The organism is Niveispirillum sp. FG156 (genome assembly GCF_057809555.1).
In genome coordinates, this window is sequence record NZ_JBMDKE010000006.1 from 1 (window position 1) to 190,016 (window position 190,016).

Consider the following 190,016-nt stretch of genomic DNA (forward strand, 5'->3'; position numbering starts at 1 on the left):
CACAGAACCGATAGCCCGGAAATAATAATCCCGTTAACCTGAAGCGATTGCCCTGACCCTCAAAAGGAGCTGGTCCCCCGTGAGCGGACAGTTTGCTAAGCTTGGTTCGCCCTTATTGAAGGACGACCGACATGACGGCACAGATCTGCCGCCGCCCTGCATCTGATAGGGGTGAGTTGCCGTTTCCTGGGCATGTCTATCCCCGGCTAGCTGGCACCGCGTTGTGCCGTGGCGGAACGGCAGGAGGACGGGAATTTCACCTTCGATATTCGGCACTGGTGATGCTGGTGATGCCGGCCAGAGTGACGGTCATGTCGGCAACACCATCGCCGTGCTATCCCACCACGCCGCCAACAGCCATTCGTACGGCCCGAAATAGCCCGGCACGATGGCGGGGCGGCGCAGTCTTTGATGATAGATCAGATAATGGTTCTTCAGATAGCGCCAGGGCAGAACGTAGTAATTGTGCATCAGCACCCGGTCCAGCGCGCTGGCCGCCGTCTGCACCTGTTCGGGCGTTTGCGCCTCCAGCAGGGTGCGCATCAGGGCGTCGACGACCGGCGATTTGACGCCCGCGATATTCTCCGATCCCTTGATATCGGCATCGGCGCTGTTGAAGTTGCGCCACAGTTCCGGGGCCGGGTCGCGGGCCTTGCGCAGGGCGATGGACGTGAAGTCGAACTGGAAATTGCGCAATTTCTGGCGGTCCACGGTCGGGTCGGCCACACGGCGGGTCAGTTGCACACCCATCTTCGTCAGGTTCAGGTAATAGGCATCCAGCAGCACATTGCCGTTGCCGCCCGTCACCTCCAATGTGAACGGCTCCCCCTTCTCATTGCGCAAGACCCCGTCGACATTACGCCAACCCGCATCGGCCAACAACTCCATCGCCTGGGCCAAATTGGCGCGCAGACCGCCCGGCCTGTCCGTGCGCGGCAGGTTGACCATGGGGCCGAACACGGATGGCGGCAACTGGTCGCGGAATGGCTCCAACAAGGCAAGTTCCGCCGCACTGGGCCGCCCTTGCGCCGCCAAATTCGAATTGGCAAAGAAACCATCCTGACGCTCGAACTCGCTGTCAAAGATCATGCGGTTCAGCCATTCCCAGTCATAGGCCAGGAACAGCGCCTGTCTTACCCTGATATCCTGAAATCGCGGCTGTCTCAGGTTCAGGACATAGCCGCTCATCGGGGACAGGGACCCGTTGGGCACCTTCTCCTTGATCAACTCCCCCTTCTCAAACCGCTCCCCGATAAACTGGCAGCACCAGTAGCGCATGCGGGTTTCGTTGAAGAAATCGAAATCACCCGCCCGCAAGGCCGCGACCTGCGTATCGACATCCTTGTAAAGCTTATAGACAACCTGATCGAAATTATAGCCGCCGCGCCGTGTCGGGATATCCGCCCCCCAATAGGAAGGGTCACGGCGATAGGTGATGGATAACGGGTTGGCCCGTTCGATCCGATAGGGCCCGCTGGTGATCGGCTCCTCCAGCCGCAGATCGGCAAAATCTGTGCGCGTGCCATCGGGCTTCAAACCCCATTTGGGGGAGAAGACCGGCAGGCTGCCCGCGACAAAAGACAGGTCGCGGCCAGGGCGGACAAACTCGAACCGCACCACCCGACTGTCCACCACCAGGACCCGTTTGATCTCCGCGAAATAGGATTTGAAGCGTGGGCTGGCCTGTTTGGAGGTCAGCGTGTCGAAGGAATACTTGACGTCCGCCGCCGTGACCGGGTCCCCATTGTTGAACCTTGCCTTGGGATGCAGGCGGAACTCCACCCAGGTGAAATCCGGGGCCAGATTGATATCGTCGGCCAGCAGCCCATACTGGGTATTGACCTCATCCAGGCTGTTGACCGTCAAGGTCTCAAACATCAGTTCCAGCGGGCCGGGTGCCAGCTTTCCCTTCAGATTAAAGGGGTTGAACTTGTCATAACTGCTGTGCTGCGCAATCAGCGACAAGGTGACGGAGCCACCCTTGGGCGCGTCAGGATTGACATAGTCAAAATGGCTGAAACCGGCGGGATATTTCGGCTCCCCAAACTGGGCGACGCCATGGGCGGCCAACGTGGGGGATGCGAGAAACAGGCTGGCGAACAAGGTCGCAACAAGGCGCTTCATGGTGATGACCTACAGTGACGCCTGAATCAGGCTCTGCGTATAGGGATGCTGGGGGGTGGCGATGACCTGTTCGGTGTCGCCATCCTCGACAATCTCGCCATCTTTCAGGACATAGACCCGGTGGGCCAGGGCATTGATCACCGACAGATCGTGGCTGATCAGCACATAGGCCAGGTTGTACCGGTCTTGAAGGCGACGCAGCAGGTCCAGCACCTGGTTCTGGATAGACACATCCAGTGCCGATGTCGGCTCGTCCAGGATCAGGACAGCAGGTTCCAGGACGATGGCACGGGCAATGGCAATACGCTGGCGCTGACCGCCGGAGAATTGGTGCGGAAAGGCATGCAGGACATTCTCCGACAGGCCCACCTCCTCCAGCACCCGCACGATGCGCGCCCGCCGTTCCTCAGTCGTCAGGTGCGGGAAATGCAGTTCCAGCCCCTCCCCCACCGTCTGTTCCACGGTACGCTTGGGCGACAGTGATCCGAACGGGTCCTGGAACACCACCTGCAGGCGGGCACGCAATTTGCGCCGCTCCAGCTTTGACCGCGCCGTAATGGGCAGCCCGTCAAAGATGATCTCGCCGGCCTGCGGACGGATCAGGTTCAACAGCGCCTGGGCCAGGGTGGATTTGCCCGATCCGCTTTCCCCAACCACACCGATGGTCTCCCCCGCCCGCAGGCGAAGATTGGCCCCGGCCACCGCCACAAACCGCCCCTGGCCCAGCCAACCGCGCCAGCCGGGTAACGGTTTGGGATATTCAACCCGCAACCCCTTGGCATCCAGCAGGATGGGGGCATCGGGGGCCAGCGGTTTCACCTGCCGCACGGGCAGGCTGTTCAGCAGCCGGATGGTATAGGGGTGCTGCGGCGCGGTGAAAATCACTTCCGTCGCCCCCTCCTCCACCTTGCGCCCGCGTTCCATTACGGCCACCCGCTGGGCGAAGCGGCGCACCAGATGGAGATCGTGGGTGATCAGCAGGATGGCCATGGGCCGACCCTTGGCCGCCTCCTCCGCCTGCAAATCCAGCAGCAACTTGACGATGCGCGCCCGCACCGTGGGGTCCAGCGCCGTGGTCGGCTCATCCGCGATCAACAGTTTGGGTCGGCAGGCCAGCGCCATAGCGATCATGGCGCGTTGCCGCTGCCCACCGGAAAGCTGGTGCGGATAGCTGTCGATCCGCCGTTCCGGCTCGCGCACGCCGGTGCGGGCCAGCAGTTGGATAGCCTTGACCCGCGCCTGCTGTGGCGACAGCCCTTCATGCAGGGTCAGCGTCTCCACAATCTGGCTGCCGATGGTGAATAGCGGGTTCAGGGCTGTCATCGGCTCCTGAAAGATCATGGCGACATCACCGCCCCGGATTTGCCTGATCTCTGTTTCCGACTTGGTCAGAAGCTCCTGCCCCTCCAGCCGGATCGACCCGCTGATGGTGGCATTGGCGACAAGACGCAGAATGGACAGGGCCGTGACAGTCTTGCCAGACCCGCTTTCCCCGACCAGCGCCAGCCGTTCCCCTGGATACACCTCCAGCGACAGCCCCTCCACCGCGGGTTTGGCGCCAAAGCGGATGGTGACATCGGTCAGCGACAGCAAGGGTACGCTCATCACACATCACCCCGGCCGCGTGCATGCGTATTCAGGGCCGCGCGCAACGCCTCCCCGATAAACGTCAGCAGCAACATGGTGCCGACCAGCACCGTGAAGGCCGACAGCGAAATCCACCAGGCGTCCAAATTCTCCTTGCCCTGCAACAGCAACCGGCCCAGCGACGGCGCATTGGTGACGCCAAGGCCCAGAAAATCCAGGCTGGCCAGCGCCATGATCCCCGCCGACATGCGAAACGGCAGATAGGTGATGACCGGCGTCAGGCTGTTGGGCAAGACATGGCGAAACATGATCTGCCAACTGGACAGGCCCAGGGCGCGCGCCGCCTTCACATATTCAAGCTGCCGGTTGCGCAGGAACTCCGCCCGCACATAGTCCGACACATGCACCCAGCCGAACAGCGTCATCAGCGCGAACAGCAGCAGGAAACTTTGCTGAAACAGGCTGGCAAAGATGATCAGCAGATAAAGCTCTGGCATCGCCCCCCAAATCTCGATCAGGCGCTGGGCGAACAGGTCGATCTTACCCGCGAAATAACCCTGGATGGCCCCGATCAGGATACCCAGCGCGGTGCCGAACAGGGTCAGGGCCAGGGCGAACGTCACCGAAATCCGAAACCCATAGATCAGACGGGCCAGCACATCATAGCCGACAGGATCGGTGCCCAGCACATTCTGATGATTGGGTGCGCCCGGATGGTGGATGGCGGGGGAATAATAGGCCAGCGTGTCAAAGCCGAACGGGTTGGGCGGATAAAGCGCGAAATTGCCGTCGCTGTTCAGCCGGGCACGAATATAGGGGTCAAGATAGTCAGTGGTGATCGGCAGATTGCCGCCAAAGGTCGCCTCCGGGTAATCGCAGACCAGCGGGAAATAGAACTCCCCGCCATAATAGACGACCAGCGGCTTGTTGTTCGACACCAACTCCGCGCACAGGCTGATGGCATAGAGGCTGGCGAAGATGATCAGGCTGATATAGCCCAGGCGATGACGACGGAACGCCTGCCACCAGGTGGCCGGGCGCGCGCGCGTCTCAACGGCGGGACGCAGGCGGCCCTCCCCGAACAAGGGGGCACTGGTCACCGGCGACAGGTTGATGTCGGGCGCGCTCATCGCTCAAGCCTCCTGGGCGTCGTATTTGATGCGGGGATCGGCCAGCACATAGGCGATATCGCCCAGCAGCTTGATGATCAGCCCCACCAGCGTGAACAGGTAGAGGGCACCCAGCACCACGGGGAAATCCCGGCTGACAATCGATTCATAGGAGAGCAGCCCCAGCCCATCGAGGGAGAACAGGCTTTCGATCAACAGGCTGCCGGTAAAAAACGCAGAGATGAAGGTGATGGGAAAGGCCGTGATCATCGGCAGCAGGGCATTGCGCATCACATGTTTCCACAGGATGCGCCGTTCCGACAGGCCCTTGGCCCGCGCCGTCAGAACATATTGCTTACCCAGCTCATCCAGAAAGGTGTTCTTCGTCATCAAGGTCTTGATGGCGAAATTGGACACAACCGACGCCGTCACCGGCAAGGTGACATGCCAAAGATAATCCAGCACCTTGGCACCGGGCGACAGCTCATCCCAGTTTTCCGACACCAGCCCGCGCAAGGGGAAAATGTCCCAAAAGGACCCGCCGCCAAACAGCACGATCAGCAACACGCCCAACACAAAGCCCGGCACGGCATAGCCCAGCAGGACCAGCACCGTCGTCGCCACATCGAACCGCGACCCGACCCTGACCGCCTTGGCCACCCCCAGCGGGATGGAGATCAGATAGGTCAGGATAAAGGTCCAGGTGCCCAGCGCCACCGACACGCCCAGCTTCGACTGGATCAGGCTGGCGACACTGTCATTGCGGAAATAACTGTCGCCCAGGTCAAACCGCAGGAAATTACCGACCATCAGGAGATAGCGTTCAAATGGCGGCTTGTCGAAACCGTAAAGCTGGGTCAGTTGCTCCACCTGGGCGGCGTCAATGCCCTTGCGCCCGCTATAGGTCCAACCACCTTCCGCCGGCCCACCCTCGGCACCGCCGCGCGCCGACGCGTGGTCCATCTCACCCAACGCATGTTCCACCGGCCCACCGGGCACGAACTGCGTCACCAGAAAGGTGAAGGTCAGCACGCCCAGCAGGGTGGGGATCATGATGAACAGGCGCTTGATGATATAGGGCCACATGGCGATGCCTTGAAAGCTGCCCCTTCATCGTCATCCCGGCGACAAGCCGGGACCCAGGGGCCACAGGATCAAAACCCTCCGCCATTGTCATCAGTACAGTGGCGGGGTCGGGCACTTGGCCCCTGGGTCCCGGCTTTCGCCGGGATGACGAAATTTGGTAGGTAGGGCCAACCAATCACGCCGGCGCGTAATCGCCCGCATAGGATCGCGCCTTTTCCAGAAGGCCGGTGCGCCTCCATTGCAGGTCCAAGGCACCGGGCGTATAGACCTGCGCCCCGCCGATCTGCGCGGCGATGGCCTGCAACCGGGCGCTTTCCTCGATCAGCAGGATCAGTTGCGCCGTCTTCAGGATGCCCGTGCCCCAGAAATTGGCGCCGCCATTGCTTTCCAGAAGGGCCGGCGGCGGGGCCAGCTCCGGGTGCTTGTCCAGCCGTTCCCGCACCACATCCAGAACCGTGCGCGTCCGTTCCAGATGGTTGGGGATTTCGCGGGCCAGCAGATGCCGCTGGGCCGCGACATAGAGGATCGGGAACGGCTTATGCGACAGGGACCACGCCGCCAGATGCGGGGTATGGGCATGGATCAGCGTATTCGCCTCCAGCCGCTCCTCCGACAGGATATGATCCTTATGGTCGGAGAATTTGGAGATGCTGATCTTGACTTGCCTGTCGCGCGTCCAGGGCGACGGGAACCGGACCGACAGCAGCGTGTCATGGCCCGGAATGCGGTGCGCAATGTTGAAGATCAGGCTGGCGGTCAGGGTGCCGCTATCCTTCAGGAACTCAAACGCAAAGGCCGCATCCGTCTTGGCCTGGGCCACATATTCGGACAGTTCGACATCGGTCAGGGTGTTGGACATGGTGTTTCTCCGTTATTCAGCCGCGACAGCGCGGCGCGTGTTGGGATTGGCGGGGCGCGGCAGTTTCAGATGCTCACGCAGGGTGATGCCCTCGTACTCGCTGCGGAAAATGCCGCGCCGTTGGAGGTGCGGGATCACCAGATCAACAAAGTCACGCAGACCATCGGGAAGCAGCGGTGGGATCAGGTTGAAGCCGTCGGCCCCGCCGCGCACAAACCAATCCTCGATCTGATCGGCTATCTGTTCCGGCGTGCCCAGCAGCACCCGATGGCCGCGCACGACATTGAAGCGCAGGATCAATTGCCGGATGGACAGGTTCTCCCGCCGGGCCAGCGTCAATAGCTGCTGCCAGCGCCCCTTGCCATTGGCGGGTTCCGGCAAATCCGGCAATGGCCCATCCAGGTCGTAACCGGTGAGGTCATGGCCCCCCAGTTCGATGGGGCCAGTGAAATTCACCGACGCCTGCAACGCCTCGAACTTGTCGCGGGCCTCCTGCTCGCTGGACCCGATGGCAAAGGACAGGCCGGGTGTGATTTTCAAATGGTCGGGGTGGCGGCCATATTTGGCCAAGCGCCCCTTCACATCCCTGTAATAGGCCTGGGCATCCTCCAGGAACTGTGCCGACGCATAGATCACCTCGGCATATTTCGCGGCAAACTCGCGCCCGGTATCGGAATTGCCAGCCTGGACAATGACCGGATAGCCCTGAATGGGTCGCGCGATGTCCAGAACCGTATCGACCTTGAAAAAGCGTCCGGCATGATGCACGGGATGCACCGATGTCGGGTCCAGGAAGATGCCGGCTTCCTTGTCCGGGCGATCAAATGCCCGGTCATCATGGCTGTCCCAGAGCTGGCGGGTAACGTCGATAAACTCTCCCGCGCGGGCATAGCGCTCGGCATGCTCCAACGGGTTTTCAACGCCGAAACTCTTACCCGCCCCATCCGACAGGGACGACACGACATTCCAGCCAATGCGCCCGCCTGACAGATGGTCCAGCGAGGCAATGCGGCGGGCCAGATTGAACGGCTCGTTGAAATTGGTGTTCACCGTAACGACGATGCCAATCTTGTCTGTTATCGCAGACAAGGCACCGGCCAGCGTCAGCGGCTCGAACCCCTGCCCCGCCGGTCGGCGACCCGTCCCGCGTACATCCGCCCCGCCATTGCCCACGAAATCCGCGAAGAACACGGCATCCAGCTTGCCACGCTCTGCCGTTTTCACCTGCTCTGCCCAATAGGCAAGGGAAGGATTACCGCCGCCGGGCGATTGCGGCTGTCGCCAGGCCCCCGGATGATGCCCATGGCGGGTCAGGAAGACATTCAGGATCAATTGTCGTTTCGGCGGGGCCATGGGATAGAACCTCCAGGACGCACGTCTCCAGACGCCCGCAAGGGACGCCAGGGTACGCGCCGCGATTTGGTGATATTAGGGTTTGGGCCGGGTCATTTCCCGATGAAGGCAGTGGACCATATTACAGCTGCACATGTCAATATATTAGAAATATCGCTGTCAAATTGGACACATGCAAGCCGTAGAATGGCCCTGACGATGGTTGCGTAGCGCGGATTAGGCGGAGCCGTAATCCGCGGGAAACCCCGGCCTCGCCCCGCGGATTACGGCTCCGCCTAATCCGCGCTACGATCCTACTCCGCCGCCACAGCCCGTGCGACCAACCGTTCGGCCTCCGCCAGCGGCCCTTCGACGATCCAGTCCTGGATATCGAAATCACCCGCCAGGAAGCCCCAATCGCGCAGGAAATTCTTCTGCGCCTCCAGCCCGGCGACATAGTCCGCCGTCAGGCGCGGACGCAGCGACGTGGCCAGTTTGGGGAAGGTGGCTGCCGTGATGGCAGTGCCGACCTTGGCATCCTCCTCCGCGATGGCGGCGATGGCACCATCCGGGTTCGCCACCGCCCAATCGGAAGCGCGCAGCAGAACCGACAGATAACGCACCACCAGATCGGGATGCGTGTCCAGAAACTGCCGATGCACCGTCACCGGGCGCGGCGTGCCATTATTGATCCGCTTGAACGGGTCAGACACGTCGGTCAGGCGGATCAACTCACGCAGGTGCGGTGCCCGCTCCGCCGCCAGCTTGTATCCCGACGCCTGACGCAGGAACACAGCATCCACCCGGCCCGTGGCCAGCGCCGCCAATTCGGCCGAACCGGACGGACCCGGATTGTCACCGGCGGCACGGTCGATATCGATATCGACAAACTCCACATCATCGCGCCCCAACCCCACCAGCGACAGGGCATTGGCGAAGCCATGGAAATTGGCCCCGCGCTGGAAATCGATGGTGCTGCCGACATAGTTGGGAACGGCTAGGCGTTTGCCATTCAACTGCGACAGTTCCCGGATGGGGCTGTCGGCGCGCACGACGACGGACTGGAACTCATCCACCCAGGTGATGCCCAGCACCACCGTATCGGCCCCGCGCGCCCGCGCCCAGATGGGCGGGATGTTGCCACCTTCACGGAACATGGCGGTGATGGAATGGTCATAATGGCTTTCGCGCACCGACCGTTCATTGCTGTCCCGCAGGGAATGCAGCGTCACCTCCGCCGGGTCGAACTCCGCCGCCAGCCATCCCTTCTGAATGGCCAGGGTGGAGGCGGTGGCCCCACCGCAGCGCGTGTACCAGATATCGACAGGTGTCTTGCTCATGGTTCTGCTCCTTTGGTTGTCCTCAATCGCCGAGGCCGTTAACGGCCCTAGAAGCGTGCAGTGGCTGATGCAAGGAAGGTGCGCGGCTTGCCGTACAGCTGGTTCGAATAACCGCTGGCAATCGGCAGGGCGTGGTTCTTGTAGGTCTTGTCGAACAGGTTGCTGACCGACAGGTCGAAGGACAGCGTGTCCTCGTCATTGACGGTCCAGCCGACCCGGCCATTGAACAGCGCATAGGCCTTCTGGGCCAGAAGCGGATCGGGGCTGGTGATCTGCGACGCGATGGTCGGATAGAAGTAGAATTTCGACCGCCAGTTCCCGTCCACGCCATAAGACAGGCTGCCGCCGCCCGGCAGGGCGTGGGTATAGCTGGCATTGAAGCTGGCGGTATATTTCGACGTGCGGGGCGGGCGCGCACCCAGGATGGTGGCGGTATTGCCGAAATCCTTGGTGTATTCGGCATCCAGATAGCCAGCACTGGCCGATAGGTGGAACCCGGCGAACGGCGTCGCGTTCAACCGCGCCTCCAGCCCCTTGATCTCCGCCGCACCGGCATTGCGGAACAGCACGGTGGCATTGGCCGGCAGCGGGTCGATCTGCGTCGGCACATTCACGACCAGATTGGTGTAGTCGTAATAAAAGCCGGTCAGGTCCAGCGACACGCGCCGCTCAAAGAAGTTCGTCTTGAAGCCGACCTCATAGCTGTCGATCTTCTCCGGGCTCATCACATAGATCTGGTTGACGCGGATGGCGGCGGGGCGCGACCCCGTAGCGGTCAGCGGCAACGCCAAGGTGCCCGTGCTGCCCGTGGGGATCAGGACATTGCCGGTATTGGTATACCCGCCGGGCAGCACGCCATGGGCAAAGCGGAAATAGCTGCGGAACTGATCATTGAAGATATATTCAGGCGTGATGTCATAGGTCCAGGCGCTGGTATCCTGTGTCGCGCGCTCCGTGAAGATCAGGTCGCGGGGGGCATAGCTCTGATATCCCACCTGCGGCAGATTGGCGATGAACGTCGCCTGCGTGCCGGTGATGTTGGCGGCACCATAGGTCCAGTCGAAACTGCTTTCCTCCTTCGACCAACGGACACCACCATTCACCTTGAAATTATCGGTAAAGGCATAGCCCAGATTGCCGAAACCGGCGTAATTCTTGGTTTCCTGACGGTAGATACTGTCCGTGAATTGCGGGCCGGTGCCCCAGGCATTGCCGGTGGACGTGGCCGCCCCCGGATTGCCGCGCACATAATTGGCCAGCACCACCCGGTTATCCAGCACGCCCTTGAACCCGTACAGACCGGCCAGCCAGGTCAGCTTGCTGTCATCATTGGATACGATGCGCAGTTCCTGGCTGGCCTGCCAACTGTCCGAAATGGTGTAGGTCTGACTGAACGGAATGCCATTGTTATAGAAGGCGCTGGTCGTGGGAATGGGCGCGTTGCCGGTTTCCAGCTCCTGGCTGTTATCCTCATAGGCGGTGATGGAGGTGACGGTGAAGCCCTTGCCGTCCCAGACGAATTTGGCGTTGGTGCCGCGCGCCTCCAGTTCCTCCGGCCGCAGATCATTGCTGGTCGTCTCATCCGGCGCGCCCGTGGGGAAACCGGTCGGATAGACCGAACGCCAGGCCGCCGTGCTGTTGGTCGTGACCGTGGAAGCCGCATAATTCGTGCCCTGCTGCGGGCCGGAGAAGTTGCGGCCATGGGCGTTCAGCTGGATCGATAGATCCTCTGCCAGCTTGAACAGCAACTGGAACCGACCGGCCACATCCTGCCCGCCGGGATGGTGCTTGCCGTTGAAGTTGTTCTTCTGCCAGCCCTTCCAGTCATTGAAGTAGAAGGCGCCGCGCGCGGCCACCTTATCCTCGACCACCGGCCCGCCAATTGCCCCTTCGAACAGCTTCTCCGAATAGCTGCCGATCCCGAACTTGGCATAGCCATTGCGGGTGAATTCCGGGCTGCGGGAGACGAAATTGATGGCACCGGCATTGGAATTCTTGCCCCACAGCGTGCCTTGCGGCCCGTTCAGCACCTCCACCCGCTCAATATCGAACAGGGGATAGCCCTGGTTGGCGATGCTGGCGATATAGACATCGTCGTAATAGATGCCCAGCGGGTTGATGGTGTTGTTGCCGGTATTGTTGGTGCCGATGCCACGCACAAACCAGCGGGCCCGCGACGGTCCATGCGGTTGAAACGCCTGTGCATTCGGCACGAACTGCACGACATCATTGGTGGTTTGCAGCTGGTCCGTCTTCAGCAGATCATCGCCCGTCAAAACCGACAGGGCCAGCGGCACGTCGGATGCCTTCTGCCCGCGACGCTGCGCATAGACGATGATGTCGTCGATAATGCCGGCTTCGGCCACTTCGGTGGCATCGGCAACCTGCTGGGCCTCGACCTTCTGTTCCTGGGCCAGGGCGGTGACGGGAACGGCCACCAGGGCCAGGGCGCTGACAGTGTGCAGAAGGCGGCGGGAACGGGTCATTTCATCAATCCTTGGAATTCGGTCACGATGGACGCACCCGCCCCGCCGGCGCCGACAGAGGGCGCCGCAGCGGAAATCGGGCTGCGCAGAGAAAGGGGGGCTGTGTTTCAGGGGGACCTGGCGGCGGCGCCGTGATCAGCGCGCGGTACCGGCGGTTCCCGTTCAACAGCGGTGAAATGCCCTTGGGGCCATGGCGTTCATCACATCCATCCTAGAGGATATCCGGGGGAAGGTTCGTACCCGCCACCCTCACCACAGGATGACAGATGCATGTCTAATATATTGGATGGTGCGCCGCAATAGCATCTTTGTGGAAAATGCGAAAAATTTACCACAAACAACATTTTATAAATGTGATTTTTTCCGACAACATATTGACACCACGCCGCCGCCCTGCGGGACAGAAGGCAGACAACGCAAGGACATCATCCGCTTGGCAGCCGCTGCGTATCTGCTATAATGGACACGCAATGTACAATATAATTGCATTACATCTGTTATGTTGTCATTCTCTCTACCGACACCGCCAAGGCCGAATTGGTGAGCCGCGGCGGTATCCGATGGAGATGGATGATGGTTGAGTTCCACTGGCGCCTGCCCACGCATGGCGACCGCGCCGATGTCTCCCTACCCCATGACACGCGTGGCGACTGGGGTCCGCTGAAGGCGGGCAATCAGGCGCCCGGTCTGGTGCAGGGGCAGCCGGACGGCGTTCCCTATCACGATCATCTGCTGGAAATTGCCCGTGCCGCCGAACTGGCGGGCTTTGATGGCGGGCTGGTGCCCTCCTTCCCCAATACCGACGATCCCTGGGTGATCAGTGCCGCCATCGCCCGGCGGACCAAAACCTTCAAGTTCATGATCGCCTTTCAGCCGGCCTGGATCGACCCGGCCTATGCGGCCAAGGCGGCGGCCAGCCTGCAGCGCCTCTCGGGTGGGCGGCTGAATTTCAACATCATCACCGGCGGCGGCGGTCCGTCACAGCTCTGGTGGGGTGACCGTATCGCCCATGATGACCGCTACAATCGCACGACCGAGTTCCTGGACGTGTTCAAGGGCCTGTGGGACGGCAAGCCCTTCTCCTACCAGGGTAAGTTCTTCCAGCTGGACAATGCACAGCTGCCCGCCCCCCTGGCCGGACAGGCCTTCCCCAGCCTCTATTTCGCTGGTTCGTCCAACGCCGCCTTGGAGGCGCAGGGCAAACATGCCGATTTCAACCTGACCCATATGGAACCGCTGGAAAGCCTGCGCATCAAGTTCGACCGCGTGCGCGAACTGGCCTCCAAGGAAGGGCGCAAGGTGAAGCCCGCCGTGCGCTTCAACATCCTGGCGCGTGAGACCGAAGAGGAAGCCTGGGACGAGGTGCGCCGCGCCTGGGCCAATGTCGATTGGGATGAACGTGACCGGCAGTTGAAGGCGCGTGGTCGGGGCGACGGCATCGGCTCTCCTCTGCCCCCGCACCTGATCCCGTCGCGCGACAAGGACCCGAAGGATCTGCAGATCGACGGCTTCTTCTCCGGCCTGGGCGTGCTGGGCGGTCAGGGCACGCCGCTGGGCGTTGTCGGCTCCTATGAAACGGCGGCTGAACGCATCGACACCCTGATCAATCTGGGCGTCGAAGGCTTCATCCTGGCCGGCAGCCCGCATCTGGAAGAAGCCTACCGCATCGGCGAGGAAGTGATCCCCCTGGTCCGTGGCCGCAAGGCCCGCTTCGCCGAAGCGGCGGAATAGGCGTCGCGTCCCCCTCCTCGTCATCCCGGCGACAAGCCGGGACCCAGGGGCCACTTGCACAGACGTCAACGCGGCGTTGATCAACGCTGCTGCAAGGTCCGACTTGGGACTCCTGGGTCCCGGCTTTCGCCGGGATGACGATATAGCGCTGGAATAAGTCTTTCCCCCCAAGGAAATATCATGGCGACCACCAAATCCTTCCTGGCCGCCTCGCCCCTGCTGCGCCTGCTCGCCATTTACCGCGAGATGCCGATCCGCTTCACCCTCACCGCGTTCCTCTACGCCATCGTCAACGGCTCCCTGGCCTGGCAGCAATGGCTGATCGGCCATGCCGTGGACGAGGTGCGCAATGGGCAGGTGGTGGTGCGGACGGCGGATGGCGGCCTGGATTTCGACCGAGCCTGGTTCTGGCTGGCGGCCCTGATCGGGCTGGCCGGGGCGCGGGCCATCGTGCAGTACGGGGCGGGCGTCCTGGCCCTGATCATCGGTCAGGAACTGCTGACCATCATCCGCGAGCGCATCCTGGCGCAGGTACAGCGTCTGGACCTGACCTATCACTGGCGCCACGGTATTGGTGAGCTGATCACCCGCACCACCCGCGACAGCGACAAGGTGCGCGACGCGCTTGTCGGCTTCTGGCGACAGGTGGTGGAGACGGGCATGATCCTCATCGCGTCGGTCTCCATCCTGTTCTGGTACGCGCCGACCCTAGGCATTGTGCCCTTGGCAGCCATGCTGACGGGCCTGACGGTCCTGCTGCGGCAGACGGACCGGTTGGTCGCCCTGGACCGCGTGGTGGGAGAGGCCTATGACGCCGTGAACCAGGATCTGTCGGAAGGCATCAATGGCGTGCGCGTGGTCAAGGCCTTCGGGCTGGAGGCCACCCGCATCGACCGGTTCCAGGCACAGGTGACGCGCTTCACCGATGCCGCCCGCGACGCGCTGTCCTACGCCACCCGCAACATTCCGGTGCCACAGACCATCGTGGCCCTGTCCCATGTCTGGGTCCTGGGCTACGGCGCGCTGCTGGTGGGTGCCGATCAGTTGACGGTGGGCGCGCTGGTGGCAGCCCTGCTGGCGGCCAATACGCTGGTCCTGCGGGTTGAAAGCATCGGCACCATCATCCAGACTTTCGCCGATGCCCGCGCCTCTGCCGCCCGCATCTGGGAACTGCTGGATGAGGAACCGGCGATCAAACCCGGTGACCGGCTTCTGGCCCCAGGCCCCCTAGGTTTGCGCCTGGAACGGGTGCGGCTGGCGGCCCCCGGTGGTGGGCGCGATATCCTGAACGACCTGTCATTCCGGGCCGCACCGGGGGAGATTGTCGCCATTGTCGGCAATACCGGATCGGGCAAAAGCGCGCTTCTGTCCCTGCTGCCGCGTCTGGCCGATCTTGATGGTGGCTCCATCCTGGTCGGGACCGACGCACGCGGCTGGACCGACATCCGCGCCCTGGATACCGGTTCCCTGCGCCGGCAGGTGCATGTGGTGCCGCAGGAAAGTTTCCTGTTCTCCGACAGTCTGGCCGCCAACCTGCGCTTCGCCCGACCAGAGGCAACGGAGGACCAACTACGCCAAGCCCTGGCCCTGGCTGCGGGTGATGAAATCCTGGACCACCTGCCCGACGGGTTCGACACCAAGCTGGGCGACCGGGGCGTCACCCTGTCGGGCGGGCAGCGTCAACGGCTCTGTCTGGCCCGCGCGTTGCTGTCGGGTGCCGCCATCCTGGCGCTGGATGACGCGACCAGCGCCCTGGACGCCGCCACCGAACGGCGAGTGCTGGAGAATATCAGGGGCCTGCGGGACCGGGGCTCCCCCGTCACCTTGCTGGTCGTATCCTCCAAACTCTCCACCATCCTGATGGCCGACCGCGTGCTGCTGCTGTCCGGCGGGCGCATCGCGGCCAGCGGCACCCATGCCGAACTTTCGCAGAACAGCGCCGCCTACCGTGATCTGATGGGGATCTGACGATGCCACCCAACCGCAGCCTGAAGGCCCTGTCCGATATCGAGATTGAGGAACATCTGGCCAAAACCTCGCTCAACCGCTCCATGGCCAGACGCCTGCTGCCCCTGCTGGCCCCCGTCCGCCACCGCATCGCATCGGTGATCGGGATTGAGGCGCTGCTGGCCATGGCGGTGTTCCTGCGTCCCTTCTTCATCGGCTATGTCATCGACCATGGATTCATCAAAACCGGCGATCATTGGCAGACCGAAACCCAGGTTGTGCTCTGGGCCGCCCTGGGCCTGTTCGCCACCTGGACCGTACGTTTCGCACTGGGCGGCCTGTCGCGCTATCTGGCCAGCACGGCGGCCCTGCGGGTGCTGAACGGCCTGCGCATCCAGGTCTTCGCCCATGTCCAGGGGTTGAGCGTCGGCTATTTCGACCGGACCAAGGCGGGCCGCATCATTTCCCGTGTCGACCGCGATGTCGACACACTGGAACCGCTGCTGATCCAGGGGCCGCCGGAACTTTTGTCGGCCCTGCTGCGCTGTGGTCTGGCCGGGCTGCTGCTCTGGTCAATCAGCCATGACCTGTTCCTGTCGCTGGCCGCCATCGTGCCGGTGCTGGTGGCTGCCACCTGGCTGTTCAAGCATATTTCACAAAGCCGCTGGGCACGGGTGGCAGAGGCGCGCAGCCGCTTCACCGCCCATCTGGTCGAAAGTGTTTCCGGTGTCCGCCTGATCCAGCAGATGGTGCGGGAAAAGCAGAATTGGGACCGCTATTCCTGGCTGGTGCGGGATTTCTCCTGGGCGCTGGTCAGCGGCAATATCAAGACCGGCTGGTTCGCCCCCTTCACCGCCCTGCTGACCACGACGGGCATGGCCATGATGCTGGTGGTCGGCGCGCGCGGCATGGCGTTGGGGGAGATCACGGCGGGACAGTTGGCGCAAAGCCTGTTCTTTGTGTTCCAATTCCTGGGCCCGTTGCAGGAACTGAACGACCTGTTTGAACGCTATGCCAATGGCTCCGCCTGTGCCCAGCGCATTTTCCTGACGCTGGATACCAAGCCCGACATCGTGGACGCCGATGATGCCATCGACCTGCCCGCCGTGCGCGGTGATGTCGGCTTTCACAATGTCCGCTTTGCCTATGATCCGCGCCGTCCCGAACCGGTGATCCGGGAACTGGACCTGCATATCCAGGCGGGCGAGGTGCTGGCCATTGTCGGCCCCACCGGCCATGGCAAAAGCACCCTGGTACAGTTGCTGACCCGATTCTATGACGCCAATGGCGGGGCCGTCACCATCGACGGCCATGATGTGCGCCGCCTGTCACAGCGCAGTCTGCGCCGACATGTCGGCGTGGTGTTGCAGGATAATGTGCTGTTCGGCGGCACCATCCTGGACAATCTGCGCCTCGCCCGCCCCGACGCCACCGATGCCGACCTGATCGAATCCGCCCGCGATTTAGGCGCGGATGAGGTGCTGGAGGCGCTGCCACTGGCATATCACACCCAGGTCGGCCCCATGGGCAGCCATCTCAGCCTGGGCCAGCGGCAGTTGGTCTGCCTTGTCCGCGCCTATATCGCCGATCCCGCCGTACTGGTGCTGGACGAGGCGACATCGGCGGTGGATGTCCATACCGAACGCCGCATCCAGCGGGCGCTGCGCCGCCTGTGCGAGGGACGCACCAGCATCATCATCGCCCACCGTCTGGCCACCATCCGCGACGCCGACCGCATCGCCGTCATCCGCCAGGGCCGCGTCGTGGAAATCGGCAGCCACCAGACCCTGATCAATGCCGGCGGCGCCTATGCCGGCCTCTATCGCGCCTATGAAGCCAACACCGCCGTGCCTGCGGCGTAAGTAGGTCAGGTCGAGCGCGATGCGCGAGCCCTGACAGAAAAGGCCGTCAATCCTTGCCTGTCAGGGCTCAGGCTCTCGCCCTCGACCTGACCTACGATTTCCCACTTTCCCCCCTTGTGCCCAGCTGTCCAATATATTAGAAATTCATTCGTTAAGTTGCCATCTCGCATACTCCCGCGCCCGCCCTTCGTCCGCACCCATGCCGACGTCGCCGGCACGCTTGCGCCCGCCTCCCCCCCCAAAAAAGGAAACACCCATGCCCGACATCCACACCCCGGCCACCGCAGCCGCCAGCACCCTGGACAAGATCTGGTTCACCCGCTGCCCCGTGCCCACCGCCACCGGCCTGGCCTACAAGCTGGGATGGCTGGGCGAGGAGTTCACAGGCGACAGCATCGACCTGGAAACATTGCAGGAAACCGGGCAGCAGCAGCTTCGCCGCCATCATTACGACCATGCCCTGACCTCCCTGATCCGGGAGGGTGGCAATATGTTGGCGCTGGGTGCCCGTGCCCAAGGCGCGCCGACCCGGCTGATCGGCCTCACCTGGATCGACGAATGGCAATCCATTCTGGTGCGTCCCGACAGCGGGATTACCGAGGCCAAGCACCTGAAGGGCAAGCGTCTGGCCCTGCCTTCCTACAATGACAACCCCATCCCCGACCATGTGCGTGGCACCTCCATCGCGCGCGGCATGTCCCTGCATGGCTACAAGGGGGCCTTGTCGTTCGCGGGCCTGACCTTTGACGATGTGGAATTCGTTGAGGTGGCGTCGGGCCGTGCCAATGGCCGTGGGACTGATCTTGCCGGCGGCAATGATCCCCGTGGCGAGAGTGTCCGCGTACTCTGGGCGCTGGATGCGCTGGCCGCCGGTAAGGTGGACGCCGTTTATGTGAAGGGTGCAGCCGCTGTCGACGCCGCCCGTCAATATGGTGTCGTGGTCGGCATCGATCTGGACCGGCTGCCCGAACGCCGTTTCCGGGTGAATAATGGCACCCCGCGGCCCATCACCGTGAACAACCACCTGCTGGAAAACCATTTCGATCTGGTGGTGCGCTTCCTGGCACAGACCCTGCGCGCCGCTGACTGGGCCGCCGGCAATCTGGACGGGGTGAAGGACATCCTGCAGGCCGAAACGCGCGGCAGCCGCGATGCCGTGACCGAAGCCTATGGCCCGGACTTCCATAAAAGCCTGCATCCCGACCTGTCAGAGGAACGTCTGACCCTGTTCGAACAGCAGAAGAAGTTCCTGTGGGTCCATGGTTTCCTGGACCATGATTTCGACCTGCGCGCCTGGGCCGACCCGCGCCCCCTGGAAGCGGCCCGCAAGCTGCTGGACAGACGGGCGTGAACGAAAAGGGGCCATCCACCGGATGGCCCCTAACTGTTTCGGGCGATGGACGCCGCTGTTATACTGACCCTGTCAACGCCCCCATTGTGTCCTGCACCTGTCATGGCCTGTGCAACACGCACCATTTCGATGTTTCACAGCGTTGCGCGGAACCGACCGGTCGTCGGCGGACGGCCCCGCGCATCCGATGTCACGCGGGCACGAACCGCCCCTCCGCCACGATCCGTTCCAACGGAAGGCGGTCGGTCAGCACTTCGCGTGCCCGGTACTTCTCCGGCAATTCATCGGCGGCCCCGCGCCGCCCGATGATGATGGCGACATTGATGCTGTAATCATCGGGAACGCCCAGCGCCACCTTGGCATCGGCCCGGTTGATGCCGCCCACGGTGCGGGTGTTCCAGCCCAGGATGCTGGCTTGCAGCGACAGGCTGAAGGCGGCGGCACCGGTATCAAAAGCGTGCGAGGTGCTGTCATGCCATTCGCCGTTCCGCTCGAACCGCTTTTCCGACAGGACAAAGACAATGGCCGCCGCCTTCTCCGCCCATGGGCGGTTGGTCTCCGCCAGCAGGTTGAGGAACAGCGGAAAATGGTCGCCCTCACGCCGTGCATAGACAAAGCGCCATGGCTGCTGGTTAAACCCCGACGGCGCCCACCGCGCCGCCTCGAACAGGGTCAGCAGTTCCGCCTCGCTGATCGTCTCCCCTGTCAGCGACCGGGCCGACCAGCGTTCCAGGAAAAGCGGGGAGACGGGATGCGCAGATGTACGAACGGTGTTCGACATGAAATGGCTCCAAGGATGGGGAATGCGGCGGTGGGCGGCTTGAAAAACCGTGGCCGGCTGGGTAAACCGCAAGGCGGATCAAAGGTCGGGATCATGTCGCTCTATTGAATGGACGTTATAACATACGTCCGTAAAATATAGTGGACGTTTTTGCATCCTGTGCCATGCTGCCAATACAACCCTTACTGCGTGGAAGGCTGCGCACCATGGCCAAGGACGAGATGCTGGACGACGCGTTGGAAGCCGTGAAGCCCGACACCAGTGCGGATGAGCTGGGGGAGCTGATCGGTGCCAACCTGAAGCGCATCCGCACTAAGCGCGGCTTGTCGCTGGAGGCGCTGGCCAAGGCCGCCGGCGTCAGCCGCGCCATGATCGGGCAGATTGAGACGGGCCGATCCATGCCGACCATCGGGCTGTTGTGGAAGATCACCTCGGCGCTGGACATCCCCTTCTCCACCCTGATGGGTGGGGGCGAACGCGCCAACCTGCGCGTGATGCGGGCGGGCGATGCCAAGCTGCTGACCTCCAAGGATGGCAGCTTCACCTCACGCGCCCTGTTCCCGTTCGAGGGCGAGCGCAAGACGGAATTCTACGAACTGATCGTGAAGCCGCGCAGCCTGGAAAAGGCCAGCGCCCATGCGCCCGGTACGGTGGAAAATATCGTGGTCACCAAGGGCCGCATCGAAATCAGCGTCGGGACGGAGCATGTCACCCTGGATGCCGGCGACGCCACCTGGTTCAACGCCGACCTACCCCATTCCTACGCCAATCCCGGCGATGAGGAAGCGGTGATGTACATGGTCATCACCTATGCCCAGTCGGTCGGGTGAAATCTCGAACATCCATCATAACATCGATATGTAAAATATATTGACACACCATCCGCGATGGTGTGAATTTAGCGGACAGTTTCTCCAATATAACGGAAGCCACGCCGGAGGTCCAGGGGACCGGGGGCGGGCCGCATGGAGTGTCCGCGATGAGCATTGAGTTCTATTGGCGCCTTCCGCCCCAGGGTGATGGCCGCGCCGCCGACCGCCGGGACTGGAACCGGGGCGACTATGCCCACCCCGCCGGTCACCAGCGGGACTTTGCCCGCACCGGCACGGGCCGCGACGGCTTCACCTATTACGACCTGCTGGTACAGGTGGCGCGCGCGGCGGAGCTGGCGGGGTTTGACGGCCTGTCCATCCCGCAGACATCGGGCGGCGAAGAGCCGCTGATCGTGGCCGGATCGCTGGCCAATGAGGTGCGGCGGCTGAAGCTGCTGCCCTCTTTCCCGGCCCAGTTCATCGCGCCTGTCTATGCCGCCAAGATCGCCACCAGCTTTCAGCGCCTGACCACGGGCCGGCTGGCCTGGCATCTGCATATCGATGATGGCGAAGACGGCGCCTGGCATGGCCGCAGCCGGTCGCGCGAAGAACAGGTGGCCCGCACGGGTGAGTTCCTGGACATCGTCAAGGGCTTCTGGAATGAGGCGCCCTTCGATTACAAGGGTACCTATTACGAGGTGGAAAAGGGCGGCTTTGCCGGTCCGCTGGCCGGACAGAAGCTGCCGGAAATCCATCTGTCCGGGGATACGGAGGGTGAGTTGGCCCTGGCCGGACGCCATGCCGATGTCTATCTGCTGACCCCGGCCCCGCTGGATGAACTGAAGGCCCGCATCGCTGATGTACGTGCCCGCGCCGATGGCCGGGATGTACGGTTTGCCCTGGCCGCCGACATCATCACCCGCCATTCGGACGAGGCGGCATGGGATCATCTGCGCCGGCAGTGGGAAGCCGCAGGCCGGCGGGTGCAGCGCCTGTCGGGCGAACCCGCCGACCGTCCCGGCTTTGACAGTTTCCGGCGCAGCGATGATCAGTGGGCCGGCTTCGCCGCCCTGCGCGGCGAAGAAGGTGTGGGTCTGGTCGGGTCCTACGACACCGTGGCCGCCACCATCGCCGATTACGCGCGGGCCGGGATCGACCGCGTCATCCTGGGCGCCAACCCGCATCTGGAAGAGGCGTACCGCGTGGGTGAGCATGTGATCCCCCGCATCCGCGCCCTGCTTGACACCGCCAAGGCCGCCTGACCTTCGTTTTCTGGAGAGAATAATGACCGACACCGTCGCCACCGGCCTGACGGCCGAACAGCTCGCCTTTGTCACCCAGGCGCAGAAGGATGCGCGCAAGGCTTTCCGCGTCCTGCGGGAAACCCGCACCATCTCCCCGTCCGGCACCGTCGGCTTCATCATCCGCATCCCCGACAGCCAGATCCTGGTCAATCTCAACTATGCCGGCCCCTGGGGCGACGACCTGGACGAGGTGAAGACCAGCGTCGTCGGCTTCGACGGCACCGTCTATCTGGGCAAGAGTGCGAGTCCCGGCGGCGGGCGCTATACCAAGCTGTTCCGCACCCATGATGATGTCGTGGCCATCAGCCATGTCCACACGCCGAGCCTGGGGGCCTATTCACAGGCCCATGCCGAACTGCCGCTGCTCTATGTGCCCAACCGGCGCTTCCGCAAGACGGCAAGCCTTCCCGTCTATATCAACCGCCGGCAGCCGGAGGTGGATTTTATCCTGGACAGCATCGCCAAGGATACGGAAGTCCCCGGCATTATCGAGGCCAATGGCGGCGCCACGGTGTGGAGCCGGAAGGGCATTATCGATCTGGCCAATACCATCCTGCTGCTGGAGGAAGGGGCGAATTTCCAGATCCTGGCCGCCGCTGCCCTGGGCGGGTCAAAGCCCTTCGGGCCCGGCGTGTTGCAGCAGCAATGGCGCATGGGCGGCCTGATCCCGTCCACTGCCACCGTGGATGATGATGGCACCATCCACCAGGCCGCAGCGGAGTAACGCTTCGCTCATCCGCGCTACAGCATTCCATACTGCTTCAACCGGTGCCGTAGAATGTTGCGGGTGATCCCCAGCAGCTTGGCGGTCTGCAGCTGATTGCGGTGGCAATATTCATACGCCGCCTGAAACAGCTTGGCCTCGACCAGCTCATACAGGTTCTCCGCCCCGCTTTCGAACAAGGGCAAAAGGGCGGCATCAAAACCAGGGGGGGCTGCTTCCTGGGTCAGGGGCGTATGCGATGCCTCCATCAGCATACGCTGTCCGGGCAAATTAAGATCGGTCGGCCCGATCGCCTCCCCATTCATCACCAGCAAAGCGTGGTGGATGACATTCTCAAGCTCCCGGATATTGCCGGGCCAGGCATAGGCGGTCATCAGCCGTTCGGCGGCAGGTGACAGCCCGACGCTGCGCATGCGCAGACGGTCGCCGTAAAGCTTCAGGAAATGCCCAGCCAGCGGTAGGATATCAGCAGGACGTTCACGCAGCGCCGGCACCCGGATCTGGGCCACATTCAGGCGGAAATACAGATCCTCCCGAAACCGCCCGGCCCGCACCGCACCTTCCAGATTGACATGGCTGGCAGCGATGATGCGGACATCGATGGGAATGGCGGTGCGGCCCCCGACGCGCGAAATCTCCCGCTCCTGCAGGACCCGCAGCAGCTTTACCTGCATCGACAAGGGCAGGTCGCCAATCTCATCCAGGAACAGGGTGCCATGCTGCGCCGCCTCGAACCAGCCACGCTTGGCGCTGACGGCCCCCGTAAAGGCTCCGCGCTCATGGCCGAACAGCTCACTCTCCACCAGATTTTCCGGCAGGGCGGCGCAGTTGATGGCGATGAAGGGCCGGGCGGCGCGCGGGCTCAACCGGTGCAGAAGACGGGCGACCAGCTCCTTGCCGGTCCCCGTCTCGCCCGCCACCAGCACCGTCGCCTCCGACGGGCCGATCCGGCCAATACGTTCATAGAGCTGACGCGACGCCGGGTCTTCGAACACGACGGCGCTGGCCCGGATGCTTTGCGAGTGAAAGCCCGGACTGTCGAAGGTCATTAAACCGGGCGGTCCTTCCCGCCCGCCAGGTTGCAGCGCCATTGCGTTCCCTTTCCCGTACCGGACAGCAGGGGAAATTCCCTACTCTTATACTTCGGATTTTAAGGGGCGCAATGAGCCATGTCAAATAGGGAATTATGTAAATATACAATGTATGAATGTATATTTACATAACCCTATCATGCCTCTCCCCGCCAATAGCCTTCAAGGCCAAGACTTTTCAATGCTTTGCCGGCGAAGGACGGCGCAAAAAGGGTGGCGGCATCAATCCGCTGGCGGATCAGCTTGTTATCCAGGGCGTATTGCACCGTGTCCTGATAGCGTTCGGCAATATCGGGGGCAAACAGAGGCGCCCAACGCTGCCGCCATGCGTCACCCTGCTCATCATAGGTGCGGTTCAGCACGCTGCGCGGCGTCCCGGTCCGGCCCTGGAATTCCAGGTACTTTTCCTTGTTGGCGGGGTCGGAGGCCCAGTGCGCGGCCTTGATATAGGCGGTGGTGACAAGCTGGGTCAGTTCCGGCTGGCTTTCGATGAAGTCCTTCCGCCCGAACATTTCCGTCCGCATCTTCCATTCCGGCCCCTGCCCCTTGCTGGACCAGAGGATGCGGGCCACGCCCTTTTCTTCCAGCAGATAGGCGTCGGTCATGGTGAACAGCCCGTCGATCTTGCCCGCCGATACGGCAGCAGCCCCCGTCATCGGGTCGATGTTCAGGATGGTGAGATCGGATGGTGACAGGCCGCGTGCCGCCAGCAGCCGGAAAAAGGGAATTTCCCAGGGCCGCCCACGATGCACCGCGATGCGCTTGCCCTTTAGGTCGGCCACATCCTTGGCCGTGGACCCTGCCGGCACCACCAGGAACGTATCGCCGCTGCCGCCCATGCCGTTGGGCACCAGCAGCCGTGTCTGCACGCCATTGGCATTGCAGATGATGGTGGGCAGATCGCCATAGGAGGCAAATTCCAGGGAACGGTTGGCAAACCCCTCATTGATCTGCGGGCCCGTCGCCTTGTGCGACACGGCAAACGGCTCCAGCGCTACGCCGCGTCTGTCCAGCTCCGCCGCCAACCAGCCCTGATGCGCGATGACGGCGGCATAGCCGGTCAGTTGCAACTGGCCCTGGGCGAAATTCACGCCGCCGGCGATGCGGATGGATTTGGGCAAGGCCTGCGCGCGGGTGACGATGGCAGGTGCGGTAACGGCAGCCAATCCGGCGACACCGGCCTTCAGCAGGAAACGGCGGTTGATCATTTGTCCGGCCTCCTTACGCCGCAGTTCGGATGCGGGCTTGGACCTCGGCCAGCGGGCGCGGGTCGATCCAGTCATGGATGTTGAAGTCCTGATCCAGCGCCCCGATGGAGGCGATGTAATCCTTGAACACACCCAGGCCCTTGATGCTGTCCTCCGACAGTTCCACCGACAGCGACCGGTGCAGCTGTTCGCCATAGGCGCGGCGCAGCCAGCGTTCCGACCACCCCGTCTCCCGCGCCACCAGCGCCGTGGCATCGTCGGGATGCAGCGCCGCCCATTCGCCGGCCTTCACCACCTGACGCAGAAACCGGGTGACGATCTCGGGATGGTTCTCAATTGTCTCCTCGTTCACGGTCAGCGGACGCGGGGTGCAATTGGACACGCGGATAAAGGGGTCAGGATGGAAACCCAGATCAAAAATGATCCCGGCGCCCAGCAATTGCGTCACCTCCGCCCCGCGCACATCCTTGACGTAAACGGCGTCCACCTCGCCCCTAACCAGGGCATAGACCTCGTTAGTGTAGGAATGGCGACGGCGGCGACCGGCGAAGGTCACCGTGGCGTCCGGTGCGCGCGGATCATTGGCCAGCGGCACCGCCGCATCGGCCAAGTCCTGCAACTCGACATCCCGGAGGCTCAAGCCTTCCGTATCCAGCGCCACGGTAAAGGCCCGCAGGGCGGAGATACGGTTATGATCAACCAGACTGCCATGATGGGGGATGCCCACCCGGCGGCCACGCAGATCACGCACCGAACGGATGCCCGATTGCGGCAGAGCAATGATGGCTTGATATTCATCGGTCCAGGTGATGCCGATCACCTTGGTCCGCACCCCCTGCCCCCGCGCCCAGATGGGCGGAACCGATCCGCCCTGGCGGAAGGAATGGCGCAGGGAGTGGGTGAAATGGGATGCCTGCTCCGTCGGGTCGGCAGATTCCCGCAACGCCTTGACGATGATGCCATCGGGGGCGAATTCCTGCTCGAACCAGGCGAACTGTGCCGCCAGCCCGAACGGTGTGGGCACGGAGCAGCGGGTGTACCAGAGCGTATCAATATTGGCCGGGGCGGCAATGGTCATGATCGGTTTCCTGAGGAGGGCGTGCGGCGTTAGCCGGCATGCAGCAGGGAAAGGATTTCGGCCTTCAGCGGCGTCAGGGCCGGATCGGCGCGATCACGCGGATGGGCGCTGGGCACATGCAGGATGCGGGCGATACGACCGGGCTGCATGACCACAATGACGTCGCCCAGGAACAGCGCCTCATCGACATCATGGGTCACCATGATCATGGTGCTGCGCTGGGCCAGCCAGATGCGTTGCAATTCCGATTGCAGACGCAGCCGGGTCAGGGCGTCCAGCGCCCCCAGCGGTTCATCCAGCAGCAGCACCTGTGGCTGCGGGGCCAGGGCGCGGGCAATGGCGGCCCGTTGCGCCATGCCGCCGGAAAGCTGATGTGGAAAGGCCTGGGCAAACCCGTCCAGCCCCACCAGGGTCAACAGACTGGCCACGCGCGCCCGTTTGTCCGCCGCTGCCTCGTCACTGTTGGACAGGGCCAGCAGCACATTCTGTTCAACGGTGAGCCAGGGAAACAGCCGGTGATCCTGAAAAATCAGGCCCCGATCCAGCCCCGGCCCGGCCACCGGCACCCCGTCCAGTAGGATATCGCCGCTATCCTGCTGCTCCAGCCCGGCGATCAGGCGCAGCAAGGTGGACTTGCCGCAACCGCTGGCCCCGACGATGGAGACGAACTGTCCGGGCGCGATGGTCAGGCTGACATCCTCCAGCACCGACAGTTTGCGGCCGTCGATATCGAAGCCTTTATGCACGTGCCGGATGGCAAGACCACCCGTGGCGGGCGCGCTGTCCGCCTGGATATGGCGCGGATCAATGATGGCATTCATGATGATCTTCCAAGGTTCAGCCGGTGACGCGCCAGCGCAGCAGGCGCGCGCGGACCAACGACAGGATCAGGTTCAGGCCATAGCCCATCAGGCCGATGGCGATGACGCACAGCAGAACGACACCCATATCGCCCGCCATCTGTGCGGTGTGCATCAGGGACCCCAGTCCAGCCCCCGTGCCAAACAGCAGTTCGACGCCGATGGTGGAAATCCAGGCAAAGGCCAGCGCCTGGCCCACACCGGTCAGGATCGACGGCAAAGCCGTGGGCAGCAGGATGAAGCGGAAGGTCCGCCAGCGAGACAGCATCAGTACCCGCCCCACCTCCAGATGTTTCTTCTCCGCCTGTGCAAAACCCTCGTAGGAATTGAGCAGCAGCGGGTGAAAGGCGGCAACGGCGACCAGCAATTGCTTGGCCTCCTCCCCGCTGCCCAGCCACAGGCCGACCAGCGGCAGCCAGCCCAGCAGCGGCACCTGCCGGAAGGCCTGCAACAGCGGCCCGAACAGCCGCTCTACCACCGGGAAACCAGCCATCAGACTGCCCATCAGGACGCCCGACAGACCGCCCAATGCCAGCCCGGTCAGGGCGCGGCCCAGGCTGGACCCGGCATTGATGGCCAACTCGCCGGTCGATAGCAATTGCAACAGCCGCTCCCACACCTGATCCAGCGGCACAAAGGCATAGGCGGTGCTGGCATCAAGGCTGGACGCCCAATGCCAGGCGGCGGCCAGCAGCAGCGGCAGCACCAGACCGCGTGCCCGCTTGACCAGGGCGACCAGCCAGGCCGGCGGCGGATCATGATCCTCGATGCGGTCGGCATAAACGAAGGAAGTGGGCGGAAATTCAGCGATCAGTGACATGGGGCCAACCCTCCTCAAACCGATTTCCAGCGGACCAGCCGACGCTCGGCCACGCGCACGCCCTGATCCAGGGCAAACCCGATCAGGCCGGTCAGGGCCACCCCCACCATCACCGTGTCGATGCGGAACATCTGGCGACCCATCTCCATCATCTGGCCGATACCATTCTCCGCCGCCATCAGCTCTGCCGCGACCAGCACGATCCAGGCCCGGGTCAGGCCGAGACGTAGCCCCGTCAGGACCGGCGGCACCGTGGCGGGCAGGATCAGGCGGAACAGCACGCGGAGTGGTGATAGGCGATAGATAGCGGCCACTTCCAGCCAGCCCTTCGAAATGCCCCTGACCGCATCATGGGTGGCCAGCGCCACGGGGAAGAAAGCAGCCTTGGCGACAATGGCCAGCTTGAACCCCTCATCCACGCCCAGCAGCAGGATCAGCATGGGCAGAAAGGCGATGGACGGCACCTGCCGCACCGCGTGAAAGAACGGGCCGGCAAAGGCCGTGACCAGGGCAGAGCGGGCCAGCAGGATGCCAAAGCCCAATCCCAAACCCGAACCGATGCCAAACCCCAGCAGCAGCCGCGACAGGCTGGCGCGCAAATGGTCCGCCAACTCGCCGCTGGCCAGTAACTCGTTGAAACTGTCCAGCACGACGACCGGCGGCACCAGAACCTGGGCCGTGAAACCCTCCCCGCTGGTGCCGGCGAACCAGGCGGCCAGGATCAGGCCGGGAACCAGCAATGGCAGAAGCCGTTGTTGAAGGGTCGATCGCATCATCCAACCTCCCCCTCAAGCCACGACCGGAACGCCAGCCAGCGTTCCCCGCGTCAGCCGCGCCACCTCATCGGCGATGCGATCTGCCTGGGCCAGCAATGCTGCCGAGGACAAGCCATAGCTGCCACCGACATCGACCTGAAAGTCCCCATCCCGGGCGAACAGGCCCGTCGGCACCGTATGCGTGCCGAAATAGGCGAAAAGCGGCCGCAGCTGATGATCAATGATCGATAGCGGGTCCCCTGCCGCCCCCGTGGCGGCCAGCACCACGGTCTTTCCGGCCAGATCATCCGGGTCTAGCAGGTCCAGGAAATGCTTCAGCAGCCCCGTATAGGACCCTTTCTGAACCGGCGTGCCAACGACCAGGATATCGGCGGTGCGCAGTGCCGCAAAAGCATTGTATAGAGCGGGCAGCGCATCGCGCGGGTGCAAGGTCCCGGCCAGGGCCGGAGCCAGGGCTGCCACCTCGACCAGCCTCGTTTGGGCAGGCCCCAGCTGTACGGCCAGACGACAAACCATATCCTCCACCAGCGTGGTGATACGCGACTGGCGGGATAAGCTGCCGGATAGGCCGACGATACGCATGGGAACCTCCATGGTGGGCGGTATTGCCATGGAGGTTATTGGCAAATATCATGCCATATCAGCCAATATAGCGGCGAAGCCTTGAGTTTTCAGGGCCGTCATGTGTGAAATTGCAAATTTCACATAATTATTTTGCTTATTTGTTGTTTGAGCAACAGCTGAGCACCAGTAATTAATATGTTAGGTGTTCGGGGAGACTCAATCCATCTCCCCCTGCCCGTCAACGGTATCCTGAGTTGCTGGTATGGATGCCCCTCTAGCTCACACACATGCTGCTGCGCACCCGTCCGGCATTCGCCGGTTTCCGGTGATCAGAACACACAGATGAGTTTTTCAGAATAAACTGATATGAATCGCTGGTGCGCAGCCTGTGACGGGGTGGTCATGCGTGTGAACAGGCTTTCGCATCTGATGGACTGCGATTGAAATACCTGATGCCGGGGCAGAATATAGAATAATAACAATGCGTTGAGGGGGCCATGCAGGAGTTGCTTCTGGATTTATATGCCTGCACATCTGCGCCTGACCGGTGGCCGCTTGCGCTCGACCACCTTTGCAAATACATGTCCATCCGCAGCGCGGTCGTCCAGGTTTTGGACTATAGGGCGGGGGTTACCCGTCCGATCTGGAACATGCGGGATACCTATTCGCTTTCCCATCAGCAGAACCATGACCGTATCCTTAATAACGACAGTAATCCCCGGCTTCGCATTCCCCCCACACAACATATGGTCGGACAGGTGGCCATTGAGCGGGATGAGGAGATATTTCCGGCAGGTTCCGTGGAGTTGAAGGAAATACAGCGTCGCCGGCAGATGCTGGAATTTGGCCCCAATCTCAGCGGCATCATCGAATTGTCTCCGGGGCGTTTCCTGGCCCTGATCCTTCATCAGCCGGCAACAACCGATCAGCAGATGGGCCAGGAGGAGGAAAGGCTGACACAGCAGCTTCTCCTGCATCTACGCCAGGCGGTCCAAATCAGCGGGCAGTTGCAGGCGGCGGTGTCGCGTGCCGATCTCCTGATGGAGGCAGGTAACGCCCTGGGGGCTGGCCTTGTCCTGTGCAACGATACCGGCTTCATCATATGGGCAAACAACGAGGCTTTGTCCATTCTGGTTCGTTCCCCGGTCCTGCGGGAAGTTGCCGGACATATCCGCGCCATTCACCCGGGTGACAGCGGGGCCCTGCGATCCATGCTGGCGCAGGTGGCGGCTGATGACGGGGAGCGATCACCCCAACTGACGCTGGGCCGGGCGGATGTGGAAACGTCGGTTCAGGTTATGGCGCTGGGGCTCCGTTCACAGTCGGCACAGGGTGCACGGGATATGTCCGGGACCGTGGCCCTGCTGCTGCGGGAACCAGGACGCCCCCTGAACATCTCTCCGGCGGCGGTCGCGTCGCTGTTCGGCATGTCCAATGCGGAAGCGCGGTTGACGGCGGGCCTCTGCGATGGCCTGTCGCTGCGCGACTATGCCCAGCAGCGCGGGATTTCGGAGGGAACGGCCCGCATCCAGCTGAAAAACGCCTTGGCCAAGGCCGGATGCCCGCGGCAGGCCGAACTGGTCCGACGGGTCTGTACCTCGCTCGCCATGCGGCTCAGCCAGTAACGTTGCGAGCGTGGACGTCGCCCCTGCGAGCTATAGCATGACGTGGATAAATCCGCGCTGATCGTTGCTGCGATATCCCATATGGGAGTCGCCGGTCATCCGTCACTTCCCCAACAATGCAGGCACGAAAGCGAACGGAGACGCCATCCAGTCTCCGGCTTCGCAATGGTGCGGCCAAAAGCCGTCTGTCAGGGGGGAAGCTATGAAAACTGGTCGAATTCTACGTAACGGTGCATTGGCGCTAATGGTTGCGATGGCGCCCGGCTTGGTGTTGGGATACCCGGCCCCCGCACCGGACCCGACGCTGCCGGCATCGACCGTCCCGCCGATGATCCAGGATCTGCGCCGCAAGATGAATGACGCGGACGTCAATGCCCTGACGTTCCACGAGATGGATTATCTGTTCACCACGCGCACCGTGGCCCGGTCCGGCAGCATCTGGGACTTGCCCCGCGCCGACCATGCGCTGGATTTCACCTATACCTACAAGGGACAGCAATATACGCCCGAACAGTTCCTGGAGCGGAATTACACCAACGCCTTGCTGGTCATGAAGGATGGTCGGATCGTTTCGGAGATTTACCGGAACAATACCAATGCCCAGACGCGGTTCATGGCCTGGTCCGTTACCAAGTCCATCACCTCGATCCTGATCGGCGTGGCCGTGCAGGAGGGGCGGATCAAGTCCTTGGATGACAAGATCACCGTCTATCTGCCGGAACTGAAGGGCAGCGGCTATGATGGCGCAACCGTCCGTCAGGTGCTGCAGATGCGGTCGGGTGTCGATTACGAGGAACGGTACGATTTCGCCAATCCCGGCATCGCGGCTCGCAATCACGAACAAGCGCTAGTCTCCAACGTCATCCGCTTTGTCGATGCCGCCAAGACCATCAAGCGGCAGCACAAGCCGGGCGAGGTCTTTCAGTACAAGACCCTGGACACCGCCGTTCTGGGCCTGCTGCTGGAACGGGTCAGCGGCGGTAGCACCATTGCCGCCTATGCCGCCCAGCGTCTGTGGGAACCCCTGGGGATGGAACGCGACGGCTTCTTCATCATGGATGGCCAGCCGGGTGTGGGGCGGGAATTCAATGGTGCGGGCTTTAACGCCACTGCGCGCGATTTCGCCCGCATCGGCCAGATGATGCTGCAGGACGGCAAGGCGAACGGACGTCAAATCGTGTCGCCGGAATGGGTGCGGGAATCCACCAAGGCCACGGGCGGGCCGGGGCCCGGCTATGGCTATCAATGGTGGATCCCCAACGACCATTCGTTCCAGGCGATCGGGCTTCAGGGCCAGTACATCTTCGTCGACCGGGCGACCCGCACTGTTGTGGTCAAGCTCAGCTATTTCCCGCCCGGTAATGATGAGCCCCATGAGGAAGCCGATGCGTTCCTGGCCGCCGCGTCGGCATGGACGCCCCGGTAAGGGCCAAAGCCCACAATCAGCCGAAAACAAAAATACCAACAAATCCAAATAAGACAGGGAGGGAATGAACGATGACGAAGGTCCATCGGAAAGTGGCGGGTTTGACCCTGGCCACCGCCACCGCGATCAGCACCGCCGCATTTGCACAGACAACGCCCCCGGAAGCCGACGAAAAAGCCGGCTTCGTGCTTGAAGAGATTGTCGTCACGGCCCAGCGGCGTTCGGAAAACCTGCAGAAGGTTGCCATCGCCATCACGGCACTGGACGCCAGCCAACTGGAAGCCAAGGCGGTGGTGCAGTTGGCCGATCTGCAGAGCGCCACACCGTCGCTGTCGATCACCAATGCCGGCCAGACCCAGTCCGTGAACATTCGCGGCATAGGTCTGGCCAGCAATTCCCCCAATGCCACGGCAGGTGTCGCCACCTATGTGGATGGCCTGTTCCAGCCGCCGATCGTGCAGTTCAACAGTTTCTATGATCTGGCCGGTGTGGAGGTGCTGCGCGGGCCGCAGGGCACGCTGGTTGGCTCCAACTCCACCGGCGGGGCTATTTTTCTGACGTCACGTAGCCCCAAGATTGACGACCAGAGCGGGTACGTCACCGCCGGCTATGGCACCGACAACACCTATTCGCTGGAGGTCGCGAAGGGTGTGCCGGTCAGCGATACGCTGGCCCTGCGCGTGGCCGGCTTTGTGCGGGGTCACGACAGCTATTACAAGGATGACGGGCCGTTCAATAACAAGGCGGGCAAGCTTGAGGAAAAGGGCGCGCGCATCGGCCTTCTGTTCGAGAATGAAAGCTTCGAGGCTCTGGCCAAGGTTCAGTATAACGACATGCGTACCGGTGGGTATGCGTACCAGCCCATTCCCGGCACCTATTTCGCGCCATACACCCCCCGCGACTATTTCGGGCTCAGCTACGACACCCCGACCATGCACCGGGAAGAGGCGCTGATCACCAGCCTGGAACTGCGCAAGACCTTCGCCAACGATGTCGTTCTGCGTTCTGTGTCCGGATATCAGGACAAGACCATCAACAGCCTGGATGATCTCGATGGTACGCGGGCGCCGGCCTCTCTCGGCGGGGATGTCGCATGGGACTATTATGCCAATGAAAAGCAATATAGCGAGGAATTGAACCTGATCTCCCCGGAGGAGGAACGGTTCAACTGGATCCTGGGCGGCTATTTCCAGCGCAACGTCATTGATGTCCGTATCTTGGAAAACAGCGGTGGTTTCCCAACCGACATCCTGCCCCAGAACAAGCGGACCACGACCGGCCTGTTCATGCAGGGCAATTACGACCTGAACGATCAGTTCGAGCTGCAGCTGGGCGGACGGTATTCACATTACAAGGCCACCGGGACCGGTGCTGTCATGATCGGGCGCGGCATCCCGGGATTTCCCCCGACAGGGCTGGAGGTCAGCGACCTGTCCGGTGCGCACAAGGAGTCTGTCTACACCGGCAAGGCCAACCTGAATTTCAACATGGACGAGGATAACCTTTTCTATGTGTTCGCCGCCCGTGGTTACAAACCCGGTGGTTTCAATTCCATGGAGTCCCGGTTCCGGGCAGAGACGGTCTGGGATTACGAAATGGGCTGGAAATCCACCCTGTTCAACGGGCATGTCCGCACCCAGGTGGCCGCTTTCTATAATGATTATTCGAACTTCCAGTTCGATATCCTCGACACCGCGTCCGGGCAGGCCGGCATCCGGAACATCACCAACGCCACCATCAAGGGGCTGGAGGCGCAGGTAGAGGGACAGTATGGCGGCTTCCGTTTCGATGGTGGTGTGTCTTATGTGGATTCCCGCCTGAATGGCGGCGTCCCCTATGTCAATACCCGCCCGTTGCCGCCAGGCACCCTGGGCCCGCAATGCCCCGCCGGCACGCCGTCGGCACCGCCGCTGTGCTTCAACTATATGCCGTTCATGGCGGTGACCAAGGCGGGTCCCAGCCTGTATTCCCCGACCTGGAGCGGTAATATCGGCGCCCAGTACACGTTCAACATCGACGACCAGACCACGCTGGTGCCGCGTCTGAACTATTCCTATGTCGGTAAACGCTACAGCTATATCGGCTACTCGCCGGTATCGGACCGGCTTGCCGCCTATGATCTTATCTCGGCCCGCCTGACCTTGAACCTGGATAATTGGCGGGCGGAACTGTACGCCACCAACCTGACCAATGAACGCTATGTCGCGGGCATGGCATCGGCGTCCACCAACCAGTTCTTGGGCGCGCCGCGTGAAATCGGCGTGCGTTTCGGGGTGGATTTCTGATCGGGTGGGGGGCGTCAGCCCCCCCACCTCAGCAGAATAGACGCCACCCGCCGATCCATGAACCGCACCGGATTTGCCGCCGGCTCTACCTTTTGAATAGGATGGAGCATCATGACCAAGGCGGTGGGCCGGCGCTTGAGGAAACGAAAAGCTAGAGCTGTTTTCGGTTGACCGGAAACAGCTCCGGCGGCGACCGCCGCCGCGCAGCACGTGCCGCGTAAGCCATGCTGCGGATGCAGCGCGGGCGATTGAGGAAACGAAAAGCTAGAGCGTGTTTCCGGTCAACGGAAACACGCTCTAGACCGGCAGAAGCCGACGCCGGGCGGAAAGCCAGCCCAGGGCGACAAACGTCAGCAACAAAGTCCCTTGGACAATGACGAAGGGAGGCTCGCTGCCGGTCGGGGCAAGGCTGTTCAAGGCCCCGACTTTCAGGAAAGCCTGCACTACCGCTACGAAGCAATTGAGGTAAAGCGCAGTAGTTGCCATCACGATATAGGTCACGGGCCAACGACCACGGTGGGCTGCCACAGCTACTGCCAGTACCGCCAGAGACACGCCACCCACCCCCAGGGCCGGTGTGAAAGCGGTAATCGGGAACATGAAACCCGTGACAGTGGTGACAATGGTGGCGACAAGAAACACCGCGTTAAACCGGCCCAACCACCGCCCCCCAACGGCGGCTATCAGCCAGATCAGCCCTGTGGCGATCCCGACCAGGGAGATGATGACATGCAGAAGCGTAAAAGCCTCGATCGACAATCCAAGCAGCATTTTCCCCTCCATGGATAAGGCGGTCGGTCAAAAACTCTGGCCGCCGGTACAAGACGATGCTCGGCGGACTTAGGCCGAACGCGGATTGTTCTTCACGAAGCTGGCGATCAGGTCGGCGCTCAGTTCCGGATACTGGTGCTGGGGGCCATGGCCGCTGTCGGGCCAGGTGGCAACGAACAGGGTGGGCCAGAGGTCGTTCATGGCGTACCAGTTTTCCACCGGGAACATGATGTCATGGTCACCGGACAGGGCCAGGACGGGAATATCGGTGGTGCGGTAAAAGGCCTGATAGGTCCCGTCCGGATCGGGAAAGGGCGTGGTCGGATCGGCGCTTTCGATCACCGATTGGATCATCACGGCAGGCGGGGTAACGGCATCCACCACCACGGACCGCGACCCAATGCGCGCCACTGAGGCATCGCCCGCCGCACGGGATCGGGCGCTGTCCGGCTCAAAAAACAGGATATACTCCTCCTCCATTCCATAATCCGGCTTGAAGGCAGTTTGCAGGAACACCGGTTCCTGCGCCTTGACCATCAGGCCGGGCGGCATGGTGCCGATGGCCAGCACATGGCTGACTTTGTCGGGGTGAAGGGCGGCGAAGACCTGGGCGGCGAACCCACCCAGCGACCAGCCGGCGATGACCACGCGGCCAAGACCCAGTGCGGTAACCAGATCATCCACATCGCGGGCCATGTCGGTCTTGGCATAGCTGGCCTTGCCGGTGGACAGGCCCAGGCCGGAATAGTCGAAGACGGTGACAGTGAAATCGCGGGCCAGCAGGTCCAAGAACAGCGGGTCCCAGCTATCCATCGTGCCCCGGAACCGGATGCAGAGGACCAGATCAGGTCCATGCCCGAAGCGGCGATAGGCCAGGCGGCGTCCCCCCACCTCCACACTGCGATTGGGCGCGGTCAGGGCGGTGTGGTCGAAGGATAATATATCCATTTCCAGGTCTCCACAGGTGTTCGGGATGGGCAGGCCGGTGCCACGGGAGGCGGCCACGACTTTGCGCAGATTGTTCAGCAGGCCCAGTTCTGTGGCCACGGACGCGACCATGGGCCAGAGCTTGCCTTCCGACGCCAGGAAATCATTGTACGTGTCAACGAACAGCAGCGCGGTACACGCCCTGTCTATTGGCTGGGTTGCCGACATCGGAATATCTCCGGTGATCGCTTACCTCCGCAGATCGGGGTGCCGTTACGATGCGCCGGTTAATGCCGTTAACCAATTGTCCTTGAATGTGACCCGCTCATACCTGCGTATAGGGCGTACTGACCGTGGAGTTGAGCAGCTTCAGCGCCTCTGACATACGGACCAGATCGGCCAGCGTGCGAGCACCCATTTTACGCATGGCGGCGCCGCGGTGAATTTTCACTGTGATCTCCGACAGGCCCAGATCGCCCGCGACCTGCTTGTTCAGCCGGCCTGCGGTGACCAGGGCCATGACCTGACGTTCCCGGGGCGACAGCGTTTCGTAAAGGGAACGCAGTTGCGTCACGGCACCGCGTTCCACCCGACCGTTGCGGTCCTGCTCGATGGCGGCGGAAACCGCATCCAGCAGGTCCTGCTCACGGCAGGGCTTTGGCAGGAAATCCAAGGCACCGGCCTTCATGGCTCGTACGGACATGGGAATATCGCCATGTCCCGTCATGATGATGACGGGCAGGCAAATGCCCAGACCCTGAAGCTGCGCCTGGAATTCCAAACCACCGATACCGGGCATGCGTACATCCAGCAACAGACAGCCGGGCGTATCGGGGCGGGGTGTATCAAGGAAACATCGCACGCTTTCATGGGCCATGGCGTCCAGCCCAACCGAACGGAACAGGCTGCATAGCGACAGGCGCAGCGAGGCGTCGTCGTCAATGATATGGACGATGGGATTAGCCGTCATTTGGGCCGCTCCGGGAATCTAAGAAGGAAAAGTTAAGCCACTGAAACAACGTGCGCAAGAGGCACCGGACCTTATGATGTGGCTCTTCAGGTGTCACCCGTCCTGTCCACAACCGATGGCAGGATGAAGCTGAAGCTGGCGCCCTGACCGTCCGGGCGGTTACCCGCCTCGATACTGCCGCCGTGTGCCTCAATGATGGATCGACAGACCGCCAGCCCGATGCCCAGGCCCTCGCGCTTGGTCGTGAAAAAACTCTCGAATAGCCGGTGGAACGTGGCGGTATCCAGGCCAGGGCCATTATCCTCAATAACCACGCGCAGGCCCGCAGCTCCAACAGATGACAGGGCAATCAACAGGCGCGGGACCGGCACTTTCGCCTCAGCCATGGCCTGCAACGCGTTGACGGCAAGGTTGACCACGACCTGCTGGATCTGGATACGGTCGGCTGACACAAGGGCCGACCCACATGCCGGACTGAACCGCAGTTCCACCTGTCTGGCCTGGAATTCGTGCCGCAGGAAGTGCGTCGCTTCCTCAACCAATTCGTTCAGGTTGAGGATGACATGATCCGTACGGCGGTTAGCCGCCATGTCGCGTACCCGCGCGATGATGCCCGCGGCACGCTGGGCATCGGCCACCACGCGCCCGGCCAGATCACGCGCTTCGCCCAAGTCGGGTTCGGCCCTGTTCAGCCAGCGCAGGCAGGCCGCCCCACTGGTCGCGATGGCGGCCAGCGGCTGGTTGACTTCATGTGCGATGGAAGCCGCCATCTCACCCAGCATGGCGACGCGCCCGGCATGGGCCAGTTCAGATTGCATCTGTTCCACCTTCGCCAGAGCGGCGATGCGGTCGCCGATATCGATGAAGGCAACGATATTGGTGCCGCGTTCCCAGGTGCTTGGCGGAAAGGCTACGGTATAGAGAACGTCGATCTGTGTGCCATCCAGGGCGTCTACCTTGGTTTCTTCCGAATATCCCGGCTCCCCACTGAGACGGGCCAGAACGGTACGGCGCACCGTTTCCGGTCGGGTACGCCAGAAACGCTCAATGGGGATCAGCATGTCCTCGCGCGTGGCTGCGCGGAACAGGCGCTGGGCTTCCGGGTTCACCTCAATGGCTCTCGTCTCACATAGGATGTCCTGAATGAAGTCGAGATCGATATCCATCTCGTTGCGGGGCGGCGGCTGGTTTGCGTAGCGGGCGGTCAGGCGGTCGTTCATGTAGCGCATGTCGAGTTGCCCCAGTGCCACGGGCATATGGTTGAACAGTTCGCGGTAGCGCCGCTCGCTGCGCCGCGTTTCCTCCTCCGCCCGCTTGCGTTCGGTGATGTCGATCACGCCGACCAGAACATTTCCTCGGCCTTTATGTTCTTCCGGCCAGCAGACCGTGAACAAGACGTCGATATATTTGCCATCCAGTCGGGTAATGGTAGTTTCTGTTGCGTAACGATCCTGACGCCGCGCGGCGGCGATAAGACTTTCAGCGAAGACGTGACGGCTTTGCGGCGGAAAACACCAGGCAACATGACCACCGACAATCTCGTCGCGCCGGCTGGCGCCGAACAGGGATATCACCTTGTCATTGACGTCAATGACGTGCACGGCACGCATCGCTTCGACAACCCAGTCCGGGTTCTCCGCCATGTATCGGGGCAGGTCCGTGACGCCCGATGCCATCAGGTTTCCGATCATCATGCGCACGCGGCTGAAATCCATCTCCCAAAAGGCCGCCGCCATGGCTTGGAACAGGTTTCGGTAGCGATGCGCGGCCAGCCGCGTTTCCTGTTCCAGTGCGTTCAACGCCGACACATCGCGCCCGGTTTCCACGATATCGACCGGCAGTCCGCTTGCATCGCGGCGCAGGGTCCAACGTACCTCCACCGACAGTTCGCGCCCGTCGGCGGCATGGCGTCCAAACTCCCCCTCCCAGGTGCCGACCTTCAGCAACCGTGCTTCGATATCGGCCATCAGAAACAGGTGGCGCGTCCCCAGCAGATCATGCAGTCGCTGCCCCAAGGCCACAGCCGCCGACAAGCCGTATAGCCGTTCAGAAGCCTGGTTCCAGAGCGTGATATGCCCTCGCATGTCGCGCACGATCAGGCTTTCGGAAATCAGATCCGCGATATCTTCCGTCATGGCCGATCCAGCCCCGGCAAGGCTGCATCCACAGACCCCATGGCGACCGTCAGACATTCCGCAAGTTCCTGTGCATCGAATGGCTTCTGAAGAACGCGGGCCGGGTTGGCGGCCGCAGCACGGTCCAGCAGAATGCGTTCGGTGCGCGCCGTCATCAGGATGACGGGCAAATCCGGCTGCGTGCGCGCGAGTAACAGTCGCAAGTCGATACCGGACATTCCGGGCATCTGGATATCGCAGATAACGCAATTCGACCTGGCTGCATTCGCGCCGGCAAGGAATTCTTCAGCAGAACCATAGGCCATAGCGCGATAGCCGTATGAACGCAGGAGATTCTCCAAAGCGGCGCAAAGCGATGGATCATCGTCGATGACACAGACGAGCAAGGGGCTGGACACTGGACGTCCTTCCATGAACTGAGACGGACATGATGCTGGCATGAGCCCGGTGCCAACGAAATCATATTTAGGTGTTAGCGAATGACCTAACAGGGTGCGGAAAGAGGCCTTGTCTGTTCAGGCCAGCGCCACGTGGCGATAGGCACTGCCATGCCTTTCCGCGATAGCGAAACCTGGGCTGGTCCAGTGATAGCCCAGCATGCACAGCTTCTCCGCCGCCGCCCGGTCGATCAGGCGGCGGCGCGTGGCCACCCCCTGGTCCTGGTCGGTGTCAAAGCCGAAACGCCACCCTGGATGTTCAAACGATGCGATCACATTGGTGATGGCGTCACCGGTGATCAGCAAACCGTCATCGCCGGCTAGTTCCAAGGAGATATGGCCCGGCGTGTGGCCTGGCGTGGACAAGACCCGCAGACCCGCCGCCACCTCGTCCCCGTCCCGCAGCCGGACCAGCCTGTCGGCAATCGCACCCAGGTCGCGCCGTGCACCGGGCACGAAGTCACGTAGACCCGGATAGCGGGCATCCGGGTCCGGCCCCATCCAGAAATCCCATTCGGTCGCCGAGACATAGTAGCGGGCATTGGGAAAGGACAGGCCACCATCAGGCAGCAAGATGCCGCCCGAATGGTCGGGATGCGCATGGGTCACTACGACATCAGTGATGGAGGCCGGATCAATCCCGGCAGCCCGCAGATTGTCACGCAAGCGTCCGGCCGACGGCTGGAATTTGTTCCCCGATCCGGTATCGACCAGGATCAGGGCCTGGCCGACCCGGATCAGTGGGATATTAACGGGAGTTTCGGCCCTCCCCTGCCGCCCGCCCAGGCGCCGGATGATGTCGGCCCGTTCGGAGGGGCTGGCATCCGGTGCGATGATAGCATCGGACAAGGTGATGAAGCCGTCACTGAACACATCAATCCGGAAATTGCCATGTCCAAAGCGGCGTGGTGGGGCCGCCACGCTGAGCCCGGCATCCAACGCGCCCGCCGTTACGGTCAGCGCGGTGGCGCCGGCCAGGAAGGCCCGACGGGCCATGGTGGACCGTTCGGGGTCAAAAGTAGGACGAAGCATGGCAACCTCCACCATTTTGAGTTTGGAAAGGTAATGCCACGGGTCATTGCAAATGACCGGTGGATACCGGCGACTGCCGGCTCGCCCGCCGCTTTGCCTGTGGTTGAAGGCACACACGGGGGAATTAGCTTTTGAAGTAAGCCAGCAGGTCGGCATTGATCGTGTCGGCATGGGTGGTGGCCATTCCGTGGTCGAAGCCCTTGTATACTTTCAACGTCCCCTTCTTCAGCAGCTTGATGCCCATCAGGGCACTGTCGGCGATGGGCACAATCTGGTCGTCATCGCCATGCATCAGCAGCACAGGCACGTCGATCTTCTTCAGGTCCTCGGTGAAGTCGGTTTCCGAGAAGGCTTTGATGCAGTCATACTGGGCCTTGATGCCTCCCATCATGCCCTGCCGCCACCAGTTGTCGATGACACCCTGGGAAACCTTCGCACCCGGCCGGTTATAGCCATAGAAGGGGCCGGTCGGCACATCCTTGTAGAACTGCGCCCGGTTGCCGGCTACAGCGGCACGGAAACTGTCGAAGACCTCAAGCGGCAGGCCGCCGGGATTCCTGTCCGACTTCACCATGATCGGCGGCACCGCTCCCAGCAGCACTGCCCGCTTCACCCGACCGGGCTCCGCGCGGGCCACATATCGCGCGACCTCGCCGCCGCCGGTGGAATGGCCGACATGGATGGCTTCCTTCAGGTTCAGTGCTGCGACCAGCGCCTTCACATCCTCGGCGTATGTATCCATCTCGTTTCCGGTATCAGTCTGGCTGGAACGCCCATGGCCGCGCCGATCATGGGCGATGACCCGGAAACCCTGGGCCAGAAAGAAGAGCATCTGCGCGTCCCAGTCATCGGCCGACAACGGCCAGCCATGGTGGAAGACGATGGGTTGTGCATCCCGCAGACCCCAGTCCTTATAGAAAATCTCGGTGCCGTCGCTAGTCTTGATCGTGCTCATTATGGGGGCTCCTTCGGTAAACGTGGCGGCCTCGGCCGACGCCAGGGGGAAGAGGGTGGTGGAAAGCAGGCCGGCCGCGTACAGGCCGATACCGCCGGCCAGCACGTCGCGGCGGGTAGCGCCAGTGGCGGCGCGGGTCACCATGCTTTTCATGATGGGCTCCGATTGTCCGGTAGGGCCGGCGGTGTCGCCGGTGGTCGAGTTGCTCGACCGGGAAGCCAACACAGGATGGACCCAGGCCGACCATTGAACAATTATCCGGTTATTTCAGGTCTCTAACACGTTAGTATAGGTTCATTAACCATGATGCCGAGAGTGATCGTGCCGGGGCGACGGTGGGCCTGCGCTATGACGGACTGAACCTGGTGACGGCCTCCGCCGGGTACCGACGCGGACACGCTTTAACGGTTCCACTCGAAGGTGATCAGACAGGTTGGCGAGACACTCTTACTCTGCTCAACGAACCCGTCGAACTGAAGCGGCCCCGGCATCAGTGCGGACTGTTCCTCTGTCCAGATATCGGCAAGGGTTTTGAGAAGACGGCCATGCGAAGTCTTCCGCTACAGCCTTAGCTGACCATATAGCTGCTTTATGATGGCAGCCTCTCTCGAACGGCCCTGAATGCATGCCATGTGGCATGGCCGAGCGCCGGAAACACCAGCACCAAACCCAGCAAGCCGGGCAGAAGGCCCATGACCAACAGCGCCAGGACGATGGCCCCCCAAGTCAGCATGACAGGTAGGTTATGCCAAACCATGGCCATACTGGTACCCATCGCAGTGAGGGCATCTAGCCGTTCAGCCAGCAGCATGGGCAAAGAGAAGACCGAGATGGCAAAGGCGAAGGCGGCAAACAGCCCGCCCACGACGCCACCCACCAGCAGGAGGGCCCAGCCCAGCGGATCGGTGACCAGCATGGCAGCCACATGATCCAGGCCTGGAAAAGGCTGCCAGCCGAAGAACAGGGCGTAAAGCAGCACGGCGGCGCGCATCCAGAGCAGCATCAGCAGACAGAGAAGTACACCCACGAACAGGATCTGCCGGCCCGATGCCGCCCGAACACGCAGCATGGCGCCCAGCCCGATCCGCTCCCCCGCCGCTCGGCGCCGGCTTTTCTCGTAAAGACCGGTGGCGAAGGCCGGAGCCACGATGGCGAAGCCCGACAGGGCCGGAAACAGGAAATAATCACGTCCCAGCCCGACCAGCCCCGCCACCACCAGCAATGAAACCAGCAGCATCACGGCACCATAGGCCAGACTACCGCCGGGATTGTCCCACAGATCACGCCAACCGGCGGCCAGCCATCCCAGCGCCGCCGACGCCGGTAGGCCGCGTGCGTGCGGGCTGACATGGGGCAAAGGCGGCACGGTGGGCGGCAGGCTGTCATCGGGAACAGCGATCATGGTCACCCCCTCAACAGGCGGATCTGGCAGCGCTGTAGCCGGCGGCAGCCGGCGTCACGCCCGGTTTTTGATGCGGCACGCAGGCTGGCTGGCTTTCCAGCGCCACCATCACCAGGTGCAGATTGGCCCCCAGCAGCAGCGCGATACCGACCGCCACCAGCAGGATAACCCGCCAGTGCCTAACGAAGGTCATGGGCGCCCCCCCGTGGCCAGATCGGCGACATAGAGGGCCAGGATCTTGCGGTCCAGATCGGACAGGCGCTGATCCCACCGGGGCATATGTCCCTGCCGCCCGTTGAAGATCGTCGTGAAAATCGTCTCTGCGTCGCCGCCATAAATCCAGGTAGCGTCGGTCAGGTTCGGTGCGCCCGTCTCTACCATGCCATGGGCATCCTCCCCATGGCATGCAGCACAATTGGCCACGAACAAGGCGCTTCCCGCCTCTGAGCCGGGGCCAACCCCGGACAAGGAGCGGACATAGGCCAGGACGGCCAGAATCTCCGACCGTGTCAGCAATTGATCACGCCCGAAGGCCGGCATCTGCGACACGCGGCTGTCGGGATGGTCGGAATTGATGCCGACGCGGACGGTCTCCGCCAGCACCTCCGGCGCCCCACCCCACAGCCACGCCCCCGCCGCCAGTGCCGGGAAGCCCGGCCCACCCGTGCCGCCCGGCCCATGGCAGGCCGCGCAATTATCGCCAAACAATACCGCACCGTGCCGGCGCACCTGCTCCATCAGGGCAGGATCAGCCTGGATGTCGGCATATTCAAGACGGGAAACCTCCGCCCGCCAGGGGGGCGCTTTCTCCATAGCCCGTCGCAGGTCGTCCGCCACCACCTGCCGCTGGTCGATACCCAGCAGCCCCTTAGTGTAGGTGTGTCCCAGCGGCCAGGCCGGCATCAGCACCCACCAAATCAGGCTGAACAGGAAAGCGGTGATCAGGAAGAACCAGACGGCCCGGGGTACCGGCGTGTTCAGTTCCTTGATGCCGTTCCATTCATGACCCGTGGTCATGTGCCCCGTCAGGGGATCACGCTCGGCCCCGCCGCTCATGGCCTGTCCTCCCCGCGCAGCACGGATTTCGCCGCCTGTTCAAAGCGTTTTCCGTTGCCGGGCCAGAATGTATAAATCAGGACGCCAGCCGACAAAGCCAGCAGGTAGAAAAGCCCAAACCCCTTGGCGAGGAGAACGGTCAGAGCGTGGCCTGTCTCCGCCATCTCATTCCTCCGGCGGCTGGCTGTTGGCATGGGCGGCATCGGTCAGCCGGCCCAGGATCTGAAGATACGCGACCAGGGCATCCATTTCCGTCACCCGCCCCGGATTGCCATCGAAGACCCGCGCCTGCGTGGCGGCGCCATAACGGGCGCTTAGGCCCTCGCTGCCATCGGCCCCAGCCTGGGCGATGGCGTCAACCGTGGCATTGGTTACCATCTGCTCCGTGTAGGGCACGCCGACCCGGCTCAGCGCCTTCAGGTGCAGGCCCAGATCGTCGGTGCGCAGCGCGGTGCTGGCCAGGAACCGGTAGGAGGGCATGATCGATTGCGGCACGACGGCACGCGGGTCGATCAGATGCGCCACCTGCCATTCGTCGGAATATTTGCCACCGATACGGGCAAGGTCGGGACCGGTGCGCTTCGACCCCCATTGCATGGGATGGTCATATTTGGACTCCACGGCCAGCGAATAGGGGCCGTACCGCTCCACCTCGTCCCGGAGCGTGCGGATCATCTGGGAATGGCAAGCGTAGCAGCCCTCCCGGATATAGATGTTGCGCCCAGCCACCTCCAGCGGCGTGTAAAGCCGCATGTCGGGCGCATCCTCCACCGTCTCGTCGATGGTGAACAGGGGTGCGATCTCCACCAGCCCGCCGATGGAGGCGACGAAGATGATGCCCAACACCAGGGCCATACCATGCTTTTCCAGGCGGTAATGCAGCCCGAACATCGGCTTACTCCCCCGCCAGAATGGTCAAAGGTCGGTCGTCCCCGGTCGGCTGCGATGCGACCGCGGGGCCGCGGATGGTCATCCAGACATTCCAGGCACCGATGGCCGCCCCCGCCAGGAACAGGCCCCCACCCACCGCGCGGGCGATGTAGTAGGGATGCATGGCCACGACGGTATCGATGAAGGGATAGGCCAGCGTGCCGCCCGCGTCATAGGTGCGCCACATCAACCCCTGTATGACGCCCGAGTTCCACATGGAGAAGACGTAGATGAGGGTGCCGGCCAGGGCCAGCCAGAAATGCGCCTCCACGGCCCAGGCGGAATGCATCCGTTCCCGCCCCCAAAGTGCCGGCGTCAGGCTGTAGAGCGCGCCAAAGCTGATCAGGGCCACCCAGCCCAGGGCCCCTGCATGCACATGGCCCACGGTCCAGTCGGTATAGTGGGAGAGAGAGTTCACGGCGCGGATGGCCATGAACGACCCTTCGAAGGTGGTCAGGCCATAGAAGATGGCCGCCACCATCATGAAGCGGAGCGTTGCATCATCACGCACCCGGTGCCAGGCACCGTTCAGGGTCAGCAGCGCATTGGCTGCCGATCCCCAAGACGGCACCAGAAGGATCAGCGAGAAGGTCATGCCCAGCGTCTGCACCCAATGCGGCAGGGCCGTGTAATGCAGGTGGTGGCTGCCCGCCCACATATACATGAAGGTGATGCCCCAGAAGCTGATGATGGACATCCGGTAGCTGAAGATGGGCCGCCCGGCGCGCACAGGCAGATAATAATACATCATGCCCAGAAAGCCGGCGGTCAGGAAGAAGGCCACCGCATTGTGCCCGTACCACCATTGGGTCATGGCATCCTGCACACCGCCAAACGCCGAATAGGCTCGGGCGTGGTTCCAAGCCACGGGTACCGCGAGGTTGTTGACGATATGCAGCATGGCCACGACGATGATGAAGGCCAGATAGTACCAGTTGGCCACATAGATATGCGGCTCTCGCCGCCGGGCCAGCGTGCGGATATACAGCACCAGATAGGTCACCCAGACGACGCAGAGCCACAGGTCCACATACCATTCCGGCTCCGCATATTCCTTGGACTGCGTGATGCCCAGCGGATAGCCGGATACCGCCAGCAGGCAGAACAGGTTGTAGCCCAGCAGCACGAACCAGGGGCTGAACTGCCCCGCCAGCCGGGTGCGGCAGGTGCGCTGGACCACATGGAACGAGGTGGCGATCAGGGCGTTGCCGCCGAAGCCGAAAATAACACCCGTCGTATGCATGGGCCTGATCCGCCCGAAACTGGCCCAGGCCGCATCGAAGGTGAGATGCGGATAGGCCAGCATCCAGGCCACCCAATCGCCCACCGCCAACCCGAACAGCGCCCAGCCCATGGTCAGCACAATGGCCACCCGGCTGGGATCGTCATAATATTCAGCTAGTCTTCCGTCCACCGGTTCCGGCGCATCCAGCCCCGAAATAACGACGAAAGCCAAGCCCACGGCAAAGGCCAGGATCAGCCCCCCATGCAGGGCGAACAGATCGTCATTGGCGCCGGCGGCCATCACCAAACCGCATACAGAAAGCAGGCCGAAAACGAGAAGGGCAAATTGCCGCTCGGCACGGGTAAGCTGGGCGACCATGGGTTTCCTCATTCAGCGGCATGCGCGGAAACGTCGAGGCCAAGCGCTCGGGCCACAGCCGCGTCATACACGGCATCGGTCTTCGTGCAATTGTCGATATGGCGCCGCTGGATGTGGATGGCGGCACGGCACAGTGAATGAAAGACATTCTCACACAATGCCTGGCGTTGTGCCAGACCCATCAGGTGAAAAAGAATGCCCGGCTGCTGCCAATAATAATCGGCCACCCCATGACCCTCATAGGTTGCCGGCCCGTGGAACGGCAAGGGCGGTTCCTTGGTGCCTGAACTTATGGTGCGGACGCGCCTTCACCTTGGCAGAAGGCGAGACCCCCAGAACAGACCTCGATCAAATCAGCCGTCAGCAGTGGATAAGATTGACCTCAGACAGCCGCAGCCTGAAAGCATCCATAGCGGCCATCCATATAGACCAGGGGATTTATGGGGTTCAGATCAATCACCTCCAGTACTTCACCGATGAATACACCATGGGTGCCGAAGGCCATGTTCGCCACATTGCGACAGAAAAAGCTGGCCTGCGCATCCGCCAGATAGGCATGGCCCAGTGGCGATTGCCGCCAGTCACCAATCGTGAACCGTGCCTCCCCCTTCTCCTTACCCGCGCACAGGCTGGAGATGTCGGCCTGATGGGCCGCCAGGATGTTGATGCAGAAATCCGCCCCCTGCGACAGCGGCGCGAACAGGCTGGCCGTCCTGTTCACACAAATCAGCATGGAGGGCGGGTCCATGCTCAGTTCGCTGACCGCCGTGGCCGTCATGGCGTGGCGCTGCCCGTCCTGCTGACAGGTGATGATGACGACAGCCTTGGCCAGACTGCGCAACCCTTTGCGCAACGCTGCCGCGACCAGCACCGGATCATGGGCGGTGGTGATGTCAGTAGGCATCGATTTCCCTCAGCGCCGCCGCCGCCTCCCGCCAGCTGTCCGCGCCCGCCGGCAACCCGGCATAGAGCGTGGCATGCAACAGGATTTCGCGGATTTCCTCCTTGGTCACACCATTGGCGATGGCACCCTTCACATGGTTGCGCAGCTGCGCCGGTCGCGTCTGCCCCACCAGGATGGCGATGGTCAGCATGGACCGGATCTTCAGCGACAGGGCCGGGCGGCTCCACACTTCACCAAAACAGATGCGGGTGACGGCATCCTGGAGGGGCATGGTGAAGTCGTCGGCCTCGATGTGGCTTTTCATGCCTTCCGCACCGAAAATCTGCTCCCGCAAGGTCCGGCCGCGTTCGGCCGCCTCGGTATCGTGGGATGAACTCATGCTGTTTCCTCCTGTTGATCGGGCCACAGATACGGCCCTGTTGCCCTGGCGGCAGATTTCATGACCCGTGCGGCGGCCGGCGACATTGCGACCGCGCGCAGGAACCCGTGGATCATGCCCGGCGCCGTCATCACTTCCGCCTTCACACCGGCTGCGCGCAGAAGATCGGCATATTCATCGCCTTCCGCCCGCAGCGGATCATATTCCGCCCCGATCAGCACCGCTGGCGGCAGGCCGGACAGGTCAGGCGCGGACAAGGGTGGCGGTTGGCAGGGTTCGGCCTCCTGTGATTGCCGGTAAAGCCGGACAAAGTCCTCAACCCGTTGCATGCTTAATAACGGATCACGCCCCCGCTTATAGGACGGACGCCCCGGCACCAACGCATAGGCGCCGTACATCAGCAACTGACAGACGGGCCGCACCGGCAGGTCGGCATCACGCGCCATCATGGCCGTGACGGTCGCGAACAGCGCCCCGACGCTGTCGCCCGCTACCGCAATTCGCCGCGCATCGACGCCCAACAGGCCGACATGTGCCACGAACCACTGGAACGCCGCGAAGCAATCCTCCTGCGCGGCGCGATAGCTGTTTTCCGGCAGGCGACGATACTGCACGCTGACCACAACGGCCCCCGTCTCCTCCGCCAGCGTCTGGGCCACGACATCGAAACTCTCGACACTGCCAAAGGCGAAGCCGCCGCCGTGGAAATAGCAGATGCCCGGACGTTCGATCTGCCGCCCCGGATGCAGGATCATCACTGCGATCTCCCGCCCCGGCAGCACGATGAAGCTGACATGGCGGTGCAGGCCCGGCGCCGCTGGCCGTGCGAAAGCATCGGCCCCCAGGTCGGATGACAAACGTGCTGCGGCCAGCGTGCCGCCCGGCGACGACTGAGCTGCACGGAAAGCGGCCAGATAGGCCTCCATCCCCTCGGCCAGTGAAACGGGATCATCCACCATCGCGTCCCCCGTTTCAGGCAAAGGCCTCGTACCGGATGTCGGGAGCCGCGACCGACAGTTCGGCCAGACGGGGCATGACTTCTTTGGCGAACAGGGACAGGTTCTCCACCGTTTCCTCATGGCCCAGCGTACCCGCCTGCCCCATCATCAGCAGGTTTCCAAACCCACCGACATCGGCATAGAAGCGGCTGATCTGCCCGAACACATCGTCAGGTGTACCGACGAACATCAGGCCGGCATCGATATATTGCTCAATGGTCGCGTCGGACGGCAGCGGGCTGCCGTCGCGCAGGCGCGGACGGATGGCATTGGGGCCAGCCTTCAGAAGGCGGACATTATCCTTGACGGAGGTAAAGCCCGCCGGATTGCGGAATTGCGGATCCAGACGGGCGGCTGTGGTGAAATAGGCCTTCATCTGTTCTGCCCGCGCAAACGCCGTCTTGCGGTCATGGGCGACGGAGACGAGGCCCAGATAGCCCAGCCTGTCTTCGGATGCCGGCTTTCCATGCGCCTCCTGATACGCCTTGCGATAGGCATCGAATACCGACCGCGCCACGGCCCCCGACAGGAAGGTGGCGCAGACATAGCCCAGCTTGGCCTGCTGTGCTGCACTGCTGCCGCTGGACGCCGTCATCCAGATGGGGGGCGTGGGCTGCTGGATGGGGCGCGGCCACAGGCTGATGGCGCGATAGTTGAAGAACTCGCCATCCCAGGAGAAATTCTCACCCTGGTTGGTCAGTGCCTCCTTGATCAGGTCATGCGCCTCCCAGAACCGGTCCATGAAGCGGACGGGCTGGCGGTTGGACATGAACACCTCATAGGCGGCCCCCTTGACCAGCCCCACCTCCAGACGCCCATTGGAGATGACGTCGGCCATGGCGATCTCTTCCGCCACGCGCACCGGATTGGCGCGGTTGCCGATGGGAATGCCCAGCGCCAACAGGCGGGCATTGCGCGTCTGCCGCGCCAGGATGGCCAAGGTCGTCATGCAGGAGGTCGACATGCAGGTCGCCGCGGCATGATGCTCGTTGATCATGATGTTGAAGCCCAGCTCGTCGGCCAGGACATACTCATCCAGATAACGGTTGATCAGCCGGCCCGCCTCGACAGGATCGCAATGGTTCTGGGCCAAGGTGATGCGCATCGGCCCCGGCACCTCGAATGCGGGATGATAGGCCTGTTCGCTGAATTGCCAGACTTTCATGGTGCGGTTTCCTCAAGCAGCCGTGGAGGTGGCGCGTTGGACGAAATGTTCGATCTTCGCCGCCGCCACATTCGGGCGATCGACATAAATGCGGTGGCCACAATCCGGGATGGTCTCAAACCCCGCGCCGGGGATCAGGGCAGCGTAGTCGCGGCCATAGTCCAGCGACGCGATGGCATCCTCTTCCCCCCACAGGACCAGCGTCGGCGTGGTGACGCGGTGCAGCCGGTGGCGCAGTTTGGGATTGCACATATAGGGCGACCAGCCGAACAGCATCGTCGCCTCGGCATTGCGCACCCGACGTTCCAGCACCTCGTCAGGCAGGGTGGACAGGTCCAGCTTGGGGGCCGGCGTCACCTGCGATCTGGCCTCTACAGTGCGGCCATCCTGCGTGAAGATATCCAGGACGCGGCGCGTCTTGCGGTCCGCCGTCTCAATCCCGAACGGTGCGCCCAGCACCGACAGGGCGATACGCCCATTATTCTTGACCAGCATCTCCGCCGCGATCCAGCCGCCGAAGGAAAAGCCGGCAAGGACAACGTCCCGCAGATCCAGCTGCTCCAGCAGATCGAGATAGAAATAGCCCAGATCATCGACCGTGGAGAAAGGCCGCGGCAGATCGGACCCGCCGAAACCCGGATGCGACGGGGCATAGACCCTGTAGCTGGCGGAAAGCCTTTCGATCAGGGGCGCCAGACCCTCGACCCCATCCATGCCATGCAGCAGCAGCAAGGGCCTGCCCTCGCCTTTCACCAGCATTTCAAGGCGCACACCGCCCACATGCAGGAACCGCGTTCCGGAAGGGGAAAGGGCATCCGCCACTTCGCTGTTCATCCGCCATGACCTTTCTTGTACGCTTTTGCGCATGATTGACGATGCCCAATTACTGGCCGGGGCAAGGCTTAACCGTCCAATTCTTTGTCTTGCAGAACCGATGCCGGCGCGGTATCAATTGCTCATGGAACTTCGGCATCTCCGTTATTTTCAAGCAGTTGCACGCGAAGAGCACTTCGGTCGCGCCGCGCAGGTCATCCATATCGCCCAGCCGGCCCTGACCCGGCAGGTACGCGATCTGGAGGATGAGCTGGGCGTGCAGCTGTTCGAACGGCTGCCACGCGGCGTGCGCCTGTCACCGGCCGGTCGCGCCTTCCTGGAGGATACGAACGCCATCCTGGAGAAGCTGCAGCGCTCCGTGGCGCGGGCCAAAAGCTACGCCACGGGTCAGGTCGGCTCGGTCCAGATCGGGTTCAGCGAGTTGGCGTCCCGTCACCCCGAAATCCCAGCCAAGCTGTTGCAGTTCCGCCTGGACGAACCGCTGGTGGAACTGAACCTGCTGCCCATGAGTTCGATGAACCAGATTGATGGGTTGCGCAACGGCACCGTCGATCTGGCCATCGTCTACGACATCCATTTGTCGGATGAGAATTTGGGCCTGCTGGATAGTTGCGAACTGGGCAGCAGCGAGATCGTGCTGGCCTTGTATGAGGATCATCCCCTGGCCCAGCGCCCGATCCGCATGAAGGATCTGACCGACGAACGTTTCCTGTTCCCGGCCCGCAAGCCGCAGCCGCGCTATTTCGACCGGCTGATGCAGGCCTGCCTGTCGCATGGTTTCTCACCGAATATCGTACAGGAAACGGCGACGGACAGCATCCTGCTGTCCCTCGTCGCCGTCGGCATGGGCATCGGCTTCACCCAGAAAACCGGTGGCACCCCGCGTCAGGGCGTAGTGCTGCGTGAGGTCGAAGACCTGGACGTGTCCTTCCGCCTGCATCTGGCCTGGCGCAAATCCGACCCCTCACCCGCCGTCCTGCGCTTCGTCAACGCGATGCGGTAAGTCCACCCAACCGCAACTGCCGATACGCCGCCAGCAGTTCCTGCTTGTCCATGACCCCCAGCTTGCAATAGGCGCGGCGGCGATAGGTGATGATGCTGGACAGCGTCAGACCCGTTTCAGCCACGATCTCCCCCTGCGTCCGGCCCAGGATGAAGCCCGCCGCCACCTGCGCCTCCCGCGCGCTCAAGCCGGCATCGGCAGACAGCAGTGCTTGCCGCACCATCGCCGGCGTCTCGTCGCCAGACCGGCTGGCCGACAGTTCGACATGCCGGGACAGGGAAGCCATCAGCAGGGGGGCGACATCCTCCAGCCGCGCGATGTCGCCCGGTCGGAACGCGCCGTCGCTGGTCGCGCGGTAGCCGTTGGCGATCAGCGCGTGCCGTCCGGCGGCCTGGATGCTCAGCCGCTCCCCGATCCCGCCATTCTCGTAGCAAGTGCGGCGGTAATCGGTGTCAGCGATATCGCCGGCACAGGTCCTCACAATGCGTACTCCGCCCCCTGCGCGCCGCACGTCGCTGTCGTGGCGCCAATATCGCCTTGAATAGGCGGTGGAGGCGGTATGGGCAAAATCCGGGACACCCCGGCATTCCCCTTCCGCGAACAGGGTCCGTGGCGCGCCTGCCCCCTGGAAGCAGAAGGCGGAGAACAGGCGTGCCCCGCACAGCGCCTCCAGCGTCGCAAGGAACCGGGCCGGAAATTCCGGGGCACCGACCGTGGTCACCACACCGGCAAGCATGCCGATATCGTCACGCATCATCATCCTGTCCTCCCGCCGGGGGGACGAAGCCGCCCTTCGTCCGCCTTAAGATGGAACCAGCCACACCAAGGGAGCCGACGCCATGTCCACGCCACCGCCGATCAAGGGCCTCTACCACTATGCCTATCCGTGCCGCGACGCAGAGGAGACAAGGCACTTTTACGAAGACATCCTGGGCCTGCCGCTGGTCAATTGCATGACCGCCGACCGCGTGCCCAGCACGGGCGAGGAAAAACCTTACATCCATATGTTCTTTGCCATGCAGGACGGGTCCTACATCGCCTTTTTCGACCTGGGCGAAAACCAGATGCCGGAGCCATCCCCCAATACCCCCGCCTGGGTACAGCATTTCGCCATGGAGACCGGGTCAGTGGAGGACGTGTTGTCCATGCGCGACCGGTTGAAGGCACATGGGGTGGAGGTCCTGGGCCTGGTCGATCACGAATTCGTGAAGTCGATCTATTTCTTCGACCCCAACGGCCTGCGCCTGGAAGTCACAACCCGTACCGAGCCGCCCGGCTACGTCGTTGAAGCCGCCCGCACCGCCCGCGCCGACCTGGATAAATGGACCGCTGACAAGGCCGCGCGGTTGCGAGCGCGGGCCACCTAACTAACCGCTTTTCCTGCTTTCCCCGCGGAAGCGGGGACCCAGGGGCCACAAGCCCGACAGTTCGCCGCCCACGGCCCCTGGACCCCCGCTTTCGCGGGGGAGGCAGTAAGGTGTTGATCCGGAGCGAACTCCTCCCCTCAAAACCCCTTCTTGCGGCTCCAGTCCAATATCAGCCCCATGCAGGTCTCCAGATGCTCGGGCTGCCCAATGTAGTAATGAGTAGCCCCTACGATACGGTGATACTCCTTGTCTGGTGTCGCCAGCGCCGCATGGATCATCGGATTATGCGCCGCCGGCACGGCGTCATCGGCGGTATTTTCGATCTGCAGCACCGGCGTGCGGTTGATCTTGGCGGCGTTCATCGGCCCCTTGGCGTTGGACAGGTCATAGCTCCACTGGCTGAGCCATGACCGCAACGTACAAAAGCGCGCCAGCCCCACCGGCCCGACGTTGACGGTGCGCGGATCGCCCATATAGGACCAGCCCGGCCGCCGCTCGCTGGGCTCGATGGTCGGGTCCAGCCAGCGCACGTCGCACATAGTGCGGTGGACAACAAAGGCCCGTTCCTGCTCCGCCCCACCCCTGGCGCGCAGTCGTTCCAGTTGTTCCTGGCACCAGGCCGTGATGCGGCGGTTGCGCGCCACCTGCTGCGCCCGGAAGGCCGCGATGAAATCGGCGCTGAACGGTGCCTTGTTGGGGCAATCCCCGGCATAGATGTCGAATTCGATGTCGCGTCGGTCGGGGTCCAGCTCATCGATCACCGACGGGTCCAGCCATTCGGTTAGCGTTTCCGCCCGCGACAGATGCGCCGCGATGAAGATCACCCCGTCGGCGGGCGACAATCCCGCCGCCGTCAGGTCCACCGCGTCGCCCGCCGGCGTGTGGGTGATCGTCGGTTTTTCCGCCTGCGCCTGATAGAACAGCGACAGCGACCCGCCGCCCGACCAGCCGACAAGTACCACGCGTTCATAGCCCAGCACCTCACGCGCATGCGCGATCCAGCGGCCAAGGTCGATGGCCACCTTCTCCATGATCAGGGCGCTGTCATTGCGCGGATAACGGCTGGCCGCGCACAGCACATGCAGCCCCCGGTCCGCCAGCGCCATGGGCATGGGCAGAAGCTGAAGCGTGGAGGTCGGGTGCATGAACACATAAACCGTGCGCGCCCGCTCCCCGGCGGGGCACAGCAATTGTCCCTCCAGATTGACCTTTCCCGAATTGCCCGCGAAGCCATAGGTTTCGCTGAACCCCTTTGTATCGGGGAAACTCACCACCTGCGGATGCCTGACCCAGGCTGCCGATTCCGACATCTTAATCTCCTTCTTTTGTTCCCTCAGGCGCCGGGCGGGCACATCCGTGCCCTTGGCTCACGGCGCACGAGCGCCGGGCCGGCAGTCGCCGGCCTCTACTGGTCATTGGCAATGACCAGTGGTCCCGTCACAGCGGCACCGTCGTGACATCGTGGCGGAACAACCATTCGTAGCGTTCCGCGACCTTTTGCGGGTCCCATTCCCGGTCGACATAGGCCTGCGCGCCCTCGGCACTGGCCAGAGCCGGGTTGTGGAAGCGTCCGGCGTTCGACGCCGCCCCCTGCACCACGCGCGTCGTCCGCTCGATCCGCGCGCCCTGATAGGCGCGGAGCGCGCGGGCGTAATCATCGCCATGGGCTTCCAGCGCGCGGGCCAGGACGAACCCATCTTCGATGGCCATGGAAGCACCCGATGCCATGAAGGGCAGCATCGGGTGCGCCGCATCGCCAAGCAGCGTCACCCGCCCCTGTGTCCAGTTCTCCAGCGGCTTGCGCGACAGCAGCGCCCAGCGGAAGGGTTGCGGGATGGCGCGGATATAATCCTGCACGTCCTCATGCCAGCCCGGATAATCGGCCAGACAGGCCTCCACCGTCGACGGGCTGGACCAGCTTTCGGTCTTCCAGTCCTGGTTTTCCACGACACTGGAGAAATTCATCAATTCGCCGCGCCGGATCGGGTAATTGACGATATGGCCGCCCGGCCCGATCCAGTTGACCCCGACATCACGCACCAGATGGGGCGGCAGCTTGTCCATGGGGATGACACCGCGCCAGGCGACGATGCCCGTGAAGCTCGCCTGCATCTCCCCGAACAGCTTCTGCCGGATGATGGAATGCACCCCGTCAGCCCCGATCACCAGGTCGTGGCGCTGTGCCGGCTTGGCTGCGAAGGACAGCACCACCCCGCCCGACCATTGCTCCACATCGACACAGCGTGCCCCCAACTGGATCACGTCGGGCTTCAGGGCCCGTACCGCCGCTGCCAGCACGCTGTGCAGATCATTGCGGTGGATAGTGATATAGGGCGCGCCATAGCGTTCGACCGATTGCGGACCCAGATCGAACAGCTTCCAGGTCTGTCCCGTGCTCCATAGCCTTATCTCCTTGCCCACCGGGCAGAAGGATTGGGCCAGCACCTGATCCAGGATACCCAGTGCCGCAAAGACGCGGGTGCCATTGGCACTGATCTGCAACCCCGCCCCCACCTCCCGCAATTCGTCCGCCTGCTCATAGACGGTGACATCAAACCCCCGCTGCAAAAGCGCCAGGGCTGCGGTCAGCCCGCCCATGCCCGCCCCGACAATCGCTATCCGCATCTGATCCTCGCTGCGCTTCATGTTGTTTGCTATTTCTGAATAGCATTCGTCAATAACACAAGACTCAAATCCTGACCACAGCGCAATGCACAGGTGACGGAACCCCCGCTCCTCTGTTACGCATGAGGCAAACCAGAGAGAGAAACCCGCCGATGCCACCCGATGACGCCCTGAACCAGAAGCGACGCGTACAGTCGATTGAGGTCGGGTTCCGCGTCATCCGCGTCCTGCAACAGGCCCATGAACCCATGGCGCTGCGCGATATCGCCAAGGAGGCCGACATGCCGGCCAGCAAGGCGCATCTCTATCTGACCAGTTTCATGCGCGAAGGGCTGGTGGCGCAGAACCCGCAGACCGCGCGCTATTCCCTGGGTCCCTACGCCACCGAACTGGGCCTGTCGGCCATCCGGCAGCTGTCGGTGGTGGAGGCCGCGAACGGGGAGATGGCGGAACTGACGGCACAGACCGGCTGCGCCACCTATCTCTCCGTCTTCACCGAATATGGCCCCGCCATCGTGTCCAAGGTGGATGGCAACCGGCAGGGTGCCTTTACGGTACGGCTGGGCCATGTCCTGCCCATGGCCAGTTCCGCCACGGGCCTGATTTTCCTGGCCTTCCTGCCGCAGGCCCAGACCACCCTGGCCGCCGACCGCGACGCCGAAATGCCGGCGGCATCGCTGTTGGCCGATGTGCGCGACAGGGGCTATGCCACCACCAGCGGCCTGATCAACGCCAACTTCGCCGCCGTTTCCGCCCCTATCTTCGATTACAGCGACGGCATGACTGCCGCCCTGACCCTGCTGGGGCCGGACAAGTACCTGACCGGTGCGCGTACACAGTCGAGCATTGATCAGGTCCTGGCCGCCGCCAAGCGCGTCACGGTGAAGATGGGGGGGCGGGCGTCCGCGCGACGTTGAGGACGTTCATTCAACATATGTTCGCCTTCCCGGCGAAGGCCGGGACCCAGGGGCCACAGGATCAAACCTCTACGCAGCCTTGATCAAAGCGGCCGAAGGGTTGGGCGTTTGGCCCCTGGGCCCCGGCCTTCGCCGGGGAAGCGAGAATAGTTGAACCTGAAGTCAGCAGAACTGCCCTATAAGGCAATCGCAATGGACTTCACCTCCGTATAGGCCTCAACCCCCTCGCGCCCGTTCTCCCGGCCCCAGCCGGACTGCTTGAACCCGCCGAACGGCAGGGCCGGGTCCAGGCCACCGCCATTCACGCGCACCGTGCCGGCCTTGATCTTGCGCGCCAGCTTATGTGCGGCGCTAAGATTTTGGGTCCAGACGATGGCGCCCAGCCCGTAATCGGTATCATTCGCCTGGGAAGCGATGGTGTCCAGGTCGGCATCACTGAACGACATTGCACACAGGACGGGGCCGAAAATCTCCTCCCGCACCACCGACATCTGCGGATTGGTGCCCGTCAGCACCGTGGGCGGCACGAAATAGCCGGGGCCGGAGGCGGCACTGCCCTGCCCGCTGATCGTCGCCCCGTCGCGCAAGCCCGCTTCGATATAGGACAGCACGCGGGCCTTCTGTTCCGCCGATACCACCGGCCCCATCTGTGTGCCGGGGTCCAGGCCGGGACCAACGCGCAGCTTGGCCGCGAAATCGGCCACCCCTTCTATCAGCGCCTCGAACACGCTTTCATGCGCGAACAGGCGGGAGCCGGCATTACAGATCTGGCCGGCATTGGTGAAGATCGACCGGGCCGCCCCCTCGATGGCGCGGGTGATATCGGCATCGGGCATCACGATCACCGGCGTCTTGCCACCCAGTTCCAGGGTCACGCGCTTCATGGTCGCGGCGGCACCCTTGACGATCAGGCGACCAACCTCGGTGGAGCCGGTGAAGGTCACCTTGTCCACGCCCGGATGCGCCACCAGCGCCGCCCCCGCCGCCTCCCCCAACCCGGTCACCAGATTGAACACGCCCTTGGGGAACCCGACCTCCGCCATCAGATGGGCAAGACGCAGCGCCGTCAGCGGCGTCTGTTCGGCGGGTTTCAGGATGATGGTGCAGCCAGCGGCCAGGGCCGGGGCGGTCTTGGCCACCGCCATGGCCAGCGGCGCGTTCCAGGGCACGATGGCCGCCACCACGCCCACCGGTTCCCGCACCGTATAGGCGTGCCAGGTGCCGGGGCCGGACAGGTTCACGCTCTCCCCGTTCAGCTTCGTGGGCCAGCCGGCATTGTAGCGCAGGACCTCCACGGCGTGCGGCACGTCGAACATGCGGGCATCACGCAGCGGCTTGCCATTGTTCAGCGTTTCCAGCAACGCGAACTCGTCTGCATGCGCCTCAATCGCATCGGCCAGCCGCCACAGAAGGCGGGCGCGTTCCGACGGCTTCATCGTGGCCCAGGGACCGTCCAGTGCGGCCCGCGCGGCCCGGACCGCCAGATCTACATCCGCTTCGCCGCCCGCCGCCGCGCGGCCGATCCGTGACCCGTCACCGGGATTGAAGGTTTCAAAGCTGGAACCCGACCGTGGTTCGCGCCACTCCCCGTCAATGAACAGGCCATGCTCCCTGCCCGCGAATTGCAGCGCCCCATCCAGGGCGAGTTTGTCCTTGGCGATATCCGGCATGTGTCACCGTCTGGCTATGATGGATGGAATGGGTCCGGCGCAATGCCGCATGGACGCCGCCTTGGGCGTCTCTTCATTTGCTATTGTTGAACATCTTCCGTTATTGTGCAACAGCTCCTTTCAAGATTATGCGAGGGACCTTGTCGCAGGAATTCGACCATATCGTCGTCGGTGCCGGATCGGCTGGATGCGTCCTGGCCAACCGGCTGACCGAGGATGGCACCCGCCGCGTGCTGCTGATTGAGGCGGGCGGCTCCGATGCCAGCCCGTTCCACGCCATGCCACTGGGCTTCATGGCCGCCATGGCCGACCCGGCCAAGGACTGGGGCTATGCCACGGAACCGGAACCGCATCTGGATGGCCGTCGCGTGCCCCTGCCGCGCGGTCGGGTGCTGGGCGGCTGTTCCACTACCAACGGCATGATCTATATGCGCGGCCATTCCGGCGATTATGACGAATGGCGCGATCTGGGCTGTCCCGGCTGGGGCTATGACGATGTCCTGCCCTATTTCCGCAAGATGGAGGCAAGCTGGCGAGGGGCTGGCCCCCATCATGGCGGCGACGGCCCGCTGTCGGTCAGCGCGGTCAACCATCCCTGGCTGCGCATCGACCAGATCATGGAATCAGCTGCCGCCGCCGGCTTCCCGATGAGTGACGATCTCAGCGGCGAGCGGCAGGAAGGTTTTGCGCTCAGCGAGGTGACGGTGGACCGGCGCGGACGCCGCGCCAGCGCAGCCCGCGCCTATCTGCGCCCGGCCCTGAAGCGACCCAACCTGTGCCTTGTCACTCAGGCACAGGTGACGCGCATCCTGTTCGACGGCAACCGCGCAATTGGCGTGGAATATCGCCGCGACGGCACCCTGCATCAGGTGCGGGCGCGTCGTGAGGTCATTCTGTCGGGCGGGTCCTACAATTCCCCGCAATTGCTGATGCTGTCCGGCATTGGTCCGGCCTCCCACCTGCACGAACACGGGATCGATGTGCGGGTGGACAGTCCGGGCGTCGGCGGCAATCTGTCCGAACATCCCCTGGTCTATGGCGAATTCGCGGTGACGGGCGACACGTTCCTGCGGCAGTTGCGCCTGGACCGCGCCGTCCTGTCGGTGCTGCGCTGGGCCCTGCTGGGCAGCGGGCCGTTCGCATCGCAGGTGACCAGCTGTGCGGCCCTGATCCGAACCTTGCCGGAACTGACGCGACCGGATATTCAGCTGATGGTGATGCCGGTGCGCCTGGACGCCAAAATCTGGACGCCCGGCCTGGGCAAGCGGCTGGCCGACATGTTCTCCGTCATGGTGATCCAGTTACATCCCGAAAGCCGGGGGCGGGTCAGCCTGCGCTCCGCCGATCCGGCGGACAAGGTGCGGGTGCAGTTGAACCTGCTGTCGCATGAACGCGACTATGCCGAACTGCGGCGGGGCATCCGGGCTTTACGCACGCTGTTCGCCGCCGGTCCGCTGGCAGAACTGGCCGGGCGGGAGACAAAGCCGGGGGCGGATTGCCAGAGCGATGCCGACCTTGACGCCTTCATCCGCGCCAATCTGCGCATCACCCAGCACCCGGTGGGAACCTGCCGCATGGGCAGCGGCGAAGACGCCGTGGTCGATCCGCAGTTGCGCGTCATCGGCGTGGAAAACCTGCGCGTGGTCGACGCCTCCATCATGCCCACCGTGCCCGGCGGCAACACCAACGCCCCGGTGATCATGGTGGCCGAGAAGGCGGCGGATTTAATCCGGCAGTGATAAGGCTGATTTTGTTCCCGGTTTGTGCCAAACTGCCCTTGAAAATACCGTCCAACCGTCTGGTGCAGGTCACGCCGCGTGCGAGACCTGCACCTGTGAACTAAAACGCTGCCAATTTCATGTCGCATGATGTTGCGCAGGAAGGCCCTTCCGGACTTGTTGGCACCGCCGCTCTGAAACGTTGCCCCTTTTTATGGTGCGTGATGTTTCACATCGGCGCTCCATTCGGAGGCACCGGCATCAGCACTCCGAAACACACCTCCTCCGAATTCCCCACAAACAAAAAAACGCCGGAGCGGTTGTCCGCTCCGGCGCAGTGCATGGGGGAAGAGGAAACTCACATCCGGGCGCGCAGGCCGAACACCCAATAACGCCCGCGATTATCGAAGAAGGGCGAATTGGCGATGGTGGGCTGCACGATGCCGTTCGGCGTGATCGGCGGCGCCTCGTTGGTCAGGTTCTCGACCGAAGTATAGATGGTCAGGTTTTCCGTGACATCATAGGCGACGTTGGCGTCGAAATAATTGATGCCGTCGATTTTATTGTCCGCGATGTCCAGCCGTGTCTGGTTAAACCGCGTATCGATCTTGCCGCCGGAGACATAGCGGTAGGCTACGCCGAACTTCCAGTCATCGATGCTGTAATTGGCGCTGAGATTGACGCGCCATTCTGGTACACCCTGCGGCGGGGGCGAAATGCCGGCCAGCCCGACATAATCGTCGGTCCTGCCGTTCGCCGTAGTGCTCAGCTTGTCGGCATGGCTGGCCAGAAGGCGCAACTGCATGTCGCCACCGATGCTGCCCAGATCCAACGGGAAGGAATAGACTGCCTCGAAATCCTGCCCTGCCACTTCCTGGGAATTGGCATTGAAGGGGACGATGTTGATACGGGTGATGATGCCGTTGGTGCGGATGATGCTGGGGCAGAACTGGGCCTGTCCACGGGCGCAGAAATTGGCGATATCCTGCCCCGCCACCACCGAAATCGCGTCCTTCACCTTGATATTGTAATAGTCGAAGGAGGCACGGAAGCCGCTCAGCCAATCCGGCTGCACCACGAAGCCGACGGAGTAGGTGTCGGCCTTTTCCGGCAGCAGGTTGGGATTGCCGCCGGTGATCAGGGTCGTCTGCCGCGCGATATTGTCGGCGGGGTCGATGATCGAATTGATCACCTGATTACCCTTGGAGAACAGCTCGAAATTGTTGGGCGCGCGGATATCGCGGGACAGAGTGCCCCGGAACCGCAGGTCGGGGATAGGTTCGTAATTGCCGCCGACCTTCCAGCTCCACACCGTGCCGCTGGTCGAATAATCCGTGTAACGGGCTGCCGCGTTCAGTTCCAGTTTGTTGGCGAAGGCAGCACCGTCGGCCAGCGGTACCGCGACCTCCGTATAGGCTTCCTTCACATTGTATTTGCCGCTGAAGGGCTGGGCATTGATGGAGCGCCAGCGGCTGGCGGCGGAATCCGCGTCCGACGTCTGGGTGGTCTTCTCTGTCCGGTATTCAGCACCCGCCGCGATGGAGACCGGCCCGGCCCAGGTGGAAAAGGGGGAACCGGAGATGTTGGCGGCATAAACCTGCTGCTCCATCTCGGCATAGGTGGTGGAGGTGCCGTGATAATAGGACAGCGCCTGCGACGTGATAGAGCCGGCACCAAACGGGTTGATGGGGATGCAGCCCCGGATATCCCCGAACGGGTCCTGCGCCGCCGTCGGGTTGGGGTTGTTCAGCAGCACGCGGCAGACAGGCTGGCCCGTGGCCGGGTTGACGACGCTGTCGATGCCATAGGTCCAGCGCTGCGCGATGCGGTTATTATAGGCGGCCTGGTCATAGGTGTTGCGGCCCAGCTGACCGGTCACACTCCAGGCCCAGGTGCCGCCCAGGCTGCCCTCCGCGCCGAAGCTGGCGCGCCGGGCCTTGGTCGTCGTCTCAAAGATGGAATTGCCATCCTCCACATTGTAACGGCCGAACGGGATGCTGGTCAGGCCCAGCGACGCCATCGCCGCCTTTACCGAACTGTTCAGGAAGGCATTGTCGTTGCGGATGGTCAGCGTGCCCGTATCCGGGTTCGGCACCAGGTCCGATTTGGCATGCACTTCCGAATAGAGCATGTCGGCAAACAGGCTGACATTCTCCGTCAACTCGAAATCCACACGGCCATAGCCGCTCTTGCGCTCGATCTTGGGCAGCAGGTTGCCACCATCCACCGCCTGATCGCCGTTGCCACCGCCCTGCATATAGGTGGTGCCGATATTGGTGCCGTATTGGAACGGCATGGGCACGCCATTGGGTCCGAACTGCACACCCGTGCCGGCGGCAAAACCAAGGCGCGCGGCCAGATTGCGGGCCAGCGTGTTGCTGCCGCCCTGCAAGCCCACCACACCGCCCGGCGTCATCTGCGAGAAGACGCCGTCATTGACGATCAGCAATCGCGGCTGACCATTGGTGGCCGTATAGGCGGGGTTGGTCAGTTGCACCGTATGGTCATCGCCCCAGGGGCGGCTGGCCTGGCTGGTCTGCCCGGCATTATGCATGTAATCGCCGGCGACAGACGCATGCAGCTTTCCATCCAGGAACCCATGACCCACGGCGAAATTCACCGATGGACGCTGGAAATCGCCATAGTCGGAAACACCATAGGAAACGTCAGCCTTGGCGCCCTCGAACTGCTTATCCAGCACGAAATTGACGACGCCCGCCACCGCATCGGAGCCATAGGCGGCGGACGCGCCGCCGGTCACGATCTCCACGCTCTTGATCAGGGCGATGGGAATGATGTTGGTGTCGATGGTCCCGGCAGGATCGGTCACGCCCACCCGGTTGCCATTCATCAAAACCAGCGTGCGTTGCGTGCCCAGGCCGCGCAGGTCGGCGTTCGACGCCCCGATGGGCTCGCTCGACTTGCCGATATTCTGGTTGACCTTCAGTTGCGGCAGTTCCTGCAACAGGTCGGAGACGGTGCTGATCGCCTTGTCCTGCAACTCGGCCGCACCGACCGATGTCAGGGGCGTGGGGGCCGTAAAGCCGGAAATGCGCGTGCCGGTGACGACAATCTCTTCCAGCTCCAGTTCCTGTGCGCCCACCATCTGGGGAGCCAGCAATCCGACGCCAAAGGCGATGAGGCTGACCGGACCGAACTTCGACATATGCATGTGGGAACCGCGACGCAGCTCTTGAACCATCTGTTCCTCCCTGACCGGACGGCTTTATCCGGCACTGTATTGTTTGTTATTTTCATACTGAATTCGTTATAACGAAATTCCAATGCTACTCTTGGCGCGTTCAATACCCTTCCGGTATCAAACCTTGGCCAGCCCGCATGGTTAGGCGCGCGTCAAAAGAAGCAGAGCCGAAGGGCCGTGTCAGAGATGCGGCGGCGTGTGGCGGCATCGGGCACCAGTTCCTGGAACAGGGCAATGGTGTCGGCATAGGACACGGCCCCCTCCTTGCCTACGAAGGGCGCGTCGCTGCCCCAGAGCAGGCGGTCGCCGCCGGCCTCATACAGCAGCCGTGCCGCCGCCACCCGGCGTAACGCGGGATCCAGCCGGAACCCGGCGGAGATTTTCACCCAGGCGCGTCCCGTCGCCACGGCACGCAGGATCGCCTTGAACCCCTCCCCCTCCATACCGTCTGGCGCACGCAGCAGGCCGAAATGATCGACGACGACATTGATGCCGTGCGCCATCAGGACCGGCAGCACGACCGCCTGCTGATCGGCACTGGCGTTCAGTTCGACATGCATGCCGCAATCGGCCAGCCGGTTCAGGAACTTGGCGTAGCGGAAGCTGGCCAGATCCGGCGGGGCGGCGTCCAGCTTCCACTGCATGCGCACGCCCACCACGCCCTGATCGGCCAGCGACCGGATCGCCGCCGCATCCGTCTCCGGCTCCAGCATGACGGTCGCGCGCAGGCGCCTGTACCGGGCCAGTGCCGCCAGCGTGTAGTCGTTGTAATCGCCATACAGGCTGGCGGCGGTGACGATACCGAACGCGATGCCATGCCGGTCCAGATCGGCCACGTAATCCTCAGCCGTGTATTCATAATCTGGTCGGGTCCAGGCATCCTCCCGAAACGGCATGCGCCGCGTCATGATATGGGCGTGGGCATCGACGATGGGCGGATCGGCCAGCATTCCTAGATCGCTCCCCGCTGGAACAGGCTGCGGGCCGTGGCGCGCAGATAGAGACGGCGTTCTTCCGGGTTCAAAAGAAAGGCCGAGGTGCGCGCCTGCGCCGCCATGCTTTGATAACTGTCAGGCGTGTTGCCGACATCGGAACCCCACATGATATGGTCGGCCCCCATGATGTCCGCCGCACGCCGGACAAAGGCGCCATGATCGACCCCGGCCTTGTCGAACATCTGGAAATTGATACTGGTCAGCTTGAAATAGACATTGCGGAACCGGCGCATGGAAACCAGTTCCGGCACCAGCCCCAGCGACCCCGGCTCCCCCCCGCCCGGCCAGCCGAAATGGTCCAGCGCGATGCGCAGGCGCGGGAAGCGGCAGGCCAGGGCCGCGATACGTTCCAGGGCCGCCGCCGACGGTACGCCCGGCGCATACATCACCACCATGGTCAGGCCGTGGCGGTCGGCGGCCTGCCAGCTTTTCAGGGCGGCGTCACTGTCCAGCCAGGGATAATTGCCCCCGGCATCCGGGGACCCGAACAGGCGCAGCCCCACGATGGCGTGATCAGCCACCATCCGGTCGATCTTGGCGGGGCTTTCCGGGTCCTGGGCATCCAGCATGACGACGGCGGAGAACTGTGCGGGATAGGCATCCGCCATATCCAGCAGGTAGCGGTTATCCTTCTTGTAGACCGTGTTGTACTGCACGGCGGTGCCGCCGATGATGCCGGTCGCCGCCCATCGTTGCAGCAGCCGCTCCCCCGTCATCGGGTCAGCTTCGATGCGCCGGCGCAGGTTCTCCTCCCCTTCCCTGGCGTTGCGCGTATCCATGGGATAGCGCGCCTCGTCGGTGGTGAAGACATGCGCGTGGGAATCGTACAGCGGTTCCCGACTGGTTGCCTGGCTCATGCTCTCCCCCTTACACAGCAGCCTGGGGCGCGGTCGGCTTGATGGACCGGCCCAGCACCAGCAGGGCCACGGCGGGGATCACGCTCAACGCCGCGAAGAACACAAAGGTGGCCCCCCGCCCGATATCCGCGCCCAGCAGCAGACCCCCGATGAACGGACCGATGACGGCCCCGGCCCGGCCGACCCCGACCACGAACCCGACACCGAAGCTGCGCAGGTGCAGCGGGTACTGGGCAATGGTGGTCAGGAACACGCCGGTATAAGACCCGACCGTAAAGAAGGTCAGCGCACAGGCCAGCGCGATCATCACCGGCGCACCGGCCTGCACATTGCCGAACAGCACCAGGACGCAGCCCATGACCAGGAAGAAGATGGCGGTCAGCCGCCCTTCGCCCACCCGCTTGGCCAGCATCCCGACCATGATGTGGCCGACCGACCCGCAGATGCCCTGCGCCACACCGGCAAAGCTGGCCTGTGTCGGCGTCAGCCCGGCATCCACCAGGACGGTCGGCTTCCAGTTCAGCAGGAAATAACCCACGACGGCATAGACGAAGGAGGCCGTCCACATCAGCAGCGACAGGCGCCGCACGTCGCTGGACAGCAGGGCCATCGCCCGGTTCTCCTTACGCTCGCTGCGCGGCGGCGGGGGCGGCAGTTCCGACAGGGTGGGCTGCCCCAGTCCGGTCAGGATCTTGTTGAGGCGCGGCAGAGCGTTGCGGGGCCGCGCCGACAGAAGATAGGCCGGCGATTCCCACATGAACAAGGTCAGCACCGCCAGCAGCACGATATTGATGCCCGCACCGACCACAAAGACCGACCGCCAGCCATAAGGTTCCAGAAGAAGCCCGGTGACGGCACCGCTGATGGTCATGCCGATGCTGAAGCCGGTATGCAGCAGCGACAGCATGAGATTGCGGCGATCATCATTGGCGAATTCGGAGACCAGCACATTCAAGCTGACCACCAGCATGCCCAGGCCGACACCCATCATGAATTTCAGGATGGTCAGCATCTCCATGGAACCGGCAAAGGCCGACAGGGCGTGGGAAACGGTGATACCGGCCAGGGCCAGGAAGGTGACGCCGCGCCGGCCGATCCGTTCGGCAATGGGGGCCGCCGCGAAGGCGCCGATGGCCAAGCCCAGCGATCCCATGGAGAACAGGATGCCCAGGGCAGCACGTGGCACGCCCCATTCGGCGGAAAACAGCGGCGCCGTATAGGCCGCCGACATCATGTCATAGCCTTCGGTGATGTTGATCAGGCAGCACAGCGCGATGATCACATATTGCCGCGTACGCATCGGCATCTTGGCGATGACGTCCAAGGGGCTGGCCGGCATGCTCGTTTCTCCCTGAATTCGGACTGTTCGTTATTCGGCGGCCGCGCGGGCCTGCCTTGGTTCGTCCAGCCCGACCAGGCGGGCGGCGTTGGTGCTGATCATCTTGCGGATGTCATCGTCGGAATAACCCAGTTCGATGCACATGCCGATGACATGGCGGAAGCCCTCCACGGGGCTGGGATTGCCCACCTGCCCCAGGTCGGACCCGATGATGGTGCTGTCCACGCCGCCGGCCTTGATCACCACATCCAGGCTTTCCAGCGTGTAATGCTTGCCCTGCACGCCCGCCCACATGCAGCAGGAATGCTCCAGATAGGCACCCATGGCGGCCAGTTCCTTCATGTCGGCGGCGTTGCAGTCGATCAGGAAGGTGGGGTGATTGACCATCAGGCGCTTCACGCCCCGCGTCTTCGCCTCGGCGAACAGGGGCCAGATCTCGCTGATATGCAGATGGCCCGCCGACAGGATGGCGTCGTAATCGGCGATCTGGTCCAGGATCACCTTCACCTCGTCCAGCAGGTTCCCGCGCGGGTCCAGGACGGTCAGCGCCGTGGGCGGCAGCATCTTTTCCTTGGTGGGCAGGAACTGACGGCGGTGCGAATGCCGGATATGGTTGGCCGCCGAGAAGGTAGGCATCCAGACCAGCCGCGCCCCCAGCTTGAACCCATGCTCCACCGCATAGGGGTTCAGCCCGCCGGAGGTATTGTTTAGCGGCACGCCCGTCAGCAGCTCGATCTTCGGCTTCATCGTCTCCTTCAGAAGCTCGGCCACCGGCGTCACGGAATAATAGTGATCCTTGAACAGGATGGCGCGCAGGCCGGCGGCTTCGGCCTCATGGATGGCCTGCACATGGTTCAGGCTTCGGGGCATGACCGAGGGGCCGCTATGGCAATGCAGGTCAATCGCGCCGATCAGCAGCTCATCAATCCGGCGATCCGTCATCTTTTCCTCCTGTTTCGATAAAGTGACGCCTTCGCGGCGGTTCTTGGTTATTGGCTGCCGTAGGTCAGGTCGAGCCGAAGGCGAGCCCTGACGGCAAAGGCTTTCAATCCTTGTCTGTCAGGGCTCGGGGCGCACTGGCCCTCGACCTGACCTACGATGCATCCGGGGCCGGATAATCGGCCGCGTTCAGCACCCAGCCGTCCCGCGCTGAGAAATCTCGGCGCGGCGGGCAGAAAACGTCGAGCAGGCGGTTCAACCCATCCGCCACCCCTTGCGAGGTGTGCGTGGCCGGCGGCGGGATCACCGCGACCGACGGGCTGGCGCAGAACTCATGCTGATCATCCAGCCAATGCGCGCTGTTGCCCGTCCAGGGCCAGCGCAGATGGTGGATGAAGTCGCCGGCGGTGGCGATGGAATATTGCTCGAAATCATCATGATGGTGCGGCGACAGGTCGGCCGGGTCACGGGGGCCGGGCCGGCCGCTGGTCAGGTTCACCATGAGGGTCGAACAGCGGTAGAGCCGCCCGAACCGCCCCTGCTGCGCCGGCACATCACCGGAATAGACCCGGATGCGGAACCCGCCCACCGGGTCGGGCCAGACCTGGAATGCCGGAACATTGGGGTCGGGCGTGGCATAATCGCCGGCATTGGAACAGCGATCCGCCAGATCGGTAGACCGCACGGTGATCAGCCGGTACAGGTCCCCCTGCCCCAGCGCCTTCACAACGCTGTTGCCCGGCGGCACAAAGGCCACGCAGGGGCCGTGGGCAATTTCCGTCTGGCCGCCAGCCGTGATCTCCACCGACAGACCCGCATCGGGCAGCACGACGGCATATTCATCGACCTGATCCACCCGCGACAATACAGCACCAGCAGACACACGGCTGTAGGCGACGATCAGATTCTGGCCCCGCGCCAGCCAGGTACGGGCAAAAGGCCCTGTTTCCGCTGGGGTTTCCGCGTAGAACCGCCCATAGGATGCGGGTTTGAAGGGTGTCGCAGCGGGCCTTGCCGCCACCGGCGCCAATGCAGCCCGCAAGTCGTTCTTTCCGTACACGCCGCCTCCCGGACACTAATTCTTTCTATTCCGGCATTTGCCGATTGGACCAGTAGGAAGGTAATGCAGGCTTGCGTCTAATTCTTTTTGGTCCGGCAACTGATGCCGCCACGGCATTGGTTTTCCGGCCAACCGCTCCGATACCGCATCGTTATCGAACAAGGCCGCAATCAGCATTTGATTCCGAACCCGCCTTTGCATTGGATGGACAGGCGGCAGGTGTCCCGGAACAAAGGCGACGCCGCCCATTGGGAGGTGCCTTGTGATCAACAGCGTAATCAAACGGCGCCTGGAGAATGACGAACCGGTGTTCGGCACCTTCGTGAAATTCGCCTCGCCAAATCTTGTCGAAATGATCGGGATGTCCGGTTTCGACTTCATCATCATCGACAGCGAACATGCCAATCTGACGCATGGCGAGATCGAAGAGCTGATCCGCGCCGCACAGCTGGTCGGCATGGCCGCCATCGTCCGCACCGCCGACGCCTTCGAAGCCAATATTCTGCACGCGCTGGATAGCGGTGCCAGCGGCATCCAGGTCCCCTCGCTGTCGTCAGCCGAGGAAGCGCGCGCCGTGGTGCGCCGCGCCAAATACCATCCCATCGGCGAACGCGGCTGGGCGCCCGGCTGCCGGGCCGGCGACTATGCCTTCACCCCGCCCAAGACCTATATCGAACGCGCCAACCGCGACACGACGGTCGCCGTCCATGTCGAAAATGCCCGCATGGCCGCCGATATCGAGGCTTTGTGCCAGGTGGACCATCTGGACGTGGCCTTCATCGGCACCGGCGATCTCAGCCAGTCGCTGGGCTATCCGGGAGAGGCCGAACACCCGGAGGTTCAAAAGGTCGTGGACCGGGTGGTCGACGCCTGCAAACGTGCCGGCAAGCATTTCGGCATGGTGGCCAGCAATCCCGACGCCCTGAAACAAGCGGTCGAGCGGGGGTCCCGCTATATCGCCTGGCAGTCCGACATGGTCATGTACAAGAACGCGCTGAAAAACGCGGCGGATCGGTTCGCTCCCTTCCGCGCCAACAGACAAGAGGTCTGAAGTGCCGACATCCGATCTGCAAACGGGGGCATCCGCTTCCCGTATCGATCTCGCACGCCTGCTGCGTCCCCGCTCCATCGCCGTCGCCGGCGCATCACCGGAGCCGGCATCGGTAGGCGGCGTCATCCTGAAGAACATTGTAGGTTCCGGCTTCACCGGGCCGGTGCATCTGGTCAGCCCGACACGTAGCGAGATCAACGGCATCCCCTGCTTGGCCTCGCTCCAGTCCCTGCCCCACGGTGTCGACGTTGCCGTGCTGAACGTGCCGCGCAAGGCCGTGAAGGAAGCGATCGAGGCCTGTATAGAGCGCGGCGTCGGCGGTGCGGTCATCTTCGCCGCCGGCTTCCGCGAGGCAGGCGATGAAGGGGCGGCGGAACAGGATGAAATCGCCCGGATTTGCCGCGAAGGCGGCCTGGCCCTGCTGGGCCCCAACTGCATGGGTTTTGCGAACTACCTCAACGGTGCCGCCCTCAGCTTTGAATCGCTGACCTTCCACCCGGCAGCGGACGGCCCGCATATGGGCGTGATCGCGCAAAGCGGGGCCATGGCGTCGAACATCCGTTCCGCCCTGCTGGCCCGTGGCATCCGCATCTCGCATGTGGTCTCCACCGGCAACGAGGCGGTGGTTCGGATCGACCATGTCATCCGCCATCTGGTGGAAGAAGGGGCGAACCTGATCGCCGTCTATGTCGAACAGATCCGCGATCCCGCCGCCTTCCTGGACGCCGCCCGCATGGCGCGGGAGGCCGGGCGGCCCATCGTGATGGTGCATCCGGGCTCCAGCGCCTCTGGCCGTGCCGCAGCCCAGTCCCATACCGGCGCCATGCTGGGCGATTACGCCACCATGCGGGCGGCGGTGGAGGATGAAGGCGTGGTCCTGGTGGAAACCATGGACGAGCTGTTCGACACCGCCGCCATCCTCTACCGCTTCCCGGCCCCCAGCCAGGGGGCCATGGGCATCGTCACCAATTCCGGTGCGGTGCGCGGCCTCAGCCTGGATTTCTGCGAGAAGGTGGGGCTGCCGGTCGCCACGCTCAGCGATGAGACGCTGGATGGATTGCGCGAAATGCTGCCCCCGCAATGCGAGGCGTCGAACCCGCTGGATGTCGGCATTGCCGGCTTTTCTGACGCATCGGTCTTTGCCAATACCACCAATGCCATGATGGCCGATCCCTCCGTGGGGGCCGTGCTGCTGTCGCTGGCCGGTGGCGGCCCCTGGCAGCAGCGGGCCAAATCAGAGGTGATCGCACCCCTGGCACGCACCGCCCCCAAACCCGTGGCCGTCGCCATCATCGGGGACGAGGCGCCGCTGGACCCCGGCTGTGTGGCGCCGTTGCGCGACACCGACACGCCCCTGTTCCGGTCCCCCGACCGGGCCCTGCGCGCCTTCCGGGCCGTGCAGAACTATGCCGATGCCCTGGCCCGTGTCGGCACCCGTACGACTATGCCCCCGCCCGCCCCGAAGCTGCCCCGCCGGGGTCCGCTGCCGGAATATGAGGGCAAGGCCCTGCTGGCTGAATATGGCATCCGCGTGCCCAAGGGCGTGCTGGTCTTCCGCGACGTGGATTCCGCCGTACAGCTGGCGGCCAGTTTCGGCTACCCGGTGGCCATGAAGCTTCAGGCCGCCAGCCTGACCCACAAGAGCGATGTCGGCGGTGTCATCCTGGGCATCAGGGACGAGGCGGCGCTGCGCGCCGGCTGGCAGCGGCTGATGGAAGCCGCACAGCTTCATATCCCCGAAGGCGGACTGGACGGCATCCTGATCGAAAAGATGGCGCCGCCCGGCCTGGAACTGGTCCTGGGCGGTCGCAACGATCCCGAATGGGGATCGTTCGTGATGTTCGGCCTGGGCGGTGTGTGGGTGGAGGCGCTGGACGCCTTGGAGATGCTGCCTTCCCATGCCGGCCGCGCCCAGATCCTGAACCGGCTGAACCGGATGCGCGGGGCCAAGCTGCTGGGACCGTTCCGGGGACAGCCGGCCCGCGATGTGGAGGCGGTGGCCGACGCCATCCTGGCCCTGGGCGCCATCCTGCGCACCCATCCTGAAATCAGGGAAGTCGACGTCAACCCGATGACGGTATTCGCCAAGGGCGAAGGGGTCATGGCGCTTGACGCATTATTCATCACCGAATGAAAAGGACATCGGACGTGACGACAACCGAAGCCAATGAACGGCCCATCCCCGGCGGCAACGACGTGCTGGTCGAATTTGAGGATGGTATCGCCTGGGTACAGCTGAACCGCCCCGCCAAGCGCAACGCCATGAGCGTAGCGCTGGCCAAGGAAATGAACGAGGTGCTGGACGCGCTGGAAACCGACCCGCGCTGCGGCGTCCTGGTCCTGACCGGCGTGGGCGAGGCCTTTTCCGCCGGCATGGACCTGAAGGATTTTTTCCGGGCCACCGATGGCTTGGGCGATATCGAACGCCACCGCGCCTATCGCTCCACCCGCGCCTGGCAGTGGCGCAACCTGATGCATTATGCCAAGCCGACCATCGCCATGGTCAATGGCTGGTGCTTCGGCGGCGCCTTCACGCCGCTGATCGCCTGCGATCTGGCCATCGCCGACGAAAAGGCCGTGTTCGGTCTGTCGGAGATCAACTGGGGCGTCATCCCCGGCGGGGCCGTGTCCAAGGCCATCGCCACCGTCATGGGCGACCGTCAGGCGCTCTATTACGTGATGACGGGGGAACAGTTCGACGGTGCCAAGGCCCTGTCCATGGGTCTGGTGAATGAAGCCGTTCCCAAGGACCGGTTGCGCGCCCGTACCACGGAAATCGCCCGCACGCTGCTGGGCAAGAACCCCACCGTCCTGCGTCAGGCCAAGCTGGCCTATAAATATGCCCGCGAAATGAACTGGGAACAGGCCTCAGAATATCTGACGGCCAAGGTCGACCAGACCAATTTCGTAGACCCCGAAAAGGGCAAGGAACAGGGTCTGCGGCAATTCCTGGACGAAAAGACTTTCCGCCCCGGCATGGGCGCCTACAATCGTCCCGAATAACCAGGGAGAGGTCATATGAAGCGCCCAAGCGCCAAGAAGGGCAACGAGCTGAAAGCCGTGGTCCCCACCCTGGTGGAACTGACCGACCGCGTGCTGTACGAAGATGTGTGGGAACGCCCCGGCCTGTCCAAGCGCGACCGCAGCCTTGTCACCATCGCCGCCCTGATTTCGATGTACCGGCCCGAACAGCTGCCGGCGCATCTGGGGCTGGCGCTGGATAATGGCCTGACCAAGGAAGAGATCGGCGAAGCCATCGCCCACCTCGCCTTCTACGCCTCCTGGCCGTCGGCCATCTCCGCCAGCCGTAAGTTCCTGGAAGTGCTGGAGGAGCGTGAGGCGAAGGCGAAGGGACAGGCGGGATAGTCACTCCCCCGTCATCCCGGCGAAAGCCCATAGGCGCTAAGATAGGGGTTCGCCCTTTCGTATCCACCCGCTTCTACCGTCATCCCGGCGAAAGCCGGGACCCAGGCTTAGAGCGGCGTCAGCCGCGACATGAGTCATATCGGCGCTGACCGCGCCTCACGCTGGGCCCCGGCTTTCGCCGGGGTGACGGTAAGAGAAGCGGAAAGGGCAATCCCCACTCCTATCTTAGCGCCTATGGGCGAAAGCCGGGACCCAGGGGCAAAACGCCCGACATGTCAGCCGCGTTGCGTTGAGGTTTGCCCTGCCGCCCCTGGGTCCCGGCTTTCGCCAGGATGACGGGAATAGAGGCGCCACCCATCAATGGTGATTTGCCCATGACAAACTTCCTGCTGTCCATCGGCGGTGAGGCGGTGCCCGCTGCTGCCTGCTTCCCCGTCATCGACCCCGCGACGGGCGAACCCTTCGCCCTGGCGCCCGACGCGGACGAGACCCATCTGGACCGCGCCGTCGCCGCCGCCCGGCACGCGTTTGCCACGTGGCGGCATCTGGCCCCCGCCATCCGCGCCGCCGCCATGGGCGTTTTCGCCGACGCCATCCGGGCGGACGCGGAACCGCTGGCCGAACTGCTGACCCGCGAACAGGGCAAGCCGCTTTCCGTGGCGCGGCGTGAGGTGGCCTTTGCCGCCGACCGCATCGCGGGCGTGGCGGCGCTTGATATCGGCGGCGGGTACCTGCGCGAGGGGCCGCTGGGTCCCGTGCGGCTGGATTATGTGCCCATGGGCGTGGTGGGCGTGATCGCGCCCTGGAACGCCCCCCTGATCCTGGCCATGCAGATGGTGGCGCAGGCGCTGGCCGCCGGCAATGCCGTGGTGGTCAAGCCGTCGCCATTCACACCCCTGTCCACCCTGCGCCTGGGTGAACTGGCGGCCCGCACCCTGCCGCCCGGTCTGGTCAACACGCTGTCGGGCGGCAATGATCTGGGCCAATGGATGACCGCCCATCCCGGCATCGACAAGATCGCCTTCGTCGGCTCCACCGCCACCGGCAAGAAGGTAATGGCGTCGGCCTCCGCCAGCCTGAAGCGCGTATCCCTAGAACTGGGTGGCAATGACGCGGCCATCGTGCTGGACGATGTCGATGTGGCGGACATCGCCCCCCGCCTGTTCGCCAGCGCCTTCATCAATAGCGGTCAGATCTGCATGGCGGTGAAGCGCGTCCTGGTCCAGGCCCCCATCGCCGACGCCCTGGCCGAGGCATTGGCGGCAGAGGCACGGAAGGCCCGTGTCGGCGGCGGCTTTGAACCGGATGTCGAATATGGCCCCGTACAGAACCGCCCGCAATTCGAGAAGGTGCTGGACATCATCGATGATGCCCGCGCCCAGGGCGGCATCATCCTGGCCGGTGGCCATGCCCTGAACCGCCCCGGCTATTTCATCGCCCCCACCATCGTCACCGGCCTGCGCGAAGGCGCCCGGCTGGTGGATGAGGAACAGTTCGGCCCCGTCCTGCCCATCCTGTCCTTCGACAGGGACGAGGAGGCGGTGACCCGCGCCAACGCCACCCGCTTCGGCCTGGGTGCCTCGGTCTGGAGTAGCGACCGCGCGCGGGCGGAGGCCATCGCCAAACGGCTGGAGGCCGGCACCGTCTGGATCAATGGCCATGGCGGTGCCGCCCCCGACCTGCCCTTCGGTGGGTTCAAGGAATCCGGCATCGGGCGCGGCATGGGCCTGGCCGGCCTGCGCTCCTATACCGAAATCCGGGTCATGCATGGGGCGGGGGGTTAACGCCCCTTCGGCCCCGGCATCGCCGCGATCCGCTCAAATGCCGCGACCTGCTGGTCGGTGTCCAGCACATGCTCCAGCCCCAACTCGCGGGCCCGGTGCAGCCGGTCGCGGCCCCTTTCCAGCAGGTCCGCGTCGAACACATCGCCCCGCCGGCGCAATATCTTCCGGGTCCTGTGCGGCAGTTTTTCCAGCGCCAGGGCCGTGCGGGCGCAATGAAACCGGCGGCAGACCGATGGTCGCCTGTCATGGATCGAACAGCCCTGCGCCGTCAGATAGGTGCAATGGCCGGTGATGGGATCGCGCTTCAGCGCGGCCATGGTTTGGCCGGGATAAAGGGCCGATGCAATCGGTTCCCAGCGGTAGAAGGACAGATCGTCCCCCGCCTCGGGATGCAGGATCACCTGATCATTCTTGCAGCATTGAATGCAGCCATCACAGGGGATGGCGTTCTGGTCCACCGGCATGATGCCTCCGGATCGTTTGCCCATGCTGGATTTAATTCGATCATGTCACATTTCGTGCAGCAGATCGAGAGAGACCATCACCATCAGCAACGAGGAAAAATGATGCAGGACCTCTCCCATCAGGTAGCCATCGTGACCGGGGCCAGTTCGGGCATTGGCGAGGCCGTGGCCCGCCGGCTGGCCACGGCCGGCATGAAACTGGCGCTGGTCGCGCGCAGCGCAGACCGGCTGGCCGCCATCGCCGCCGACATCCGCACTGCCGGCGGCACGGCCAGCGTCCATGCCGCCGACGTGACGCGCGAGGATCAGGTGGATGATCTGTTCGCGGCGGTGGCCCGTGAATTCGGTCCCCCCGACCTGCTGATCTCCAATGCCGGCATCGCCGACAAAACGCCGTTGGAAGACCTGAACCTGACGCGCTGGCGCGAGGTACTGGATGTCAACCTGACCGCCGCCTTCCTGTGCTGCCGCGCGGCGGTACGGATGATGAAGCCACGCCGCCGGGGTCGCATCCTGCTGGTGGGCAGCATCTCCGCCCTGGTCCCGCGCGAACATACGGCGGCCTACACGACAACCAAATTCGCACTGGACGGCCTGACCCGCTCCATCGCGCTGGACGGGCGCGACCATGGGATTACGGCTTGCATCATCCATCCCGGCTCCACCATCACCAATTTCGTGCCCGGCCTGGACCGGATGAGTGCCGAACAATCGATGCGCCCCGAACAGGTGGCCGAACTGGTCCATTGCATCGCGGCGATGCCGCCAGAGGTGAATGTGCTGGAAAGCGTGATCCTGCCCATCGGTCAGCCCTTCTTGGGCCGGGGGTAGGCTAATCCAGCTTGTTTTGAACCACAAATAATCGCCTTCCCGGCGAAGGCCGGGAAGGCGATAAAGTAGCTTTCTGAAATGAGAAAACTGCGGAAAAAAAGCCCGCCAACTCCTTCGAGTTGGCAGGCTTTCCAGTGAGTAACCCCACTCAGAACTTGAACCGCGCACCCACCGCATAGGTGCGGCCGATACGGTCATAGAACACCGACGACGCATAGCTGGGGGCTGTCACCGCGCCGGGGGTCATGGGCGGCGCCTTGTTGAACAAATTGTCGATGGCGCCATAGATATCCACCCCATCGGTCACGCTGATCTTGCCATTGATATCGACATAGGTGCGCGACGGGATGCTGTTGTCGGCGATGTCGACTCCCTCGACATAGGCGACGTTCAGCTTGCCCCCGTCGATGTAACGCACCACAACGCCCAGCGCATAATCACTGGCCGCATAATCGACCGACAACGTGCCGCGCCATTTTGGAATGCCGCCGGCCGGGCCCAGCGTGCCGGTGCTGCCCACGGTGCCGGCGAAATCGGTGGTGATGCCGTTGCTGCTAACGGTCAGTTCATCGACATAGGTGGCAAGCCCGCGAATGGAGATTTTGGCTGCCTCCAGGTCGAAACTGTAGGCCGCCTCAATATCAAAGCCCTTGGCCGTGGACCGCGCGGCGTTCAGCAGCGTCGCCTCAACCCGCGATATGACATCGCCGTTAAAGGTGATGGCGCTGCATAGGCTGTCCTGCTTCTGGACAAGGCAGGCATCGACGATCTGCTGACCGGTCAGGGCGGTGATCGCATCCTCGATCTTGAAGGAGAAATGATCGAAGGAGGCGCGGAAACCCGGCAGCCATTCCGGCTGATAGACGATGCCGCCGGTAAACGCCTTGCTGCGTTCCGGTCGCAGATTGGGATTGCCGCCGGTCAGCTGCGGCGTCGATAGGGCTAGGTTGGTGATCGGGTTGGTGATGGTATTGATCAGCTGGTTCTGGCCGGAGAACAGTTCATTGATATTGGCCGCGCGGATATCGCGCGACAGGGTCGCCCGCAGGCGGATATCATCGACCGGCTGGTAATTGGCCCCGATTTTCCAGGTCTCCACCCGCCCGCTGGTGGAATAATCGGTGACACGGCCGGCAAGATTGACATCCAGCGACTGCGCCAGCGGAGCGTCGGCCAGCAACGGCACCACGATCTCCGCATAGCCTTCCTTGACATTCAGGGAGCCGCGCAGGGCCTGCGGGTTGACGGTCTTCCAGCCGGAACGCTTGGACACATCGTCATTGGTCGCGCGTACCGCCTCGCGCCGATACTCGATGCCCATAGCGATCGAGACATCGCCGGCCCAGGTCGCGAAGGGAGAGCCTTCGATATTGGCGACATAGACATCCTGTTCCTGGCGCGCGTCCAGAATGGCAACGCCGCCGATATAATCCAGTGCCGCCTGCGACATCGACCCGGCGCCGAACAGGTTGATGGGTACGCAGGCGCGGATATCGCCATAGGGGTCCTGCGTCGCCGTCGGGTTGGGGTTGTTCAGCAAGGCGCGGCAGATGGGCTGCCCCGTGGCCGGGTTGATGACGCTGTCCACGCCCAGGGTGAAGCGGGCATTGTTGCGGTTGTTCCCATCCTCGCGGTAATAGCGCACCCGGCTGAACTGTGCCGAACTATCCCAGCGCCACCCGTCGCCGAACGTGCCGTTCACGCCCAGGCCATAACGCTGGACCTCATTATCCACGGTATTGAAGAATGCCCCCTCCTCTGCGCCGACCCGACCGATGGAGAAGCGGGCCAGATTGTTGGCGACCAGGATGTTGCGGATCTGTGTGGGCAGGAAGGCATTGTCGCGCTGGATGGGGATATTGCCATTATCGGTGGCTGTCGTGCCGTCTGAATAGATGTCGGCGCGGGAATAGAGCGCATCGGCGAAGAAGGTCACATCCTCCGTCGCATCGAAGCTTAGCCTGGCGAAGCCGGTGCCACGCTCGATCTCCGGCGAGATATTGGCCGTGTCCGCCAGACTGGCCCCATCGCCGCCCGACATGAAGGTGCCGCCGACATAGGTGCCGCGGGTGAAGGGCAACACCGTTCCGCCCGGCCCGAACTGGAGATTGCGCAGCGCCGCGATGCTGTTCGATGCCGTGACGCCGCCGAACGTCATCTGCGAGAAGCGGGCGTCCGGCGCGACCACCAAACGCGTCTGGCCGGGCGTGCCCGGATAGGCCGGGTTGGTCAGGACCGCATAATCGTCCCGGCCCCAGGGCCGCGAGGCCTGCGCCAACTGTCCATCATCCTTGAAATAATCCCCGGCGGCGACAAGATGGAACCGGCCGAACGCCTTGCCCACAGCCATGGACGCCGCCGGTTTGTGGTGGTCGTCATATTTGGACTGGCTGTACTGGACCGATCCCTTCACGCCCTCGAACCGGTCGTCCAGGAAGATATTGACCACGCCCGACACCGCGTCGGAGCCATAGGCCGCCGACGCGCCGCCCGTCACGATCTCCAGCCGCTTGATCAGCGCCGCCGGGATGACATTGACGTCGATGCCGCCCGTGGGATCGGTCGCGGCAAAGCGGCGGCCATCGACCAGGATCAGGGTCCGGTTCGGGCCCAGGCCGCGCAAGTCGAAATTGCTGGCGCCGATGGGCTGGCTCGACTGGCCACTATTCTGCGCCGGCTTTAACGTCGGCGTATCGAACATGATGTCCGCCAGGTTACGGATGGCGCGTGCTTCCAGTTCCAGCTCGCCGATGGAGGTTACCGGCGTGGGGGCCGTGAAGCCGCTGATGCGCGTGCCGGTGACGATGATCTCGATGGGTTCCAGCGGCTCATCCGCCGCATCCTGGGCCCATGCCCCGGTCGCGGGCAACAGGCCGACAGCAAGTGCCGCCAGCGCCGCTGCCGTGCCCCATTGCCGGGGCACACCATTGTGCGCAATAGAAGTGTCTTGTTGATATCGCATTCTGCCCTCCCGTTTGTGCCACGAACCGTTCGTCAGCCCGCTCTTTTGCAACACCTTCACATGGAGGGCGGATGGTTCGTCCAATCGTTTAAATCGACGTGACTGATACTGCTACGGCATCATAACGAATTAAATTATACATTGACGAATCTCATTCCGTCATCGAAAGTGGTCCCATGCGGTGGATGCGAAGCTTGGTCCTATGCCTGATTGCCGGTGTCACCGCGTCCTGCGCGGCGGGTGACCGGGCCGTGCTATCCGGGCCGCCCTTGAAAATCGTTGGCCGCCACGACGTGATGGAGGTCGGGCCCGTGCTCTTCGCCGTCGCACAGGCGGGACCCGCCATAGCGGGTTTCTCCACCGGTGGCGTCGATAATCTCTTTAAGGCGGAGGGGGCGGCGGCCACCGGCGGGTTTGACCATGCGGGCGGACGCGCCGATCTGGCGGCACAGGCGGAAACCCAGGCCCTGCGGGCATCCGTCGCCAATCCCGACCTGCGCATCATCCTGACGGTGACGGAAGGTTTGTATCGGGTCGTCGCCCGCCGGTCGGTCGGCATCGCGCGGGCGGAGGATTTGCGGGGTAAACGCATCGGCGTGTTCGAGCGCACATCGGCCGCCTATTTCCTGGACCGGTTGCTGGCGCGTGCAGGCATCGCGGCCCATGAGGTGACATTCGTGCCCTTACGCCCACGCGAAATGGAACCGGCGCTGACGGCGCGCAAGGTGGATGCCGTCACCATCTGGGAACCGGAGAGCGAGCGCAGCATGCTGGCCCTAGGCAATGACGCGGTCAGCCTGTCCGACCCAACCACCTATCGCGAGCTTTACAACCTGAACACCACAGCCCAGGCGCTGGCCGACCCCATGCGGCGGGCCCGGATCGTGGATTTCGTGCGCCGGCTGATCACCGCTGCGCGAGTGGCAGCGGACGACCCGGCGCAGATCACGCCGCTGGTCGCTGCCTCCAGCGGCTATCCGGAGGATCTGGTCGCCGCCTCTTGGCATCACCACCGCTTTCCCGCCACCCTGCCCGGCGACCTGCCGGACGTCATGGTAGAGGAAGAAAAATGGCTGGCCACCCAGGAAAACCGCCCGGCACGCGACGCTGCGCAGTTAGAAAATCTTGTCGACAGGTCAGTTCTGCGAGATGCGATGGCGCCATCCCGCAGTCGAAGTGGTACGCTTTATTAACATTACATTTGGTATTTTTTGACATGATCGTACTATATTTTTGCATAATGGGAACATCGCTAGATTGAACTGTCACGCTTAGGTGCCGATCTGGATAATCATTTAAGCCACCTGCCTCTCGAATGCCAAGGGGCTTTTGTCCCCCCAGGGCTGAATGCCGACGGCGTGAATTATAGAAACCGATGACATATTGGAGGATGCCCGCCTCTGCCAGACGACGGGCTTCCCACGTGTTGCGCCAGCGGCGGGCATGGACAGCCTATTCCAAGGCATCGAGCACGAACCTCGCACGGCGTAGGATCTCATTCGCCTAGCGCAGTTCACGGTTCTTTCGTTCCAGCGCCTTCATCCGATCAACCATCTCTGTGGGGATGCTTGCCCGCTGGCCACTGTCCACTTCAGCCTTCTTGAATCACGCGCTCAAGGTGGGAGCCTAACAGCCGATCTTGGCCGCGACAGACAGGATAGCTTGCCACCGAGAGCCGACCGGCCCTTGGAGCAGTTCTTCCAATTGACGGTGGCTATCTAACGCGATGACCACTTCGGAGACGAGGAGGCATCAGCAACCCGTCTTCACCAGCTAATGAAGTGACCATCGGAGCCGACGCTTGCACAAAAAGATCTATCCGGCGCTTACAGAACGTGAAATCTCCCTTTCTCCGTCCTGAGCACGGGAGATTTTTGTAATATCCAGACTGATTTACTTCTGTTCAACTTCAATCGCAGAGACGATAGCCTGCCCCTTAACTGGAGAGAAATGCAGTTCCAGACTTCCCCCCCGAACCTTTAGCTCGAAATCCCGCTTGATGAATGTCATTGGCGCCCCTGCAAGAGCCGCGACATCCAGGGAACGGAGTTTCCTTTCACCGTTTGCAATGACGTCGAACTGCCGCTCACCCACCGCCGCAGCGGGTTCAACGAAGGACAGAGTGACCCGATAGGTTCCATTCGCTACCGGCAGGCGATAGGTGAAATCGCCTTCGCGATAGGTGGAGATCAGCATCGTATCAGCGGTGCCATGAACCTCCTTGCGCGGGCGGGGAGGGCCATAGCCGCTGACCGGCTGCACGCTGCCCGCCGTCCCGCCGGTGAAGAAGGCATCCGACCCGAACCGCCCGCCCCCACTCTGCGCCGCGACCAGGGCGCCGCTGTCGATCCGGAAGGCGCGCGTCGACCCGGCTTCCAGCGTCCAGTTCACGCTGTCCTTGACCGGGCCGTCAGCGAACAGCCCGACGGCGGTCACCGCGTTGTCGCCCTGGTCCAGTTGCACATCCTCCCAAACGCAGATCTTCTGGGGGCAGTCCTTGCGCACACCCAACGCCCGCCCATTCAACTGAAGCTCCGTCGCCGGGGCGTTGCTGTAGACGCGGACATGCGTGACCGGATAGGCCCGGTTCACATAACGGCGACCGGTGATATGAACAGTCGGGGCCGGGTTCCAGTTGGCCTTATAGAAGAAGAACGCGTCCTTCTTGACCTTGCGGTCATAGGTGACGAGGCCCTTGGTATTGATATCCTGGGCGTCGCCCTCCTTGCGGACCAGCGTCGCAAAGTCGAACGCGTTCCACAGCCAGGTCGCCCAAAGGTCCTTTCGCGCGTCCAGGATTGCCCAGCTTTCCTCATGGAAGTAGCTGAGATATTCCTCCGGCTGGTCACGGCCACGCGCATCCACGGGGCCGCCCATCACGTCGTCGGCATGGATCGTCACCGCCCCGCCGGCCCCATATTCGGTAATGGAAAGCGGCTGGTCGGGCCGGGCGGCGCGAAGGGCCGCGATGTTCGACCTCAGTTCGGAGGGCTTGCCGTAGTACCAGCCGAAATAGCGGTTGGCCCCGCCCAGGTCCGCCTCATTCGCCACGATGGGGATTTCCGCGTCGCCGAACATGCCGCCTTCACAGCAGGTGGCCAGCACCGTGGGGCGGCTGGGGTCTGTGGCAGCACTCAACGCGCGCAGTTCCCGCAACAAAGGCGCGGGGTCGGAACCGGACGTGATGCCGATGAAGGGCGCCACCGGCGTGGACCCGAAATCCACCTCATTGGCGATGCCCCAGGTGACGACGGCGGCATGGTTCTGGTTCTGCTTGATCAGTTCCTGCAATTGCTGGCGCGCATTGGCAATCAAGCCCTCTGTCGCCACCATCTTGCCGGGCGGTGTCCAGGCGGACACAAGCGGGATTTCATCCCACAGGATCAGCCCATATTTATCGGCCAGTTCATGGATGGTGGGGCCATGCTGGTAATGGGTCAGCCGGATGGTGTTGGCCCCCATCTCCCGGATGATCTCGACATCTTTGGCGATGTCCGCCTCTTCCATGGCCCAGCCCTTGCCCTCAAGGTCCTGGTGCAGGCCGACACCATGCAGGCGGACCGGCTTGCCATTCAGGGTCAGGCCCTGGGCGGCATCGACCCGAACGTCGCGGATGCCGAATTTCTGTGCCACGCGGTCCAAGACGCGGCCGCGCGCATCATGAAATTCGACGATCAGATCGTGAAGATAGGGATCGGCCGTGCCCTGCCACAGCCGGGCATTGGTCACCGACAAGGGCTGATCCAGCTTGACCGTGCTGCCGGGGGCCAGATTGACGCTCTGCGTCCCTTCCGCTACCGCCCGGCCATCGGCGTCAACCAGCCTGGTGACAATCTTGACCTTGGCCTTGCGGATGCCGCTGTTGCGCGCGTGAATGGCGACCTGCACCTGCGCGCCGGCCCCGTCCACGGCCTTGGTCGTGGCATAGATGCCGGGGCCGCCATGGTCCATCATCTCGGCATGGATATCGCCGGTCGCAATCAGGGCCACCTTGCGATAGATACCGCCATGGACAAAGAAGTCACCGGCCAGGGGCAGGATGTCTGCCGTCGTGCTGCCGGGTGCCGGCTTGCTGTTATCCGCCTTCACGACCAGCAGATTGGTCGCACCCGGCTTCAAGGCCGCCGTGGCATCCAGCCGGAAACGGGAGAAGCCGCCCTCATGGCTGCCCAGATACTGGCCGTTCAGCCAGATCTCCGCCCGCCGGCTGACCGCATCGAATTGCAGCCATGCCCGCTTACCCTTGAAATCCCCCGACGGTGTAAAGGACAGGCGATACCAGCCCGTGCCCTGGGTCTTGTTGATCGTGTCGGGCGTGTTCACACGGTCGGGCGAGGGCGTCGTGTAATAGCCGACGCGGTTCCAAGTGTGGGGCACGGCGACCGTGGCCCAATCGCCGTCCGGGAAATCCACCCGTTCGGCGGATGCCGCATCCCCCAGATGAAAACGCCACCCGTCCTGCAAATCCATCGTGATCCGGGGTTCCGCCCCCTGGGCAAACGCCCCGGCGGGGGCACTCAGGACAAGGGACATGGCGATGGCAGTGGCGAGCAGGTGACGCTTCATAAGGACAGCTTTCGTCAGTTGGGTCTGGTCGCGGGCAACGGCGCGGGTCAGTATTTCACAGAGAACCGGGCCCCCATATAGCGGCTGGCATCCCGCGCCCGGCGGCCGCGCAGGTCGATCACCGTTGACGGGTTCGGATAGGGGTTGGCGATCAACCCGTTGGTCAGGTCATTCATGCTGGAGAAATAGTGCTTGTCGAACAGGTTACGGACAAACAGCGTCAGACGGTAGCGGCCCTGCTCCTTATCCTCGAAAGCCACGCTGACATTGGTGATGCCATAAGCATCCTGCACCGTGTTGGGATTGCCCCGCAGGTCGAAATTGACCTTGCTCTGCCAGCTGTAACTGGCATTGACAAAGCCCGTTACGGGCAGATCGCCCAACGGCACCTCCAGGTCGGCACCGACATTGAATTTCCATTCCGGGGAGTTGGCCAGACGGTGGCCCGCCAGATCCTGGGCGCGGCCCCCCGTGGCGCGGGGCGTGCACCCCAGCGCCACCGTCTGCCCGAAATAGCATTCGGCATTGGGGAAGGCGCGGATGGTTGCATCGGTATAGGCGACGCTGCCATTCAGGGTCAGCATCTCGGTGGCCAGCACGGAGCCTTCGGCCTCCACACCCTTGGTGCGCAGTTTGCCGACATTGGCCAGGAACAGGCTGCCGCCGAACTCCGCCACCTGTGACTGCGCCTGGAAGTCATCATAGTCGGTCAGAAAACCCGTCAGGCTCAGGCTGGCACGACGGTCCAGGAACCGGCCCTTGAGACCCAGTTCATAGCTGTTGGAGGTTTCCGGGCGGACCGGGTTGCGGGCCGGATTGGTGGGCGTGGAGAAGGAGGATGTCAGGTCGTAGGCCTGCCCCTTGTACCCGCGGGAATAGGTGGCAAACGCCATCACATCCTGGGCCAGGTCCTGCTGGATACCGGCCTTGCCGGTGACGACCGTGTCATTGGCCGATCCGCTGGTATTGAAGGGCGGGTTGCCGCCGGCATTGTTATAGCGGTCATAGACGAAGCTGATATTTTCCCGGCCCCAGCGCAGACCGGCGATCAGCTTGGTGCCCGGCGTGACGGTGTAATCGGCCTGACCGAACATGGCATAGGCCTCCGACCCGGCCTCCCCCCGCCAGTCACCGGGCTGCGCCGGACCTGTGCGGGTAAAGCGCCGGGTGAAGGTATTGTCGGCATAGTAGAGGCCGGCGACATATTGCAGATCGCCCGATGCGGGGGAAGTCAGGCGCAGTTCGTTGCTGAACGTGTCGCCCCGGAAAAACCCGAATTGCATCAGGCCATTCGGCTGGCCCAGCAGCGGCCCCGTGGCGCCATCGAAGTCGGAGCTGTCGGTGGCGAAATAATGATTGCGGGCGGTGATGTTGGTAAGGGTGTGCTCACCTAAGTAAACATTCACCTTCAGGCTGCCGCCATAATCCTTGGCGTCCGACACAGGCTCCGGATCGAGGCGCGCCGTGAAGTTATTGGCGCCGGGCGTGATGCCCTCCAACTGCGTGTTGGTGGGAACGCCGAACAGGTTGCGGATACCGGGCGTCTTGCGGATCGAGACATATTCGCAGCAATCGGCCTCGGTCTTGGCGTAATGGCCGGACAGGGTCACATCAAAGCTGTCGGACGGTTCCCAAAGGAACTTGGCCCGGTAATTCTCGCTGTCGCGGCCATTGATCATCCGACCGGTGACCAGATTGCGGATATTGCCGTCATATCGACCGATGGCGGCACTGGCCCGGAAACTCAGCCCCTCGGCCAGCGGCCCGGACAGGCCGGCGGAATAGCGTTGCTCATCATCATCCGTGACCATGACCTCCGCTGATCCGGTGAAAATGTCTGTCGGCGCCTTGGTGGTGATGTTGATGACGCCCGCCGACGCGGCCTTGCCGAACAAGGTGCTTTGGGGCCCGCGCAGGATTTCAATTCGCTCGATATCCTGCAAATCATTGAAACCTTGGCCGGACAGGCCGGCGGCGACGTCATCGATGACCACCAGGACACTCGCCTCAACCCCGATGGAGAAGGCGGACGTGCCGATACCGCGCAGAATGATGGAATTGTTGTTCTGATCCGCCCCCTGGGTCACGGTCAGGCTCGGGGAAAGCTGCGTCAGGTCCTGCAACCTGCTTCCACCGACATTGGCCAGTGCGTCAGCACTTACCACTGTCATCGCTACGGGCACGTCTTGCGCGCTCTGGGCCCGCTTCTGGGCAGTGACGATTATCTCCTCCAAGACCGGCGCTGCGTCAACAGCAGCCCCTTGCCCAAAGGCGGGTAAAGCACATCCCAAAATGGCCAAAGTGGAGCACATCATCGAACGGGTCATCTTCTCACTCCCTGAGTTTTTTTCGGAGGATGGCGATCGCATCCATGTTGGATACTGGAAACCGGTGCATGCTCCTGTAGGGGTGGCGAACCGTTAGCAGCGCAGCCACCGCAATAAAGCAGTCACACTCTGGTTCACCGAATTATCTCTGCTTGCCGCGCGAAGAACTCCCCGGCTTTGTCAGAGCATTCTCACCGATCGTTAACTGGCATTACCAATAAGACCCCGCTGGTCTAGCCGTCAAGAAGGTCGAGGCGGTCGTGGGGCACCAAGAATGGGAGCAACCCAGCAGGTCGGCAGCCAATGATAGTTTATTTAAAAACAATGGTTTATATATGATTTTTGGCTGGAGTTGATACTGAATCCGCAGATGTATCACTTTCAGCAATAGAAGGTATTGGAAAGTAAACGATAGCCTACTGCCTTCCATCCAGCAAAATCTCCCTTCAAGTGAGGCGAGCGGGCACTTCAGTCAGCGATCAGTGCGGCAGTCGTAGCCACGTAGCGCGCACCATATTGGTCAGCCCAAATACACAATTTGGCCTTACCAATTTGATTGACATTCCGGGTAAGTTTGAAGTCAATCAACAGCGCCGTCCCGGTAGCGGCGAATACAGCCTCATTGACCTGTAACTGGGTGCCCAGTGCATGCTGGATGCCCCGCGAAGGAATTCGAGAATGCTCATGACACAAACGATGCGCTGGTTTGGGCCAAAGGATCCGGTTCAACTCCGAGATATCCGACAGTCCGGAGCCACGGGCATTGTCACCGCCCTTCACGAAGTGCCAAATGGTAATGTCTGGACAGTCGATGCTATTTTGGCACGCAAGCACATGATTGAGGCTGCAGGGCTTTCATGGGATGTAGTAGAGAGCGTACCCATTCATGAAGGAATCAAGACCTGCGCTGAGAATTGGGAACAGTTGGTCAGTGCATATTGTCAGACATTACGAAATCTTGGCCCAAATGGCATCCGGGTTGTTACTTATAATTTCATGCCCTTGTTAGACTGGACGCGAACAGACCTGTCCTATGAAATGCCCGATGGCGCCCGTGCCCTTCGCTTCGATTGGGACGCAATCGCCGCCTATGACCAGTTCATTTTAACAGGGTGCGGAAAAAGGCTTTCGCGTCGCGAGGGTGGGGGATTTTCGGTAAGATTAGGAAAGGCCGAAGCAAGATACTGGTGGTATCTTGCGAGGACTTGACGCGAGATTGCCGAAAATAACCCGACCGCAGTAGCGAAATGGTTTTTCCGCACCCTGCTAAAGACTCTTTAATTCCACATCCGTGTCAGGGAATTTCTCAACATCGAGTACCTTGCCCGCTGTGATCAATGCGCGCGACTGAATGAAATCCTTAGGCCTGCCCACACTATCCATCCCGACCAGACGTCTCTCACGGAAATAGCCGACGGATAACGCCTGGTTCTTCATGTCACCGCGCAGGATGCATTGGTCGTAACAATGAGCAAGACCAACAGTCTGCAGTTTCACATTGAACTGATCCGACCAGAACCATGGCAATGCGGAATAGGCGCGGAGCTGCCCCATTATCAGATCGGCAGCAACCTTGGCTTGATCGACAGCATTCTGAACGGATTCCAGTCGGATCTCCGCCCCTGCAAACGGGTTTGGATGCAAGGCGCAATCACCGATGGCAAGGATCCGGTGATCGGCTGTTCGGCAATAGGCATCCACCCGCACGCCGTTGGGACAGGGGATGTGCGCCGCTGCCAGTGGTTCGATATTCGGGACGATGCCTATGCCAACAACAACCAACTCAGCTGGCAGTATTGACCCATCCGAGAGCAATACACCGGTCACCCGGCCCCGCTCCCCCAAAAGTTCGGCAACCTCGGTGGATAGAAGGACCTCCACACCCTGGTCTCGATGCAGGTCCAGGAAAAAGCGGGAAATGACGGGCGAGGTAACGCGCGCCAGCAACCTGCTCTGCTGTTCCAGAACCGTTACACGGTGCCCCAGCGACCGCAGCACGGCCGCCGCCTCAAGTCCGATATAACCACCGCCGATGATAATGATGCGGCGGTCAGGCTTGACGATCTCTTCCTTCAACCGGTCAATGTCGACGATGGACCTGATATGGTACACCCCGTCAAGAGAAGCCCCCGCACAAGAAAGACGGCGCGGGCGCCCCCCGGTCGCCCAGACCAGCCTGCCATAGGACAGTGGCTCTCCCGAGGCCAGCGTGACCTGCCGGCGTACGGGATCAACGGTGGCAACACGCTCGCCCAGGCGCAGTGTAATATCCCGCTCCGCCCAGTAACCGGATGCACGCAGATAGAGCCGCTCCGCCATCTTCTTCCCCGCCAGATAGTCTTTTGACAGAGGCGGGCGTTCATAGGGGGGATACGTCTCATCCCCGATCAAGGTGACGGGGCCGGTATGCCCACCCTGGCGCAGCGACTGCGCCACCTGCGCTCCCGCCTGTCCCGCGCCGGCAATCAATACGGGTGCAGCAAGCTGATTATCGATGCTCATCGCTCACAGCACCGCGGTCAAAAACGATAGGTCACGGGCAGGCTCTTATGCCCGCTGACAAAGACGGACTGGATGAAGCTGGGTGTGCCGGCAAGCTCGATCCCTTTCAGCCGGCCCAGCAACTCCCGATAGAAACTGCGGATTTCCATGGTCGCAAGGGCGCGTCCCAGGCAAAAGTGCGGGCCGAAGCCGAAGGCCAGATGGCCGGGATTGGGCGGTCGGTCCACGCGCAGAAAATCGGCATCGGCAAAGACCGTTTCATCCCGGCAAGCGGACGCATAGCACAGCATCACCGCGTCACCGGCTGGGATGGTCTGCCCGTGCCATTCCACATCCCGGTTCGGGGTGCGCATGAAATGCTTTACCGGTGCGGTGATCCGCACGAACTCCTCCGCTGCCGTTTGCAGCAGTGACAGGTCGCCGCGCAGCTTGGTGAGTTCGTCCGGCGTCTCGATCAGGGCCTGCAACCCACCGCTGATGGAGGCCGCCGTCGTATCATGCCCCGCCGTGGAGACGATGACGAAATAGGATGTCATCTCGTGATGGGCCATGGGACAGCCCCCCACCTGCCCATTGGCGATGGTGGAGATGATGTCGCGCGTCGGGTGTTGCCGGCGGTGCGCGGCCAGGTCATGGAAATAAGCGGCGAAATCCGCCACCACGTCACCGCCGCGCACCTTCGCCTGCCCATCCGCCCCCTGCTCAGCCGTGCGGGCCTTCAGTGATTTGTCGGCGGGGCTCAGCAGCCGCTGCGTCATGCGCAGCACCTCCGCCTCATCCTCCTGCGGCACACCCATCAGGGTCAGGATGACGCGCAATGGGAACCAGTAGGCGATGTCGGCGGCGAAATCGCATGACCCGCCATGATCCTCCATCCGATCCACGAATTCCTTGGCAAGGGCAGCCACCGTCGGCTCGAACGCCTTCAGGTTCTTGGCCGTGAACCATTCGGTGGTCACGGCGCGATGGGCGCGATGGTAATCACCATCCATATGGGTCAGCGGCTTGACTCCGTTGGGATCGCCATATTTGGCCTGATAAATCCCCTCCACCTTCTCCGGCAGCAGCACCGTGCGCGGCCCTGCCTGATAGACCGCCGCCTCGCGCTCCACCGCCGCGATGTCGGCATGCCGGGTCAGCACCCAGAAGGGCCGGTACCCCACCGGTTCCGCCCTGGCCAATGGCTGTTCGCGGCGCAGATGGCGATAAAGGGCATTGACCTGGGCGGGGTTGGCGAAGCTGGCGGGATCGGCCAGTTGTTCTGGGCGGAAGCTATCGGACATCATGCTTGATCCTTGACACGAACGTTGCAGCCCAGGCCGAGGGCAGCGATCCCATCGGACAGCATTGCCACCTGACCGGCCATTGCCGTCTCCACCTCAACCTGAAGCCCACCATTGTCGGACAGTTGTACGGACCAGCCGGTGACGGCATCGGGGGAAAGCCCACCGATCACCCGCTCCACGGCGGCGGCGGCGGCCAGACGACGCAGTTCAGGCTTGAAAACCTTGTTCATGGCCGTACGGGGGATTGCATCCAGCACGAAAAGCCGCACCGGAACCGCTGCCCGTTCATCCAGCATGCCCAGGCACAGGTCACGCAGCCTGTCCGTATCCGGTGCGCCTGCGGCCAGTTGCACGAAGGCCACCGGCAATTCCCCCACCCGCGCATCGGGCATCCCCACCGCCGCCGCATCCAACACGTGCGGCAATGACAGCAGGGCGTTTTCAATGGCGATAGGGTCGATATTGTGGCCACCCCGGATAATCACATCCTTGGCCCGGCCCGTGACCCAGAGAAAGCCATCTTCATCCAGGCAACCCAGATCGCCGCTGTCGACCCAGATGCTGCCATCCGCCGGGTCGGTCAGCAGTTTTTCCGCCGTCGACGCCTCATCGGTATAGCCCGCGAAAACCGCAGGGCCACGGACCGCCACGATCCCGGCCTGACCTGTCGGCTGATCCCCGGCGATGACCCGCCCTTTGCCTGGTACGACCACACGTATCTGGTAGAAGGGGGCTGCCGGCCCGCTGCTGCCCACCTTGGGCGCCATCCAGGCGGGGGTGGCGGCACACAGCCCGGCACATTCGGTCATGCCATAGCCTTCATGGATGCCGATGCCGAAGGCCTGGATGCAGGCCTTGAAAACGGTCTCCGGCAGTTTGCTGGCACTGGCGATGAACAGACGGATGGCGGTGCCCTTGCCGTCATACCGGGCGATGGCATCGGCGAAGACCGTGGGGACCGCGACCATCATGGTGAAGCCGAACTGCCGGGCCAATTCCCAGAAATGCGGCAGAACATGCTCCCCGCGATAACCGGCGGGGGTCAGTTGCACCAGATGCTGACCCAGCAGGATGGTGCGAAAGGTGACGACCACGCCGCCGCCGACATGAAACAGGGGTAGCCCGTTCGGGACCACCTGATCCCGCCCCGCATCATGGATCAGGGCGGATGACAGCGCGCCCGCCAACAGGCCGCGATGGCTGATCCGCGCCAGTTTTGGGTTGCCCGTGGTGCCCCCGGTCGGAAAGCAGGCGCAGATATCGTCCGCCCCCGGCATCGGCCCATCCAACCGGTCGGCCCGCATTCCCGCCCTTTCACGGGCAAAGCCACCTTCCCCATCATCGCACAGCACCAGCCGCATGCCTGGGCACCGGGCCACAATCTCCGCCGCCTTCTGCGCGCAGAGGGGGCTGATGGCCGCACTGCTGGCGAACAGCACCCTGGCACCGACGGCAAGGGCAATATCAACCAGGGCAGTGATCGACAGGAACGGGTTGACCGGTACAACCGCACCCGCCACCTGCGCGCCCCAGAAGCCGAAATAGGCTTCCGGCGTCGGCAGCGCCAGGAACAGAACCGGGTCGTTCGGCCCCACGCCCAGGCGGCGGAAATGGTTGGCGGCGCGCATCACCTCCGCACCCAGCCGGGCATGGCTCAGGCTTTCCACCGCGCCATCGGGCGTGCCAGTCCACGCCATGGTCAGCGCCGGGCGCTCCCCATAGGCCGTTTGCAGCCGGACAAAAACCTCCGCCAGGGTCGCGGCATCACGGATAGGGCCAGCGATGGACTGCCACGCCTCGAACTCCCGGCCGCCCCTCTGCCGCGCCATTTCGGCGAAATGTCCCACAGCCTGCCTCCCTGATTTGATTTTCCGCAGCATGGCATGGCCCTACAGCGTCGGCCCCATCCGAAAGGTTGGGTGGTCATTCGGGTGCCAAACCATTTCCACCCCTCCTTTCGGATGGGGCGTTCCCCACCCCTGCCCCCCTAGGCTTCGGGATAACGGTCCACAGGGATCGGCTGATCAAGGGAGGTAGGCGTGAAACTGAAAGACATTCTTTCCACAGGCACCTGTTGCGGGCTTCTGGCCCTGGCCCCGGCCGCCCAGGCGCAGCAGCCGGCGGCGGAAAGCATCATGCTGGAGGAGATCATCGTGACCGCGCAGAAGCGCGCGGAAAGCGCGAACGAGATTGCCCTGTCCATCCAGGCCTTCAGCGCCGATGATTTCGCCAAGGTCGGCGTCAGCGATGCCAGCGCCCTGTCACAGATCACGCCGGCCTTCAATTTCAGCCGGTCCAGTGCCAACACCCCCATCTATACGGTACGCGGGATCGGCTTCAACACACCGAACCTGTCCTCCACCTCGCCCGTCGGTGTCTATGTGGACGAGGTCGCTTATGCCTATCCGTACATGAGCAACGGCCCCACCTTCGACCTGGAACGGGTGGAGGTGCTGAAAGGGCCGCAGGGCACGCTTTATGGCCGCAACACCACGGGCGGCTTGGTGAATTTCATCACCGCCAAACCCACCCGTGATCCCGCCGTCGGGGCCAAGCTGGAACTGGGCAATTACCAGACCTACAACATGGAAGGCTTCATCAGCGGCCCGGTCAGCGACACGGTGGCGATCCGGGTGGCCGCACGGTCGGAAAATTCCGACAAGGGCTGGCAGAAAAGCGTGTCGCGCCCGGGCGACCGACTGGGCAAGAAGGACAAGCTGGCCGGCCGGGCCATCATCGACTGGACCCCGACGGAGGACCTGTCGGTGGAATTCGGCGCCTCCTACTGGCGGGATCATTCCGACACGGTGGCGGGGCAGGCCGTGGCCTTCAATCCCGACAATGCCGCCTTCGCCGCACCGGGTGTCGCGGCATCGGTACGGACCAACTGGAAGGCCGGTCAGGCCGACTGGACCCCGGAAAACAAGGCTATCCGCCCGGATTACAAGGTGGATTCCCGCTTCTACTCCCTGATGCTGCGCGCTGATTACAATATCAGCGACGCCATCACCCTGACATCGCTGACCGGCTATAACGATGTTCGCCGCAACGACATGAATGATGCCGACGGCACCCCCATCGAAGTGTCGGAATACCAGTCCGACGGACGGGTGAAAAGCTTCAGCCAGGAACTGCGCCTGACCGGCGATGGCGATGGCTATAACTGGATTTTCGGCGGCTACTACTCCAAGGACAAGATCCGCGACGATCAGGTCGGCATCTACGGCGAAAGCTCTATCCTGAACACGCTGGCCTTCCTGGGCCAGCGGGTGCCGCAGACCACCTACACCGCCGCCCAGATCGCCAATGGCTTCAACCGCTTCCGCAACACCACGTCGCAGGAAAGCCGGGCCATGTCCGTCTTCGCCAATGGCGAATACGAGATTTCCGAAACGGTGAAGCTGGGGGCCGGTCTGCGATATACCGACGATAATCTGGATTTCGCCGGCTGTTCGCGCGATTACAACAACAATACAGCCCCCGTCTGGAACACCGGTGTGGCGGCCGTGGTAGCGCAGCGCACCGGGAAGCCTTTCTTCAATCCTGGTGTCGGGCCCAATGAATGCCTGACCTATCGCGCTGATTTCTCCGGCCGCGACCCGATCAATATCCGCAAGCTGGATCAGGAGAATGTCGCCGGCCGCTTCGTGGTGAACTGGAAGGCCACAGAGGACGTGCTGGCCTATGCCTCGGTCAGCCGTGGCTATAAATCCGGCGCCTTCCCGGTTGTGGCCGCCAATGTCGTGACCCAGTTGGAACCGGCGCGGCAGGAGAAGGTCACCGCCTATGAGGTCGGGACCAAGGCCGGCCTGCTGGACGGACGGCTGCAGGCCAATCTGGCCGGTTTTTTCTATGATTACCGCGACAAGCAGGTGTTCGGCGAAATCCTGGACCCGATCTTCGTCTCCCTGACCCGCATCGTGAATGTCCCGAAATCAGAGGTTTACGGGCTGGAGGCGGACCTGAACCTGCAGGCCACGCGTGAGTTGTCGCTACGTGTCAACGGCTCCTACACCCATACGGAAGTGACGAAATTCGTCGGCTTCAACCGGTTCGGTCAGGCAGAGGATTTCAAGGGCTCGGCCTTCCCCTACACCCCGCGTTGGCAATTGAACGGCTCGGCCAGTTATGACCTGCCGGTGGGGGACGATCTGGGTCTGCGCTTTGACACCAATGTCAGCTACCAGGGCCGGACGGATGGCGCGCTGGGTGGCGACCCGGAATTCAATGTCGACGCCTATACCATCGTGAACGCGAATGTGACGCTGCACGCGCTGGACGACCGCTGGTCGGTGGGCCTCTTCGCCCGCAACCTGTTCAACCAGAACTACTGGACCGCGACAGACATCCTGACGGACACGACCTTCCGCGTGCCCGGCATGGTCCGCACCTACGGCCTGCAACTGTCAGCACGTTACTGATCCCAGCCAAGGAACAGCCCGACATGACTGGAACCGCCGGCGCGCTTGACGGAGTTCGCGTCATCGACATGACCAGCGTCCTTTTCGGCGCCTATGCCAGCCAGATCCTGGGCGATCTGGGGGCCGACGTCATCAAGGTCGAAGCCCCCGGCCCCAAGCCGGACCAGGGGGGCGATATTTTCCGCTATACCGGGCGCCCGGCGCGGACCAAGGGCATGGGGCCGATGTTCATGCATTACAACCGCAACAAGCGGTCGGTCTTGCTGGACCTGCGCCAGGCCGGCGATCTGGACGCCATGCGCGCCCTGATCGCCTCTGCCGATCTGTTCATCACCAATGTGCGCATGGGCGGGCTGAAGAAGCTGGGCCTGGGGTATGAGGATGTGAAGGCGCTGAAGCCCGACATCCTTTATCTCCACTGTGCCGGCTATGGGGCCGATGGCCCCTACCGCTCATACCAGGCCTATGACGACCTGATCCAGGCGGCGGCGGGCGGCACCGATCTGATGAGCCGGGTGGATGGCGACCCGACACCGCGTTATCAGCCCTCGCTGATCGCGGATAAATCATCGGGCCTGTTCGCCGCCTATGCCGCCATGGCCGCCCTGTTCCACCGGCAGCGGACGGGACAGGGACAGTTCATCGAAGTGCCGATGTTCGAGTGCTTCACCTATTTCAACATGACGGAAAACCTGTACGGCCACACGTTCGACCCGCCCACGGGCGACTATGGCTACAGCCGCGTGTTCAACCCCAACCGCAAGCCCTACCGGACCAAGGATGGCTACCTGGCCATCATGCCCTATGCCGATGCCCAGTGGGACGACTTCTTCGAATTGGGCGGAATGCCGCCCGGCACCTTCACCCGCAACCCCCGCTACGCCACCTATGCCAAGCGGACGGAGCATATTTCCGAGATCTACGCGATGATCGAGGCGGTGGCGCAGACGCGTACCACCGCCGATTGGGTGGAACGGCTGACGGCAAAAAACGTCCCCTGCATGAAGGTGGCGCGGCTGGACGAAGTACAGGCGGACCCGCACCTGAACCATGTCGGCTTCTTTGAGCGGCGCGAGCATGAAAGCGAAGGCACCTGGCTTTCGCTGCGCCATCCGGTGAATTTCTCCGCCACGCCGGCCAAGGTCCATCGCGACCCACCCCGTCTGGGCGAACATACCGATGAGGTTCTGGCCGAGATCGGGCGGGGGCGGTGATGGTCAGCAACGCCGAAACCCGCCCCGTCATCATCGGTGTCGGTGAAATCACCGACCGCCCCCAGGACCCTGGCGATGCCCTGGACCCGGTCGGCCTGATGGCGGAAGCCACGCGCCGGGCCCAGGTGGATGCGGGTGCGCGCCTGCTGGACCGGATCGACAGTGTCGATGTCGTGCATCAGGTCAGCTGGCGGTACGAGCATACGGCCGCCGCCCTGTGCGACCGCCTGTCGATCCATCCACGCCGCGCCGTCTATTCCCATGGCGGGGGGGAAAGGCCGCTGGAACGGCTGCGGGATGCCGCCCGCCGCATCGCCGGTGGCAGTGGCGAGATCGCCCTGATCTGCGGTGGAGAGGCACGCCACGCGGCCAGAAAGGCGCGGCAGGCCGGCATCGACCTGCCCTGGCCCGCGCGGGCGCGGCAGATGGAAAACCCATGGGATGTCAGCACCATGCTGCACCCCATCGCCATCGCCCATGGCATCACCGATCCCGTGCATATCTATCCGTTCTATGAAAATGCCTGCACCGCCGCGTGGGGCCAGACCCCGGCACAGGCGCAGGCGGAGTCCGCATCCCTCTGGGCGGAACTGTCCGCGATTGCAGCGGGCAATCAAGCCACCTGGACCCACCGCGCGTTGAATGCCGATGCCATCGCCACCGTGTCGGCCAGTAACCCTCTCATCGCTTGGCCCTATCCCCGCGCCATGGTCGCCAATCCGACCGTAAACCAGGGGGCCGCTCTGGTGCTGACCAGCGAGGCACGGGCACTGGCCTTGGGTGTGAAGCGCGAGAAGCTGGTCTATCTGGCCGGCGGGGCGGCGGCGGCGGAACCGCGCGACTTCCTGTGCCGCGATGCCTATCACCATTCCACGGCGCAGGACGCGGTGCTGGAGGCCGCCTTGTCGCTTACCGACGGCATCGGCCCTCCGGGTGCGGTAGAGCTGTATAGCTGCTTTCCGTGCGTGCCCAAGATGGCCAGGCACAGCCACCCGGCCCTGCGCGCCCTGCCGCCCAGCGTCACCGGCGGCCTCAGCTTCTTCGGCGGCCCCTTCAATAACTACATGGCGCACGCCACCGCCGCCATGGTCCGGCGCATCCGCGACGGGCTGGGAATGGGCCTTCTCTATGGTCAGGGTGAATTCGTCACCAAGCATCAGGCCCTGCTGTTGGCCGCCGATGCCACGGGCTGGCGGGAACCGGCAACCGACCCGCAGGCCCAGGCCGACGCCCGGCGCGGCCCGGTGCCGCCGGTCGTGGATCAGGCCGAGGGGGCGGCGACCCTGGAAACCCATACCGTGATCTATGACCGGTCGGGCATCCCCGCCTTTGGCGCCGTCATCGTCCGCACAGCCAACGGTGCCCGCACCCTGGCCCGCCTGCCCGCCACGGACAGCGACGGTATCCGCCGCCTGACCGATTGGCAAACCACCGTCGTCGGTGCGCAGGGCCGGCTGGCCCGGAATGGCAATGGCCTGCTGGAATGGAGTTTCGCATGAGCATGGAACCGGAAAACCCCGTCCTGCTGCACTATCCCCTGCCCCATGTGGCGCTGGTGACCCTGAACCGTCCCGCCGTCCATAATGCCGTCAATGGCGCTTTGGCACGCGGGCTGGAGGAAGCCATCCGCATAACGGAACAGAACGACGATATCCGGGCCGTGGTGCTGACCGGGGCCGGCGGGCGCAGTTTCTGCGCAGGGGCCGACCTGAAGGAAATCGCGCAGGGTCGCATCCGCGAACTGGTCACCCGCGACGGCGGCTTTGCCGGCATCGTCCGGGCACAGCGTCGCAAGCCCTGGATCGCCGCCGTCATCGGCAATGCCCTGGCCGGGGGCACGGAGATCGCCCTTTCCTGCGACATGATCGTCGCGTCCGACAATGCCCGTTTCGGCCTGCCGGAGGTGAAGCGCGGGCTGGCCGCTGTGGCAGGCGGACTGCACCGCCTGACCCGCGCCCTGCCCCCCGCCCTGGCGATCGAGGCGATCACGACGGGCGACCCCATCGACGCCGCCCGCGCCGCCAGCTTCGGCATGGTCAATCACGTCCTGCCCGTGGATCAGGTGTTGTCCACCGCCCTGGATCTGGCCACCCGCATCGCCGCCAATGCCCCTGTGGCCGTGTGCGAAAGCCTGGCCATCGCGCGCGCCGCCTTCGACGCTCCGGCGGACACCCTGTTCGCCCAAGCCGCAGAAGCAGGCAAGCGTCTGGCCGCGACCGAGGATTACCGCGAGGGACCCCGCGCCTTCCTGGAAAAACGCGCGCCCCGCTGGCTTGGCCGCTGAACCTGCTGAAAGACCGGAACCATGAATTTCAATGATGATTTCGTGATGTGCATCGGCGGCGAGGCCGTGGTGACATCGCAGACGATAGTCGTGACCAACCCCGCCACGGGCAAGGTCGTCGCATCCGTACCCGACTGCACGCCGGACTTGTTGGATAGGGCCGTTACCGCCGCCCGTGCCGCCTTTCCCGGCTGGCGCGACCTGGGGGACGACAAGCGCAGCAAACTGCTGAAACAGGCGGCCGACCTGTTGATCTCGCATGTTGACGGGTTGAAGGCGCTGCTGACCCGTGAACAGGGCAAACCCCTGTCGGAAGCGGCGTTCGAGGTGGTGGGCGCAGCCTACTGGCTGAAATCCTTCGCCCGCATGGACATTCCCATCACCGTCACCAACGACATACCCGGCCAACGGACGGAGACACATCATCTGCCGCTGGGTGTGGTGGGGGCCATCGCGCCCTGGAACTTTCCCGTCCTGCTGGCCTTCTGGAAGATCGCCCCGGCACTGAGAGCCGGCAATACGATTGTGGTAAAGCCGTCGCCGTTCACCCCCCTGACCACGCTGAAGGCCATCGAGCTGTTGCAGACCGTGCTGCCCCCTGGCGTATTGAACGCCGTCAGCGGTGGTGACCGGCTGGGTCCCTGGCTGACCGCGCATCCCGGCATCGATAAGATCAGCTTCACCGGGTCGACCGCGACGGGCCGTCGTGTCATGGCGTCGGCTGCGGAACGGTTGGCGCGTGTCACGCTGGAATTGGGCGGCAATGATGCCGCTATCGTGCTGCCTGACATCGATGTCGATGCCATGGCCCCGAAAATCTTCTGGTCCGCCTTCCGCAACAGCGGACAAATCTGCGTGGCGACCAAACGGCTTTATATCCATGCCGACATCTATGACCGGTTGGCGCAGGCCCTGGTCGCTTATGCGGCAACCGTGCCGATGGGCGACGGGACGCTGGCTGACAGCAAACTGGGGCCGATCCAGAACCGGGTGCAGTTCGACCGGGTGAAATCCATCATCGATGATTGCCGCGACCAGGGGCACCGGTTCCTGTGCGGCGGCCGTGTGGATACCGACCTGGATGGATTTTTCATTCCTGTGACGATGGTGGACAACCCGCCCGAGACCTCTCGCGTTGTGCGGGAAGAGGCATTCGGTCCCATCCTGCCGCTGCTGAAATTCGACGATATCGACGATGCCGTGGCCCGCGCCAATGATTGCGAATACGGCCTGGGCGGGTCGGTCTGGTCTGCCGATCCGACCGCCGCCCTGGCCGTGGCACAGCGGCTGGAAACCGGCACCGTCTGGATCAACGACGTACAGACCCTGGCCCCCACGGTTGCCTTTGCCGGGCACAAACAATCAGGCATCGGGGTGGAGAACAGCCTGGACGGGCTGCTGGAATATACCGTCCCCCGCACCATCATCCGACCCGCCGGCACGGAGGTTTGAGCCATGGATATCCTTGCCGCCGTGGTGAATGAAGCCAAAGGGCCTTTCAGCCTTGAAACGGTGCAACTGGACAGCCCCCGTCCGGGGGAGGTGCTGGTGCGTATCCTGGGGGTGGGCCTGTGCCATACCGATCTGGTCGCCCGCGATCAGATATTGCCCATCCGCCTGCCCGCCGTACTGGGACATGAAGGGGCGGGGGTCGTACTGGCCACGGGGTCCGGGGTGACCAGGGTGGTGCCGGGGGACAAGGTGGTGCTCTCCTTCTCCTCCTGCGGGACCTGCCCACGCTGCGATAGCGGTGATTCCGCCTATTGCATGACGGGACCGATGCTGAATTTCGCCGGCCGCCGCCCGGATGGCAGCACGACCATGACGCGCGGGGGGCGGAAGCTCTCCAGCCCCTTCTTCGGCCAATCTTCCTTCGCCAGCCATGTGCTGACCGGGGAACGCAATATCGTGAAGGTGGATGATGACCTGCCGGTGGAACTGCTGGGGCCGCTGGGTTGCGGCATCCAGACGGGGGCGGGTGCCGTGCTGCGCAGCTTCGACTGCCCCCCCGGCAGTTCCCTGCTGATCACCGGGGCCGGTTCCGTCGGGTTGGCGGCGGTGATGGCGGGCGCGCTGCGCGGGCTGGGCGCGATCATCGTGTCAGACCCGATGCCGGCGCGTCGTGAACTGGCCCTGTCGCTGGGCGCCACCCATGTCATCGACCCGGCAGAGGGTAATCTTGAAACCGCCGTTCGCGCCATCACCCCTTACGGGTGCGATTTCAGCCTGGATACGACCGGTGTGGCTGAGGTGATGGACGCCGCAATCCGCGCCATGCGGCCGCGCGGCACCTTTGGCCTTGTTGGTGTGCCGCGCAACCCGCTGTCACCCAGTCCCGGCATCGGATCGGCCGTACTGACCCTGGGCCACACGATCCGCGGCATCATCGAAGGCGACAGCGAGCCAGACCAGTTCATCCCTGAGCTGCTGTCCTATTACCGACAGGGGCGTTTTCCCTTCGACCGGCTGATCCGCACCTATCCGTTCCACGCCATCAACGACGCGGTGGCCGATCAGCATCACGGGCACTGCATCAAGGCCGTGCTGCTGATGCCGGGCGACACAAAGAGCCATGGGTCATGACTCTTTGTATTTACCCGTTCCCTCAATCGCCGGGCGCTGCCTCCGGCAGCTTGGCTTGCGCGCACATGGGTGCGCGGGCCGGCGGTCGCCGGCCTCCAAGGGGCATGTCCCATGCCCCTTGGTATGACGTCACATAAGGAACCCACCCAATGGAACTGAACCAGGATATTGCCGCCATCGTGACCGGCGGCGCTTCCGGTCTGGGCGAGGCGGTGGCCCGCGCGCTGGCCGCCGCCGGTGCCCGCGTGGCGCTCTTCGACCTGGATGGCGACCGTGGTGCCCGTGTGGCGGCTGAACTGGGTGGCATCTTCTGCAAGGTGGATGTTTCGTCCGACGACAGCGCCACCGCCGGTTTCGCCGCCGCCCGCGCCGCCCACGGCCAGGAACGGGTGCTGGTCAATTGTGCCGGCATCGGCCCGTCGGCCCGCACCATCCGCCGCGACCGGGAAACTGGGGTCGTCAGCCACCACGACCTGAACGTTTTTCGCAGGGTGCTGGAGGTGAACCTGCTAGGCAGTTTCCGCTGTCTGGCCATGGCTGCCGCCGGCATGGCAGCGACCGATCCGGTGAACGCGGATGGGGAACGCGGCGTCATTATCAATACGGCCAGCATCGCGGGCCAGGACGGGCAGATCGGTCAGGCAGCCTACGCGGCTTCCAAAGGCGGCATCCTGGGCCTGACCCTGCCCGTGGCCCGCGACCTGATGGCCGATGGCATCCGCGTCAACACCATCATGCCCGGCATCATGGATACCCCCATGCTGGCAACCGTGACGCCAGAGGTGCGGGCGGCCCTGGCCGCGTCGGTTCCCTTCCCCAAACGGCTGGGCCACACGTCGGAATTCGCCGATCTGGTACTGTCCATGATCCGCAACAGCTATTTCAACGCCGCGCAGGTGCGCCTGGACGCCGGCATTCGGATGGCCCCGCGATGAGCCAGGGGATCACCGCCGATCTGCACGGCCGCCGTGCCCTGGTCACCGGGGCAGCATCCGGTTTCGGTGCCCATTTCGCCCTGGTGATGGCGAAGGCCGGCGCCAATATTGTTTTGACCGGACGCCGGCTGGAAGCGCTGCAAAAAATAGTCGCGCAGATCCAGGGCGATGGCGGGCAAGCGACCGCGATATCGATGGATGTCCGCGATCCCGTCTCCGTGGCTGCGGCACTGAACACCGCCGGTCCTCTGGATATCGTCATCAACAATGCCGGCGTCACCCGCACCGCGCCTGTGCTGGACCAGCGCCTGGAGGATTGGGACGCGGTGCTGGATACCGACCTGAAAGGCGTGTTCCTGGTGGCACAGACGGCGGCGCGGGGCATGGCAGCACGCGGCCAGGGCGGCAGCATTATCAATATCGCCTCCATCCTGGGACTGCGCCAGGGCGGTTCCCTCACACCCTATGCGGTCGCTAAGGCCGGGGTGATCCAGTTGACACGCCAACTGGCTCTGGAACTGGCCCGCCACGGTATCCGGGTCAACGCCCTGGCGCCCGGCTATTTTGAAACGGACCTGAACCACGATTTCTTCGCCACGCCCCCTGGACAGGCGCTGATCAGACGCATCCCGCAGCGCCGTCTGGGGCAGTTGCCGGACCTGGACGGCCCGCTGCTGCTGCTGGCGTCCGACGCCTCGCGCTTCATGACCGGTGCCGTGATTGAGGTTGATGGCGGCCATCTGGTCTCCAGCCTCTGATCCCCCCTCTCTTCCCGGAGATCGCCCATGATCACGATCCATATCACTGATCGTTCCAACCAGTCGCACTGCATCGACGGTGAACCCGGCCTCAGCCTGATGGAGAATATCCGCCGGGGTGGCATCGACGAATTGCTGGCCCTGTGTGGCGGTGCCTGTTCCTGCTGCACCTGCCACGTCACCATCGCCCCGGAATGGGCGGACCGCATCGGCCCGGCCACGGGGGACGAGGCCGACCTGCTGGAAGGCTCCACCCAGGTCGGCCCCCGCTCCCGCCTGTCCTGCCAGATCAGGGTGACGGAGAGGATGGATGGCCTGCAGGTAAGCGTCGCACCGGAGGATTGATCCGGTTTCATCCTTCCCCGCAAAGAAGCCGGACATCCTTGGGTGTCCGGCTTCTTTATTTAAATCAAACACCTGCACCCATGTCGTCATCACCCCGCCATCCAGCTTGACAATTTTAGTCATACGCATAAATAATGCAGCCAATCAAAGAATGAAAAGTCGGGAGGATATGGTGACAGCTGCGGCGGCGAAGCGTGACCCACAGGCATCCCGATCCGGGGCGCGCGAACAATTGCTGGCCGCGACCAGCGCCCTGCTGACGGAAAGCGATACGCTGGACATCTCCCTGAACGAGATTTCCGCCCGCGCGCAGCTGAACCACGGTCTGGTCAAATATTATTTCGGCAACAAGGAGGGGCTGCTGCTGGCCCTGCTGGACCGCGACGCCGGCACCGCATTGGCAGCCCTGGAAACATTGGTGGGCATGTCGGTTCCACCGCTGCGCAAGCTGGAACTGCACATCCGCGGTGTCATCAACACCTATTTCCGCCATCCCTATATCAACCGCCTGATCAACTACCTGCAAAGCAGCAGCGACACCAATGCCGTGCATCTGGCGGAGGTGTTCATCACCCCGCTGTTGCGCTTTCAACATCTGATGATTGAAGAGGCGGTGGCCGCCGGGGCAATCCATCCGGTCAAGCCGGCGTTTTTCTATTTCTCAATCATCGGCGCCTGCGACTTCCCCTTCAATGCCAGAAGAACCCTGCCCCATGCCTTTGGCATGGCCGCCATCGGGGATGAGGTGAAGAACAGCTATGCCGACCATGTGGTGCGCATGGTGATGGGTGGGATCGCCCGAAACTGATTGGTCTTGGCCCCGATGACAGGAGTTCCGGGATGCTCTCTCAATCGAAAACCACCACCCGCCGCCAGGACCACCCGGCCCGTTCATCGACCTCCCCGACACAGGCCGTGCCGCACCATGGCCCCGATTATGCCGAAACCCGCGCGCAGGCCATCATTCTGCGTGACCGGCCACGCGTCACCATCGTTCAGGCCCCACCCGGTTATGGGAAATCCCGGCTGTTGCAGGAACTGGCCTTGCGCCTGCGTGAACTGGGGGAGATGGTGCACCTGGATGGCCATCGCAGGGTGCCGGAGCCCGGTAGCGTGGGCCGAGCCGGTTGGGTGCTGATCGACGATATCGACATCGGCGCCACCGACCTGGGTCCGTTGCTGGCAGGGCGGCCGGGGCGACCGCAGACACATATCGTCATGACCTGCCGGGCCCTGCCGGCCCTGGCCGGGCTGCCTTTGGGGGACATGGCGAACATCACCCTGCTGGATCTGCGCGACCTAATGCCGACGGACGCGGAAGCCGACCGCTTGCTGGTCCGTCTGTGTGGCCAGACCATGCCGGCGGAGGTTCGGCGCCTCATCATCAATCGGGCCGAGGGCTGGCCCGCGATGCTGATGCTGTTTGGTGCCGCCGCCCGGCGTATCGGCCGGGTAAGATCTTTGTTCGCCCCGGAAATCCTGTCGCGCGGACAGTTGGCCGACTATTTCAATGCCACCTTGCTGGATCAGGGCGGTCCGGAAATCCGCTGGCTGCTGCAGCGCCTGTCGCTGTTCAAGCATTTCAACCCGCCGATGGTGGCGGCCCTGCTGGGCCAGCGGGCGGTCGGGCTGCTGCAACGGGCGCAAACGGCTTCCCCAGTCCTGATACCGTCGGAGGAGATGGAGGGTGGCTTCCGTTTCCACGGCCTGCTGCGCACCACGCTGCGCGCCGACTATCTGACGACCGCGCATCAGGACGGCGCCGCCCTGCTGTCACAGGCAAGCCGTTGGTGCGAAGCGGCGGACAGGCTGGCCGATGCCGTCGATTATGCCCTGGAGGCCGGGGAGGCGGCCCGCGCGCACGATCTTCTCTGCCGCCACGCACCGGCCTTCATCCATACAACGGGGCAGGTGACGAAAATCCGGGACTGGGTGGCCCGGCTGGTTCAGGCGGGCGTGACCGTCACGACGGAACTGCGACTGTGGCAGGTCTGGTCCCTGGTCTTCTGTATGCGGCTGGACGAGGCACGGGCGGAACTGGACCTGCTGACCCCGTCCCTGCTACCACCCCATCAAGCCCATCTGGAACAACTGCGGATTTCCATCGCCGCACGCGGCGATGATGCCGGCCTGACCCGCGATCTTGCCGAACAATGGGTGGCTACCCAGGCGACCACAGACATGTTCAAGCTGGCGGCGGTGCAGGCCATCCGCTCCCTGGCCTGTGCCGCCCTGCTGGATGAAACCGGCGCCCGTGTGTCCCTTGCGGCGGCACGTACAGCGGCGGGGAAAAGCGCGGGTGCCTATGCCGGGGCCTGGGTTGGTGCCATCGACGCGTTGCTGGAACTGGGCCAGGGCAATGCACTCCTGGCCACCGAATTGTTGGAACGCTGTCTGTCCCGCACGCGGCAGACAGCCAGCCCGACAGCACCCATCCTGGGCACCATGGACCTGATCGCGGCACGGGTTCAGTATGAGCGCGGCGACATCGTGGCGGCGCGCGACCATATGGATCGCGGTGCCTATGCCCTGCCCGGCCATTGCCTTGTCGAAACCGATATATTGGCCTGGGAGACCCGGATCGGCCTGACGGAAGCCAGCAGCGGTATCGACGCCGCCCTGGCCGAATTGCGGGAATGGACCAGCCAATCATACCGGCTGCGGGCTGCCTGCACCTGCGCTGCTGTCGGCCTGCTGCTGCGGGCGGGACGGACGGCGGAGGCAAAACAGCACTGGGAAGGCCGCGTCAGGATGGGTCCGGATGGGATGCCGATGATGGGCGATGCCGCCCTGCCGCCCGACATGGCGCTGCAACTGAGCACCACGGGGGCCTGGCTGCAATTTGCAATCGGACAGCACGACGATGCCGCCCGGCTTGCCACCTGGCTGCTGCCCATTGCCGAACAGCATGGGCGGCAACCGCTGCGCGTCAAACTTCTGTTGCTGAAGGCCGCACTTCACCTATCAGAGGGGGACAGGGTCCGGGCGAGAGGCCCGTTCCGGCTGGCTCTGGACCTGGCGGCCCGCAATGATCTGTTCGCTACCGTCCATGAACTGGCCTGGGCACTGCTTCCCCTGCTCACCACGGATGATGCGCAGCTTGCCCTGGGCGCCAGCATGCAAGACTTCGTCACCCGCCTGCGCGACCGCCTGGGCCTATCGCCAAATCCGGCGACAGGGACCGACAGCGCCGGCCCGGTCGAGGAATTGACGGGCCGCGAAGCTGAAATCCTGCGCGCGCTGGAATCCGGTCTCTCGGCCCAGGCTGTGGCCGACGGCATGTCGGTCAGCCTCGCCACCGTCAAATGGCACATCCAGAACATCTACAGCAAACTCGGCGTCAACAACCGCACAGGTGCGCTGGCCACGGCCCGCCGCCTCTCCCTGCTGTGACCGCCGTTCCCACACGCCTTGCCAAGGAACCATCATGGCTGAAGCCTATATCGTCGCCGCCACCCGCACGCCGACGGGCCGCAAGAACGGCACGCTTGCCGCCACCCACCCCGTCGATCTGGCCGCCGCCGCCATGCGGGCGCTGGTGGAACGGTCGGGCGTCGATCCCGATGCCATTGATGACGTCATCTGGGGGGTGCTGGACCCGGTCGGTCCCCAGGCCCATGACATGGCGCGCACCGCCTGGCTGGCCGCCGGCCTGCCGCTGCATGTACCGGGCGTGACGGTGGACCGGCAATGCGGCTCCTCCCAGCAGGCGGTGCATTTCGCGGCCCAGGCCGTGATGTCGGGTGTTCAGGATCTGGTCGTCGCCGGCGGGGTGCAGTGCATGAACCTGATCCCCATGAACAGCTCGCTTGAATTTGGCCGCGCCCTGGGTTTGGAGACACAATATAGCGGCAGCCAGGGTTGGCTGGCCCGCTTCGGGACGCAGGAAGTGAACCAGTTCCGGGGGGCCGAACTGATGGCCGAACGTTGGGACATCAGCCGTGAGGCGATGGAGGCCTATGCGCTGGAAAGCAACCGCCGCGCGCTGGAGGCCGTCGCCGCCGGGCATTTCACGGCGGAAATCTTCCCCGTAGCTGGACTGTCCGTGGACGAGACGCCGCGCGTCACCAGCCTGGAAAAAATGGCCAGCCTGCGCCCCATCCGGGAGGGTGGGCGTGTCACTGCGGCGGCGGCCAGTCAGATCGCGGACGGGGCCGCCGCTCTGCTGATCGCCTCAGAAGCGGCCGTGCGTACCCACAATCTGCGCCCACGCGCGCGTATCCATCAGATGACGGTGCTGGCGGATGATCCTGTCATGGTTCTGTCCGCCCCCATCCCCGCCACGCGCCGCGCCCTGGTCAAGGCGGGTCTACGCATGCAGGACATCGACCGGGTGGAGATCAATGAGGCCTTCGCACCCGTGCCGTTGGCCTGGATACGCGAACTGGATGCCGATCCGACCCGCGTCAACCCCAATGGCGGGGCCATCGCCCTGGGCCACCCGCTGGGGGCCACCGGCGCCCGGCTGATGACGACGCTTCTGCATGAATTGGAACGTACAGGAGGACGCTACGGGTTGCAGACCATGTGCGAGGCCGGTGGTCAGGCAAACGTCACCATCATTGAACGTCTTTAAGCTGAGATACACCGGCAACCATGAGCTACCAACTCTACCACGCTGCCGACACCCGCTCCTTCCGCGCGCTTTGGGCGCTGGAGGAGGTGGGGGCAGATTATGACCTGCACCTTCTGCCTTTCCCGCCACGCGTGAAAGCGCCGGAATATCTGGAAATCAACCCGCTGGGAACCGTGCCCCTGCTGATCGACGGACCGGCGCGGATGGTGGAATCCGTAGCGATCTGCCAGTACCTGGCCGCCCGCCATCCGGAATGCAATCTTCAGGCTGCACCCGACAGCCCGGATTTCGCTGCGTACCTGGATTTTCTACATTTCGGGGAAGCGGCGCTGACGTTCCCCCAGGCCCTTATGTTACGGTATGGTCAGTTCGAAACACCCCTGCGGCGTCAACCCCAAGTCGTGGCGGATTATGAGCGGTGGCTTTTCTACCGTCTGGCTCTTGTCGAACGTCGCCTCCAAACAGCTGCGTATCTGGTGGAGAATCGTTTCACCATGGCCGATATCTCTGTCGGTTATGCCGTCAAGCTCACCCACCATGTTGGGATTGATAAGCAATTACCGACATCCGTACGGACATACTTTGACCGCTTACAGTCACGTCCAGCTTTTACAAGGGCCACATGCAGACAAGCTGCTTTGTGAGAGTCCGTCCGGCGACTGCCGGCCCTGAATGGGCTTGCACGATGACCGCGAGCAGTCCATCAAAGAATCAAACCATATAAGAATAATTGAACCGGAGAGGATGATGGACGGCGGTTCCAAGAGCATCGATCGGGTTGGTGTGATCCTCAAGGTGCTCGAGGAAATACCCGAGGACGGCATGACGTCTGGACAAATCGCGACGGCGACAGGCTTCGACAAAGCAACGACCTATCGCACGCTGACCTCCCTCGTCGGCATCGGTCTGCTCGACCGCGATAGCGAGACCAGGCGATTCCGCCTGGGTGCCTATCTATTCAATCTGGGCGCAATCGCGGCACGGCGCTTCTCCGCGCTCGCGCATGCGCGTCAGGTGATTGCAGCGATTGCCAAGGAAACGGGTGACACGGCATTCCTCTCGGTCCGCAACAAATATGATTCGGTTTGCATCGACTGCGCCATGGGCAGTTATCCGATCCGCGCCCAGACGCTGTCCGTTGGTGAGAGCGTGCCATTGGGAGCGAGCACGGCGGGCGTGGCGATGCTCTCGACCATGCCGGACGAGGAGGTACGTCACGCCGTTCAGTATAACGCGATCGCGATCGCCAAATTCAAGACCGTCCGGCCCGAGCAGATTTACGAGCATGTCGCACGCGCCCGCGTTCTAGGCTACTCGCTCTATTCCGGCCAGATCGTTGCCGGCATGGCGGGGCTCGGGCGCCCGATCCGCGCCGCCAATGGCCGCGGTGCCGCCGTCATCAGCGTGACAGCCGTGATAGACCGGATGCGCGAAGACCGGGTGCGGATGATCAACGAGTTGCTGAAGGAAGCTATTGCCGAGATCGAGAAGCGCGCCCTGTTGATCGGTAGCCAACTCGAAACCCTTACCTGATCCGCACCAATCGTCAGAGACGGCGCGACAGGCCGCCATCGACCACGAGCAAATGACCGTTGATGTAACGCGCTTCGTCGGATGCCAGGAATACCGCGGCATGGGCGACATCCCATACATCGCCCTGCTTGCCGGTGGGGGATCGCCGATCTCGTTCGGCGACATCGTTGGGGTTGGCAAGGCCACGTCCCATTTCGGTATCGAGAAGGCCCGGAAGAATGGCATTGGCACGAACGCCGCTGGCTGCATATTCCAGCGCGACGGCGACAGTAAGCTGGTCGAGCGCCGCCTTGGATGTGTTGTAGATGGCATAGTTGATCCCGGTATGGCGGATCGCGGCCACGCTTGAGACGTTTACGATTGCGCCGCGCGACCGCAGCAGGTGCGGCATCGCCTCGCGCATCGTCAATGCGGCGCCGATGCAGTTCAGCGACAATCCCCGCGTCCAGTCGGCCACAGTGAAATCGGCAAAGGCGCCGGCCATCGGCACGCCGACATTATTGTGAAGGATGTCGATCCGGCCATAGCTTTCCACGGTTTCCGCTATCGCCGCGCGCACCGAAGCCTCGTCGGTAATGTCGGCGGCGATCGCACTTGCGCCTTCGATTTTGCAGGCGGTGCGTTCGGCATTGGCGTGCACCGCGTCGATCACCGCAACACGGGCACCAGCCGCGGCATAGGCCAGGGCTGCTGCTTGGCCGACACCCAGGCCACTCGCAGAACCGCCACCAAATACGATGGCGATCTTTCCGGCCAGCCGATCACTCTGGTTGATGAGCCCGCGCTCCATCATGCGTTCTCCTTTGCCCGCAGTCCAACCGCAACGAAGCAGCCGTCCATACTGAGCATCTACCCTGTTAGGATGCGTCATAGGTGACGCCACCGGCGTTGCCACGGATATCGGACCTGGAGGTTATGTTCACGATCGGGCCGCCGCCGACCGCAAGCAGCGCGCGTCCTGTTGCGGGGTCAATCCCTGAGGCCTTGCCTGTCACCAGTACCATCTTGTCAACAGACATGGTGCATCTCAGCGATCCATGACGAAGTCGCCGACGACGCGATTGAATGCATCGGGGGCTTCCAGGAAGGGGAAATGGGCGCCGCCCTCGTCGGCGCCGAATTCGTGGAACTTCGATCCTGGAATCCGCCTTTGGATATAGCGTTGGGATTGAGGGGACACGTGGCTCGCGCTGCCGGCGATGACCAGCGCGGGCCGGTCGATCCGTGCCAGCACATCGCGCCAGTCGTTCGTGCAGTGGCTGAGCAGCAACTCCGCCGCGATCGCGCACGGCGTCTTGGCGTTCTCGGCCAGTATCCATTGATAAAGCGCTGGTGAGATCGATTTCGTTACCATGCCCGCCACGAATCCGGCCCGCGTTTGCTCGCCATCAGGCCCCGCCAGCGCGGCGTAGAGATCGTAGAGTTGCGTCACCGAAAACAACGCGCCAGCGGCGGTCGCCGCCGTCTCATCCATCCCGGGCAGGATGGTGAGCATTGCGGGTTGGTCGACGAAGACCAGACGGTCGACGCCGACCGTGCCGAACAGATCGACATAGGCCCAGATGACAGACGCGCCCATCGACCAGCCGAGCAGGTGCGGCCTGTCGAGGCCGAGATGCTCGATCAGTTCCGCCAGATCCCGCGCCAGCCGCGCCATGCGAAGCCCGCCCGATGGTGCGGGTGCCTCCCCATGACCACGAACATCCGGCACAATCACCGTGAAACTGTCCGACAACTGGTCGAGCTGGTGCTGGAACATCGCCCCCGATTGCGACCACCCGTGAACCATCACGAGTGGGGCTCCTCTCCCCCGAAGACGATAGGGAATGCGGGCACCGTCCGACAATGTCAGCCATTCCGTCGGCGGCATGACCACAGGAACCTTTGTGCAATCGGTCGACATAGCGTGTCCTTCCTCCATCTGCCTCAGAAGCGCGCCGAAACTTCGAAGCCGAATTCGCGCGGACGCCCGAAATACGCCTCGTACTCCGAGAATGTGCTGGCGATGTCGAGCCCGCTGACGATGTACCGTTTGTCGGTGAGGTTGGTCACATAGCCCGCGAATGTGACCATGTCGCCAGGCAGCGTATAGGCGATGCGGCCGTTGACCAGCACATAGGGCCGCTGAGCGATGGCTTCGACGTTGTTGGGGTCCTTATAGGTCTTGGAGCGATAGGTGCCGTCGGCGCGGAAGACCAGTTGACCTTCGCCGACATCGACCGTCTGCTCAATGGAACCGTTAAGCGAAAGACTGGGGGTCTCCGGCAGTTTCGCAGAAAGCGGGAACGAGACACCAGGGTCAAGCCGTACATATTCCCCGTCAAGATAGCTCAGGCCCGCCTGAATCCTCGTACCGGTGCCAATCCGTGCCGATATGTCGGATTCGATGCCGCGAATGCGGGCGGCGCCGGCATTCTGGACAACGGGCTGTGGCGACCCGGTGCTGTCCGCCAGAACCGACGTGAGTTGCAGGTTGGTATAATCGCTCTGGAATACGTCGATATTGAAGGCCAGCCTGCGGTCGAACCAACTGGTCTTCAGGCCCACCTCATAAGCCTTCAGCCGTTCGGGCAGATATCGCTTGAGCGACTGTTGGCTGAACAAGCGAGGGGTCCAGCCGCCGACCTTGAAGCCGTCAGAATAGGAGGCATAGACCATCGCGTCACTGGTCAGATCATAGGCCAGCGACGCGGCGGGTGTGAAGACATTGTCGGTCGACTTGCACTCGATGAGTGTGCCGGTGACATCGCGGCCAGGACAAGTGAATTGCCTGGGCTGTACCAGGAAATACCAATTATTATTGAAATTTCGCGTCTCTCGATTGTAACGGCCACCCACCGTCAGGTGAATCTGAGGCGTTATGTCGAATGTTCCCTGCCCAAACACCGCATAGGAACCCCCAGAAAGCCGGCTCAACGAAAGTGCGTTGAAGTCGATATTGACCGCTGTTTTGACAAGCCCATCCCACAATTTGGTCGTGATGTCGTTCTGGAGCTTCTGGTGCATGTAGTAGAGACCGGTCGTCCATTTAAACCGCTCCCCAAATGACGCGCCGTTCAGTTGCAGTTCCTGCGAGAACTGGCGGTTGTCGTCATTGCTGACCGTCTCGGTAATCGCGTAGGGCGAACTGTCACCGTCGCGACCGGCAAACCCCTTGACGCTGCGATAGGCGGTGATCGACTTCAGTGAGATGTCGGGAGCAAGTTGGTAATTGGCAACCGCCGAAACACCCCACACGTCGTAATGGTCGGCATTGGGGCCGGTGGAACCCACCGCCCCCGGAGCGGTTGCCCAACGGCCATCAAATTGACTGTTTGCCGGCAGGCCCAAAGACGCGTTGATCGTCGGAAAATACTGACTGTTAAGCACATCGACGAGCGGACTGCCGCCGGGCACGAAGCCGATATTACCGCCATAGGGTGCATGCTGGCGGATGCGCGTACTGTCGCCGGAAACCGTGATATCGAAGTCGCTCGAAGGTTCCCAGAGGAGTACCGCCCGGGCCGCATCCTGATTGATGTTGCCCTGACCCTCGCCGTCCTTGTCGAGGTAGCGTTTCTGGAGATCGTCTGTGTTCCGGCTGATCGCGGACAGACGGAGGGCCACCGTATCCGTAAGCGGCACATTGATACCGGCCGTGAGATCGACGCGATGGTAGGAGCCGACAGCAACAGACGCGTTCCCGCTGAATGTATCGAGATCAGGCTTCATGGTCGTAATGCGGATCGCGCCGCCGATCGTGTTCTTGCCGTACAGCGTGCCTTGCGGCCCCCGCAGTACCTCGATCAACTGTATGTCACCCAGGCTGTTGAGAGCACCGCTCGAACTGGCGACATAAACGTCATCAACATAAAGGCCGACGCCGGGCTCGTTCGGAATGAGAAAGTCGTTCTGCCCGACGCCCCGGATGAAGATCTGCGCGGTAGTGCCACCGCCGTCCGCTCGACCATTGTTGATGCTGACGCCCGGTACAAAGCTCGAGAACTGCTTCAAATCGGAAATACCCTGATTTTGTAAAGTGGCCCCGGTAACCGCGGTGATCGAGATCGGAACTTTTAGAATGTTCTCCGCGCGGCGCCGAGCCGTCACGACAATTTCTTCGAGCGCCAGTTCGCTCGTCACTGCTTCCGGCGATGTTGGAGTGGTCGCAGCAGGCACGGCCTGCGCCCACGCTGAAGAAGCAACCAGCAGTAGAGCAGTCCCGCAAACGCTGGCCGACAAAAGACCTTTCGAAACCATCCTGTCCTCCCCTTATGGGACTTGCTTGTTGTTCTGTGCAGGTCCTCATACCCAACCCTTAGCTGATACGGAGGTTGGATGGTTCGCGAAACGCGCCTCGGGAAGGAGAAAGTTCAAATAGTGAAAATGTGATTTTGAAATGATGGCGTGAATGCCCTTTCGCCCAGGGATGGTTGGTTTCCAGGTTAACCGCCCAGTACGGCGTAATCGGTTGGATGGCGGCGGGCGGCCCGTCTTGCGTCGCTCCGCTCCCAGTAGTCCGTCCAGAAACAAACCCGCAGAAGCCGCAACGCGAGCTTGCGTGAACAACGGACGGATACGCACTTTCACTGAACGCAAAAAAGCCGACCAAAGACCAAGCGTGTCTTCAAGCGAACCAGACATCCCATGACCCTCCGAATCATGGTCGCCCGTTGATTCAGAACTTCATAAAATATGCAACTTTAGTGTTAGCCAATGGCACCCGGCAGCAACAGATGTTCTGTTGCCGGGCTACGCATACAATGATTGGACGCCATGGAAGCCGCATAGCCGCCAGCGTTCAAAAGCGCCAGATAATCCCCCTCTTGCATGACCGGTAACGGCTTATCCTGGGCAAACAGGTCCAGCGCCTCGTTGATATTGCCGGCGATGGTGGCTTGTTTAAGGGCGGACGGAGCCCAGGCTTCGGCCAGATCCGCATTCAGCACCGCAGGTACCGGCTCACAGGGCAGGTTATAGAAGGCGGGCTCAATCGCCAGATTGAAGCCGCCATCAACACCGTAGAACAGCGTGTTCCGCTTTTCCTCGACCAGGGTCACCTGCAGCATCAGCAGGCCGGCATCCTTGACAATATAGTCGCCCGGTTCAACCCAGACCGATACACCATAAGGGAGGAAGGACTGCCGGATCAGTGCCGACCAGACCTCCAGATCCAACGGGTGATCGGTGGCAACATGCGGCACGCCCAGCCCGCCCCCCAGATTGACCAGCCGCGGCCGGTCCAATTGATCCAGGAACCAGCGACATTCCCGCAACACGGCCCCCCAGGCATCCAATTGGCCGTTCAGATAGCCGCAGCCGACATGGAAATGGATGCCCTCGACGGTCAACCCCACCTGCCGTGCCAGCTCCAGCGCTTCGGCGAACTGCTCCCGATAGATGCCGAATTTGGACGTTCGATCGCCGCTGTAGCGCAGCAACTCATTCTCACGATAGCCTACCCCCATCGCGGGGTTGACCCGGATGCCGATGGACCGGCCAGGCATCAGCCTGCCCAGGCGACGGATCATTGACAGGCTGTCGGCATTGATCCAGATGCCCGGTTGCCGGGCCAGAACCGACAGGTCGGCGTCGGAAACCGATGTTGCCGTATACGAAATCTCTGCGGCGCTGAAACCGCACTGCACGGCATGGCGTACCTCTACCGGGGAGCAGGCATCGATCCCGCACAGGCCGGACATCTTCATCCAGGTCAGCAGCGGGGCGAAACGGTTGGCCTTCATGGCGTAGCGGATGGCGGTATCCATGCCCGTGGCATCCAGCGCCCGCTTCAACCGGCGCAGATTGCCCAGCACCCGTTCACCGGAATAGAAAAAGGCAGGGCCGCCCGCCGCAGCAGCAGCCCCAGCCAGATCGTGACCGCCAAACTGAAGCCGGTTGCCGACATAGTGCAGGTCCGGGCGCGCCCACCAGAAATCAACCATGATCTCGCCCCCCTATTTCTTGGCCGTTTCGCGCCGACCGGCAATCCAGCCCCGGCAGTTGAGCGCCCCGCACAGGCAGGCAAACTGCTTGAACAGCACATCCTCAGTATAAGCGTAGTCGATGACCATCGGCTCACCGGGGGCGATGTCCCGCAGCGCCAGTAGTTCAAAACGCTGCATGTCGAGGCGGCAATTCGGATCGCAGGAATGCAGCAGATAGCCGCTGAAATAGGGATCATAGAGATGAACGCCTGAACTGATCTGCAGCGTGTGCTGCATCACCGCATGGCTGATCGATCCGCTGACCTTGGCGATACGCTCCCCGGCCTTGAAAGCGCGCACGGCGTAGACACCCTGCCCCTTGCCCGCCTCCTGCCGGAGAATGATGCAGTCGGCTTCCGTCGGATAGCCCTTACCCAATGCAAACGCGATTGGGTAAAGCGGTCGCGCCGTTTCGGGTATCGGCGGGGCCGATTGATTAACCGTCGACATAGGGCGCCTTTTGCGAGTTCAGCGACATTGAAAATTCACCAGGGCGATCCCCCAGGCTCATATCCCGACCAAGGCTTACGCCATCACCCGGATTGCGCAAGTAACCAAAAGCACGGGACATGACGGCCCCCGTCAGCCCCTCGACGGGACCAGATGCAACAGGCGAACCGTCGGGACGACGGTCAGAACACTGGCGCGCATATTCCCGGCTGCGCCAATAATATCCGCGATGTCATCATCGGGCAGGGTTCCGCAATTCAGCCAAAGCTGAGTAGACCAGCCAAGTTGCTGCACGGCCCGCACCAGTTCCTGATGTGTGCCGGTACGCCCCGACAGGGGAAACGCCGTGGTGGGCGGCATATTATGATAATGACCGGCGTCGCGATCATCGCCATACAAGGTCGTATCGTCGCCCCAAGGCAGGTCAGCATAGGCAATGTCAGGTGGGGGACGGTCCCCCCAGGCTGCGAACATGTCGCTTTCCAGCACTTCCAGCTCCACTCCGTGCCGCGCGGCATTCTCGCGGCAGAGCGCAACAGCCGCCGCATCCAGTTCCAGCCCGGTAACCGACAGTCCCGGCACCTCCAGCAACAGAGTGATGGCCAGCACCCCGGCCCCCACCCCGACTTCCGCCGCGCGAAGAGGGCCGGGTCGCGACCGCGCCCAATCGCCGACTGTCTTCACCAGATGCACCGTCTCCGGGTCGGTGACATAGGCGCGGCGGTCGATGGCAAACGGGCGTCCGGCAAAACTGATCTGGCCAAGAATGTAGGCCAGCGGATCACCATGCAGGCGACGCTTCAGATATCGCCGGAAACGTGCCGGATCGCCCGCACTGGCCACCGCCAGTGCATCGATCTCAATATCCGGGATGGCCTGGCGCGCCCAAGCACCAGGATAAAGTTCCCTATATTCGGCCACCACGGCAGCGGCCCCCGCCGGATCAGACACCAGCCCCCTCCCCCAGATACCGGATGGAGAGAAGGGTCAGGTCGTCGGACTGTTCCGCCCCGTCGGCGAACAGGGTAATCCCGTCGCGGATCCAGTTATTCAGGCCGCGCGGTGCCGCGCCAGCGGGCGTTTCAGCCAGCCGCCTGCATAACTGCTCAAGGCCATAAAGGCGGCCTTCAGGGTCCATCGCCTCGGTAATCCCGTCAGTATAAAGCAGCAGCGTATCGCCCGGATTGAGCCGGAACTGGCCAGCCTGATAGGAATAATCATCCATCACCCCAAGCACCAGCCCCTTGACCTTCTCCACCTTGCGGATGGTTCCGTCGGCGGCCATGATCAGCGGCGCGTCATGGCCGCCATCACAATAATCGACCTGCCCGGTGCGGATATTCAGGATGCCGGCACATACCGTGATGAAAAGTTCCTGCGGATTTTCATCACATAGCTGGCGGTTCAGCAGTTCAACCACATTGGCGATATCCAGCGGTGGCTCTGTCGGGGCTGCGACGGAGTTTCCTTTGAAAAGCGTCTTGGCAACCGCCATGAACAGCGCTGCCGGCACCCCCTTGCCGGAGACGTCCCCCACGATGAAAACCAGATGGTCCTCCCCGATCATGAAGTAATCGTAAAGGTCGCCACCAACGGCCTTGGCGGGCTCCATCAAGCCATGCAACTCGAACTGGTGGTGTTGCGGGAATGGCGGATCCCGCCTTGGCAGCAGGCCCAACTGTATTTCCCTGGCGGCAGACAGCTCACCTTCCACACGCTCCTTGGCGGCGGTCGTTTCCTGCAATGCTTCAACATAAATTCCTAGCCGCCGGATCATCTCCGTCAAGGCCCGGGCCAGGGCACCAACCTCATCCCGGCGCTGGCCCGCGATCTCCGCTATTCTGTCCGCCCCATCCTGGTCGATGCTCTCGCCAACCAGGGTGCGGGTCCGCTCCGTCAACATGGTCAAGGGCATGATGATCCGGGAAATCACCAGTTGGCCGATAACGAACATTAGAAGGAAACCGACACCACCGATCAGCAAGGCACCCTGCAAGGCGGCACTGGTCTGCTGGCGGACAAAATCGACACTGAGATCGGCACCGGCAACAAACACTTTGCCCGATGGGGTGGTGACGGGCACGAAAACAGATCTGAAGGTGCCGTAACTATCGGTCAAATTACTGTCGAACTGAATCTGCTTTGTCCTGAATGCTTGAAACAGGACGGGCGACGCCGTGTCGTAAAGATGGAAGAAACGGTCGTAGGTGCCACCAGCAACCTCTTCATCCGTGGCATTGGTCGCCGTTGTATGGATGCTGTCGCCGAACTGCATATAGGTATAGACGTAAGCAAAGCCTGTTTCACGGGCATAGGCGTTCAGCCGCCGCATGATCCGTTCGTAATCATCATCGGATACGGAATCCGGCCCATCAATCCTATCATGATATTCCTGACCGGTATAAAGTTCAACCGCGCGGGCGGCTGCCAACAGGCGCGCATCAATCCCCGCCAACGTTGCCGCCCGTTCCCGGTGGTATGAGAACCATGTGTAGGCGGCGGCACTTGCCAGACTGGAAACAAACAGCAACAGCAGCAGCTTGGCCTTGATATCCAACCGGTATCTCATGATCATCCTGCCTGTCCGGGCATTGGGCCGGAATTGACGTCGTTTCCTGTCATCCCTGTTTCCCCCATGCCAAAGGCCCAGACAACAGGGCTTACATGATCTTGCAAAAATGCGTTACCACGGTCATACGTGGTTGTACAATTCTTCCACACCCGCATGCTCTGCGGTCATCCGGTTAGGGCCTATGATCAACGCGATCCTGCGCGCATTCGGGCTTGACCGCGACGACCTCGCAAAGCTGCTGCCCTTCGCATCCCTTGCCTTTTTTCTGCAGACCGGCCTCAGCATCGGGATGAGTGCGGGCGACGCGCTGTTCGTTTCCGGGGCGGGAGCTGCCAATCTGCCCTATATCTACATGGCCACTGCGGGGGCCATGCTGATCTATACGCCCACCATGGCCTATGTTTCCGGTCGGTTCGGTGCAGATGGCGCGTTGACACTTGCCCTGCTGGTGCTGACGGTCAGCGGGGCCCTGGTATGGGCTGGGCTGTCCAATCCCGATATGCTGCCGTCCCTGGTCGTGCAGGCATTTCCTTATCTTGTCAGGCTCTATTCAGCCATCTGGTTTATCGGCCTTTACACCCTTTACTGGAATTTTGTTGACGATTATTTTGACATCCAGGATGGAAAGCGGCTGTTCGCACTGTTGAGCGTCGGCACGGCCCTGGGCGGCATAACCGGTGGCACCATTGTCAACGCCCTTGCCGAACATCTACCGGTTTCCACGCTTTACCTTCTATGGGCAGCCCTGGCCCTTGCCACGTTGCCTTTGCTGCTGGCGATCAAACGTCGCTGGCCGCAATTGAGCGAACGCGCAGACATGGACGACGGGGAAACAGGGCGCGGAACGATGAGCGCCATCGGTGAGGGACTGCGCAGTTCGCGTTATATCCCGATGGTGGTCGGCGTGTTCCTGTTGTCCTTGTTGATGGGCAACATAAACGAGTTCCAATATCTTTCCGTCTTTGCCCAGGGGCGGGATGAAACAGACTTGGCCCAACTGTTCGGGGAACTTTATGGTACGGCCAGCGCTTTGACGTTGGTCATCAATCTGTTTGTCTTCAACCGTCTGGTGCTGCGGCTTGGCGTCCGTTCTGTCGCCTTGATCGTTCCCAGCATCTATATGCTTGTATTCACTTTCTATTTTGTAGATTTCGGCCTGGGCCCCGCACTGTTGGGCTTCATGCTGCTGCAGGGCGTTGTCCCGGCCATCGACTTCAATAATTTCAACTTCCTGTTCAACGCGATCGATGAAAAGTACCGCAAGCAGGTGCGCACCGTGGTGGAAGGGCTGTGCGAGCCCTTTGTCACCGCCTCCGCCGGTGTCGCCCTGTTGTTGCTGCGCGATGATCTGAGCCCGGAACAATTGTCTGCCATTGCCATGCTGCTGGCCCTGGCATTGATCCTGCTGGTCCTGGCACTGCGCAGCAGTTACCGGCAATCCATGGTCAGCAACCTGCGTCGCGGATGGCTGGATTTCGGACGTGAACATTCGACAACCCACAATGAACGGGATTTGCAGTCTTTGCGCCGGCTGGCCGCCGATCCTGCCGCCCCCGAAGACGTGCAGATCAGCGCGCTGGATATGCTGATCCAGCCCGGTCAATGGCTTGCCACCGATTTGAAGCTGCTGCTGCAATTCATCGATATCGCAAGCCCCCCTGGCCAGGTGGAGGCGCAGCGCCTGCTTCGCCGGGTGCTGGCGGACGGGGCGGGCCGGCAGTTGCTGCATCTGGCGGATGACCCGTCCCGCGAAGCCCTCTGGTCGCGGGCCGCCATGGTGGCGGAATTCGGTGCGCATTATCTGCTGGACCGGGGCCGCATCGACGCGCTGCACCAGCGGCTGGCGGAACCCGACATGGCCGCCGCCGCCGTCATTGCCCTTTGGCACAGCAGCGACCCGGACCATTGCCGAACGGCGCTTACCCGTCTCAGCGAATTGCGCAAGGGCGATGAACAGGAACGGCTGGCGGCGGTGCAGGCCCTGGGTCGGCTGGGTGGGGAACGTTTCGCCCATCTGATCACCGATTTCCTCACAGATGCGGCACCAGAGGTCCGGCATGGCGCGCTGGTCGCCCTGCTGGAAATGGGACCGCTGAAGACCATGCACCTGACAGACCATATTCTGTCGGCGATCCGCCGGGCATCGCCTGAGGCGCGTGCCGTGGGAATTGCGGTGTTGAGTTCAGCCAATGATCCGACCGTGCTGCTTCCCTTGCTTGAACTGGCTGACCTGCTGACCCCGTTCGAACGGCGTGCGCTGGAAAAGGCGGCAACCGGGCTTGGAAAATCCGCCATTCCCACCCTGGTTCGCGTTCTGCGCGACCGCCGATACAGTTTCAGCAGCCGGGCTGTGGCCGCCCGTACATTGGCCCGCCTTTCCGCCACCCAGTTCGCCGCATCAACACGCGGGTTGGCGGCGGCAGAACTGCGCCATGCCTATGCCGCCGAACAGAACCAACAGCGCGTTCCGATGATGGACGGGTCGCCCGGCTGCCTGATGCTGCACCGGGTCTACCATGACCAGCAGCATGATTGTCTGGAACTGACCCTGTTGCTGCTCACCTTAGGCGGCGGGTTGCCGAATTTTGAACTCCTGGTGGCCTCGCTGGATTCAGATAATCCAAAAGTGCGGGCAAACGCGCTGGAAGCCTTGGAACAGGCCGCCGATCACACGGTCTTCTCCCTGATCAGAGGTCTGGTGGATGCGAATGCCAGCCAGGAAAGGCGACGACGCCATGCCGGCAACAGCCCTCCACTCGCCCCCGGCGATTTTCTCCGGCGCGCACTGGAAAGCGAATTGCCGCTGGAAGCTGCCGCCGCCGCACAGGCGCTGCGCGATCTTGAGGGCGAGCAGGCACTGCCCGCCCTGCGCGCCCGCCTGCGCCAAGGCCGTTCAGATCTGACGCAACAGACGGTGCTGGACCTGCTGCATCTTGAAAGCAGCAGCCTACGACTGACCCCGGTGGCGAAGCTGGCCGCCCTTTGCGGCTGTGACCTGTTTCAATCCTCCCCCTTGCGTGATCTGCTCACCATCGTTGCCGCAAGCGAACAGTGCGAGATCGATGGAACCTCCCTGTTCGAGCCGGGTGAACGCGCCGACAACCTGTTCCTGATACTGCGCGGCGGTGCCACACTGACCCACCCGGACGGCAGAAAGACCGAGCATACAAGCCCAAGCCTGATCGGCATGGAGGCACTGCACCGCCCCCGCTATGAAAGTGAGGCCTTCATGGCGGAAGGTGAGGTTCTGGTGATTCCGGCCCAGGTCATCCTGGCAGCAGCGCAAGCCTATCCAAGGCTGGCGACCCGCTTGTTCCAGCACCGGGTGGCCGCATGATCCGGGGGACAAAATACAGCCTGCAGGGGCTGCTGCTGACAGCACTGGTCCCCGCCCTGGTAGCGACGACATTGATCGTCGCGATCACCGCCTATCAGGAGATGCGCAGCAGCATCATTGCCGGGTTCAATGCGAAACTGACCGCCGTCGGCACCGTCGTTTCATCCCTGATCGATCCGGCGGAACACGCCGCGCTGCTGGCCGCCGTCCGCGCGGGCGAGCCGGGGGAAGAGATCGAAAACAGCGAACTTTTCCAAAAGACCGTCGCGCCCCTGCGACAGATCAAAAAGCAACTGGGGCTCACCTACCTTTATACTCAGGTCCCGATGGGGGGACTGGATATCATCTATGTTCTGGATGCCAATACGGACGACAACCATTCGCCCCCCGGCACTGTCGACAGTCTGCCGGCAGCGGATGCCGGCAACATCCTGGCCGTGCTGGACACGGGCCGACCGCACATCACGGACATTCAGAAGTGGAAACAATGGGGGTTGATCAAGACCGCGTTCGTACCCCTGCCCGCCACTGACGGCCATTCAGAGGGGATGGTCGGGGCGGATGTCGATATCACCACCATCAATGGGCAGTTGAGGGTGGCGCTCGTCAGTGCGGGGCTGATCGGTGTCTGCGTTCTTCTGGTCAGCCTCGCTGTCGCCGTCCCCGCCGCCCGCCGGATTGCCGACCCCCTTGCCGCCATGAAGCTGGCCGGTTTCCGTCTGGCCGCCGGAGAAACGGCTGTCAGTGTCGTCCCCCACGGGGCCGCAGAATTGCGGGATCTGGCACAGGCCTTCAACAACATGCGGGGGCAGTTGCAGCAGGAAATGGCGCTGGCGGATGCCGCAGAGCGGCGCACGGAATGGGGACGGCGCACCAACGCCCTGCTACGCCTGCTGAATGACCGTCCCCCGGCCCTCACCCATCAGGTCACGCCGGGTGACCCGATGCTGGATGGCGGCATCAGTTTTCCCGATGGTACTCTCGCCTGGCTGACGATGAAGGGTCAGGAACCGCTGCGTGCCCGCATCCGCCATCTTCAGGTGCAGCATCTGGCCGGTGCTGCCGGGTCCCTACAACAGGCGGAAACCATGCTTTCCCCCTTGTTGGGCCATGACCTGCTGTGTCTCTTCCGGGTGGAGGGCCATCGCGTAACCGTGCATAGCCAGATCGGGCTGACGCTGGCGGATGGCACGGTTCTGGCCCCCGGCACCTGCATTCTGCCATTGCTCAGCGAACCGCCCCTGACCGTGGTGGGCGATGGCCGCCGAATGACCTTCGCACCAAGCCACGGAGGTGTCGGATGAGCGCCGTTGACCGGCTGTTCCAGTTGCACATGACCCCGCCATTCGACAGATTGCGCCGGGAGGAATTGGGCGTCATCGCCGGGGTATCCCGTGAAACCCGCTGGCAGCCGGGGGAAATCATCGCCGGCCCAGACCAACCGTTGCGCCACCTGCTGATTATTCGCCAGGGAGCCGTCATGCTGGCGGAACGGCCCCTGCCACCGATCATCGGGGCCTGCGCCCTGCTGTTTGAACAACCGCTGCCGGGGCCGTTGGTGGCCGACCCGACGCAGGGTGCCGCCGGCCTCACCATCAACCGGGGGCATTTTTTCACCATCGTCAATGAATGTCCGGGCTTGCTGATGGCATTCCATGAATGCGCCGGCGATCTGGTGAGCACATGGCCATGACCTTATCATTGCGAACCCGGATCGCCTGGCTGTTTGTACCGCTGTTGCTGCTGCTCTCCGGGTTGGGCGGAGGCCTGCTTCTGCTCGGACATTACAAACAGACCTTATGGGGGCTGGAACAGCAGGCAGGCAGCGTAGCGGTCACGCTTGCCCGGATGATCGGGACAAAGCCCCCGCCGGAACCATCGGTACTGTCGAAGATCACGGAGGCCAATCAGATCACGGCGTTGCGCATGACCGACGCCAAAGGTCTGGAACAGCTTGCAGTGGGCCGGTTCCAGTCGGCACCACCGCCGATCACCGCCGCCGCCCCGGTGGTGGCTTTGCCGGAAACACTGGAAGGCGACCAGCCGGTGCAGGTTTCCATCGCCCTGGAAAAGGGCGGTATCCTTTCACTGGAAATATCGACGGCACGGTCAGCGGCGGAGATAAGGCGCATTCGCTGGATCGCCCTGGGGCTGCTGGCGGTTGGGATTGTCGCCGGTCTGTGCGCCATGCTCGCCGTCGCCGGCCCCATCAGCCGCCGGCTGCGCCTGCTGGAACAGCGCATGGCCCTGCTGCCGCAAGGCAGGCTGGAGGGTGCGCCCGCAATCAGCGGCATTCAGGAAGTAGAGGATCTGGACGAGGCATTGCGCACCATGCACAGCGTGTTGCGCGCCCGCCGTGATCGCACCGACCGCCTCAGCGTCGAAAATGAACAATTCAGAACCGTAAACGACCTGATCGGAACCCTGACGGCGGCCACCCAACCGGATATCGACGGTATTTTGATCGGCCGTCAGGTCGTCTGCCGGCGTATTGGTGACGATGCCGGGCAAATATTGAGACTGATCCAGGTTGGGGAAACCGGCCATCTCCTGTTGGGAAATGTCCAACTGGCCGATCCGCTTGACCGCAGCCTGCGCGCTGGCGCCATCGGCAATCTGATCACAGCACGGCTGTCCCAGGGGGCCAGCGCAGAACAGGCATTGACGGATATCGCCACCGGTAATGACCGTCTGCTGCTGTTGAGCTGGGGCCAAGGTGCTGCGACACGCAAAGTTGAATGGCGGGCGGGCAGGCTCCAGGCCGAGGACTGCGCCGATACCGATATTCTGGGTGTCGGTCTGCTGACCGGCAGCGGCGAACGATTGCTGCGGCAATATATGGAGCGGTTCACGGATGTGGCGCTGGACGCCCGCGCCGCCGACCTGTCAACCATCCTGCGCCGCCGCTGCGTCGGTGCCTATGCCTTGATCACCAATCCCGGATCGACCGGGGGAACGAACCGGGGGCAACCGGACATGAAAGAGATTGCCAGCCTTGATCTCTTCTTGGACAGCAATCTGGACGAAATTCACCGTCTCGCCACTGCTTTCGAAGAATTCTGTGCAAAGAACAACATCCCCGCGCAGCCGCTCTTCCAGTTCAACCTCTGTTTTGATGAGTTACTGAGCAATATCATTCAGCATGGCCTTGGCAACGAAGCCGGCCATAGCATTAAAATTTCCATACGGTTGAGCGATATCATGCTGCAGGTGGAAATTACCGATGACGGGCCCGAATTCGACCCCCTGCAACGCCCCCTTGTTGATATCGACGCCGATATTGATGAACGCGAAATCGGCGGGCTTGGGATACATATGGTCCGTATGGTCATGGATTCCGTGGCTTATCAGCGCCTGGGCGACCGGAATCACTTTCGTTTTGGCCAACAGGTCGCCAATTGGAAAAACAATGTAACGGAGAGCGCGTGATGGTGATGGATGTGTCCACCGAACAGGTTGGAGAAGTCAGCGTCATCACGCTGCGCGGTCGCCTGGATGGTTTGACCTGCGGCGAGTTGGAAACCAAGGCAACCAGCGCGATCGCCACGTTCCCCACCTGTGTCATCGACATGGCCGGTCTGGACTATGTCAGCAGTGCCGGGCTGCGCATCCTGCTGAAAGCAGCGAAGCAAGCGAAAACGCGACAGGTAAAACTGCGGCTGTGCAGCCTGCACCCGAATGTGCAGGAGGTCTTTTCCATCAGCGGCTTCATGACGATCTTCAGCATCTTCGCAAACCGGGACGAGGCAATATCGGCATCCACCTGAGCCGCCGCCCGCCACAAACAGCAGGACCCGCAGCGCGAAGCCAGGCACTCAGGCAGTCACCCAGGAAGTCTCTTGGCAAAGCGCAGGCGGTTATGACCGTCGATACGGGCATAGGTCACGTCATCCATCATGCGTCGCAGCAGATGGATGCCCAGCCCGCCAATCTCCCGCTCATCCAGTTCCGCGTCGATATCCGGCTCCTCACGCGCCAATGGATCGAAGGCGGGCGCGTCGTCCACCACCTCCCCCGTCACCAACGGTCCCTCTAACGCCACACGCACGGTGATGGCGCGGCCCGCCTCCCCGCCCAGCCCATGCTGGATGATGTTGGTCAGGACTTCTTCGAAGCAGATATTGAACTGGAAGGCGAATTGCGGCGGCAGGTCATGGCTGTCGCAGAATTCATCGACCCGATCGGCCAGCGGGGCGATTTCTTGCAACCGGCTGTCCAGGACCAGGACGATTTCCGCCACGACTTCCCCCTATCGCCATGAAAAGGGCGGTAGGCACCGCCCAACCTCCTCAGCTCAGCAGGCCGACCCCGCTGGCGCGGTCCTGCGCGATCTGGAACAGCTTGGTGAAGCCCCCCAAATCGAAGATCTGGAACACATTCTCGTTCATGGAAGACAGGACGAGGCGGCCCTGTGCCGCCTTTGACAGCTTGGCGCATTTCAGCAGCGCGCGCAGGCCGGCGCTGCTGATATAGCCCACCTGCTGGAAGTCGATCAGCAGGCGACCGGAGGCGCGCTGCGCCCTTTCCACCAGGAACCGCTCGACCTCCAGATAATTGTTGCTGTCGATCCGACCGGTCAGCTCGACGATCACAAGTTCGCCATGGATAATTTCGGAGAACATTTTACTGATCCTGGTGAAACAATTCTGTTTAGCGTCAAACTCCCACTATCATGACGCAGGCAGAAGCCGAAGGAAACAGAACAATACCATCATGCCGGCGGCACCTGGGTGATCACATCGCTGAGCAGCCAGTCCAGGCTGCCGGCCATGACCTGGTTCGTGACGGACGCGCTGGCATCGGCTTGCCAGGCGGCCGAAATCGTCAACGCTTTATCCGCACCGGCTGCGGCGCTGCGGCAGAAAATGTCGGCCAGTGCCTGCAATTGCGGCGCTTGCGGGTTGGTGGCGACCGCCTCGCTCTCCACCCGCGCCAGGGTCACCGTCTGCGTCCAGAGCAGGATAAGCGCTTGACCGATGGCGATCAGGGCCGGCTGCTGCACCAGAGCCTCCTTTATGCCGCCGCTGCGAGCGATCAGGTCGCGCACCGACTGGGCGATCCGGGTGGTCAGGGCGGCAGCCGCCTCCAGATGCGCGCGGTTTGCCGGCGACAGGTTGACGGTGGGCGGCACGGGCAACTGAGTTGGCACGGGATCGCCACTCGCCGCAGCGATCAGGGCGGAATTGCCGACATTCAGCTCCATCAGCGCGTTGGTGGTGCCGAAGATGCGCATGACCCGCAGATCGCGATAGAAACGTTCCACCGGATAGGGTTCTACCCCCCGGTTGGCCAGAGAGGTCGCCGTCTCGTACCCGCGCCCGGCAATCAGCGACATGGTGCTGTCGATCGCGCTCCAGGCCGTGTCGCTGCACCAGGGCTTCATCGCCGTCCATTCGGTCCACAGGTCCAGATTACCCGCCACCTGCGACAGGGTCAGCCAGCGCAGCACGCTTTCTTGCGCGAACACCTTGGCCGCCGCATCGGCGATGGTCGCCTGCGTCGCCTGATAGCTGGACAGGGGCTGTTCCATATAGGGACGGTCGCTGAAGCCGCGCGCCCAGGTCAGGCTCAGCTTGGACGCGGCCAGCGTGATGGCGTTGATGAACATGCGGTTGGGCTGCTGGATCTCCATGATCACATTCAGGCCCTGGCCCGGCGCACCCACCATGCGGCTGACCGGCACCTTGTACTTCTTGAATTCCAACACGGAATTGGCCAGTCCCTTCAGACCCATATAGGTCTGTGGGCTGGCCACGCGGAAGCCGCGTTTGCGCGTGTCGATGATGAACAGGGTGATGCCGATCTCCCCCGTCGTCCCCTGTGAGAAGGTCGTGCAGGGGACGACCAGCAGGTTGGCCAGCGGCCCATTGCCGATATAGCATTTGCGACCGGTGATGATGTAATGGCGTCCGTCCTTGGTGGGGACGGCGGTGGTCTGGAAGATCGGGTTCGACGCCCCCTGATATTCCACCGCCGACAGGCCGGAAATCGCCCCTTCTTTCACCATGCGGGCCACTTTTGCCCGCTCGTCGGCGTCCTGAATGTAATCCAGGTAGGAGGGGGCACCCAGATAGTTGTTGACCGAGATGGACATGGCCACTGCCGTGCACCAGCTCGCCGTCACCTCCACCATCCTGGCCATGTTCAGGGGCGATAGCCCGTCGCCGCCATATTGCTTGGCCAGCATCAGCTTTTGCCAGCCCGCCCGGCGGTAAAGCTCCACATAATCCGGGGGCAATTTTCCCCGTGCGTCGATGCGGGTAGGATCGAAATGCGCCTGCATGAACGCGGCCTGTTCCTTCACCATCGCGTCGCCCAGCGCCGCATCGGCGGGGTCCTGCACCGGAAAGGGCACCATCAGGTCCCAGCGGAACAACCCCGCCGCCGCCGACTTCAAGAAGCCCGGTGCCGGGTTGCGCGGCGTGGCCTCCACCAGCAGACGCATGATGGTGGCCGGATCATTGGGAATGGGATGCTTGATTTCGGCTACGGTCATGGCATGTCCTCCGGCGTCGGTGCGACGGGTTGCGGGGAAACTATATTAATAATGGTATTTGCAACAACTTTAACGAATGGATGCTGCAATAAGGTCATATGATTTCCGGGAATACGCAAGACCTGAACACCTCCCAGGGCCAGATCCGACCAGCCCCAATCATCCCGCTTGTCGGCCGATGTGCCGGCGGTGGCGGTACGCAGCAGGGTGATGGCACCGCGCCAGGGCCGGGGATGATAGCCGACCGTGGCCCGTGCATTGCCGGCATAGACCTTGATCATGGGCCACAGCCCCTCCGCCCCGGCACCGCCACGCAGGGTCATGTAGGCGCGCAGATACGGCATCATGTTGCCCAGCACAGTAACGAACAGGAACCGCGCCGCCTCCACCGGGTTGGGTGTCTGGCCCTTGATCTGGGCCGGCGTGTCGATCAGCAGGGTTGACGCCACGGTCCGCCCGCGCCGGTCCAGTTCGCGCGCCAGTTCGAACGCCACCGGGGCCCCAAAGGACCAGCCAGCCACATGCACCGGCCCCTGCGGCCAGACCTGATCGATGGCGTCGGCAAACACCGCCGCCTGTCGCCCCAGATCCGCCAGGGCGGGGCCGCCATCCTGCATGCCGGGCGGCATCAGGGCATAGAAGGGCTGGTCCGGCCCCAGTTCCGCCGCCAGCGGGAAATAGGGAAAGGCCGTGCCCATGATGGGGGTGGCCATGAACAGCGGCGGCCTGGTACCGCCCGGCTGGATGGCCAGCAGGGTGGGCGGCAGGGCAGAAGCCGCCTTGCCCGTGCCGCTATCCAGCAGCAGGGCAAGCCCCCCCAGTGTCGGGGCTGCCAGGAACTGCGTCACGGTGGGTGCCGTACCGAACGCCGTCCGCACCCGTTTCAGCAGGGCCAGCGCCATCAGCGAATTGCCCCCCGACAGGAAGAAATTGGCCTCTGCCCCCGCCGGCGGCGTCCCCAGTACATCCTGCCACAGGGGCGCCAGCCGCTGCTGTGTGCCCGTCAGGCCAACCGCGACCTCCAGATCGTCCACGTGTACCGCCGCCGCCGGCCTTGCATCGCGCACCGGCGGATCAATCCAGTAGCGGCGATGTTCCCAGGCATAGGCGGGCAGCCTTACGCACGACCAGTGTTGCGGCAGCCAGGGTGCCAGCGACACGGGCTGGCCCGCTGTGAACAGCCGTCCCATCGCCTCGGCAAAGGCCAGTGGCGCATCACAATCGCGCCGCAACGTGCCCAGCGCCAGACCCGTGCGGCCGGCTCCGGCCAGGGTGGCGCGCACGGGTGCGGTCAGCACGGGATGCGGGCTGGCCTCCACAAACACGCCATACCCTTGCGCCGACAGGGCCTCCACGGCGTCCTGGAACCGCACCATACCGCGCAGGTTGCGCCACCAGTAATCCACACCCAACTCGCCAGCAGCAACCCAGGTGCCGGTGACGGTGGAAAAGAAGGGGATGACGGGTGCCTGCGGACCGATCCCCGCCAGCGCATCACGCAGCTTCCCTTCCAGCGGGTCCATCTGCGGCCCGTGGGAGGCCACATCCACCTTGACCCAGGCAGTCGAGGCACCGTCCCCGTCCAGCACCGCCGCCAGCCGTTCCAGCGCCGCCCGGTCGCCCGAAAGCACGCAATTGCCGGGACCATTGGCCACAGCCACGGCGACCAGATCGGTGATGCCCTGGGCTGCCAGCACCTGTTCCGCCGCTACCGGTGCCCGGTCCACGGCCAGCATAGCACCCTGGCCCGCCACGGTGCGCAACAGGGCGCTGCGTCGGCAGATGATGCGGGCACCATCCTCCAGGCTTAAACCACCCGACACCACCGCCGCCGCCACCTCTCCCATCGAATGGCCGATGACGGCATCGGGCACCACCCCCTTGCTCCGCCACAAGGCGGCCAGCGCCACCTGCATGGCGAACAGGGCCGGCTGCACCACGTCGATCCGATCCAGGGCGGCATCCGGCCCCTCCCCACGCAGGGTGGCCGTCAGGTCCCAGTCGATCCAGGGTGCCATAGCCCGCGCACAGGCCAGAACAGCGTCGCGGAACACCGGCTCCGCCGCCATCAGGTCACGCCCCATGCCGGGCCATTGCGATCCCTGGCCGGGGAAGATGAACACGCTGCGCCGCGCCGATCCCAACCTTTCCGCCTGCAGGTCCGCGTCGCCCACCACATTGGGGGCCGCCGCCTCCAATGAAGCCGCCAGTTCCGCCCGATTGCGCCCGGCCACGGCCAGCCGCCAGGGCAGCAGGGCGCGGCGGTGAAAGGCCGTGCCGCAGAGATCGGCCAGGCCGGCACCCGTCCCCCGCAGGAATTCCGCATAGCGCCCGGCCAGCCCCGCCAGTGCCGCCGGCGACTTCGCCGACAGCAGCAGCAACCCCGGCCCCGGCCAGCCGTCACCCGTCGGTACCGGCCCCTGCGGTGGCTGCCCCAGCACCAGATGGGCGTTGGTGCCGCCAATGCCAAACGCGCTAACCCCTGCCAGCCGCCGTGGGCCGAGATCAGGCCAGTCCTGCCGCCGGTCAGCCAGGATGAAGGGCGTACGCTCCAGCCCCAGGGCCGGGTTGGGCTGCCCGGCATGCAGGGTCGGCGGGATCACGCCCTCACGCACCGCCAGCGCCGCCTTGATCAGCCCGGCCACACCAGCCGCCGTATCCAGATGACCTACCGCCGATTTGATGGTGCCCAGCCGGCAATAGCCCACGGCCTTGGTGGCGCGCCGGAACGCATCGGTCAGGGCCGCCACCTCAATCGGGTCGCCCAGGGGGGTGCCCGTGCCATGCGCCTCGACATAGCCGATCTGGCCCGCATCGACGCCCGCCACCTCCTGCGCCAGCGCCACGACGCGGGCCTGTCCGCGGACACCGGGGGCCGTAAAGCCGGCCTTGGCCGCCCCGTCATTATTGACCGCCGTGCCCAGGATCACCGCGTCGATCAGGTCGCCATCGGCCACGGCGTCGGCCAGCCGCTTCAGCACCACGGCAGCACTGCCGCTGCCGAACACGGTCCCGGCGGCATCGGCGGCAAAGGCCCGGCAATGCCCGTCGGGCGACAGGATCATGCCCTCCTGATGCAGATATCCGGCCCCCTGCGGCACGGTGATGGTCGATCCGCCGGCCAGGGCCACGTCGCATTCATAGGCCAGCAACGCCTGACAGGCCATGTGGACGGCGACCAGCGAGGTGGAACAGGCCGTCTGCACCGTGATGGCCGGTCCGGTCAGATCCAGCTTGTAGGCCACCCGCGTGGCCAGGAAATCCTTGTCATTGCCGATGATGGTGGCGAAATCGGCAGCCGTATCCTCGCTGACCGCCCCCACCCCCCGGAACAGGTTGTGCAGCAGATAGGTGGGCACGCCGCAGCCGGCATAGATGCCGATGGGACCGGCGGCGCGCGCCGGATCAATGCCGGCCTGTTCCAGCGCCTCCCACGCCACCTCCAGGAACACACGCTGCTGCGGGTCCAGCCGGGCCGCCTCCAGCGCGCTGTAGCCGAAAAAGCCAGCATCGAACCGGTCATGGCCATCCAGCAACCCCTGACGCGGCACGAAACCCGGATCACGGCGCACAGGGTCGGGCACACTGGCAGCGCGCAGCTGTTCGTCGGTCAGGGTCGATATCCCCTCCACCCCGTCCAGCAGGTTACGCCACAGCGCCTCCACGCTGCCGGCACCGGGGAAGCGACCGGCCATGCCAATGATGGCAATGCCGTCGGGGATGATGGCAATGCCATCGGGCGGGGTGTCGGCGATGCCGTCGGGCTGCTCGCTCATATCGTCTCTCCTGCCAAGGGCCGGCGGCGGCGGGCCTGTGCCGCGCGGCGCAGGCCGGCACGGTCACGCGCATCATCCCCCTCATCCGTGTCCCCGCCCGCCAGCATCCCGGCCAGACCGGCGATGGTGGGCAGGCGGAACAGGTCGGTCATGGCAATGCCACCAGCCGGCAGCAGATCGGCCAGATCGGCGTTCAGCCGGGCCTGCAATGTGGCCAGCAGCAATGAATGGCCGCCCAGATCAAAGAAATTCTCGTTCACGCCCACGCTGTCCCGTCCCAGCACATCGCGCCACAGGGCAGCCAGCCGTTCCTCCACGCCCGTGCGCGGTGTCAGGCTGGCCGCAGCCGGTGCGGCGGCGGGGTCAGGCAGGGCCTTGCGGTCAACCTTGCCATTGGGCGTGCGCGGCAAACCGGCCAGGAAGGTCCAGGCCGATGGCAGCATATAGGGCGGCAATCGCGCCGCCAGATGGGTCCGCAGCGCCTCCGTAGCCGGTGCCGGCCCGCGCGGCACGATCCAGGCGACCAGCCGCCCCTCCCCATCGGCACCGGGACGGATGGCGGCCACCGCCTCTGCCACCGCCGGATGGGTGGCCAGCACCGCCTCGATCTCTTCCAGCTCGATCCGGAAGCCGCGCAGTTTCACCTGATGGTCAGCCCGGCCCTGGAACAGCAGCACGCCGTCACCGCGCCAGCGGGCCAGATCACCGGTGCGATAGACCCGCCCGCCCGGCACGAACGGATCGTCCCCGAACCGCTCCGCCGTCAGGTCGGGCCGGTTGTGATAGAACAGGGCCACCCCCTCACCGCCGATCAGCAACTCCCCCGTCACCCCCACGGGCACGGGCCGGTCGGCAGCATCGACGATATAGACGCGCGTATTGCCGATGGGCCGACCGATGGGCACGGGGCCGGCGCCGCGTTCAACCTTGTGCGCCGTGGACCAGATGGTCGTCTCCGTCGGGCCGAACATGTTCCACAGGATGCAGCCCGCCCCCTCGGGCAGCAGCCTGTCGGCCAGATCGCGGGGCAGCGCCTCCCCCCCCACCAGCATGCTCAGGCCGGGGGCAGGCCGCCATCCCGCCGCCAGCAGCAGGCGCCAGCCGGCGGGTGTCATCTGCATGAAGCTGGGTCGGGCAGCCGCCAGCCGCTGCGCCAGCTTCACCCCATCGCGCCCCTCCTCCGCCGTTGCCAGTTCCACCGTCCCGCCCACGGATAGGGGCAAAAACAGCTCCAGCCCGGCAATATCAAAGGACAGGGTCGTGACGGCCAGCAGCCGGTCAGCGGGACCGACGCCCAGCAAGCCACGCATCACCACCAGGAAGTTGCCCAGATTATGGTGACTGACCACCACCCCCTTGGGCCGGCCCGTGGTGCCGGACGTGTAGAGAATGTAAGCGGGGGCCGACCTGTCCGGGGCCAGGACCGGCGGGGCCGCATCGCTATGGCTTGGCAATTCCGCCAGCCGGCAGCCGCTATCCGCCAGCACGGGTGCCGTGCCCGCATCCACCAGCACCAGGGCGCAACCGGCATCGCCCACGATAAAGCACAGCCGGTCAGTCGGATGTGCCGGGTCCAGCGGCACATAGGCCGCCCCCGCCCGCCAGACGGCAATCAAGGCGGCTACCATATCCGGCGTGCGATCCAGGCAGATGCCGACCCTGTCGCCCGGACAGATCCCCTGGCCCGCCAGCCAGCCGGCCAGGGCACCCGACCGTACCCATAGGCCGGCATGGGTCAGCACAAACGCACCCTGGGTCACCGCCGGCGCATCAGATCGTTCATGCGCCCGCAGCAGCGCCAATGGATGCGGCACGGGTTCCGCCAGCGCCGTGTCGTTCCAGGTACGGGTCAGTAGGGCCAGACCGGCCGCGTCCAGCAGGGGCAGGTCGGCCACGGGCCGGTCGGGATCGGCCAATGCCGCCGACAGCAGGGTCAGCAGATGGCCGCGCAGCCGGTCGATGCTGTCGGCATCGAACAGGTCGCTGTCATACTTGATCTCCGCCGACAGTCCCTCCCCCTCTGGCCGAAACTCGAATGCCAGATCAAGCTGCGATCCCTGCAGGTCGATATCCAGCGCCCGGAACCCGGTACCGTCGCCGGTATGAGCCATCTGGTTCTGCAAAACCACCATGGCCTGGAAGATGGGTGGGCGGCTGGGATCGCGCGCCACGGCCAGTTCCTCCAGCAATAGCGGGAACGGATAGGCGCTATGGCCCAATGAAGCCGCCGCATCCGCTGCCGTGCGCAACAGCAGGGTGGCGAAGCTGGGCCGGTCGGTAAAGCCCGCACGCAGCACCATAGGATTGATGAAATCGCCGATGGTGGCAGCGAAGCCTTCATCCTCCCGCCCCGCTGTCGGCGTTCCCAGCAACACCTCTGCGGCCCCGGTCCACCGGTGCAGCAGGGCCTGGCACGCCGCCGCCAGCAGTGCGAACAGGGTCACACCCCGGTCCCGTGCAACCCCGCGTACAGCCGCACTCAGGCCCGCCCCCAGGGCGAAGCGCAACGACGCACCCCGGAAACCCTGCACGGCAGGGCGCGGCCGGTCAGTGGCCAAGTCCAGCACGGGCAGCGGCCCGGCCAGCCTTTCCCGCCAATAGGCCCGCGCCGCGACACCCGCCGGCCCCGCCAGCCAGGCCCGCTGCGCCGCCGTGAAATCGGCATAGCGCCGGGCCGGGGCCGGCGGCAGGGGCGATCCTGTCAGTTGATGGGCCAGACAGGCGCGCAGGTCACGGGCCAGCAGGGCCAGGGACCAGAAATCGATGGTGATATGATGCAGCGCCAGAAACAGCACAAACCGCCCGCCGCCCCGGTCGAACAGCACCGCCCGCCAGCCCAGCCCGCGTTCCAGATCGAAGGGCTGCGCATAGGCCGCCGCGATGGCCGCGCGCAGCCGATCCTCGCCCCAGCCCTGGGCATCCACCTGCCGGATCTCCAGCGCCATGCCGGGGGCCGGTTCCTGCACCGGTTGCCCGTCGATCAGGGGAAAGTAGGCATCCAGCACATCATGCCGGCGGCGCAGCAGACCCAGGGCGGCCTCCAGCGGGCCGGCATCGGGCAGACCGTCGATCTCCAAAGCGAAAGGCAGTGTGTAGGCGGCACTGTCCGGTGCCATGCGCGACAGCAACCACATGGAGCGCTGATTATAGGAAAGCAGCGACCGGGTGGGTGCCGTCGCCTGCTGCTGCAGCAAGCGCAGCATCAACAGGGCGCGTTTGGCCGGCGACAGGGCGGACAGGTCAACCCCTGGTGCCAGGCCCACCCCTTCCTGCGATGCGCCGGACAGGCGGGCGACAAGTTTATCCATCAATGCCTCAGCTTCGACCGCCCCCAGCAACGGGTCAGGGCGGGTAAGGGTCAGACCCAGGCTGCCATCGCCACCGGTGACGGCAGCCAGCACCAGTTGCGTGGCCGGCGGCACCACGGCGAAATCCAGCGCTGACGCTCCCGGCACCGCCACCCGACCCAGATTGGTCAGGCCCAGCCGGTCCGGCGTGAAACGACCGATATCGGCGGTGGCCGCCGTCAGCAGGCCGGGTTCGGCCAGCCGCGACAGGGCGGCAAGATGGGCGGGCAACAGCCGCTCCGGCACCGCGCGGTCGCGCACCACCGCCGCAACCTCCCGCGCCAGGGCCCAGAAGGGGGTGTCAGGGCCGGCGGCATGGGCCGTCGTCACCTCTGCCACGACCAGGGTAAAATCTGGCCCGCCGCCCAATGCTGCCTGTACCGAAACGGGGCTGGTCAGGCTGAACCCGCCGGCCCGGCCCGTGGCCGGCAGCAGGGCCGCCGCCAGCGCGCCCTGCAGGCTGGCCCCCTCCCGCCGCGCCCGTTGGGCCAGGGCATCAACCAATCCCGCTTCCAACCGGCGATGGCTCAGCCGTGGCTGCCAGCCGGCCTGCGTCAGCGTCACGGGCGGCAGGCTGGCATTGGGTGCCGGCAGCCCGGCGAAGGCGGCGGCGCGCGCTTCATAGGCAGGCGGGAATGCCCGCACCGCCTCCGCCTGTCCCAGCAGTGCCGCCAGCAGCCGCATCCCGGCATGGGCATCGCCCAGCGCATGATGGAAGCAGACCAGCAGGTCAGCGCCACCACCGGCATCACGCAACAGGGTCACCCGCCATAGCGGGCCGCCATCCCGCCGGAACGGCGTCGCCAGTTCCGTCTCCGCCACCGCCAGCCAGCCGGCCCCGTCACGGACAGCTAGGCCAGCCGGCCCGGTATCCGCATGCCAAAAGGGCACCCCGCCGGCCCCGATGCGGGCGCGCAGCAGCGGATGCGCCGCCTGGGCTGCCGCCATCGCCACCGCCAGCCGGTCGGGGTCGATGCAAGCGTCCAGCCGGGCGCGGACCACGACATGCATGGGCTGGAACCCGTCCAGCGCCAGGAACAGCTGTTCCAGCAGGCCCGCCGCGCGCCCCGTCATGCCACACCCCCGGCAGCGGCTTCAGCGGCCAACAGTGCCTCCACCTCTTCTTCCGACAGATTGTCGATATCGGCCATCAGCCGGGCAAGGTCGCCATCTGTCAGGGCAGGTTGCGGCGGCGGAGCAGCCGACAGCCCGTCTGCCACCGCCGCCGCCAGGGTCGCAACACTGCCCCCGGCCAGGGATGCCGCCAGCGGCAGGGAGACGCCGAAGCTTTTCTCCACATGCCGGTGCAATTCAATCGCCGTGAAACTGTCCAGCCCCTGGCGCAACAGCGACAGGGCGGGGTCCAGCAATGCCGGGGCGATCGACAGCACCCGTGCCGCCAGGGTCACCATGGCGGCCTGGATCGCCGGCAACCGGTCCGGGGCAGGCAGCGCCATCACCTCCGACCGCAGGTCGCGCGACGCTGATGGCGCAACCGGCCCATCGCCCTGCACCAGATCGGCGATCAGCGGTGCCGATGCCGATCCGGCGCGCAGACCCCGGAACCGCTGCCAATCAACCGGCAGCGGCACCACCACGGGCACGTCCAGGCCCAGCGCGCTGTCCAGCACCGCCATGACCTGTTCCGGGTCCAACGGGTCCAGGCCGATATCCGCATCCCCGCCACCCGCCGCCAGACCGGGGCCGGCCAGCACAGGCCAGACCATTGACAGGGCCGGCTGGCCGCGCCCCCGCCGCATCTGCGCCAGCGCATCCAGCCCGGCATTGGCCGCCGCATAGACCGCCTGCCCCGGCGCGCCCAGCAACCCCGCCAGGGAACTGTTCAGCACGAACAGATCCAGCGGATCAGCTTGCGTCAACCGGTCCAGCAGCAGCGCGCCTTCCAGCTTGGCCGACAGCACGCTGGCGATGCGCGCCGGTGTCTGCGCGGCCAGGATGCCGTCATCCAGCATACCCGCCGCATGGATGACGCCGCGCAGGGGCGGCAGCGTCCGGCGCAGATCATCCAATAAGGTCGTCATGGCCCCGGCATCTGCGCAATCGGCCGCCCGCCAACTGACACGGGCGTCGGTCCCGCCCGCCGGATCCGGTCGCCGCGACAGCAGCACGACATGCCCGGCACCACGCGCCAGCAGCCAGCGGCACAGCGTCCGGCCCAGCCCGCCCGTACCGCCCGTCACCAGATAGGTGCCATCGCCACGCAGACGCACGACCGTGCCCGCCCCCTGGACCGGGACCAGACGCTGCCGCTCGACGGCACCACCCTGAAGCCGGAATTCCTGCATGCCGGGCCGCGCCAGCAGGGCGGTGATGGTAGCCGCATCCGTATCATTTCCCGCCAGCAGGCGATGGCCCGCCCGATCCGGATATTCCAGCGCAAAGCCGCGATGCAAACCCCAGAGCGCGCCGGCCACAGGCGATGAATGCGTCACCAGCAGATGCACCCGGCCCGCCGCACCGGTCAGCAGGGCCGTGGCCTCTGCCACCACCGCCACCCCATCGCCGGTGCCATCGGCGACCAGGACCAGATCGGCACCGCCCGGCACATCCGGCGCTGACAGCGCGTCGGCCAGCCCCGCTGCCCCCGGCCCCAGCGCCTGGGCGCGCAAGGGTACGGCACCCACACTGCCCTCGTCATCCTGCACCCAGCCCGGCACATAAAGCGGCACCGGCTTCGGTGCCAGGGCAGGCAGCAGGGGGGCGTTGCCGCTACCCTCATGCCAGAAGCGCCGCCGCTGCCAGGGATATGTCGGCAGGTCCAGGACGCGCCCGGCCGGGGAGAGACGGTCCCAGCGGATATTGTCCAGACCCGCCTGATAGAGCCAGCCCAGCGCCGTCAGGGCCGCGACGTGATCATCCGCCCCCCGTCGCAGACAGGGCACCACCAGCACTTCCGCCCCCCGCACCAGGGCCGTGCGGGCGATGGCCGGTGACAGGGCCGGATGCGCACCGATTTCCAGGAAGATGGGTGTCGCGCCCGCCGACAGCAGGGGCACCACCGCCCCCTGGAAATCCACCCGCGCGCGCAGATTGCGCGCCCAATAGTCGGCGTCGGGTGCCTGGGTCAGGGGCGTGGCAGTGACGGTGGAGATCATGGGCAGGCGCGGCGCTTCGGCCTCCAGCCCGGCCAGCGCATTGCGCAGGGCGGCAGCCGGCTGCGCCATCAGGGGGCCATGGAAGGCGATGGGAACGGAAAGCCGTGTGACCCGGATGCCCTGGCCCGTCAGGTCGGCCACCAGCCGGTCGATGGCCACCCCATCGCCGGAAACGGCCACACTGTCCGGCCCGTTGAGGGCGGCGATGGCGATATCCAGCCCCAGCCGGTCGATGGCGGCCTTGGCGGCCCCCTCATCCAGGGACAATGCCGCCGTGGCACCTGCCGCTTGTTGTGACAGCCGGGTGCGGGCCACGACAATGCGCGCCGCCGCCGCCAGGGTGATGCAGCTTGCGGCATAGGCCGCCGCCACCTCGCCCAGGCTGTGGCCGATCACACTCTCCGGCTCCACCCCCCAATGGCGGACCAGGGCCAGCAGAGCGACCTGCAGCGCGAACAGGCCGCAGGCCGCGTCCATCACATCCTCCACGGGCACGGCTACCCCGTCCGACCGCGTCAGCAGCAGGCTGGCCACGCTGGGTCCCCCGGCTGCGACGATGGCGGCATCGGCTGCGTCCAGGGCAGCCCGGAAGGCGGGTTCCCGTACCCCCAGCGCCGCCGCCGCCCCGCGCCACAGATTGCCCTGGCCGGAAAAGACGAAGACCAGTTTCCCACTGGCCGGTTCCGCGACCGGTGCTTCGGCCAAGGCCGCCGCCAGCCCCGCCGCATCGGACCCGACCACGGCCAACCGGCGGCGGTGATGATCCCGGCGGCGCGCGGCGGTATAGGCCACGTCCCCGGCGCAAGGGTTGTTGCGCACCAGCCAGTCCCGCATGTGCAGCGACAGATCGCTCAGCGCCGCCGGGCTGCGTGCCGACAAAGGCAGCAGCACGGGACCGTCAACGGTCGCCATCGGCGGGACGTCCGGGGCCGGGGCCAGCACGACATGGGCATTGGTGCCCGACCAGCCGAAGGAACTGACCCCGGCCAGCCGCGCCGCCCCCGTCCAGGGCGTGGGCACGACCGGCACCTGGAACCGCGTGGCGGCAAACGGGATTTCCGGGTTTGGTGCCTGGAAATGCAGGTTGGGCGGCACCATGCCGCGTTCCATAGCCAGCACCGCCTTGGCCAGCCCGGCAATGCCGGCCGCCCCCTCCAGATGCCCGAAATTCGATTTCACAGCGCCCAGCAGGCAGGGGCCGGCAGCGGTCGGGGGCCCCAGCACCTCCGCCAGCGCCTCCACCTCAATCGGATCACCCAGGCGGGTGCCCGTTCCGTGCGTCTCCACATAGGTGATGTCCGCGCCTAGCCGCCCGGCCATGGACAGGGCACGGGCGATCACTGCCTTCTGCGCCTGCGCATTGGGGGCGGTCAGGCCCAGGCTGGCACCGTCCTGGTTGGCGGCGGAACCCAGGATGACGGCCCGCACCGGGTCGCCATCGCGCAGCGCATCCGCCAGCCGCTTCAGCACCACCATGCCGCCGCCTTCGCCGGAGATGACGCCATCGGCACGGGCATCGAAGCTCTTGCAACGGTAATCGCCGGGCCAGTCGCCCATGCGCGCCGTGGCCGTGGGGAACAAGGGCAGCAGACGCAGATTGACCCCGCCCGCCAGCGCCAGCGACACCTCGCCCGTGCGCAGCGCCTGACAGGCCAGATGCACCGAAACCAGACCGGAGGAACAGGCCGTATCCACCGCCATGGCCGGCCCGCGCAGATCCCAGAGATAGGCGATGCGACCGGCGGCGACATTATGCGCCGTGCCCGTGGCGCTGTGCGGTGTCACGCTGGCCGGGTCGGCGGCCTGCAAAAAGAAATAGTCGCTGGACTGGCTGTGGACGCCGACATAGACGCCGGTATCGCTGCCGGCCAGGGTCGATGGCGGGATGCCGGCATGTTCCAGCGCCTCATAGGCGACTTCCAGCAGCAGACGCTGCTGGGGGTCGATATCGGCTGCTTCCCGCGGCGAAATGCCGAAGAATTCGGGATCGAAACCATCGACCGCCGGCAGGAATCCACCATAAACCCGCCTTTGTTCCGCATCCGAAACGCCCAGGGCGCGGAAAAACGCCGTCTGGTCCCAGCGGCCAGGCGGCAGTTCCACGATCCCGTCCACCCCGTCCAGCAGCATGCGCCAATAGGCGTCCGGCCCATCGGCCCCGCCGGGAAAGCGGCAGCCCAGGCCGATCACGGCCACAGGGGGCACGGCCTTCGCGGCTGCCTGTGCCGCCTTCAGGCTGCGGATCTGGCGCAGCGCGTCGGCCAGCAGCTTCTGGTAATCGGGGCCCGGATCAATACTCATGGGCGGGCACTCTCCACGAAATCCTGTTCCAGTTCAGCGGCCAGCAGCCGGGCCAGTTCCGCCGTCGACAGATCGTCGAAATCTTCAACCGGGGCCGGTGGCGCTGCTGCTACCGCAACCACGGCAAGCACCGGATCGGTCTCCAGCAGTCCGGCCAGATGATCGGCCAGTGCGCCCGGATTGGGGTGCCGCCACAGCAGCGTGGCCGACAGGGCCAGACCGTAATCGCGCTGCAACCGGTTGCGCACGCCCATGGCCATCAGGCTGTCAATGCCCAGCCCGGCCAGCGGCGTGCGGGCATCAATGCCCGCCGCATCCCGTCCCGTGACCGCCGCGACATGGGCGATGACGGAGCGCACCAGCGCCGCCCGCCGCGCCGGGCCGGGCGGCGGCAAGGTGTCGCGTGCCGCCCCCTCCGTTGCCGCAGGGCCGCTGCCGGCCAGCAGGTCCGTGAACAGCGGATCGGTCGCCACCTGCGGATAGGCCTCGCGCCAGCGCGGCACATCCAGCGGCAATACAGTCAGCGCCGCCGGCAGGCTGCCCCCTGGCCGGGCCAGCAGCCGGCGCAGGATCATGCCGCCGCGCGCCGGATCAATACCGCCGATCCCCTGTGCCGCCAGCCGTTGCCCGCGTTCCGCCTTTGCCGCCGCCAGCCCTACCTGTGTCCAGGCCGACCAGCCGATCGACAGGGCCGGCACGCCCTGCCCCCGCTGCCAGGCGGCCAGCGCATCCAGAAAGGCATTGGCCGCCGCGTAATTGCCCTGTGCCGGCCCGCCGAACAGGGCGGCGGTGGAGGACATGTGGATCATGAAATCCAGCCCCGTCCCCGCCAGCGCCCGGTGCAGGGCCCAGGCCCCCGCCAGCTTCGGCGCCAGAACCCCGTCCAGCCGGTGAGGGTCCATGGAAGAGAGCGGCACATCGTCCAGCGTACCGGCAGCATGGATGACGCCGCGGATGGGGTGTGCGGCCACCAGGGCCGAAACGGACGCCAGGTCCGTCACGTCCAACAGCGTCTCATGCACCACCACGCCGCGCGCCCGCAGGGCGGCGATGCGCCGGGCCGCCTGTGGATCGGGTGCGCGCCGACCAGCCAGGACCAGACAGCCACACCCGGCATCGGCCAACGCTTCGGCCAGGACCAGCCCGATGCCGCCGAACCCGCCGGTGACCAGCACCGCGCCATTGATATCGCCTGAGAGCGGTGCCTGATGCGCCAGGATGGCGGCATCGTCGCGGTCCAGGGGCTGAAGGCGGGCACCGAAGGCCCGGCTTCCCGCCAACCGTATCTGCCGTTCCGGTCCGTCTGCCAACAGCCAGGCGGCCAGGGCCTCGGCATCGACCCTGCCATCCAGTTCGATGAAACCCGGCCGGTGGCCCGGTATTTCCTGCATCGCTGTGCGGGTCAGGCCCGCCATGGCGGCGTGCAGGGGGCCGGCCGGGAACAGGGTCCACAGGCGCGCGCCGTGCCCTTCCGCACCGGCAAGGGCACGACACAGGCCGGCAAACGACCCCACGCCCGCCGCCTGTGCGGCCATCAGGCTGGCGGGCGACAGGTCATTCATATCGGTCGGTGCCGCCAGGGCGGTCAGGTGCACGATGCCGGCCACGCCGGTCAGGTCCGCACCCACCCCATCCGCCTGTTGCCTGACGCTGCAGCCGGCACGCGCCAGGGCAGCGGCCAAGGTGTGCACGACATCACCAACCCCGATCAGCAGCCAGGTCCCCAGCCGTTGGGCCGCACCGGGCATGGGCAGGGGTTGCCAGTCCAGCCGGTAAAGCCAATTGGCCAGTTCCGCATCGGCCCCGCCATCCAGCCGCTGGAACCGCACCCCCTCCAGCGCCACGAGCACCCGACCGTTATCGTCCAGCAGGGTCACGTCGCCCACCGGATCACCCCCGCCCGGGCGGGCCAACGCGTGAACCCAGGCGGCATCCGTCATGGTACCGGACGCGGACAAGCTGTCCACGGCGACGGGCACATGCGGTGCCCCGTCCTCCTTGCCGTGCAGTGCCGCCAGGGCCAGGGCCTGCAACCCGCCATCCAGCAAAGCCGGATGGATGCGGTGCCCCCGCCCGGCGGCAATGGCAGGCAGGGGTGACAGGCGGGCCAGCACCTCCCCCGCCCCCATCCGGATATCGGACAGCACGCGGAAGCCGGGGCCCAATTCCACCCCCGTCCTCGCCGCCGCCGCGTAATAATCACCAGCATCCAGCAGCACGGGGCAGCGGGCCATGATCGGTGCCAGCGCCCGGTCGGGCCGGATCGGTGCCGGCGATGCTGACAACCGGGCCTGCGCATGTAAGATCCAGCCGCCATCACCCTTGGCATGGATGGACAGATGCCCGCCGCCATCGGCGTCCCGTCGCACAATGCTGTGCAAAGGCACGGCCCCGTCACCCGGCACCAGCAGCAGGCGCTTCAGCGCGATATCGGCCACAGTGCCACCGTCGGCTGCGGCCAACGCCATATCAAGATAGGCGGTGCCCGGCAGCACCATGGCCCCGCCCACCCTATGCTCTGCCAGCCAGGGCAGCGCCCGCACCGACAGGCTGCCATGCCAAGCGCTGTCCGGTCCCGGCTGATCCACCGCCCCGCCCAGCAGCGCATGGCCCGCCTTGCCCAGGGGTACGCCGCCAGCCCGTTCAGCCGCCGCCAGCCAATGGCGGGTCCGCATCCAGGGATGGGTCGGCAGGTCGGACACCACAGGATGCCGACCCTGCAGCGCTGCCCAGTCCGGCTCCGCCCCCCAGGCTGCCAGCCGGCCCAGCGTGGCCAGCAGATGGGAGATCTCCCCCTCCCCCCGGCGCAGGGTGCCGGTCAGGCGCACAGGATAGTCCAGCCCCGCCAGCCCTTCCTCCAGCCCCGGCACCAGCACGGGGTGCGGGCTGACCTCCAGAAAGATCGTCGGCGCATCGGTCGCCAGCCGTTGCACCACAGGCCACAGCCGCACCGGTCGGCGCAGATTATCGGCCCAATAGCCGGCATCCAGCCGTTCACCCGCAATCACGTCGCCCGTCACCGTGGAATACAGGGGAATGGTGCCGTCTTCCGGTCGGATACCGGTCAGCGCATCGGCCAGCTGCCCCAGCACCGGGTCCATCTGCGCACTGTGGGAGGCGTAATCCACCTTCACCTGCCGGGCAAAGATGCCGGCTGCATCCAGCGACGCCACCAGTGCCGCCACGGCATCAGCCCGGCCCGCCACCAGCACGCTGCGCGGGCCGTTGATGGCAGCCAGGGACAGGGCGTCGCCATGCGGGCGGAGGACCGCCAATGCCTGTTCCTCCCCCATCTCCAGCACGGCCATGGCCCCGCCCGCCGCCCGTTCCATCACCAGGCGGGACCGGGTGCAGATGATCCGGGCCCCATCCGTCAGGCTGAGGACACCCGCCGTGCAAGCCGCCGCCACCTCCCCCATCGAATGGCCGATGACAGCATCGACATGCAGGCCCCAGGCCAGGAACTGCCGGGCCAGCGCCAGTTGCAGGGCGAACAGGGCCGGTTGTATCCGGTCAGCCGGCGATGCATCGAATGATGCAGCATCCAACGCCAGCACATCGGACAGACGCCAGGAAACATGCGGGGCAAAGGCCGCCTCGCACGCCGCCAGGGTCTCGCGCACCACGGGCAGCACCGCCGCCAGTTCCCGGCCCATGCCAGCATATTGTGATCCCTGGCCGGGGAAGATCATCACCAGCCGCGCGCCATCCTCCGCCTTCACAGGCTCCGGCACCGCCGACAGTGCGACTGACAGGTCCGCGACCGTGCGGCCGGTGACGGCCAGCCGCCAGGGATGGTGGCTGCGGCGCTGGGCCTGGGTGGCGGCGATGGCATGGGCATCGCGTGCCGGACTTTCCGCCCGCAGCCAGTCCCGCCAGAACCCAATACTCTCATCCAGCGCCGCCCGGCTTTGCGCAGACAGCAGCAGCAGGGCCGGCAGGTCGGGCGTGGCCTCGACCGGTGGCGGTACCATGCCCTGTTCCAGCACCATATGGGCGTTGGAACCGCTGAAGCCGAAGGCGCTGATCGCGGCGAAGCGGTTTCCCTGGTGCGGCCAGGGGGTCAGCGCGGTGGGCACGGTCAACGCCCCATCCGCCCAGTCGATATGCGGGTTGGGCCGGTTGAAATGCAGGTTGGGCGGCACCTGCGCCCTTTGCAGGCACAGCACGGCCTTGATCAGCCCGCCGATTCCGGCTGCGGATTCCATATGACCCAGGTTGGACTTCACGGCCCCCAGCAGCAGCGGCCCCGCCCCATCCGGGCGATAGGCGCGGGCCAGCGCCCCCGTTTCGATCGGGTCGCCCAACGGCGTGCCCGTGCCATGGCATTCGACATAGGCAACCTCACCCGCCGCCACACCTGACACCGCCAGCGCGCGACGGATCACGGCTTCCTGCGCGCGGCCATTGGGGGCGGTCAGGCCGTTGCTGCGGCCATCCTGGTTGATGGCGCTGCCGCGGATCAGGGCCAGGACCGGGTCGCCATCAGCCAGCGCCCTGGACAGGGTCTTCAGCACCACCATGCCGCAACCCTCGCTGCGGACATAGCCATCGGCGGCGGCATCAAAGCTCTTGCAGCGCCCGTCCGCCGCCATAGCCCCCAGCTTGGAGAAATAGATGGCACCGTCGGGCGACAGGATGATGTTGACGCCACCCGCCAGCGCCATGTCGCTCTCCCCCGCCCGAAGGCTCTGGCAGGCCAGATGCACGGCAGTCAGCGAGGCGGAACAGGCGGTATCCACCGCCAACGCCGGCCCGTTCAGGCCCAGCAGATAGGAGAGCCGACCGGCCGCCACGCTGGCATTGTTGCCGGTGCCGAAATAGGGATCGATGCGCAACCGGTCCTTGCGCGTTTCCCCATATTCCAGGGTGGCGATACCGAGGAAAAGGCCGGTGGCAGAGCCGGCAAGGCTGCGCGGCGGCTGACCGGCGCGTTCCAGCGCCTCCCACGCCACCTCCAGCACCAGCCGCTGCTGCGGGTCCAGGCTGTCGGCCTCACGCGGGGCGATACCGAAAAAGGCGGGGTCGAACCCGTCAATGTCCGACAGGAAACCGCCCCAGCGGCTGGTGGTCTTTCCCGGTGCGTCCGGATCGGGATCATAGACCTCGCCCAGGTCCCAGCGCTCCGGCGGTACCTCCGTGATGGCGTCGGTGCCGGCGGCCAGCAGGTCCCAGAAGGCGTCGGGACTGTCCACCCCGCCGGGGAAGCGGCAGCCCATGCCGATGATGGCGATGGGCTCCGCATTCAGCACCTCGATCCCGCCGGCGCGGTCACGCAGCGTGCGCACCGTCAGGGCCAGCTTGGCAGGCGGCAGGCCCGCGATCCTGTCCAGCGCCGACATCAGGTACCCCCCAGCGCGCGCATCACATCATCATCCGAGAGATCGGCCAGGGCCCCCAGCACATCGTCGATATCGTTGGCCACCGCCGCCACCGGGACGGCGGCGGGGATCGCTTCTGCCACGCCGAACAGTTCGGTGTCCAGGAAGGCGACGATGTCGGCCACAGTCGGATGATCAAAGACCAGCACAGCCGGCAAGGTGGCCGACAGCGCCCGTCCCAGGCCCCCGCGCAAATCCACGGCGGCCAGACTGTCCAGCCCCAGTTCACGCAGCGGTCGGCGCGGATCGGGCCGTTCCCCCGGCCCCAGGCCCAGCACGGATGCCGCCTGCCGTGCCACCAGATCGGCCAGTTCCCGCCGCCGCCGGTCCGGTGCCAGGGTCGACAGTTCCGCCCACCGGCTGTCTTCCGCCGGGCGTTTAGGCAGCAGGTCGGCGAACAGGGCGGGACCATCGGCCATCGCCATCCAGTCGATCTCCGCGATCACGGCAGTGGGGCCCGCCGCCGGGTCGCCCAGCACCCGGCCCAGGGCAGCCAGGGCGGCAGTCGGCTTCAGCGCCCGCAGGCCGCGTGCGGCGGCACGGGCGGAACCGGCGCGGGCCGCCATGCCCACCTCTGCCCAGGGGCCCCAGGCGATGCTGGTTGCGGCCAAGCCCTGCCCGCGCCGCCAATCGGCCAGCCGGTCCAGATAGCGGTTGGCCGCGGCATAGGCGGCCTGACCGGCATTGCCCGTCAACCCGGCCAGCGAGCCATAGAGCACGAACTGGCTGAGGCCCATCTCCGCCGTCAGCCGGTGCAGCGCCCAGGCACCGCCAGCCTTGACCGCGATCACCGCCGCCGCGCGGGCGGCGTCGATCTGGGGGATGGTGGCATCCTCCAGCAGCCCCGCCGCATGGAAAACCCCATCCAAGGGTGGCAGGTCCGCCAGCCCAGCGGTCAGCGCCCCCGCCAGGGCCGCCATATCCGCCACATCCACCGCCTGATAGGCCACATGGCAGCCCGCCGCCGACAATTCGGCCAGCAACGCCGCATCGCCCGACCGCCGACCGATCAGCAGCAACCCGCCGGCCCCGCCATCGGCCAGCCAGCGCGCCGTCACCAGCCCCAACCCGCCCTGTCCGCCAGTGACCAGATAGGACCGGTCGGCACGCGGCACGAACCCGGTACCCGCCTCAGCGGGCAGCCGGCGCAGCCGCGCGACCTGGGGTTGGCCGCCGCGCCAGCGCACTTGTTCCCCCGCTGCCAAGCCTTCACCCTCACCGATGCCGCCCATCCGGCCCGCATCCTCAAGCCCTGCGGTCAGCGCCAGCCCTTCCAGCAGCGCGTCAGCCGGGCTGTCGGGCCGCGCGCGGCACCAGACGGGACCCGTCGTCGTCTTGACCTGATCCAATGCTGCCAGGAAGGCGGCCATGTCGGGGGCCAGCGCCTCGCCATTGCCCACCAACATCAACCCCGTCGGGACATCAGGCACCAACAAGGCAGGCTGCCAATCGATAGTATAGAGACCCGCCGCGTCCGGGCGCAGGGCCGCTTCCGACAGGCGACGGATCGTGAAGCCGTCGATGGACAGCAGCGGTCGCCCGTCCTGGGGATCGGTGATCGACACATCCAGGGTAACATTGTCAGCCGCCAGCCGGGCGGCACCCGCCGGCCCACCAGTCACGGCGATGGCCACCCGCGCCGGCAGCGGACCCGCCACAGCCAGACGCTTCAGATGCACGGGCATGGAGGCGCGCAGGCCCGTCTGGTTTCCCCCCTGTGCTGCCAGCCAGTCCGGCCCGCCGATAACCTGCAGACAGGCATCCAGCAGCAGCGGATCGACGGGTGTCGATCCCGTGCGTCCGATATCGACCAAGGCGGTGGCGGCGGCCCCATCAATGCGGAAATCCGACAGCACGCGATAGCTGGGTCCCAGCGACAGCCCAACCCCCTCCAGAAACGCGTGGAACGCCAGCGGATCGGCGCTCTGTCCCGTGCCCCCGGACATCGCCGCCGGCACCGATCCCGCGCCATAGCGCCCCTCGGCATGACAGGTCCAACCGCCGCCCGCATCTGCACTGCACACGCGGAAGCCACCATCAGCCGCCGTGACCAGTTGCAACCGGCGGCTCTCCCCCTCCTCCAGCGTCAAGGCAGCGCGGAAATCGACATCCTCCAGCGACCCGGCCCACGCCGACAGGGCGAAGGCCAGGAAGAAGGCTGCAGGCACGGTGATGCGCCCGAAATAGCGGTGATGGTCCAGGAAGGGGAAGCTTCCCGCCCCGACCAGCACTTCATGCACGCTCTCCCGCCCGGCAAGGTCCAGCTTGCGGCCCGGCAAGGTGCCGGAAGACGGCACGCCGGTCACGGAACGCGGCGGGAAATCGACCCAGCAGCGGCGATGCTGCCAGGGATATGCAGGCAATGAAACGACGGGACGCGGGGCCGGGAAGCCGGCGGCAAGGCGCACGGGTGCGCCCAGCGCGTGCAACTCGCCCAAGGCCGACAGTAACGTCGTCTTCTCTGGCCGGTCGCGGCGCAAGGTGGCCACGGCCCGGCCCGGCCCGTCGCCCAGGATCTCACGGACGGAACGGGTCAGCACGGCATGTGGCCCGATCTCCACGAACAGTTCCACCCCGTCCGCCACCATGGCGGCCACCGCATCGGCAAAGCGCACGGGTGCTGCGATGCCGTCCGCCCAATAGCCGGCGTCGAACCTTGCCTGCCCATCGCGCCGCCGCCCGGTCAGCGTGGAATAGAGCCGCACCGGCCCGTCCGCCGCTGGCACCAAGCCGTCCAGGGCTGTGCGCAGAGCCGGTTGCAAGCCCAGCATCGACCGGCTGTGAAAGGCATAGCGTACATCCAGCCGCCGCATCGCCACACCCTTGGCCGCCAAGGCCGCCAGCCCCCCCTCCGTCCCCGCGACCACGCAGGAGGCCGGTGCATTGATGGCCGCGATATCCAGGCCGGTGCCAGCAATCAAACCCGACAATTCGTCGGGCGGCAGGTTCACGGCGGCCATGGCACCGTCGCCATGGGCCGCCTGCATCACCCGGCCCCGATGCACGGCCACACGCATGGCCTGCGCCATATCCAGCAGACCGGCGGCGTACGCCGCCGCAATCTCGCCCACGGAATGGCCGGTCACCGCGTCGGGCTCCACACCCCAATGGGCCAGCAGCCGGGTCAGGGCAATCTGTAGGGCGGCCAGCACCGGCTGCGCCACCGCCGTCTCCTCCAACCGGTCGCCATCGGCCAGCATGGCGCTGATGGTCCAGCCGGTCAGCGGTTCGACCATTGTACCAGCCTGCTCCACAACGGCGCGGAATACCGGTTCCGTGGCCAGCAGGTCGCGCCCCATGCCCGCCCACTGGCTGCCTTGGCCGGAAAACACAAAGCCTGTACGCCGCCGACGCGCCGCTACCTGTGGGCCCACCTCACCGCCATCGGCCAGGATGGCGCGCAAGGCGGAAGCAGCGGCGGCATGGCCGTCCGCCACCACCGACAAGCGGTATTCATGGTGCGTACGGCGCGTACCGGCAGTGAAGGCGATGTCGGCAAAGGGCACCGGCGGTGCCGCTTCCAGCCAGTCAGCCATCCGCGCCATGGCGGCCCGCAGCGCCGGTCGGCTGCGCGCCGACAGCGGCAGCAGGAAGGGGCCAGCGGGCGGGGCGGGCGCTGCGGTACCCGCCGGTGCCTCACGCAGCAGCACATGGGCATTGGTGCCCGACCAGCCGAAGGAACTGACGGCGGCGATGCGCGGCCCCTGACCCGCCGGCCAGGATACCGGCTCCCGCACAATGGACAGGCGGGTGCCCGCAATCTCGATATTGGGGTTCAGTTCCCCCAGCCGGCGATAGGGCGGGATCATGCCATGGCGCAGGCAGCCGACAGCCTTGATCACCCCGGCCAGGCCCGATGCCGCCCCGGCATGACCGATATTGGCCTTCACCGCCCCCAAAAGACAGCGGCCCGGCGCGTCGCCTGCACCATAGGTCTCGGCCAGCGCCTCCATCTCGATTGGGTCGCCCAGCGGCGTGCCGGTGCCGTGCGTCTCCACATAGCCGACATCGCCGGCGCCCAAGCCGGCCCGTGCCAGGGCACTGCGGATCACGTCTGCTTGCGCCTTCTGGTTGGGGGCGGTCAGGCCGTTGCTGCGGCCATCCTGGTTGATCGCCGTACCGGCCAGCACGGCCAGCACCGGGTCGCCATCGCGCCGCGCCGCGTCCAGCGGCTTCAGCAGAATGGCCCCGCATCCCTCGCTGATCACCACCCCGTCGGCGCGGGCATCAAAGCTCTTGCAGCGCCCGTCCGCCGCCATCATCCCCATCTTGGACGAAGGCACCAGCGACATGGGTGACAGCAGCACATTGACCCCGCCGACCAGGGCCATGTCGCATTCCCCCCGCTCCAGGCTCTGCGCCGCCAGATGCAGCGCCACCAGGGAGGAGGAGCAGGCGGTGTCCACCACCAAAGCCGGTCCGTGCAGATCCCAAAGATAGGAAATCCGCCCCGCGATGGCGTTCAGCGCGACGCCCGTGCCAGAGAAAGGCTGTATCTCCTCCAGCCGGTCGAAGGTGCGGGCCGAATATTCGTGATTATAGGCACCGACAAACACGCCCGTACGGCTGCCGGCCAGGGAGGCGCGGGTCTGCCCCGCCGCCTCCAACGCTTCCCAGGCCACTTCCAGCATCAGGCGCTGCTGCGGGTCCATCCAGGCCGCTTCGCGCACGCCCAAGCCGAAGAAAGGCGCATCGAACCCGGCGACATCGGACAGGAACCCGCCCCAGCGCGTGGTCATCTTACCGGGCGCGTCGGGATCGGGGTCGTAGAAGTCCTTCCAGTCCCAGCGGTCGGCAGGGATTTCCCCGATGGCGTCGCCACCATCAGCCAGCATGTCCCAGAACCGGGCCGGATCATCCGCCCCGCCCGGATAGCGGCAGCCCATGCCGATGATGGCCATGGGCATGGCCACATCCCGCGCGGGTGCCGCCGCGTCGGCCTGGGCCGCCTTGCGTTGCAGGTCGCGGACCAGCAAAGCCAGCTTCTGCGGCGACAGGCGGGAAAGCCGTTCCTCCAGTTCCATGGCGTCAGCCCTCCGCCCGATAGCGCTGTTCGGCCTCGTCCTCCGACAGACCCTCCAGCATGTCCAGCAGGTCGCCCAGGCCATCATCCTCGGCGGGTGCCGCAGGCTCGGCGACGACTAGCAGCGGCACCTCCATGCGTTCAGCCAGATGCAGGGCCAGGTCGGCCACGGTCGGATGTTTCCAGACCAGGGTGACGGGCAGTTTCAGGCCGGTATCCGCCTCCAGCCGGTTACGGGTCTCCAATGCCATCAGACTGTCAAAACCCAGATCTTTCAAGGCCGTGTTGCGCTCCACCGCTTCGGGCGACAGGCGCAGGACACGGGCCAGCACGCCGGCCAGATGCGCCTCCAGCCGGCCCTGCCGTGCCCAGCCCACCGGTTCGGCCAGCAGGGCGGCGCGCAGGTCGGTCGGCTGTTCGCGCACCGGTGCCGATGGCAAGGTGACCTCCGACAGCAGCGGCGAGGCGGCAAGCGCCGGATAGGCCTGGGCCCAGCGGCGACGGTCGAACGACATCACCGCCAGTTCCGCCACATCCGACAGCCCCAGGCAGCGCATCAACAGATCCAGCCCGCGATCAGCGGGCAACGGCGCCACCCCGCGCTGGGCCAGCCCGTCCGCCGCATCGGCGACCAGCCCGATATCCGCCCAGGGCGACCAGTTGATCGACAAACCGGGCAGGCCGCGCGACCGCCGCGACCGGGCGATGGCGTCCAGGGCGGCATTGGCCGCCGCGTAATTGCCCTGTCCGGGCGATCCCAGGAAGGAGGCAAGGCCGGAGAACAGCACGAAGAAATCCAGCGCCCGGCCTTCCGTGCCCTCATCCAGGATCATTGCCCCGCCCTGCTTGGCGGCCAGCAACCGTTCAAAGCGCCCGGCATCCTGTTGCAGCAGGATGCCATCATCCAGGGAACCCGCCGCATGAATGACCCCGCGCAGGGGCCGGTCGGGCCGGTCGATATCGTCCAGCAGCGCCAGCATGCGCGCCCGGTCGGCCACGTCGACCTGCCTTATATCCAGTTCCACACCGCAAGCGGCAATGGCATCCAGAGAAGCCGCCTGCGTCTCCCCCGGCGGGCGGCGGCCGGTCAGGACTAGGCAGCCGGCCCCCGCCTTGGCTAGTCTTTGCGCCACGGCCAGCCCCAGCCCACCAAGGCCACCCGTCACCAGATAGGTGCCGTCACGACGCAGGCTTGCCGGTTCCCCCAGCGTCACCGTGGCCGCCGTTAGCCGCGCCACCGAGAGGGCACCAGCGCGTACCGTCACTTGTGTTTCCGGCACATCGGCCAGCAGCAGCCGGGCGAAGGCCGCCCAGTCATCGGTATCGGGCACCGACGGCAGATCGGCCAGGCTGGGGCGCAATTCGGGATGTTCATGCGCCACCGTCCGGCCCAGGCCCCAGACGGGCCCTTGCGCGGGTGCCGTACCCTCACGCTGCACCCCAGCCGTGGACAGCCACAGGCGCGGCGGATTGCGCAAGGCCGCGCGGGCCAGCGCTTGTACCAGATGCAGGGCATCAACCACCCCATGCCGCCGGGCCTCCGCTGGCGACAGCCCGGACAGGCCCACCACCCCCAGATGCACGATGCCGACCAGGGAACCGGACACATCCTCCGGCACCTGGGAAACCGTCTCCACCTGCGCACCGGCCTGGGTCAGGGCCGATGCCAGGGCCGCACGTTCCCTGTCCCCACCGCCAACCAACAGCCATTCCGACCCCGCCGTTACGACCGGCGGCACCGTCGCCGGCCGCCAGTCGATACGCCATAGCCAGGGCGCATGGTCGGGCGCGGCGTCGGGCAGCAGGGCGCGGGCCTCCTGATAGCTTGTGGGCCGGTGCAGGGCGGCGCGGTTATGGGCCAGCAATTCCGCCACGGGCGCATGGGGGTCATGGACCGCCGACATCAGGGCATAGATCATCAGGCCCGCATCCAGCGCCCGGCCAACATTGGGATACATGGCGACATGGCGGACCAGGGCCGGATCGACGGCGGGATCAGCCGCCACCTTGGCCAGATTGGCCCCAAAATCCCCGTCATACAGGCAGTTGGCGATAGGGCCGCTGACATCGGTGCAGGACAAGAGGCGCATCCGGGCCCCGGCCAGCAGTTCGGCAAACTGCGCCGTTGTGGCCGAATAGGTGGACAGTTCCGGCAGATCGACCGACGACGACCCGGTGGCCAGCACCTCTGCCAGGATCAGCCGCCCGCCCGGTGCCAGATGGCTGCGGATATTGGCGAAAAGCGCTGCCTTGTCGGCGATCAGGCCCGACACCTCGAACCCGAACACCAGATCATAGGTGCCGGGGAAGGGTGTCGCGGCGCTGTCGCGCTGGTACAGCCGCACGCGGTCGCCCAGCCCCAGGCGGGCCGCCCTGCCATTGCCGATCTCCGCCTGACGCGCCGACAATGTATAGCCTTCCACCGACAGGCCGGGATGTGCCGCCGCCAGATCAATCAGGTCGCTGCCATAGCCACAGCCGAAATCGAAAGCCCGCTTCAGGCTGGCCATCTCGATCCCCCGGAACAGCAGCCGGCGCAGTTCCAACTGTCCATCAACCAGCAATTTCTGCTGGGCGGGATCATGTTCGGGCTGGAACACCGTGCGCAGCCAGGAGAAGCCGGGAACACGCGCGGGCAGCAGGCTCCAGGTCAGGTAACCGCTCAGCACCTCCTGCGATGCCTCGGCCCCGCCCTGGGCCAGCCGCGCCTCATGATAGGCGGCACCCTGGTCGTAATAGCCGCCGATCTCCGTCTGCCCGGCAGCACGGGGCAGCGGCGGGGCGATGCGCACACCCTCCACCGGCTCAGCCCAATAGCGCTGCCGCTGCCAGGGATAGTGCGGCAGGTCAACGGGCGGCACAGGGCCGGGCAGCAGCGCCGGCCAGTCCAGCACGGCCCCGGCGGCATAAAGGGCCGCCACCGCCTCGGCCAGCGGGGCCGCCGCCGGCACCTCGCGGCGCAGGCAGGCGACGGCACGCGCCGGACGGCCAGCGGCCTGGATATTCTCCACCATGGCCGGCAGCAGCACCGGATGCGGGCCCATTTCGATCAGCACATCCGTGCCGCGCGCCACCTGCCCCTCCGCCACCGTGCCGAACAGTACGGGCCGGCGCAGGTTGCGGCACCAGTAATCCCCATCCAGTTCCGCGCCCTTCACGGGCGCGCCGGTAACGGTGGACACCATGGTCACCAGGCCGTCGCGCGGCGACAGGTCGCGCAGCAGGGCCGCCAGTTCCGGCAGCAGCGGGTCAACCTGCGGGCTATGGCTGGCCACATCCACCTTCACCTTGCGGGCGAAGCTGCCCTCAGCCTCCAATTGCGCCGCCAGTATGTCGATATCATTGGCATCGCCGGCCAGCACCGTGGACCGGCGGCTATTGGCCACCGCCACCGACAGGGTTCCCCGGAAGGGGATAATCCGCGCCTCGGCATCCACCAGCGACAGGTCGGTCAGCAGCATCGCCCCCTGTCCGGCAATGCCAGACAGCAGGCGACTGCGCAGGGCGATGATGCGGGCGGCATCGTCCAGCGACAGGATACCGGCGATATGCGCCGCCGCCACCTCCCCCATTGAATGGCCGACCACAATGTCGGGTATAATCCCCCGCGACCGCCACAGAGCAGCCAATGCCACCTGTAAGGCGAACAAAGCCGGTTGTACCCGGTCGATCCGGTCCCACACCGCCCCTTCCCGGATCAGGCCAGCGACGGAAAGGCCCAGATGCGGTGCCAGCGCGGCGCTGGCCGTCTCCAGCGCGCCGGCAAAGACGGGATCCTCCATCAGGTCCCGCGCCATGCCGGCCCATTGCCCGCCCTGGCCGGGGAAGACAAAAGCCACGCGCGGCCGCGACGCGGCCCCCGCACTGGCCAGCGCCTGCCATCCCAGCCCCTCTGCCTGCCCGTCCAGCCAGCCGGTCAGCGCCGCGCGCAGGCCAGCAGTATCTGCGGCGGTCAGGGCCAGCCGGTGCGGGTAATGGGCGCGGTGTCGCGCCGTGGCCCGGCACAGGGCAGCGGCATCGACACCGCCCGCCAGCCGGTCCCGATAGGCACCGGCCAGATCGCGCAGGGCACCGGGGCTGCGGGCTGACAGGGGCAGCAGCAGCACCGGGGGAGCCTCGGCAACCGGCAACGCCGGCATATCAGGTGCCGCCGCCACCACCACATGGGCGTTGGTGCCGGCAAAGCCGAAGGCGCTGACCCCGGCCACGGGCTGGGCCGCGTCCCAGGGCTGGGTGCTGGTCGGTACGCGCAGGTCGGCGACGGCCCAGTCGATCTCCGGATTGGGCCGGGTGAAGTTCAGCACCGGCGGGATGGTGCGGTGCTTCAGCGCCAGCACCGTCTTGATCAGTCCGGCCATGCCGGCCGCACTTTCCAGATGGCCCAGATTGGTCTTCACTGCCCCCAGGACCAGCGGCACATCCTTCAACTCCGCCGGGCGCAACACGCGCGCCAGGGCATTGACCTCAATCGGATCACCCAGGCGGGTGCCCGTGCCATGCGCCTCGACATAGGAAATATCGGCGGGCTCCACCCCGGCATCGGCCAGGGCACGGGCAATCACCGCCTCCTGCGCCGGGCCGTTGGGCACGGTCAGGCCGTTGCTGCGGCCATCCTGGTTCACCGCCGATCCGCGCAGCACCGCCAGGACATTGTCGCCCGCCGCCAGCGCATCCGACAGGCGCTTCAGCACCACCACACCGCACCCTTCGCCCCGGATATAGCCATCGGCGGCTGCATCGAAACTCTTGCAGCGCCCGTCACGGGCCAGCGCGCCCATGCGGCTGAAATACAGCGTCGTTTCCGGTGACAGGATCAGGTTGACCCCACCGGCCAGTGCGGCGTCACATTCCCCGGCCCGCAACGCCTGCATGGCAAGATGCACGGCCACCAGCGACGATGAACAGGCCGTGTCCACCGCCATGCACGGCCCCTGCAAACCCAGCAGATAGGACAGGCGGCCCGCCGCCGCACTATAGGCATTGCCAGGCCCGTAATAGGGTTCGCGCTGTGTCAGGTCGCCCAGCACGCGCAGATAATCGCCGCTGCCGATGCCCAGATAGACGCCGGTCGCGCTGCCCGCCAGCCGGTCCAGGGCCAAGCCCGCATCCTCCAGCGCCTCCGCCGCCACCTCCAGGAACAGGCGGTGCTGCGGGTCCAGGCTTTCCGCCTCACGCGGGGAGATGCCGAAGAAACCGGCATCGAACCGGTCCACCTGGGTCAGGAAACCGCCATCGGTTGTGTAGATCTTGCCCACGGCATCGGGGTCGGGATCGAACCAGGCATCCGCGTCCCAGCGATCAGCCGGCACCCGGCCCACGGCGGACCGACCCTGCACCAGCAGGTCCCAGAAGGCGGCGATAGTCTCGGCACCGGGGAAGCGGCAGCCCATGCCGACAACGGCGATGGGGGCATGGCGCGCGCCCTCCAGGTCGGCGATGCGCGCCTCGGCCTCTTCCAGCAGCAGCAGCAATTCGCGGGTGGGGTCCAGCCTCTCGCCGTTCATCGCGCCCCCCCGCGACGGGCGGCCAGCTTGCGCTGCACATAGTCGGCCAGGGCCGCCTCATCCATCGAGGCCACCTTCTCACGCAGGGCGCTGGGTTCGGCCTGCTTTGCCGGTACAGGCGGCGGGTCGCCAGCGATGAAGCGGGCCAGGGCCGCCAGCGTGGGATGGTCATAGGTCAGGGTCGCCGGCAGGGGCCGGCCGATCCGGCGGGCCAACGCGCCACGCAATTCAAGGGCCATCAGGCTATCCATTCCAAACACACTGAACGGCTGGTCGGGATCGACAGCCATCTCCTCGGGCAGGCGCAGCACCGACCGCACCGACCGCACCACCTCCCGCTCCGCCAGCCGCAGCCGCTCAGCAGGCGGGACCTGGTTCAGCAATGCTGCCAGTTCGCCACCCGTGACCATATCCACCGACCCGCGCGGGGCCAGCCGGTCCAGGAAGGCACTGTCATCCACGCTGCGCCACGCCTTCCAGTCAAACGGCAGCACAGCGACCGGTCCCGGTCGCCCGGCCAGGGTGGCGAAGGCGGCCAGTCCCGATGCCGGGTCCAGCATCCGCACGCCACGCTTTGCCCAGCCGGCCTCGTCCGACCCCGCCGCCATGCCAAGGCCGCGCCAGGGCCCCCAGGCGATGCTGGACACCCGGCCACCATCGGCGGAAAGGGCGGATGCCGCCGCGTCCAACCAGGCATTGGCGGCGGCATAATTGCCCTGCCCTGCCGATCCCAACGTGCCAGCGGCGGATGAGAACAGGGCCAGGAAATCCAGATCCATCCCGTCGGCTACCGCCCGCAGGCTGGCCAGCCCCTCCAGCTTGGGGGCCAGCACAGCGGCAACCGCGTCCCAGTCCAGGCCCGTCAGCACACCGTCACGCAATATCCCAGCCGCATGCACGATGCCCGCCAGCGGCGGCACTTTGGCTGCGGCGATGCCCTGCCGCACGGCTTCTGCATCGGCGATGTCGGCGCACACCGGCACGGCCCGCACGCCATCGCGCGCCAGATCATCCAGCAGCCCCGCATCGGGCGCTGACCGGCCCAGCAGCAGCAGGTGTTTGGCACCGCGCCGCGCCAGATCGCGGGCCACCGCCAGACCCAGCCCGCGTGTGGCCCCCGTCACCAGATAGGTGCGGTCGGGCCGCAGTGGGACCGGCTGGATCGGTACCGCCGGAACCGGCACCAGCCGCGCCGCGCGCCAGCCATCGCGCCACGCCCATTGCCGTTCCCCCGCATCCCTGCAGGCCGTCAGGCGGGGCAGGAAGTCGCGGATGAGTGACGCCGCATCGGCATCATCTGGCAGGTCCAGCAGCACAGGGGCTGTTTCCACCTGTTCCAGCGCCGCCGTACGGCCCAGGCCCCAGAGCGTGGCACCGGCTGGATTGGTCACCGTGCCTTGCGCCCCCCTGGTCACCCATAGGGCGGGCACGCCCGCGCGGGCCAAAACCAAGGCCCCCTCCAGCGCCGGGCGCAGTTCCGCCGTCTTTGCCCAGGGGGACAGGTCCAGGGCCGCCAGATGCAGTACCCCGGCGATGCCCGTCAGGTCTCGCCTTGCCACCGCCGTGGGGGCGATCAGTTCCATATCCAGGCCCGCTGCCGCCAGCGCATCGGCAACGCCACCCCGATCCGGCACAACCAACCAACGGCCAGCAGGCCCCCCACCGGGCGGCGGCGCCACCGGCTCCCACGCCACGCCCAGCAGGGGCGGCAGGGCGGCCGGCGGCTGGGTGATCCAGTGGCGCACCCGCTGGAATGGGTATGTGGGCAGCGGCACAGGCCGGTGCCCGCCGGATGAATGCAGCGCCTCCAGCCGCACGCCCACGCCCACACTCCAGGCACCGGCCAAGGCGTCCAGGAACCGGCGGCGATCCTGCCCGCCTGACCGCAGGCTGGATAGAAAGGTGATGGCGGCATCGGGCTGTGCCCGCCGGGCCAGCGCCACCAGCGCCGGGCCGGGCCCGATCTCGATCACGCAACCGATGCGCTGGTCGGCCAGGGCCGACAGGGCGGGGGCGAAAGCCACGGGTTCGCGTATCTGCCGGCCCCAATAGGTTCCATCGGGTGCCGACTGTACTGGCAATGCCGTCAGGGTGGATATCCAGGGCAGTACGGGTGCCTTGGCGGCAACGGCACCGGCCAGTGCCGCCAAGGGGGCCACCACCGGGTCCATCAGCGGCGAATGGAAGGCATGGCTGACGCTCAGCCGTTTCCAACGGATGCCGCGTGCCGACAGATCGGCAGTGATCGCGTCCAGCATCACCGCATCGCCCGACAACACCGTTTCCGCGGCACCATTCAACCCGGCGATGCCCACCCGGTCGCCGACAAGCTCCGCCAGATCGGCAGCCGGTGCGAAGACTGCGATCATGGCACCGTCGCGCGGCAAGGCCTGCATCAGCCGCCCGCGTGCCACCACCAGCCGCGCCGCATCCTCCAGCCCCAGCACCCCGGCTGCCCAGGCGGCGGCGAATTCACCCACGCTGTGACCCAGCACCAGATCGGGTTCCACCCCCAGCCCGCGCCACAGCGCCACCAACCCCGCCTGCAGGGCGAACAGGGCCGGTTGGGCATATGCCGTGTCGTTCAGGCGCGTATCATCCCGACCACCCAACCAGATATCGGCCAGGTCCGGCAGTTCCGTCATGGCGGCCAGACAGCGGTCCACGGTTTCGCGGAACAGCGGCTCATCGCGGTAAAGCCCGGCGGCCATGCCGGCATATTGGCTGCCCTGGCCACTGAACAGGAAAGCCACTCGCGTCCGCCCGCCCAGGGGGGCCGTGCCGCGCTGTCCATCAACGGCGGCAAGGCGGGCAGCGGCATCGGCTGCATCGTCGGCAACCACCGCCAGCCGCTTTTCCAGCCGCGCCCGGCCAATGGCCAGCGTCCAGGCGGCAGCGGACAGCGACGGTGCATCCGGGGCAGACAGGGCCGCCGCCATGCGCCCGGCCAGGGCAGACAGGGCGACATCATCGCGCGCCGATAGGGCCAGCAAGTGCGGGCCCGCCGCCGCTATCTGCACCGGTTCGGTCGCGTCATCCGCCCGGATCACCAGATGCACATTGGTCCCGCTCATCCCGAAGGCGCTGACCCCCGCCACGCGCGGCCCCGGCCAGTCCGTCAGGCGCACAGGCACCTCAGCCGGTACCGCCCCCAGATCCAGCGCCGGATTGGGCCGGGTGAAATGCAGGTGCGGCGGGATGCGCCCATGCTGGACCATCAAGGCCACCTTGATGGTGGCCGCAATGCCGGCTGCCGCCTCCAGATGGCCGATATTGGTCTTCACCGTGCCGACATGCAGCGGGGTGGTTCGCCCCTGCTGCACGGCGGCCAGGGCCGCGATCTCGATCGGGTCGCCCAGGCTGGTGCCCGTACCATGGGCTTCCACATAGGTGACGGAATGCGGTTCGATCTCCGCCTGGGCCAGGGCCGCGCGGATCACCGCCTGCTGGGCCGACCCACTGGGCACCGTCAGACCGGCGGCGGCCCCGCCATGGTTGACGGCTGACCCGGCGATCACGGCGATAATGCGGTCACCCGCCGCGCGCGCATCGGACAGGCGCTTCAGCGCTACCATCCCCGCCCCCTCACCCCGCCCATAGCCATCAGCCGACGCATCGAAAGTCTTGCAGCGGCCATCGGCGGCCAGCGCCTTCAGCCGCGCCATAGTGACGAACGTGTCGGGCACCAGGATCAGGTTGGCCGCCCCCGCCAGGGCCAGATCGCATTCGCCGCCGCGCAGGCTCTGACAGGCCAGATGCACGGCCAGGGCGGAGGAGGAACAGGCCGTGTCCACCGCCATGGCCGGCCCCGTCACCCCCAGCACATAGGACAGCCGCCCGGCCAGAAAGCTGGTGCCCGTGCCGGTGCCGACATAGGCGTCCAGATCAGCCGGATCTGCGCTGGCCCGCACCAGCCGGTCGTAATCCTGGTTCATGGTGCCGATGAACAGACCCGTGCGGCCGCCGGCCAGATGGTCGGCGGCGATGCCGGCATGTTCCAACGCCTCCCACGCCACCTCCAGCAGCAACCGCTGCTGCGGGTCCATCGTCACCGCCTCACGCGGGGAGATGTTGAAGAAGCCAGCATCGAAGCTGCGTACCTCCGGCAGCAACGCCGCCTGCCGGCAATAGGATTTGCCCGGCACCGACGGGTCGGGATCATACGCGGCATCCATGTCGAACCGGTCGGACGGGATGGGGGCGACGGCGTCCACGCCATCGCACAGCATGCGCCAATACCCATCCGGCCCGTCCCCCCCGCCCGGAAGGCGGCAGCCGATGCCGACAATGGCAATCGGTTCCCGCTCCCGCGCGCGCAGCCGCCCCTTCATGTCGCGGACGGCGACAAGGGCGGCACGCAAGGCGGTGGCTTGATCGGGGCTGCTGCTCATCGATGGCCCTTGCTTGCCCGGCGGGGCGGCTTCGAACCGCCCTCCACCGCACCAGACGCAACGACCGCCAGTGGCAGCCCCGGCTTGCGGGCGCTGACCAGCACATACTGGAATTGCAGCACGGCCAGGGTGGACTGATGCCATTGCAACAGCGTCTCCAGCCCCAGCCGCTTCACCGCTTCCGGATCGCCCAGCATCTCCATCACGTGCTTGCCGAAACCGACGAACACCTCCTGCGACAGATCACGCACCTCGATATCGACGAAGCCCGCCTGTTCCAGCCGAGTGGCATAGGTTTCCAGATCGTAAAGGTTTTCCGCCGGAATGGCCCAGAGGCGGGAGGCCAGCAGATCAACAACCTTGGCCACCAGCGGCCTGTCAGGGCGCGGTACGATGTCGGCCAGGGCGATACGCCCGCCATGGTCCAGCACCCGGTAAGCCTCTGCGAAGAAATCGGCGCGGCTGTCGAAATGCAGGGCGGATTCCACCGCCACCACCCGCGTGACCGAACCGGTCGGCACCGGCAGGCGCGTGGCATCGGACTGGTGCAGTTCCACCCGCCCTTCCAGCCCCGCCGCCTTCACCCGCGCCTTGGCGGCCTCAATCTGAGCGGGGATGACATTGACACCGATGATGCGTTCCGGCTTCCGCTGTTCGGCCCAACGGATGTCCTGGTCGCCAAAGCCGAAGCCGGCATCCAGCACCACATCCCCCTCCCCGATACCGGCGGCATCGGCCACCTGGTCAACCAGGGCGGCGGCGGCGGCATCGTAATCGGCAGGCGCATCGGCCCAGTAGCCGAGATTGAGATAGAGGCTTTCCCGTCCCAACGCCTTGGCCGCACCATAGACGGCGGCAAGGCTGGCGGACGGGGTGCCGTTATCCCTCTTCAGAACCGGCGTGGCAGCAGGGCTCATCTCGTGTCCTCCAGTTCCTGGATCAGCAGGGATGTCAGTTCATCATCGCTGAGCGTATCAAGGTCGGCATGACCGGTCGCGGCGGCCACCGCCGGGGCGGGGGTGGGGCTTTCGGCCAGGGCGAACAAATGTTCCAGCAGGAACCCGGCCAGGGCGTGCAGGTTGGCCCGGTCCAGGATCAGCGTGGCCGGCAGCGGCCGCCCCAGCAGGGATTGCAGCCGGTTGCGGAATTCGATGGCCATCAGGCTGTCCATGCCCAGGTCGAAGAAGCCCTTGCGCGACGGCACCGCCATCCCGGCGGGCAAGCCCGTGGCGGCGATCAGGGCCGGGCGCAGCAGATCCTCCAGCGCCTCCCGCCGCCGCTCCGGTGCGGCCCCCTCAATCCGGGCCTGCCAGTCGGCGAAGACATTGTGTTCCACCCCGGCATCGACCCTGGCGCGCGGGCGCACGCTGTCGAACAGGCCGGCGCGCGACGCCCCGACGCCAGACAGATAGCGGCCCCAATCAATGGGCAGTGCTGCCACCTGGGCCAGCCCCGACGACAAGGCACGGCCGATCAGGTCCATCCCCTCACCCTTTGTGAAAGGTCGCACGCCACGCGCCGTCCAGGCGTCCGCATCGCGCACGGCGGCCATACCACCGCCGGCCCAGGGCCCCCAATTGATGGAAAGGGCGGCAAGGCCCAGCGCCGCCCGCCGCCGGCACAGCGCGTCCAGCGCGGCGTTGGCAGCAGCGTAATTGCCCTGGCCGGGGGAGCCAATCAGCGAAGCCCCGGAGGAATAGCAGACAAACAGGTCCAGCACCCGGTCGCGCGTCAGTTCATCCAGGATCAGGGCCCCGGTCAGCTTGGGCGACAGCACCGGTTCCGTCGCCGCCCAATCCAGCCCCGTCAGGGTGCGGTCAGCCAATGTGCCCGCAGCATGGAACAGCCCCGCCAGTAGCGGCCGCCGCACACCATCCATCTCCCCGATCAGGTCGGCCATGGCGGCACGGTCGGTGACATCCACGGCCACGACCCGGATATCCGCCATCAGTGCCGCCAGGGACGCCGGCACGGCCCCGCCCCGGCGTCCCGTCAGGGTGATATGGCGTGCCCCCTGGCCCACCAGCCATTCAGCCGTGGCCAGCCCCAGTTCACCCAGCCCACCGGTGATCAGATAGCCGGCATCGGCGCGGATGGCCGGCAGCGTACCGGAGGGGCCCGCTGGCACCAACCGGGCCGCCTCCACGGCACCCTGGCCGATGCGCACCCGGTCCTCCGGTCCTCCGGCCAGCAGATGCGCGGCCACAGCCCGCCAGTCGGCGGGGCCAGGTGCTGCCAGATCGACCAACCCACCCCAGCGGTCGGGCTGTTCCAAGGCGGCCACCGCACCCAGGCCCCACAGCGTCGCATGGGCTACATTCTCCGTGCGGGTGACCAGCCAAAGGCGCGGCGTGCCCGGTGCCCCCGTCAAAGCCTGCACGATCTTCAACGCCGGCTCGATGACGGTCCGCGCATCGGCATTCTGCGGCGCCACGAAGGCCACCCCGTCAGCCACCGCCGCCAACGAACCGGCCAACCCGTCCAGCCCGATGATCTGCACGCTGCCCGCCCCACCGGCCCGCAGCGCATCGGCCAACGGGGCGGCATCATCACCGACCAGCAGCCAGCGCCCGGCCTTGGCAGCGACAGGTGGGGCCAGCGTCTTCCAGTCCAGGCGATAGAGCGGTCCGGCATCGCCAGCCGACAGGGCCCGCATCATCACGTCACGCCGCGCGCGGCGCAGGCGCAGGCCGCGTGCCTCTGCCACCACCCGGCCCGTGGCGGCGTCATACAGCGTGAAATCGCCCGCGAACATGTCGTCGCGCCCGGCCTCCCCCGGCCAGAGCACGGCATGACAGACCAGATCGCCACAGGCCTCCCCGAAGAAGCGGAAAATATCCACGCCCACGGGGATGACGGCCACCGACAGGTCGGTCCCCATCACCGACTGCGACGCCGCCCCGAACACCTGATAGCAACTGTCATGCAGACCGGGATGGAAGGTGAAACTGCCGTCGCGCCGGTCGGACGGTTCCGGGGCGCGCATATGGCCGATGGCCTCCCCGTCGCATCGCCAGATCGTATTGACCCAGAGATAGGAGCGACCGAAGGTGAAGCCGACGCGGGTCTGCACATCGTCATAAAGCGCCTTGCCCGTGACGATGTCGGGGCAGCGGGCGCGCACTACCTCCAGCGACGGGGCGGCATCCGCCGGATCGGCAGCGTGCGCGATGGTGGCCGTGGCATGCAGGGTCCAGGCATCATCATCGGCCCCGTCGATCAGGCTTTGCAATTCTGCCCGCCAGCGGCCGGGACCGTCCGGCACCAGGGTCAGGCTGACGGTGCGGCTGATCGCGTCGGTCAGGATGACGGGTTCCAGGAAGGCGATGGCGCTGGCTTCGGCTGGCCGCCCGTCCAGCAGGTCGCGCGCCGCCTCCATCATCAGCGATACCAGCGTCGGGCCGGAAACCACGGCACGGCCATAAACGACATGGTCGCCCAGGATCGGCTGCGTCCCCAGATCGAAACGCGACTGGTATTCCACGGTGCGGGCGGGGGAGCGGTGGCGGGTGCCTACCAGGGCGGCCCCGCCCGTCGCCTGGATGTCGGCCCGCACGCGGCCCGGCCGGAACCAGTGGCGTTTGCGCTGGAACGGATAGGTGGGGGCCCGCGCCAATGGGTCAGCGAAACCGCGATGCACCGCAGCCCAGTCGATGGCAGCCCCATCTTCGTACAATGTGCCCAGGCTGCCCAGCAGTACGCGCCCATCCTGCTGCCCTGCCCGCAGCGACGGCAGAAAGCGCAGATCGGGTTGTCCATCGCCCGCCACGCGCCGGCCCAGCCCCAACAGGGCCGCCCCCGGCCCGATTTCCACAAAATGCGTGCAGCCGGCCTCGATTAATGCCGCCATGCCATCGGCGAACCGCACCGGTTGCCGCAGATGCCGGCCCCAATAGGCGGGATCGCGCAACAGACCGGCATCGGCGAAGCCGCCCGTGACGTTGGAAACCAGGGGGGTGGCCGGATCGGCAATGTCACAACCGGCGGCACTGGCCGCAAAGGCATCCACCACCGGGTCCATCAGCGGGGAGTGGAAGGCGTGGCTGACCGTCAGATCGCGTACCCGCACCCCCTCGGCCCTTAACACCTGACCGGCCCGGTGCACGGCTTCGACGGTGCCGGAGATCACCACCTCGTCGGGCGCATTCAGGCCGGCGATGGCCAGCCGGTCGGGATCAGCCGCCACCAGGGTGGCCACCCGGTCGATGCCGGCGGCCACCGCCGCCATGGCCCCGCCCGCCGGCAGCGCCCCCATCAGCCGCCCGCGCTCCACCACCAGGGCCAGCGCGTCTTCCAGCCCCAGCACACCGGCGGCATAGGCTGCGGCGAACTCACCGACGCTATGGCCCATGACGGCGGCGGGGTTGACGCCCCAGCTACGCCACAGGGCCAGCAGCGCCACCGACAGGCTGAACAGGGCCGGCTGGGTGAAGCCGGTATGGTCGATGCGCCGGTCGGCTGGATCTGCGGGAGACAGGATGTCCAGCAGCGGCACGCCCAGATCGGCGCACAGGGCCGCACATCGGTCCAGGGCGGCGCGGAATACCGGCTCCGTCTCATAAAGCCCACGTCCCATGCCGACATACTGCGCACCCTGGCCGCTGAACAGGAAGGCCAGCTGCGGGGCGGCACCGACGCGGGCCGGGGGGGACGACGAAAGGGCAGATGATGCGATTTCAGCGGCCGTTCCCACCAGCACCCGACGATAGCGCAAGCCATTGCGGGTGCGGGAAACAGCGGCGGTCAGGTCGGCGACCTCGGCGTCGGAAGCGGTGGTCAGACTGGCGACAATGGAATGCGCATCGTCGGCCAATGCCGCCGGGGTGCCGGCGGCCAGCGCCAGGACATGCAGGGGCCGGACGTGGCGGGCGGATGCCGGCACCGCCTCCACCCCCGCCAACACCATATGCGCATTGGTGCCCGACAGGCCGAAGGCGCTGATGGCGCCCAGCCGCTCCCCCGTCCAGGGCTGGGCCGTCGTGGCCAGCCGGGCCTGGATGGCATCCAGATCGATGGCAGGGTTCAATCTTTCCACCGGTCGCTGCGGCGGCAGGGTCGCGTGGTGCAGGGACAGGGCCAGCTTGATCAACCCGGCGATGCCCGCCGCCGGCTCCAGATGCCCGATATGGGCCTTGACGGCCCCCAGATGCAGCGGTCGCACGCGCCCCGGACCATAGACGGCGCCTAAGGCCGCCACCTCGATCGGGTCGCCCAGCGACGTGCCTGTGCCATGCGTCTCCACATAGGTGACGGCTGAAGGTTGCACCCGCGCCTGGGCCAGGGCGGCGCGGATCACCGCCTGCTGCGCCTCGCCATTGGGCACGGTCAGGCCGCTGCTGGCCCCGTCATGGTTGACGGCCGATCCCCGAATAACGGCCAGCACGCGATCACCCGCCGCCAGCGCATCATCCAGGCGTTTCAGCACCACGAAGCCCGCCCCCTCCCCCCGCCCATAACCGTCGGCGGATGCGTCGAAGGTCTTGGAATGACCGTCGGGAGCCAGCGCCCGCAGACCGCAGAGATAGATGGTCAGGTCGGGCGACAGGATTAGATTGACCCCGCCGGCCAGCGCCATGTCGCATTCCCCGGCCCGCAGGCTCTGACAGGCGAGATGGGCCGCCACAAGCGACGACGAACAGGCCGTATCCAGCGACAGGCTTGGCCCCTGCAACCCCAGCACATAGGACAGCCGCCCCGCCGCAAAGCAGAAGCCGGTGCCGGTGCCGCGATAGGGATCGATACGGTCGGTGCCCACCCCATCGGCCTGCATCAGCCGGGCATAATCATCCAGCCCGATGCCGACGAACACGCCCGTGCGGCTGCCGCGCAGGGTGGCGGGCGCGATGCCAGCGTGTTCCAGCGCCGCCCAGCCGGTTTCCAGCACCAGCCGCTGCTGCGGATCCATAGTGTCGGCTTCGGCATCAGGGATGTCGAACAGGCCGGCATCGAACCGTTCGACATCATCCAGGAACCCACCGGCCCGCGTATAGAGCCGACCAGGGCGGCCCGGTTCCGGATCATAGAGCCGGTCCATGTCCCAGCGCCCGTCCGGCACCGGCCTTATACCATCACCGCCAGCCGCCAGCAGGTGCCAATAGGCATCCACGCCGTCAGCCCCGCCGGGAAAGCGGCAGCCGGCACCGATCACGGCGATGGGGGTGGCATCGGCAGCCGCGTCCAGCCGCGCCTGCAACGCCTTGATCTCTGCCGCGGCACGGGCCAGCAAGGCGCGATGGGTGTTATCGACCGTCACGTCCCCGGAACCTCCGCCACCGCCAGGATGTAATCCAGCGGCCCATGTTCACAGGCGCGTTCGGTACCGGGCCAGGTGAGGTTGCTGCCGATGGCGCCCAGCATCTGCATCAGCGCCATCACGTAATGCAACCGGTCGCGGTCGAACAGCATCGACGGCGAGACCTGCGCCAGCGGCGTCCAGGGGCTGATTTCGCCTGCGTCCAGCCGCTTGCGCAGGTTGCGGGCCATGGGGCCATAGACATGCTCCCGGATGGAGATGACCTGCACATTGGTGAAGCCAGCCGCCACCAGCTGGTCACGATAGACCGACCGGTCCACGACATTGGCCGCCGGCATCATCGCCTTGTTGGGAAAGCGGCGCATGGCGTCCACCACCCAGCCGAACTTGCCCGCCAGCGCGCGCGGCATAGGCAGGATATCGCAGGCCGCGAACCGCCCGCCCGGCTTCAGCACGCGATAGGCCTCGGCGAAGAAATCGGCCCGCGTATCGAAATGGTGCCCGCTCTCCACCGCCACCACCTTGTCGAAGCTGCTGTCGGGCAGGTCCAAGTCGGTGGCCGACATGCGGTGCAGGGTGACGCGGTCGGCAATCTCCGCCTTCTGCAACAGGTTATGCGCGCCCTGGATCTGGGCCAGCGACAGGGTGATGCCGGTGACATGGGCGGCCTCGAAATCCTGTACCCAGTGCAGGATCTGGTCGCCATGGCCGCAGCCGGCATCCAGCACCCTGTCACCCTTGCCCATGCCCGCCGCCTGTCCCACCAGCCGCACCAGGGCGCGGCAGGCCGCATCCTGGCTCTGCGGGTCGTCCTTCCAATAGCCCTGGTTGAAGAAGCCGCTCTTTTCCGTCAGGAAGCCGTTGGCATTGTCGTAGAAGGCGGCCACGCCCTGTTCCGTGCCGCCGCCGATCCCAAGCTCGCTCATGCTCCGGCCCCCTGCTTCTCGATGAGGTAATCGTTGATCACCAGGGCATCCAGGCCGCTGGTGGCGAAGACGGCGATGGCATCTTCCACCGAATGCACGATGGGCTTGCCCATGACGTTGAAGCTGGTGTTCAACAGCATCGGCACGCCCGTCAGCCCGTGAAACGCACTGATCAGCGCGTGGTAGCGCGGGTTGATCTCTTCCGTCACCGATTGCAGGCGACCGGTGAAATCCTCATGCACCACGGCGGGCACCCTTTCCCGCACCTCCGGCCGGAAGACCAGCGTGCGCTCCATATAGGGGCTGGACTGGTAATCCTCGAACCAGTCGGGCCCATGCTCATGCAGGATGGAGGGGGCGAAGGGCCGGAATTCCTCACGGAATTTCACCCGGTCGTTGATGCGGTCCTTCATGGCGGGGTCGCGCGGGTCGGCCAGGATGGAACGGTTGCCCAGGGCGCGGGGGCCGAACTCCGCCCGGTCCTGGAACCAGCCGATGATGCGCCCCTCGGCCAGCAATTGCGACGCCTTGGTCACAACCTGTCCGTCCGGCAGATGCTGCAGGCTGGTAAAGCCGCCGAACCGTACCATGCGCTCCAGCGCCGAGGACGTCGCCGTGCTGCCCAGATAGGGCGACTGCACCCGGCCCGCCCCCGCCCGCGCCTGACCCGGATGATCCTGCGCCCAGGCCAGCAGCGCCGCCCCCAACGCATTGCCATCATCGCCCGGTGCCATGGGCACATGCAGGGCCTTGAAGGGCATGCTGGACAGGATGCGCCCGGAATAGGATGAATTCAGCGCGCAGCCGCCGCCGAAGGCCAGGTTATCGCTGGGATGCACGGCATAGAGGGCGGCCAGCAGCTCGCCCGCCACCTCGGTGAAAATCTCCTGCCCCGTGCGGCCCAGATCGGCGCGGCGGCGTTGATAGACGGACGGGTCCGGGTCAGCCTTGGCCGCCGCCATCAATGCCTGCACCTCTTTCAGGCGCCGGCCCGTGTCGCGGCCCTGCGGGTTGTGCAGGGCCAGCCCGTCGGCCTGCACCAGCGGGCGCAGCAATTCATAGAATTCCGCATCCAGGCTGCCATAGGGTGCCAGCCCCATGACCTTCCATTCCTCGCCCTGCACCGTGTCGAAGCCGCACAGCGCGCAGACCTTGGAATAGAACATGCCCAGGCTACCGGAATTCTGGGCCAGGGCCTTGGGCTTGGCCGCAAGGGATGTGAAGGCGCCGTCGCGGTAGCTGTAGAAATTGGTGGAACTCCACTCCCCATACCCGTCGATGACGGCGCAGGCCGCCTCCTCGAACGGGCTGGTGTAGCAGGCGGTGGCGGCATGGGTCAGGTGATGGTCGTAGCGGCGGATGCCCGCCACCGTGAACCCCTGGTCACGCAGGGCACCCAGATTATGGCCGGCCAGGCTCAGCGTGCTCAGCATGCCCTGGCGCAGATGGTCGAAGCGCGGCCAGGGCCAGACCAGATGGTCGCTGCGCGCCATGAAGAAATCATTCACCGGCCGCAACAGCCCGCCGATGCCCGGCACATCGACCAGCGACGAGGTCCAGAGCGATTTCAGGACCTTCTTGCTCCAGCTGACGGCCACCACCACCTCGGCATCCTTGCCGCAATACTGGCGGATCAGCTTAGGTGCCCGCAGGATATGGTCGGGCACGGCATTGAAGGCGCGCTTGTCCTGGAGATAGCGTTCCTGCGCTTCCGCGAACAGAACCTCCCCGTCCGGGGCCACGATGGCCATGGCGGGATCGTGGAACGACGCGGCCAGACCGACATAATAAGTCGCCATCAGCCCCTTCCCCTTTCTACGGTTTGCGGGCCCGCTGCGGCATCCAGTGCTGCCAGCAGGTCGGACAAGGTTTCAGACGGCGGTGCGGGTGCGACCGCAGATGTGGCGGGTGGGACTGTGCCCGGTATCCGCGACAGAAGATGGTCGGCCAGCGCCATGACGGTGGCATGTTCAAACACGGCAGTCGGCCCCACGATGCCGCCCAGCGCCTGTTTCAGCCTGGCCTGCAGCGCCATGGCCATCAGGCTGTCCATGCCCTGGTCGAAGAAGCCGCGATTGGGGTCGGGCTCACCGCCCCCCATCACCGCCGCCAGTGCTTCCCCCACCAGCCGCCGCAGCCGTCCACGCCGTGCCAGCGGCGGCAGGGCCGACAGGTCGGCCAATGTATCGGGCACAGGGGCATCAGACACGGGCGTTACCCTGGGCGTCGCCTGTATCGAAGCGGCCAACGGTCCCGCCCCCGCCGGCAACGCTGCCAGGAAGGACGGCCAGTCCAGGCACAGCGCAGCCGTCACCGGTGCCGTGGCCCCGGCCAGCACCGGCCCCAACATGGACAGCGCCTGGGCGTTCGACAGCGCCCCGATGCCCTTCGCCCGCCGGCTGGCTGCGGCCTCGGCCCCCAGATCGGCGGCCATGCCAACCTGCTGCCAGGGACCCCAGGCAATGCTGGCCGCCACCTGCCCCCGGGTCCGCCGACGCCGGGCCAGCGTGTCCAGGAAGCCGTTGGCGGCACCATAGCCCGCCTGGCCCAGCGCCCCGAACAGCCCGGCCATCGACGACATGAACAACAGGAAATCCAGCCTGTGCCCGGCGGTCAGCCGGTCAAGCAGATCCGCACCGGCGGCCTTGGCCGCGAAAATGTCGGACAGGGCGTCGCGATCCTGACCGCGCAGCAGGCTGTCGCGCAGCACACCCGCCGCGTGCACCACACCGCGCAGGCCCGGCCAATCACACCCGAACCCGTTCAGCAGCCGGGCGACATCGGCCTCATTCCCGATATCGACGGCCACGACCTCCACCATCACGCCTCGCCGCCGCAGGCTGTCCAGCACACCCAACGCGTCCGCCGACGGCCCCCGTCGGCCCGCCAGCACCAGATGGCGGGCACCGGCATCAGCCAGCCAGCCAGCACAGGCCAGCCCGATCCCACCCAGCCCGCCCGTTATCAGGTATGAGGCATCCGGTTTGATGGCGGGCATTGCCGACATCGCTTCCTGCCGGCGCAGCACCGGGGCCAGCCGGCGGTCTGTCTCCAGCACGATGCGCCCGCCAGCCCGCCCCAATTCATCGATGATCCGGTCCAGGGCGACGTCATCGCCGGCCCCGATCACCCCGGCGATGCGGCCCGGCAGTTCCCAGCCGATGCCTTCGACCAGCGCCCACAAGGCACCGGCCACGGGATCGACCCGTGGATCGCCAGTAACCAGCCACAGCGGACCATCGGCCCCCCGCACCACCCGCAGGCAATGATCGCAGGCATCAACCGCAGCGGCGGCATCATCGTCTGTACCCTGCAACACCAGCAATTGCCTATCACCGCCGGTACCCAGGCGGGAGGCCAAGGCGTCATGCAGCGCGCCCGCCCCCCGCACAGTCCAGGAGCCGGGTGCCACAACCGCCGCCGCCGGCGCATTGGTGAAGTCCACGGCGTAAAGGGCCGCATCCCCCGGTTCCGCCGTCAGCGGCGCAGGTGCCGCTACCGGCTCCGGCAGCCAGCAGACACGGCGCTGCCAGGGGTAAGGCGGCAGGGGCGTCACCCGCCCCGCCGCAATACCCAGCGCGTCCCAATCCGGCGCAAAGCCGCGCACGAACAGGTTGCCAACGCTGCGCAGCAGGCTCAGGCGGTCATCGGTGGCGCGGCGCAGGGTGGGCACCAGGGTCAGGTCCGCCACCTCCCCGCCCTGTACCGCCCACAATTTGGCGATCCCCGACAACAGGGCGGGATGCGGCCCCACCTCGATGAAGCGGCGATGGCCGGCTTTCAGCAGGTGCGCGATTGCGGCGGCAAACGCCACAGGTTCGCGCGCATTGCGGCCCCAATAGGCACCGTCCAGGCGCAGGGCCGGCCCGCCGGTGACGGTGGAGATCATGGGCAATGCCGGTGCCGCCGGCACCAGCCCGACTAATGATGATGCCAGCGCCTCCGCCGCCCCCGCCACCTGCCGCCCATGGAAGGCATAGGCACCCGGCAGCGACCGCGACGGCACGTTCAGGCGGGTGATCGCCGCTTCCACCCCCGCCGTCGTGCCGGACAGCACCAAGGATGCCGGCCCGTTGATGGCGGCGATATCAACATCCAGCCCTTCCAGGGCCGGTGCCACGGCATCGGGTGGCAGATCGACCGCCGCCATGCCGCCCTGCCCCGCCAGCCCGGCCATCAGCCGACCGCGCGCTGCGGCAATGGCAATCCCCTGCTCCACGCTCAGGGCACCGGCGACGATGGCGGCTGCAACCTCCCCCACGCTATGGCCGATGACGGCGACCGGCTTCAGCCCCAGGCTGGCCAGCAGCCCGGCCAGCGCCACCTGCACCGCGACCAGCACCGGCTGTGCCAGTTCCGTCGGCGTCAGGTCGCGCCCCTGTTCCAACGCGTCGATCAGCGACCAGCCCTCAGCCCGGCGCAGGGCCAGATCGCAGGGCTCCAGCCCCGCACGGAAGGCGGGCAGGCCCAGCAGGCCCCGTCCCATCCCCGCCCATTGCCCACCCTGTCCGGTGAAGACAAAGACCGGGCCCGCTGTATCCTGCATGGCCATGCCGATGGCGATGTCGGGGCCGGTGGCCCCACCCGCCGCGGCGCGCAACCGCTCCGCCAGTTCTTCTGCACCCTCACCCGTCACCGCCAGCCGGTGCGCCAGCGGGCTGGACCGTCGGGCCAGGGTGGCCTGCAGGCCCGCCAGATCCGTCCCCGCCGCCAGCATGTCCGCCGCCTGATGCGCCCGGGCGGACAGGGCCGCCGGGTCGGCTGCCGTCACAACCAGCAGTGCCGCACCGGCGACGGGGGATGGCACCGACCGGGCCAGCGCAGGCGGCGTTTCCTCCAGCACCAGATGCACATTGGTGCCGCCGAAGCCGAAGGCGCTGACCCCGGCGAAGCGACGCGACCCGTCGGCAGGCGCCGGCCAGGGTTCCGCCGATACCGGTACATGCAGGTCAAAACCGGGGCCGAAATTGGGGTTGGGCCGGGTGAAATGCAGCTGTCCGGGGATCGTCCCGTGTTTCAGGCACAGCACAGCCTTGATCAGCCCGGCCATGCCGGCCGCGCCCTCCAGATGGCCGATATTGGCCTTCACCGCCCCGATGCGCAGCGGTCCGGCCCGCCCCGGCACGCTGTAGACGGCGGACAGGGCCTGCACCTCGATCGGGTCGCCCAGGGTTGTGCCGGTACCATGCGTTTCCACGAAATCCACGGCATGGGGGGCGATGCCGGCATTATCCAGCGCCGCGCGGATCACCCGTTCCTGGGCCAGCGGGTTGGGGGCCGTCAGGCCGTTGCTGCGGCCATCCTGGTTGATGGCACTGCCCCGCAGGACCGCATGGATACGGTCACCCGCCGCCATGGCATCGGCCAGCCGCCGCACCACCACGGCACCGGCCCCCTCCCCACGGGTGAAGCCATCGGCGGCGGCATCGAAACTCTTGCAACGACCGTCGGGGGCCAGCATCCCGGCCTGCCCCAGGGACAGGCCGATCTCCGGCGACAGGATGGCATTGACCCCGCCGACAATGGCCATGTCGCTCTCGCCCGTGCGCAGGCTCTGACAGGCCATGTGGAAGGCGGTCAGCGCCGACGAACAGGCGGTGTCTACCGCCAGACTGGGGCCGTTCAGGTCCAGCAGATAGGAGAGGCGATTGGCCAGGATGGCATCGGCGATGCCCGACACGGCATAGGGATCGGGCACCCGCCCCGGTGCCAGCGACCGGCGGATATAGTCGCTGATGCAGGCTCCCACAAACACGCCGGTGCGGCTGCCGGCCAGGGCGGTGCGCGTCAGGCCGGCATCGTCCAGGGCCGCCAGCGTCCCTTCCAGCAACAGGCGCTGCTGCGGGTCGATCCAGGCCGCCTCATGCGCCGACAGGCCGAAATAGCCGATATCCAGCCCGTCCAGCCCTTCGACATAACCACCCAGCGGACGCTCCCCCTCGCCGAACCAGCGGTTGGCGGGGGCGGGGCCGATGGCATCAACCTTGTCCAGCAGCAGACGCCAGAACGCATCTACCCCATCCGCCCCGCCGGGGAAGCGGCAGCCCATGCCGATGATGGCCAGCGGCTCGCCCATCAGCAGGGCCTGGACCTGGGGGTCCTGGCGCAGACGCCGCGCCTGCAGGGCCCGCTTTTCGACGGTGATCATGGCGGGAAGGTCGGTCATGCGGCCCCCCCAAGGGTCAGCAGCGCCAAGGCTTCCTCATCCGACAGCGCGTCGATATCGGCATCCAGCCGGGTGGCGGGGACGGGCATGGCGGTCGGCGCGGACGTGCCGGCTGGCCGCAACCTTTCCGCCAGATGGTGGGCCATCAGCGCCGGGGTCGGGCAGGTCCAGGCCAGGGTGGCGGCCAGCCGCAACCCCGTCAACCGTTCCAGCCGGTTGCGCAGTTCCAGTGCCATCAAACTGTCCAGCCCCAGGCTGCGCAGCGGTTCATCGGGCGGCACCTTGGCCGGATCGGTGCGCAGCACGGCGGCGATCTCCGCCGACAGCAGGGCCAGTTGCCGGCCAGCGGCGGTATCGGCGAAGGCCTTGGCGAAATCCGACACGGCCTGCGACGGCACCCCGGCACCGGCCAGGAAGGGCCGCGCAGCGGCACCCGGATAATGGTCGGCCCAGGCATCACGGTCCAGGCGCATCACCGCCCACACCCCGCCCGGCCCGGCGATCAACCGGCCCAGCGCCGACAGGCTGGCATCGGGCGACAGGCCGGCCAGCCCGCGCGCACCCAGCCGTTCCCCGCGCCGCGCATCGGCCGCCGCCAGCCCCACATCCGTCCAGGGCCCCCAGGCCACGGCATGGGCCGGCAACCCTGCGGCCAGCCGCAACCCGGCCAGGGCATCAACGGCGGTATTGGCGGCGGCATAATTGGCCTGCCCCGGCGTGCCCAGCCAGCCGGCGGCAGAGGAAAACAGCACGAACAGGCGCAAATCGTCGGCCAGGGTCAGGCGGTGCAGGTTCCAGGCACCGGCCAGCTTCGCCCCCAGCACCGTCGCCATCCGTTCCGGCGTCAGATTGTCGATGACGGCATCGTCCAGCGTGGCGGCGGCGTGGAAGATGCCGCGCAGCGGGGCCGTCGCCCGCACGTCGTCCAGCACCCGGCCCAGCGCATCCGCATCGCCCACATCCACAGCGAAGGTCCGCACCATTATGCCGGCAGCCGCCAGCCGGGCCAGCACAGCCGCCGCCGCCGGCCCCGGCACCCGCCGGCCCAGCAATACCAGATGCCGCGCGCCCCAGGCGGCCAACTGTTCGGCCAGCCGCAAGCCGATCCCGCCCAGTCCGCCGGTGACCAGATAGGCCCCATCCGGGTCCAGTCGCGGCGGCCCGTGCGGAATGGCGGCATCGCAGCGGACCAGCCGGGCCGCCAGACGCCGCCCACCGCGCAGCGCCACCTGATCCTCATCCCCGCCGGCCAGCAGATGCCGGGCCAGCCAGTCGGCCTCGCCCACCCCTGGCCGGGCCGGCAGATCAACCAGACGCAGGGACACGCCCGCCTGCTCCGTCGCCGCCACGCGCAGGAAGCCACGCATCGCCCCCTGGCCGACCGCAGGGCCGGACGGCAGCGGCAGGGTGCCTGTCTCCACCGCCTCCGCCCCGCGCGTCACCAGCCAGAGCGGCGGCAGGTCACCATCGGGACGCAGCAGGGCAAGGTGACGGACCAGCCGCAGGGCGGCGACGGAATGCCATGCCTGCGCCGCCACGGGATCGCCGTCCGCACCATCCAAAGGCGCACGGCCAGCCAGCCAGACGATGCCGACGCAACCCGCCAGATCGTCCGCCGTCAGCACCTCCCCGATCTTTTCCGGGGCGGACAGCCCCATCAACATTGATGCGGCACCAGCCGTAGACAGGGCATCGGCCAGCGCCGCGCCCAGGCCATCATCCGCCGCCGGGCCGCCATCAATCAGCAGCCAGCGGCCGGTCGCAGCCAGCGGCCCGTCGGGCAGCGGTTGCCAATCGACGGCGTGGAATTCTGCCTCCGCCGTATCCGTTACCATGCCGGCCACGGGCAGGACGGGGCGGACATGGTCGGTCCGGGCCCAGCCGATGGCGGGGAAACGCAAAGCCGGACGCCTTGCATAGAGTGCGGCTGCGTCCACCACACCACCGCTTGCATGGATGGCCCCCAGCGCGTCCAGCAGGGCATCGGCCTCCCCCTCCTCCCGGCGCAGCGTCTCCACCACATGGGCGGCATCACCAAGACAGTCGCGCAGGGAAGGTGCCAGCACGGGATGGGCATTGACCTCCACAAAGGTGCCGAAGCCATCGGCGCGCAGTTGCTGCACAATATCGGCAAAGCGCACGGGCAGGCGCAGATTGCGGCCCCAATAGGCCGCATCCAGCGCCGTCCCCGGCAGGGGACCGCCCGTCACCGTGGAATAGAAGGCAACATCCCCGCCCGCACGCTGGGCGATGCCGGCCAGTTCACGCGCCAGATCGAGCAGCAGCGGATCGACCTGTGGGCTGTGGCTGGCCACATCCACCTTCACCGGACGGCAGAAGGTGCCCCGCAGTTCCAGCGTCTGCCGCAAGGCATCCGCCGCTTCCGCGTCGCCGGAGAAGACCAGGGTACGCGGGCCGTTGATGGCGGCCACGGACAGGCGGTCGCGCCAGGGAGCCAGCACCGCCTCCCCTTCCGCCGCATCCAGTTCGGCCAGCAGCATGGCCCCCTGTCCGGCGATGGAGCGCAGCAGCCGGCTGCGCCGCGCGATGATGCGGGCGGCATCGGCGGGCGACAGGATACCGGCCACACAGGCCGCCGCCACCTCCCCCATGCTGTGCCCGGCCACGGCGTCGATACGCACCCCATGCGCCCGCAGCCAGCCGGCCAACGCCACCTGCACGGCGAAGATCAGCGGCTGGATGACATCAATGCGGTCAAACCGGTCGGCGGACAGCAGTTCATCCACCAGCGACCGTTCCGTAAAGGGTTCGGCAGCGGCACTGATGGCCTGGAACGCATCGCGGAATATCGGATCATCGGCATACAGCGACCGGCCCATGCCCGGCCATTGCCCGCCCTGGCCGGGGAAGATCAGCACGGTGCGGCCCGGCCCGCCCCGCGTCCCCGCCGGCTGTGCCGCCAGCTTTCCGGCCAGTTCAGCCGTGGTGGCGGCACGCAGCACCAGCCGATGACGATAAGCATCGCGCCCGTGCCAGGCGGCACGGCAGAGGGCGGCCAGATCGGTATCGGGCCGCAGCCAGCCCGCCACCTGGCCCACCAAATCGCTCAACCCCTCGGCGCTGGCAGCCGACAGGGGCAGCAGATGGCCGGCTGCCCCCAGCCGGTCCACAGGCACCCCGGCATCACCCGTCGGTGCCGGTCCCAGCACGACATGCACATTGGCACCCGACCAGCCGAAGGCGCTGACGGCGGCATGGCGCGCCCCGCCTGTCCAGGCGGCGGGGGCGGCTGGCACGGTCAAGCCAGTGCCCAGATCAATATGCGGGTTCAGCCGGTTGAAATGCGCCATGGCGGGGATTTCCCGCTTTTCCACCGCCAGCACGGCGCGGATCAGTCCGGCAATACCGGCGGCAGCCTCCGCATGGCCGATATTGCCCTTCACCGAACCCAGCGCACAGGCAGCGACCCGCCCGCCGCCATAGACCCGCGCCAGGGCGTCCACCTCCACCGGGTCGCCCAGCGGCGTGCCCGTGCCATGGCATTCGACATAGCCGACATCGGTGGCAGCCACCGTGGCATCGGCCAGGGCGGCGCGGATCACCGCCTGTTGGGCCTTGCCACTGGGCGCGGTGATGCCGTTGGTGGTGCCATCCTGGTTCATGGCGCTGCCATGGATCACAGCCCGGATCGGGTCGCCATCGGCCAGCGCATCGGACAGCCGCTTCAGCACGACCACACCGCACCCTTCCGACCGCACGAACCCGTCGGCCCGTGCATCGAACGGCTTGCAGCGGCCATCGGGTGCCATCATGCCCATGGCGTCGGTGATCATCCCGAACAGCGGTGCCAGGATCAGGTTGACCCCGCCCGCCAGCGCCAGATCGCTTTCCCCAGCCCGCAGGCTGGCGCAGGCCAGATGCACCGCCGCCAGGGACGATGCACAGGCGGCATCCAACGCCAGGGCGGGGCCGCGCAGATCCAGCAGATAAGACAACCGCGCCGCTGCGATGGAATGCGAAAGGCCCGTCCCCAGATAGGCGTCCAGCCCGTCCGGCCGATCCAGCCGCAGATGCAACTGGGCGAAATCGTCATTATAGAGGCCCAGATACAGGCCCGTGGCGCTGCCGGCCAGCCTTGATGGGGGGATCAGGGCATCGGCCAGCGCCTCATGACAGACCTCCAGCAACAGGCGCTGGCGCGGGTCCATCGACCGCACCTCCCGCGGAGACAGGCCGAAGAACCCGGCATCGAACCCGTCAATATCGGGCAGGAACCCGCCCAGCAGGGCGGCATCGGGCACGGGGGCCGGCGCACTGGTGAAGGCCTTCAGCCGGGACGGCGGATAGGGGCCGATGGCGTCCTGGCCGTTGCGCGTCCTGTCCCAGAAATGCTCCGGCGTGTCGCCGCCGCCTGGATAGCGGCAGCCGATGCCGATGATGGCGACGGCGTGGTCGCGCCCGGCTTCCAACTCCGCCACGCGGGCCCGCAACTGGCGGATTTCCGCCAGCGCCCGACGCATCAGCGCTTCCTGATCGGCTGGTCCGGCCAAGCTCACGCCCTCCGCGCCGCCGGGGCGGCGTCCAACTCGCGCTCCAGCAGCGTCATCAGGTCTTCATCCTCCCCGGCATCCCGCTCCGGCGGTGGAGCAAGCTGTTCGGCTAGATAGGCGGACAGGGAGGCCGGGCCGGGATGGTTGAACAGGTCGACCGGGCGGATGGTCATGCCCAATGCCACCTCAAGCCGTTGGCGCAGCGCCATCAGCATCAGGCTGTCGATGCCCAGCGCCCGGAAAGGCCGGGCCATATCCAGGCCGGTCGCCGGCATGCCGGCCACGGCGGCTGTACTGCCCCGCACCAGCGCGTCCAGCCGCTGGCGCCAGTCGGCAGCCTTCCGGTCGAACGCAGGTTCCGCCACGGGTGACGGCGGCACGGGCACCGGGGATTTGTGTGGTAACAGCCGTGACAGCAGCGGTGCCGCGGCGGCAGCCGGATAGGCTGCCGCCCAGCGCTGCCAGTCCACAGCCATTACACCCTGTACGGGATCGGCGGTCGGGTCCCCGTCCGGCATGGACAGCAGCCGTTCCAGACAGGACAGCCCCTCGCGGATGGCGATGGACCGTACCCCGGCGGGGGCCCAGCCGGCACGCGCCGCCATGCCCACCTCTTCCCAGAAGCCCCAATTGACCAGGGTCACCTTCTCCCCCGCCCGCCGTCGCTGTGCCGCGATCCCGTCCAGCGCCGCATTGGCCGCCGCATAGGCACCCAGCTGCGGGCTGTCGATCAGGGTGGAGAAGGAGGAGAACAGGACCAGGAAATCCAGGCCCAGCCCCCGCGTCAACCGGTCTAGCCACCAGCCGCCCTGCAGCTTGGCCCGCAACAAAGCTGCCAGACCCGCCTCGTCCAGCGCATCGACGGGCAGTTGCTGCATGACGCCCGCGGCGTGCACCACACCGCGCAGACGCGGACGGACCTCCGCCGATGCCACCATCCAGGCCGTCAGGGCGGTGCGGTCCCCCACATCCAGCGCATCGACAGTAACGGTGACGCCGCGGTCGCGCAGCGCCTGCACGGCATCGGCCACCGCCCCCTGCACCGACAGGCCCGTGCGCCCCACCAGATCAATATGCCGTGCCCCCCGGTCGGCCAGCCATTGCGCCAGCGCCAAGCCCAGCCCGCCCAGCCCACCCGTCACCAGATAGCGCCCGTCCGCCGCCAAGGCCGGGACCGCCACCGGTGCCAGCAAGGGGCGCGGCGCCAGCCGGGCGGCCAGGGTCCGGCCAGCCCGCAACACCAGCCGCGTCTCCGCACCACCGGCCTGCAGGGCGCACAACAGGCCCGCCGCCTGGGCCGATGCCGGCAGGTCGGGGTCCAGGTCGACCATGCCATGCCACAGGCCCGGATACTCGGCTGCGATGGCCCCGCCCAAACCCCAGAACGGGGCCTGCAGGGGGGCCAGCCGCTGCTGGCCGGTCAGGGACCGGGCACCAGCCGTGATGACCGAAAGGCGGGTGCCCGGCATGGCGGCCAGCCGGGCCGCCAGGGAAGCCGCCGCCGCCAGACCCGCCGCCACGCCATCGGGATCGCCAGCGGACAGGGACAGGGCCCGCAGATCAATGACATGCAGGCCGGGCCAGTCGCACACGGTCTGCGCCGTCACCAGCCGCGCGCTGCCGCCGGCTGCGAAGATATGCCCGGCCAGCGCCATCGCCAGCCCGTCACCATCGCCGACCAGCAGCCAGTCATCGACAGCAGCAGGCGGGGACGGTTCAACAGGCTGCCAGTCCAGGCCATACAGCCCCAAGGGGGTGCGTGGTGCGGTCGGGCGGGCAGCCGGCAGATCGGGCCAGAAGCGGCTGCGCTGCCAGGGATAGGGGGCGGGCGACAGGAAACGACCGCCATCGGGATGCAGTGCCTGCCAGCCCGGTGCCAGACCCGCCACGTACAGCCGACCCAGGGCCGTCAGCGGGGCCGGGCCCTCCGCTGCATCGCGGCGCAGGGTGGCGGCCACCAGGGCGCCGGTGCCCACCAGGCCCCGTTCCATGGCAGGTGCCAACACGGGATGGGGCGTCACCTCCAGGAAGATGGCATCCGCACCGGCAAGGGCGGCAACCCCTTCCTGAAACCGCACCGGACGGCGCAGGTTGGACACCCAATAGGCCGCATCCATGGTGCGACCGTCCAGGATCGCCCCGGTGACGGTCGACAGCAGCGGCACCGCACCCTTGCCGGGCGACAGGCCATTCAGCGCCACCGCCAGCGGCTCCAGCAGCGGATCGACCTGACTGGTATGGGAGGCCACGTCAACGCGCACCATGCGCGCAAATGCCCCCTCCTGCTCCAGCATGGCGACCAGGGCGGCCACCGCCGTGGCAGGACCAGCCACCACTGTATCCGCCGGCCCGTTCCAGGCCGCCACGCAAAGCCCGACGGCCGATGGCAAACCCAGGCGGGCCAGTGCGGCCTCCGTCTCCTGCCCGCCCAGCCCGATCAGCGCCATGGCACCGCCAGCCCGGCCCTGGGCCAGCAGGCGGCTGCGGGTGCAGATGATGCGGGCGGCATCGTCCAGTGACAGGATGCCGGCGACGTGGGCCGCCGCCACCTCCCCCATGGAATGGCCGATGACGGCATCGGGCCGGATGCCCCATGCCGCCAGTTGCGCCGTCAGCGCCACCTGGATGGCAAACAGAAACGGCTGTATCGACGCCACATCATCATGACGGGCATCGTCCGCCGGGGCCTGCATCAGGTCCAGCAGATCGGGGCCGTCCTGGCGCGCCACCGCCGCCGCGCATTCCATGAAGGCAGCGCGGAAGGCGGGCTGGTCCATCAGGCCACGCCCCATGCCGGGCCATTGTCCGCCCTGACCGGGATAGGCCAGCACCAGCCGCCGGCGCCCTGCCACCACCCCCTGCCCAGCTTCCAGCCAGGCGGTGGCCGCCGCACGCAGACCAGCGGCATCGCTGGCGACCAGGGCGGCGCGCACCGCCCGGTGACTGCCGCGCAGGGCACGGCTCCAAGCCAGATCGGCAACGTTCCCCTGGAAATCCGCCAGTTGGGCGATACGGGTGCGCAGGGCCTCCGGACCGTGCGCGGAAACCGGTACCAGCATCGGGCGTGCGGTGGGTGTCGCCAGGCGTCCATGCTCGGCCAGATGGCGCAGGGTGGCGGACAGAGCGGCTGGGCCGCCATGGCCCCGTGCCAGGGTTCCCAACACGATGGCGGCATTGCCCACCGATTGCGCGATGGCCCGGCGCAACAGCGGCTGCGGCCCGACCTCCACAAAGATCGACACGCCGTCAGCGGCCAGCGCGCGGATTGTGTCGGCAAAGCGCACCGGCTGGCGCAGGGCCGTTCGCCAATAGGCGGCATCAGGCACCGCCCCCGCGCGGATGGTGGAACGGAATTCATGGTCGGGCCTGCCCAGGCGCAGATCGCCCAATCGGGCCGCGAACCCGTCCAGCACAGGGTCCAGCAGGCGGCTGTGATGGGGAACCGGCACCGCGACGCGGGTGGCACGCACCCCATCGGCCAAGGCTGCCGCCTCCGCCGCCGCGACGGCAGCCGACGCGCCCGCCAACACGGTCAGGGCGGGGCCGTTCAGGGCGGCAATATCCAGGTCCAGCCCATGGGCCGCGATCCAGTCGGCAGCGGCATCGGCGGCCAGCGCCACCTGCACCATGCCGCCCTTGCCCGACAGGCGCTGTTCGGCGGCGGCACGGTGGCAGACCAGGCAGCAGCCCTGTGGAAGGTCCAGCCAGCCGGCAGCAACGGCTGCCGCCATCTCCCCCGTACTGTGGCCCAGCACGATGTCAGGCGTCAGGCCCCACTGCACAAACAGCCGCCACAGCCCGACCTGCAGGGCAAATTGCACTGGCTGGGCGATGGCGGGCTCCGACGATGCCTCCCCCTCCGGTGCTGACAGGGCGCGCAGCACCGACCAGCCCAGCAGCGGCATCATGGCCGCGTCGCATTCCTCCACCGCCCGGCGGAAAACGGGTTCAGCCGTCAGCAGGTCGCGCCCCATGCCGGGCCAGACCCCGCCGCTGCCCGTGAAAATGAAGGCCATCCGACCGCCAGCCGCCCCGCTGGCGCGCAAGGGCAACTGTACCGGATCGACAGCGGGTGCTGCCTCCAGCACCACATGCGCGTTCGACCCGCCAAAACCGAAGGCGCTGACCCCCGCCCTGCGCGTGCCGCGCCCGTCCGGCCAGGGGCAGGGCCGGTTGACCAAGCGCAAACCCAGATCGGCAAAGGGAATGGTGGAACTGGGCCGGTCGGTATGCAAGGTGGCGGGAATAACGCCATCCTGCAGCGCCAGCACAGTCTTGATCAGCCCGGCGATGCCGGCCGCCGCCTCAAGATGCCCCAGATTGGATTTCACCGACCCGATCAGCAACGGTCGGTCAGCGGGACGTCCCGTCCCAAGCACAGCCCCCAAGGCACCAGCCTCGATCGGGTCACCCAGCGCCGTGCCCGTGCCATGCGTCTCCACATAGTCGATGTCGGATGGATCGATCCCGGCACGGCGGCAGGCATCGGCCAGAACGGCGCGCTGGGCGGCGGGATTGGGGGCGGTCAGACCGTTGCTGGCACCATCGCTGTTAACGGCACTGCCGCGCACCACGGCCAGCACCCGGTCACCATCGGCCAGGGCGTCGTCCAGCCGCTTCAGCGCCACGATACCGCCGCCCTCACCCCGGACATAGCCGTCCGCACCCTCGGCAAAGGGCTTGCAGCGACCATCGGGTGACAGGCCGCCGAACTTCGACATGGCCAGCGTGCTCTCCGGCCCGCAGATCAGATTGACACCGCCGGCCAGCGCCAGATCGCATTCCCCCGTCGCCAGACTGGCGCAGGCCAGATGCAGTGCCGTCAGAGCAGACGAACAGGCCGTGTTGACGGCCAGCGACGGCCCCTCCAGCCCCAACATATAGGAGATGCGGCCCGCCAGCACGCCATGGTCCTGGCCCGTGGCGCTATGCTGACGGAAATCCTCCAGACCCGGGGTGGCGATGCGGGCATAGTCACCCCACATGGCGCCGATGAACACGCCCGACCGGCTGCCGCGCAGGCTCTCCAGGGCCAGACCCGCCGCCTCGCACACCTCCACGGACAGTTCCAGGGCCAGGCGCTGCTGCGGGTCCATCTGCACCGCTTCCACGGGTGCGATGCCAAAATAATCCGCATCAAAACCGGCAATATCCGACAGAAAGCCGCCATGACGGCTGTTCATCCGGCCCGGTGCGGTACGGTCAAGATCGAACAGGGCATCGGCATCCCAGCGGTCGGTCGGCACCAGGCCAACCGCGTCCACGCCATTTTCCAACAACCGCTTGAAAGCCGACAGGTCGGGAGCGCCCGGAAACCGGCAGGCCATGCCGATGATGGCCACAGGCACGGCGCGCGACAGCTTTATCTGCGGACCACGACCGGGCAGCGGCACCTGACCGTCGGCAACCAGCCTTTGCGTCAGGGCGGCAATGGTCGGGCATTCCCAAAGCAGGGTGGGCGGCAATTCGCGGTCCAGAACCCTGGCCATCTCGGCTACGATGGCCAGGGCATTGGCACTATCGACACCCAGATCATGGAAGCTGCGCCCACGGTCGATCCGGTCCGGATCAATGCCGGCATGGCGTGCAACCACCGCCGCGACGCGGCGTTCCAACATGTCGGCTTCCGCCCCCAAGATCACGTCCCCTTGGCCGCGCCGGAAGCGCGAGGGCTGCGGGCCTTGCGGCGCGGGGACTGCGCGCCGGCCGGTTCTTCTGCCTCTTCCCCGTCATCCATCCAGCCGGATGCCTCGATCCAGCGAAAGGTGGGGTCAAGGTCGGCTGTCTTGCCCAGCAGAAGGGCCTTCTGACGCAGCTTGTCGACGGGGCTGTCGGCGCTGCCCCCATGGCTTTTCGATGGCGTCACCACGTTTTCCGGCCATGGATTCAGGCGGAAGAACGCGTTCCCACCCAGCAGCAGGGCGCATTGCTCCGTGACCAGTTCCATGGGCGCAGAGACCACCATATCGGTGAACAGGCCGGGATTGCCCGGCATGAACAGCCATTCGCCATAGCCCCAGTCCAGGTCGCAACCCTCTATGGCCGTTACCCCTGCACCGGTGCCCACCGACAGCAGCCTTGTTTCCGGCAGCACCGCGCTGGCCGCCATCCGCAACCGCTTCACCTCATGCAGCAACATGCAGAGTGCGGGATTGTTGGCCACGACGCCGCCATCGACATAGCCTTGGAAGATCGGAAAGGTGATGGGAAAGGCGCCGGTACGCACGCCGACATCGACGGCCAGTTCATCCGCATCCTCGGGGTCACCGCCATGGCTGTCGAACACCTTAGGTGCCCAGCCCCGATGGCCACCCGGCAATTGTTCATCCAGTTTCACGGTGACCGCGACCACGCGGTAATAAAGCTCCTTCAGTCGCCGGTTTCCCAGGCGGGACTGCAGGTACGCCTGCAGATTGGCATTGTCATAGATGGCCACCTTGCCAGCCAGGGCCCCCAGATCACGGCACAGGCTGCTCTCATAGATGGGGGCCGTTCCGTCCCACAGTTCAAACGCATCGCCCAGCCCGTCGGCAGGGTTCTCATGCGCTGCCATCAGCAGTGCGTTCATACCACCCGCCGATGTTCCGGCAAACGCATCGGCGCGCCCCAGGAATCCAGGGAACTTTTCCTCAATGCGTCGCAGCATGGTCAGTGTGGCCAGGGACAGCACACCCCCGCCATCCATCGACAATAGCCGTCTCATGCATGGCCTCCCTCAAAGTGACGTGAGCACACAGGGAAACGAAAGGGAAAAAAAGGAAATCTGTCACCAGCTATTCCCGCCGATGACCCACCCAACGCGTGCAAAGGCGGCAGCCCGTCTACACCAGCGGCGTGAGCGTCCGGCTCATGTCGCTGGTGGGCTCACGAACGCCTTACTCGACGGTGACCTTGCGCGGGCGGCGACCGCCCTCCAACAGCTTCAGACGGCGATCGATCACCTGCTGATAGCCGGACAGAATTTCCGACTGGGCTTTCAGATATTGAATCTCCAGGATCGACCGGGATTCCTCATCCAGCATCAGGGCGCCGTTCAGGCCACTGACCAGGTTGCCCAGCAATTTGCGCAGGCCACCGGCCTCTTCCTCGAAATCCTTCATGGAACATTCCTTCCTGCTAGCAGAATGTTGAGAGCATACACTCCCAACGAGAAAAAATCCTAGAACCTGATATGCAGAACGCCATCGACCATCTTTGCGCTCTGCACTTCCTTTGACAGGACGGAGCGCGGCAGCGGCACGTGCCGTTTGAAGGTGCCGATCCGGATGGTCAGATCCTCCTGATGGCGGCTGATATCCAAGTCGCTCTTTTCCACGAAGGGTAGGTTGATGGTCAGCAGATACCCCTCGCCCTCCTTGGTAAAGGTATAGGGGGCACCCTTATGATAAAACTGGGCCGGGTCGTCACCGCTGAACAGGGCGTCGGCCACGCGCTGCAAATTGCTCACACCGATCACTTCGTCATCGAACAGGGGCAGCGACACTGTCGGCACCGGATCGAAATATTCCCGTACCTCTTGAGCATAGGCAGTCTGCGCCTTCACCCAGCGCGAATAATAGCCGTCGGGCGTATCGGGCAACAGACGGTTGATGACGATGCGGTCGACCGCGACACCGTACATGTTGAAATACATGAAGGCGCGCTGCGTTTCACGGATCACCATCTTTTCCGCCTGGGTGACCAGGCGAACGCTTGTGGTCTCAGGGTCGACCAGCATCTTGTCGACGCCGGTGATGCGCTCGAACAGCTGCATCATGGCGGTGAAATATTTCTCGTCAGGCAACTTGTAGTCGGTGAAGCGCTTGGCGATGGGGCCGGCGAACCGCACAATGTTGCGGTCCACGTTGAAGCGCTTACGTACATACCATTCGATGGTAGAGGTCATGGATACGAAACGCAGACTCTCGCTGGTTGGCGGGCAATCCAGCACGATTACGTCGTATTTGCCTTCCGACATATATTTATTGACGTACATCAGGGCGATGACGTCTTCCATCCCTGGGATGACCGCCACCTCCTCCGCGATGACGTCCGTCAGGCCGGACGAGGTCATCAGCATGGCGAGATAGCGATAGATGTCGCCCCAGTGCTTCTCAATTTCCATCTGCACGTCGATTTCCTGGACGTCCAGATTCTCCGCCGCACGAACCGGTTCGCCGCCATTATGGTCGAACAGCCCGCGGGGCAGGTCGAAACAGTCGAACAGGCTGTGCGCCAGATCGAAGGAGACAACGATCGTGCGATGCCCCTTCTGCGCGCAGGCCAAACCTGTCGCTGCCGACACTGTGGTCTTGCCCACACCGCCCTTGCCCGACATCAGGATGATACGTGGCATCTCTATCCGTTTCGGCGGCGCCAAATGCGCCGCTTAAGATCATTAGGAAAGGCGCCCCAGGAAAAGCGGTTACCGTGGGCGTTGATTAATTCCCCTTAATCCATTAGCGGTGCAAAGGGCAAATGTTTTATATATGCGCTGCACACTGGTACGAGCCGGGCAGGCTTTCCCTGCCTATTCGCCAGTTATATTCATTTTGGCTAGGCATGTTCTGGAATGACTTATTCGAATATTACAAACGACCTTACATTGCCGAATGGCACCTTTTCAGGTGCCCAGACACCGTGGATCGTGCCCTGGCACCGGTCAGCACAGACCCGCGTGACGCTGGTGGCATTTCCCCATGCCGGTGGCACCGCCTCCATGGCCCGGCCCTGGCCGGGGGCTTTACCGGCCTGGGTGGACGTGGTGGCGGTGCAATATCCGGGGCGGGAGACACGATTCGGCGAAAAGCCATACAGCCGGGCCACACCAATGGTAGAAGCGATCGCTGATGCCTTGGTGTCCACGCTTTCGGGGCCGGTCTGTTTCCTGGGTCATTCGATGGGGGCGCTGCTGGCCTTTCTGACAGCCCGCCACCTAGCCGCCCGCGGGCACCGACCGCCCGATCATCTGATTGTGGCCGGTCGTCGGGCACCCCACCTGCCCGACCCCTTCGAACAGGCACATGCCCTGCCGCAGGACCAGTTCCTGGCCCGTCTGCGGCGAATGAACGGCACCCCCGCCGCCGTGTTCGACCATGCGGAGCTGATGGAACTGCTGCTGCCCATGCTGCGCGCCGATTTCGCAGTCAACGAGACCTACAAGCACGAGGATGACACCCCCGCCCCCTGCCCGGTCTCAGCACTTGGCGGCACGCGCGATCCGATGGCGCGACCCGACGAGCTGGAGGCATGGCAGGCACAGGCACCCCAGGGGTTGACCACGCGCCTGTTTGAAGGCGACCATTTCTTCCTTCGCTCCGCCCAGGCAGCGGTCCTGGAACATGTGACGGACATCCTGTCCAAGCTGACATCCCATGCCAGCTGAAGCAACACGAGAACGACCGAGGCGTCATGTCGACCATCCGTATCCTGGCGCTTGATGGCGGGCCGCGCGGCCTGCTGATGAACAGCATCCTGCTGCGGCTGGAGAATGAGCGCCCGGGCCTGCTGGACAGTATCGACATTTTCGCCGGCACCTCGGCGGGCAGCATCTCCGCCGCCCTCATCGCCGCCGCCCCCACCCCGCGCGAGGGCGTTAAGAACGCCATCGAGTTCTGGCGGCGCTGGCGGCCCTTTGCCCAATCAAAACAAAAGAATTCCCGTTCCTGGATGGCGCTGGCCGGGCTCAGCGCCTTTATGACGCATGCCTCGATCTACCGGAACCTGGAGGAGATGCTGGGGGATAGGCGGCTGTCCGACCTGCCACGCAAGCTGCTGATCCCCAGCTTCTGCCTGGATAATGAGGCGTCCTTGCGCGAAAGACGGCAATGGTCGGTGCGCATCTATCACAACCTGCTGCCCGAGCTGCTGGACGATGACGACCGTGTGCTGGACATCTGTATGCGGTCCAGTTCCATCCCCATGGTGCATCCTGTCTACCAGGGCCATATTGATGGGGGGCTGTTCGCCAACAATCCCGCCCTGTGCGCGGTGGTGACGGCCTTGGATTTCGAGGATACGAGCCTGCCGCAGGTGGAGGTTCTGTCACTCGGCCAGGGCATTACCAGCACCTACATGCCGCTGACGCGCGGCGATGTCGGCTATGGCAAGTGGATGCTGGACAAGGATAATCCCATCGCCATCATCAAGGTGGTAATGGAGAGCAACATGCAGGCGATCAATTACCAGTGCAGCCGCCTGTTGGAGGATCGTTTCATCCGCTTCGATCCCGTGCTGACCAGCGATGTCGAACCCGATCCCAAGCGCCCCTTCGCCGAGTACAATAACCGCCAAGAATTCATGGCGACACAGCTGGACCTGCGGCAGGTGTTGAGTCGGCTGGAAGCGGCGAACTGGCCGGCACGATTATCCGGCGGCGCTGCGGGTGCAGCGTCAGAGTGATCGGCAGCCGGGCTCCCAGATCGCCGTCCAGCTGAACCGGGGCGTTAGTATCATTCGCATCCAGAGCCTCCAGCACCACCCGGCGCGAAGGGATGATGCGCACATCGGGCAGCAGGTGGACCCGCCCGCGCAGCACGGCCAGCACATCGCGCAGCAGGGCGCGGCGGCTGGCCTGCGGGAATAGCACCACCTGCAGGCTGTCCGACGCCAGATCAGCCTCGCGCGCCAGGATGAAGCGGCCACCATAATGCCGCCCCTTGCATACCACCACCGATGCCGCCTCATATTCCCCATCATCCAGGATGACGCGGTAGCGCTGGCGACGGAAGCGCAGCAGACCCGCCAGACCGGCCAGGACATAGGCCCCCTTGCCGATGAAGCGTTTCAGCCGCAGGTTGGCACCGGCCACCACGCGCGCGTCATAGCCGGCACCCGCCATCAGCAGGAAGGCCCGGCCCCCACCCGTGCCCAGATGGATGCTGCGTTCCAGGCCACCCAACAGCGTATCGGCGATCGCGTCGATGCCACTACCAAGCCCGATCTCCGTGGCGAAGACATTGGCGGTACCGAGCGGGATCAGCCCGATGGGCAAGTCCATCTCCGCGGGCAGGCCGTTGAACACGGCATTCAGGGTACCGTCGCCGCCGGCCACGATAATGGCGTCCAGCGCCCCATGCTGGCCGATCCCAGCCGCCAGCTGCTCCACCGCGTCGCGTCCCGGTGCCTCCTGCAAAAGCACCTCCAGCCCGGCGCGGCGCAACCGTTCCAGGACAAGCACCATGCGGTCGCGGCGGCGTGGTGCCAGCCTGGCATTGAAGATGACCAGCATCCGCCCAAGGGTTGTCCGGCTGATCAGATCGGTATCCCCCACCCTGACATTCCTCCGCTTTAGCGCCGCCCACCCGCCATGCGGATATAGCGGCATTTCATCACAACTGACAGGGTGGCTGACAAGTGAAGCGGGATCAAGATGTGAACTGATGGTGTGGATGCCCCCTTCACCTGGGCATGGTTGGTTTCCAGGGCAAGGTTTCCAACGGGCTTCACACTGGAGGTCATCATGGAGGCGACATATTTGCTGGTGATCGACCTGGGCAAGCGGCATTTTCAGGTCTGTGGGACGGACGTTAGCGGCAAGGTGTTGTTCAATCGGCCTTTGTCGCGACTGAAGCTGATGGAATTTCTGGCAAAGCAGCCCCGTCGCATCGTCGCGATGGAGGCTTGTTCGACCAGCCATCACTGGGGCCGCATCGCCCAAGGTGCTGGGCACGACATGCGACTGATCGCACCGATCTATGTGAAGCCGTTCGTCAAGCGGCAGAAGGATGACGCGGCGGATGCCGAGGCCATCGCGGAGGCTGCCCGTCGCCCGAACCTGCATTTTGTGGCGGTGAAGAATGCTGAGCATCAGGTGCGGGCGGTCACCTTTCGCACGCGCCAATGTTTCGTGCGGCAGCGGACCTGGCTGATCAACGTCCTGTGCGGCCATCTGGCGGAATTCGGCATAGTCGCACCGGTCGGAGCCGCCAACATCAAGCATTTGGAGCAGGTAATCGGTGAACCGCGCCGGGATTGTCGGCTGCAAAAGTTCGTGAGTCGCGCCGCCAATTGCTGAGCGCTCACGGCGTCATGATAGCTTTGTTCAGCCTCGGCTGGCGGGATATTTCCGATGGGCTCGAGCAGACGGCGGTTGTTGAACCAGTCGACCCATTCGAGGGTTGCGTATTCCACGGCTTCAAAGGATTTTCATGGCCCCCGCCTGTGGATGAGTTCCGCCTTGTAGAGGCCGTTGACGGTTTCGGCCATGGCGTTGTCGTAACTGTCGCCGACGCTGCCGACGGATGGTTCGATACCGGCTAGGCTCAGCCGCTCGGTGTATCGGATGGACAGATATTGGCTGCCCGGAATTGTCTGTTCACCAGGGCAATCGCTTCAGGTTAACGGGATTATTATTTCCGGGCTATCGGTTCTGTG

At 65.0% G+C, this 190,016-nt stretch carries 125 protein-coding genes and 4 pseudogenes; 44 read left to right on the forward strand and 85 right to left on the reverse strand.

Features of this window, described 5'->3' with window-relative positions; translation table 11 throughout:
• Window positions 1–309: 309 nt before the first annotated feature.
• From ACODSP_RS05025 to ACODSP_RS05060, 8 genes are all read right to left on the reverse strand, one after another.
• Complete coding sequence (locus ACODSP_RS05025) at window positions 310–2,124, reverse strand: extracellular solute-binding protein (protein WP_488964533.1); 1,815 nt, start codon at window positions 2,122–2,124, stop codon at window positions 310–312.
• 9 nt (window positions 2,125–2,133) lie between these two features.
• Window positions 2,134–3,729, reverse strand: a complete 1,596-nt coding sequence (locus ACODSP_RS05030; RefSeq protein WP_488964534.1) for an ABC transporter ATP-binding protein — start codon at window positions 3,727–3,729, stop codon at window positions 2,134–2,136.
• Window positions 3,729–4,841 (reverse strand): ABC transporter permease, encoded by a 1,113-nt coding sequence (locus ACODSP_RS05035; protein WP_488964535.1) that lies wholly within the window; start codon window positions 4,839–4,841, stop codon window positions 3,729–3,731. The genes ACODSP_RS05030 and ACODSP_RS05035 overlap by 1 nt, the downstream gene beginning before the upstream one ends.
• 3 nt (window positions 4,842–4,844) lie before the next feature.
• Window positions 4,845–5,906, reverse strand: coding sequence for a microcin C ABC transporter permease YejB (locus ACODSP_RS05040; RefSeq protein ID WP_488964536.1), 1,062 nt, complete (start codon window positions 5,904–5,906; stop codon window positions 4,845–4,847).
• Between the two features lie 175 nt (window positions 5,907–6,081).
• Window positions 6,082–6,765: a class II aldolase/adducin family protein gene (locus tag ACODSP_RS05045; RefSeq protein WP_488964537.1), complete on the reverse strand. Its 684-nt coding sequence runs from the start codon at window positions 6,763–6,765 to the stop codon at window positions 6,082–6,084.
• 12 nt (window positions 6,766–6,777) lie between these two features.
• Window positions 6,778–8,118 carry an LLM class flavin-dependent oxidoreductase gene (locus ACODSP_RS05050; RefSeq protein ID WP_488964538.1) on the reverse strand — a complete coding sequence of 447 codons (1,341 nt, stop codon included), beginning with the start codon at window positions 8,116–8,118 and terminating at the stop codon, window positions 6,778–6,780.
• Window positions 8,119–8,411: 293 nt separating this feature from the next.
• On the reverse strand, window positions 8,412–9,437 hold the full coding sequence (locus ACODSP_RS05055) for an ABC transporter substrate-binding protein (protein ID WP_488964539.1): 1,026 nt from the start codon (window positions 9,435–9,437) through the stop codon (window positions 8,412–8,414).
• A 47-nt stretch (window positions 9,438–9,484) separates the two neighbouring features.
• Entirely contained in the window at window positions 9,485–11,923 is a 2,439-nt protein-coding gene (locus tag ACODSP_RS05060; RefSeq protein ID WP_488964540.1) for a TonB-dependent receptor, read from the reverse strand.
• A 570-nt stretch (window positions 11,924–12,493) separates the two neighbouring features.
• On the opposite strand from ACODSP_RS05060, the gene ACODSP_RS05065 reads away from it, so the two are divergent.
• From ACODSP_RS05065 to ACODSP_RS05080, 4 genes are all read left to right on the forward strand, one after another.
• Window positions 12,494–13,654: an LLM class flavin-dependent oxidoreductase gene (locus ACODSP_RS05065; protein WP_488964541.1), complete on the forward strand. Its 1,161-nt coding sequence runs from the start codon at window positions 12,494–12,496 to the stop codon at window positions 13,652–13,654.
• A gap of 180 nt (window positions 13,655–13,834) precedes the next feature.
• The gene (locus ACODSP_RS05070) at window positions 13,835–15,622 is read left to right on the forward strand and encodes an ABC transporter ATP-binding protein (protein ID WP_488964542.1); all 1,788 of its coding nucleotides are present in this window, start codon (window positions 13,835–13,837) and stop codon (window positions 15,620–15,622) included.
• Between the two features lie 2 nt (window positions 15,623–15,624).
• On the forward strand, window positions 15,625–17,463 hold the full coding sequence (locus ACODSP_RS05075; RefSeq protein WP_488964543.1) for an ABC transporter ATP-binding protein: 1,839 nt from the start codon (window positions 15,625–15,627) through the stop codon (window positions 17,461–17,463).
• A 256-nt stretch (window positions 17,464–17,719) separates the two neighbouring features.
• Window positions 17,720–18,814, forward strand: a complete 1,095-nt coding sequence (locus tag ACODSP_RS05080; RefSeq protein ID WP_488964544.1) for an ABC transporter substrate-binding protein — start codon at window positions 17,720–17,722, stop codon at window positions 18,812–18,814.
• A 190-nt stretch (window positions 18,815–19,004) separates the two neighbouring features.
• Here the strand turns inward: ACODSP_RS05080 and ACODSP_RS05085 are convergent, their stop codons facing one another.
• Window positions 19,005–19,595, reverse strand: a complete 591-nt coding sequence (locus ACODSP_RS05085) for a nitroreductase family protein (protein ID WP_488964545.1) — start codon at window positions 19,593–19,595, stop codon at window positions 19,005–19,007.
• Between the two features lie 206 nt (window positions 19,596–19,801).
• On the opposite strand from ACODSP_RS05085, the gene ACODSP_RS05090 reads away from it, so the two are divergent.
• From ACODSP_RS05090 to ACODSP_RS05100, 3 genes are all read left to right on the forward strand, one after another.
• Window positions 19,802–20,425, forward strand: coding sequence for a helix-turn-helix domain-containing protein (locus ACODSP_RS05090; RefSeq protein WP_488964546.1), 624 nt, complete (start codon window positions 19,802–19,804; stop codon window positions 20,423–20,425).
• A 149-nt stretch (window positions 20,426–20,574) separates the two neighbouring features.
• On the forward strand, window positions 20,575–21,669 hold the full coding sequence (locus ACODSP_RS05095) for an LLM class flavin-dependent oxidoreductase (protein WP_488964547.1): 1,095 nt from the start codon (window positions 20,575–20,577) through the stop codon (window positions 21,667–21,669).
• A gap of 22 nt (window positions 21,670–21,691) precedes the next feature.
• Window positions 21,692–22,435: a class II aldolase/adducin family protein gene (locus ACODSP_RS05100; RefSeq protein WP_488964548.1), complete on the forward strand. Its 744-nt coding sequence runs from the start codon at window positions 21,692–21,694 to the stop codon at window positions 22,433–22,435.
• Between the two features lie 17 nt (window positions 22,436–22,452).
• Here ACODSP_RS05100 and ACODSP_RS05105 read toward each other — a convergent pair whose 3' ends face one another.
• The 7 genes from ACODSP_RS05105 to ACODSP_RS05135 all read right to left on the reverse strand — a co-directional run bounded on the left by ACODSP_RS05105 (window position 22,453) and on the right by ACODSP_RS05135 (window position 28,850).
• A complete protein-coding gene (locus ACODSP_RS05105) occupies window positions 22,453–23,526 on the reverse strand; it encodes a sigma-54 interaction domain-containing protein (protein WP_488964549.1) in 1,074 nt (357 codons plus the stop codon).
• A gap of 137 nt (window positions 23,527–23,663) precedes the next feature.
• Complete coding sequence (locus ACODSP_RS05110) at window positions 23,664–24,734, reverse strand: ABC transporter substrate-binding protein (protein ID WP_488964550.1); 1,071 nt, start codon at window positions 24,732–24,734, stop codon at window positions 23,664–23,666.
• 13 nt (window positions 24,735–24,747) lie between these two features.
• On the reverse strand, window positions 24,748–25,812 hold the full coding sequence (locus ACODSP_RS05115) for an ABC transporter substrate-binding protein (RefSeq protein WP_488964551.1): 1,065 nt from the start codon (window positions 25,810–25,812) through the stop codon (window positions 24,748–24,750).
• Window positions 25,813–25,841: 29 nt separating this feature from the next.
• Window positions 25,842–26,633 carry an ABC transporter ATP-binding protein gene (locus ACODSP_RS05120; protein WP_488964552.1) on the reverse strand — a complete coding sequence of 264 codons (792 nt, stop codon included), beginning with the start codon at window positions 26,631–26,633 and terminating at the stop codon, window positions 25,842–25,844.
• A gap of 16 nt (window positions 26,634–26,649) precedes the next feature.
• The gene (locus tag ACODSP_RS05125) at window positions 26,650–27,492 is read right to left on the reverse strand and encodes an ABC transporter permease (protein WP_488964553.1); all 843 of its coding nucleotides are present in this window, start codon (window positions 27,490–27,492) and stop codon (window positions 26,650–26,652) included.
• A gap of 14 nt (window positions 27,493–27,506) precedes the next feature.
• Complete coding sequence (locus ACODSP_RS05130) at window positions 27,507–28,268, reverse strand: ABC transporter permease (RefSeq protein ID WP_488964554.1); 762 nt, start codon at window positions 28,266–28,268, stop codon at window positions 27,507–27,509.
• 12 nt (window positions 28,269–28,280) lie between these two features.
• Complete coding sequence (locus ACODSP_RS05135; RefSeq protein WP_488964555.1) at window positions 28,281–28,850, reverse strand: NAD(P)H-dependent oxidoreductase; 570 nt, start codon at window positions 28,848–28,850, stop codon at window positions 28,281–28,283.
• A gap of 632 nt (window positions 28,851–29,482) precedes the next feature.
• Here ACODSP_RS05135 and ACODSP_RS05140 point away from each other — a divergent pair.
• The 3 genes from ACODSP_RS05140 to ACODSP_RS05150 all read left to right on the forward strand — a co-directional run bounded on the left by ACODSP_RS05140 (window position 29,483) and on the right by ACODSP_RS05150 (window position 34,168).
• Window positions 29,483–30,457 carry a helix-turn-helix transcriptional regulator gene (locus ACODSP_RS05140; protein ID WP_488964556.1) on the forward strand — a complete coding sequence of 325 codons (975 nt, stop codon included), beginning with the start codon at window positions 29,483–29,485 and terminating at the stop codon, window positions 30,455–30,457.
• Between the two features lie 253 nt (window positions 30,458–30,710).
• Window positions 30,711–31,883, forward strand: coding sequence for a serine hydrolase domain-containing protein (locus ACODSP_RS05145; protein ID WP_488964557.1), 1,173 nt, complete (start codon window positions 30,711–30,713; stop codon window positions 31,881–31,883).
• 71 nt (window positions 31,884–31,954) lie between these two features.
• Window positions 31,955–34,168, forward strand: coding sequence for a TonB-dependent receptor (locus ACODSP_RS05150; protein ID WP_488964558.1), 2,214 nt, complete (start codon window positions 31,955–31,957; stop codon window positions 34,166–34,168).
• Window positions 34,169–34,465: 297 nt separating this feature from the next.
• Here the strand turns inward: ACODSP_RS05150 and ACODSP_RS05155 are convergent, their stop codons facing one another.
• The 19 genes from ACODSP_RS05155 to ACODSP_RS05245 all read right to left on the reverse strand — a co-directional run bounded on the left by ACODSP_RS05155 (window position 34,466) and on the right by ACODSP_RS05245 (window position 50,666).
• Complete coding sequence (locus ACODSP_RS05155; RefSeq protein WP_488964559.1) at window positions 34,466–34,939, reverse strand: hypothetical protein; 474 nt, start codon at window positions 34,937–34,939, stop codon at window positions 34,466–34,468.
• Window positions 34,940–35,008: 69 nt separating this feature from the next.
• On the reverse strand, window positions 35,009–36,094 hold the full coding sequence (locus ACODSP_RS05160) for an alpha/beta fold hydrolase (RefSeq protein ID WP_488964560.1): 1,086 nt from the start codon (window positions 36,092–36,094) through the stop codon (window positions 35,009–35,011).
• Window positions 36,095–36,191: 97 nt separating this feature from the next.
• A complete protein-coding gene (locus tag ACODSP_RS05165; protein WP_488964561.1) occupies window positions 36,192–36,836 on the reverse strand; it encodes a response regulator transcription factor in 645 nt (214 codons plus the stop codon).
• A gap of 86 nt (window positions 36,837–36,922) precedes the next feature.
• Window positions 36,923–38,971, reverse strand: a complete 2,049-nt coding sequence (locus ACODSP_RS05170) for a PAS domain-containing sensor histidine kinase (RefSeq protein ID WP_488964562.1) — start codon at window positions 38,969–38,971, stop codon at window positions 36,923–36,925.
• Window positions 38,968–39,369 (reverse strand): response regulator transcription factor, encoded by a 402-nt coding sequence (locus ACODSP_RS05175; RefSeq protein WP_488964563.1) that lies wholly within the window; start codon window positions 39,367–39,369, stop codon window positions 38,968–38,970. The genes ACODSP_RS05170 and ACODSP_RS05175 overlap by 4 nt, the downstream gene beginning before the upstream one ends.
• Before the next feature lie 117 nt (window positions 39,370–39,486).
• On the reverse strand, window positions 39,487–40,440 hold the full coding sequence (locus ACODSP_RS05180) for an MBL fold metallo-hydrolase (protein WP_488964564.1): 954 nt from the start codon (window positions 40,438–40,440) through the stop codon (window positions 39,487–39,489).
• A 124-nt stretch (window positions 40,441–40,564) separates the two neighbouring features.
• Window positions 40,565–41,395, reverse strand: coding sequence for an alpha/beta fold hydrolase (locus ACODSP_RS05185; RefSeq protein ID WP_488964656.1), 831 nt, complete (start codon window positions 41,393–41,395; stop codon window positions 40,565–40,567).
• 589 nt (window positions 41,396–41,984) lie between these two features.
• Entirely contained in the window at window positions 41,985–42,797 is an 813-nt protein-coding gene (locus tag ACODSP_RS05190; protein ID WP_488964565.1) for a DUF2189 domain-containing protein, read from the reverse strand.
• A gap of 10 nt (window positions 42,798–42,807) precedes the next feature.
• Complete coding sequence (locus ACODSP_RS05195) at window positions 42,808–42,990, reverse strand: hypothetical protein (RefSeq protein ID WP_488964566.1); 183 nt, start codon at window positions 42,988–42,990, stop codon at window positions 42,808–42,810.
• Window positions 42,987–43,853 (reverse strand): cytochrome-c oxidase, cbb3-type subunit III, encoded by an 867-nt coding sequence (ccoP, locus tag ACODSP_RS05200; protein WP_488964567.1) that lies wholly within the window; start codon window positions 43,851–43,853, stop codon window positions 42,987–42,989. Before ccoP ends, ACODSP_RS05195 begins: the two co-directional genes overlap by 4 nt.
• On the reverse strand, window positions 43,850–44,017 hold the full coding sequence (locus ACODSP_RS05205; protein ID WP_488964568.1) for a cbb3-type cytochrome oxidase subunit 3: 168 nt from the start codon (window positions 44,015–44,017) through the stop codon (window positions 43,850–43,852). The genes ccoP and ACODSP_RS05205 overlap by 4 nt, the downstream gene beginning before the upstream one ends.
• 1 nt (window position 44,018) lies before the next feature.
• Window positions 44,019–44,744, reverse strand: a complete 726-nt coding sequence (ccoO, locus tag ACODSP_RS05210; protein WP_488964569.1) for a cytochrome-c oxidase, cbb3-type subunit II — start codon at window positions 44,742–44,744, stop codon at window positions 44,019–44,021.
• Window positions 44,745–44,748: 4 nt separating this feature from the next.
• Window positions 44,749–46,386, reverse strand: a complete 1,638-nt coding sequence (gene ccoN, locus ACODSP_RS05215) for a cytochrome-c oxidase, cbb3-type subunit I (protein ID WP_488964570.1) — start codon at window positions 46,384–46,386, stop codon at window positions 44,749–44,751.
• A gap of 8 nt (window positions 46,387–46,394) precedes the next feature.
• A complete protein-coding gene (locus ACODSP_RS05220) occupies window positions 46,395–46,613 on the reverse strand; it encodes a catalase-related domain-containing protein (protein WP_488964571.1) in 219 nt (72 codons plus the stop codon).
• A 155-nt stretch (window positions 46,614–46,768) separates the two neighbouring features.
• Window positions 46,769–47,290: a flavin reductase family protein gene (locus ACODSP_RS05225; RefSeq protein WP_488964572.1), complete on the reverse strand. Its 522-nt coding sequence runs from the start codon at window positions 47,288–47,290 to the stop codon at window positions 46,769–46,771.
• Complete coding sequence (locus ACODSP_RS05230; protein ID WP_488964573.1) at window positions 47,280–47,669, reverse strand: carboxymuconolactone decarboxylase family protein; 390 nt, start codon at window positions 47,667–47,669, stop codon at window positions 47,280–47,282. Before ACODSP_RS05230 ends, ACODSP_RS05225 begins: the two co-directional genes overlap by 11 nt.
• A complete protein-coding gene (locus ACODSP_RS05235) occupies window positions 47,666–48,628 on the reverse strand; it encodes an alpha/beta hydrolase (protein ID WP_488964574.1) in 963 nt (320 codons plus the stop codon). Before ACODSP_RS05235 ends, ACODSP_RS05230 begins: the two co-directional genes overlap by 4 nt.
• A 13-nt stretch (window positions 48,629–48,641) precedes the next feature.
• Window positions 48,642–49,832 carry an LLM class flavin-dependent oxidoreductase gene (locus tag ACODSP_RS05240; RefSeq protein ID WP_488964575.1) on the reverse strand — a complete coding sequence of 397 codons (1,191 nt, stop codon included), beginning with the start codon at window positions 49,830–49,832 and terminating at the stop codon, window positions 48,642–48,644.
• A gap of 12 nt (window positions 49,833–49,844) precedes the next feature.
• Window positions 49,845–50,666 carry an alpha/beta fold hydrolase gene (locus ACODSP_RS05245; RefSeq protein WP_488964576.1) on the reverse strand — a complete coding sequence of 274 codons (822 nt, stop codon included), beginning with the start codon at window positions 50,664–50,666 and terminating at the stop codon, window positions 49,845–49,847.
• 124 nt (window positions 50,667–50,790) lie between these two features.
• Between ACODSP_RS05245 and ACODSP_RS05250 the strand changes: the two genes are divergently transcribed.
• Window positions 50,791–51,669 (forward strand): LysR family transcriptional regulator, encoded by an 879-nt coding sequence (locus ACODSP_RS05250; protein WP_488964577.1) that lies wholly within the window; start codon window positions 50,791–50,793, stop codon window positions 51,667–51,669.
• On the opposite strand, the gene ACODSP_RS05255 is transcribed toward ACODSP_RS05250, so the two are convergent.
• Window positions 51,653–52,429: a helix-turn-helix transcriptional regulator gene (locus tag ACODSP_RS05255; RefSeq protein WP_488964578.1), complete on the reverse strand. Its 777-nt coding sequence runs from the start codon at window positions 52,427–52,429 to the stop codon at window positions 51,653–51,655. The two genes, ACODSP_RS05250 and ACODSP_RS05255, sit on opposite strands and share 17 nt — an antisense overlap.
• A gap of 79 nt (window positions 52,430–52,508) precedes the next feature.
• Here ACODSP_RS05255 and ACODSP_RS05260 point away from each other — a divergent pair, with 79 nt between their 5' ends.
• On the forward strand, window positions 52,509–53,036 hold the full coding sequence (locus ACODSP_RS05260) for a VOC family protein (RefSeq protein WP_488964579.1): 528 nt from the start codon (window positions 52,509–52,511) through the stop codon (window positions 53,034–53,036).
• Window positions 53,037–53,173: 137 nt separating this feature from the next.
• Here the strand turns inward: ACODSP_RS05260 and ACODSP_RS05265 are convergent, their stop codons facing one another.
• A complete protein-coding gene (locus ACODSP_RS05265) occupies window positions 53,174–54,346 on the reverse strand; it encodes an alpha/beta hydrolase family protein (RefSeq protein ID WP_488964580.1) in 1,173 nt (390 codons plus the stop codon).
• A 127-nt stretch (window positions 54,347–54,473) separates the two neighbouring features.
• Window positions 54,474–55,682 carry an FAD-dependent monooxygenase gene (locus ACODSP_RS05270; protein WP_488964581.1) on the reverse strand — a complete coding sequence of 403 codons (1,209 nt, stop codon included), beginning with the start codon at window positions 55,680–55,682 and terminating at the stop codon, window positions 54,474–54,476.
• Between the two features lie 131 nt (window positions 55,683–55,813).
• Here ACODSP_RS05270 and ACODSP_RS05275 point away from each other — a divergent pair, with 131 nt between their 5' ends.
• Window positions 55,814–56,578, forward strand: coding sequence for an IclR family transcriptional regulator (locus ACODSP_RS05275; RefSeq protein WP_488964582.1), 765 nt, complete (start codon window positions 55,814–55,816; stop codon window positions 56,576–56,578).
• A 176-nt stretch (window positions 56,579–56,754) separates the two neighbouring features.
• On the opposite strand, the gene ACODSP_RS05280 is transcribed toward ACODSP_RS05275, so the two are convergent.
• A complete protein-coding gene (locus ACODSP_RS05280; protein ID WP_488964583.1) occupies window positions 56,755–58,248 on the reverse strand; it encodes an aldehyde dehydrogenase family protein in 1,494 nt (497 codons plus the stop codon).
• Between the two features lie 140 nt (window positions 58,249–58,388).
• Between ACODSP_RS05280 and ACODSP_RS05285 the strand changes: the two genes are divergently transcribed.
• Window positions 58,389–59,987 carry a GMC family oxidoreductase gene (locus tag ACODSP_RS05285; RefSeq protein WP_488964584.1) on the forward strand — a complete coding sequence of 533 codons (1,599 nt, stop codon included), beginning with the start codon at window positions 58,389–58,391 and terminating at the stop codon, window positions 59,985–59,987.
• 337 nt (window positions 59,988–60,324) lie between these two features.
• Here ACODSP_RS05285 and ACODSP_RS05290 read toward each other — a convergent pair whose 3' ends face one another.
• The 6 genes from ACODSP_RS05290 to ACODSP_RS05315 form a co-directional block, all read right to left on the reverse strand.
• The gene (locus ACODSP_RS05290; RefSeq protein WP_488964585.1) at window positions 60,325–63,168 is read right to left on the reverse strand and encodes a TonB-dependent receptor plug domain-containing protein; all 2,844 of its coding nucleotides are present in this window, start codon (window positions 63,166–63,168) and stop codon (window positions 60,325–60,327) included.
• Between the two features lie 152 nt (window positions 63,169–63,320).
• Window positions 63,321–64,118: an amidohydrolase family protein gene (locus ACODSP_RS05295; RefSeq protein ID WP_488964586.1), complete on the reverse strand. Its 798-nt coding sequence runs from the start codon at window positions 64,116–64,118 to the stop codon at window positions 63,321–63,323.
• Between the two features lie 2 nt (window positions 64,119–64,120).
• Window positions 64,121–65,020 (reverse strand): amidohydrolase family protein, encoded by a 900-nt coding sequence (locus tag ACODSP_RS05300; protein ID WP_488964587.1) that lies wholly within the window; start codon window positions 65,018–65,020, stop codon window positions 64,121–64,123.
• A gap of 10 nt (window positions 65,021–65,030) precedes the next feature.
• On the reverse strand, window positions 65,031–66,359 hold the full coding sequence (locus ACODSP_RS05305; RefSeq protein WP_488964588.1) for an MFS transporter: 1,329 nt from the start codon (window positions 66,357–66,359) through the stop codon (window positions 65,031–65,033).
• Between the two features lie 30 nt (window positions 66,360–66,389).
• On the reverse strand, window positions 66,390–67,301 hold the full coding sequence (locus ACODSP_RS05310) for a DUF6282 family protein (RefSeq protein WP_488964589.1): 912 nt from the start codon (window positions 67,299–67,301) through the stop codon (window positions 66,390–66,392).
• 151 nt (window positions 67,302–67,452) lie between these two features.
• Complete coding sequence (locus ACODSP_RS05315; protein WP_488964590.1) at window positions 67,453–68,358, reverse strand: hypothetical protein; 906 nt, start codon at window positions 68,356–68,358, stop codon at window positions 67,453–67,455.
• A gap of 262 nt (window positions 68,359–68,620) precedes the next feature.
• On the opposite strand from ACODSP_RS05315, the gene ACODSP_RS05320 reads away from it, so the two are divergent.
• From ACODSP_RS05320 to ACODSP_RS05340, 5 genes are all read left to right on the forward strand, one after another.
• Window positions 68,621–69,409, forward strand: a complete 789-nt coding sequence (locus ACODSP_RS05320; RefSeq protein ID WP_488964591.1) for an HpcH/HpaI aldolase family protein — start codon at window positions 68,621–68,623, stop codon at window positions 69,407–69,409.
• A gap of 1 nt (window position 69,410) precedes the next feature.
• Window positions 69,411–71,543: an acetate--CoA ligase family protein gene (locus ACODSP_RS05325; protein WP_488964592.1), complete on the forward strand. Its 2,133-nt coding sequence runs from the start codon at window positions 69,411–69,413 to the stop codon at window positions 71,541–71,543.
• 14 nt (window positions 71,544–71,557) lie between these two features.
• On the forward strand, window positions 71,558–72,412 hold the full coding sequence (locus ACODSP_RS05330; protein WP_488964593.1) for a p-hydroxycinnamoyl CoA hydratase/lyase: 855 nt from the start codon (window positions 71,558–71,560) through the stop codon (window positions 72,410–72,412).
• Window positions 72,413–72,427: 15 nt separating this feature from the next.
• On the forward strand, window positions 72,428–72,775 hold the full coding sequence (locus ACODSP_RS05335) for a carboxymuconolactone decarboxylase family protein (protein WP_488964594.1): 348 nt from the start codon (window positions 72,428–72,430) through the stop codon (window positions 72,773–72,775).
• A gap of 374 nt (window positions 72,776–73,149) precedes the next feature.
• Window positions 73,150–74,559, forward strand: coding sequence for an aldehyde dehydrogenase family protein (locus ACODSP_RS05340; RefSeq protein WP_488964595.1), 1,410 nt, complete (start codon window positions 73,150–73,152; stop codon window positions 74,557–74,559).
• On the opposite strand, the gene ACODSP_RS05345 is transcribed toward ACODSP_RS05340, so the two are convergent.
• The gene (locus ACODSP_RS05345; protein WP_488964596.1) at window positions 74,556–75,023 is read right to left on the reverse strand and encodes a YkgJ family cysteine cluster protein; all 468 of its coding nucleotides are present in this window, start codon (window positions 75,021–75,023) and stop codon (window positions 74,556–74,558) included. The two genes, ACODSP_RS05340 and ACODSP_RS05345, sit on opposite strands and share 4 nt — an antisense overlap.
• 99 nt (window positions 75,024–75,122) lie before the next feature.
• Here ACODSP_RS05345 and ACODSP_RS05350 point away from each other — a divergent pair, with 99 nt between their 5' ends.
• Window positions 75,123–75,854: an SDR family oxidoreductase gene (locus ACODSP_RS05350; RefSeq protein ID WP_488964597.1), complete on the forward strand. Its 732-nt coding sequence runs from the start codon at window positions 75,123–75,125 to the stop codon at window positions 75,852–75,854.
• A gap of 148 nt (window positions 75,855–76,002) precedes the next feature.
• On the opposite strand, the gene ACODSP_RS05355 is transcribed toward ACODSP_RS05350, so the two are convergent.
• Window positions 76,003–78,816, reverse strand: a complete 2,814-nt coding sequence (locus ACODSP_RS05355; protein WP_488964598.1) for a TonB-dependent receptor domain-containing protein — start codon at window positions 78,814–78,816, stop codon at window positions 76,003–76,005.
• 311 nt (window positions 78,817–79,127) lie between these two features.
• Here ACODSP_RS05355 and ACODSP_RS05360 point away from each other — a divergent pair, with 311 nt between their 5' ends.
• Window positions 79,128–80,009, forward strand: coding sequence for an ABC transporter substrate-binding protein (locus tag ACODSP_RS05360; RefSeq protein ID WP_488964599.1), 882 nt, complete (start codon window positions 79,128–79,130; stop codon window positions 80,007–80,009).
• A 102-nt stretch (window positions 80,010–80,111) separates the two neighbouring features.
• On the opposite strand, the pseudogene ACODSP_RS05365 reads toward ACODSP_RS05360, so the two are convergent.
• The 4 genes and pseudogenes from ACODSP_RS05365 to ACODSP_RS05380 form a co-directional block, all read right to left on the reverse strand.
• Window positions 80,112–80,250 (reverse strand): annotated as a pseudogene (locus ACODSP_RS05365) (IS3 family transposase); the annotation flags it as partial.
• A 72-nt stretch (window positions 80,251–80,322) separates the two neighbouring features.
• Window positions 80,323–80,490, reverse strand: a pseudogene (locus ACODSP_RS05370) (IS3 family transposase); the annotation flags it as partial.
• A gap of 219 nt (window positions 80,491–80,709) precedes the next feature.
• On the reverse strand, window positions 80,710–83,382 hold the full coding sequence (locus tag ACODSP_RS05375; protein ID WP_488964600.1) for a glycoside hydrolase family 2 TIM barrel-domain containing protein: 2,673 nt from the start codon (window positions 83,380–83,382) through the stop codon (window positions 80,710–80,712).
• A gap of 47 nt (window positions 83,383–83,429) precedes the next feature.
• Window positions 83,430–85,751, reverse strand: coding sequence for a TonB-dependent receptor (locus ACODSP_RS05380; protein WP_488964601.1), 2,322 nt, complete (start codon window positions 85,749–85,751; stop codon window positions 83,430–83,432).
• Window positions 85,752–86,387: 636 nt separating this feature from the next.
• Between ACODSP_RS05380 and uxuA the strand changes: the two genes are divergently transcribed.
• Window positions 86,388–86,918 carry a mannonate dehydratase gene (uxuA, locus tag ACODSP_RS05385; protein WP_488964602.1) on the forward strand — a complete coding sequence of 177 codons (531 nt, stop codon included), beginning with the start codon at window positions 86,388–86,390 and terminating at the stop codon, window positions 86,916–86,918.
• A gap of 57 nt (window positions 86,919–86,975) precedes the next feature.
• On the opposite strand, the gene ACODSP_RS05390 is transcribed toward uxuA, so the two are convergent.
• The 3 genes from ACODSP_RS05390 to ACODSP_RS05400 are packed head-to-tail and all read right to left on the reverse strand — an operon-like array spanning window position 86,976 to window position 91,344.
• Window positions 86,976–88,211, reverse strand: a complete 1,236-nt coding sequence (locus ACODSP_RS05390) for an NAD(P)/FAD-dependent oxidoreductase (protein ID WP_488964603.1) — start codon at window positions 88,209–88,211, stop codon at window positions 86,976–86,978.
• Window positions 88,212–88,228: 17 nt separating this feature from the next.
• Window positions 88,229–89,497, reverse strand: coding sequence for a cytochrome P450 (locus ACODSP_RS05395; protein ID WP_488964604.1), 1,269 nt, complete (start codon window positions 89,495–89,497; stop codon window positions 88,229–88,231).
• Window positions 89,494–91,344, reverse strand: a complete 1,851-nt coding sequence (locus tag ACODSP_RS05400; RefSeq protein ID WP_488964605.1) for an AMP-binding protein — start codon at window positions 91,342–91,344, stop codon at window positions 89,494–89,496. Before ACODSP_RS05400 ends, ACODSP_RS05395 begins: the two co-directional genes overlap by 4 nt.
• Window positions 91,345–91,536: 192 nt before the next feature.
• Between ACODSP_RS05400 and ACODSP_RS05405 the strand changes: the two genes are divergently transcribed.
• From ACODSP_RS05405 to ACODSP_RS05470, 14 genes are all read left to right on the forward strand, one after another.
• Window positions 91,537–93,918 (forward strand): TonB-dependent receptor, encoded by a 2,382-nt coding sequence (locus tag ACODSP_RS05405; RefSeq protein ID WP_488964606.1) that lies wholly within the window; start codon window positions 91,537–91,539, stop codon window positions 93,916–93,918.
• Window positions 93,919–93,941: 23 nt separating this feature from the next.
• Window positions 93,942–95,132, forward strand: coding sequence for a CaiB/BaiF CoA transferase family protein (locus tag ACODSP_RS05410; protein WP_488964607.1), 1,191 nt, complete (start codon window positions 93,942–93,944; stop codon window positions 95,130–95,132).
• Window positions 95,132–96,631 carry a hypothetical protein gene (locus tag ACODSP_RS05415; RefSeq protein WP_488964608.1) on the forward strand — a complete coding sequence of 500 codons (1,500 nt, stop codon included), beginning with the start codon at window positions 95,132–95,134 and terminating at the stop codon, window positions 96,629–96,631. Before ACODSP_RS05410 ends, ACODSP_RS05415 begins: the two co-directional genes overlap by 1 nt.
• Window positions 96,628–97,416, forward strand: a complete 789-nt coding sequence (locus ACODSP_RS05420) for an enoyl-CoA hydratase-related protein (protein WP_488964609.1) — start codon at window positions 96,628–96,630, stop codon at window positions 97,414–97,416. Before ACODSP_RS05415 ends, ACODSP_RS05420 begins: the two co-directional genes overlap by 4 nt.
• Window positions 97,417–97,437: 21 nt before the next feature.
• A complete protein-coding gene (locus ACODSP_RS05425; RefSeq protein ID WP_488964610.1) occupies window positions 97,438–98,868 on the forward strand; it encodes an aldehyde dehydrogenase family protein in 1,431 nt (476 codons plus the stop codon).
• Window positions 98,869–98,871: 3 nt separating this feature from the next.
• Window positions 98,872–99,999, forward strand: coding sequence for an NAD(P)-dependent alcohol dehydrogenase (locus ACODSP_RS05430; RefSeq protein WP_488964611.1), 1,128 nt, complete (start codon window positions 98,872–98,874; stop codon window positions 99,997–99,999).
• 149 nt (window positions 100,000–100,148) lie between these two features.
• Window positions 100,149–100,934 carry an SDR family NAD(P)-dependent oxidoreductase gene (locus ACODSP_RS05435; protein WP_488964612.1) on the forward strand — a complete coding sequence of 262 codons (786 nt, stop codon included), beginning with the start codon at window positions 100,149–100,151 and terminating at the stop codon, window positions 100,932–100,934.
• On the forward strand, window positions 100,931–101,692 hold the full coding sequence (locus ACODSP_RS05440) for an SDR family NAD(P)-dependent oxidoreductase (protein ID WP_488964613.1): 762 nt from the start codon (window positions 100,931–100,933) through the stop codon (window positions 101,690–101,692). The genes ACODSP_RS05435 and ACODSP_RS05440 overlap by 4 nt, the downstream gene beginning before the upstream one ends.
• A 27-nt stretch (window positions 101,693–101,719) precedes the next feature.
• Window positions 101,720–102,037, forward strand: coding sequence for a 2Fe-2S iron-sulfur cluster-binding protein (locus ACODSP_RS05445; protein ID WP_488964614.1), 318 nt, complete (start codon window positions 101,720–101,722; stop codon window positions 102,035–102,037).
• Between the two features lie 169 nt (window positions 102,038–102,206).
• Window positions 102,207–102,845, forward strand: a complete 639-nt coding sequence (locus ACODSP_RS05450) for a TetR family transcriptional regulator (protein ID WP_488964615.1) — start codon at window positions 102,207–102,209, stop codon at window positions 102,843–102,845.
• A gap of 32 nt (window positions 102,846–102,877) precedes the next feature.
• Complete coding sequence (locus tag ACODSP_RS05455) at window positions 102,878–105,430, forward strand: LuxR C-terminal-related transcriptional regulator (protein WP_488964616.1); 2,553 nt, start codon at window positions 102,878–102,880, stop codon at window positions 105,428–105,430.
• A 34-nt stretch (window positions 105,431–105,464) separates the two neighbouring features.
• On the forward strand, window positions 105,465–106,613 hold the full coding sequence (locus tag ACODSP_RS05460) for an acetyl-CoA C-acetyltransferase (RefSeq protein ID WP_488964617.1): 1,149 nt from the start codon (window positions 105,465–105,467) through the stop codon (window positions 106,611–106,613).
• Window positions 106,614–106,633: 20 nt separating this feature from the next.
• On the forward strand, window positions 106,634–107,257 hold the full coding sequence (locus ACODSP_RS05465) for a glutathione S-transferase family protein (RefSeq protein ID WP_488964618.1): 624 nt from the start codon (window positions 106,634–106,636) through the stop codon (window positions 107,255–107,257).
• 100 nt (window positions 107,258–107,357) lie between these two features.
• The gene (locus ACODSP_RS05470) at window positions 107,358–108,146 is read left to right on the forward strand and encodes an IclR family transcriptional regulator (RefSeq protein WP_488964619.1); all 789 of its coding nucleotides are present in this window, start codon (window positions 107,358–107,360) and stop codon (window positions 108,144–108,146) included.
• Window positions 108,147–108,159: 13 nt separating this feature from the next.
• Here the strand turns inward: ACODSP_RS05470 and ACODSP_RS05475 are convergent, their stop codons facing one another.
• From ACODSP_RS05475 to ACODSP_RS05515, 9 genes and pseudogenes are all read right to left on the reverse strand, one after another.
• Entirely contained in the window at window positions 108,160–108,939 is a 780-nt protein-coding gene (locus ACODSP_RS05475; RefSeq protein WP_488964620.1) for an SDR family NAD(P)-dependent oxidoreductase, read from the reverse strand.
• Between the two features lie 64 nt (window positions 108,940–109,003).
• Window positions 109,004–109,165 carry a hypothetical protein gene (locus ACODSP_RS05480; protein ID WP_488964621.1) on the reverse strand — a complete coding sequence of 54 codons (162 nt, stop codon included), beginning with the start codon at window positions 109,163–109,165 and terminating at the stop codon, window positions 109,004–109,006.
• A gap of 8 nt (window positions 109,166–109,173) precedes the next feature.
• The gene (locus tag ACODSP_RS05485) at window positions 109,174–110,067 is read right to left on the reverse strand and encodes an alpha/beta fold hydrolase (RefSeq protein WP_488964622.1); all 894 of its coding nucleotides are present in this window, start codon (window positions 110,065–110,067) and stop codon (window positions 109,174–109,176) included.
• Window positions 110,068–110,072: 5 nt separating this feature from the next.
• Window positions 110,073–112,385 carry a TonB-dependent receptor gene (locus ACODSP_RS05490; RefSeq protein ID WP_488964623.1) on the reverse strand — a complete coding sequence of 771 codons (2,313 nt, stop codon included), beginning with the start codon at window positions 112,383–112,385 and terminating at the stop codon, window positions 110,073–110,075.
• A gap of 228 nt (window positions 112,386–112,613) precedes the next feature.
• Window positions 112,614–112,769, reverse strand: a pseudogene (locus ACODSP_RS05495) (IS701 family transposase); the annotation flags it as partial.
• A 65-nt stretch (window positions 112,770–112,834) separates the two neighbouring features.
• Entirely contained in the window at window positions 112,835–114,070 is a 1,236-nt protein-coding gene (locus ACODSP_RS05500; protein WP_488964624.1) for a type III PLP-dependent enzyme domain-containing protein, read from the reverse strand.
• Between the two features lie 12 nt (window positions 114,071–114,082).
• Window positions 114,083–114,562: an SET domain-containing protein gene (locus ACODSP_RS05505; RefSeq protein ID WP_488964625.1), complete on the reverse strand. Its 480-nt coding sequence runs from the start codon at window positions 114,560–114,562 to the stop codon at window positions 114,083–114,085.
• A gap of 132 nt (window positions 114,563–114,694) precedes the next feature.
• Window positions 114,695–115,513 (reverse strand): methyltransferase, encoded by an 819-nt coding sequence (locus ACODSP_RS05510; RefSeq protein WP_488964626.1) that lies wholly within the window; start codon window positions 115,511–115,513, stop codon window positions 114,695–114,697.
• Window positions 115,506–117,131, reverse strand: a complete 1,626-nt coding sequence (locus ACODSP_RS05515) for a PP2C family protein-serine/threonine phosphatase (protein ID WP_488964627.1) — start codon at window positions 117,129–117,131, stop codon at window positions 115,506–115,508. Before ACODSP_RS05515 ends, ACODSP_RS05510 begins: the two co-directional genes overlap by 8 nt.
• A 184-nt stretch (window positions 117,132–117,315) precedes the next feature.
• Between ACODSP_RS05515 and ACODSP_RS05520 the strand changes: the two genes are divergently transcribed.
• Genes ACODSP_RS05520 through ACODSP_RS05540 form a run of 5 tightly spaced genes read left to right on the forward strand, consistent with a single transcriptional unit; the run spans window position 117,316 to window position 124,238 of the window.
• On the forward strand, window positions 117,316–120,471 hold the full coding sequence (locus ACODSP_RS05520) for a HEAT repeat domain-containing protein (protein WP_488964628.1): 3,156 nt from the start codon (window positions 117,316–117,318) through the stop codon (window positions 120,469–120,471).
• Complete coding sequence (locus tag ACODSP_RS05525) at window positions 120,468–121,775, forward strand: HAMP domain-containing protein (protein WP_488964629.1); 1,308 nt, start codon at window positions 120,468–120,470, stop codon at window positions 121,773–121,775. Before ACODSP_RS05520 ends, ACODSP_RS05525 begins: the two co-directional genes overlap by 4 nt.
• Window positions 121,772–122,164: a cyclic nucleotide-binding domain-containing protein gene (locus ACODSP_RS05530; RefSeq protein ID WP_488964630.1), complete on the forward strand. Its 393-nt coding sequence runs from the start codon at window positions 121,772–121,774 to the stop codon at window positions 122,162–122,164. The genes ACODSP_RS05525 and ACODSP_RS05530 overlap by 4 nt, the downstream gene beginning before the upstream one ends.
• Window positions 122,155–123,900: an ATP-binding protein gene (locus tag ACODSP_RS05535; RefSeq protein ID WP_488964631.1), complete on the forward strand. Its 1,746-nt coding sequence runs from the start codon at window positions 122,155–122,157 to the stop codon at window positions 123,898–123,900. The genes ACODSP_RS05530 and ACODSP_RS05535 overlap by 10 nt, the downstream gene beginning before the upstream one ends.
• Complete coding sequence (locus ACODSP_RS05540; RefSeq protein ID WP_488964632.1) at window positions 123,900–124,238, forward strand: STAS domain-containing protein; 339 nt, start codon at window positions 123,900–123,902, stop codon at window positions 124,236–124,238. Before ACODSP_RS05535 ends, ACODSP_RS05540 begins: the two co-directional genes overlap by 1 nt.
• 56 nt (window positions 124,239–124,294) lie before the next feature.
• Here ACODSP_RS05540 and ACODSP_RS05545 read toward each other — a convergent pair whose 3' ends face one another.
• The 20 genes from ACODSP_RS05545 to ACODSP_RS05640 form a co-directional block, all read right to left on the reverse strand.
• A complete protein-coding gene (locus ACODSP_RS05545) occupies window positions 124,295–124,711 on the reverse strand; it encodes an ATP-binding protein (protein ID WP_488964633.1) in 417 nt (138 codons plus the stop codon).
• A gap of 49 nt (window positions 124,712–124,760) precedes the next feature.
• Complete coding sequence (locus ACODSP_RS05550) at window positions 124,761–125,093, reverse strand: STAS domain-containing protein (protein WP_488964634.1); 333 nt, start codon at window positions 125,091–125,093, stop codon at window positions 124,761–124,763.
• Between the two features lie 89 nt (window positions 125,094–125,182).
• A complete protein-coding gene (locus tag ACODSP_RS05555) occupies window positions 125,183–126,967 on the reverse strand; it encodes an acyl-CoA dehydrogenase family protein (RefSeq protein ID WP_488964635.1) in 1,785 nt (594 codons plus the stop codon).
• The gene (locus ACODSP_RS05560; RefSeq protein ID WP_488964636.1) at window positions 126,964–130,743 is read right to left on the reverse strand and encodes a type I polyketide synthase; all 3,780 of its coding nucleotides are present in this window, start codon (window positions 130,741–130,743) and stop codon (window positions 126,964–126,966) included. Before ACODSP_RS05560 ends, ACODSP_RS05555 begins: the two co-directional genes overlap by 4 nt.
• Window positions 130,740–135,164, reverse strand: coding sequence for an amino acid adenylation domain-containing protein (locus ACODSP_RS05565; RefSeq protein WP_488964637.1), 4,425 nt, complete (start codon window positions 135,162–135,164; stop codon window positions 130,740–130,742). The genes ACODSP_RS05560 and ACODSP_RS05565 overlap by 4 nt, the downstream gene beginning before the upstream one ends.
• On the reverse strand, window positions 135,161–139,507 hold the full coding sequence (locus ACODSP_RS05570; RefSeq protein ID WP_488964638.1) for a type I polyketide synthase: 4,347 nt from the start codon (window positions 139,505–139,507) through the stop codon (window positions 135,161–135,163). The genes ACODSP_RS05565 and ACODSP_RS05570 overlap by 4 nt, the downstream gene beginning before the upstream one ends.
• Window positions 139,504–144,849: a type I polyketide synthase gene (locus tag ACODSP_RS05575; RefSeq protein ID WP_488964639.1), complete on the reverse strand. Its 5,346-nt coding sequence runs from the start codon at window positions 144,847–144,849 to the stop codon at window positions 139,504–139,506. Before ACODSP_RS05575 ends, ACODSP_RS05570 begins: the two co-directional genes overlap by 4 nt.
• Window positions 144,849–149,912, reverse strand: a complete 5,064-nt coding sequence (locus ACODSP_RS05580) for a type I polyketide synthase (protein WP_488964640.1) — start codon at window positions 149,910–149,912, stop codon at window positions 144,849–144,851. Before ACODSP_RS05580 ends, ACODSP_RS05575 begins: the two co-directional genes overlap by 1 nt.
• Window positions 149,913–149,916: 4 nt before the next feature.
• Window positions 149,917–155,415 (reverse strand): type I polyketide synthase, encoded by a 5,499-nt coding sequence (locus tag ACODSP_RS05585; RefSeq protein WP_488964641.1) that lies wholly within the window; start codon window positions 155,413–155,415, stop codon window positions 149,917–149,919.
• Window positions 155,412–159,806 (reverse strand): type I polyketide synthase, encoded by a 4,395-nt coding sequence (locus ACODSP_RS05590; RefSeq protein ID WP_488964642.1) that lies wholly within the window; start codon window positions 159,804–159,806, stop codon window positions 155,412–155,414. Before ACODSP_RS05590 ends, ACODSP_RS05585 begins: the two co-directional genes overlap by 4 nt.
• Window positions 159,803–160,723, reverse strand: a complete 921-nt coding sequence (locus ACODSP_RS05595; RefSeq protein ID WP_488964643.1) for an SAM-dependent methyltransferase — start codon at window positions 160,721–160,723, stop codon at window positions 159,803–159,805. The genes ACODSP_RS05590 and ACODSP_RS05595 overlap by 4 nt, the downstream gene beginning before the upstream one ends.
• Window positions 160,720–166,059 (reverse strand): type I polyketide synthase, encoded by a 5,340-nt coding sequence (locus ACODSP_RS05600; RefSeq protein ID WP_488964644.1) that lies wholly within the window; start codon window positions 166,057–166,059, stop codon window positions 160,720–160,722. Before ACODSP_RS05600 ends, ACODSP_RS05595 begins: the two co-directional genes overlap by 4 nt.
• Complete coding sequence (locus ACODSP_RS05605) at window positions 166,056–166,985, reverse strand: SAM-dependent methyltransferase (protein ID WP_488964645.1); 930 nt, start codon at window positions 166,983–166,985, stop codon at window positions 166,056–166,058. Before ACODSP_RS05605 ends, ACODSP_RS05600 begins: the two co-directional genes overlap by 4 nt.
• Window positions 166,982–168,784, reverse strand: a complete 1,803-nt coding sequence (locus ACODSP_RS05610; RefSeq protein ID WP_488964646.1) for a carbamoyltransferase family protein — start codon at window positions 168,782–168,784, stop codon at window positions 166,982–166,984. The genes ACODSP_RS05605 and ACODSP_RS05610 overlap by 4 nt, the downstream gene beginning before the upstream one ends.
• Complete coding sequence (locus ACODSP_RS05615) at window positions 168,784–173,151, reverse strand: type I polyketide synthase (RefSeq protein WP_488964647.1); 4,368 nt, start codon at window positions 173,149–173,151, stop codon at window positions 168,784–168,786. The genes ACODSP_RS05610 and ACODSP_RS05615 overlap by 1 nt, the downstream gene beginning before the upstream one ends.
• Window positions 173,148–177,662: a type I polyketide synthase gene (locus tag ACODSP_RS05620; RefSeq protein WP_488964648.1), complete on the reverse strand. Its 4,515-nt coding sequence runs from the start codon at window positions 177,660–177,662 to the stop codon at window positions 173,148–173,150. The genes ACODSP_RS05615 and ACODSP_RS05620 overlap by 4 nt, the downstream gene beginning before the upstream one ends.
• A gap of 2 nt (window positions 177,663–177,664) precedes the next feature.
• The gene (locus tag ACODSP_RS05625; RefSeq protein WP_488964649.1) at window positions 177,665–183,280 is read right to left on the reverse strand and encodes an SDR family NAD(P)-dependent oxidoreductase; all 5,616 of its coding nucleotides are present in this window, start codon (window positions 183,278–183,280) and stop codon (window positions 177,665–177,667) included.
• Between the two features lie 20 nt (window positions 183,281–183,300).
• Window positions 183,301–184,365 (reverse strand): patatin-like phospholipase family protein, encoded by a 1,065-nt coding sequence (locus ACODSP_RS05630; protein ID WP_488964650.1) that lies wholly within the window; start codon window positions 184,363–184,365, stop codon window positions 183,301–183,303.
• A gap of 172 nt (window positions 184,366–184,537) precedes the next feature.
• Window positions 184,538–184,762 (reverse strand): hypothetical protein, encoded by a 225-nt coding sequence (locus ACODSP_RS05635; protein WP_488964651.1) that lies wholly within the window; start codon window positions 184,760–184,762, stop codon window positions 184,538–184,540.
• 59 nt (window positions 184,763–184,821) lie between these two features.
• Complete coding sequence (locus tag ACODSP_RS05640; protein ID WP_488964652.1) at window positions 184,822–185,997, reverse strand: ArsA family ATPase; 1,176 nt, start codon at window positions 185,995–185,997, stop codon at window positions 184,822–184,824.
• 216 nt (window positions 185,998–186,213) lie between these two features.
• On the opposite strand from ACODSP_RS05640, the gene ACODSP_RS05645 reads away from it, so the two are divergent.
• A complete protein-coding gene (locus ACODSP_RS05645; RefSeq protein ID WP_488964653.1) occupies window positions 186,214–187,026 on the forward strand; it encodes a thioesterase II family protein in 813 nt (270 codons plus the stop codon).
• Between the two features lie 26 nt (window positions 187,027–187,052).
• On the forward strand, window positions 187,053–188,042 hold the full coding sequence (locus ACODSP_RS05650) for a patatin-like phospholipase family protein (RefSeq protein ID WP_488964654.1): 990 nt from the start codon (window positions 187,053–187,055) through the stop codon (window positions 188,040–188,042).
• Here ACODSP_RS05650 and ACODSP_RS05655 read toward each other — a convergent pair.
• Window positions 187,939–188,913: a diacylglycerol/lipid kinase family protein gene (locus tag ACODSP_RS05655; RefSeq protein WP_488964655.1), complete on the reverse strand. Its 975-nt coding sequence runs from the start codon at window positions 188,911–188,913 to the stop codon at window positions 187,939–187,941. The genes ACODSP_RS05650 and ACODSP_RS05655 overlap by 104 nt on opposite strands.
• Window positions 188,914–189,102: 189 nt before the next feature.
• Here ACODSP_RS05655 and ACODSP_RS05660 point away from each other — a divergent pair, with 189 nt between their 5' ends.
• Window positions 189,103–189,657 carry an IS110 family transposase gene (locus tag ACODSP_RS05660; protein WP_488964657.1) on the forward strand — a complete coding sequence of 185 codons (555 nt, stop codon included), beginning with the start codon at window positions 189,103–189,105 and terminating at the stop codon, window positions 189,655–189,657.
• On the opposite strand, the pseudogene ACODSP_RS05665 reads toward ACODSP_RS05660, so the two are convergent.
• Window positions 189,642–189,944 (reverse strand): annotated as a pseudogene (locus ACODSP_RS05665) (integrase core domain-containing protein); the annotation flags it as partial. The gene ACODSP_RS05660 and the pseudogene ACODSP_RS05665 sit on opposite strands and share 16 nt — an antisense overlap.
• Window positions 189,945–190,016 lie beyond the last annotated feature (72 nt).

Bases quoted from the DNA above. Each gene is read 5' to 3' on its own strand.
- ACODSP_RS05025 (WP_488964533.1), bottom strand. From the start codon at position 2,124: ATGAAGCGCCTTGTTGCGACCTTGTTCGCCAGCCTGTTTCTCGCATCC.
- ACODSP_RS05030 (WP_488964534.1), bottom strand. From the start codon at position 3,729: ATGAGCGTACCCTTGCTGTCGCTGACCGATGTCACCATCCGCTTTGGC.
- ACODSP_RS05035 (WP_488964535.1), bottom strand. From the start codon at position 4,841: ATGAGCGCGCCCGACATCAACCTGTCGCCGGTGACCAGTGCCCCCTTG.
- ACODSP_RS05040 (WP_488964536.1), bottom strand. From the start codon at position 5,906: ATGTGGCCCTATATCATCAAGCGCCTGTTCATCATGATCCCCACCCTG.
- ACODSP_RS05045 (WP_488964537.1), bottom strand. From the start codon at position 6,765: ATGTCCAACACCCTGACCGATGTCGAACTGTCCGAATATGTGGCCCAG.
- ACODSP_RS05050 (WP_488964538.1), bottom strand. From the start codon at position 8,118: ATGGCCCCGCCGAAACGACAATTGATCCTGAATGTCTTCCTGACCCGC.
- ACODSP_RS05055 (WP_488964539.1), bottom strand. From the start codon at position 9,437: ATGAGCAAGACACCTGTCGATATCTGGTACACGCGCTGCGGTGGGGCC.
- ACODSP_RS05060 (WP_488964540.1), bottom strand. From the start codon at position 11,923: ATGACCCGTTCCCGCCGCCTTCTGCACACTGTCAGCGCCCTGGCCCTG.
- ACODSP_RS05065 (WP_488964541.1), top strand. From the start codon at position 12,494: ATGATGGTTGAGTTCCACTGGCGCCTGCCCACGCATGGCGACCGCGCC.
- ACODSP_RS05070 (WP_488964542.1), top strand. From the start codon at position 13,835: ATGGCGACCACCAAATCCTTCCTGGCCGCCTCGCCCCTGCTGCGCCTG.
- ACODSP_RS05075 (WP_488964543.1), top strand. From the start codon at position 15,625: ATGCCACCCAACCGCAGCCTGAAGGCCCTGTCCGATATCGAGATTGAG.
- ACODSP_RS05080 (WP_488964544.1), top strand. From the start codon at position 17,720: ATGCCCGACATCCACACCCCGGCCACCGCAGCCGCCAGCACCCTGGAC.
- ACODSP_RS05085 (WP_488964545.1), bottom strand. From the start codon at position 19,595: ATGTCGAACACCGTTCGTACATCTGCGCATCCCGTCTCCCCGCTTTTC.
- ACODSP_RS05090 (WP_488964546.1), top strand. From the start codon at position 19,802: ATGGCCAAGGACGAGATGCTGGACGACGCGTTGGAAGCCGTGAAGCCC.
- ACODSP_RS05095 (WP_488964547.1), top strand. From the start codon at position 20,575: ATGAGCATTGAGTTCTATTGGCGCCTTCCGCCCCAGGGTGATGGCCGC.
- ACODSP_RS05100 (WP_488964548.1), top strand. From the start codon at position 21,692: ATGACCGACACCGTCGCCACCGGCCTGACGGCCGAACAGCTCGCCTTT.
- ACODSP_RS05105 (WP_488964549.1), bottom strand. From the start codon at position 23,526: ATGGCGCTGCAACCTGGCGGGCGGGAAGGACCGCCCGGTTTAATGACC.
- ACODSP_RS05110 (WP_488964550.1), bottom strand. From the start codon at position 24,734: ATGATCAACCGCCGTTTCCTGCTGAAGGCCGGTGTCGCCGGATTGGCT.
- ACODSP_RS05115 (WP_488964551.1), bottom strand. From the start codon at position 25,812: ATGACCATTGCCGCCCCGGCCAATATTGATACGCTCTGGTACACCCGC.
- ACODSP_RS05120 (WP_488964552.1), bottom strand. From the start codon at position 26,633: ATGAATGCCATCATTGATCCGCGCCATATCCAGGCGGACAGCGCGCCC.
- ACODSP_RS05125 (WP_488964553.1), bottom strand. From the start codon at position 27,492: ATGTCACTGATCGCTGAATTTCCGCCCACTTCCTTCGTTTATGCCGAC.
- ACODSP_RS05130 (WP_488964554.1), bottom strand. From the start codon at position 28,268: ATGATGCGATCGACCCTTCAACAACGGCTTCTGCCATTGCTGGTTCCC.
- ACODSP_RS05135 (WP_488964555.1), bottom strand. From the start codon at position 28,850: ATGCGTATCGTCGGCCTATCCGGCAGCTTATCCCGCCAGTCGCGTATC.
- ACODSP_RS05140 (WP_488964556.1), top strand. From the start codon at position 29,483: ATGCGGGATACCTATTCGCTTTCCCATCAGCAGAACCATGACCGTATC.
- ACODSP_RS05145 (WP_488964557.1), top strand. From the start codon at position 30,711: ATGGCGCCCGGCTTGGTGTTGGGATACCCGGCCCCCGCACCGGACCCG.
- ACODSP_RS05150 (WP_488964558.1), top strand. From the start codon at position 31,955: ATGACGAAGGTCCATCGGAAAGTGGCGGGTTTGACCCTGGCCACCGCC.
- ACODSP_RS05155 (WP_488964559.1), bottom strand. From the start codon at position 34,939: ATGCTGCTTGGATTGTCGATCGAGGCTTTTACGCTTCTGCATGTCATC.
- ACODSP_RS05160 (WP_488964560.1), bottom strand. From the start codon at position 36,094: ATGTCGGCAACCCAGCCAATAGACAGGGCGTGTACCGCGCTGCTGTTC.
- ACODSP_RS05165 (WP_488964561.1), bottom strand. From the start codon at position 36,836: ATGACGGCTAATCCCATCGTCCATATCATTGACGACGACGCCTCGCTG.
- ACODSP_RS05170 (WP_488964562.1), bottom strand. From the start codon at position 38,971: ATGACGGAAGATATCGCGGATCTGATTTCCGAAAGCCTGATCGTGCGC.
- ACODSP_RS05180 (WP_488964564.1), bottom strand. From the start codon at position 40,440: ATGCTTCGTCCTACTTTTGACCCCGAACGGTCCACCATGGCCCGTCGG.
- ACODSP_RS05185 (WP_488964656.1), bottom strand. From the start codon at position 41,395: ATGAGCACGATCAAGACTAGCGACGGCACCGAGATTTTCTATAAGGAC.
- ACODSP_RS05190 (WP_488964565.1), bottom strand. From the start codon at position 42,797: ATGATCGCTGTTCCCGATGACAGCCTGCCGCCCACCGTGCCGCCTTTG.
- ACODSP_RS05195 (WP_488964566.1), bottom strand. From the start codon at position 42,990: ATGACCTTCGTTAGGCACTGGCGGGTTATCCTGCTGGTGGCGGTCGGT.
- ccoP (WP_488964567.1), bottom strand. From the start codon at position 43,853: ATGAGCGGCGGGGCCGAGCGTGATCCCCTGACGGGGCACATGACCACG.
- ACODSP_RS05205 (WP_488964568.1), bottom strand. From the start codon at position 44,017: ATGGCGGAGACAGGCCACGCTCTGACCGTTCTCCTCGCCAAGGGGTTT.
- ccoO (WP_488964569.1), bottom strand. From the start codon at position 44,744: ATGTTCGGGCTGCATTACCGCCTGGAAAAGCATGGTATGGCCCTGGTG.
- ccoN (WP_488964570.1), bottom strand. From the start codon at position 46,386: ATGGTCGCCCAGCTTACCCGTGCCGAGCGGCAATTTGCCCTTCTCGTT.
- ACODSP_RS05225 (WP_488964572.1), bottom strand. From the start codon at position 47,290: ATGCCTACTGACATCACCACCGCCCATGATCCGGTGCTGGTCGCGGCA.
- ACODSP_RS05230 (WP_488964573.1), bottom strand. From the start codon at position 47,669: ATGAGTTCATCCCACGATACCGAGGCGGCCGAACGCGGCCGGACCTTG.
- ACODSP_RS05235 (WP_488964574.1), bottom strand. From the start codon at position 48,628: ATGGTGGATGATCCCGTTTCACTGGCCGAGGGGATGGAGGCCTATCTG.
- ACODSP_RS05240 (WP_488964575.1), bottom strand. From the start codon at position 49,832: ATGAAAGTCTGGCAATTCAGCGAACAGGCCTATCATCCCGCATTCGAG.
- ACODSP_RS05245 (WP_488964576.1), bottom strand. From the start codon at position 50,666: ATGAACAGCGAAGTGGCGGATGCCCTTTCCCCTTCCGGAACGCGGTTC.
- ACODSP_RS05250 (WP_488964577.1), top strand. From the start codon at position 50,791: ATGGAACTTCGGCATCTCCGTTATTTTCAAGCAGTTGCACGCGAAGAG.
- ACODSP_RS05255 (WP_488964578.1), bottom strand. From the start codon at position 52,429: ATGATGATGCGTGACGATATCGGCATGCTTGCCGGTGTGGTGACCACG.
- ACODSP_RS05260 (WP_488964579.1), top strand. From the start codon at position 52,509: ATGTCCACGCCACCGCCGATCAAGGGCCTCTACCACTATGCCTATCCG.
- ACODSP_RS05265 (WP_488964580.1), bottom strand. From the start codon at position 54,346: ATGTCGGAATCGGCAGCCTGGGTCAGGCATCCGCAGGTGGTGAGTTTC.
- ACODSP_RS05270 (WP_488964581.1), bottom strand. From the start codon at position 55,682: ATGAAGCGCAGCGAGGATCAGATGCGGATAGCGATTGTCGGGGCGGGC.
- ACODSP_RS05275 (WP_488964582.1), top strand. From the start codon at position 55,814: ATGCCACCCGATGACGCCCTGAACCAGAAGCGACGCGTACAGTCGATT.
- ACODSP_RS05280 (WP_488964583.1), bottom strand. From the start codon at position 58,248: ATGCCGGATATCGCCAAGGACAAACTCGCCCTGGATGGGGCGCTGCAA.
- ACODSP_RS05290 (WP_488964585.1), bottom strand. From the start codon at position 63,168: ATGGTTCAAGAGCTGCGTCGCGGTTCCCACATGCATATGTCGAAGTTC.
- ACODSP_RS05295 (WP_488964586.1), bottom strand. From the start codon at position 64,118: ATGCTGGCCGATCCGCCCATCGTCGATGCCCACGCCCATATCATGACG.
- ACODSP_RS05300 (WP_488964587.1), bottom strand. From the start codon at position 65,020: ATGAGCCAGGCAACCAGTCGGGAACCGCTGTACGATTCCCACGCGCAT.
- ACODSP_RS05305 (WP_488964588.1), bottom strand. From the start codon at position 66,359: ATGCCGGCCAGCCCCTTGGACGTCATCGCCAAGATGCCGATGCGTACG.
- ACODSP_RS05310 (WP_488964589.1), bottom strand. From the start codon at position 67,301: ATGACGGATCGCCGGATTGATGAGCTGCTGATCGGCGCGATTGACCTG.
- ACODSP_RS05335 (WP_488964594.1), top strand. From the start codon at position 72,428: ATGAAGCGCCCAAGCGCCAAGAAGGGCAACGAGCTGAAAGCCGTGGTC.
- ACODSP_RS05340 (WP_488964595.1), top strand. From the start codon at position 73,150: ATGACAAACTTCCTGCTGTCCATCGGCGGTGAGGCGGTGCCCGCTGCT.
- ACODSP_RS05345 (WP_488964596.1), bottom strand. From the start codon at position 75,023: ATGCCGGTGGACCAGAACGCCATCCCCTGTGATGGCTGCATTCAATGC.
- ACODSP_RS05350 (WP_488964597.1), top strand. From the start codon at position 75,123: ATGATGCAGGACCTCTCCCATCAGGTAGCCATCGTGACCGGGGCCAGT.
- ACODSP_RS05355 (WP_488964598.1), bottom strand. From the start codon at position 78,816: ATGCGATATCAACAAGACACTTCTATTGCGCACAATGGTGTGCCCCGG.
- ACODSP_RS05375 (WP_488964600.1), bottom strand. From the start codon at position 83,382: ATGAAGCGTCACCTGCTCGCCACTGCCATCGCCATGTCCCTTGTCCTG.
- ACODSP_RS05380 (WP_488964601.1), bottom strand. From the start codon at position 85,751: ATGCGATCGCCATCCTCCGAAAAAAACTCAGGGAGTGAGAAGATGACC.
- uxuA (WP_488964602.1), top strand. From the start codon at position 86,388: ATGCTCATGACACAAACGATGCGCTGGTTTGGGCCAAAGGATCCGGTT.
- ACODSP_RS05390 (WP_488964603.1), bottom strand. From the start codon at position 88,211: ATGAGCATCGATAATCAGCTTGCTGCACCCGTATTGATTGCCGGCGCG.
- ACODSP_RS05395 (WP_488964604.1), bottom strand. From the start codon at position 89,497: ATGATGTCCGATAGCTTCCGCCCAGAACAACTGGCCGATCCCGCCAGC.
- ACODSP_RS05410 (WP_488964607.1), top strand. From the start codon at position 93,942: ATGACTGGAACCGCCGGCGCGCTTGACGGAGTTCGCGTCATCGACATG.
- ACODSP_RS05415 (WP_488964608.1), top strand. From the start codon at position 95,132: ATGGTCAGCAACGCCGAAACCCGCCCCGTCATCATCGGTGTCGGTGAA.
- ACODSP_RS05420 (WP_488964609.1), top strand. From the start codon at position 96,628: ATGAGCATGGAACCGGAAAACCCCGTCCTGCTGCACTATCCCCTGCCC.
- ACODSP_RS05425 (WP_488964610.1), top strand. From the start codon at position 97,438: ATGAATTTCAATGATGATTTCGTGATGTGCATCGGCGGCGAGGCCGTG.
- ACODSP_RS05430 (WP_488964611.1), top strand. From the start codon at position 98,872: ATGGATATCCTTGCCGCCGTGGTGAATGAAGCCAAAGGGCCTTTCAGC.
- ACODSP_RS05435 (WP_488964612.1), top strand. From the start codon at position 100,149: ATGGAACTGAACCAGGATATTGCCGCCATCGTGACCGGCGGCGCTTCC.
- ACODSP_RS05440 (WP_488964613.1), top strand. From the start codon at position 100,931: ATGAGCCAGGGGATCACCGCCGATCTGCACGGCCGCCGTGCCCTGGTC.
- ACODSP_RS05445 (WP_488964614.1), top strand. From the start codon at position 101,720: ATGATCACGATCCATATCACTGATCGTTCCAACCAGTCGCACTGCATC.
- ACODSP_RS05450 (WP_488964615.1), top strand. From the start codon at position 102,207: ATGGTGACAGCTGCGGCGGCGAAGCGTGACCCACAGGCATCCCGATCC.
- ACODSP_RS05455 (WP_488964616.1), top strand. From the start codon at position 102,878: ATGCTCTCTCAATCGAAAACCACCACCCGCCGCCAGGACCACCCGGCC.
- ACODSP_RS05460 (WP_488964617.1), top strand. From the start codon at position 105,465: ATGGCTGAAGCCTATATCGTCGCCGCCACCCGCACGCCGACGGGCCGC.
- ACODSP_RS05465 (WP_488964618.1), top strand. From the start codon at position 106,634: ATGAGCTACCAACTCTACCACGCTGCCGACACCCGCTCCTTCCGCGCG.
- ACODSP_RS05470 (WP_488964619.1), top strand. From the start codon at position 107,358: ATGATGGACGGCGGTTCCAAGAGCATCGATCGGGTTGGTGTGATCCTC.
- ACODSP_RS05475 (WP_488964620.1), bottom strand. From the start codon at position 108,939: ATGATGGAGCGCGGGCTCATCAACCAGAGTGATCGGCTGGCCGGAAAG.
- ACODSP_RS05480 (WP_488964621.1), bottom strand. From the start codon at position 109,165: ATGTCTGTTGACAAGATGGTACTGGTGACAGGCAAGGCCTCAGGGATT.
- ACODSP_RS05485 (WP_488964622.1), bottom strand. From the start codon at position 110,067: ATGGAGGAAGGACACGCTATGTCGACCGATTGCACAAAGGTTCCTGTG.
- ACODSP_RS05490 (WP_488964623.1), bottom strand. From the start codon at position 112,385: ATGGTTTCGAAAGGTCTTTTGTCGGCCAGCGTTTGCGGGACTGCTCTA.
- ACODSP_RS05500 (WP_488964624.1), bottom strand. From the start codon at position 114,070: ATGGTTGATTTCTGGTGGGCGCGCCCGGACCTGCACTATGTCGGCAAC.
- ACODSP_RS05505 (WP_488964625.1), bottom strand. From the start codon at position 114,562: ATGTCGACGGTTAATCAATCGGCCCCGCCGATACCCGAAACGGCGCGA.
- ACODSP_RS05515 (WP_488964627.1), bottom strand. From the start codon at position 117,131: ATGAGATACCGGTTGGATATCAAGGCCAAGCTGCTGCTGTTGCTGTTT.
- ACODSP_RS05520 (WP_488964628.1), top strand. From the start codon at position 117,316: ATGATCAACGCGATCCTGCGCGCATTCGGGCTTGACCGCGACGACCTC.
- ACODSP_RS05525 (WP_488964629.1), top strand. From the start codon at position 120,468: ATGATCCGGGGGACAAAATACAGCCTGCAGGGGCTGCTGCTGACAGCA.
- ACODSP_RS05530 (WP_488964630.1), top strand. From the start codon at position 121,772: ATGAGCGCCGTTGACCGGCTGTTCCAGTTGCACATGACCCCGCCATTC.
- ACODSP_RS05535 (WP_488964631.1), top strand. From the start codon at position 122,155: ATGGCCATGACCTTATCATTGCGAACCCGGATCGCCTGGCTGTTTGTA.
- ACODSP_RS05540 (WP_488964632.1), top strand. From the start codon at position 123,900: ATGGTGATGGATGTGTCCACCGAACAGGTTGGAGAAGTCAGCGTCATC.
- ACODSP_RS05550 (WP_488964634.1), bottom strand. From the start codon at position 125,093: ATGTTCTCCGAAATTATCCATGGCGAACTTGTGATCGTCGAGCTGACC.
- ACODSP_RS05555 (WP_488964635.1), bottom strand. From the start codon at position 126,967: ATGACCGTAGCCGAAATCAAGCATCCCATTCCCAATGATCCGGCCACC.
- ACODSP_RS05560 (WP_488964636.1), bottom strand. From the start codon at position 130,743: ATGAGCGAGCAGCCCGACGGCATCGCCGACACCCCGCCCGATGGCATT.
- ACODSP_RS05565 (WP_488964637.1), bottom strand. From the start codon at position 135,164: ATGACGGGGCGCGCGGCGGGCCTGCTGGAACAGCTGTTCCTGGCGCTG.
- ACODSP_RS05570 (WP_488964638.1), bottom strand. From the start codon at position 139,507: ATGAGTATTGATCCGGGCCCCGATTACCAGAAGCTGCTGGCCGACGCG.
- ACODSP_RS05575 (WP_488964639.1), bottom strand. From the start codon at position 144,849: ATGTCGGCGCTGGACAGGATCGCGGGCCTGCCGCCTGCCAAGCTGGCC.
- ACODSP_RS05580 (WP_488964640.1), bottom strand. From the start codon at position 149,912: ATGGAACTGGAGGAACGGCTTTCCCGCCTGTCGCCGCAGAAGCTGGCT.
- ACODSP_RS05585 (WP_488964641.1), bottom strand. From the start codon at position 155,415: ATGAACGGCGAGAGGCTGGACCCCACCCGCGAATTGCTGCTGCTGCTG.
- ACODSP_RS05590 (WP_488964642.1), bottom strand. From the start codon at position 159,806: ATGAGCAGCAGCCCCGATCAAGCCACCGCCTTGCGTGCCGCCCTTGTC.
- ACODSP_RS05595 (WP_488964643.1), bottom strand. From the start codon at position 160,723: ATGAGCCCTGCTGCCACGCCGGTTCTGAAGAGGGATAACGGCACCCCG.
- ACODSP_RS05605 (WP_488964645.1), bottom strand. From the start codon at position 166,985: ATGAGCGAGCTTGGGATCGGCGGCGGCACGGAACAGGGCGTGGCCGCC.
- ACODSP_RS05610 (WP_488964646.1), bottom strand. From the start codon at position 168,784: ATGGCGACTTATTATGTCGGTCTGGCCGCGTCGTTCCACGATCCCGCC.
- ACODSP_RS05615 (WP_488964647.1), bottom strand. From the start codon at position 173,151: ATGACCGACCTTCCCGCCATGATCACCGTCGAAAAGCGGGCCCTGCAG.
- ACODSP_RS05625 (WP_488964649.1), bottom strand. From the start codon at position 183,280: ATGTTGGAACGCCGCGTCGCGGCGGTGGTTGCACGCCATGCCGGCATT.
- ACODSP_RS05630 (WP_488964650.1), bottom strand. From the start codon at position 184,365: ATGAGACGGCTATTGTCGATGGATGGCGGGGGTGTGCTGTCCCTGGCC.
- ACODSP_RS05635 (WP_488964651.1), bottom strand. From the start codon at position 184,762: ATGAAGGATTTCGAGGAAGAGGCCGGTGGCCTGCGCAAATTGCTGGGC.
- ACODSP_RS05640 (WP_488964652.1), bottom strand. From the start codon at position 185,997: ATGCCACGTATCATCCTGATGTCGGGCAAGGGCGGTGTGGGCAAGACC.
- ACODSP_RS05645 (WP_488964653.1), top strand. From the start codon at position 186,214: ATGACTTATTCGAATATTACAAACGACCTTACATTGCCGAATGGCACC.
- ACODSP_RS05650 (WP_488964654.1), top strand. From the start codon at position 187,053: ATGTCGACCATCCGTATCCTGGCGCTTGATGGCGGGCCGCGCGGCCTG.
- ACODSP_RS05660 (WP_488964657.1), top strand. From the start codon at position 189,103: ATGGAGGCGACATATTTGCTGGTGATCGACCTGGGCAAGCGGCATTTT.